The sequence below is a fragment of the Streptomyces sp. WG5 genome, assembly GCF_049974565.1.
In the GTDB taxonomy this organism is placed as follows: domain Bacteria; phylum Actinomycetota; class Actinomycetes; order Streptomycetales; family Streptomycetaceae; genus Streptomyces.
Genome location: NZ_JBNGGC010000019.1, coordinates 1 through 166,241, shown reverse-complemented (window position 1 = coordinate 166,241; position 166,241 = coordinate 1). Strand labels below are relative to the sequence as shown.

The window sequence follows — 166,241 nt, the reverse complement described above, 5'->3', positions numbered from 1 at the left end:
CGAACCCGGAAGCTAAGCCTTACAGCGCCGATGGTACTGCAGGGGGGACCCTGTGGGAGAGTAGGACGCCGCCGAACTTCTCTTAGAGCTCTGGCTCTTGGGCACACAGCCCGAGAGCCAGAGCTTTTTTGCGTTGAGGTAAGGTCAGGGAGCATCATTGGCTCGTTTCACCCCAGGAGGCCCCCGCGTGGAGGTCCAGGAGACCCGCGTGCAGACCGACCGGGTCCTCACCATCCCGAACATCCTCAGCATGGCGCGCCTTGCCGGCGTGCCCCTCTTTTTGTGGCTGATCCTCAGGCCCGAGTTCGGCGGTCCGCAGAGCGACGGCTGGGCCCTGTTGGTGCTGGCCCTGAGCGGCGTCAGTGACTACCTGGACGGGAAGCTCGCGCGGCGCTGGAACCAGATCAGCAGCCTCGGCCGACTCCTGGACCCCGCCGCCGACCGGCTTTACATTCTGTCCACCCTGGTGGGCCTCACCTGGCGCGAGATTCTCCCGCTCTGGTTGACCCTTGTACTGCTTGCCCGCGAAGCCGTCCTGCTCGTGATGGTGGGCATCCTCCGGCGCCATGGCTATCCGCCACCGCAGGTGAACTTCCTGGGGAAGGCCGCCACCTTCAACCTCATGTACGCCTTCCCCCTGCTTCTGCTGAGCGACGGAAGCGGGTGGATCGCGTCACTCGCCGCCGTTTTCGGATGGGCGTTCGCCGGATGGGGTACAACCCTGTACTGGTGGGCAGGTGTTCTCTACGTGGTGCAGGTCCGCCGCTTGGTCCGTGCGGACACCATGGCCGACTGAACCCGCCGATTGCGAGGCCCCCGGCGGCCGGATGGCCCCCACTGCAAAAGTGCGGGACTCTGGACGGGTGAAGTCGGTCAATCCGTCGTCTCTTAGAGGAGGACGCTTCCGACATGAAGGCCGTCGTGATGGCTGGAGGCGAAGGCACACGCCTTCGTCCCATGACCTCAAGCATGCCCAAGCCGCTCCTGCCGGTGGCCAACCGGCCGATCATGGAGCACGTTCTGCGGCTGCTCAAAAGGCATGGGCTCAACGAGACCGTCGTCACCGTCCAGTTCCTGGCCTCCCTGGTCAAGAACTACTTCGGTGACGGCGAAGAGCTCGGAATGGAGCTCACCTATGCCAACGAGGAGAAGCCACTCGGTACCGCCGGGAGCGTCAAGAACGCCGAGGAGGCATTGAAGGACGATGCCTTCCTCGTCATCTCCGGCGATGCCCTGACCGACTTCGACCTCACCGACCTGATCAATTTCCACAAGGAAAAGGGCGCGCTCGTCACCGTATGCCTGACGCGCGTACCCAACCCGCTCGAATTCGGCATCACCATCGTCGACGAAGAGGGCAAGGTCGAACGCTTCCTGGAGAAGCCGACCTGGGGCCAGGTCTTCTCGGACACCGTGAACACCGGTATCTACGTCATGGAACCCGAGGTATTCGACTACGTCGACCCCGACGTGCCCGTGGACTGGTCCGGTGACGTCTTCCCGCAGCTGATGAAGGAAGGCAAGCCCGTCTACGGTTACATCGCCGAGGGCTACTGGGAGGACGTAGGCACCCACGAGAGCTACGTGAAGGCCCAGGCCGATGTGCTGGAGCGCAAGGTCGACGTCGACATCGACGGCTTCGAGATCTCGCCCGGCGTATGGGTGGCCGAGGGCGCCGAGGTGCACCCCGACGCCGTACTCCGCGGGCCCCTCTACATCGGCGACTACGCCAAGGTCGAGGCCGGCGCCGAAATCCGGGAACACACGGTCGTCGGATCCAACGTCGTCGTGAAGAGCGGCGCCTTCCTGCACAAGGCCGTCGTGGCCGACAACGTGTACGTCGGACCGCACAGCAACCTCCGAGGCTGCGTCGTCGGCAAGAACACCGACATCATGCGCGCCGCGCGGATCGAGGACGGCGCGGTCATCGGTGACGAGTGCCTGGTCGGTGAAGAATCGATCATCCAGGGCAACGTCCGGGTCTACCCGTTCAAGACCATCGAGGCCGGTGCCTTCGTCAACACCTCCGTCATCTGGGAGTCCCGGGGCCAGGCCCATCTCTTCGGCGCCCGCGGGGTGTCCGGCATCCTGAACGTGGAGATCACGCCGGAGCTGGCCGTACGGCTGGCAGGTGCCTACGCGACCACGTTGAAGAAGGGCTCCACCGTCACCACGGCCCGCGACCACTCCCGCGGTGCCCGCGCGCTGAAGCGGGCGGTGATCTCCGCCCTGCAGGCCAGCGCCATCGACGTACGGGACCTGGAGAACGTACCGCTGCCCGTGGCACGGCAGCAGACCGCACGGGGCAGCGCCGGCGGGATCATGATCCGGACCACGCCCGGGGTGCCGGACTCCGTGGACATCATGTTCTTCGACGGACAGGGTGCGGACCTGTCGCAGGGCAGCCAGCGGAAGCTGGACCGGGTGTTCGCACGACAGGAGTACCGGCGGGCTTTCCCGGGAGAGATCGGGGACCTGCACTTCCCGTCCAGCGTGTACGACTCGTACACCGGGTCGCTGCTGCGGAACGTCGACATCACGGGGATCGCCGATTCCGGGCTCAAGGTGGTCGTGGACGCGTCCAACGGCAGCTCGGGACTGGTTCTGCCCAGTCTGCTCGGGAAGCTGGGTGTCGACTCGCTGACCATCAATCCCGGCCTCGACGAGTCCAGGCCGACCGAGTCGGCCGACATGCGGCGCTCGGGTCTGGTGCGTCTCGGGGAGATCGTGGCGTCGTCGCGGGCGGCGTTCGGCGTGCGGTTCGACCCGGTCGGTGAGCGGCTGTCGCTGGTCGACGAGAAGGGCCGCATCATCGAGGACGACCGGGCGCTGCTGGTGATGCTCGACCTGATCGCGGCCGAGCGGCGCAGCGGGCGGGTGGCGCTGCCGGTGACGACCACCAGGATCGCCGAACAGGTGGCGGCCTACCACGGCACCCAGGTCGAGTGGACGACCACCTCTCCCGACGACCTGACACGCGTCGGCGGCGAGGAAGGGGCGATCTTCGGCGGTGACGGCAAGGGCGGCTTCATCGTCCCGGAGTTCAGCAGTGTCTACGACGGTACGGCGGCCTTCGTGCGGCTGATCGGGCTGGTCGCGCGGACGCAGCTCACGCTGAGCCAGATCGACGCGCGGATCCCGCGGGCGCATGTCCTCAAGCGTGATCTGGCCACTCCGTGGGCGGTCAAGGGACTGGTGATGCGGCGGGTCGTCGAAGCGGCCGGAAACCGCTTCGTGGACACCACGGACGGTGTGCGCGTGGTCGAGACCGACGGGCGGTGGGTGATGGTGCTGCCCGACCCCGCCGAGGCGGTCACGCATCTGTGGGCAGAGGGCCCCGACGACGCCTCGGCGCAGGCACTGCTCGACGAGTGGTCCGCGGTGGTGGACAGCGCGGGCCGGTAGGTCACACCGCACGCGTGCGTGCCGGACAGGTGTCCCCCCAGGGGGCCTGTCCGGCACGCCGGTGGGGCCGTTCGGAGGTAGTGGCCGAGGCGTGCGACGATGTGCGGCATGCCGCAGCAACCCCCCGTTCGGAGCACATTCACGCGGCCCGCGCGCCCGGACGCGTCCATGTCCTTGCTCACCAACGTCATGGACCACAGCCTCGACGACGGATACGCCGAGGCCGCCGCGCGGAAGAGGACCGAGGGCGCGGGCGGCATGCCCAAGACCCTCCGGGCCAAGCTCGGACTGGCCGCCGGCCTGGTGCTCGCCGCGCTGGTGGTGACGGTCGGCGCGGCCCAGGCGCGCGTCGCGGCCCCCGCCGTCGCCAAGGAACGCGAAGAGCTCATCGACCGCATCGAGGGGGAGACCTCCGCCGCCGACAAGCTCGAGGAGAGCGTCGACGAGTTGCGGGCGGACGTGAGCGCGCGACAGCGCGAGGCGCTCGAGAAGAACGGCGACCGTGGCCGGTCCGACCTGATGGGCGTCCTGTCGGGCGCGGTCGCGGTACACGGCCCGGGTGTGAAACTCGTGGTGGACGACGCCAAGGACGCGAGCGCGGGCGGTGACGGGCAGCCGCGCGGCACCTCCGGGTTCTCCGACACGGGCCGGGTGCGTGACCGGGACATGCAGCGCGTCGTCAACGGGCTGTGGGAGTCGGGCGCCGAGGCGGTCTCCATCAACGGACAGCGCCTGACAGCACTCTCGGCGATCAGAGCCGCCGGTGACGCGATACTGGTCGACAACAGGCCGCTGGTGCCGCCGTACACGGTGCTCGCGGTCGGGGACGGCGAGCGGCTCAGTACCCGCTTCCAGGACAGTGCCGACGGGCTGTACCTGCATGCCCTGCAGGAGAACTACGGCATCCGGACGGCCGTCTCCGCGGTGGACGACCTCAAGCTGCCGGCCGCAACAAGTGTGATCGTACGTACAGCACAGCCGATAACCGAGAAGGGCACATCGTGATCGCCGTACTGGGCCTCGTCGTGGGAGTCGTGGCCGGCCTCTTGGTCCGGCCCGAGGTGCCGGCGGCCGTCGAGCCTTACCTGCCGATCGCCGTCGTGGCGGCGCTCGACGCCGTGTTCGGCGGCCTGCGGGCCATGCTCGACGGCATCTTCGACGACAAGGTCTTCGTGGTGTCGTTCCTGTCGAACGTGGTCGTGGCCGCACTGATCGTGTTCCTGGGCGACAAGTTGGGTGTCGGGGCCCAGCTGTCCACCGGTGTGGTGGTCGTCCTCGGCATCCGCATCTTCTCCAACGCCGCGGCGATCCGACGCCACGTCTTCCGGGCGTGAGGCCGATGAGCGACCACGACGAGCAGACCGCGAACAGGCTGCGCAAGGAGCTGCCCGACGAGGTGCCGCCGTCGGCGGACCCCCCGTCCGGGAAGCCGCCGGAGCGGGAGGCCGGGCCGCAGCCCGGGCTGACCGGTAGGCAGCGGCTCGTCAAGGGACTGTGGCCGCCGCGCCTCACCCGGGCCCAACTCATCGTCGCCCTGCTCCTGTTCGGCCTCGGTTTCGGCCTGGCTGTCCAGGTGGCGTCGAACAGCGAGGGCGACAGCGCGCTGCGTGGCGCCCGGCAGGAAGATCTGGTCCGCATCCTCGATGAACTGGACGACCGGACTCAGCGTCTTGAAGACGAGAAGCAGGGCCTCGAGAAGCAGCGCGACGAGCTGGAGAACAGCTCCGACCAGGCAGAGGAGGCCCGGAGGCAGACGCTCGAGAAGGAGCGGCAACTGGGCATCCTCGCGGGCACCGTGGCCGCGCAGGGGCCCGGCATCACCGTGACGATCGAGGACACGAAGGGAGCGGTCGAAGCGGACATGCTGCTCGACGCGATCCAGGAGCTGCGCGCGGCGGGCGCGGAGGCGATCCAGGTGAACGGTGTGCGGGTCGTCGCCGGCACGTACCTCACGGATTCCGACAAGTCCGTGAGCGTCGACGGGAACAAGATCAACGCGCCCTATCGTTTTCAGGTCATCGGCAAGCCGCAGGACCTCGAACCGGCTCTCAACATTCCTGGAGGCGTGGTGCAGACTCTGGAGAAGGAACAGGCCACCGTTACTGTTGAGCGGTCCGGCAAGATCGTCGTGGACGCCTTGCGAGTGGCGAAGCGGCCTGACTACGCTCGGTCGTCCTCCGAGTGAACCGGCGGTGCATGGGCGGCGTCCGGCGAGGGCATGAGGTTGCGGGGGGTCGGCGCACCGATTGGGTGGTGCGTGGTGGAAACTGTCTGGTGGAGACGGACGTTGTGAAGGTGTCCGGGTCGGCCAGTACGTTCAGTCAGGGTTCGTCCTGCCCCACGGGCGGGTCTGTTTCGGTCAAGGGGAATCGCCCGTGAAGTTGTTTGCGAAGTTGTTCGGCAAGAGCGCGCGAGAGGGCAGCGACAACGCGACCGCCCGCCATCGCGCACAGCCTGACGCAGAGGGTCGGCGTCCGATGTACCGGGACCAGGTGGCTGGTCCGGGCGGTGACACGCCGGGTGGTTACGGCGCGCCGTCTGTTGACCCTGCACAGTCCAGCGGCATAGGTTTCGGGCAACCGTCGACCTCAGGTACGGGTGGAGGGTTCGGCCCCGGTCCGTACGGGGCGAACGTTCCGGCGGGCCAGCCGCGGCAGGAGGATCCGTCCATGTCGGCCCTGGTGTGTACGAGGTGCGGCAACCGCAACGCGGAGAACAGCCGCTTCTGCTCCAACTGCGGGGCACCGCTGCGGGCCGGGGCGGTTCCGGAGCGTGCGTCCGAGACGACCTCCACGATCTCCATCTCCGGCCTGGAAGCGTACGACGCGGAGGTCACCGGCCAGACGGCGATGCCGGCGCTCTCTCCCGAGGCGCAGGCGGCCGTCGACGCCCTGCCGCTCGGGTCGGCGCTCCTCGTCGTGCGCCGTGGTCCGAACTCCGGCAGCCGCTTCCTGCTCGATGGCGAGCTGACCACCGCCGGACGTCATCCGCAGAGCGACATCTTCCTGGACGACGTGACGGTCTCGCGCCGCCACGTGGAGTTCCGCCGCAGTCCGGACGGCTCGTTCACGGTGGCCGACGTCGGCAGCCTGAACGGCACGTACGTCAACCGCGAGCGAATCGACCAGGTCGCCCTGTCGAACGGTGACGAGGTGCAGATCGGCAAGTACCGGCTGGTCTTCTACGCGAGCCAGCGGGGCTACTGACCGCCCCCGGGCATCCGCCCGGGGAACCTCCAGGGAAGGTCCATGCTTCGAACACCGAGCGGCGGTGCCGGGAACGGCGCCGCCGCCACGGACAGTGGGCTGATGAGCATCGGCACGGTGCTGAACGCACTGCGTGACGAGTTCCCCGACGTCACCATCTCCAAGATCCGTTTCCTGGAGTCGGAGGGCCTCGTGGAGCCGCGGCGGACCCCTGCCGGGTACCGCAAGTTCAGCGCCCACGACGTCGAGCGCCTCGGCCAGGTGCTGCGCATGCAGCGGGACCACTACCTGCCGCTGAAGGTGATCCGCGAGCACCTGGACGCCATGGAACGCGGTGAGGCCGTGCCGCTGCCGACGCTGACCCGACAGCGGGACGGGGAGTCCGTGCCGGAGATCGCCGAGGGACCCGTGGCGGCCCGGATCGGGCGGGAGGAGCTGCTCGCCGCGGCCGGAATCGGCGAGCAGGAGCTGCAGGAGTGGGAGTCGTACGGGCTTCTCGCCCCGCTGCCCGACGGGGGGTACGACGCCGAGGTGGTCACCGTGGCGTCGCTGGTGGTCCAGCTGGGGAAGTTCGGGATCGAGCCGCGGCACCTGCGGGTGATGAAGGCCGCCGCGGACCGGGAGGCCGGGCTCGTGGACCAGGTGGTGGCGCCGCTGAAGCGCCACCGCAACCCCCAGACCAGAGCACACGCGGAAGCCCGCACCAAGGAGCTGGCGGGGCTTGCGGTGAAGCTGCACGCGGCACTGGTGCAGTCCGCCCTCGGCGTGCGGCTGCCCTGAAGCCGGCCTGCTCGGGAACCCGTAACGCGCACCCGATCCCGGCCCGACTACCCAAATGTCCCGGGCACGGCCTAGGGTTGCTGTGTGAACGAGCTCGATGTCGTAGGTGTCCGGGTCGAGATGCCCTCCAACCAGCCGATCGTGCTGCTGCGCGAGGTGGGAGGCGACCGCTACCTCCCCATCTGGATCGGGCCGGGGGAGGCGACGGCGATCGCCTTCGCCCAGCAGGGCATGGCCCCCGCACGCCCGCTGACCCACGACCTGTTCAAGGACGTGCTGGAAGCCGTCGGCCAGGAGCTCACCGAAGTGCGCATCACCGACCTGCGGGACGGGGTCTTCTACGCCGAGCTGGTCTTCGCGAGCGGGGTCGAGGTGAGTGCCAGGCCGTCCGACGCCATAGCGCTGGCCCTGCGCACCGGAACACCGATCTTCGGCAGCGACACGGTGCTCGACGACGCCGGTATCGCCATCCCGGACGAGCAGGAGGACGAGGTCGAGAAGTTCCGCGAGTTCCTCGACCAGATCTCGCCCGAGGACTTCGGGACCAGCAACCAGTGAGGCGCGAGGGCCGAGGCGTTCCAGGGCGCCCGTAAGGCCCTCCTCCGGGCACATTCGGCTAGCCTTTCCCCGCGGTGGGGCACGCGAAACCACTCGTAGGGTGATTATCACTCGGCGTGCCGAGTGTGGCGATCGTTGACGCACCCGTGGTGACTGCCTACCGTCGAGGAGGCAGGTCAAGGACGGAGGTCGGCGTGAGAATCAGCGGCGACGGTACGGCTGGGGGTGGCCCCGGGCACAGCCTTGGGGCAAGCGGTCCGTACCCTCCCCCGAAATCTCGGCTCCGCGCGGGCGGGGGGTATCCCCACCACGGTGGCGCGGCCGAGGGCGTTCCGCAGCGACCGGCTGCCGTGCCGAGCAGCGGAGGGGCGACGTCCATGGCGTCCGAGCAGATCGGCTATCGCGGCCCGACGGCCTGCGCGGCCGCCGGTATCACCTACCGGCAGCTCGACTACTGGGCTCGCACGGGCCTCGTCGAGCCCTCCGTGCGGCCCGCACACGGGTCCGGGACGCAGCGTCTGTACAGCTTCCGCGACGTGGTCGTGCTGAAGATCGTCAAGCGCTTCCTCGACACCGGGGTGTCACTGCAGAACATCCGCACCGCCGTCCAGCATCTCAGGGAACGCGGCTTTCGTGACCTGGAGCGGATGACGCTGATGAGCGACGGCGCCACGGTCTACGAGTGCACCTCGCCCGACGAGGTGCACGCCCTGCTCCAGGGCGGGCAGGGCATCTTCGGCATCGCCGTCGGCGTGGTGTGGCGGGACGTCGAGAGCGCGCTGTCCCAGCTGCACGGGGAGCGGATCGACACGGGGGAGACCCTGGTCGGGCACAATCCGGCGGACGAGCTGGCGCGGCGGCGCAACCGGGCGGTCTGACACCGCCCCACGCGGGCGGGGTACGGGCAGCCGGGCGGGGCGTTGTCAGTGGCGTAGGGCAGCATCGGAGATGTGAGAACCGCGCCCACGATCCTGCATCTCGACATGGATGCCTTCTTCGCCTCGGTGGAGCAGGCGTCCAAGCCGAGTCTGCGCGGGAAGGCCGTGGTCGTGGGCGGCCTCGGCCCACGAGGTGTGGTCGCCACCTGCTCGTACGAGGCGAGGGTCTTCGGCGTGCACTCGGCGATGCCCATGGGCCAGGCCCGGCGGCTGGCACCCAACGCCGCGTACCTCGTCCCGCGCTTCGAGCTCTACCGGTCGATCAGCGAGCAGGTGATGCGGCTGCTGCGTGCGCTGTCGCCACTGGTCGAGCCGCTGAGCCTGGACGAGGCCTTCGTGGACCTGGAGGCCGGCGGGACGGCCTGGGACGCGGAGTCGGCCCGGCTGGCCGGCGCGAAGCTGCGCACGGACATCCGCACCGTCACCGGCCTCACCGGATCCGTGGGGCTCGCCGCCTCCAAGATGCTCGCCAAGATCGCCTCGGAGGAAGCCAAACCCGACGGGTTGGTACTGATCCCGCCGGGGACCGAGCGGGCGATGCTGGAGCCGATGACGGTGCGGACGCTGCCCGGTGTGGGACCGGCCACGGGAGACCACCTGCGGCGGGCCGGGATCACCACGGTCGGTGAGATCGCCGAGGCGGGGGAGGACGAGCTCGTGCGCCTGCTGGGGAAGGCGCACGGGCATGCCCTGTACGCCATGGCCCTGGCCCGTGACGAGCGGCCCGTGGTGGCCGAGCGGGAGACGAAGTCGGTGTCCGTCGAGGACACCTACGACGTGGACATCCACGACCGGTTGCGGGTCGGTGTGGAAGTCGGGCGGCTGGCCGACCGGTGCGTACGGCGGCTGCGCGCTTCCGGGCTGTCCGGGCGGACCGTCGTGCTCAAGGTGCGCAGGTACGACTTCTCCACGCTGACGCGCTCCGAGACCTTCCGGGGGCCCACGGACGATCCGGGAGTGGTGCGGGAGGCCGCGGCCCGGCTGCTGGACTCGGTGGACACCACGGGCGGCGTGCGGCTGCTCGGGGTCGGCGTCAGCGGGCTCGCCGACTACACGCAGGAGGACCTCTTCGCGCAGGCGGCGGGGGACCGGGCCGACGAGCCCGCCGAGGAACCCGATCCGGAGCCCGCCGCGGAGCACCGGCCGGCCCCCGCCGAGCGCCGGTGGCCGGCGGGGCACGACGTGCGGCACACGGAGTACGGGCACGGGTGGGTGCAGGGCAGCGGACTGGGGAGGGTCACCGTGCGGTTCGAGACGCCCTACTCGGGGACCGGCCGGGTACGGACCTTCCCGGTGGACGACCCGGACCTGACACCGGCGGATCCGCTGCCGCTGGTCGCGCCCGTGCCGCGAAGACCCGGGGCGTCAGGGCCGGCGGGCGCGGAGGACGGCCCGGACCTCGCTGCGGGCACCGACGCGCAGACCGGCCCGACGGGGTCCGCGCATCCTGCCGCCGGCCAGGGCCTGACGTGACGTGACGGCGTCTGAGCGGCACCGGCGAGGGGAGCCCGGGGGACCCGGCCGGAAGAGGGAAGGGAAGACGGAGGAGGGCGTCGGCGAGCGACGTCCGGGCCGGTGCGATGCTCCTGATGTCCTGCGGGCTGCGGACAAGGCGGTCGGAGCCCGTGTCTGCGCCATGGTCCTGCGGACCGGCCCGGGCGGGCGGCAGACCGCGGTGGGGCCGGGCCGTCAGCTCTCCTCCTTGCCTTGGCCCGCCAGCCTTCCGAAGTCGTGGTCGGGGAGCGGGGGAGGAGCGGCGACGTCGAGACCGTAGTGGTGGTAGAGCTGGAGTTCCTGTTCCGGCGAGAGATGGCGGCCGACGCCGAAGTCGGGAGCCTCCTTGATCAGAGCCCGGTCGAAGGGCACGCGCAGGGTGCCCTCGACCAGCTCGCTCGGCTCCAGGGGCACGAAGGCGTCCCTGCTGAACAGGCCGGTGCGTATGGCGGCCCACTCGGGGACCCCGGTGGCGTCGTCGAGATAGACCTCGTCGACAGTGCCGATCCGGGTGCCGTTGCAGTCGAACGCCTTGCGGCCGATCAGATTGCGCGGGTCGATGTCGGTACGCACGGGGCCCTCCATTGGGTCGCACTGGGCTCGTACACCAGCCGCCGAATCATCCGTAAGTACTACAAAAGAGCACATGTGGCCGGTCGGCCACTCGAAGTCCGTGCGGTGACCTCGCTGGTACGCTGGCAAACGGCTGCTGACCCCGTGCGGGAGAGTCCTCCGGTCCCCACCGGAGGCGCCGAAGGAGCAAATCCTCCCCGGAATCTCTCAGGCTCACGTACCGCACGGACGAGGTCACTCTGGAAAGCAGGGCGGAGTCAACGGCTTCCGCCCTCACCGACGGTGAAAGCCGGGAGAGCCCTCGGGCCCCCGGTGAAGCTCTCAGGTCGAGATGACAGAGGGGGAGGCCGTCCGGGTACCCGCGCCGTGGTGCCCCTCGAAGGTCGTCAGACCAGGAGGCCTCCGCAATGACCGCCCCTCGCACTCCGCTCTCCGAGCTCGAACAGGCAGCGCCGTTCGAGCAGCGCCACATCGGCCCCGACCATGAGGCCCGGGCCAAGATGCTCGCGCAGGTCGGCTACGGTTCGCTCGACGAGCTGACGGCCGCAGCAGTGCCGGATGTGATCAAGAACGCCGACGCGCTGGACCTGCCCGGAGCGCGCTCCGAGGCCGAGGTGCTGGCCGAGCTGCGCTCCCTGGCCGACCGCAACCAGGTCCTCGACTCCATGATCGGCCTCGGTTACCACGGCACCTTCACCCCGCCGGTCATCCTGCGCAACGTCATGGAGAACCCGGCCTGGTACACCGCGTACACGCCTTACCAGCCGGAGATCTCCCAGGGACGGCTCGAGGCCCTGCTGAACTTCCAGACCATGGTGGCCGAGCTCACCGGCCTGCCGACCTCCGGTGCCTCGCTGCTCGACGAGGGCACCGCCGCCGCCGAGGCCATGGCGCTCTCCCGGCGCATGGGCAAGAACAAGAAGGGCCTCTTCCTGGTCGACGCGGACGCCCTTCCGCAGACCATCGCCGTGATACGGACCCGCGCCGAGCCGACCGGCGTCGAGGTCGTCGTCGCCGACCTCGGCGAGGGCATCCCGGCCGAGGTCGCGGAGCGGGAGATCAACGGCGTCCTGATCCAGTACCCGGGTGCCTCCGGTGCCGTGCGCGACATCAAGCCGGTGATCGACCGGGCGCACGAGCTCGGCGCGCTCGTCACCGTCGCCGCCGACCTGCTCGCCCTCACCCTGCTCACCTCGCCCGGCGAGCTGGGTGCGGACATCGCCATCGGCACGACGCAGCGCTTCGGCGTGCCGATGGGCTTCGGCGGACCGCACGCCGGCTACATGGCCGTGCACGAGAAGTTCGCGCGCAGCCTGCCCGGCCGTCTCGTCGGCGTCTCCGTGGACGCCGACGGCAACAAGGCGTACCGCCTCGCCCTGCAGACCCGCGAGCAGCACATCCGCCGTGAGAAGGCCACCAGCAACATCTGCACCGCGCAGGTGCTGCTCGCCGTCATGGCCGGCATGTACGCCGTGTACCACGGGCCGGAGGGGCTGCGGGCCATCGCGCGCCGCACCCACCGGTACGCCACGGTCATCGCCGCCGGGCTCGCGGCCGGCGGCGTCGAGATCGTGCACGGCGCCTACTTCGACACGGTCACCACGCGGGTGCCCGGCCGGGCCGCCGAGGTCGTCCACGCCGCCCGCGAGAACGGCATCAACCTGCGCCTCGTCGACGCCGACCACGTGTCGTTCGCCTGCGACGAGACCACCACGCGCGCCCAGGCCGGCGGCGTGTGGAACGCCTTCGGCGTCGATGGCGACATCGAGGCGCTGGACGCGGCGGCCGAGGAGACGCTGCCCGAGGCCCGGCTGCGCACCGACGACTTCCTGTCCCACCCCGTCTTCCACCAGTACCGCTCCGAGACGGCCATGCTGCGCTACCTGCGCCGCCTCGCCGACCGTGACTACGCGCTGGACCGCGGCATGATCCCGCTGGGCTCCTGCACCATGAAGCTCAACGCGACCACCGAGATGGAGCCGGTGACGTGGCCGGAGTTCGGTGCCCTGCACCCCTTCGCGCCGGCCGAGCAGGCGCAGGGCTACCTCACGCTCATCCGTGAGCTGGAGGAGCGGCTCGCCGAGGTCACCGGGTACGACAAGGTCTCGCTCCAGCCGAACGCCGGGTCGCAGGGCGAGTTCGCCGGCCTGCTCGCCGTACGCGCCTACCACCGCGCCAACGGCGACGAGCAGCGCACCGTCTGCCTCATCCCGTCCTCCGCGCACGGCACCAACGCCGCCAGCGCGGTCATGGCCGGCATGAAGGTCGTCGTCGTCAAGACCGCCGAGGACGGCGAGATCGACGTCGAGGACCTGCGCGCCAAGATCGAGAAGCACCGCGACGAGCTGTCCGTGCTGATGATCACGTACCCCTCCACACACGGCGTCTTCGAGGAGCACGTCGCCGACATCTGCGCCCAGGTCCACGACGCCGGCGGCCAGGTCTACGTGGACGGCGCCAACCTCAACGCCCTGGTCGGCCTCGCCAAGCCCGGCCACTTCGGCGGTGACGTCTCGCACCTGAACCTGCACAAGACGTTCTGCATCCCGCACGGCGGCGGCGGTCCCGGCGTCGGCCCCGTGGCCGTACGGTCGCACCTGGCGCCGTACCTGCCCAACCACCCGCTGCAGCCCGCGGCCGGTCCGCAGACGGGCGTCGGTCCGATCTCGGCGGCGCCGTGGGGCTCGGCCGGCATCCTGCCGATCTCGTGGTCGTACGTCCGGCTGATGGGCGGCGAGGGGCTCAAGCGGGCCACGCAGGTGGCCGTGCTGTCCGCCAACTACATCGCCAAGCGCCTGGAGCCGCACTTCCCGGTGCTGTACACCGGCCCGGACGGGCTGGTCGCGCACGAGTGCATCATCGACCTGCGCCCGCTGACCAAGGCGACCGGCGTGAGCGTCGACGACGTCGCCAAGCGGCTGATCGACTACGGCTTCCACGCGCCGACGATGTCGTTCCCGGTGGCCGGCACGCTGATGATCGAGCCGACCGAGTCCGAGGACCTCGCCGAGCTGGACCGGTTCTGCGAGGCGATGATCGCCATCCGCGCGGAGATCGAGAAGGTCGGCTCCGGCGCCTGGTCCGCGGAGGACAACCCGCTGCGGGGCGCCCCGCACACCGCCGGTGCGCTGGGCGGAGACTGGGACCACGCGTACACGCGTGAGGAGGCCGTCTTCCCGGCCGGGGTGACCGCCGCCGACAAGTACTGGCCGCCGGTGCGCCGCATCGACCAGGCCTACGGTGACCGGAACCTCGTCTGCTCCTGCCCGCCGCTGGACGCGTACGAGGACTGAGCCCGCCCGTACGGGAGAGGCTCCGTGCAGGTCCGGTCCCGGGCCGCACGGAGCCTCTCGCCGTGTCTCACACGGTCGTGAGCGACACCTCCGTCGACTTGACCAGCGCGACCACGGGGACCCCCACGGACAGGCCCAGGTCGTCGGCGGCCTCCTTGGTGATCACCGCGGTCAGTTCGGCGCCCTCCACGGCGACCCGCACGGAGGCCATCGCGTCGCCGGTGGTGAGTGCGGTGACCGTGCCGGGCAGCCGGTTGCGGATGGACAGGCCCTCGACACGGCCGGTCGCCACCGACACCTCCGTCGCCTTCACCAGGGCGCGGACGGCGGTGCCCGCGGCGAGGGAGAGGTCCTCGGCGGCCTCCCGGGTGATCGCCGCGGTGAGGTCCTGGCCGCCCACGAGGCGGACCCGGACCGTCGCCATGGCCTCGCCCGGGGTGACGGCGGTGACGGTGCCGGGGAGCTGGTTGCGGATGCTCAGGCTCATGGAGGCACCGTAGCCCGGCGGAGGAGCTATGCCGGGTATGCGTGGGTCTGCGTCGCCTTGACCGTCGCCCACACCGGCGCGCCCGGGTGGAGGCCGAGCTCGGCCGCGGCGACCGTGGTGAGGTCGGCGGCGAGCGGGAGTCCGCCGGTGAGGTCCACGCGGATCTGGTCGCCGTGGGTCTCCAGGCCCGCGACCTCGCAGCGCCACAGGTTGCGGGCGCTGGAGCCGGTGGGGCGTTGCCCGTACAGGGTCACGGCGCCCGGTGGGAACGCCACGAAGACCGGCCCGGAGAGGTCCTCGGTGGTGGTGATGACGGGACCGGCGTCGAGCCGCACGGTGTGGCCGTCGGCCCGGCCGCGGTACAGGTTCAGGCCGACCAACCGGGCGATGTAGTCCGTGCGGGGCCGGCGGGCGATGTCGGCGGGGCCGCCCTGCTGGACGACCCTGCCCTGCTCGACGACGACGAGCCGGTCGGCGAGCACCATGGCGTCCAGCGGGTCGTGGGTGACGAGCACGGCGACGGCCTCGAACTCGGTCAGGTGGCGGCGGAGCTGGGCGCGGACCTCCAGGCGGGTCCGGGCGTCCAGTGCCGCGAGGGGCTCGTCCAGGAGCAGCAGCCGGGGGTTGGTGGCCAGGGCGCGGGCGAGTGCGACGCGCTGGGCCTGGCCGCCGGAGAGGCGGCGTGGTTTGGCCCCCGCGTGGCCGGCGAGACCCATGCGGTCCAGCCAAACGGCGGCCTGCGCCCGGGCCTCGGCCTTGCTGGCGCCCCGGCAGCGCGGCCCGAATGCCACGTTGTCGAGCGCGGTCAGGTGGGGGAAGAGCAGGTAGTCCTGGAAGACCACGCCGACCGGGCGGGACTCGGGCGGCGTGCGGTCCAGAGCGGCACCGTCGAGGCAGAGGTGACCGTCGGTGAGCGGGGCCAGGCCGGCGAGCGCGCGCAGGGCGGTGGTCTTGCCGGCGCCGTTGGGACCGAGCAGGGCGACGACGTCGCCGGGCGCGGCGGTCAGCGCGACGTCCAGGTGGAAGGTGCCGCGGTCCACGACGAGGCGGGCGTCGAGGCCGGCGCCCGGGGTGCGTCCGCCGGTGGGTTCCGTTGTGGTGGCCGGTTCGTCGGTGCCGGTCATGATGCCCTCATCCAGCGGTCCCGGAGCCCGGCCAATACGGCGATGGAGACGACCAGCAGCACCAGGCTGAGGGCGATCGCCGCCGCCGGGTCGTTCTGCAGGGCGAGATACACCGCCAGCGGCATGGTCTGGGTGCGGCCCGGGAAGTTGCCCGCGAACGTGATCGTCGCCCCGAACTCGCCCAGCGCCCGTGCCCACGCCAGGACGGCCCCCGCCGCGACGCCCGGCGCGATCAGCGGCAACGTGACCCGGCGGAACGCCGTGAAGCGCGACGCGCCCAGCGTCGTGGCGGCCTCCTCGAAGCGCGGGTCGGCGGCGCGCAGGGTGCCCTCCACGCTGATCACCAGGAACGGCATCGCCACGAACGTCTCCGCGAGGATCACACCCGTCGTCGTGAACGGCAGCGTGATCCCGAACCACGCGTCCAGCCACCGCCCGACGACGCCGTTGCGCCCGAACGCCAGCAGGAGCGCCACGCCGCCCACCACCGGGGGCAGCACCAGGGGCAGCGTCACCAGGGCGCGCACGAAGCCCCGGCCGGGGAACTCCGTGCGGGCCAGCAGCCAGGCCAGCGGCACACCGACGACCAGGCTCAGCGCGGTCGCCGACGTGGCGCACAGCAGCGACAGCCGCAGGGCCTGCCACACCTCCGGGCTGGTCAGCTGGTCGGGCAGGCCGCTCCACGGCGCCCGTACCAGCAGGGCGATCAGCGGCAGCAGCAGGAACGCCAGGCCGACGAGGGCGGGTACCAGCAGGGGGACCGGCACCGTGCGGGCGCCGGTCCCGGGCACGTGGCGCTTCTTCACGGCGTGGCGCTTCTTCACGGCGTGCGGAACCCGGCCCCGGTCAGCACCCGCCGGCCCTCGGCTGACTTCACCATGTCGATGAACGCCTTCGCCGCGCGGGCGTTGGGAGCCTCCTCGAGGAGGGCGATCGGGTAGTCGTTGACGGCCTCGGCCGACTCGGGGAAGTCCACGCCCGTCACCTTGTCGCCGGCCGCCCTCACATCGGTCCGGTAGACGACGGCGGCGTCGGCCTCCTTCAGTTCGACCTTGGTCAGGGCGGCCTTGACGTCCTGCTCGTACGAGACGGGGGTGAGCTCCAGGCCGGCGGCCGCCAGCGCCTGCCGGGTCGCGGCGCCGCACGGCACGGACGTGTCGCACAGCACGACCTTGAGGCCGGGCCCGGTGAGGTCCTCGAGGGAGGAGATCCTGTCCGGGTTGCCCGGCAGGGTGGCGATCTCCAGTTGGTTGCGCACGAAGGTGGTCGGGGCGCCGGCCGTGGCCCCGGCGTCGGTGACGGTGGCCATCGTCCTCGGACTGGCGGAGGCGAACACGTCCGCCGGGGCGCCGCTGGTGATACTGGCGGCGAGGGTGTCGCTGCCGGCGAAGTTGAAGGTGACCTCGGTGCCCGGGTGCTGCTTCTCGAACGTCTCGCCGAGCGCCGTGAAACTCTCCTTGAGCGAGGCGGCGGCGAAGACGGTGACCTGGCCGGAGACCTTGGAGGACGACGAGGAGCCGGCGGAGCCCGGACCCGTGTCCGAGCCGGAGGACGACGAGCACGCGCTCAGGGCCAGCAGCGCGGCGGCGGCCGGGAGGGGCGCCCGCAGGGTCCGTCGGATGCGGCGGGTCCTGCGCACGGATCGGGTCGTCACGGGCCACTCCCTCTGCGTTGGCGGGCGGGATTCCGACGGGGTCGGCGGTCGGGCTGGACGGCGGCCGAACCCGGTGACCTCCCCATGACGCCGATCATACTTCCGCATCTGCGAGGGATAAGTCTCCTGTCGTATCGCATAAGCGAGGCGTGTTCGAGGAAAGGCTGGCATGTGCGTTTGTACGGGTGTGAGGCGGGGCGGCGGGTCACGTCCTGTCGATATGTACGTTCGTCGACTTCACTCGGGCGGTGGCCTCCACGCCGACCTCCAGGCCGAGTTCCTCCACCGCCTCCCGGGTCAGCAGGGAGACGAGGCGGTGCGGTCCCGCCTGGATCTCGACCTGGGCGGCGACGTCGCCGAGCTTGATCGCGGTCACGATCCCCGGGAAGGCGTTGCGGGCCGAGGTGTACGGGGTCTCCTCATCGGCGCCGCCGGAACGGGCGAGGGCCACCGAGAACGCGGCCAGGTCGCGCCCGTCGACGAGCCGCCGTCCGCCCTCGTCGCGGTGGGTGGTGAGCCGGCCCGCGTCGGCCCAGCGGCGGGCGGTGTCCGGGCTGACGCCGAGCAGCCGTGCCGCCTGGCCGATCGTGTAGGACTGCATGCCGGTCACGATAGGCCGCGGCAAGGGGACGGTGGACGTGGGGTCGGCGGGCGGGACTCGGCACTCCGCTGCCCCGCCCGGGACGCCGTAAGAGATCTGTCAAAGCGGCACAGAGCACCGTATGGGACCCGTCAACGGTGGTCGTATCCGGTCGGACGAGGGGTTTTGCTCGGAGCGTCCTAGTCACATCCGAACCTCACTCCAGGAGCTCACGATGGCCGATCCGGCCTTCGTCGTCACCACGATCGCGGTCTTCGCGCTGGTGGCTCTCGCCGCCAAGGGGGTGACGAAGCTGTGACCGCCGAGAACGTCGTCGGCCTGCTCGTGGCCGTCGCCCTGCTGGGCTATCTCGTCCTCGCCCTGATCTTCCCGGAGAGGTTCTGAGAGTCACATGGGTCCCGTCACCGCCGGCGTGCTCCAAGTGCCGGCCCTCATCGGCGCGCTGGCGATCGCGCACGCGCCCCTGGGCACCTACATGGCCCGGGTCTACTCCTCTCCCCGGCACCTGCGGGTCGAGAAGTGGATCTACAAGGGCATCGGTGCCGATCCGGAGACGGAGATGGGCTGGACCGCGTATCTGCGCGGCGTGCTCGCCTTCTCGTTCGCCGGCGTCCTCTTCCTCTACCTGCTCCAGCGCGTCCAGGGCGTCCTGCCGGGCTCGCTCGGCTTCGACTCCGTGGAGCCGGCGCAGGCCTTCAACACCGCCGCGTCCTTCGTGGCCAACACCAACTGGCAGTCGTACTACGGCGAGCAGACGATGGGCCATGTCGTGCAGACCGCCGGCCTGGCCGTGCAGAACTTCGTCTCCGCGGCCGTCGGCATGGCGGTCGCCGTCGCCCTCGTCCGGGGCTTCGCGCGCGCCCGCACCGGGGAGCTGGGCAACTTCTGGTCGGACCTGGTGCGCGGGGTCACGCGGGTGCTGGTGCCGCTCGCCGTCGTCGGCGCGCTCGTGCTGGTCGCCTGCGGGGTGATCCAGAACTTCTCCGGTATCCACGAGGTCGGTCAGTTCATGGGCGGCCCGCAGCAGTGGAACGGCGGCGCCGTCGCCTCGCAGGAGGTCATCAAGGAACTGGGCACCAACGGCGGTGGCTACTTCAACGCCAACAGTGCGCACCCGTTCGAGAACCCGACGCCGTTCACGAACCTGTTCGAGATCTTCCTGATCCTGCTCATCCCGGTCTCCCTGACCCGGACCTTCGGCGTCATGGTCGGCTCGGCGCGCCAGGGCTACGCGATTCTCGCGACCATGGCCGCCATCTGGGCCGGCTTCGTCGCCCTGATGATGTGGACCGAGTTCGCCCACCACGAGGGCGCGCTGCAGATCGCCGGCGGCGCCATGGAGGGCAAGGAACTGCGCTTCGGGGTCGGCGGCTCGTCGATCTTCGCGGTGACCACCACGCTCACCTCCACCGGCGCCGTCGACTCCTTCCACTCGTCGTACACCGGGTTCGGCGGCGGCATCACGATGCTGGGCATGATGCTGGGCGAGATCGCGCCCGGCGGTGTCGGATCCGGGCTCTACGGCATGCTGGTCATGGCGGTCATCGCGGTCTTCATCGCAGGGCTCATGGTCGGGCGAACGCCCGAGTACCTCGGTAAGAAGATCGGCCCCCGCGAGATCAAGCTGGCGGCCGTCCACATCCTGATCACTCCGGCGCTGGTGCTGGTGTTCACCTCGCTGTCGATGGCCCTGCCGACCCCGCCGGACTCGATGCTCAACCCCGGCGCCCACGGCTTCTCCGAGGTCCTGTACGCCTTCACCTCCGCCGCGAACAACAACGGCTCGGCCTTCGCCGGCCTGAACGCGAACACCGACTGGTTCAACACCACGACCGGGCTCGCGATGCTGCTCGGCCGCTTCCTCCCCATGGTGTTCGTCCTGGCCCTGGCGGGCTCGCTGGCCGGGCAGCAGCCGGTGCCGGCCACCGCGGGCACCCTGCGCACCGAGAAGCCGTTGTTCACCGGCCTGCTGGTCGGCGCGATCCTGATCATCGCCGGTCTCACCTACTTCCCGGCGCTGGCCCTGGGGCCGCTGGCCGAAGGGCTGGCGTGATGACCCGTTCCGTGCAGAGGGCTCGGGGCCAGAAGACCCACAGCCCGAAGAACCGCAGCCCAAAGACCCACAGCCAAGAGGCCCGGAGCCAAGAGGCCCGGAGCCAAGAGGCCCGTATACGGAAGCACGAGGACTCCATGTCCACAGCCACCGGGAACCGGGCGCCGCACAGCGACCTACCCACCGGCCGGGCGTCCGCCGAGGGCCGGGCCGGCGCCGGGCTCTTCACGCCCGCGCAACTGGTCGCCTCGCTGCCCGAGGCGTTCCGCAAGCTCGATCCGCGGGCGGTGGTCAAGTCGCCCGTGATGTTCGTGGTGTGGATCGGCTCCGTGCTGACCACCGTCTTCTCCTTCACGGACCCGGGGGACTGGTTCGGGTGGACCGTCAGCGCCTGGCTCTGGCTGACCGTGTTCTTCGCCAACCTGGCGGAGGCCGTCGCCGAAGGCCGTGGCAAGGCGCAGGCGGACACGCTCCGCAAGGCCAGGACCGACACGGTCGCCCGCCGGGTCGACGGGAGTACCGTTCCCGGCACCGAGTTGCGCGTCGGCGACCTGGTGGTGTGCGAGGCCGGTGACGTCATCCCCGGGGACGGCGACGTCGTCGAAGGCGTCGCCTCGGTCGACGAGTCGGCCATCACCGGCGAGTCGGCGCCCGTCATCCGGGAGTCGGGCGGCGACCGCAGTGCCGTGACCGGCGGGACGAAGGTCCTCTCCGACCGCGTCGTCGTGCGGATCACCACCAAGCCGGGCGAGACCTTCATCGACCGGATGATCCACCTGGTCGAGGGCGCGGCACGGCAGAAGACGCCGAACGAGATCGCGCTGAACGTCCTGCTGGTCTCGCTGACCATCGTCTTCCTGCTGGCCTGCGCCACGCTGACGCCCTTCGCCGACTACGCGGGCACACGGCTGACGCTGGTCGTGCTGGTGGCACTGCTGGTCTGCCTGATCCCGACCACCATCGGCGCCCTGCTCTCCGCGATCGGCATCGCGGGCATGGACCGCCTGGTCCAGCGCAACGTCCTGGCCGTGTCGGGCCGCGCCGTCGAGGCAGCCGGGGACGTCTCCACGCTGCTGCTGGACAAGACCGGCACGATCACGCTGGGCAACCGGCGGGCGGCGGAGTTCGTGCCGGTGCGCGGCACGACGCAGGCCCAGGTCGCGGACGCCGCGCAGCTCTCCTCGCTGGCCGACGAGACGCCCGAGGGCCGTTCGGTCGTCGTCCTCGCCAAGGAGAGGTACGGGCTGCGTGAGCGGCATCAGGGCGAGCTGACCGGCGCCGAATGGATCACGTTCACCGCACAGACCCGCATGTCCGGCGTCGACGTCGACGGCCGGAGGATCCGCAAGGGCGCGGCCGGGTCGGTGATGGCCTGGGTGCGCGAGTGCGGCGGCGAGGTCGCCGAGGAGACGGAGCGGCTGGCCGACGGCATCTCCGCGGCGGGCGGTACTCCCCTGCTGGTCGCCGTGGAGGACGGCGACGGTGCCCGCGTCCTCGGGGTGATCCATCTGAAGGATGTCGTCAAGCAGGGCATGCGGGAGCGGTTCGAGGAGCTGCGGCGCATGGGCATCAAGACCGTCATGATCACGGGCGACAACCCGCTGACGGCCAGGGCGATCGCCGACGAGGCGGGTGTCGACGACTTCCTCGCGGAGGCCACGCCCGAGGACAAGATGGCCCTGATCAAGCGTGAGCAGGCGGGCGGCAAGCTCGTCGCGATGACCGGCGACGGCACCAACGACGCGCCCGCGCTCGCGCAGGCCGATGTCGGGGTGGCGATGAACACCGGCACGTCGGCCGCCAAGGAGGCCGGCAACATGGTCGACCTCGACTCCGACCCGACCAAGCTCATCGAGATCGTCGAGATCGGCAAGCAGCTCCTCATCACCCGGGGCGCGCTCACCACGTTCTCCATCGCCAACGACGTCGCCAAGTACTTCGCGATCATCCCGGCGCTGTTCGCGGCGGTCTACCCCGGCCTGGACAAGCTCAACATCATGCGCCTGTCCTCGCCGGACTCCGCGATCCTGTCGGCGGTCGTCTTCAACGCACTGATCATCGTGGCGCTGGTGCCGCTCGCCCTGCGCGGCGTGCGGTACAGGCCGATGGGCGCGGACCGGATGCTCCGGCGCAACCTCGCGGTCTACGGAATCGGAGGGCTGATCTCCCCCTTCATCGGCATAAAGATCATCGACGTGCTCCTGTCCCTCATCCCCGGAATCGGTTGACCGCCATGAACAACTCGGTATCGAACACCGCCCGGCTGCTCGGGGCCGGCCTGCGCGCCCTCCTCGTGCTGACCCTGGTGACCGGCGTCCTCTACCCCCTGGTGGTCACGGGCGTCGCCCAGGCCCTGTTCCACGACAAGGCGAACGGCTCGCAGGTCTCGGCGGACGGCCGCGTCGTGGGCTCCTCGCTGATCGGGCAGGCGTACCACCTGCCGCTGAAGCCGGGTCAGGAGACCCCGGAACCGGACCTGAAGTGGTTCCAGGGCCGCCCCGCCAACGGACTGGGGGAGAACACCGTCAACACCGGGTACCGGCTCATCCTGTCCGGCGCCACCAACCTGGCCGCCGACAACCCGGAACTCGTCGCGCAGGTGAGGGCGGCGCAGGCCGCCGTCATCAAGGACAACTCGGTGCCCGGTCACACCGTCGAGCGGTCGGACGTCCCCGCCGACGCGGTGACCTCCTCCGGTTCGGGGCTGGACCCGCACATCTCCCCGCGCTACGCCGGCCTGCAGGTTGCCCGGGTCGCCCGGGAGAACGGCCTGCCCGTCGCGGAGGTACGGGGGCTCGTCGACCGGCACACCGAGGGCCGCACCCTCGGCTTCATCGGCGAGCCGCGGGTGAACGTCCTCGAACTGAACATCGCCCTCGAGGGGCTCATGAAGAAGAGCTGAGCGGGACCGCCCGCACCGTACGGCGCGGTACGGGCGGGCGGGAGCCGACGGCACGGGGACGTTCCGGGTGCCGCCGGCTCCCGTACCGCGCGGCACGGCCGCCGTACGCGCATGCCTCGGTATGTCCGCGTGCCTGTCGAGTTGTCCGCACGCCCGTGTGCCCTACGGCCGCGACCGCCGCGTCAGGGGCGCCGCAGCGGGCGGCGCCGTGCTCGAGCGGACACGAGTTCCGTGCCGGGCCATGACCGTGAGGCACGGTGAGCCGCGGGGAGTGACCGGCGCCGGACACGCGTCGGGGCCGGTCGCAGAGGTGTCTGCGGGCCGGCCCCGTGGTTCACCGGGCGCAGTGGTGACACGCCGCCCGGCCTGTGCTCAGGCGGCGGTCGTCAGGCCCGCTCCGACGGGGCGGTGCGGGGCGATGGCCCGGCCGTCCGGCAGGAGCTCGCCGGTGTCCTCGAAGAGGACCACACCGTTGCACAGCAGGCTCCAGCCCTGTTCCGGGTGGTGCGCCACGAGGCGGGCGGATTCCCGGTCGGCGGAGTCGGCTGAGGGGCACGGTGGCTGGTGCTGACACATGAGTGGGGTCTCTCGGTCTGTTGTTGCGGGCGCGTTCGCTGTCTTGGCTGTCTTGCGGCGTGAAGCGTCGTTCATGGCCGCCCCCCGTTGTCTTGGTCGGTGCTGACCCAGTGTTGCCCCACGGGCGTCGATCCGCAGGTATTTCGCAGTACCGCTTCTCACAGGTTGATGACGCATCACCCGCGCGGACGGTTCATCTCAACTGCACTGTCATTTCGGGTGGTTCGGCGTGGCCGGATGAGGCTAGTCCGCGCGGGCGGGCGGGGCGGGTCAGGCGGGGGAGCGAAGCAGCCGGGTCGGCGTCACCCGGTGGGTGAGTACGGGCAGCAGTTCGGAGACCCGGTGCGGCCGGTGGGCCGCGATGCCGGGAGGGGCCGGTGCCAGTGGTACCAGCAGGTCGGTGGCCGCGGGGTGTCCGACGGCGGCGTCCGCGGTGCAGTCGCCGTGCAGCCACAGCGTGAGCATGTACAGCCCGGGGACCGACAGCAGACGTGGCTGGTAGGCCTGGGGGACCGATTCGGCCTGCCGCAGCGCGCGCTCGGTGGAGGCGACGTAGGGGCCCTCGAAGAAGTGTGAGAACGCCCAGCCGTCGGGGGTCAGCATGGTCTCCGCCGCCGCCACCGCCCGGTCGCCGCAGCGGATGAGGAACCGCCATCCGGTCAGTCGCGTCGCCGTCACGCCCTCCGCCGTGATCCGGTCCAGGACGTGCACGGGCAGCGGTAGTTCGGGCGTGGCGGGTCCCTGGGCGCCGAGCAGGGAGGGAGTCCGGGCCTCGCGGACCGCGGTGGGAGAGGAGAGAGCGGTGAGGACGGAGCGCAGGGCGGGCGCGGGAGCCGGGGGGACGTGCAGGGGCATGATGGGTCGCCTCTCATTCGAAGGCACGGTGGCGCGAGGGCGGAGCGGGGCGGACGACGCTGTCAGCTCACGGGGCTGGGGAGGCAGGGGCCGGGTCCGAGAACCGAGAAGGGGGTGAGGCCTGCCGCGCGTCAACTCGGCGGCAGGATCCGTCGACCGTGGGCGCCGGTCGTCTGCCTTGTCCGCGGAGTTTATACGACATGTGTTCAGACTGTGTTTCGACTAGCCGATTCCGGCAACCAGTACAAGGTTGCATTCGGTCGTCGATATGCGGGAATCCTCCGTATTTCGGACCGGGTGTACGACGATGACCTCGGGGAATGTTCACCGAGGGGTCGGCCCATTGTCGTCGGCGTTTTTCACGAGTTACCGGGCAGGGGACTGATCGACGTGCCATGCCCGGTGAATGTGCCACTGGTCACCTCGGCACAGAGTAGCGGGTGCCGGGCCGGTCCGGAGGCGTTATCGATCGCATCGGCTGGGCATCATCCCACCTGACCGGCCACCGGCGGCCGGATCTTCGACGCGCCGCTTCTAGAAGGGACTCTTCCATGGGGGAGAAGGTCGTGGCAGGTCAGTTCGACCTGTCCGATCGCCAGCGCTACCGCGAGAAGCTCCAGCGGTGCCTGACGGGCCTGGAGCGGCTTCTGGCGGAGAAGCGGTTCGATCGCCCGAAGAACCTGATGGGGCTGGAGATCGAATTGAATCTCGTCGGTGCCGACGGGATGCCGAAAATGTTGAATGCGCAAGTCCTCGAACGCATCGCGAGCCGCGACTTCCAAACAGAACTCGCCATGTTCAACCTGGAAGTCAACATTGCTCCACATCGACTGGGCGGCCGGGTATTCGACCGCCTCGCCGAGGAGATCCGCACGGCACTGGCATATGCGGACCGAAAGGCCGGCGAGGTCGACGCCAGCATCGCGATGATCGGAATTCTGCCCACACTGGACCGGGACGACCTGGTCTCCTCCAATCTCTCCGACGTCGATCGCTATGCCCTGCTCAACGAGCAGATCGTGGCCGCCCGCGGCGAGGACTTCACCCTTGAGATCGAGGGGGTCGAGCGCCTGACCTGTACCTCGAAGTCCATCGCTCCCGAGGCGGCCTGTACCTCGGTGCAGCTGCATCTCCAGGTCACCCCGGACCGTTTCGCCGATGTGTGGAACGCGGCCCAGGCGGTCACCGCCGCACAGATCGCCGTCGGCGCCAACGCGCCCTTCCTGTTCGGCCGCGAGCTGTGGCGCGAGTCCCGTCCCCCGCTGTTCCAGCAGTCCACCGACACCCGCCCGCCCGAGCTCCAGGCCCAGGGTGTCCGACCGCGCACCTGGTTCGGTGAGCGGTGGGTGACCTCGGCGTACGACCTGTTCGAGGAGAACCGGCGCTACTTCCCGGCCCTCCTGCCGATCTGCGACGACGAGGACCCGCTGGAGGTCCTGGACGCCGGTGGCGTGCCCTCGCTCTCCGAACTCGTCCTGCACAACGGCACCGTCTACCGCTGGAACCGCCCCGTCTACGACATCGCCGACGGCTCCCCGCACCTGCGCGTGGAGAACCGCGTCCTGCCCGCCGGCCCCACCGTCACCGACGTCATGGCCAACGCGGCCTTCTACTACGGCGTCGTCCGCGCGCTCGCCGAGGAGCCCCGGCCGGTGTGGACCCGGCTGCCGTTCGAGGCCGCCGCCGCCAACTTCGAGGCCGCGTGCCGCCACGGCATCGACGCCCGCTTCGAGTGGCCCCGGCGCGGCCGGCTGGGCGGTACCACCGAGGTCGACGCCGCCGTCCTCGTACGCGACGAGCTGCTGCCGCTCGCCGAGGCCGGGCTGGACGCGTGGGGCGTCGAGCCCGCCGACCGGGACCTGTACCTCGGCGTGATCGAGGAGCGGTGCCGGCGCCGGGTCAACGGCGCGTCCTGGCAGGCGGCCACCTTCCACCGGGCACTGGAGGCCGGCCTGTCCCGGGAGGCCGCGCTGGCCGCCACGACCCGCCGCTACGTCGAGCTCATGCGCGAGGGCCATCCCGTGCACCTGTGGCCGGTGGGTCTGCCGGAGCCGGCGCGGCTGGGCTGAGCCCCGCCACGCCCGCCGGGCCCGCCCCCGCCGCGCGCCGCCTCATACCGATCGGGCAAGCTGTGACGTCCCAGCTGGAGGCAGGTGTGCATGGCGGAGGCGGGCCCGGTGGACGATTCGTTCCCTCAGAAGCCAGTTCGCGGCGACAAGCCGGTCGGTGACGAGAAGCCGGTTCGTGGCGAGAGGCCGGTTCGTGGCGAGAGGCCGGTTCGTGGCGAGAAGCCGGTCGGTGAGGAGAGTCCGGCTCGGGAGAGGACGGGGCGTGGGGAACCGGTTCCTCGGGAGCGGCTCTCGCGACGGACCCTGCGTGACGAGACGCTGCTCGTCCTGGCGCTGTCGCTCGGCGCCAGCGGGGTGTCCGCCCTCATCAGCTTCGTCGGCTCGGTCACCCGCCCCGGCGGACTCAAGGACCAGGCGGCCACCCTCAACGCCTCCGCGGCCCCGGGCCGTCCCTGGCTGGACCTGGCGTGGCAGCTCTTCGGGATCACCACGGCACTCGTCCCGGTCGCCCTCGTCGCGCACTTCCTGCTGCGGGAGGGGCGGAGCCTGCGCACACTCGGCTTCGACCGCGGCCGTCCGTGGCCGGACCTGGGCCGCGGGGCCGCCGTCGCCGCGGTCATCGGCAGTACCGGTATCGCCTTCTACCTGGCCGCCCGGGGGTTCGGCTTCAACCTCACCGTGGTGCCCGAGGCACTGCCCGACGTGTGGTGGAAGCACCCCGTGCTGATTCTGTCGGCGGTGCAGAACTCGGTCCTGGAGGAGGTCATCGTCGTCGGCTACCTGCTGCGCCGGCTCGACCAGCTCGGCTGGAGTCCCGGCGCGTCACTGGCGGCCAGCTCGGTGCTGCGGGGGTCGTACCACCTCTACCAGGGCATCGGCGGCTTCATCGGCAACATGGTGATGGGCGTGGTGTTCGTGTACCTCTACCGCCGGTGGGGACGCGTGGGTCCGCTGGTGGTGGCGCACTCGCTGCTCGACATCGGGGCCTTCGTCGGCTACGCGCTGCTGGCCGGGAAGGTGGACTGGCTGCCGACGGCGTGAAGGGGAGCGGGCGGCACAGGCGCCTCTCGCCCACGCCCCCTCCGCGGGGTCAGGCCAGCAGCTCTCCGTCGATCACCGTCACCGCGTGCCCGCTCAGCAGTGTGCGTTCACCGCGCAGTTCCGTGCGGACGCGGCCGGAGCGGGGCGATGCCTGCAGCCCGGTGAGGCCGGGGCGGCCGAGGCGTTCGGACCAGTACGGCGCGAGGGCCGTGTGGGCGCTGCCGGTGACCGGGTCCTCGTCGATGCCGACGTTCGGGAAGAAGCAGCGGGAGACGTAGTCGTAGCCACGCGCGGGGTCCTCCGCACGGGCGGTGGCGATGACGCCGCGCGCGGAGTGGGCCGCCAGCGCCCTGTGGTCCGGCGTCAGGCCGTGGACCGTCTTCTCGTCGGAGACCTCGATCAGCAGGTCCCCCACGTCCGGGCCGGTGTCGAGGACGGCGAGGGGTTCGGCGCCCAGGGCCTCGGCGACGCCCGCGGGCGGCTCGACCCGGGTGAGCGGCGCGGTCGGGAAGTCCAGGGTGATCGAGCCGTCCTCGCGGGGCGTCGCGACGAGGACGCCACTGCGGGTGGCGAACCGCACCGGACCTTCGTGGGCGCCGGTGGTGTGCATGACGTGGGCGGTGGCGAGCGTGGCGTGGCCGCACATCGCGACCTCCGTGGCCGGCGTGAACCAGCGCAGCGCCCAGTCGGCCTCGCCGCCCTCGGGCAGGCGGTGGGCGAACGCGGTCTCGGCGTGGTTGACCTCCAGGGCGATCCGCTGGAGCCGGTCGTCGTCCGGGAAGGCGTCGAGGAGCAGGACCCCGGCGGGATTGCCGGCGAAGGGCCGGTCGGTGAAGGCGTCGACGATTCGGATGCGCATGCTCCGACGCTAGCCGCTTGGCGGAACCGCGGACCAAGGCCAATGCGCGAGTACTGGACCGGTTTTGTGACGGGGAGCAGGTGCGGTGCGTGCGGGGCCCGGTTCGCCGGGACGGACCGTCGACCCGGAGTGAGACGTTCGCCGGTGGCTTGTCAGCCGATGTCTTCCGATATATCGTTGAAGCATCGTGATCGATCAACGACTGGATGGAGTGATGGCGATGCGCAGCCACGGATACGAGCGTGGACACGGCGGACACGGCGGACACGGCCGCGGAGGAGGCGGCCCCTTCGGTCACGGCGGCTTCGACGGCCGGCGTGCGGCCTTCGGTCCCTTCGGGCCGGGTGGCCCCGGCGGCGGTCACGGCGGCGGCCCCTTCGGCCCGGGCTTCGGTCACGGAGGGCCCTGGGGCGGCCGGGGGCGCGGCGGTCCGCGGGGAAGGGCGCGGCGCGGCGACGTACGGGCGTCGATCCTGGCCCTCCTGAAGGACCGGCCGATGCACGGCTACGAGATGATCCAGGAGATCGCCGAGCGCAGTGGCGGGGCGTGGAAGCCCAGCCCCGGTTCGGTGTACCCCACGCTCCAACTGCTGGAGGACGAGGGGCTGATCGCCAGCGAGAGTGAGGGCGGCAAGAAGCTCTTCGCGCTCACCGAGGCGGGCCGCACCGCCGCCGAGGAGGGTCCGGAGGCGCCCTGGGAAGAGGCCTCGCGGGGCGTCGACTGGGAGGCCCTGAACGACATCCGGCAGGCCGGCTTCGGACTGATGGAGGCCTTCGGCCAGGTCTGGAAGACCGGCAGCAAGGAACAGCGGGAGAAGGCGCTCGCCGTCATCGGCGACGCCCGCAAGAAGCTGTACCTGATCCTCGCCGACGAGGACTGACCCGGAGGGGCGGAGTGGGCAGGTGCCCCGCGGAGCGATCCGCGGGGCACCGTCGCGTGCGGGCGTGCTCGGCCGGCCCGTCTTGTCACCGCTGCGTCGAAGCGATCCCAGCCGAACACCCGGGCGGGAACCACGCGCGCGGGCGGGGGCTCTCGTCGTGGTCGTGCCGCCCCTCCCCGCGCAGGGCGGCGGGCGGCTCCTCCTCCGGGGCGTCGCGTCCACCGTGCACGTACTGAGTCTGAGTGCGGCAAGACGGCGCCCGCCCGGGAGGGCGAAAGGGCTTGATCTCATCCGTAAGGAGGAGATTCCGGCCGGGTGGGTAGCCTCTGGGCGGGATGCCGAAATGCTCCCCTTCGGGGATGACCCGGTCTCGAGGGACTGATGAGCTAGGGGTGTGCAATCCCCTATCCCCCGGCAGTCGGCCGGCGAGCAGCGCGGCCGGCGCCCGGACGGCACCGACGCCGATGCCCGGTTCAGCGCGGAACTGGCGCCGGTGGTCTCCGGGGCCCGTCGCAGAGCCGTGCGGGACGGAGACCGGCAGATCGACACGGCCCACCTGCTGCACTCCCTCCTGGAGTACGACCCCGAGGCGCGTACCGTCCTCGGTGAGGGGCCGCGGGTCGCCCGGCTCCTCGGCTACCTCGTGCAGCGCAGCATCGGCTACGGCCTGCGCTGGCAGGCCGCCGTCGAGGACTCCGGCGCCGTACCCGTGGTGACCGGTGCCGCGGGGTTCTCGCCGCTGGCCGCCGCGGCCGTGGAAGCCGCCTGCGCACGCGCCGAACGGCGCGGGGCGGCCGGTGCCTGCGGCGTCGACCTGCTCGCCGCGCTCGTCGCCGACCCGCGGGCGCGTGCCGTCGAGGTGCTCGCCCGTGCCGCCGTCGAGCCACAGGCCGTACTCGCCCGGGTGGACGACCACTTCGAGGCGACGGCCTGAGCCCGCCCCGGCCCGCCCTCGGTCGTGCCCCGGCCGTGTCCAGTCGGCGAGACAGGGGTCATTGGAGGTGACGGTCATGTCGTCCCCTGTCATCATGTGCCGGTGCATACGTCTGACAGCGCTCGCGGCAGCCGCGGAAAGGGCGCCGGGCTCGGCCTGGCGCTCGCGTCCGCGGTCGCCTTCGGAGGGTCCGGGGTCGCGGCGAAGCCGCTGATCGAGGCGGGACTCGACCCGCTCCACGTGGTCTGGCTGCGCGTGGCCGGCGCGGCCCTGGTGATGCTGCCGCTCGCCGTGCGCCACCGCGCCCTGCTGCGCCGCCGGCCCGGTCTGCTCGCCGGGTTCGGCCTGCTCGCCGTGGCCGGTGTGCAGGCCTGCTACTTCGCCGCCATCTCCCGTATCCCCGTGGGCGTCGCACTGCTCGTCGAGTACCTGGCACCCGCCCTCGTCCTCGGCTGGGTGCGGTTCGTGCAACGACGGCCCGTGACGCGGGCCGCGGCGCTCGGCGTGGTCCTCGCGGTCGGCGGGCTCGCCTGCGTGGTGGAGGTCTGGTCGGGGCTGCGCTTCGACGCCGTCGGACTGCTGCTCGCGCTCGGCGCGGCCTGTTGCCAGGTCGGCTACTTCGTCCTGTCCGACCAGGGCAGTGACGCCGGTGACGAGGCGCCCGACCCGCTCGGCGTCATCGCCTACGGCCTGCTCGTCGGGGCCGCCGTGCTCACCGTGGTGGCCCGCCCCTGGTCGATGGACTGGTCCCTCCTCACCCACGCCGTCCCGATGGACGGCACACCCGTCGCCGCCGCCCTGCTGCTGGCCTGGATCGTGCTCATCGCCACGGTCCTCGCCTACGTCACCGGCATCGTCGCCGTGCGCCGCCTCTCACCGCAGGTCGCGGGCGTCGTGGCGTGCCTCGAAGCGGTCATCGCGACCGTCCTGGCCTGGGTGCTGCTCGGCGAGCACCTGTCGCCCCCGCAGATCATCGGCGGCGTCGTGGTCCTGGTGGGCGCCTTCATCGCCCAGTCGTCGACGCCCGCGAAGGGCTCCCCGGACCCCGTGGCGGGCGGCGGAGGGGAAAGGGAGTTGTCCAGCCGGGAAACGGCGGCCTAAAGTGCTGATCATGCATTCCGACGCACTCGTCCTCCCGCCTCCGGCCGCCTGAGGCGGGCCCCTGTGACCAGCCCGGCGCCTTGTCGCCGGGCCGGACGGTGCTGCCCGCAGACGCAGTCCTCGCGCCTCCGGTCCTTCCGGGGCCGCTTCGAACTCCCGCGCCCCGTGCGCGTCTGCGGAGAGAACTCGTGTCGAATGCCGTATCGAATGCCGTCTCCGGCCTGCCCGTCGGGCGTGGCCTCCTCTGTCTGATCGTCGCCGGTGCCGCCTGGGGCACCGCCGGCGCCGCCGCCTCGCTGGTCTACCGGGCCAGCGACATGGGGCCCGTCGCCCTGTCGTTCTGGCGGTGCGCGGCCGGGCTCGTGCTGCTGCTCGCCGTCCATCCGCTGCGCCGGCGGACGCGCACGGCCGTACGCGAGCCGTTCGCCCGCAAGGCGCTGCGGGCCGTCGTCACCGGCCTCGGCCTCGCGGTGTTCCAGACCGCCTACTTCGCCGCGGTGCAGTCCACCGGGCTCGCCGTGGCCACCGTCGTCACGCTCGGCGCGGGCCCGGTGCTGATCGCGCTCGGCGCGCGCCTCGCCCTCGGGGAGCACCTGGGCCGGGGCGGGGCCGCCGCCGTGGCCGGTGCGCTCGCGGGACTCGTGGTGCTCGTCCTCGGCGGCGGCAGTACGACCGTCCGCCCGTCGGGCGTGCTCCTCGCACTGCTGTCCGCAGCCGGGTACTCGGTGATGACGCTGCTCACCCGCTGGTGGGGACGGGGCGGCGGGGCGGACGGCGCCAGTACGTCCGTCGGGGCGTTCGCCGTCACCAGTCTCTGCCTGCTGCCGTTCGCCCTCGCCGAGGGCCTGGTGCCGCACACCGCCGAACCGGCCCGCCTCCTGTGGCTCCTGGCGTACGTCGCCGCCATCCCGACCGCCCTCGCCTACGGGCTCTACTTCGCCGGCGCGGCCGTCGTCCGGTCCGCCACCGTCTCCGTGATCATGCTGCTGGAGCCGGTCAGCGCGGCGGTCCTCGCCGTCCTGCTCCTCGGGGAGCACCTCACGGTGGCGACGCTCGCCGGCACCCTGCTGATGCTCGGCTCGGTCGCGGGACTCGCGGTGGCGGAGACCCGGGAGGCGCGGACGCGGTCGGCGCCGGCGTGACGGCGGGGGCCTCTCGGCGGGAGAGGCCCCCTTCGCCCGGCAGGGGCGGGACCGTCGTCCGCCCCTGCCGGTGCACCCGGTCGCAAGGTCGCCGACCGGAGCGAACGCCCCAACGGCACGCCCCCTGCGCACTGCCCCGCCGGGACGCGCGCCCGGACACGCGCTCAGATTGAGAGCCCCGGGGCACTCTCCTGGCCGCCGTCGGACGGATGCGCCGACGTCACAGGGCCGACAGGTAGTCGGGCACGCCGGTGCCGGAGGCCAGGTCCGCGTCGGCGACCGGGGCGTCGTAGCCCTTGCGCAGCGGGACGAGGCCGGCCCAGTGGGGGAGGGCGAGGTCCTCGGGCTCGTCGTTCACACCGCCGGTGCGGAGCTTGGCGGAGACCTCGTTCAGATCGAGGCGGATCACGGCGGTGGCGGCCAGCTCCTTCTTGTTGGCCGGCCGGGAGTCGCGGGAGCGGCCGGGGACGACGTGGTCGACCAGGGCGTCCAGGGCCGTGCGCCTCTCCTCGGGGTCCGTCACCTCGTACGCGGTGCCGTGCACCACCACCGACCGGTAGTTGATCGAGTGGTGGAACGCCGAGCGGGCCAGCACCAGCGCGTCCACGTGCGTCACCGTCAGGCACACCGGCAGCCCCGGGTCGGCCGCGCCCGTCATCCGCAGGGGGCGCGAGCCCGTCGAGCCGTGGACGTAGAGCCGCTCGCCGACCCGGCCGTAGAGCGTCGGCAGCACCACCGGGGCGCCGTCGCGGACGAAGCCGAGATGGCAGACGTAGCCCTCGTCGAGTATCGAGTGCACCAGTTCCCTGTCGTAGGAGGCCCGGTCGGGGGAGCGGGTGGGGACGGTGCGGTCGGTGGGCGGGTAGGCGGTGCCGGGCTGCGGTGGCGTGTGCGTCTCCGTGGTCCCCTGCATGGCGCTCTCCATTGCACTAGTGCATAATCGGCTTTGTGCTAGGAGAGTATCGGATCACAGGGCGGGGCGCAGCGGAGATTTCCGCGAGCGTCGAGCGTGCGGTGGGCTCCGGGGAGCTGGAGCCCGGTCAACCACTGCCGCCGATGCGGGAGTTGGCCGAGCGACTGGGAGTGAACCCGAACACGGTCGCCGCCGCCTATCGCACCCTGCGTGAGCGCGGGGTCATCGAGACGGCCGGGCGCCGGGGCAGCCGGGTGCGCGCGAAGCCGGCCACCACCGGGCGCGAGTTCATCAGGGTCGAGGTACCGGAGGGCGTGCGCGACGTGTCCGCGGGCAACCCGGACCCCGGGCTGCTGCCCGCGCTGGGACCGGTGTTCGCCGCGGCGGCCGAGCAGGGCGACAGGGAACCGGTGCTGTACGGGGACGACCCGGTGGAGCCGGACCTGGTGCGCCGCGCGCGGGCCGAACTCGACGCCGACGGGGTGCCGGACGGGCCCGTGGCCGTCACGTCCGGGTCGCTGGACGCCATGGAGCGGGTCCTGACGACCCATCTCAGGCCAGGTGACGCCGTCGCCGTCGAGGACCCGGGCTGGGGCAGTCTCCTCGACCTCGTCCCCGCACTCGGCCTGCGCACGGTCCCCGTCGGCGTCGACGACGAGGGTCCGCTGCCCGACGACGTGCGCCGGGTCCTCGAGGGCGGCGCCCGCGCCCTGGTCGTCACGGACCGCGCGCAGAACCCGACCGGCGCCGCGGTGAGCGCCACGCGCGCGCGTGCCCTGCGGTCCGTGCTGCGCGATCACCCTCGGACGCTGCTGATCGAGGACGACCACGGTCACCGCATCGTCGACCTGCCCCTGCATCCGCTCGCCGGTACCACGCACAGTTGGGCCTTCGTCCGCTCGGCCGCCAAGGCGTGCGGCCCCGACCTGCGCCTCGCCGTCCTCACCGGGGACGCCGTCACGCTCGACCGGGTCCGCGGGCGGCAGCGGCTGGGCCCCGGCTGGGTCAGCCGCATCACCCAGCGGGCGGTGGCCCGGCTGTGGGCGGACGGCGCGGTGGACGCGCACGCGGTGGCGGCGGTGTACGGGCGGCGCCGTGACCGGCTCCTCGGCGCCCTCGCCGACCGCGGGGTCGCCGCGCACGGACGCAGCGGCATGAACGTGTGGATCCCGGTGCCGGACGAGACGGGCGCTGTGGCCCGGCTGCTGCACGCCGGCTGGGCCGTGGCGCCGGGCGCACGCTTCCGCGTGAGCGCCCCGCCCGGCATCCGGATCACGGTCTCGACGCTGACGGAAGGCGACATCGGGCCGCTCGCGGACGCGGTCGCGGCCGCCGTCGGGCCAGGGGTGGGATCGGGGCCGGGGCAGCTCCGGAACTACGTCTGACGTGCGCCTCCCACCGGGCCGCGCCGCCTCGTTCCGGGCGGCGGCACAGGCGCATCGCGGGCAGGTGGTGGGCGAGCTGAGGCTGTCGGCGTTCCCGACGGCCGCCCGCGGACTCTTCCCCGCGGCACTGGTCGCCCTGCGCGCCGGGTACCCCGCGCTGCGCGTCCGCTCCTGCGAGCTGGAGCCGGAGCGCGGCGTCAACGGTGTGGTGCGCGGTGACCTCGACCTGGCGGTCGTACTCGACTGGTACAACAAGCCGATGCCGCTGCCCGACGGCCTGGTCAAGGCGCCGCTCCCGGACGACGCCGCCGACGTGGCCCTGCCGGCCGGCCACCGGCTCGTGGGCCGGGGCGAGGTGGACCTCGCGGAGTTCGCCGAGGACGAGTGGATCACGTGGGGAGAGGGCGAGTTCTGTCACGAATGGCTGATGTTCACGCTGCGCTCGAGGGGCATCGAGCCGGTCATCGGCCACCGCGCCGCCGAGACCCACACCCAGCTCGGGCTGGTCGCCGCGGGGCTCGGTGTGTGCATCGCCCCCGCTGCTCGGACGTCATCCGCCCGACGGGGTCGTCACCGCGCCACTGAAGCAGCGGGTGCGGCGGCACGTGTACGTCGTATGGCGCGCGGACGCCGACCGCCGCCCGTCGATCCGGGCGGCGGTGGAGGCGTTGCGGACGACGGCGAGGGAGGTGGTGGAGGCGGGGCGGACGGGGTGAGCCGATCACCCGGACGCGAGGGTGCGACATTCCGGCTCCGGCTCGGGCTCCGGGCCCGGCGTCGCGGCACCGTCATCCGGCCAGCTGGATCGAGTCCCCGCTGACCGTGATCTGCACGGCGGGCAGCGGCTTGGTCGCCGGACCGCTCTGCACGCTGCCGTCGGTGATCGAGAAGTTGCTGTTGTGGCAGGGACAGTTGATGACACCGTCGGACACGCTCTTCACCGCGCACCCCTGGTGGGTGCACGTGGCGGAGAACGCCTTGAACTCGCCCGCCGAGGGCTGCGTGACCACCACCTTCCGGTCGGCGAAGACCTTCCCGCCGCCTTCGGGGATGTCGGCGGTGGCCGCGAGCGCGGCTTCGGCGTTCGCGCCGCCTCCGTCCGCCTCCTCGGAGGCGGGGGCCGAGGGAGCGGCGCCGGTGTCGTCCGAAGCGTCGTCGTCCGAGCCGCCGCACGCGGTCAGCGCGACGGCGAGCCCCGCCGCTCCGGCCGCCGCCACGACGGTACGACGGGCCGGTCCTGCGGGGTGAAACGATGCGCTGGTCATGCTGGGGTTCCCTTCCGGGGTGGATGCGTGATGATCTGCCGAGAGGTACGGCCCCGGGACACATGCCGTTCAGACCGTGCCGAGATGCTGTCGCGCCGGCGGTCGGGCGGGCGTAAAACACGGCTGTCGTTCGGCTGTCGGCCGAGCTGCGTCCCTGGTGGCGGCCGTACCCGTCAATCTCGGTGGAGGAACTGTGGATGAGGCCGCGGTCGTGGGCGGTGGGTCAGCGCCCGGGGCGCCCGTGGGATGCGGGGCGGGCGGTGAGGACCGCGTCGCGCGCGTCGGCCTGGCCTCCGGCTGAGGCTCCGTCCCGCAGCCCGTAGAAGCGGATCGGCGAGTTCGGCCGGAAACCGATGCGCGGGTACACGGGTGCCCCGGCCTCCGTCGCGTGCAGGGTGGCACGGGTCAGACCCGTGGCCCGCCCGCCCTCGTGCAGTGCCTTCCTCGTGACGGCTTCGCCGTAGCCCCGCCGCTGCCACTCGGGGTCCGTGGCGACGAGCGCGACGAAGAGACGGCCCTCGGCCGCCATCGCTCCGGCGCAGGTGACCGGGACACCGTCGCGCAGGCCGAGATAGGCGTGCACGTCGTTCTTCCAGAGTGCGGAGCCGACGAGCCCGTCGCGGCCCTCGTCCAGGTCGAAGCCGTAGGCACGCGAGTTGAGATCCGCGTAGGCGGTCAGCTGGTCGTCGGAGCGGACGCGCACGAACGTCAGGTCGGGGTGGACCGGATCGGCGACGGGAAGCAGGTCCCCGGCCATGCCGGTGCCGGGGAAGGCGAGCCGGAGCCCCGCCCGCCCGGCCGCGTCGTCCAGGACCGCCCGCGCCCCGTCGTCCAGGAGGTCCTCGAAGAGCCAGAGGAAACCGGGACGCCGCTTGGCGCGCATGATGTCCGCGGCCTCGGCCAGGCGCCGTTCCACGAGTACCGCGTCGGCCTTCACGTCGGTCAGCGTGACGCAGTTCCAGAAGGCGAAACGGCAGTCCGCCCACCGGACCGCGATGCCCGGAAGGTCACGTACGTCGGCACCCGGGGCACGGTCGAGGACCATGGTCCGCCAGGCCGTGGCGAGTTGCTCCACCGATTCGATCGAGTCCGCGAGATCCTTCACCGAAACTCCTCAAACAGTCGCGTGCGCTGCATGCTGTCGCAGGGGCAACGAGCGGGAGGGGCCGGAAGGTTCACCCGTCCGCGCGCCGCAGGTGGGCGGCGCGCGGACGGACCGTGAGGGGTGAGGTGTCAGACGCGGTGGCCGGTCAGGACCAGCAGCCGTTCACGGTGGCGGCGAGGCCGTCCATGGCGTCCTTGATGTCGCTCGGATCGGCCGACGAGTTGTTCTCGATGAAGGAGAAGATCCTCCACTCGCCGTCCTCGGTCCGCGTGACACCGCTCAGGGCGATGGCCCCGGTGAGCGTGCCGGTCTTCGCGTGCACTTTGCCGACGGCGCACTGGGAGTTGGCGTCGTCGAAGCGTCCCCACTCCGGGCCGAGGCTGGAACCGGCCTCGCCTGCGACCGGCAGGCCCTCCAGGATCGAGCTCAGGGCGGGGGACTCCGTGATCGCGTCGAGGAGCTGCGCGAGGGTCGCGGCCGGGATGCGGTCGGCACGGGAGAGCCCGCTGCCGTCGTACATCTCGAAGTTGTCGAGCGAGATCCCGTACGAGCTCAGCACCTGGCGGACGAGCTCGGCGCCGCTCTCGAAGGTGGCCGGCTTCCCCAGCTCCACTGCGGACATCCGCAGCAGGGTCTCGGCGATGTTGTTGTCGCTCGTCTTGAGCATCTGCTTGACGATGTCCGACAGCGGCGCCGACCTGTGCTGCGCCACGGGCACGTCGGACTGCTTGGCCGTCGCGCGGCTGACGTCGCCGTCGACGGTGATGCCCTGCGCGGCGAGCTGCTCGGCGAAGACGTTGCCGGCGTCGATCGACGTGTCGTGTACGGCGGCGCCGTCGACGACGAGCGAACGGACCGGCGTGACCTCGGTGGGGTAGTAGCCCTCGTTCCAGCCCTTGGCGAGGCTCGGAGCGGCGAACAGGCTGTCGTCCACGCGGACCTTGACGCCGGACAGACCCGCGGCCTTGAGCCCGTCGGCGGCCGTCCTGGCCAGCTCGGCGACGTCGTCGCCGGTGAGGGTGCGGTCACCGCCGCCGACGAGGGTGAGGGTGCCGTCGCCGTACACGACCTTCGTGGTGAACTCGTGGTTCGCGCCCAGCAGCGTCAGTGCGGTGGTCGCCGTGGCGAGCTTGGCGTTGGAAGCCGGCATGAGCGTGGTGGAGCCGTTGTGGTCCCAGAGGGCGGTGTCCGAGTCGGCGTCGAGCACCACGCCACTGACGTCGGAGCCCAGACGCTCGTCGGCGACGCGCTCGTTGAGGTTCTTGACCAACCGGGCGTCGTCGGCGTCGAGTCCGTCGACCGAGATGCCCTGCGCCGTCGTGGTGCTGTCGTCGGCGGCGAAGGCCGAGGTTCCGGCCAGCGTGGCGGAGGCCACGGGCACGGCCATCGCGAGCACGAGGGCCCGTCGAGCGCCGATGCGGCTCACTCTTGCCCTGCGGTGCCGACGGCGCCCGCCCGGGGCGAACGTGTTGGTGGGGGTTTCGTCCGGCGTTCCAGTCATAAAGTGAAATCCAAGGATCGATTACTTCGTTCTGTGGGGGTGGAACGATGGGCACGCTACCAGTCGCCAGTTGGACGGCAGGGCCGAAAATCGATGGCGTGTGAACGACTCGTGACCATTCATGGCCGTCTCGTGGCGGGCGCGGCCTGGGGGCCCGGGGGAGCGCACCCGTGGCGGGCTGGCGAGCGGGTTTCTGACGGCGAGTGACATACGGACCCTATTTCCGTGCGTCTTTGTGAAGGGGGTCCTTTCGGTGTCGTACGGGCACTTCCCCTGCCCTTCCATGCATCGGGAAAGGGGCCTTCGGGTAATCCGCGCCGGGTCGGGAACCGAATGCGGGTGAGCGGCGTCCGCGGCCCTTGCACGGATCTTCGTGAGCGTGGACAGGGAAGGCATCACGGGGCTCGTCGATGCCGGCGACGTCCAGCCCGGCGCCGGAACCACCAACGTGGACGACTGCTGACGGCGGAGGACGGCGACGCCGCCGTCCGGGGCACCGTCGGCGCGGGCGCCACCGACGTCGTCGTCGACGACGCGCGCCACGGTCTCCGTCCGACGCGGACGACGTTGAGCCTCAGGACACCCGGCGAACATGTCCGGCGCTCACCGCCTGTTCCTCGGCGCACCGCCGCCGGGCACCCGTAGCGGGGGCCCGGCGGCGGTCGGTCACCGGTCGCGCGGGTGCGTCACCGGCCCGGCGTCACCATGTGCCCGGCTCCGCGTACCAGGAGCGCTGCGGATTCTCGAACGTGCCGTCCTCCCGGGAGGGGAAGGTGAACACCCGGGTGGCTCCGAAACCGTAGTTGTACATGGTCAGGATGTCGGCCCGGCCGTCGCCGTCGGCGTCACCGGAGAGCGGCATCCCCGAGGCGGCGGCGTCCCAGACGTCCGGCTGGGTCTCCCAGCCCGCCAGGGGATCACCGAAGCCGCCGTCCGCCTGCGCCGTGAAGGTGTGCAGGGCGGTCACAGCGTCGTCGTGCCGGTACATCACCGCGGCGTCGGCGCGCTTGTCACCGTTGTAGTCGCCGCTCGTCAGCTCGACGCGATCGAGCTCCCAGCTTCCCGTTTGCACGTTCCACGACTTGAACGGCCGGCCCAGGGTGCCGTCGGGCTCGGCGATGAACGTGAACAGGGCGGCGGCGCCCGCGCCGTAGCCGTAGAACGCGATCAGGTCGGCCCGGCCGTCGCCGTTGGCGTCGCCCATCGTGTAGCGGGCGTTCTCGGCCCACCAGTTCCCGTCACCGGAGTTGAAGCCGCGCACGGGCATGTCGAACCCGCCGTCGGCACGGCCGAGGAACTTGTGCAGGCCCATCTGGGCGTTGCCGTAGTCGTAGACGGTGGTCAGGTCGGCCCGGCCGTCGCCGTTCACGTCACCCGCCTGGACGGAGATCACCCGCTCCATGTCCCAGCTCTTCGGCGGCAGGACCGCGCTCTTGAGCAGCTCGAGCCCGCCGTCCTTCTGCGTGACGAACGTCCACATGGCGGCCGACCCGTCCGCGTAGCCGTAGAACGCGATGACGTCGGTGAGCTTGTCGCCGTTGACGTCGCCGGCCGTCCACTTGGCGCGGGCGGCGTCGAAGGTGGCCCGGTTGCTCGTCCAGACCTCCTTCGGGGGACGCATACCGCCGTCGGTTTCGGCGGTCAGGACGTGGATGCCGGTCGACGAGTTCCCGTAGTCGTAGACCGTGATCATGTCGGTGCGGCCGTCACCGTTCACGTCACCGGCGAGGTCCGTCCGCAGGTGCGCGGTGAGCTCGTCCGGTTTCTGCGGGGTGGTCGTGCCGCTCGTGCGGTTCCAGCGGACGTAGCCGTTCTCGAAGTCGGTCCGGATACCGCCGGTCACCTGGTACTCCCCGGACGTGGGGAAGCCCAGCCAGCTGTTCTCCGACTTCAGCTCGGTCCACTTGCGCATGATGGCGTTGTGGACGGGCCAGGCGCCGGTCGCCTTGCTCCAGTAGATCGCCGTGTTGTGCGTCTCCTCGTCCCGGAACCGGAACCGCTGGTACCAGCCCGGCTTGGGCGTGGTGGCCTTCTCTCCCTCCATCGGATACCCGACGTGCTGCGGGCCGCCCAGTGCGAGGTACCGGGTGTAGATGCCGCCCTGCACCTCGTGGGCGCCGGTGCCGGAGGAGTAGTAGACGGCGCTGCCCTTGCCGGACTTGCTGAAGGTGCTGAAGTAGCCGACGCCGTCGCTGGTGCGGCGCTCGTCGGCGGTCGGGTAGCCGAGGACTCCGCCCTCGCGGCCCAGCTCGGTCCACCTGGCCCAGATCGCGCCGTGCACCTCCCACGCGCCGGTGTCCGGGCTCCAGTAGACGGACCGGTTGGTGACGGTGGTGCCGGGTGCCTGGAAGTGCGCGTACCGGCCGGCCTTGTCGGGAGCGGTGACGACGTCGGTGCTCGGGTATCCGAAGCCGGCCGGGCCGCCCAGCGCCTTGTACTTGGCGAGAATCGGGCCGCACAGGGTGCGCTTGCCGGTGGCCTTCGACTCGAAGGCCTCACAGGTGCCCCACGGGGTACCGCCGGTCACCAGCGGGCGGGCGGGTCCGAAGGCGGAGCCGTCGGCGAGCGCCCGGCCGGGGAACTCGACCGCGCTGCCCACCCCGTCCCGGGACCACAGGTCCGGGAACCCGTCGCCCTCGAAGTCGCCGTCCGTGGCGAGGTGCGGGTGGGCGGAGCCGGTGAAGCCGCTGCCGATGGACGTGGCGCGCGCGGCGGGGTCGGCGTACACGCTCAGGTCGGCCGCGGTGACGTCGTCCTGTACCGGGTTCTGCCGGCTGGTGTACTGGTGGATCTCTCCGCTGTCGACGTCGCGTGCCCACAGCTCGGGCAGGCCGTCGGCGTTGAGGTCGCCGGGGGCGAGGAGCGTCATGTTCTGCCAGTCGGCGTTGCCCAGGGACACCGGCTCGACCTCGTCGATGAGCGGGCTGCCCTGACTGCCCAGGTAGAGCCAGAGCTCGGCGCCCGCCTTGACGAGCAGGTCGGGCGCGTCGTCGGCGTCGACCCGGCCGTCGGCGTTGTCGTCGTTGACACTGCCGATCGACAGCGCCTGGTCGGCGTTGCTCCAGTGGTTGGCGTCCTCGACGGCGACCTCCAGCGGCCAGCGGCCGGTGTCGGTGCCCCCGAGTTCGCCGTCGCCGCGGTTCGTGTAGACCCACAGCTCCTTGACGCCCGGGTCCTCCAGGCCCGGCCGCAGGGCGACGAGGTCCTCGTAGTAGTCCTCGTTCCAGCTGCCGCGGTGGGTGAGCACCGCGGTGCCGAAGGACTCCTCGTCGGCCTGGCGGCCCACGCCGAACCTGCCGTTGCCCTGGCCCGGGTGGATCCACAGGGCGCCGCTGCCGGGGTCGACGGTCCACATGTCGACCGTGGTGTCGCCGTTGAGGTCACCGGGCCTGTCCCGCTCCGGGGCGCGCGTCGGGTAGAAGAGGTACGTCTTCAGGTCGGAACGGTTGCCCGCGGCGTCGAGGCTGCGGACGTACAGGTACTGCGGGCCGGCGTTCAGCGGTGTGTAGGTCACCGGCTCCTTGGCGGGGCCTCCGGCCCTGGCGGCGTCGACGAACCGCTCACGGGTGTCGGAGTCGGTCCACCAGACGTACCGGGTGACGTCGGTCACGCCTTCCGCGGTGAACTGGAACCTCCCCTCGGTGCGGGCCGGGTTGCCGTCCCTCTCCGCGGGGAACTCGGCCGAGGCCACGCCGGGAAGCTCCGACGGCCGGGTCTTGTCGAAGGTGAAGCCGCACCGGCCGGCCCAGGGGCCGTTGGCGGTGCTGTCACTGGCTCTCACGTCCCACCAGTACGTGCCGGTCGCGAGGTCCTTGGTGGGGATGCGCAGACTGGCGACCGAGCCGCGGCTCGCCTTGACCTTGGCGGTCTTGGGTGAGGAGGCGCCGTTCGGCGCGTAGTGGAACTCGGCGACGAGGTTGTTGTCCTCGGCGTCGTTCACCTTCGCACGCAGAGTGATGTAGTCGGTGGTGCCGAACGTGCCGCCGGTGCAGGGCACGGACGGGTCGGTGGACCGGCCGCTCGGCTTGGAAGGGATCGTGTTGAGGTACGTCGACACACGCACCGAGTGCGGGTCGAACTTCCGCCATGAGACGTCGGCTTCGGAGCTCTTCGCAGACATGACGAAGGCCCACGACCCCCACTTCTCCTTCGCGGCCTTGCTGATCGCGCCGGTCACGTCGAATTCGACGAGTCCCGCCGTGTCCGCGGGGCAGTTGCGGCCACCGAAGGATTCACCGGAGGAGTCCACCAGAGTCCCCCACTTGGGTTGCCTGTTCCACGTGATGTTGGTGGGAAGGGTCTTACCGATCGTACGGACCTGAACGGCCCCCGACTTGCAGGACCAGGAACCGGCGTGGGTCTGCTTGATCCGGAGTGTCGAACGGATGATCTGCTTTCCCCAGATGTTCGACGTGGAGACCCGGAAGTAGGTGTTCGCCCGGACCGTTCCGCCGCGCTGGGTGTCGTTGGCGACACCGACCCGCGCGAAATCGGAGATCGTGCCGCCGTTCCAGTAGACGGTGTCGTCGGAGTTGGCGTAACCGGTGTGCTTGTACGCGATGGACCAGGCGTTCTTCCAGGCGTCCTTCGCCCACACGGGGTCGATGACGACGGGGAACACGGTGTCAGGGTCGTCCAGGAGCCGCTGGTCCGGGCGCAGGGTCAGCGCACGGTCCGTCAGTTCCACGCCGATGCCCGCCTGCCGGGAACCCTCGGTCGCGCCGGTCAGCGTCTCGGCGAGGGGGCGCGGCGCCGAGCCGGCGTGCGTGGCCGCCGGCGCCTGGCTTGCCGCACGGACCACGGACGCGGCGTGTGCCGCACCGGCCTTCGCGGGTTCCTTCGCCGCCGCCTCCGGTGTTCCCGTGGCCGACGCCGCGGTCGGGTCCTCGGATCCGGCCGAGTCCCACATCCGCGGTTGCGGCGCGGAGAACACGGCCGTTCCGGTCGGGTCCACGGCCTCCAGGCGGCCGTCCGCCCCGGCCTTCAGGTCGAGGCCCTTGCTCGAGTGGCCGAAGGTGACGGCGTCCAGCGCCGGGTTCTTCGCGGCCTCGGCGCTCTTCACCACGAGCGCGTGGGAGAAGGAGTCCACGTCGGCGGTGGCCGTGAGGTCGACGCCGGGCAGGACGTCGGGGTAGGTGGCCGTCCGGCCGTCGAGGACCGGTTCGGGCAGTTCGCCCGGCCAGGTGAGGGAGATTTCCCGTCCGTCCCTGACCATTCTGACGAAGGCCCCGTCACCGCCGCCGGAGAACGAGACGGACATTCCCGTGGCCGCGGGTGCGACCCGGCCGTTCTCCGTTTCGGAAAGTCGGGTGTCCACAGGGACGAGCTTTCCGCCCTGGCGCACGCGGACCGGTATCAGCGCGCGTTCCACGGTGAACGTGCCGTCAGGGTTGGCGAACGTCTCGTCCGTCTCGGTGCGGGCGGACACGATCTCGACGCGCCGGTTCTCTTCCGCCGCCTTCTCGACGGCGGCTTCGGTCTCTTCGCGCTGCTTTTCGACGAGCGTTTTTCCAGTACGCTCCGACGCCTTCGTCCCAGATGTCTCCGAAACTGTCGCGGTCGCCGGTGAAAGGGTCAACATTCCCACTGAAAGGGTCATCAGCAATGTTGCCGACATCGCCTTCCCGAATGTTCCTCCCAGGCCGTTGACGGGCCCTCTCGGTCTGTTTCTCATACGGTTTCCTACCGCCCGTTTCCTTGCGGTGCGTTGGTCGGTGTGCACGGGCGGCGCGCAGGCTTCCGGTACGAAGAATTCCGTTTCCCCCGGCCCGCGCGCTTCGTCGCTCAGCGTGACGAAGTCTGCACGCGCGCCCCCCGCCGTGCTTTCTAGCAGGCCGGATGCCGTGCACGCGACCCAAGCCCGGCAGGGAAGTCAAGGGTGGGATGCGGGATTGCCCAGTGGTAGCTTTCGCCTCGACTGTTTTCGCGGGGGATCAAAACTGGGGAATTCTTCATGTCAAAACGGAGTGGGCACAGCCATGCCCGAAGACGAATACGTACGGCGATGCACTGGTCACTGCCGGCGCTCGCCGTATCGCTTCTGCTGACCGGCCTCCCGGCCATCACCCCGGACGCCCGCGCGGCCGGTGGCACCCTGCCCGAATTGCAGAAGCTCGTGAACGTGCCGGGCAGACCGGCCCAGAAGACTTCCGGACTCGACCCGGTACCGAAGCGGACCTGGACCCAGCCCCCCTCGGTGACCTGGCCGAAGGCCGATTCGGCCGAGGTCCGGCTGGCGGCGGGCGACGGCGCCGCTGCCCCGCGTGTCCGTGCCGGCTCGCTGCCGGTCCGCCTCGCCGCCACCTCTGGGGCGCGCACGGCCGCCGAACGGACCGTCACCGCTCAGGTCGAGGTCGCCGACCGCACCGCGACCGACAAGGCCGGCGTCGACGGAGTGCTGCTGGCGGTGCGGCGCACCGACCGGGCCCCGGAGACCACGACGGTGCGGGTGGAGCTCGACTACAAGGGCTTCCGCAACGCCTACGGCGGCGGCTGGGGATCCCGGCTGACGTTCACCGCGATGCCCGCCTGCGCGCTGACCACGCCGCAGAAGGCCGAGTGCCGGACCCGTACGCCGGTCACCACCGCCAACGACCCGGCGAAGGGCACCCTGACGGCCACCGTCCAGGCGCCCCCGGCCACGGCTTCAGGGACCTCGGCGCACAAGGTGTCGGCCGTGTCCGCGCGGGCCGCGACGGCGCCGGGTGCCGCCGGGGCCATGGTGCTGGCCGCCACAGCGGCGCCCAACGGCCCGTCCGGCGACTACCGCGCCACCTCCCTCAGCCCCTCCGGCTCCTGGCAGGCGGGCGGCTCCTCGGGCGACTTCACCTGGTCGTACCCGATGGAGATCCCCTCCTCGCTGGGCGGCCCCGGCCCGACCCTCGGGCTGAGCTACTCCTCCGCGAGCGTCGACGGCCGTTCCTCCGCGTCCTCGCAGCAGAGCAGTTGGGTGGGCGACGGCTGGGACACCGGCGCCAACTTCATCGAGCGCCAGTTCGTGCCGTGCTCCAACGACCGCAAGGAGGGATCGGGGTACAACAACCCCAAGCACCCCACCGGTGACCTGTGCCAGGGCCCGCCGGTCGTCACCCTGTCGCTGGACGGCAGTACCACGCAGCTCGTCCTCGACGACACGACGAAGAAGTGGGTCCCCCTCAGCGACGACGGCTCGCGCGTCGAACTCCTCAAGGGCGCCGTCAACGGCGACACGGAGAAGGAGTACTGGCGCGTCACCAACGAAGAGGGCGTGCAGTACTACTTCGGCATGGACCGGCTGCCCGGCTGGGCCGCCGGCAAGGCGGAGACCAACTCCGCCTGGTCCGTGCCGGTGTACGGCAACCACCCGAACGAGCCCTGCCACAAGTCCGCTTACGCCGACTCCGTCTGCGACCAGGTCTACCGCTGGAACCTCGACTACGTCGTGGACCTGCGCGGCAACGCCATGACGTACTGGTACGCCAAGGAGCGCAACCACTACGGCTCCGACGTCACCCGCGAGGGCAAGTCCACCAACCGCGGCTACGACCGAGGCGGTTGGCTCAAGCGCATCTCCTACGGGCTGCGCAGCGACGACCTGTTCTCCGCCGCCCCCGCCCAGGTGCTCTTCGACGTCGCCGAACGCTGCGTCAAGACGGGCTCGTTCGACTGCGCCGAGGGCAAGCTCACCTCCGAGGCCGAGTGGGAGGTCACCCGCAACTGGCCCGACGTGCCCGCCGACCAGCTGTGCGCCGAGGGCAAGGAGTGCAAGGACCGCTACGCGCCCACGTTCTTCACCCGCAAGCGCCTGACCTCCATCACCACGGAGATCCTCAAGGACGGCAAGCACCAGCCGGTCGACACCTGGACCCTCACCCAGGACTTCAAGTCCACCGGTGACGGCGGCGTCGCGGGCGACTACCCGCTGTGGCTCGACGCCATCCAGCACACCGGCAAGAACGGCACGCCCATCTCCCTGCCCCCGGTGACCTTCCAGGGCAAGCAGCTACCCAACCGGGTCGACAACGACAGCGACGGCAACCCGCCGTTCCTGCGCTGGCGCGTGGAGACCATCCAGACCGAGACGGGCGCCCGCATCGCGGTCGAGTACGCCGAGCCGGAGTGCTCCACCGAGACCGACCCCAAGAAGCTCCCGGCCGCACCGCACACCAACACCATGCGGTGCTACCCGGTCATCAACGAGGTCCCCGACCCCACCGACGAGACCGGCCTGAAGAAGAAGTACTTCACCGACTGGTTCCACAAGCACCGCGTCGACGAGGTCCGCGAGGAGGACAAGAACGGCACCTCGCCGACGAAGGTCACCACCTTCCAGTACATCGGTGATCCCGCCTGGTCCTACGACGACGACAGCGAGCTGCTCAGCGAGAAGGCGCGCACCTGGTCGCAGTGGCGCGGCTACGAGAAGGTGCGCACGCTCGTCGGCAGCGCACCGGACAAGCGCTCCCAGGTGGAGACGGTCTACTTCCGCGGCATGGACGGCGACAAGCTGCCCACCGGCAAGCGCGAGGTGAAGGTCAAGGACAGCGAGGGCGGCACGGTCGACGACCACAAGCTGTTCGCCGGCCAGATCCGCGAGACGCTCTACTACGACGGCGAGGGCGGACCCCTCCAGTCCGCCACCCTCTACACCCCCTGGGTACGCGGCCCCACCGCCACCCGCAAGCGCACCGAGGGCGCCGAGCCGCTGCAGGCCTGGATGGCCGGCACCAGCAGGATCGCCTCCCGCACCGTCCTGTCGGACGACCGCGGCCAGCGCCGCACGGCCGTCGAGCACGCCTACGACAGCCGCGGCCGCCTGGCACACACCACGGACCGCGGCGACCTGTCCCGCGGCGACGACGACACCTGCACCCGCTACGAGTACGTCAACGACGCCGGCCGGCACGTGTACACACCGCAGAAGCGCGTGGAGACGCTCACCAAGGCCTGCGACGCCGAGGACATCGCCCGCCCGGCCGACGTCGGCAGCGACAAGCTCATGACGTACGACGCGGTCTACAACGTCACCAAGGTCGAGTCCCTGGCCGACTACGTGGACGGCAAGCCGGTGTACCGGCTGGACGGCTCATCGGCCTTCGACAAGTACGGCCGCATCACGTCCACGACGGATGTCGACGACAACACCACACGCACGGCCTACGTTCCCGCGTCGGGCTCGTTGCCGGTCAAGACGGTCGTCACCAACCCCAAGGGTCACACCGACACCACCGAGCTGGATCCCGCACGCGGCCTGGCCCTCGCCAAGGAGGACACCAACAAGCGCCGTCAGGTACTGGAGTACGACGCGCTCGGCCGCCTGGTGAAGACCTGGTCGCCCGACCGCGACCCGGCCACCCAGACCCCGGACGCCGAGTTCAGCTACACCGTCACTCCGGACGCGCCCGTCGTCATCACGACCAAGAAGCTCCTCGAGCGCGGCGACTACCGGCTCACGTACGACCTCTACGACGGGGCACTGCGCCTGCGTCAGACCCAGCAGCCGGCGCTCGACGGCGGCCGCGTCATCACCGACACCTTCTACGACAGCCGCGGCCTGGTCTGGAAGGAGAACGGCGCCCACTTCAACGACAAGGCTCCCTCGCCCGAACTGTGGAACTCGGACGACAACAAGGTCCCGGCCTCCACCCGCACCGAGTACGACGGACAGGGCCGTCCGGTCGCCACCATCGCCCGCAAGTTCGGCGAGGAGACCTGGCGCACCACCACCTCGTACGGCGGCGACCGGGTCGCGGTGGATCCGCCCGAGGGCGAGATCCCCACGATGTCCCTCGTCGACGCCCAGGGCCGCAAGACGGAGCTGCGCCAGTTCAAGGGCGAGGGCCCGTCGGGCGCGTACGACAGGACGACGTACACGTACGAGCGTCGCGGCATGCTGGAGTCCGTCAAGGACCAGGCCGGCAACACGTGGTCGTACACATACGACCTGCGTGGCCGTATGTACGAGTCGAAGGACCCCGACAAGGGGATCACGAGAACCACGTACGACGACAGTGACCGCGTCCTGACCACCACGGACGGCCGTGACCCGGCGAAGACGATCGCGTACGAGTACGACACGCTGAGCCGTCCCGTCGCGACGTACGAGGGTTCCCTCAAGGGCCGCAAGCTCACCGAGCAGACCTACGACACCCTCCCGGGTGCGCTCGGCATGCCGGTCTCGACGATCCGCTTCGTCGACGGCAACGCCTACAAGCAGGAGGTCACGGGCTACGACGAGGAGTACCGGCCCCTCGGCTCGAAGATCACCATTCCGGAGTCCGAGGGCAAGCTCGCCGGTGAGTACGTGTACAGCAGCACGTACACCAAGACGACCGGCATGCCCCAGACGATGACGCAGCCCGCGGTCGCCGGCCTTGCCAAGGAACGGACGTCGCTCGGCTACAACGGCCTCGACATGGTCGACAGGATGGCCGTCGCGGGCAAGACGTTCGTGGCCGGGACGGAGTACACACCGCTCGGTGACGTCGTCCGGACCCGGGTCGGTCCGGCCGGCAAGCAGCTCATCACGAGCCGCGAGTTCGACGAGCAGACCCGCCGCCCGCTCCGTACGGTCTTCGACCAGGAAGTCGGCACGACGGCCACGGCCCGGATCAGCGACGTCCGCACGGCGTACGACGACTCCGGCAACATCCTGAAGATCACGGATGCCCAGGGCCCGAGCCCGACGGCGGCCACGACGGACACGCAGTGCTTCGCGTACGACTACCTGCGCCGGATGACGGAGTCGTGGACATCGGCGAAGGCCGACGACTGCGCGAACCCGGCGGCGGGCCCCTCTGCCGAGCCGCGGGTCGGCGGCCCGAACCCGTACTGGACGTCGTACACGTTCGACGCGGCCGGCAACCGGAAGACGGAGGTCCAGCACGACGTCACCGGTGACACCACCAAGGACGTCACCCGCGAGTACGAGTACGCCGAAGGCGGCTCCACCACCAGCAGGCTGCTGAAGGTCCGCACCAAGGGGCCCGAGGGCGAGCGCGAGGACTCCTTCGGTTACGACCAGGTCGGCAACACCACCCGCCGCACCGTGATGGGGACCACCCAGAACCTGGAGTGGGACGTCGAGGGCCACCTGGAGAGGGTGAGCGAGGGCACCGGCGACGAGGCCGAGTCCACCTCGTACGTGTACGACGCGGGCGGCAACCGCCTCATCCGACGCGACCCGAACGGCACGACCCTGTACCTGCCGGGTACGGAGGTCCAGCTCGACAAGTCCGGCAACGTCGTCAAGGGCACGCGCCACTACCAGCACCCCGCCGGCCCGGCGATGGTACGCACCGCCGAGAACGGCAAGATCACCACCGCCTACCTCCTCTCCGACCACAACGGCACGGCGACCGTGGCCGTGGACGCCACGGCGGGCGCGGTGACGCGTCGCGCGTTCACCCCGTTCGGCGAGGTGCGCGGCCAGAAGCCGTCGATGTGGCCGGGCGAGAAGGGCTTCGTCGGCGGCACGATGGACGAGTCCACCGGACTCACCCACCTCGGCGCACGGGAGTACGACCCGGCGATCGGACGGTTCATCTCGGTCGACCCGATGATGGACGTGGCCGAGTCGCAGACGATGAACCCGTACGCGTACGCCAACAACAGCCCGGTCACCTACAGCGACCCGTCCGGCCAGTTCTGGGGCTTCTTCTTCAAAGCCGTCCAGACGGTCGTCAAGCTGTACAAGAAGGCCTACGCCGCACTCACCGGCGGCACGCCTCCGGCCCCCTCCAAGCCGGTGCCCAGCGTCAGCAAGAAGGACGTGGAGCGGGCCAGGTGGCTGAAGAAGCAGACCAAGATGGACATGGTCGTGCACGTGGCCAAGGAGGCGGTGAAGGAGGCCAGCGGCTACAACGACATCGTCGACTGCCTCAACGGCGCCCTGGGCACCTGCGCGATGATCGCCCTCGAGGCCGCGGTCCCGTTCGCGGGCAAGGCCAAGCGCCTCCTGAAGGCCCTGGACAAGGCCTGGAGCGCCTACCGCAAGTGGGAGGACGAGGTCCGCTGGGCCACCGGCATCATCAGGCGGGCCGACGAGGACGCCAAGGCCATGGCCAAGTACACGGAGGACATGGCCGAATGGAGGAAACAGGCTGACGCCGCCAAGGCCGCGAAAAAGGCGAAAGCCGAAGAAGCCGAAGCGACAGCCGCCAAGAAGGCCGACAGCAACGGCGACGGCGGTGGAGGCGACGGAACCCAGTCCGCCGGCGAGTCCTGCCGGGCGAACAGCTTCACGCCCGAGACTCCGGTCCTGACGGCCGACGGGCAGAAGAAGCCCATCAAGGACGTCAAGCCCGGCGACAAGGTGGTGGCCACGGACCCGGAGACCGGCAAGACGGCGGTCAAGGAGGTCACGGCCCTCATCATCGGCAAGGGCGCGAAGAACCTCGTCGAGATCACCATCGACACCGACGGCGAGAAGGGCCAGAAGACCGCCAAGACCACGGCCACCGACGGCCACCCGTTCTGGGTGCCCGAACTGCGCGAGTGGATCGACGCCACCGACCTGCAGTCCGGCGACTGGCTGAAGACCAGCGCGGGCACCCACGTCCAGATCAACGCAGTCAAACGCTGGACCCAGCAGGCCACGGTCTACAACCTGACCGTCGCTGACATCCACACGTACTATGTGGTGGCGGGCGAAACTCCGGTCCTGGTGCACAACTGCAACGTGGCGCTGGGGCAGAAGGCGGAAGGCACCTATTCATGGGCGGACGGTAAGGGGATCAAGCACTTTGGCGGCTATGCCCCTGACGCATGGCAGGGCCCAGTGGAGAACGCGATCCGGGACTCGTCGGTGACGCTTCACGTAAATCTCCGCGGCTTGGGCAACTTCACTGAATCGGCGAAGGCCGGGCTCCAGCCGGGAGCGTACGCCACTGATATGGAGATGGGCTGGATCGCCAGAGCTGTCGGTAATGGCGAACGGTCATGGTCCTCCATTAACTTCTATCGGCCGAACGCGAAGGGGGCTCTTGAAAGAGTCGATGTCGCGGAACCAGATTGGGCGAGCTTCGGTAGGCTCCGACCCTTCATATCGGATGCAGGGAAGTTCTGTGGCTGCTAGCAAAACGAACCGGATGGGGGTTCACGAGCATGGATTCGCTTGACCCTGGTCTCTACCCAGACCTCTTCGCTGCGGGCGGCCTCATCTCGGCGATGGAGCTAGCGTCGGCAAAGAAAAATCTCGACCTGAGGCGGCTCTACAGTCACTACGAATCGGGACCTGGCCTGCTAGTCACGGCTGAGCTGGATTCGAGTCGCGGAAGGGCTTCTATTCAGCTCGGTAGCCAAAGCAGGACCTTCTACATAGCAATCCAGGGGCAGGGATTCACATGGGCTGAGGGTGCCACTGATGATCTAGGTGATCTGATTGAGGCATTGGCTGCGTGGCGAGATGGTATTTCGGTGGATGACTTCACTGGAAGGTTCCCATTCATGATGCCGGGGCGGCTAGCGAGAGCCCACGAGTCGGGAGACTCGGTACCCGCTCAGTGGAATTGGTTGCGGACTGCTGAGGAGTTCTCCGAGGAGCGCCCGCTAGTGGAAGCGGTTTACGCAGATGGTCAGTTCGGCTATTTCTTCCCAACTCTCAGCCATGGAACGCTACGACTTAGATCGGTGCGCCGAGAGCAAGGGGCCCAGGAAGTGAGCATTACTCCACTTTCTGGAGGTGCCTACCGTGTGGAGAATCCTCGATTGCTCGACCCGACGGTCGTAGATTCTTTGAGGGAGGCTCTTACTGTGGCTTCTGAAGCTCTCGCGAGTAACGAATGACACGTTCACTTTAGTAAATGAGGAGCCCCGTCGACCTTGGTCCGGCGGGGCTCCTGCGTTGGGTGACGGCAGTAGTTGACGGCAACGTCAGCGCACGAGGGCGGGGCAGGGCGGCGGTTCGTCGTCGTTGCTGTTGACCGTCTTGGCGATCTCCGGGGTGCCGAAAACGGTGCCGAGGGTGTCGATGGCGTCGCGCTGGAGGCGGAGCCTTACGTAGACGGTGGCGGTCGAATGTCTGAGGTCATGGAAGCGGATGCGGCGGAGGCCAGCCTTGCGGAGGAGCGTAATGAAGGTGCGGGTGAGGTTGGTCGGGTCGATCGGTCGGCCTTGCGCGGTGGTGAACACGTGCCCGTCGTGCAGCCAAGAGGAGCCCGCAGTTTCCTGCTCGTGCTGCTGCTCCTGATGGGGCTTCTGGGACTGGACGCAGCGGTTGGGGAGGGCGATGCGACGCTCGGAGGCCCGGGTCTTGGTGGGCAGCGTGGTGAGCCCGCCTGTGCTGGTGCGCTGCAAGGTTCGGCGCATTGCGGCGGTGCCCGCGTCGAGGTCGAGGTCTTCCCAGCGCAGGCCGAGGAGTTCGCCCTTGCGGAGTCCGGTGTGGAGAGCGAGTTCGAACAGAGCGTGCAACCAGTGTCGGCGCGTGGCCGCGAGGAACTGGCGGGCTTCGTCGGCGGTGAGGGGTTCGAAGCGCCGGGGCCGTGGGGTGCCGGTGCCGACGTTGCGCGGGATCTCCTCTTCGCGGACGGCGTGCTCCAGAGCGGACTTGAGCACGGAGTGAATGTAGGTGAGCGTCAGTGGGGAGAGCAGCTTGTGGCAGCACTGGTCGGCGGCGCAGCAGCGGGGCTGGTCGCGTCGGGCGTCGAGGCCGCGCGTGCAGCACTGGCAGGTGGTGCGGAGCTGGTTGAGCCAGGTGCGGACGTCCTTGGCAGTGAGCTTGGTGAGCTTCTTCTTGCCGAGGCCGGGGACGGGGATGCGGCGGGCGCGGCCGAGGGTGATCGAGGCGGGCTGGCGGTGCGGAGCAGGTCGTAGACGGCGGAGCGGCCGAGTTGGAGGCGGACCATGACCTGGGGCACCGTCAGCAGGTCCGGCGCTGGCTCTGTCTCCGGGGGGAGGACGGTGGGCGGGGGCGAGGTCATCAGCGGCTCCCTTCGGCGACGAACCGGCCTTCCAGCTCTCTGCGATGCCAGACGGCGGCAGCCAGGAGCGCGGCGCCGGGGCTATAGCGCGAGCCGAGGTAAGTCCAGTGGCCGACGACGAGGGTGGTGTCCGGGTCGTGCTCGGGCAGGCCGGCGTGGGTGCAGGCCTGTTCGGTGCGCCAGGCGCGGCGGGCGGCGCGCAGCGCGCCGAGGGCGGTGGCTTCGAAGGAGTCAGCCTGGCGGAGCCAGAGCCGCGATCGTCGTCGGCGTGCGGGGTCACAGGCGAGGCCACAGATCGAGCAGCCCAGCCTGCCGCCAAACGGCCACGCAGGAGTAGGGCGGATGCCGTGACGGAAGGAAGCGGCGTGGTTGATGCCGGTGCGGGGTTGCTGGAAGCACACGTGGCGGGTGATCTCTCGGCGCGCCCGCCGTCGTGGCTGACTGTCTGTGGCTGAGGTTGAAGGTGCGACGGGGTCAGGCGACCAGCGACGGTGGTGCGATCGTCCGTGCTCGGTCGTACAGGTCGAGCGCTGTCGCGTTCTTCAGATGAGGGCGCAGGAGACCGAACATCGCCTTCACGCGGTCGTCGGCGCGGCCGGACTGCACCTTGGGGTAGTCGTCGAGGGCCTGGTGCCAGGTGGCGCAGGCCGCTTCCAGGTGGCCGAGTTCCAACTGCCGCTCTGCCAACAGGCCACGACGGTGTACGCGTGTGCGCTGGTACACGCTCGGGCGGAGCCGGTCCGCTTGCTGCATGGCGTCGACGGCTCCGGCCTTGTCACCGAGCTCGTAACGTACCTGGCTGACATGGTAGTTGAGCGAAGAGGGGTCATACGAGCCGAACGTCTTACCGCGCGACTCGGCGCGGTCCATGGCCGCCTCAGCCTCCCGGATGCAGCGCAGCGCACCCGTACGGTCGCCGGTCTGCGCGGCGGCGTGCGCCTGCTGGCCGACGAGGAAGGCCAGCATCCGAGGGCCGGCCTTCGGGGAAGCCGCGGCAGCGGCATCGGCCAACTCCATAGCCTTCGCCCCATGGCGGAGGTCGACCGCCTGGACGCTCATGCCCCGCAAGGTGGTGCAGTACGTCAGGTGGTCCTCGGCCGCACCCGCCAGCTCCAGGGCCTTGACGTAGTAGCGCTGCGCGAGACCGTGCAGACCTTCGTCCACGGCCATGTAGCCGGTCAGGTAGAGCAGGTCCGAGGCGGCGGACAGCATCGCCTTGCGTACGTCCTCGGGTGCGTCGGCGCGCAGACAGGAGGCCACGGTGTTGACCATGAACGAGGCCGCCATGGGGCGTGCGTGACGACCGCCGAACTCGTCGTCCAGTTCCGAAACACGCTCGGTCATGGCGATGACCATGTCCACTTCGTTCATACCGATGCGACTCGTGCGGCCAGACTGAATGGCATCGGCACGCCCGACTACATCAGGCCAGCCGGGAATGGTGACGGCCACGGAGAACAGGCCGGCACCCAGGACACTGCGGCGGGACGGGTCCATATCCAGCCTCCCCAGGTCGATCACCCCCTCCACGGTATCCGCAGCCGCGGAGGAGCGATCGCGTGGAACGGGCAGCCCGGCCTCGGCATGAGTGACGGGGCGGCCGAGGCGGCGGGAGACAGCTTCGAGGATGCATCCGCGCACCGCACCCCGAGGGACGGTGCCGCCCAGCCAGTGGCTCACCGCCGACTCGTCGTAACGCAGAGGGATGCCGGTCTCCGTACCGACGCGATTCACCGCCCTTGCGAACTGGCGGTGAGTCCAGCGGCTCTCGGCGAGTAGGCGCCCGAGCGCCGCGTTCGGTTCACGCTTGGTCATGCCCTCAACTCCCCCGTGACCTTGCGAACTTTCGAGGCTTTCAAGTCCTGGTGCTGCGGCAACGGTACCGCTGAGAGTGGTCGTGCGGTTGCGTAGAGACAGCAGGCAACGGCGAGTCCTCGCCGCAGCCTCCGTCTGAAGGGCTGAGGGATGAGAAGCGAAGCACGGGCCCGTCTGGCTCGGATGACCGAGGAGCGGGGCATGGACGGGGTGTTGAGGATCGACACCTAAGAGGGCGCAGACCTGTCGCCGGGCTCGAACCGGTTCTCGCCGTGTCTCTGCCCACAGCACGGCAGTGCCACGCCCGAGTACGGAGCGGAGAAGCTGAGCGTCGCAGTACGCGAGGCCAACCAGCGCAGCCGTGGAGAGCGGCTGTGAACCGGTTAGCCGCAGCAGTCAGCCGCTACGTCGGACCACTCCTGATCACCACCATCTCGGGATCGGCCGGCTACGTCCTGGGGCGCCGCCGCATCCATCCCCACCTGACTCCTCCCCGTCACGCATCCAGGCTCCCCACCTGTGACGAGGGAGGGCCCGCCGCCGGAAGCGGTGGGCACCCCGCCCGGCTGCCTTCTTCGCAAGGGTCCGGCAGCCGGACGGGTCCAACTGCGCAGCATCCGCTGCGGAGTCCACTGAAAACCGTAAGGGAGACAACGATGAACGTGGACGAGCTGTTCACCGGCGACCTGATCACCGGCGTCCCGGCCGTCGAGGCCGCGCTGCTCGACAAGATGCCGGGCGGCGGCGACAACAACGGCGACCACTGCAGCAAGTGAGCCAGGGCTGACACCAGGCGGGGCGGGGCCGTTCGCGGCCCCGCCCCGCGCAGGACATCGGAAGGGGACTACATGTTGTCGATGCGTCTGCGCCTGGCCGATCTCCAGGAGCCCAAGTGGAGATCACAGGGCGGTCGTTGGATCAACGGCGAGAGCTGGATCGAGCCCGCGAACGTCTCCACTCTGGTCATGGAGGTCAACGACGACCAAGCGCCGCGCGTACGGGTCCGCGTGAAGGAGTGCAAGCGCGACGAGGCCGACTTCGTCGAACTCACCCTGGAGCCCGGACAAGCCCGCCTGGCGGCGGGCGTCTTCGGTACAGCTCCGCTCTATCTGACAGGGAAGGCCGAGGAGTTGCACGCCTCGTGGGACCTGACACTACTACGACCGTATATGCAGGCCGACCGTCTGGTGCCGCGCGTTGTCGCCCGCACGCTGACGAGGCAGCACCGCTACACGTCCGAGACGCTCTTCGAAGGCGTCTACCGCCTCACCGAACGGGCAGCGGCCACATTTACTCCTTCGGGACTCAGCATCCACTACCCCGACCCCGCCGAGCACGTACTTGAGCCACGTAGGCTGCGTGCCGGCGTTGATCCCCTCGCCGCTCTGGACGAGTTGCTGACCGACGTGCTCCGCCAGGCACCGACGGCAACCGGATGCGTGGGTGTTGAGCTGTCCGGCGGCGCGGACTCCGGGAACGTCGCCCTGGCCATCAAGGCGGCTCGCTATCCCGAGGTGTACAGCTTCGGCCTGCTGGTGGGAGGGAGCATCGGCAGGCAACAGCGCGAGCGCCGTCGGGTCCTTGTGGAGCACTGCGGCTTCCGGGACACGGCCACCCCCGCCATGCAGCACCCGCCCTTCTGCGTTGGAGGCGTGCGCGATCTGTGCAAGCCGCACGATCCGGCGGGAGCCTTCTATCAGGAGGCGTTCGATGTCGTCCGCGAGCAGGCAGCCGCCCGGCGGTGCGAGGTCATGTTCACCGGCAGCGGCGGCGACGAGATCAACGCCCACCACTCCAGGACACATGCCGAACTGCCGACACCCGAACCCGTACCGTGGCTCGGAGCCAAGACAGCCCGAGCACTCGCCGAGGTGAACGAGCATCTGGCGCCCATCCCGGCACTGCCCGTACCGACCCTGATGGCGTTCGGGATGCACAACCCCGGATTCCTCCGGGCCGGAATCTGGCCAGTGAGCCCGCTCGTGCACCCACGGATCGTGCGGTTCATGGAGCAGCTGCCGCGCGAGCACAAGCGAGGCAAGGCGCTGTTCCGCGACCGGATCCGATGGGCCGGGGTACCCGAGTGGGTGGCCGCGCCGGCCGAACCGGAGAACTTCCTGGCCGTTCTGGAAAGGGGCCTGCGTCTCTACGGCTTGCCCCTACTGGATGACATGCTGAAAGAGTCCGTCCTGGTGGACCTCGGCTACGTTGATGGGAAGGCTCTCGCCAAGGCGGGGAGGGACGCCGACGCCGCGCCGGTCGTCCCCGATCTGCTGTGCGATGTGCTCGCCCTGGAGGTCGGGCTGCGAAGCCTCATGTGACCAGCCCCGACACGGAAGCCGAGCACGTGGAAGCCACCAATCTCCTGTACCGCGATCCGGCACTCTACGACATGGTCCAGTCCGACAGCACGAGCGCCGGAATGTGCCAAACCCTGATCGAGCGGCACAGGCCGAACGCCCGGACCCTGGTCGATTTCGGATGCGGCACCGGCCGTGATCTGGAGATCCTCGCCAAGCGCTTCGAGTGCATCGGCGTGGACTTCCAGCCCGGCATGGTCGACTACGCCCACCGGGCCCGACCCGGGCTGGACATCCGCACCGGCGACATGCGGACCGCACGACTCGGCAGCCGTATGGACGTGGTGACCTGCATGGGTAACAGCCTGGCCTACGTGCACGACAACGAGGCGATCAGTCAGGTCTTCGCCACCTTCGCCGCCCACGCCCGGTCAGGAGCGCTGCTCGTGCTGTGTTCCCCCGTTGCCCCGATCACCCGGACCGAGCCGACCACCGCCCCGGTCGACACCCCGACGGAACCCGCGACCGTCACCATCCGCCACACGTGGGACCTGCGGACCCAGATCAACACCATGCACCGGCACTGGAGGCTCCCCTCGGGCGACGAGGCCCGAGACGAGATCCGCAGACGCGTCCTGTTCCCCCGTGAACTGGAACGCTACGCGGAGGGCGCCGGCTTCGAGGTCCTGGACATGCTCGACGGCACAGGGACAGGGCTTACTGGCCCCACCGCATACACGGTGGCCCGACAAAATTCGCGGTGAGCGGCGGAGCGAGAAATGGCACCAGCACCGCGGCCTGACTCCTACTGAGGTCGAACTTGTGATGTCCTCCTCGGTGATCAGGGGTTCATGGTCAGTCCCGTCTCGGCGAGGCAGCCGTCTATGCTGGCGGTGCCGGCGGCGGGAAGCAAGGGCCGCAGTGTCATCGACGGACTGCTGGGGAGACGAGGGGACGAGCGTGTCGGTCGGAACTCCCCGAGTTCTCCCCTGCTTTGAGGTCAACGAGCGACGGGACCTTCGGAAATGTTGAAAGAGGTCGTCGCGACCCGCTACATCACGCCCCTGCGTGAGGGCGGTTCGCTGCCGGGGCTCGTCGAGGCCGACGACCTCGGGACGTACGTCCTGAAGTTCACCGGCGCGGGGCAGGGCCGCAAGACGCTCGTCGCCGAGGTGGTCTGCGGCGAACTCGCCCGCCGCCTGGGCTTCCGGGTGCCGCGCCTTGCCACGGTCGACCTCGACCCGGTGCTCGGGCTCGGTGAACCCGACCAGCAGGTGCAGGAACTGCTCAAGGCGAGCGGCGGCACCAACCTCGGCATGGACTTCCTCTCCGGCGCGCTCGGCTTCGACCCGCTCGCCTTCGAGGTGAGCCCCGAGGAGGCGGGCCGGATCGTCTGGTTCGACGCGCTGGTGAACAACGTCGACCGGTCCTGGCGCAACCCCAACCTGCTGCGCTGGCGGGGCGAGGTGTGGCTCATCGACCACGGCGCGACCATGATCTGGCACCACAACTGGCCGGGTGCCGAGGCCTCGGCCGCCCGGCCGTACGACGCCTCCGACCACGCTCTGGCGCGCTTCGCGCCGGACGTCCGCTCCGCCGCCGCCGCGCTCGCGCCCCTGGTCACCGAGGAACTCCTCGCCGAGGTCACCGCGGAGATCCCGGACGTCTGGCTGCTGGACGAACCCGGCTTCGCCACACCGGACGACCTGCGACGCGCCTACGCCGAGCCCCTGCTGGCGCGGGCCGCCACCATCCACGAACGCGTCGAGGGGAACCGGTGAACGACCGCCACGTCTTCGAGTACGCGCTGCTGCGCGTGGTGCCCCGTGTGGAGCGCGGGGAGTGCGTCAACGCCGGGGTGCTCGTGTACTGCCGGGGCAAGTCCTACGTCGGCGCCCGCACCCACCTCGACGAGACCAGGCTGCTCGCCCTCGACCCCGACGTCGACCTGCCCGGCGTACGCGCCGCACTGCGTGCCGTCGAGGGGGTGTGCACCGGCGGGGCCGCGGCGGGGCAGGCAGCCGGCGACGATCCGGGCCGCCGCTTCCGCTGGCTGATCGCCCCCCGCTCCACGATCGTCCAGCCCGGTCCCGTCCACACCGGTCTCACGACCGACCCGGCGGCCGAGGCCGAACGGCTCCTCGGCCTGCTGGTGCGGTAGGGTCCGGCCCGGCCGGTCGGGTACGCGCCCGGCGGGGTCTGCGCTCAGGTGTGCCGGCGGCGCCTGATCACCCAGCCCGCGGCGAGCGTGGCGCCGGTCACGAAACTCAGACCGATGCCGATGTCCCAGTCGCTCGGCCCGGAGCCCGAGGCGCCACCCAGTCCGCCCTGCGTGCCGAGCGTCGGCGTGACGGCGGGGGAGGTCGCGGGCGCCGGTGTGGTGGTGGCCACCGGGGCCGGTGTCGTGAGGGCCGGACGCGGCAGGGAGGTGGCGGAGATCGTCGGGCGCTGGGTCCGCGGCGGCGCCGCGCCGGCCGCGCCGTCGTCCGCCTCCCGGATTCCCCCGATCCCGCCCTGGTCGGAATACCCCTGGTGGAAGTGCCCCGGGTCGAAGTGCCCCTGGTCGAAAGCCCCCTGGTCGAAAGCCCCTTGGTCGGAATGCCCCGGGTCGAAATGCCCCTCCTCGGGTCCGCCTTGCTCGGGGCGTTCCTGGTCGGGTCGGCCTTGCTCGCGTTCCTGGTCGGGGCGGCCCTGCTCGGGTCGTTGCTGGTCGGGACCTACCTGGTCGGGGCGGCCCTCGTCGGGTTGCTGCTGGTCCAGTCCGCCGCCCCCGATGGGGCGACCCTCGTCGGGCCGACCCTCGCCGGGCGGGTCTTCGTACGATGCCTCCGGGCAGAACGGGTCCGGGTCGTCCGGATCGCTGCCCAGTCCGGCCTGGATCGCTTCCTGATGGGTGAAGCTCCGGCAGTCCAGGTCCGAGTCCAGGTCCTGGGCGTGTGCGGGGATGGCCAGCGGCACGATCGCGGCGATCGCGACGGCTATGCCTGCTGCACCGGTGTGACGGCGCATGGACGCCTCCTTTCCGGCCACGAGTGGCTCGCGCTTCGACGCTAGGGCCCCGGCGGTGCGGGGGCCCGCAGCGCTGGGCCGATCGGGCGACCGGAGCGGGGGCGTCGGCTCGGCGTCGGCTCCGGGGAGCCAGGTAATGGATCACACCGGCCCGGTGTCCCGTTGACACCGGGTGCCGGGGCTTCTAGCGTCACGTCTGCGGAAGGTACTAAGCGGTCGCTCACCCAGAGCCCGCCGCGATGCTCCGCACGGGCCGCATCCCCAGGACGAGGAGAAGCAGCAATGTCCACCACTGAGCAGCGGGTCGCCGTAGTCACCGGAGCCGCGCGCGGCATCGGTGCCGCCACCGCCGTACGACTGGCCGCCGAGGGCCGCGCCGTCGCCGTCCTCGACCTCGACGAGGCCGCCTGCAAGGAGACCGTCGAGAAGATCACCGCGGCCGGCGGCACGGCGATCGCGGTCGGTTGCGACGTCTCCGACGAGGCGCAGGTCGAGGCGGCCGTCGCGCGGATCGCGGAGGAGCTGGGCGCGCCGGTGATCCTCGTCAACAACGCGGGCGTGCTGCGCGACAACCTGCTGTTCAAGATGAGTGCCTCCGACTGGGACATCGTCATGAACGTGCACCTGCGCGGCGCCTTCCTGATGTCGAAGGCCTGCCAGAAGCACATGGTGAACGCCGGCTTCGGCCGTATCGTCAACCTGTCCTCCTCCTCCGCGCTCGGCAACCGCGGGCAGGTCAACTACTCCGCCGCCAAGGCCGGTCTGCAGGGCTTCACCAAGACGCTCGCCAAGGAGCTCGGCAAGTTCGGCGTCACCGCCAACTCCGTCGCCCCCGGCTTCATCGCCACCGAGATGACCAAGGCCACCGCCGACCGCGTCGGCATGGGCTTCGACGACTTCAAGGCCGCCGCCGCCACTCAGATCCCGGTGGCGCGCGTCGGTGAGCCCGAGGACATCGCCAACGCCATCGCCTTCTTCACCGGCGAGGCGGCGGGCTTCGTCTCCGGCCAGGTGCTGTACGTGGCCGGCGGGCCGCTCGACTAGGGAAGACGGAGACTAGGGAACACGGAGACTAGGGACCACTGGGACTAGGGACCACTGACATGACTGAACTCCCCGGACTCTCCGGCAAGGTCGCGCTCATCACGGGCGCCAGCCGCGGTATCGGATACGGCGTCGCCGAGGCGCTCGTCGCGCGCGGCGACCGGGTCTGCATCACCGGCCGCAACGAGGACGCCCTGAAGGAGGCCGTCGACAAGCTCGGCCCGGACCGGGTCATCGGCGTCGCCGGCAAGGCGCACGACGAGGCCCACCAGGCCGTCGCCGTCGAGCGGACGATGGAGGCCTTCGGCCGCGTCGACTTCCTGGTCAACAACGCCGGCACCAACCCGGTGTTCGGGCCGATCGCCGACCTCGACCTGAACGTCGCGCGCAAGGTCTTCGAGACCAACGTGATCTCGGCGCTCGGCTTCGCCCAGCGCACCTGGCACGCCTGGCAGAAGGACAACGGCGGCGCGATCGTCAACATCGCCTCCGTCGCGGGCCTGTCGCCCTCGCCCTTCATCGCCGCGTACGGCGTCAGCAAGGCCGCGCTGATCAACCTCACCGCGCAGCTGGCGCACGAGTTCGCGCCCCGGGTGCGGGTCAATGCGATCGCCCCGGCCGTCGTGAAGACCAAGTTCGCCGCCGCCCTGTACGAGGGCCGCGAGGAGGAGGCCGCCGCGGGCTACCCGCTGGGCCGGCTCGGCGTGCCCTCCGACATCGGGGGCGCCGCCGCGTTCCTCACCTCGGAGCAGTCCGGCTGGGTCACCGGCCAGACGCTCGTGCTCGACGGCGGCATCTTCCTGAACGCCGGCGTGGCCTGACACCGGCCGTCGCCGACACCTCGAGATCGATCCCGGACACGGGCGCCGTTGACGGAAACGGTGCCCGTGTCCGCGTTTCGAGACCACGGGGCGGTGACAACGTAGTCATCGCGAAATGATCAAAACCCCTGTTCAGAAGGGGGTTCAGGTGGCGTGGCGCTGCGGTATGGTCTGCCGACCCTTGGTACGGCGGATCGAGGAGCGTGCGCGTGTTCAACCGGAACCGAGGCCTGCGCCGAGTGGCGGCCATCGTGTCCCTGTCGGCGCTGGTCACCGGATGCGGCATCCTGTCGTCCGACAGTTCCGGGGACGAGGGACCGATCGTCGTGGGGACGACCAGTGCCCCCAGCACGCTGGATCCGGCCGCCTCCTGGGACGGTTCCTGGGAGCTGTTCCGCAACATCCACCAGACGCTGCTCAGCTACCCCAACGGTGCGACCGCGCCCGAGCCCGACGCCGCCGAGGAGTGCGCCTTCACCGACTCCACGAACCAGGTGTACCGCTGTGAGCTGCGCGAGGGCCTGACCTTCTCCAACGGGAAGAGGCTGGACGCCCGGGCCGTCAAGCACTCGATCGACCGGATCAAGGACATCGGCGTCAACGGCGGTCCCGCCGGTCTGCTGGGCAGCCTCGAACGGGTCCAGGCGCCGAGCGAGCGGGAAGTGGTCTTCCACCTCAACAAGCCCGACGCCACCTTCCCGTTCGTGCTCGCCACGCCCGCCATGTCGATCGTCGAACCCGGCGGCTACCCGGCCGACGCCCTGCGCGAGGACGGCAAGGCCGTCGGCTCGGGCCCGTACACACTCGAGTCGTACGAGGAGGGCGAGCGGGCCGAACTCGTCCGCAACGACCGCTACAAGGGGTTCGCCGAGCGCCACAACGACGCGGTGACCGTCCGCTACTTCAAGGACTCCGACGGCATGGTGGAGGCGCTGCGCGGAGGGGAGATCCAGGTCACCTACCGCGGTCTCGCGGCCGACGACGTCATGGCGCTGCAGGGCGGGACCGGCAAGGACGAGGACCTCCAGCTGGTCGAGGGCAGCGGTACGGAGATCCGATACCTCGTCTTCAACCCCGAGGACCCGTGGGCGGGCCGGAAGGAAGTGCGCCGGGCGGTCGCCCAGGTGATCGACCGGGCGGCCATCGCCCACAAGATCTACCAGGACACCGTCGATCCGCTGTACTCGATGGTCCCCAAGGGCCTCACCGGTCACACCACGGGCTTCTTCGACGACTACGGCGACCCCAGCGTCACCAAGGCCCGGAAGATGCTCACCGACGCCGGCATCACCGAGCCCGTGCCGCTCACCCTCTGGTACACCAGTGACCGCTACGGCTCCGAGACGGCACAGGAGTTCAAGGAGATCAAGCGCCAGCTCGACGCCTCCGGCCTGTTCACGGTCACCCTCGAGAGCCGCCCGTGGAAGACGTACGTCGCGGGCTACCAGGAGGGGGAGTACCCGGTGTTCGGCCGCGGCTGGTCCCCCGACTTCCCGGACCCGGAGAACTTCATCGCGCCCTTCGTCGGCAAGCAGAACGCGCTCGGCACGCCCTATGCCGCACCGGAGATCACCGGTGAGCTGCTGCCGCGCTCACGCCGGGAGAGCGACCGTGCCCACGTGGAGAAGGACTTCGAGCGGGCCCAGCAGATCCTCGTGGACGACGCGCGGCTGCTGCCGCTGTGGCAGGGCAAGCAGTACGTGGCCGTCAGCACGGACATCTCGGGCGCGGAGCGGGCCATGGACCCCTCGACGATCATGATGATGTGGCAGCTGCACCGGAAGACGAGCTGGTAGGCGCTGGTCGGCGCACCCGTTGTCAGTGGTCGCCGGTAGGTTCTCAGGAGTGGAAGCGACCGCACAGTGTAAGGAAGCCGACGTGACCGACATCGCCATGCTGCCCGAGTCCTGGCGCGAGGTGCTGGGCGGCGAACTGCAGAAGCCCTACTTCAAGGAGCTGACGGAGTTCGTCGAGGAGGAGCGGGCGAACGGCCCCGTCTACCCCCCGCGTGAGGAGGTCTTCGCAGCGCTGGAGGCCACGCCGTACGACCGGGTGAAGGTGCTGGTCCTCGGGCAGGACCCGTACCACGGCGAGGGGCAGGGCCACGGACTGTGCTTCTCGGTCCGGCCGGGCGTGAAGGTGCCGCCGTCCCTGCGGAACATCTACAAGGAGATGCACGCGGAGCTGGACACCCCGATCCCGGACAACGGCTACCTGATGCCGTGGGCGAAGCAGGGCGTCCTGCTGCTCAACGCGGTACTCACGGTCCGGGCCGGCGAGGCGAACTCGCACAAGGCCCGGGGCTGGGAGCTGTTCACCGACGCGGTGATCCGCGCGGTGGCCGGGCGGACCGACCCGGCGGTGTTCGTGCTGTGGGGCAACTACGCGCAGAAGAAGCTGCCGCTGATCGACGAGACGCGGCACGTGGTCGTCAAGGGCGCGCACCCCTCGCCGCTGTCGGCGAAGAAGTTCTTCGGCTCCCGCCCGTTCACGCAGATCAACGAGGCGGTCGCGGGGCAGGGCCACGCGCCCATCGACTGGACCATCCCCAATCTGGGCTGACCCCGCCGGACGGGCCGGTCCGCCCGCGCGCGTCACGGGCAGCCTGACCGGGAAACGCGGTATGTGCCGTTAGCGTCGTCGGGGACAGCCGACGACGGGCACGGAGGAAGCGGTGGCCAAGGGACAGGAGCAGGCGGCGCCGGACGCCGTGCTGACGCGGATCGGGCAGGTCGCCATGCTGCACCACGCGGGCGACCGTGAGGAGGCCCGGCACCGCTTCCTCGGCCTGTGGGCGGAGATCGGCGAGCACGGCGATCCGTTGCACCGCTGCACCCTGGCCCACTACCTGGCCGACACCCAGGACGACCCGGGTGACGAACTGGCCTGGGATCTGCGCGCGTTGTCCGCCGCCGAGGAACTGACGGAGGACCGGCTCACCGGCCGGCACCACGACACGCTCGCCGCGCGTGCCCTCTACCCGTCCCTGCACCTGAACCTGGCCGCCGACTACGACCGGCTCGGCCACCGCGAGGCCGCCCGCGTGCACCTGCGACGTGCCCGCGGCGCGGCCGAGTCCCTCGCCCCCGACGGCTACGGCGACGGCGTGCGCGCGGCGATCGACCGTCTGGAGCGACGACTGGACGAGGACGGGCCCACGCCCGACGGGCCCGAACGGCCCGGCGGGCGGTGGGGGCCACCGCGGCAGCGGCCGTAGCCCGCCCCCGGCCCGGACGGTCCCGGTGGTCGGGCTCAGTGGCCGTACGCCTGATCGCAGATGACCCTCTCGGGGCTGCCCGGCCGCCAGCCGCCGTACTGTTTGCCGAGGGAGCAGACGTCCGCGTTCCTGCCGAGCGGCGGCGGAACGCCGGGGACCAGGACGCGAGGCCGCTCGGCCCCGTGCGCGCGCTCCGGTGCCTTGGAACGGGCGGGCCGCGGCTCCTGTTCCGGGTGGGTGCGGACGGTCGGCGGTGTGCGCTGCGGCGGGGCCGGCGGGGGCGCCGTGCGGCGGGGCTCGCCGGAGGCGCGGCCGGAGGGCCGGGAAGGGGCCCGGGAGGGGCCGATCATCTCCAGTGCCTCGCGGGCCGGGGCCTGCACCACCCTCGGCTCGGCCGGGCCGTCCGGGTGCGGCGCGGACGAGCGGGCGCCGGCCGCCGACGGGTCGGCCGCGGGCGGGCCCTGGACCGTCGTACAGGCGGTCAGGGCCGAGACAGCCACGGTCACGAGGAGCGTTGCGGTGGTCGTCGTTCGATGCACCCGCGCCACTCTGCTCGGTCGGGCCCCGTCCGTGGCGCCGGACAAGCGGAGGTTGCCCCGCACGGGTGATCTCCGGCCCCGTACGGAGGCTCCGGGACCGGCGAAGGTGACGTCAGTCGCCCGTGGCGCCGTCGAGGCGCTCGCGGAGCAGGTCGGCGTGCCCGTTGTGGCGGGCGTACTCCTCGATCATGTGGGTGTGGATCCAGCGCAGGGTGTACCGCTCACCGGTGCGCCGGTGCCTGCCGCGGGTCGGTTCGTCGAGGCGGGTGCCGGCCGCGTTGCGCCGGGCTACCTCGATCTCGGCCTGCCAGGTGGCACGGGCCTCCTGCCAGGTGTCCGCCTCGGTCAGCCGGAACTCGCCGTCCGGGTCCGCGTCGCTGTAGTAGATCGGGTCCGCGTCCTCGTCCGCCAGCATCCTGCGGTACCAGCTCCGCTCCACCTCCGCCATGTGCCGCACCAGCCCCATCAGGGACAACGTCGACGGGGCCACGGCGGGGGTCCTGAGCTGGGCGTCGGTGAGGCCCTCGCACTTCCACGCGAGGGTCTGCCGGTGGTACTCCAGCCAGCCCTCCAGCATGGTGCGTTCGTCGGCGTCGGCGGCGGGTTCACGGCGTTCGGTCGTCATGCCGGCATCCTCGCCGATGGAGACCCTCGCCCACCAGGTGTTTTCAGCCGCCCAGCATGCCGTCCAGCACCTCGCGCAGGCTCGCCCGCACCTCCCGAAGGCTCGGAGTCTCGGCGTGGAAGGTCCCGGCCACGCAGCTGAACATCAGCCCGTCCGCCCAGGCGACCAGCGACAGCACATGGCGTGCCGGGTCGGCCGAGCCCATCGCCGTGACGAGGGCGCCGAGCTGCTCCCGGAAGCGGGCGCCGGCCGCGTCGAAGTGCGCCCGCAGTTCGGCGCGGCGCGTGGCCTCCAGGGCCAGTTCGTACCGGGCCAGGGTCAGGTCGCGGTTGCGGGTCAGCGCGCGGTGCGTCGCCAGCGCCAGCGCGTCCACCAGCGGGTCAAGGCCGTGGCGCGGGTCGGGCATCTCGTTCAGCGCCAGCACCCGCGCCTCCCGTTCCGCCAGGCGCCGCACCGCCAGTTCCAGAAGCGCCTGCCGGGTCCGGGCGAGGTTGGACGTGGAGCCCTGGGGGAGTCCGGCCGCCTCGTCGACCGCACGGTGTGTGAGCCCGCGCATGCCGCGCTCGGCGAGCAGGGCGAGAGCCGCGTCGGCGACGAGGCCGGCCCGGGAGGTGCCGGCGGGAGGCGCGGGGGGTGCGGTGCGTGCGGACATGGAAACCAACCTACCCGACGCGACTACGGCTGTAGTACAGTCGAGACGGCGCGACGGACTACGTCTGTAGTGAGCGTGGGTGAGCCCGAGGAGGAGCCATGACACGGACGAGGCGGGCCGTCGTGATCGGCGGCGGAATCGGCGGTCTGACCGCGGCGGCGGCCCTGCACCGGGCCGGCCTGCGGGTCACCGTCCTGGAACGCGCCCCCTCGCTCCAGCCGATCGGCGCGGCCATCTCCCTGTCGCCCAACGCCCTGCGCGCCCTGGACGTCATCGGCCTCGGTGACGAGATCCGCGGCCTCGCCGCCTGGCAGGGCGACGGAGGCCTGCGCACCCCGGGCGGGCGCTGGCTCTCCCGCTCCAGCGCCGAGGCCGCGGCGGCCCGGTTCGGGGGGCCGCTCGTGCTGCTGCACCGGTCCACCCTCATCGGCCGCCTGGCCGCACAGCTGCCGCCCGGTGCCGTTCGCACCGCCGCCGAGGCGGTGCTCGCCGACCCCGGCGACAGCGGCCGCCCGGCCCGGGTGCGCACCCCCGACGGCGAGCTGGAGGCCGACCTGGTCGTCGGAGCCGACGGCATCCACTCCGCCGTACGCGGCACACTGTTCCCGCACCACCCCGGCCCCGTCTACTCCGGCTTCACCACCTGGCGGGTGGTGATCCCGGTACCCGGCGTCGAGTTCGCCTCGCACGAGACCTGGGGGCGAGGCCGGATCTGGGGCACGCATCCGCTCCAGGACGGCCGGGTCTACGCCTACGCCGCCGCGGTCGTCCCGGCCGGCGGCCACGCGGCCGACGAGAAGGCCGAACTGCTGCACCGGTACGGCGACTGGCACGACCCGGTCCCCGCGGTACTCGCCGCCGCCCGCCCCGAGGACGTCCTGCGCCACGACGTCCACCACATCGCCGAGCCGCTGCCCGCCCACCACCGGGGCAGGACCGTCCTCGTCGGGGACGCCGCGCACGCCATGCCGCCGACCCTCGGCCAGGGCGGGAACCAGGCCATCGAGGACGCGATCGTGCTCGCCCACCACCACGACGACCTCGCCGCCTACACCGCCGCCCGGCTGCCCCGTACGACCGCCGTCGCCCGCCGGGCCGTCAAGGCCGCCCGGCTCAACCTGATGCTTCCCCGCGCCGGGATCGCCGTACGCGACATCACGATCGCCGCACTGTCCAAGGCCGGACCGGCCCTCTTCCTGCGCGGCTTCGACGGCATCGCCGACTGGCGGCCCCCGCAGCAGCCGTATGCTTCCCCGCAGACCCAGGTCGGCGAGCGTTAGAGGAGCACACCCCGTGAAGGTCGGCGTCATCGGACTCGGCGACATCGCGCAGAAGGCCTATCTGCCGGTGCTCGCCACCCTGCCCGGGGTCGAGTTGCACCTGCAGACCCGCACCCCGGCCACGCTCACCCGGGTCGCCGACGGGCTGCGCCTCCCGGACGGGCAGCGCCACGCAGACCTCGACGCGCTCCTCGCCCAGGACCTCGACGCCGCCTTCGTGCACGCGCCGACGGCTGTCCACCCGGAGATCGTGACCCGGCTGCTGGAAGCCGGCGTCCCGACCTACGTCGACAAGCCGCTCGCCTACGAACTCGCCGACTCCGAGCGGTTGGTGGCCCTCGCCGAGGAACGGAACACCGGCCTCGCCGTCGGCTTCAACCGGCGCCACGCCCCCGGGTACGCGCAGTGCGCCGAGCACCCGCGCGAGCTGATCCTCATGCAGAAGAACCGCACAGGCCTGCCCGAGGAACCGCGCACCATGATCCTCGACGACTTCATACACGTCGTCGACACGCTGCGCTTCCTGGTGCCCGGCCCGGTCGACGACGTGACCGTCCGCGCCCGCGTCCAGGACGGCCTGCTCCACCACGTCGTGCTCCAGCTCGCCGGGGACGGCTTCACCGCGCTCGGCGTCATGAACCGGCTCAGCGGATCGGCGGAGGAGATCCTCGAGGTGTCCGGTCAGAACACCAAGCGCCAGGTGGTCAACCTCGCCGAGGTGATCGACCACGAGGGCCGGCCGAGCGTGCAGCGCCGTGGCGACTGGGTCCCGGTGGCCCGCCAGCGCGGCATCGAACAGGCGGTCCTCGCCTTCCTCGACGCCGTGCGCGCCGGCCAGGTGCTCAGTGCCCGGGACGCGCTGCGGACCCATGAGCTGTGCGAGCGGGTGGTGCGGGCGGTGGCGGAGCGCTCCGCCTGAGCCGTACCGTCCGTACGCCCCTGGCGGCGGCCCAGCCCGCGAGGACCAGCAGCGCGGCCTGCACCGCCCAGTCGCCGTACCGGACGTACAGGGTGCTGCCGTGCGTGACCGGGACCTCGTACACCCGCGACGCGCTCGCGTCGGTGCCGAGCCACGACCCAGTCCGGGAGCCGTTCGCGTCGTAGACGGCGGAGACACCGGTCAGGGTCGCGTGCACCATCGGGCGGCCGGTCTCGGCGGCGCGCAGCGCGGCGAGCGAGGCGTGCTGCGCGGGCGCCCAGGTGTGCTGGAACGTCGACGTCGACGACTGGGCCAGCAGCACGTCCGCGCCGTCGGCGGCGAGCCGGCGGCTCATGTCGGGAAACGCGCTCTCGAAGCACACCATCGGCCCGACACGCAGCCCGTCCCCGACGTCCATCACCACCTGCTCGGTGCCCCGCCGGCGGTCCTCGCCCGCCGCCTCGCCGACGGAGGTGGCCCAGCCGAGCAGGGAGCGGGCCGGGACGTACTCCCCGAACGGGACGAGCCGCATCTTGTCGTACCGGTCGCCGGTCGGGCCGTCGGGGCCGACGAGCACCGAGCTCTTGTAGATGCCCGGCTTGTCGGAGCGCCGCGCGTCCACGTTGACCAGGATGTCCGCGCCGGTCTCCCGCGACAGCGCCGCGAGCCGACGGGCCAGGTCGGGCCGGTCGTCCAGGTCGAAGCCGACGCTGCTCTCGCCCCAGACGACCAGGTCGAGGTCCCGGTCGGCGAGCCGGCGGGTCAGCTCCTCCTCGCGGTCGAAGCGCCGGTCGGCACTGTCCCGGCCGGCGACGACGCCGGGCTGCACCACGGCGATCGCGACCCGCTCGTCGGCATCGGGGCGCGGGGACCAGACCCATGCCGCGGAGGTCGCGGCGGCGGTGGCGACGAGCCCGGCCAGCGCCGGCACCCGGGCCCGGCGGACGGCGACGAGCACGGCGACGGCGACGTTGACGGCCACCGCCAGGAAGCTCAGCAGCCACACCCCGCCCACCGAGGCGAGTCGCAGTGCCGGCGCCACCTGCCACTGACTCGCGCCGAGGACGCCCCAGGGGCCGCCGAGCCCCTCCCAGGAACGGACCAGTTCCACCGCCAGCCACCCCGACGGCAGCACCACGAGCGCCGCCGCCACCTGGCCGGCCGAGGGCACCCCGCCCAGCAGCCGGCGCACCTGCCAGCCCCAGGGCGCCCACAGGGCGCCGAGCAGCGCGGCGATGACGAACGTGAACACGTGCAGGTTGGGCATCAGCCAGTGGTGCATGGCCAGCATGAAGCCGAACCCGCCGCACCACCCGTCGTACGCCGCCCGCTTTCCGGTCGGCGCCGTTCGGGCCAGCAGCAGCCAGGGCACCAGCGCGACCCAGGCCCACCACCACAGGGCCGGACCCGGGAAGGCGAGCACGGGCAGCGCCCCGGCGACCGCGGCGGTACCCGAGCGCCGCCACGGAGAGGCGAGCCAGTGGTCGAGCGTCTTCATAGGCGCCTCCCTACCCCGTGGTCCCTTCAGTGTGCGCTCTCGGCGAGGCGGATTCAGTCGATCACATCGGACGTCCCCCGCCGGGGACGCCGACCAGTGGTCCATGAGCCGGCCGCCGGCACCTGTGCGGGCGGAGGGATCTCCTCTAGGATGATCGATGATCGATCAAAACTCGGCCCTTTCGGTCTCCCGACCCGCTCTTCCGCTCTTCCGCTCTTTCGCTCTTCTCTCTCTCGTCTCTCTTCTCTCTCGACCTTCTCTTCCGATCTTCTGCTGGAGGTACTCATGGAGCGTCCCGTCACGGTGGTCACCGGTGGCAGCCGGGGAATCGGTGCGGCCGCCTGTCTGCGGCTCGCGGCGGACGGGCACGACGTCGCCGTGGGCTACGTGCGGGACTCGGCGGCCGCGGACGGAGTGGTGGCGGGGGTGCGTGCGGCGGGGCGCCGCGGTGTCGCGGTACGGGTGGACACGTCGGTCGAGGCCGATGTCGACCGGCTCTTCGAGGTGGCGGAGGAGCGGCTCGGCCCGGTGACGGGGCTGGTGAACAACGCGGCGGTGACCGGGCCGCTGGGACGGCTCGCCGACAGCGACACCGCCGACCTGCGCCGGGTCCTCGACGTCAACCTGCTGGGCGTGCTGCTGTGCGCCCGCCGCGCAGCGCGGCTGATGACCGCGCGGGGGAGCGGCGTGATCGTGAACGTGTCGTCGGGCGCCGCGACCATCGGCAGCCCGGGGGAGTACGTCCACTACGCGGCGACCAAGGCGGGCGTCGACGCCCTGACCCTGGGACTGGCCAAGGAACTCGGACCGGACGGTGTCCGCGTCAACGCCGTCGCGCCCGGGGTCGTGGACACCGAGATGCACGCGTCGATGGGCGACCCCGAGCGGGCGCGGCGGATGGGATCGGCCGTTCCGCTGGGCCGGGCGGGCCGGGCGGAGGAGATCGCCGCGGCGGTCGCCTGGCTGATGTCGCCGGACGCGTCGTACACCACGGGGACGGTGCTGCGGGTGGCGGGCGGGCGCTGACGCCGGCCGGTGCCGTGTGGGGAGGTACGGCGGGCGCCGGGGCCGAGTGGACGGGAGCCCTGAGGGGCCTGCGGCGCAGGTGCGCGGTGGGTGGCTCCGTGCGCCGCGCGGCCCCGGCCGTCAGGCCGCCTCGATGACCTCGCCGCGGATCGCGGTCGCCCACTCGACCACCAGCAACTCGTACTCCACACGCTCCTGAGCCGACAGGGACCCGCCCGCGCGCCGCCACAGGGCACGGATCTTGTCGTTCAGCTCCGCGGCGGACCGCACGGAAGCAGGGGTCACGGATTCGGGGAACATGCGGACAAGCCTAGGGGCAAGCACTGACAGAGCGCTACCGGACGGCTACACGAGAGGGCGCGGTCAGCCGGACGACTCCGCCGCGTGCGGGCTGAGCACGCCCGTCGCGACCAGGGCGATGATGACGATCCCGAGCGCGATGCGGTACCAGACGAACGGCATGAAACTCTTGGTCGAGATGAACTTCATGAACCAGGCGATGACCACGTACCCGGTGGCGAAGGCGATGGCCGTCGCGAAGAGCGTCGGTCCCCAGGAGACGTGGTCGTTCTCCATCGCGTCCTTGAACTCGAACAGACCCGAGGCGAGCACCGCGGGGATCGCGAGCAGGAACGAGTACCGGGCCGCGGCCTCCCGCCGGTAGCCCATGAACAGGCCGCCGCTGATGGTGGCCCCGGAGCGGGAGACGCCGGGGATGAGCGCCGCCGCCTGGCAGAGACCGTAGATCAGACCGTCCCGGACGCTCAGGTTCTCCAGTTCCTTGCGCTGCTGCGGCGCGCGGTGCCGGCCGCCCTTCTCGTCCCGTGCGGCCATCCGGTCCGCGATGCCGATGATCACGCCGACGACGATGAGCATCGTCGCGGTGATCCGCAGGTCGCGGAACGGCCCCTCGATCTGGTCCTTCAGCGTCAGGCCCAGCACACCGATCGGGATCGAGCCGATGATCACCAGCCAGCCCATGCGCGCGTCGGGGTCCGCGCGCAGGTCCTTGTTCGCGAGCGACCGCGTCCACGTCGAGACGATCCGCCCGATGTCCTTGCGGAAGTAGATGAGAACGGCGGCCTCGGTGCCGATCTGCGTGATCGCGGTGAAGGCCGCGCCCGGGTCGTGCCAGCCGGAGAACGCCGCGGTCAGGCGCAGGTGCGCGCTGGAGGACACGGGGAGGAACTCGGTCAGCCCCTGGACGAGTCCGAGGATGAGTGATTCAAACCAAGACATGAGGTTACGGGGTCCAAGCGGCGATCGAGAAACGGTCGATGGGCACACCGAACCGCCGTGTGCGGTGATCAGGATCAGGTATGCCGAGGGGCAGCGTAGCGCCCCTTGATGAACACCAGGCCACGGGGTGAACGGGCTCCGGGCCGCCGTCGGGCGGTCACCGTACGGCCCGGGACCTGTGGGTGGGCGGTCGGGTCCTCGTGCCGGACGGTGCCGCGTCAGGCCCGGCAGGCGACCGGTGGGACGAGCTCGTCGCCGCAGGCGCGCCCGGTCACCACGGGCGGGTCGCCGTCCGCGCGCAGGTGCCGGCCGGCCCGTGCCGTGAGGGTCGTCCGGACCGGCGGTGCAACGCGTTCTCAGCGTCCGCGCAGCTGGTGGCGCCTGCGCCAGGCCACCACCGCGCCCGCCAGCCCGGGCAGGGCGATGCAGGCCAGCGCGATCAGGAAGGCGGGAGAGGTCGGTGTCGAGGCGCGGGCGCCGGCGATGGCGTAGGCGGCGGTGTTGGGGATCGATCCGAGCCCCGTCGCCAGCAGGAAGGGCAGCAGGCCCATGCGGGAGACGGCCGCGCAGTAGTTGGCGGCGACGAACGGCACCCCGGGGAACAGCCGCGCCGCCAGCATCGAGCGGAAACCGTGCCGACTGAGCTGCCCGTCCGCGGCCTTCAGCCACTTGCCCCGCAGCAGCGGACGCAGCGCTTTCTGGCCCAGTGCCCGCCCGAGGCAGAAGGCGATCCCGGCGCCGAGCACCGTCCCCGCGAGGGCCGAGGCGAGGCCCAGTTGCCATCCGAACAGAGCGCCGGCCGCCAGGTTCAGCAGGGGCCGCGGTACGAAGGCGACGGTGCACAGTCCGTACGCCACCGCGTACGCGACCACCGCCGCGGCGCCCCCGAGGTGCGGCGGCCAGCCGTTGGTCAGCAGCTGCTGCGGCTGGAACAGCAGGACCGCGGTCGCGGCCGAGGCCAGCAGGGCGACGAGCAGGCAGAGCCGGGACCACGGAGAGAGCAGAGCCCTCGTCACGCGGGCGGCGAAACCGGTCGGTGAGGCCGGCGCGGACGGCCCGACGGCTGCGGCGACGGCGAGCTCGGCTGCGGCGGTCCGGGGAGAGACCGTGGCGGTGCCCCCAGAGCGGGTGGTGGCATCGAACATCCGGTGACACTAACCGACGATTGTGTGTGATCGCCGTATGGTGCGTTTCATGAGCGTCACAGCCGCGGAAACTCCGGACGTGCCGTGCAGCCCTCTTGCCGACACCGTGGTCGAGCGACTCACCACCGTGTACACCGCCGCGGCCGATCCCGAACGGGCCGCGGCCATGCGGGCGTACATGAGGGAGGTGGCCCCGTTCCTGGGTCTGACCTCCCCTGTTCGCCGTTCCCTGTCCCGCACCGTCCTGGACGGTCTGCCCCGCCCGGGCGAGCCGGACTGCGCCGCGGTCGCGCTGCGCTGCTGGCGGCTGCCCCAGCGGGAGTACCACTACTTCGCCGTCGATTTCCTGCGCCGTCATGTGACGCATTGCTCTTCCGGTTTCCTGCCCGTGGTCCGGCATCTGCTCACCACGGTGCCGTGGTGGGACACCGTCGACCTGCTCGCCGCGCACGTCGTCGGAGGACTGGTCGCGGCCGACCGCGGCCTCACGGCGGAGATGGACGCCTGGATCGCCGACGAAGACCTGTGGCTGGTCCGCGCCGCCCTGCTCCACCAGCTGCGCTACAAGGAACGCACCGACACCGAGCGCCTCTTCGGCTACTGCCTGCGCCAGTCGGGACACGACGACTTCTTCGTCCGCAAGGCCATCGGCTGGTGCCTGCGCGAGTACGCCGGGACCGACCCGGACGCCGTACGCGCCTTCGTGGCCGAACACGGGCGACGCCTCGCGCCGCTGTCCGTGCGGGAGGCGCTGCGCACCATCGGTCCGTAGTGGACCGATGTTCGGTGCGACCGGTGCGACCGTGGTGATCCGGGACGACCGGGGCGATGCTCGAACTCCCGTGCCATAAAAAACCATTCGACATGGGGCAAAACGTCGGCAAGGATCGCCGTCATGTTCCGGCACGCCTTCCACCTCGCAGCATCCGCGGTCGCGGATGCCCCGAAGGCTGCCGTCCCCTTCGTGCCGGCCGCCGTCGACGGCGCCCGAAGCTGACCCTCCCCGGATCGTCCGGCGGACCCCGCAGGGGGAGGGTCGGCCAGTCCCCGGGGTCCCCACCACCGCCACGAGGCTTCGAGGTACCGCCATGTCCAAGACGGCGTACGTCCGCACCAAACCACATCTGAACATCGGCACGATGGGCCACGTCGACCACGGCAAGACCACTCTGACCGCCGCCATCACCAAGGTCCTCGCCGAGCGCGGCGCCGGCGCGTTCGTGCCGTTCGACCGCATCGACCGCGCCCCGGAGGAGGCGGCGCGCGGCATCACCATCAACATCGCGCACGTCGAGTACGAGACCGACACCCGGCACTACGCGCACGTGGACATGCCGGGCCACGCCGACTACGTCAAGAACATGGTCACCGGCGCCGCCCAGCTCGACGGGGCGATCCTCGTCGTCTCCGCGCTGGACGGGATCATGCCGCAGACCGCCGAACACGTCCTGCTCGCCCGGCAGGTGGGCGTCGACCACGTCGTCGTCGCGCTCAACAAGGCCGACGCGGGGGACGAGGAACTGACCGACCTGGTCGAGCTGGAGGTGCGGGACCTGCTCACCGCGCACGGCTACGGCGGCGACACCGTGCCCGTCGTACGGGTCTCCGGGCTGAAGGCCCTGGAGGGCGACCCGCGGTGGACGGCCTCCGTCGAGGCGCTGCTCGACGCCGTGGACACGTATGTGCCCATGCCCGAGCGGTACCTGGACGCGCCGTTCCTGCTGCCGGTGGAGAACGTGCTCACCATCACCGGCCGCGGCACCGTCGTCACCGGCGCGGTCGAACGCGGCACCGTCCGGGTCGGCGACCGGGTCGAGGTGCTCGGGGCGTCCGTGGAGACGGTCGTCACCGGACTGGAGACGTTCGGCAAGCCGATGGAGGAGGCGCAGGCCGGGGACAACGTGGCGCTGCTGCTGCGGGGTGTCGCCCGCGACACGGTGCGTCGGGGGCACGTGGTCGCCGCGCCCGGCAGTGTCGTACCCGCCCGGCGCTTTACGGCGCGGGTGTACGTGCTGTCGGCGCGTGAGGGCGGGCGTTCGACACCGGTCGCCACCGGATACCGGCCGCAGTTCTACATCAGGACCGCGGACGTCGTCGGGAACGTCGACCTCGGCGCGGTCCCGGTGGCGCGGCCGGGGGACACGGTCACGATGACCGTCGAACTGGGGCGGGACGTACCCCTGGAGCCCGGGCTGGGGTTCGCCATCCGTGAGGGCGGGCGGACCGTGGGGGCGGGGACCGTGACCGGCGTCGGGTGAGGAGGGTGCCCGGCACAATGAGAAGGTGAACGAAGCCATACCCGTCAGCCGCGTCACCGACCACGGCACCGCCAAGCTCATGCCCGACGTCGATCGGGAGCGGGCCTGGCTGCTCACCGTCGACGGGGCCCCGCAGTCGTACGTCGATCTGGACGAGCCGGCGCACCTGGAGTTCGAGTACACGCGCCGGCTCGGCCACGTCCTGGACACGGTCGCCGAGCCGGGACGTGCGCTGGACGTGCTGCACCTGGGCGGAGGCGCGTTCACCCTGCCCCGGTACCTGGCCGTGACCCGGCCCGGCTCGCGGCAGGACGTCGTGGAGGCCGACCGGGGTCTGCTGGACCTGGTCGCCGAGCACCTTCCGCTTCCGGACGGCTCGGGCATCACCGCGCACGGGGCCGATGCCCGCGCCTGGCTGGAGGCCGCCCCCGCCGACTCGGCCGACGTCCTGGTCGCCGATGTCTTCGGGGGCTCGCGGGTGCCGGCGCACCTGACCTCCGTCGACTACGCCCACCGGGCGGCACGGGTCCTGCGCGCCGACGGCGTGTACGTGGCCAACCTGGCCGACGGGGCGCCGTTCCCCTTCCTGCGCGCCCAACTGGCCGGCTTCGCCACGCTCTTCGAGGAGCTGGCGCTGATCGCCGAACCGGGTGTGCTGCGCGGACGCCGCTTCGGCAACGCGGTCCTCGTCGCCGCGCACCGGCCGCTCGACACCGCGGCCCTGGCCCGGCGCGCCGCCGCGGACGCCTTCCCGGCCAGGGTCGAACACGGGCCCGCCCTGCGGGCGTTCATCGGCGACGCGCGCCCGGTGCGGGACGAGGACGCCGTACCGTCGCCCGAGCCTCCGGCCGGGGCGTTCGGCATCGGCTGAGCGGCGCCGTGGCGCCGCCCGCGGGGCTCCTACTGATCGGTCGGCGGGGTCTCGGTGAGGCGTACGGTGCTCAGGATCTTCTGGATCGTCGCCTCCGGGATCTCGTCGGCGACGCCCTTGGCGCCGTACAGGTTCCAGGTGACGAAGTCGCCCGCGCCGTTCTGGAAGGCGAAGGTGATCGCCTTGCCCTCGCTGTCGCACTTCCCCTTCTGGGGCGTGCCCTGGGAGTGCGCCGTGATGACACTGCCCTTGATGCCGGACGTGGTGGTGTACGCCTCGGGCTTGCCGTACTTCACGCTCTTCATGTCCGGCTGCGTGTAACCGCCGAAGATCCACCACGGCACCCGCGTCTCGGCCGCCTGGTCCGTGTTCGTGGCACCCTCCTCACCGCGGGTACCGGCGGTGGCGAGAGCGGTGCTCTCCTTGCGGCCGTCCTTGTTCTCGTCGCTGGTGCACCACTCGGACTTCAGGTAGGCCGGGGCGGTGACGGAGGTGCGGTCCCACTCGCCGTCCTTCTCCCACTCGAAGCCGACGCTGGTGTCGGTGCTTTCGATCTCCCAGTCGGAGGGCACGTCGAACATGGTGCCGAAGCGCGGGTTGGCGACGACCTTCCAGCCGTCGACGGTCGCCTTCGGCCCGTCGCCGCCCCGCGGGTTGTCCTCGGAGCCGGACACGCTCGGGTCGGCGGTCGGGGGCTCGGACTTGTCCGTGGACGCGCTCGCGGACGGCTTGCCGTCCTTGCCGCCGTCCGCCTGGTCGTCCTTGTCACCGCCCAGCACGAGGAAACCGGTGACACCGGCGGCAACCACCACGGCGAGCGCCGCGACGATCGCGACCAGCCTGGTTCTGTTGCCGCCGTTGCCGCCGCCCGGAGCGGGCTGCGGAGCCCCGGCGGGCTGCGGAGCCCCCCACTGCTGCTGCCCGTAAGGGCCGGGCTGCTGCTGGTAGCCGGGCTGCTGATAGGGATTCGGCTGTTGGTACCCCGGCTGCTGGTACGGATTGTTCTGCGGGTTCTGCTCGCCCCCGGGCGGCTGCTGTCCTGGCCACATGAGCAGTCACCCTAATGCCGCCCAGGACACTTTTCGGTCACCGTCGTTTGTCAGGGACGTACCGAAGTCGTCGGTCGGCCTCGCGCTGCGTCCCGGCGGCGCGGCAGCCCACCTCTTTCCTGTCGGCGGCCCGGCTACCGGCGGCGTCGTCCGCTGACGAGTGACGGCTCTCCCGGCCGCACGGGCAGCCGGCGTACGGCAATCGCCGTGGATGCCTGGCTCCGGAAGCTACTCACGGGTAACCTGCCTCCATGAGCGCAGATCAGATGTCGATCGGCGAGTTGCTCGCCGCCACGGTGCCGATGGTCCGGACCCTGAACCTCGAGTACCTGGAGACCACCTCGGAGAAGGCCGTGCTGGTCCTCCCGGACCAGGGCGAGTACCGCAACCACGTCGGCGGGCCGCACGCCGGTGCCATGTTCACGCTGGGAGAGTCGGCCAGCGGCGCGATCGTGCTGGCCGCCTTCGGCGACCAGCTCTCGCGGGCGGTGCCGCTGCCGGTCACCGCGGAGATCGCCTTCAAGAAGATCGCGCTCGGCCCGGTCACGGCCACCGCGACACTCGGCCGCCCCGTCGCCGAGGTCGTCGCGGAACTGGACGAGGGCAACCGCCCCGAGTTCCCGGTGGACGTCGCCATCCAGCGCGAGGACGGTGCCGTCACCGGTGAGATGACCGTCATATGGACCCTGCGTCCGCACAGCTGACGCCGGGCGGCCCGGTAGGCTTCCCGGGTGCGCCTCGACGAGGCGCACCCGGGAAGCGGACAGGCCAGACAGGCCCTGGGCCCACCTGGAACGCAGCAGAAACGCGAACTCGGAGGGTCCGGCCTTGCACGTCCAGGAGTGGCTCGACACCGTGCCCGCGGCGGCCGTCTACGCCGTCGTCGGACTGGTCATCGGTCTGGAGAGCCTGGGCATTCCGCTGCCGGGCGAGATCATCCTGGTCTCGGCGGCCCTGCTGTCCTCCCAGCACGGCGGAGTCGACCCCCTGATCCTGGGCGCCTGCGCCGGCGCGGGCGCGGTGATCGGCGACTCCATCGGCTACGCCATCGGCCGCAAGGGCGGCCGGCCACTGCTCGCCTGGCTGGGCGGCAAGTTCCCCAAGCACTTCAGCGACGGGCACATCGCGACCGCCGAGCGGTCCTTCCGGAAGTGGGGCATGTGGGCGGTGTTCTTCGGCCGCTTCATCGCCCTGCTGCGCATCTTCGCGGGCCCGCTGGCGGGTGTGCTGCGGATGCCGTACTGGAAGTTCCTGATCGCCAACGTCCTCGGCGGCATCGTCTGGGCGGGCGGCACCACCGCGGTCATCTACTACGTCGGCGTCGTGGCCGAGTCCTGGCTCAAGCGCTTCTCGTGGCTGGGCCTGGTGGTGGCCGTGGGCATCGGCGTCGCGTCCATGCTGATCGTCAAGCGGAAGGCCGGCCAGGCCCGGACGGAAGCTCAGCCGGTGGCCGCAGGGGAGTAGGCGCCCCGAGGCGGCGCGGAGCCGCGACACCCCACGGCTCCGCCGCGCCGGGCGCGGCCGGCCACGCCCGGTCCGCAGTCGGCGTAAGACCCCGCCCCCCCCGCACCACTACCCGCCCAGCGCCCGGTGCTCCCCGGCCAGCTCGGCGTACTTCGTCCCGTTCAGCGTGACCCCCTGACGCTCCTCCTCCGTCAGCTCCCGCTTCACCTTCGCCGGCACCCCCGCGACCAGCGAACCCGGCGGTACCCGCATCCCCTGCGGGACCAGCGCCTGCGCCGCGACCAGGGAACCGGCGCCGATCACCGCGCCGTTGAGGACCGTGGCGCCCATGCCGATCAGGCAGTCGTCCTCGACGGTCGCCCCGTGCACCACGGCGTTGTGCCCGATGGAGACACGTTCGCCGACGGTGACGGGGAAGCCCGGGTCGGCGTGGAGCGTGCAGTTGTCCTGGACGTTGCTGCTCGCGCCGACGGAGATCCGCTCGACGTCCCCGCGCAGCACCGCGCCGTACCAGACGCTCGCCCCCGCGTGCAGTGTCACGTCCCCGATCACCGAGGACGTCGGTGCCACGAAGGCCTCCGCGTCCACCTTCGGGTCCTTGCCGCCGATGCCCGTGATCAGCGCCTTCTGCGTCATCGTCGCCTCCTGCTCAAGTGGTGTACGGCACCGTACGCCACCCGGTGGGGTGAAGATCACAGCCCTTCGGAGTCATGCCGGCAGCGCACGCCGACTACCGTGAACGGGTGCCGAAGCGCAAGAACACGTATCCGTCCTGGCGGAGCCGCCTCGCGCAGCGGGCCGTTCACGCGGGCTGGGCCTGGGTGCAGCGCACCGGCTCCGTCACCGCCGCGCACCCCGGGCGCTTCCGCTTCGGCGCACTGGGCACGGGCACCCGGCTCGCCTTCCCGCTCGGCACGGTCTTCGGAGAGCCCTGGATCCACGTCGGCGACCACTGCATCATCGGCGAACAGGTCACCCTGACCGCCGGACTCATGCCCGACCTCGACCTGGGCCCCGAGCCGATCCTGCGCATCGGTGACGGAGTCGTGCTCGGCCGCGGCAGCCACGTCATCGCGGACACCACGGTCACCATCGGCAGCGACTGCTACGTCGGCCCGTACGTCTACGTCACCTCCACCAACCACTCCTACGACGATCCGCACCAGCCCATCGGCAAGCAGTGGCCCCGGATGGAACCGGTGGAGATCGGCTCCGGCTGCTGGATCGGCACCGGCGCGGTGATCCTGCCCGGCGCGCGGATCGGGCGGAACGTGGTGGTCGCCGCCGGTGCCGTGGTCCGGGGCACGGTCCCCGACCACGCGGTGGTGGCGGGCGCGCCCGCCCGCGTCGTACGGCGCTGGACGCCCGACGACGGCTGGCAGCCACCGCTGCGGACCCCGGCACCGGTCCCCATCCCCGACGGGGTCACGCCGGGACAGCTGCGGGCGCTGTCGAAGCTGGACGACGAGGCGGTGGCCCGGCTGGCCGAGCCGGACGACGACGCGGTGACCCGGGTGCCTGCACCGGACGACCGGGCCGGAGCGACGGGCAGGCTCGCGGAGCCGGCCGCCGAGAGCTGAACGTCCCGGCGCCCCGGCCACCGCCCGGCGCGGTGCGCCCACCGGAGCGCGGGCCACGCCCGCCGCCCGCACAGCGGGCAGCCGTCCGCCGAGACGGCCGCCCGCCGCCCGCACAGCGGGCAGCCGTCCGCCGAGACGGCCGTTCACCGCGCTGCCCGCTGTTGTTAGCGTGCCGCCATGCACGCACCCATCGGGAACTTCGACAGCGCCACGCCCGCGACGGAATGCCTCGGCGAGCTGACCCGCCCGGTCGCCGACGCCGTACGCCACTGGAGCGGCGGCGTCCCCGCCGACCAGATCGTCTACGTCGACACCGCACCGGAGTGGGCCGACACCGCCACCTTCGTCGAGCACTACGGCCGCGAGCTGCTCGAACAGTCCGCCAACTGCGTCGTGGTCACCGGCAAGCGCGGCGGCGGCACGACGCTCGCCGCCTGCGTGGTGCTCTCCACCACCCGGGTCGACGTCAACGGGGTCGTGCGCCGCCATCTCGGCGCCCGCAAGGCCTCCTTCGCGCCCATGGACACGGCGACGGGCGAGACCGGTATGGAATACGGCGGCATCACCCCGGTCGGCCTGCCCGGCGACTGGCCCGTGCTGGTGGACTCGGCCGTCGTCGACCTGCCGTACGTCCTCGTCGGCAGCGGACGCCGACGCGGCAAACTGCTGGTTCCGGGCAAGGCCTTCGCGGAACTGCCGGGGGCCGTGGTCCTGGAGGGACTGGGCGTCGCCTGACCGTTCAGGCGGTGGCGTGGTGGGCCAGCACCAGATGCGGATCCGTCTCACCGGGGACCGGCTCCGGGTCGGCGTGGACCAGGGCGGCGGTGAGCCGCGGCACCGCGTGCAGCAGCGCGTGCTCGGCCTCGACGGCGATGCGGTGGGCCTGGCGGACCGTGACCTCGCCGTCCACCACCAGGGCCACCTCGGCGCGCAGCCGGTGCCCGATCCAGCGCAGCCGCAGCTCGCCCACCCCGCGCACGCCGGCCACCTCGCCCAGTACGTGCTCGGCCCGGTCCACCAGAGCCGGATCGACGGCGTCCATCAGCCGCCGGAACACCTCGCGCGCCGCGTCCCGCAGCACCAGCACGATGGCGGCCGTGATCGCCAGCCCCACGACGGGGTCGGCGAGCCGCCACCCCAGTGCCGCGCCGCCGGCGCCCAGCAGAACGGCCAGTGACGTGCAGCCGTCCGTACGGGCGTGCAGTCCGTCGGCGACCAGCGCGGCGGAGCCGATCTCCCGGCCCACGCGGATCCGGTACCGGGCCACCCACTCGTTGCCGGCGAAACCCACCACGGCGGCCACCGCGACCGCCGGCACGTGGGAGACCGGACGCGGATCGAGCAGCCGGTCCACCGCCGTCCACCCCGTCAGGACCGCGGACGCGGCGATCGTCAGGACGATGACGATGCCGGCCAGGTCCTCCGCCCGGCCGTAGCCGTACGTGAAGCGCCGGGTGGCCGCGCGCCGGCCCAGCACGAAGGCGACGCCCAGCGGCACGGCGGTCAGCGCGTCCGCGGCGTTGTGCACCGTGTCGCCGAGCAGCGCCACCGACCCGGAGGCCACCACCACGACCGCCTGCGCCGCCGCCGTCGCGCCGAGCACCGTCAGCGACACCCACAGCGCGCGCAGCCCGCGGGCCGAGGACTCCAGGGCCGGGTCCAGCTTGTCGGCGCTCTCGTGGGAGTGCGGGGTGAGGCGGTGCGCCAGGCGGTGCCACCGGCCGGCGGGGGAGGGGCGGCCGGGGGCGTGCTCGTCGTGGTGAGGGTGACGGTGATTCCGGTGCGGGTCGCTCACGGGGTTCCCCTTCCGGTGTCGGGGGTGATGGCCGGTGTGGGTGTCTCGGTGCGAGGGGCCGGCGTGGTGCGGGACGGCGGTGTGGCCGGCGCGGTGCGGTGCGGCGGTGCGGGCCGGCGCGGTGCGGTGTTCCGGTGCGGCGGTGGACGTCCGGCGTCCCCCAGGCCATTATGTGCGTATGAGCGCACGCTTGCACCTTTCACCTGCGGACGATGCGCACCCGCGCACACCGGGCGAAGAGCAGTTCGCCCTCGCCGCCGAGGTCCTCGCGCTGCTCGGCGACCGAACCCGCCTGACCCTGCTGCACGCCCTGACCGGCGGCGAGGCCGACGTCACCACCCTCACCGAGATGTGCGGAGCGGCCCGGCCCGCCGTGAGCCAGCATCTGGCCCGGCTGCGGCTCGCGGGGCTCGTGAGCACCCGCAAGGAGGGGCGGCGGGTCGTGTACGCACTCCGTGACGGGCATCTGCGCCGCCTGGTCGCCGAGGCGCTGAACGTCGCCGACCACCGGCTCGGCGACCGGCCGCTCCACGACTGACCGGGAGCACTCAGCCGGTCGTCCGGGTGCCGAGGTACTGCTCGGCGAAGGCCGCCGCCGCGACCGGAGAGACGAACAGGCGCCGCAGCCGGGCCAGGGCGGCACCCGCTCGGTACGGGTCTCCCGACGCCGTGCCGTGGTACATCTCCCCGAGCCACTGGGAGAACTCCTGGTAGTCCCACGCCCGGGCGAGACACGTTGCCGAGTAGCCGGACAGCCCGGTCTCGTCGCCGTCCGTGAGGTACGCGACCAGTCCGTCGCCGAGCAGGAAGGCGTCGTGCAGGGCGAGGTTCAGGCCCTTGGCGGCGATGGGTGCGGTCAGGTGGGCCGCGTCCCCGGCCAGGAAGAGACGGCCGAAGGCCATGGGCTCGACGATGTGGCCGTGCATGTCCAGGACACGTCTCTCGATCAGCCGCCCCTCCTTGAGAGGCGGCGCCCCGACGGCGCCGAGCCGTTCGCGCAGCTCCGCCCAGACCCGCTCGTGCGGCCAGTTCCCCGGATCGTCGCCCGGCGGGCACTGGAGGTAGTAGCGGGTCACCTCCGGACTGCGCGCCATGTGGCCGGCGAAACCGCGCGGATGCATGCCGAACACGACACAGTCGTAGGACGGCGGTGCCTCGGCCAGGAGCGCCAGCCAGCCGACGCCGTAGTCATGGCGCGCGACGCGCACCCGCCCGGACGGCAGTGCCGCCCTTGTCACCCCGCGCGCACCGTCGCAGCCCGCCAGGAAATCGGCCTCCACGACGCGCCGTTCACCGGAGTCCGGGCACACGTAGGACACCGACGGCCGGCCGGACTCCAGCCCATGCAGGCGGACGTCCCGGACACCGAACCGGATCTCACCGCCCCGCACGTCCGCATATTCGCGGACCAGGTCCGTCACCAGGAACTGCTGGGGGTAGACGAAGTGGTGACGGCCGGTCAGCCGGGTGTACTCGAACCGGTACGACTCCCCGGCGAACCGGAACTCGCACTCGGTGTGCCTCTGGGCCCGCTCCAGCAGGGTCCGCGCCAGGCCCCGCCGTTCCAGCCCCCGTACGGCCCACTCCTCGATGACCCCGGCGCGGGGCCGCCGTTCGATGAACTCCCGGGTCTCGGTCTCCAGGACCAGGCAGCCGACGCCCGCGGCGCGCAGGATGTTGCCGACGGTGAGGCCGGCGGGGCCGGCACCCACGACGACGGCCGAGAAGCCTTGTGCGGCACCGGAGCTGCCGTGGGGGGAGGCTGCGGTCACTCGAGCATTATGCGGGCGGTACACGGCCACGGGAACGGTCCGCGCGGCCCGCCGCCCGGAAAACACACCTGGCGTCCCGCGATCGGCGCCCCTGCGCTCCCCGCGATGTCGGGCAGGGGCCGGCCGAGTGGCGGGGTCTCGGTCGTCGGGCAGGGGGCGGCCGAGTGGCCGGGTCCCGATACGTGGGGCAGGAGCCGGCCGAGCCGTGGGGTCCCGGTCGTCGGGCAGGCGCCGGCCGAGTGGTGGGGTCCCGGAACGCCGGGCAGGAGTCAGCCGAGCCGTGGGATCTCGACAGCAGGGCAGCGGTCCATCACCATCTCCAGCCCCGCGGCCCGGGTCCGCTCGTACGCGGCCTCGTCGATCACGCCGAGCTGGAACCAGACAGCCCCGGCCCCCTGGGCGACCGCCTCGTCGGCGACCGGTCCGGCCAGGTCGGCGTTGACGAAGACGTCGACGACGTCCACCGCGAAGGGGACGTCCGCGAGAGAGGCGTACCCCCGCTCACCGTGCACCGTCTCCGCCTTGGGATGCACGGGCACGACGCGCTTGCCGAAGCGCTGCAGCACCTCGGCGACGCCGTACGCCGCGCGCTGCCTGTTCGACGACAGGCCCACCACGGCCCAGGTGTCGCCGAGTTCGGTGAGGATCTTCCGGACGGTTGCCTCGTCGCCGTACACCGGCGGCCTCCCTGGACTCCTGGACGACGCGTATGTCGCGTGTCGTGTCTTCCCGCAGGACAACGGACGGTGGCCCGCCGGGATTCCCGTGCGGCGGGGGGAGCCGCGGCGAGCGCGCCCCCTGTGCGCCACCGGCCCGCCCCGCCTACGCTCAGCCCGTGCTGCGCATCATCGACGCCCGGACCCGAGAGCCCGCCCCCGCCGCCCCCGCCCGGAGGGGCCCCACCCGTGTCGTGGCGCACCCGCCGGGCCGCGACACGACCGGACTGCGCGTGCTGCTCGTCGCCGACCTCCTGGTTCGCGCCCTGGAACTGGACGGCACTCCCACGTGGACGGTGCTGACCGGCGCGGAGGAGGAGCCACGGCTGCGTGCGGACGCCGCGGCCCTCGGCATCCGGCCCTTCGACGACGGAGGAGCGGCCGGACCCGGACCGGGCGCCGGGCAGACCGTGCACGTCGTGCGTGAGGGCGGGGCCGCTCCGGACGGGGCAACGGTCGCCGTGGCCTCCGCGGACGCGGCCGGACAGCGCACCGACGACCCCGACGCCGTGCGTCTCGCACTGCTGGAGTGGCACCACCACGCGCGCGTGGAGCTCGACGCGAGCGCGCTGGACGAGGCCGGGGACACGCTGGCGCGCTGGCGCCGCGCGGTCGCCGCCTGGGCACGGCGGCCTTCGCGTCCCGTCCCGGGCGAGGTGCGCGACCAGCTGCGAGCCGCGTGGGAGGACGACCTGGACGCCCCCGGGGTGCTGCGTGTGCTGCGCCGGGTGGAGACCGATCCGGACCTGCCGGACGGAGCCCGGTTCGAGACCTACGCCTACGCCGACCGGTTCCTCGGCCTCCACCTCGCCCGGGACGTCGGCACCCCGGCCTGAGCACGCGCCGGGTTCCGGCCGCGGACGCGCCGCCTGGTCGTGCTGCGGCACGCCGAGTCGTCCCGCGGCACGCCGAGCAGGCCCACCCGCCGCCGTCACCGGCCACGACCGCACGCTTGCTGCGACGACCGGCCGCTCGCCGGCCACGACCGCCCGCTCGCCGGCCGCGGCCGCCGGGACCCGGCCGCGGCCGGACGGGCCCCCGGCCCCCGGCGCGGTCCTGCCGGCCGCGGTGACGGTGCCGGGGGGCGTGCGGCGGCGAGCGCATAGGCTGGCCGGATGCAGGACGAGTACCGCACCGTCGCCCGCGCGGGTGTGCACGAGACCGAGATCAACCGCTCCCGTTTCCTGTGCGCCCTCGCCCCGGCCGCCACCGAGCAGGAGGCCCAGGCCTTCGTAGCGGCCGTACGCAAGGAGCACGCGGACGCCAACCACAACTGCTGGGCGTACGTCATCGGGGCCGACGCCGCCGTCCAGAAGGCCAGTGACGACGGCGAGCCGGGCGGCACCGCGGGTGTCCCCATGCTCCAGATGCTGCTGCGCCGCGACATGCGGTACGTCGTCGCCGTCGTCACCCGCTACTTCGGGGGCGTCAAGCTCGGCGCGGGCGGACTCATCCGCGCCTACGGCGGCGCGGTCGGCGAGGCCCTGGACGACCTCGGCACACTCACCCGCCGCCGGTTCCGCCTGGCCACGGTGACCGTCGACCACCAGCGCGCGGGCAAGCTCCAGAACGACCTGCGCACGGCGGGACGCGCGGTGCGCGACGTGCGGTACGACGAAGCCGTCACCATCGAGATCGGCCTGCCGGAGGCGGACGTGGCCGCCTTCCGGTCCTGGCTCGCGGACGCCACCGCGGGATCGGCCGTGTTCGAACTGGGCGGCGAGGCGTACGGGGACGCGTGACCGTGCCGGTTCGCGGTCGCCGACGTGGTGTCCTCGGTGAGGCGGAGGCCGGTCCGCCTCACCGTGCGCGTGGAGCCCGCTACTTCGTGGCCCCCTGTGCGAACCCGTTGTAGATGTAGCGCTGGAGGAAGAGGAAGATCACCAGAGTGGGCGCGATCACCAGGATGGCCCCGGCGGAGATGTTCTCCCAGTGCGCGCCGAACGGTCCCTTGAAGCGGAACAGGGCCGTGGACATGGTCCCGAGCTCCTCGGAGGGCATGTAGAGGAACGGGATGTAGAAGTCGTTGTACGTGGTGATGCCCTTGATGATGACCACGGTGGCGATCGCCGGCTTGAGCAGCGGAAAAATGATCTTCCGGTAGATGGTGAACGAGTTCGCGCCGTCGAGCCGCGCCGCTTCGTCGAGGGACGTCGGAATCCCGCGGATGAACTGCAGGAAGATGTAGATGGACACGATGTCGGTGCCCATGTAGAGCAGGATCGGGGCCCAGCGGGTGTCGAACAGGCCGAAACTGTTGACCACCTGGAAGGTGGCGACCTGGGTGGTCACGCCGGGCACCAGGGTGGCGATCAGGAACAGCGCCATGACGAGCTTCTTGAAGCGGAAGTCGAAGCGGTCGATGGCGTACGCCGTCATGGAACCGATGATCACGGTGCCGGTGACGGAGAACAGCAGGATGAAGGCCGTATTGCCGAAGGCCGTCAGCATGTGGCCGTCGGTGAACGCCGTGGCGTAGTTGGAGAAGTTCAGCCAGTCGTCCGGCAGGGCCAGGGCGCCCTGGCCGTCGGCAATCTCGTCGTAGGACTTCAGCGAGGTCAGGAAGACCACGAGGAGGGGGACCAGGACCACGAGGGAGGCGACGATCAGCGACAGGTAGGTGAGGGCGCTGCCGATGGGGAGGCGCCGGCGGGGGCGGCCCTCGGTGGTGGGGGCGGTGATGGTCATACGAGGTCCACCTTCTCGTCGGGCACGATGCGGCGCTGGATCCAGGTGATCAGCAGGATGATGACCAGCAGCACAACGGCAGAGGCGGAGGCCAGGCCGGTCTTGTTGAACTGGAAGGCGAACTTCACCGTCTGGATGACGAACGTCGAGGTCTCGGTCGCGCCGCCGGTCATGATGTACGGGATCTCGAAGACGGACAGGGAGCCGGAGATCGCCAGGATGACGCTGAGGCTCAGCACCGGGCGGATGCTGGGCGCGATGATGTGCCGGAACTGCTGCCACCGGGTCGCGCCGTCGAGCTGGGCGGCCTCGTAGAGCTCACCGGGGATCGACTGGATCGCGCCGAGGAACAGGACGAAGTTCAGGCCCGTGAAGCGCCACACGGACACCCCCGCGAGCGAGGTGTTGGCCGACTCCGGGCTGCCCAGCCACGCGTGGCCGGTGTCGGCGCCGAACCAGGACAGGACGGAGTCGAGGGTGCCGCCGTCCTGGAAGAAGTAGAGGAAGACGAAGCCGATCGCGACCCCGTTGATCAGGTAGGGGAAGAACAGGATGCCCTTGAAGAGGTTCCTGAAGCGCAGGTCGAAGCTGAGGACCACGGCGAAGTACAGGGCGATGACGATCTGTACGGCGGAGGCCGCGAGGTAGTAGAAGCTGACCGCGAAGACCTTGAAGAGCTCGGGCCGGGTGAACAGCTCGGTGTAGTTGTCGCCGCCGACGAAGTTCCGGTCGGGGCTGACACCGTCCCAGTCGGTGAAGCTGTAATAGATCATGTTGCCCACGGGCACGTAGGTGAACGTGACCAGCAGGGCGAGGGGGGCGAGGAGGAACAGCCACGGGGTGATACGGCGCAGGGGCCGGTCGTGCCACGAGGCAGCGCCCGGCGCACGGCGCCGGGAGGGCTGTTTAGCGGTCCGGCCCGGTTCGGTGGCCGGAGCGGGCGGTGATGCGGTGGAGGCGGTGCGGGTCATTGCGGGGCCAGGGCCTTTCGTCGTCCGCTGAGGGCACTGGGGCGGGTCCGGACCCCTCCCGCCGACGGGAGGGGCCCTTGCCGGGCACCGGTTCAGGAGCCGGCCATCTGCCTGGCCTCGGACCAGCGCTCGTTCAGTTCGTCGAAGTAGCCGTCGAGCGACCCGTCCACGGCTCCGCGGGCGATGTCGATCAGCTTCTGCCGGTAGTCCGGCTTGGCCAGACCGATCTCGGAGGCGTTGTCGATGGCGTTGACCTCGGCCGTCTTCGCCTCGGAGCGCTCCACCATCTTGACATCGTTGTCAACGTAGCCCTTGAGGGTGTCCGGCATACCCTCGGCCTTCAGGGCGGAGACCGCCCCCTCCTTCGCCGCGTAGCCCGACTTCTCGGTGAACCAGTCGATCCAGGCCCGTGCCGCGCTCTTGTGGTCGGAGTGGATGTTGACGGCCTGCTGGTAGTCGGAGACCAGGGTCGCGCAGAACGTGCCCCCCGTCTGTGCCGGGACGGGCATGAAGCCGATGTCGTCGGGGTTCTGGCCGGCCTTCTCGGCCGCGTCCCGCATCTGGTTGATCGCCCAGGAGCCGAGCATCATGCTGCCCACCTCACCCTTGGCCAGGAGGGTCTTCGAGCTCTCCCAGTTGGTGGTGGCCGGGTCCTTCTCCGACAGTTTCTCGTGGACGATGTCGTGGAGCAGGGTGTCCAGCGCGTTCAGCTCCGTGCCCTCCTCCCAGGGCTTGTCCGTCGAGGCCAGCTTGTCCGAGGCCTGGCTGTCGCAGCCCACGGACCCGACACTGTTCGTCCAGGGGCTGCTGAGCGGCCAGCCGTCCTTGAAGTTGGTGTAGTACGGCGTCGCGCCCGTCTTCTCCCTGACGGCCTTCAGGTCGTCCAGGAACTGCTGCGGCGTCGTCGGCCAGTCGGTGATGCCGGCCTTCTTCCACAACGCCTTGTTGTAGACGAAGCCGTTGGCGGTGCCGAAGGTGGCGATTCCGTGGGTCTTGCCGCCGACGTCGGTCTTGTCGGTGAAGCGGTAGGTGTTCTTCATCGTCGAGGTGTCGCCGAGCGGTGCGAAGAACTTGGGGTAGTCGCCCTTGGCGATCACCGAGGGGATCAGTAGGACGTCGCCGTAGTCCTCCGTGTTCATGCGGATCTTCACCTCGCCCTCGTAGTCGGTGAGGCCCTCGAACTCGACCTTCACCTCGGGGTAGGTCTTGTTGAACTCGGCGGCGTACCTCTTCATCGTCCCGTCCTGGATCAGGTCGGTGCGATTGGTCAGGACGGTGATGTTCCCCGAGACGCTGTCCGGGTTCACCGGCGCGGCAGCGGTCTCGTCGGCGTTCGGGCTCCCGCCCCCGCCGCACCCCGCGACGGTCAGCATCGCGGTGGTCAGCAGAGCGACGCCCAGCGTCTTCTTCCCCATGTGCCCAGCTCCTTCCAAGGATTACGGCTCGGGCTCCGGTGGTTGTCGGCGACTATGTCAGGCACTCGTGAACCGGTAAAGCTAAGTACCGAACCGCGATACTTAATCGTTACCGGCGGGGAATGGCTGCGTCAGATGCCACTGGAGCTCGCACCGGCACTCACTGCGGAGCGGTGGTGGCTCCTGTCAGGAGGTGAGGGCTAGACCGGTTCACTTGTGTGGGGTTAAGTTGGCCGCGTCGTACAGGAAACGGGCCCGTCCCGCCTAAGGAGCCGCACATGAAGGAAGTCGTCCAGCTCACCGAGGACTGGAGCCTGCGCCACGGCGAGAGCCAGCTGCCCGCCCAGGTCCCCGGCTGTGTCCACACCGATCTGCTCACGGCCGGCCTGATCCCGGACCCCTTCCTCGGTGTCAACGAGCCGGAGGTGGCGTGGGTCGGACAGCGTGCCTGGACCTACGTCCGGGACGTGGCGGCCACCGACACCGCCCAGGAGGGCCACGAGCGCACCGACCTGGTCTTCGACGGACTCGACACGGCCGCGACCGTCACCCTGGGCGGGCGGGAACTGGGGCGCACCCGCAACATGCACCGCCACCACCGCTTCGACGTCACCGGCCACCACGGGCAGCTGAAGGTGGACTTCGCCTCCGCCTACGACGAGGCGGCGGCGGTACGGGCACGGACGGGCGAGCGGCCCAACGTCTACCCGGAGCCGTTCCAGTACATCCGCAAGATGGCGAGCAGCTTCGGATGGGACTGGGGCCCGACACTGGTCACCGCCGGAATCTGGCGCCCGGTCCGGCTGGAACGCTGGTCGACGGCGAGGCTGGCCGGCGTGCGTCCCCTGGTGACGGTCGAGGGCGGCACCGGACGGGTCGAGGTGCGGGTGGAGGTCGAGCGCACGGCACGGGGCGCGGACCGTTCGCTCGCCGTGCGGGCCACGGTCGCCGGTGTCGAGACCCACGCGGCCGTCGACGGTACGCGGGCCCTGCTGACGCTCGACGTGCCCGACGTCTCCCTGTGGTGGCCGCGCGGCTACGGTGCACAGCCGCTCTACGACCTGGAGGTCGCGTTGGTCGAGGACGGGCCCGAGGCGAGGACGCTGGACTCCTGGCAGCGGCGGATCGGTTTCCGGAACGTGGAACTGGACCGCTCCGCGGACGAGCACGGAACCGGGTTCACCCTGGTCGTCAACGGTGTACGGGTCTTCGTGCGCGGTGTGAACTGGATCCCCGACGACGTCTTCCCCTCCCGCATCACACCCGAGCGGTACCGCACGCGGCTGCGCCAGACGGCCGAGGCGGGAGTGGACCTGGTGCGCATCTGGGGCGGCGGGATCTACGAGGACGACGCCTTCTACGACGCGTGCGACGACCTGGGTCTCATGGTCTGGCAGGACTTCCTCTTCGCCTGCGCCGCCTATCCCGAGGAGCAGCCGCTGCGCGGCGAGGTGGAGGCGGAGGCGCGCGACAACGTTGTCCGCCTGATGCCGCACCCGAGCCTCGTCCTGTGGAACGGCAACAACGAGAACCTGTGGGGCTTCCGCGACTGGGACTGGGAGCCCGAACTCGCCGGCGACTCCTGGGGCGGCGGCTACTACCTGGACCTGCTGCCGCGCATCGTCGCCGAGCTCGACCCGACCCGGCCCTACACGGCGGGCAGCCCCTGGTCCGGCTCGTGGGACCACCACCCCAACGATCCGGCCCACGGAACCCACCACTCCTGGGAGGTCTGGAACCGCCGGGACTACGCCGAGTACCGCGACTCGGTGCCCCGCTTCGTCTCGGAGTTCGGCTGGCAGGCACCCCCCGCCATGGCGACCCTGCGGCGCGCGCTGCCCGGTGAGCAACTCGCTCCCGACTCGCCCGGCATGCTGCACCACCAGAAGGCCGAGGACGGGAACGGCAAGCTGAACCGGGGCCTGGCACGCCACTTCGTCCTGCCCGAGGGCGACTTCGACCGCTGGCACTACCTCACCCAGGTCGTGCAGGCCCGCGCGATCGCCGCCGGCATCGAACACTGGCGTTCGCACTGGCCGGTCTGCGCCGGCACCGTCGTCTGGCAGATCAACGACTGCTGGCCGGTCAGCTCCTGGGCCGCCATCGACGGCGACGGAAGGCTCAAGCCCCTGTACCACGAGCTGCGCCGGGTCTACGAGGATCGCCTCCTCACGCTCCAGCCGGACACCGGCGGCCCGGTCCTCGCCGTCGTCAACCAGGCACCGGAGCCGTGGCAGGCCCCGGTGACCCTGCGCCGGATGCGGGCGGACGGCACCGAGCTGGCGAAGCTGGTCCTCGACGTGACCGCAGTGGCCCGTTCGGTGCACCGGCAGAGTGTGCCGGAGGAACTGGTGCCGGACGAGCGGTCGGGCGAGGAGTTCCTCGTCGCCGACTGCGACGGCCTGCGCGCGCTGCATGTTCCCGTGCCGGACAAGGACTTCGCGTATCCGGTACCTCGCTACGACGTGGCCGTGGAGTCCCCGGTCGGTGGTGATGCGAGTAGTGTCGAGGTCGTGGTGACAGCACACACTCTCGTACGTGACCTTCTCCTGCAGGCCGACCGGCTCGGCCCGGACGCGGTCTGCGACACCGGACTACGCACCCTCCTTCCCGGAGAACGGGCCCGCCTCCGGGTCACGGGGGCGGCCGAAGCCGGGGCCAACTCCGTGCGTGCCGCACTGTTCTGTGTGGAACCGGCGTGAGCGCACCCTCCGAACGCGTCACCATCAAGGACGTGGCCGCCGCCGCGGGCGTGTCCAAAGGTGCCGTGTCGCTGGCGTTCAACCACAAACCGGGTGTCTCCGAGGCCACCCGGGAGCGGATCTTCGCGGCGGCGCGGCAGCTGGGCTGGGCGCCGAACTCCTCGGCCCGCAGCCTGTCCCGGCAGTCGGTCGACACCGTCGGGCTGGCCATCTGCCGGCCGGCCCGGCTGCTGGGCCTGGAGCCCTTCTACATGGAGTTCGTCTCCGGCATCGAGAGCGTGCTGGCCGAGCGGGACTGCTCGCTGCTGCTGCGACTGGTCGACTCCCTGGAGGAGGAGATCGGACTGCAGGAGCGCTGGTGGAGGGAGCGGCAGATCGGCGGCTCGATCCTGGTCGACTTCCACCGGGAGGACCCGCGTGTGGAACCGCTGCGCAAGCTGGGCCTGCCGGCCGTGGCGGTCGGCCACCCGTCCCTCACCGGGGGCTTCCCTTCCGTCTGGACCGATGACGCCGCCGCCGTCGCCGAGGCGGTGCGTTACCTGGCGGCGCTGGGACACCGGCGCATCGCGCACGTGGGAGGCCCCCGCGGCCTGGGACACAGCGCCATCCGGACGACCGCCTTCGAACAGACCATGGGGGAGCTCGGCCTCGACAGCGGCCCGCACGCGGAGACGAGCTTCTCGGGCGACGACGGGGCGCGTGCCACGCGCTCCCTGCTCCTGGGCCGGGAACGGCCCACGGCGATCCTCTACGACAACGACATCATGGCGGTCGCCGGCCTCGGCGTCGCCGCCGAGATGGGCATCTCGGTGCCGGACGACCTCTCCCTGCTGGCCTGGGACGACTCCCAGCTGTGCCGGCTGACCCATCCGACGCTGTCCGCGATGAGCCACGACGTGCACGGCTTCGGGGCCCAGGTCACACGCGTGCTGTTCGACGTTCTCGACGGCCGTCAGGTCGCCTCCCGGCCGGTGGCGACACCGTCCCTCGTACCGCGTGCCTCGACCGCCGCGCCCCGTCCTGAGAGATACACGGACGTCTGACGAAACGACGCCTGGCGATGCGACGCCTGGAGACGCGGCGTCTGGAGACGCACGGACGTGTGAGGGGCGCGGCAGGATGCCGCGCCCCTCACACGGCCTCGGCTCCTGTACGGACGGCTACTCACCACCTGATGAGTACGCAAACCCGGTGATCGCTTCGGGTCACAGCACCAGCGGTCCGAGTTCCGCGGGGACGTCACCCCTCGTCCACCTGCCGCCCCTCCACCAGGTCCCGTACCGCCCGCCCCAGCCGCGTCCGGCGAGTCTCCGACGTCGCGGCCTGGAGCAACACGAGCATCACGAGGTAGCGGGCGGTCCGGTCGAGCGCGTCGAAGGCCGCCGCGTCCGGGAACGCGACGGCTTCCACCCCGTGGAACTGCTCCATGCCGGCAGGCTGGCCCGGACGCGCCTCAGCCGGAGCGGGCAACGCCTGATGCCTGTAGGTCGGGGAGCCTGCGTCAGTGGCACACGTGTCGCACATCTGTCGGCGAACAGAAGGCCGGAAAACCGAAAGTGCCGCGCGGCATCTGATGCAGGAGGGAATCCGCTGGGACCAGAACCGGTTAAGTGCCTGTCGCGCACACGTTTCCCGCCGCTGTGTCACCGGCCTCCCGCCATTGCAGGCGGGCGGCCGCCGCAGCTCCGACGAGGCCCGCGTCCCGTGCCAGGGCGGCGGGGCGCACCTCGAGACCGCGGGCGAAGTCGAGTACGGCGAAGGTGCGCAGATGGCGGCGGAGCGGAGTGAACAGCGTCTCCCCGGCCTGGGCGACACCACCTCCGATCACCGCGACCTCGATCTCCAGCAGTGTCGCGCTGCCGGCGATGGCGGCGGCCAGGGCGCGTGCCGAGCGGTCGTACGCGGCCAGGGCGCGTTCGTCGCCCGCGCGGGCGGAGGCGGCGACGGCAGCGGCCGTCGGCTCCGTGCCCGGCTGCGGTGTCCAGCCCGCCTGCACCGCGTATCGGGCGATGGCGGTTCCGCTGGCGTGTCCCTCCACGCATCCCCGTGCGCCGCAGGCGCAGGGAGCGCCGTCGAGGTCGACGGAGATGTGACCGATGTGCCCGGCGTTCCCCGAGGGCCCCGGATGCAGTCGGCCGCCCAGAACATACCCGCCCCCGACGCCGGTCGAGACCACCATGCACAAGGCGTTGTCCACTCCGCGAGCGGCGCCGAGCCAGTGCTCGGCGGCGGTCATGGCCACGGCGTCCCCGAGCAGGACCGGTCTGATGCCGGCGAAGAGCATCGGATGGGCGCGCACGCTGTCGACGAGGGGGAAGCTCCGCCAGGCGGGAATGTTCACGGGGCTCACCGTGCCGGCCGCCGTGTCGACCGGGCCCGCGCTCGCGATGCCCAGTCCGCGTACCGTGCCCCAGTCCGGGGCGGCGGCCAGGGCGTCGATCACGGCGTCGACGGTCCGGGCCATGCGCTGGGTGGATTCCCGTGCGGGTGTGGGGAGTTCGGCGCGGTGGACGACGGTCCCCCGTTCGTCCACCAACGCACCCGCGATCTTGGTCCCTCCGATGTCCAGGGCGGCGTACACCGATTCAGTCCTCTCGGGCCGGTCGAGCCTCCCTGCGCACCGCTCACCGGCGGCGTCGGGCGAGAGGCCAGACAACGTTGTCAAAGAAAATGGGCGGCAGTGGGTCTTACCTGAGGGGGCCACACCCGGCCGGGCTCAGGCCGGCGGCTGCCACGAACAGCGTTCCCTCGCCCTCCACCAGAACGCTGTCGTCCGAGGCGGACAGGAAGCAGGAGTCGCCGGCGCCGAGCCGAAGGTGGTCCGTGCGTCCCGCGCGCAGTCGGACCCATCCGTCCGCGCAGAAGGCGATGCGGGGGCCGGCCGACGGCACGAGGGGGCCGCCCTGGCCGTCGAGCCGGGTCCGGTGGAGGGAGAACTCCTCCACCGGGCAGTCGTACAGCTGCGTGGAACCGGGCCCCGGGACGCTGGTGGGTGTCACCTCCGGCACGTGCACCGCCGGATTGGTGATCCGAAGCAGCTCGGGCACGTTCACTTCCTTGGCCGTCAGTCCGGCCCGCAGCACGTTGTCGGAGTTGGCGAGCAGTTCGAGTCCCACTCCCCGCACGTAGGCGTGCAGTCCGCCGGCCGGCATGAACAGCGCCTCACCGGGTTCCAGGACCCGGTGGTTCAGAAGGAGGGAGGCCACGAGCCCGAGATCTCCGGGATGGTGCCGGGACATGCGCTCCACCGCCGCGTACGCCTCCGCGTGGGGGCCGTCGGGCCGCGCCCGGCGCCGGCACGACTCCACGACGCCGCGCACCAGCGCCGCGCGGTCATCACGCGGCCACTCGAGTACGGCCCGCAGGGCATCGGTCAGCACCTGGTCGCCGGCGCCGGCCCGCAGCAGTGCGACGACCGGGTGCAGCCGGCCGACCTCCAGGTCCTCCAGGACGCGCACGGCCTCCTCGCGGCCGCGGAAGCCGGCCAGCACCTCGAACCGGCTCAGCGCGCACAGCAGCTCGGGCTTGGGCCAGCCGTCCGCGTAGGGGCCGTGGCGGCCGTCGGCCTGCTGCGCGGCGAAGGCCGAGCGTGCCTGCTCCCGGTCGGGGTGCACCTGTATGGACAGGGGTTGCTCGGCGGCCAGTACCTTCAGCAGGAAGGGCAGCCTTCCCCCGAACCGCCGGGCGCACGCGGCCCCCAGTTCCCTCTCGGGGCCGCCGGACACGGCGTCCAGGAGGGTCAGCTCTCGTCCGCCGCGCGTCATGCCCGCGGGGCCGGACGGATGCGCGCCCATCCACAATTCCGCCTCCGGCCCGGCCGAGGGCGTCCTTCTTCCCTGCAGCCGGGCCAGTGCCTCGTGCGAGCCCCATGCGTATGGCTTGATGACCGGTTGAAGTAGATCCACGTTTGTACGTTAACGGCGTACGAACGAACTCCATGACCCAATCGGCTTCTGTTATTGAACCGGTATAGTAGCCCCTCCGGGGGGATCTGAGGGGCTTTCTTCCGCGTGGCGTGAAGGGTGCGGGAGGGCGGAAGTCCGAACGCCGAAGGCTGTGGGGCGCCTGCCTGCGAGGCGGCGTCCGTGGATCCCGGACCAAGGCCCTTCCCGGCGGAACGCGCTCGCGCGTCGCGGTACGAAGGCATCGGCGGCCTCCCGGCGCCGGCGGCGGGCACGTGGGTGCCGGGCGGGTGCCCGTCAGGACGGCCGGGAGCAGGAGCGTCAGGGGGCGGGCGGGAGCATCAGGGGGCGGGGGTGTCCGGCCGGTGTGTGGGGGTGGCCATGGATCGCGTCCCTTTCGTTCGGAGGGAGACGGCTCGCTGCGTCGGCGGGCGCGGCGGATGGCGGTGCGGGCCTCGAGAGTTCGGCGGGGTGGCGCCGGTCGGTCGTGTACCGGTTAACCGGATAGGAACGTAGGGCGACGTCGTTCCCCTGTCAATCAGCTGCGCCGACTCTGTTTCCGCTGGTGATCGACCACTTTGTTCGCGTGCATCAGTCGTGGTCAGCCTGTTTAGCGGTTTAGCTCCAGGAGGGCGGTCGTGCTCGGTGGACGGATCGCGAACCGTCTATTGACATGGGCGTAACACCCGGTGCCTCATGGTGTGGCGATGGCCCGGTCGTGCCCCATGGGGCCGAAGTCGCGGCAGGACGAGGTCAGTTGTCCGGCGCCCACCCGCACCGGCGACGCCTGCGAAGCCTGCCTCTGGTCACACCCCTCTGTCGAAGCGCTCGCGACGTCCGCCAAGCCTGCTCTCAGGAGTCGGTACGGGCGCTGGACATCGTTGTCAGGTAAGGACGCGGTCCGCCCACGCGGGCATCGTCGCGCTCCGCACCACCCGCATCCGCATCCGCATCCGCACCCAAGGAGAGATATGCGAAAGCCGAGAAGCACCCTGATCACGACGGCGGGTATGGCGTTCGCCGCCGCCCTGGGCCTGCTGGTCTCGTTTGCCGGCCCCTCCGTGGGGGAGGCCGAGGCGGCACCCACCGGCATCCGTGTCAGTGACGGACACGTGGTCGAGGCGAACGGGAACGAGTTCGTCATGCGCGGGGTCAACCACGCCCACACCTGGTACCCCGAGCGCACGAACTCCATCGCCGACATAGCGGCCAAGGGTGCCAACACCGTCCGCGTCGTCCTCAGCAGCGGTGACCGGTGGACGCGGACGAGCGCCTCCGAGGTCTCCTCCCTCATCGGCCAGTGCAAGGCCAACAAGGTCATCTGCGTGCTGGAGGTGCACGACACCACCGGCTACGGCGAGGACGGCGCCGCCACCACCCTGGACAGGGCCGCCGACTACTGGATCGGCATCAAGGGCGCGCTCCAGGGCCAGGAGGACTACGTCATCGTCAACATCGGCAACGAGCCGTTCGGCAACACCGGCTACGCGGCCTGGACCGATGCCACCAAGAGCGCGATCGGCAAGCTCCGGGGGGCCGGCATCAGCCACGCCCTGATGGTCGACGCCCCCAACTGGGGCCAGGACTGGTCCGGGACCATGAGGGACAACGCGGCCTCGGTCTTCGCCTCCGACCCCGACCGCAACACCATCTTCTCGATCCACATGTACGGCGTCTACGACACCGCCACCGAGGTGCAGGGCTACCTGAAGCACTTCGTCGACAACGGACTGCCCATCGTCGTCGGCGAGTTCGGCGACCAGCACAGCGACGGCAACCCCGACGAGGACGCCATCATGGCGACCGCGCAGTCCCTGGGCGTGGGCTACATCGGCTGGTCCTGGAGCGGCAACGGCAGCGGCGTCGAGTACCTCGACATGGTCAACGGCTTCGACGCGAACTCCCTGACCCCCTGGGGCAACCGCATCATCAACGGCGCCGACGGCATCGCGGCCACGTCCGAGACCGCCACCGTCTACGGCGGCGGGGGCGGAACGGGCGGCGGTACCGCTCCCAACGGCTACCCGTACTGCGTCAACGGCGGTTCGTCCGACCCCGACGGTGACGGGTGGGGCTGGGAGAACAGCCGCTCCTGCGTGGTCCGGGGCAGCGGCGCGGACAGGTGACCTTCCTCGCGCACAGTCGCATTCATGGGTCGTCCTCCCGCCCTCGGGGCGGGGGGACAACCCCCTGCGCGGCCCCGGCTCGGCCCTCCACGCACCCGAGACCGACGCGAGGTGGCGGGCTCCGCACCGCATCCGGCTCGCGTCCGGCTCCTCGCTGCCCCGGCTCCTCACCGAAGCGGCTGCGCGCAGGAACTCGACGCGCTGCAGCGCTTCACGCTGGGCGAGCCGGCGGTCTCCGCATGTCCCGTGGCCGCACGCTGTGCGGGCCGCTGCCTGGCCGGGCAGCAGGCGGGCCCGCTGCCCGGGCCGGTGGTGGCGGTGCGCGCCGGGCCGCCCGGCGGCTCGTCCGGATCCGGCAGGGGCGGCGATGGCCATGGCCGCCCTGGGGCAACCCTTGGTCGGACGGGAGGCGGGAGGCGGGAGGCGGGAGGCGGGAGGCGGGAGGCGGGAGGCGGGAGGCGGCGGACGGTGACCTCGGCGATGCGGGAGGAACGGCATCCTGGATGGACGTTCCGTCGTCCGGGTGATGCGAGGACAGTGGTGGGTCGGAGGACCCCATGCGTTAGCGTGACGAGCGTCGGTAGTGAGCTCCGTGCTGATTCGCGTGGGTCGCGAAGGTGCAGTAAGGGTAGAAACGTGCAGGTCAGGGCAATTTCATGAAAATTCTGCACACGTCCGACTGGCACCTCGGCCGGGCCTTCCACCGGGTGAGCATGCTCGGGGCCCAGGCCGGGTTCATCGGCCATCTCGTCGAGACCGTGCGGGAGCGCGGCGTCGACGCCGTGGTCGTGTCGGGAGACGTGTACGACCGGGCCGTGCCGCCGCTGGCCGCCGTCGAGCTCTTCGACGACGCCCTGCACCGCCTGGCCGACCTCGGCGTGCCCACGGTGATGATCTCCGGCAACCACGACTCGGCCCGCCGCCTGGGCGTCGGCGCCGGGCTCATCGACCGCGCCGGCATCCACCTGCGCACCGACCCGGCGGGATGCGGTTCCCCGGTCGTACTGGAGGACGCGCACGGTGAGGTGGCGTTCTACGGGCTGCCGTACCTCGAACCAGCTCTGGTGAAGGACGGGCTCGGCGTCGAGAAGGCGGGCCACGAGGCCGTGCTCGCCGCCGCCATGGACCGGGTCCGTGCCGACCTCGCCACCCGCGCGCCCGGCACCCGTTCCGTCGTCCTCGCGCATGCCTTCGTCACCGGCGGCGAGCAGAGCGACAGCGAGCGGGACATCACCGTCGGTGGGGTCGCGGCAGTGCCCGCCGGTGTCTTCGACGGCGTCGACTACGTCGCGCTCGGGCACCTGCACGGCTGTCAGGCCCTCACCGAGCGCGTCCGCTACTCCGGGTCCCCGCTGCCGTACTCCTTCTCGGAGGCCACGCACCGCAAGAGCATGTGGCTCGTCGACCTGGACGCCGACGGCTCGGTCACCGCCGAGCGGGTCGACTGCCCGGTGCCGCGCGACCTGGCCCGGCTGCGCGGCACCCTGGAGGAACTGCTCGCCGACCCCGAGCTGACCCGGCACGAGGAGGCGTGGGTCGAGGCGACCCTCACCGACCCTGTCCGCCCCTCCGACCCCATGGCCCGGCTCACCGAGCGCTTCCCGCACACGCTGACCCTCGTCTTCGACCCCGAGCGGCCCCCGGACGGCCCGGCCGTGTCCTACGCGCGGCGCCTGGCCGGCCGCAGCGACCAGCAGATCGCGGAGGACTTCGTGACGCACGTGCGTGGAGCCGGGCCCGACGACCGTGAACAGACCGTGCTGCGGGACGCGTTCGACGCGGTGCGCGCCGACGAGACCGTGCGGGAGGTGGCCGGGTGAGGCTGCACCGGCTGGACATCACCGCCTTCGGCCCCTTCGGCGGATCACAGAGCGTCGACTTCGACGACCTGTCGGCCGCCGGACTCTTCCTGCTGCACGGACCCACCGGCGCCGGCAAGACCTCCGTCCTCGACGCCGTGTGCTACGCGCTGTACGGGTCGGTGCCCGGCGCCCGCCAGAGCGGCCAGGGCATGACCCTGCGCAGCGACCACGCCGCCGTCGGCACGCGGAGCGAGGTGCGCCTCGCCTTCACCGTCGCCGGGCGGCGACTGGAGGTCACCCGGCAGCCGCCCTGGGAGCGTCCGAAGCTGCGCGGCAAGGGCACGACCGTCGACAAGGCCCAGACCTGGCTGCGCGAGTACGACGCGACGGCCGGTGCCTGGAAGGAACTCAGCCGCTCCCACCAGGAGATCGGCGAGGAGATCACGCAGCTGCTCGGGATGAGCCGCGAGCAGTTCTGCCAGGTCGTACTGCTGCCGCAGGGCGATTTCGCGCGCTTCCTGCGCGCCGACGCGGAGGCTCGCGGCAAGCTGCTCGGCCGGCTCTTCGACACCCGGCGCTTCGCCGAGGTCGAGAAGCGCCTCGTCGAGCGGCGCCGCTCGACCGAGGCCCAGGTGCGCGAGGGGGACGCCGCGCTGCTGGCCGACGCCCACCGGATGCAGCAGGCCGCCGGCGACGCCATGGACCTGCCGGAGCTGGCGCCGGGCGAGCCCGGTCTGGCCGAGGCCGTCCTCGCCGCCGCCGCTCTCGCGCGCAGCACGGCCCGGGAGCTGCTGACCGTCGCCGACTGCCGGCTCACGGCCGCCGAGACCGATCGGGCAGCCGCCGAACGCGACCTCGCCGACGCACGGGAACTGGACCGGCTGCAGCGGCGGTTCGCCGAGGCCCGGGAGCGGGGAGCGCTGCTGGCACAGCGGGCCGACGCCCACCGCGCCGCCCAGGAACGCATGGCACGGGCCCGCAAGGCCGAAGCGGTGGCCCCCGCCCTGGAGCTGCGGGACGCCGCCGACGCCGAACACCGGCGGGCGGCAGCCGCGGAAACACAGGTGCGTGCCCTGCTGCCCGAGGCCCTCGCGGACGCCGGGGCCGCAGGGCTCGCCGCCGCCGCGCGTCGGGCAGCCGAGGAACTGGGCGGGCTGGAGTCGGCCCGGCGCGCCGAACAGCGCCTCGCCGACCTGGTCGAGGAGCGGGCCGGGCTGGACCGCCAGGAACGCGCCGACGAGGACGTCCTGCACGAGGCGGAGACCTGGCTCGCCGACTGGGAGACCACACGCACCGCGCTGCAGGCCCGCGTCGACTCCGCGCAGCAGGCCGCGGCCGACGCCGAACAGCTCGCCGTGCAGCGCGACCCGGCGCAGCGGCGGCTCGCCGCGGCCCGGCAGCGGGACCGGTACGCCGCCGACGCCCAGGAGGCACAACGGCACGCCCTCGCCTCGGCCGAACGCGCCGTCGAGGCCCGCGCCCACTGGCTCGACCTGAAGGAACAGCGGCTGACCGGCATCGCCGCCGAACTCGCCGAGGGCCTCACCGACGGCGCACCGTGTGCCGTGTGCGGCGCCCTCGACCATCCCGCCCCCGCGCGCAAGATCGCGGGGCATGTCGACCGGGAGGCGGAGGAGCGCGCCCTCGCCGCCTACCAGGACGCCGACGAGCGGCGCGCGGACGCCGAGCGGCGCCTGGGCACCGTACGGGAGGCACTCGCCGCCGCCGCGGCGGAGGCCGGGGAGACGCCCACCGCCCGGCTCGCCGAAGAGGCCGAGGAACTGGAGCGGCGGTACGCGCGGGCGCGGGCGGGCGCCTCCGGGACGCACGCCGCGCAGGAGGAGCTGCGCCGGGCGGAGCACGAGCGCGAGCAGCGGATCACCGCCCAGCAGCAGGCCGCCGTCCGGGCCGCCTCCCGGGTCGGCAACCGGGAGCGGCTGGAGAGCGAACGAGCCGCACTGGAAGAGGAGTTGACGAGGGCTCGCGGCAGCGCCGGCAGTGTGGCGGCGCGAGCCGAGCAGCTGGAGCGCCGGGCCGCGCTGCTGACGGAGGCCGCCGACGCCGCCCGCCTCGCCGAGGACACGGCCCAGCGGCTCAAGGCCGCCGACGCCCGTCTCGCCGACGCCGCCTTCCGCGCCGGCTTCGACACCCCGCGGGACGCCGCCGCCGCGCTGCTCGACGACGCCGCCCACCGCGAGCTGCAACGCCGGCTCGACGCAGGGGACTCCGAGGAGGCCGCCGTCCGCGCGATCCTCACCGAGGCCGACACCGCCGCCGCGGCGCAGCGGCCGCCCGCCGACGTGGCGGCGGCGGAACACGCTGCCGCCGACGCGGGCCGGCGCCTGCGCCACGCCGCCTCCGCACGCGACGCGGCCGCCCGGTGCTGCGCCGAACTGGACCGGCTGTCCGCGCGGGCCACCGGCTCCGCGCGCCGGCTCGCCCCGGTGCGCGCGGAGCACACCCGCGTCGCCCGGCTCGCCTCGCTCGCCGCGGGTACCTCCGCGGACAACGAACGCCGGATGCGCCTGGAGTCGTACGTGCTGGCGGCCCGCCTGGAGCAGGTGGCCGCCGCGGCCACCGCACGGCTCCAGCGCATGTCGTCGGGCCGCTACACCCTCGTCCACTCCGACGACCGCACCGGGCGCGGCCGCAGCGGCCTCGGCCTGCACGTCGTCGACGCCTGGACCGGCCGCGAACGCGACACGGCCACACTGTCCGGCGGTGAGACGTTCTTCGCCTCGCTCGCCCTCGCGCTGGGCCTCGCCGACGTGGTCACGGACGAGGCGGGCGGTGTCCGCCTGGACACCCTCTTCATCGACGAGGGCTTCGGCAGCCTCGACGACCAGACCCTCGACGAGGTCCTCGACGTCCTCGACTCACTGCGCGAGCGGGACCGCAGCGTCGGCATCGTCAGCCATGTCGCCGACCTGCGGCGGCGGATCCACGCCCAGCTGGAGGTCGTGAAGGGACGGTCGGGGTCGGTGCTGCGGCAGCGGAGTCCGGCCTGAGGGGTTCCGGCACAGCCTCGGCGGCCCGGCGACGGTCCGGCCCGCCTCGTCGCGTGGCCCGCCACGGACGAGGCGACAGGGGGTCTCCCCGGCTCGAACGCAGTCGAGAGCCGGGAAGGCGCACCGGTCAGGTCATCGGCTCGGAGGGCGGCTCCAGGCGAGGAGCGCGGCCCGGCGCCGGTGCGGAGCCCGGCTCGGAGTCAGCCGGGCCCGGGCCGGTCCGGAGCACGGCTCAGAGCCGGGACAGCTCGTCCACCAGGTCGTCCAGTCCCAGCGACCCCTGGGAGAGGGCCGCCATGTGCCAGGCCTTCGGGTCGAACGCGTCACCGTGCCGCTTGCGGGCGTTCTCCCGGCCCAGCAGCCAGGCCCGCTCCCCGAGCTTGTAGCCGATCGCCTGGCCCGGGATCGTCAGGTACCGGGTCAGCTCGCTCTCCACGAAGTCCGCCGGACGGCTGCTGTGCGCGCCGAAGAACTCCTGCGCCAGCTCCGGCGTCCAGCGCTCGCCCGGGTGGAAGGGGGAGTCCGCCGGGATCTCCAGCTCCAGGTGCATGCCGATGTCCACGATGACCCGCGCGGCCCGCATCATCTGCGCGTCCAGGTAGCCGAGCCGCTGCTCCGCGTCGGTGAGGAAGCCCAGCTCGTCCATCAGCCGCTCCGCGTACAGCGCCCAGCCCTCGGCGTTGGCGCTGACCATGCCGACCGAGGCCTGGTAGCGGGAGAGGTCCTCCGCGACGTGCGCCCACTGGGCGAGCTGGAGGTGATGGCCCGGGACACCCTCGTGGTACCAGGTGGAGACCAGGTCGTAGACCGGGAAGCGGGTCAGGCCCATCGTCGGCAGCCAGGTGCGGCCGGGACGCGAGAAGTCCTCCGACGGGGCCGTGTAGTACGGTGCCGCCGCGCTGCCGGGCGGAGCGATCCGCGACTCCACCTTCCGCACCCGTTCGGCGAGTTCGAAGTGGGTGCCGTCCAGCGCCTCGATCGCCTGGTCCATCAGGCCCTGCAGCCAGTCTCGGACCTCGTCGACACCCTCGATGTGCGTGCCGTGCTCGTCCAGGTGCGCCAGCGCCACCCACGGGGTTTCGGCGCCCGGCAGGATCTTCTCCGCCTCCCGCTTCATCTCGGCGAGCAGGCGGTGGAACTCGGCCCAGCCGTACGCGTACGCCTCGTCCAGATCGAGGTCCGTACCGTTGTAGTAGCGCGACCAGCGGGCGTAACGCTCCCGGCCCACCGTGTTCGGGGCGCCCGCCACGGCCGGTGCGTACTCGTCACGCATCCAGTCCCGCAGCTCGACCACGGCCGCGGTCGCGCCCCGGGCCGCCTCGTCCAGCTCCGCGCGCAGCGCGTCGGGGCCGGCCGACGCGAAGTCCTCGAACCAGCCGCGGCCCTCGCCCGTGTCCGCCCACTCGCCGAGCTGGTCGACGAAGGTGGCGGTCGGGCGCGGTGCCGCGTACAGCTTGCGGTCCAACCCCAGGGCCAGGGACTCGCGGTAGCCCGCGAACGCCGCCGGCACCGCGCGCAGCCGCTCGACGATCCGGGCCCAGTCCTCCTCCGTCTGCGTCGGAGTGATGGTGAAGACCTCACGCACCGAATGCGCGGCGGTGCCCATGTTGCCGACCGAGCGCAGTCCCTCCTCGGCCTCGTGCACCGCGAGTTCGGCGGTGAGGCGCTCGCGCAGCAGCCGGGCGCAGCGCCGCTCCACGTCGCTGTCCCCGCCGGGCCGGCGCTCCGCCTCGTCCAGCAGGGTGAGCGTGGTCCGCGCCAGCTCCGCGAGGGCCTCCTGCCCGGCGGGCGAGAGGTCGGGCAGGCGGCCGGAACTCTCCGGCGCGCCGAGGAACGTACCGGTGACCGGGTCGAGGGCGATGAGTTCGTCGACGTAGGCGTCGGCGACCTCGCGGGGCAGCGGGCTCTTGGTCTCTGACATGCGGACATCCTCATACGGATTCCGGTGCCGCGTCAGCCGGGTTCGACGGGTCCGTCGCCGCGGGCGGCCGGATTTCGCTCAGGGCGTGGCGGGCGGCAGCAAGGGGCCGCACTCCCACTGCTGGAAGATCAGCCGTGTCTCGACGCGGGCCACCTCCCGCCGGGACGTGAACTCGTCCAGGACCAGCCTCTGCAGATCCGTCATGTCCGCGACCGCGACATGGACGAGGTAGTCGTCGGGGCCGGTGAGGTGGAAGACGGTACGCGACTCCGGAAGCGCCCGGATCCGTTCCACGAACGGGCCGACCAGCTCCCGCCGGTGCGGTCGCACCTGAACCGACAGCAGCGCCTGGAGCCCGCGCCCGAGCTTCGCCGAGTCGAGTTCGAGCCGATGGCCGAGGATCACCCCGGCCCGCCGCAACCGGGTCACCCGGTCCAGGCAGGTCGACGGGGCGACCCCGACCTGGGCGGCGAGATCGCGGTAGGTGGTCCGGGCGTCGTTCTGCAGCAGTCGCAGCAGATGGAGATCCACCGGATCCAGTACGACTGATTCGGCCATCGGCCGAACGTAGCACGGCCCGCGGTCCTCGGAGCCCGGTCGGTGTTCACTCTTCGGTGCATGGACTCCGCGCGCACGCACACGTCATCGTCCGACGACGCACGCACCACCGTACGCACAGGCCGGGCACTGGCCACCGAGGCCGTCCACGCCGGCCGCGACGATCTCGCCGGCCAGGGACTGCACGCTCCGCCCATCGACCTGTCCACGACCTACCCGTCGTACGACAGCCGTGGCGAGGCCGCCCGCATCGACGCGTTCGCCACCACCGGCGCCGACCCGGAGGGCCCGCCGGTCTACGGCCGCCTCGGCAACCCCACCGTCGCCCGCTTCGAGACGGCACTGGCCCGGCTGGAGGGCGCCGAGGCCGCGGTCGCCTTCGCCAGCGGCATGGCCGCGCTCACCGCCGTCCTGCTGGTCCGCGGCTCGATGGGACTCCGGCACGTCGTCGCCGTACGGCCCCTCTACGGCTGCAGCGACCACCTGCTGACCGCCGGACTGCTGGGGTCCGAGGTCACCTGGACCGATCCGGCGGGCGTCGCCGACGCGCTGCGCCCGGACACCGGCCTGGTACTCGTGGAGTCACCGGCCAACCCCACGCTGGCCGAGGTGGACCTGCGGGCCGTCGCCCACGCCTGCGGATCCGTGCCGCTGCTCGTGGACAACACGTTCGCCACGCCCGTGCTCCAGCGCCCCGCCGAACACGGAGCCCGGCTGGTGCTGCACAGCGCCACCAAGTACCTCGGCGGACACGGAGACGTGCTGGCCGGTGTGGTGGCCTGCGACGAGGAGTTCGCCGGGCGGCTGCGGCAGGTGCGCTTCGCCACCGGTGGCGTCCTGCATCCCTTGGGCGGCTATCTGCTGCTGCGCGGGCTGTCGACCCTGCCGGTGCGGGTGCGCGCCGCCTCCGCGACCGCCGCCACGCTCGTCGAGCGCCTCGCCGCCGACCCGCGGGTGGCCCGCGTCCACTATCCGCGCATCGGCGGCGCGATGGTCTCCTTCGAGGTCCACGGCGACCCGCACGACGTCATCGGCCGCGTCCGCCTGATCACCCCGGCCGTCAGCCTCGGCAGCGTCGACACGCTCATCCAGCACCCGGCGTCCATCAGCCACCGCATCGTGGCCGCCGACGACCGCCGGGACGCCGGAGTCGTCGACCGGCTGCTGCGGATGTCGGTCGGCCTGGAGGACGTCGACGACCTGTGGGCCGACCTGGACCGGGCGCTGGGGGAGCGGGTGGCCGAGGCGATCCCGCTGCGGGAGGCGCTGTCGCGGGCCGACTGACCCGCGCGACACCGCCCGTCGGCGCTCACTCCGTGCCGATCCGCTCCCCGCGTGGCAGCCGCGCCGCGGCCCGGGCCGCCGCGTCCAGGCGGGCCGTGATGACCAGGGTCCCCTCCTCGATCTGGTAGTCGAGGGGGAGACCCAGGCCGCGCATGGCGGCGACCATGCCGGTGTTGGACGCCTGCGTCACGGCGTACACGCTCGCGCAGCCCGCCTCGGCCGCCATCGTCACCAGCCGGCCGAGGAGTTCACCGCCGATGCCCCTGCGCTGCCACGCGTCCTCGACGAGCAGCGCGACCTCCGTCTCGTCCCCGTCCCACAGCAGGTGCCCCAGCCCGACGATCCGCCCCGATGCGGTCTGCACGGCGAGGGTTCGGCCGTAGCGCGGGCCGAGCAGGTGGTTGAGATACCGGTCGGCGTCACCGACCGGGCCGTGGTACCGCATCCCGAGCGTCCGCGCCGAGCACCGCTCGTGCATCGCCTTGGCCGCCGGGACGTCACGCGTGTCGGCCCGGCGGACCGTGATGTCGCTCCCCTCCGGCAGCGTCAGCGCGTCCCGGCCGCGCGGGACGCGCGGTCCGAGCCGGGCGTCCAGCTCGACCAGAGCGCGCGCCCGCGCGAACTCGGCCGGGGTGAAGGGCAGATACGGCCGCTCGACACTGATCACCCCGCCCCCCGGCGCGCGCAGCCGCAGCACGGTGTCCTCCAGCGCGCCTTCCGGCGGTACGTCGTCCGCCGCGCGCCCCCCGGCCGCCGGTACCGACCGGATGGTGCACCGGCCCAGCAACTGCCGCAGCGCCAGCGGGAGTTCCGCCGTGTCCAGTGCCGTGCGGGCCGCCAGTCCCAGGATCCGGGTCGGCGCGTCGACCAGGTCGTGGGCGTCCGCCCGCTCGGTCCAGGTGTGGGCACCGCCTGCCGCCGACACCACGCCGGCCAGCTCGGACCCCGTCAGCTCACCCGGGGCGCGGAGCAGGAACTCGTCCACCGTGCCCTCGGCCAGCGGGTGCGTCTGCAGGTTCAGGATGTCCACCCGCCGGTCGGCGAGGGCCGTGCACAGGACGGCCAACGACCCCGGTGCGTCCCGCACCGTCGTCCGCATCCGCCACAGCGCGCTGTCTGCGGTATCGGTATCGGTACCGGCATCGGTGCCGATACGGGTACCGGGTGCGGCGCCCGTCCCGGTCACGGCCTCGTCCTCGGCCAGGCTCCCGGCCGCCGCCGCGGCTGGCGGCCGGGAGCCGGTATCGTCCGCCGGCGGGGCGTGTCCGCGGCGCCGTGACCAGCGGCTGTGGAACCCGGCCGTGGTGATCAGTACGGCCACCGAGGCCAGCAGCATGACGGGCACTCCGGGGCCGTGCTCGACGAGGCGGGCCGCGGCATCCGTCACGTCAGACATGTCTCGAGTCATGCACCCACTGTGAAGGAACGGTGTTGCCTGATCACGAACGCTCTGTGACCGATGGGTAAAGAAGGCTTCCGGGGTATTTGTTGCGTTCTCTGCCCGTGTGGTGTCAGAGAGCGGCCACCTCCCCCGTCAGCGTGCTCCGCAGCCGCCTGGCCTGGGTCACCAGCCGGGACGCACCGCGCCGGTCCGCCGCCTCCGCCAGGTGCGGCAGGTCGCCCCGGGCCCCCGTCCGCTCGGCGCACTCGGCCGCCACGGTCAGCAGCTCGCCGAGTCCGAGGGCCGAGGCCGTCCGGGCGCCGGTGGCGAGATCGGCGAGCAGTACCGGCAGCGCCTCTCGGAGCACACCCCAGACAGTGGCGTGGGCCCCCGTCGCCGCCGCCGTCCGTACCGCGTCGGCGAGCCGCGCCGGCTTCACCGCGCCGCTCCTCACCAACCGGCCCAGGTCCGCGCCCAGCCGGCCGGTGTCGAGCCGGCCGCGCGCCGCCAGCACCAGCAGGGCGTCCACGGCGGAGAGCCGGTCCTCCTCGTGCCGCGCCCCGAGCCCGTACGTCAGGCACAGATGCACGGCCTCGCCTGCCGTGCCGTCCGCCTCGGCGAGGCGCGGCAGGACGGCGGCGGGGCCCCGGACGTTGTCCACGGCCACCGTGGACAGGTCCGGCAGCAGGCGCGCGGCCACCAACTCCGGTCGCTCGGGCAGCATGGCGAGCCAGTGATGCGGTATGCCGCCGTGCCAGTCGCGGCAGTACCAGGCCTCGCGCCGGGTGCTCACCGGCCGTCCCAGCTGACGCAGCCCGTCCGGGAGGCCGTCGTGCAGTTCCGGCACCTCGCCGAGCTCCAGCAGGATGCGGACGTCCGGGGTCCAGCGGGAGGTGGGCAGGCCGGTCTCCTCGGTGGTCAGCCATCGGGCCAGCCGCTCTCCCTGCGCGGTGCCCAGCGCCGACGCCCGCCGGGCCGCCGCCGAGGCCGCCGCGCGATCGGCCCGCCGCACCCGCAGCAGCGCCTGCCCGAAGTCGACGGCCGGGACGCGGCTGCCCAGGCGCCGGTAGGCGTCCAGCCGGTCCACCAGCTCGTCGGGCTCCAGCAGGCCCGTGCCCCAGGTGGGCGTGGCCAGCAGGAACGGCTGCGGATCGGTGCTCAGCCGGTACGCCGCCTCCAGCAGGCGGGCCTCGTAGGAACCGAGCAGGGCGCTGTGCACGCAGCGGTGATCCGCGCCATCGTCCGGGACGGCCCGGTGCGGCGAGGTGGGGCGCACACTCCCCTGGAGCGTGGCAAGGAGGAAGTCGAACACGCCCGCGCCGGTCCGCAGTTGGTGGTGACCCCCGGAGGAGTCGCCCCAGTGGCGGCCGTGGGTCCGCTCGTCGTCGGCCCACCAGCGGCGGGCGATCACCGGTTCGAGGGCCTCCAGCAGGGCGTCACGGTCCCGGTGGGCGTGCCGGACCAGCCCGTCCAGTGCACGCTCGAAGGCGGCCACGTCGCCGTCGGACGCCAGTAACGCGCTGACCTCCTCCGCGAGCTCGGCCGCCGACTCGGGCGCGGGCGCCAGGCGCAGCGGCTCCGGTGGGGGAGGCAGTACCTCCTCGTAGGCCAGGGGCCCGGGCGTCACCGGTGCCGCGCCCAGGGTCCGGACCGCACGGGCCCGAAGAGTGGGGGACAACTGACCGGCCGCGTCGGCGAGTTCACCGCGGACCTCGGCGGAGGTCACCTTGCCGATGTGGCGCTCGACCAGTTTCAGGGCCCGCTCCTGCACGTCGGAGTCCTCGTGCCCGAACGCCCGCGCCGCGGCCGGCAGCACCTCCCCGGCGGCGGACGCGTCCCGCGCGAGCACCTTGCCCAGCAGCACGAGCTGGGCACGCACGAGCTTCTTCTCCGGGCGGAACAGCACCGCGCCGGTCAGCTCCGCGAGCCGCCGCGGCGGCAGCCGTCCGTCCAGGGCCAGGGCGCCCATGACCGACTGGGCGTGGGCGGCCACCGCGGACACCGCGTCCGAGGCGAGCGCCGTCCAGTCGGAGGCCCTCCGGTGTTCCTCTTCCCGGGTGAGCGCCAGATCCTCGAGGAGGCGCAGGAACACGCGGAGTTCGGTGGCCGTGCCGCCGCGCAGCAGTCGCGCCACGCACGCGTCGGCCATCGTCGTCCGGTCCAGCGCGCCCTCGGCGGTCAGCTGCGCCAGGGACGTGGTCCAGCCGTCCGGCCCGCCTCCGGACAGCCGGCCCAGTAGCGCGCCGACGCCGTCGGTCCGGAAGAGCGCGGCCACGAGCTCCGCCAGGTGCGGGTCCCCCCGCAGGCGGTCGCGGAGCGTGCCGCCGCGCTGCGAGGTGACGCTGATGTGGCGCAGCCAGCCCTGGACGTAGGCCTCGGTCGTCGGCACCGGGCAGCCGGAGAGCCGCACGAGGCCGGCCATCAGCTCGTACGACACGTTGGAGGCGGGCTGTCGCAGGGCAAGGCGGTGCACCACGTCGCCCAGCCAGCCGGGGTCGCGGTCGCCCAGGACGTGCAGGAGGACCGCCGGTGACGCCTGCGACCAGCGCATGTCCACGGCCGCGAGCCAGGTGGCCACGGCTGCGGCACCGGTCTGGCAGGCGGCCCCGGCCGCGTGCAGGGCGGGATGGGCACGGCAGGCCTCCGCGCTCCAGCCGTCCGCCCTCAGCTCCGTGCGGAGAGCCTTCAACTCCGGGAAGCACAGGCGCCGCTCGGCGTCGGTCATGCCGTCGAGCAGCGAGACGACATCGGCCGTCCGCCCCGCACGCACCGCACCCATCAGCACACTTGCCGTGGCCGCCGTGGCCGCCGTGGCCGCCGTGGTCGTCGCGGTCATCGCGCACCCCCGTAGGGCCGGGCCGTCCCCTGCTCCGCCGCGGCGCCCCGCCGCACCATCCGGACCGCCAGCGCATGCTTGCAAGGCCCGCGCCCGCCCCGGTACTCGGCCCACCACCGGCAGCTGCACGACAGCACCCCCGCCTCGTCGCGCACCCGGTGCGCGTGCCCGTCCTCGGCCACGACCGTCCCGATCGCTCCCTCCAGGGTGACCGCGCCCTGGGCCACCAGGGTCCGGGCCGAGCGCAGCCGCGGGTTGTGGCGCTCCACGCGCTCCGCGTCGTACGGCAGCTCCCGGTGGAAGTAGGCCGCTTCCGCCGTGTCGTACCCGACGCGTCCCGACGTGCCGAGGCGGATGAGCGCGGCCCGTACCCGCTCCGCCGCCAGGCCCGAGGCGGCGGCCAGGTCGGCGATGTCGATGCGCGGTTCCCAGGCGAGCAGCACCGAGAGCAGTTCGGCGTCCGCCGCCGCCTCGTCGGTGGCGAGCGCGTCGAGGACACCGCCCTCGCCGGAGAAGCCGCGCGCGGCGTCGGGGGAGAGGGTGAGGGTGAGGCGCATGCCCGGCAGGGACACCTGCCAGGCGGAGGCCGTGGCAGCGGCACCGGAGGCGACCGCGGGTCCGTACAGCCGCAGGGCCGTGGCGTGGCGCAGCACCCGCTGGAGGGCGACCAGCCGCTCCGGACCGGGCAGGCAGACCGCGCCGGGCACCGCACGGGTCGTCGGCCGCAGCGTGCGCCCGGACGGCACGACCCAGCGGGGGCCGGTCGTCCCCTTCCTGCCGGCGCGGGGCAGGGAGCGCAGGAACCGGACCGCCTCACCGGCGTCCAGTTCGGCGCGCAGGTCGAAGCCTGCCGCTGTGACCTGGGCCTCGGCGAAGCCGCGCAGCCACCGGTCCGGCAGGGGGACCTTCTTCTCCACGACCGGGCCGTCCAGCGTGGTGACGGCCAGCTCCTCGGTGCCCACCCGCAGGTGGAGCGGGTCGTCCGCACCGATCCGGGACAGGGCCTCGCGCAGCGGGTCGTTGACGTCGACGTTCGTCGTGCCGTGTCCGACCTCCCCGCCGTCGAGTCCCGCCTCCAGCACGTCGAGCCGTGCGTAGACCCCGCCGCAGCCGGAGAAGGACTCGAACCGCAGCCGGTCGCCGTTGCCCGTCACCACCGGGTCCAGCGAGGCGCGCGACTGCGGCCGGTGGTACCGCGCGGCGGCGACGTCGGCCACCGTGAGAAGCGCCGCGGACGCCTTCTGGGGCGACGTCAGGAACCCGGCGAAGAACCGGGGGTGGTCCACCGCGCCGGCGGGCGTCGCCCCCTGGGAGGTCTCCAGCCCCAGGCGTCGCCCGCCCGCCGCGGATTCCAGCACGGATCGTCGTCGATACGCCACGGCCTGCAGAGATCGCGTCATGCGGAAAACCGTAGAGGCAGCTACTGACAATCGGCCCGGCCTGCCGAAACGGACCCGCAGGGCTGTCAGTTGGACCGCGCGCGGAGCACAGGGCGCGGGCCGCGCACCGGGGGATGACGCCGGTGCGCGGCACACCCGACAGGCTATACGGGAACTACTGGCCGACCCGGCCCGGCTGGAGCACCTTCGTGAACAGCACGGTGCCGTCCTGCTCGCGCAGCCGTACCGTCATCTCGGCGCTGTCGCCGTCGATGTCGACCTCGCCGAAGAACTGGTAGCCGCCCGCGGGGGAGACGTTCGACGCGGTCGGCGCCTTCACGAACACCCTTTCCGGGCCGAAGGTGCCGTCGAGCGCGCTGGCCGGGAAGGCACCCGCGTTGAGCGGCCCGGACACGAACTCCCAGAACGGCTCGAAGTCCGTGAACGCGGCCCGCGAGGGCTGGTAGTGCTGGGCCGAGGTGTGGTGCACGTCGGCCGTCATCCAGACCGTGCCGGTGATCCGACGGTGCTTGATGAAGCGCAGCAGCTCGGCGATCTGCAGCTCGCGCCCCAGCGGTGCGCCGGGGTCGCCCTGCGCGATCGCCTCGATGTTCGGCTTCCCCTCGCCGCCGTCGGGCACGACCAGGCCGAGCGGCATGTCGGCGGCCATGACCTTCCACACCGCGCGCGACCGCGACAGCTCCCGCTTGAGCCACTCGAGCTGCTCGCGTCCCAGGATGCCCTGCGGGTCCACCGTCTCCTCGCCGGGGGAGTTGGCGTTGCGGTACGTCCGCATGTCCAGGACGAACACGTCCAGCAGGGGACCCTGGCGCAGCACCCGGTGCACGCGGCCCTCCCGTGCGCCGGGGCGCAGCGTGGAGATCGGGAAGTACTCGGCGAACGCGCGCCGGGCCCGGGCGGCCAGGACGTCGACGCTCTTCTCGGTGTAGCGGCTGTCCGTGTCCGCGATCACCTGGCCCGGGTACCAGTTGTTGCGCACCTCGTGGTCGTCCCACTGGATGATGGACGGGACCTGCGCGTTGAAGCGGCGCAGGTTCTCGTCGAGCAGGTTGTAGCGGAAGTTGCCGCGGAACTCGGCGAGGGTCTCGGCGACCTTGGACTTCTCCTCGGTGGTGACGTTCCGCCAGGTGCTGCCGTCCGGCAGCTCGGCCGTCGCGGCGATGGGGCCGTCGGCGTAGATGTTGTCGCCGCTGCACAGGAAGAAGTCCGGGTCCAGGGCGCCCATGGCGTCGTAGATGCGGTAGCCGCCGAGGTCCGGGTTGATGCCCCAGCCCTGGCCCGCCAGGTCGCCGGACCACACGAAGCGCACTCCCTCACGCCGGCGGACCGGCACGGTGCGGAAGGTGCCGGGGACCGGCCGGCCGGTGCGGCGCGGGTCGTCGGGGTCGGCGAGGAGCACCCGGTAGTGGATCTGCTCGCCCGGCGGCAGGCCGCGCAGCCGGGTCGTGCCGGTGAAGTCCGTGTCCGCCCCCAGCAGCGGGCCGTGCCATCTGCGCGGGTTGCGGAACGACTCGGTCGCGGACGTCTCGACGATCATCCGGGCCGGCCGGTCGGAGCGCACCCACACCAGACCGGAGTGGGAGGTCACGTCTCCCGTCTGCACGCCCCAGCCCGCTCCCGGCCGCCCGGAACGGGCGAACGCGGGCGCCGCCCCGAGAGCGGTGGGCAGGGTCAGGGCCGCCGACGCGGCAAGGGAGCCGCGCAGCACGCTGCGGCGACCGGGCAACGGACGGTGTGACATGGATGCGCCTCCAGGAGCGGGATCCGGCCAGCGTTTCGGCCAGTGTGCAGAGCCAGACCTACTGGTGCGGCGCGGCGATCACGCAAACGCCGGGTGAACAACCGGGCGCCCGCGCGCGGGGAGCGCATCGCGCGGCCCCGTCCGTCCGCCCGTCCCGGGGCGCCGGGCGCCCGTGCGGGGAGCGCATCGTCCCTCGCCGCGTCACACGGCCCTCGCCATCATCTCCACTCCCGCCCGAATCCGCCCCGGTGACAGATGCGCGTACCCCAGCACGAGCCGCACCTCGTTCCCGGCGGCCTCGTGACCCCCCGCCTCGTGCCCGTACTCCGCCAGCGAGCGCACCGCGACCCCGGCCTCCGACGCGCGCGCGAGGAAGCGCTCCTCGGGGCCGTACCGCTCCGGGAGCGTGGCGATGGCGTGGAGTCCGGCGGCGATGCCGAAGACGCGGGAACCGGGGAAGTGCTCCGCCAGCGCGGCGACCAGCGCGTCGCGCCGCTCGCGGTAGGCGCGCTGGCAGACGCGCAGCTGGCGGTCGTAGGCGCCGCGTTCCAGGAAACGGGCGAACAGTGCCTGGTCGAGCGTGGGATGTCCGAGGTCGGTGGTGCGTTTGCGCTCCACGATGTCGTCCGCCAGCCACTCCGGTACCAGCAGCCAGCCCAGCCGCAGTCCCGGCGCGAGGGACTTGCTGACCGAACCCGTGTACGCGACGCGTTCCGGATCGAGCCCCTGGAGCGCGCCCACCGGGGCACGGTCGTAGCGGAAGTCGCCGTCGTAGTCGTCCTCCAGGACGAGACCGTCCACGGAGCGCGCCCAGTCCAGCAGTTCGGCCCGGCGCCGGGCGGAGTAGGCGATCCCGGTGGGGAACTGGTGGGCCGGCGTCGTCACGACGGCCCGTACGCCCGAGGCGCGCAGCGGGCCGACGGCGAGTCCCTCGTCGTCCAGGGGCAGCGGCACGGTGGTGACGCCCGCCGCCGCGTACAGGGCGTCGTGCTGGGGGCTGCCGGGGTCCTCGACGCCGGCGGTGCGCATCCCGCGCGCGTGCAGCACGTCGGCGATCAGCGCCGTCGCCTGCGCCACCCCGGAGACGACGACGATCCGCTCCGGGTCCGCCACCACGCCCCGGCGTCGCGCGAGCAGCTCGGCCAGCGCGGTCCGCAGCCGGGGCAGCCCGCGCGGGTCGGGATAGCCGAGGCTCTCGTGCGGCAGCTCCGTCAGCACCCCGCGCTGCGCGGCGGCCCACGCCGAGCGGGGGAAGAGCGACAGGTCCGGTGTGCCCGGCACGAAGTCGGCCCGGTCGCCCGCGGAGCGCGGGGCGAGGTCGCGCGCGCGTGGACGTGCGGCCCGTACGGCGTCGCCCACCCAGGTCCCCGCGCCCCGCCCGCTGCGCAGGTAGCCCTCGGCCGTCAGCTGCTCGTACGCCTCCGTCACGAGCCCCCGTGACACCCCCAGGTCGGCCCCGAGGTCCCGGCTCGACGGCAGGCGGGTGCCCGGCGTGAGCCGGCCGGAGCGGACGGCGTCCCGCAGGGCCGCCTGCAGGGCGCGGCCACGCGCGCGGGCCGGTGCCGAGGCGGCGGGGAGGAGCAACTCCCAGGCGGCCGTGCCGTCGACGGTGCGGCCGACGGGGCTCGGGCGGCCGTCCGGGCCGGTCGGCGCTGACGCCATGAGAACAGTCCTCCCGAGGATCATTGTCCGTTCAATCGCCCCCACTTTACGAGGGGTTGGACCCGCCGGTGCGTAAACCGGAGTGACAGACCACAGCGAGGGGGCAGGCCGGTGCCGGGCCCCGGAATCGTACGCGCAATCCAGGAGCGCCCGTGGACGCCAAGAACCGTTTCGAGACGAAGGCCACCTTCGCTCTCTCCCGACTCGAATGGCTGTGCTTTCTCGCCGTATCGCTCGTGCTCGCGTTCCAGCATCGTACGGAGATCCGCTGGGGTGTTTTCGTGCTGCTGTTCGTGGTGATCGACGCGATCGGTTATCTACCCGGTGCGATCGCTTTCCGGCGTAGCCCCGACCGACGCATTCCGCGCGGCTACTACGTGGCCTACAACGCGATGCACAGCCTGGTCACGGCAGGTGTCCTGGCCGGGGCGTGGGCGCTCTTCGTCCGGCCGGAATGGGCGCTGCTCGCCCTTCCGATCCATCTCATGGGAGACCGCGCACTCTTCGGGAACTCCCTCAAACCCTTCGGTGTCGCCTTCGAACCGGCAACCACTCCTGAATTCCGGGCTTTCGAGCGGCGGTATCACTCGGCGGCCGATTCCGGTGAAAGCATCGCGTCGCGGACCCCCCTGGAGGACACCGATGCCGTCCGTGCTTGACGCGCTGGCCGCGCACAGCGACAACCCCAGTTCCTTTCTCGCCCTCAACAGCGGGAACACGTACTTCCACGACGACCGGTTCGAGGGCGCCTGCGCCTATCGCACCTCGGGCCGTTACGTCCTCCAGTTCGGCGGCCCGTTCGCGGCCCCCGAACACCGCGCGCGACTGCTGGACGCCTTCGTCGCACACGCCGGACGCCGCCTGGTCGCCGTGCAACTGCAGCGGGCGGATGCCGAGCTGTACGCGGCGCACGGCTTCACGGTCAATCAGATCGGTGCGTCGTACGCCGTCGACCTGAGCCGTTTCACGCTGCGCGGCTCACGGTTCGTCCGGCTGCGGAACAAGATCTCGCGCGCCCGTCGGGCCGGCCTCGAGGTCGCCGAGGTACGGGACGGCGACGACCGCGCCGAACTGGACCGGATCGACCGGTGCTGGCTGCGGGAGAAGGGCCGGCACGTCAAGGAACTGCGTTTTCTCGTCGGCCAGCGGAACGGGAGCCTCCAGAAGCACCGCCGTCTGTTCGTCGGGCGGATCGGTGGCGAGGCCGTCGGGTACATCAACTACTCGCCGGTCTACGGCAGCCGCCCCGGCTGGCTCCACGACCTCAGCCGGCGCCGACCCGACGCGCCGCCCGGTGTGATGGAGGCGCTCAACGCCACCGTCATGGAACGGCTGACCGCCGACGGCGCCGGCTGGCTGCACTTCGGGTTCACCCCGTTCACCGGACTGGACCCCGAGCACGAACCACCGGGCGCCAGCCGCCTGTTCTCCCGGTTCGCCCGGCTGCTGGCCGAGCGCGGCGACGCGGTGTACCCGGCGGCCTCCCAGCTCGAGTACAAGCAGAAGTGGGCCCCGCACGTGGTCCTCCCGGAGTACATCGCCTTCCGCGGCCGACCACGCCCCGGCGCCGTGTGGCAGCTGCTGCGCGCCACCAACGCCGTGTGAGCCACCGCCTCCACGGCCGTGCGAGTGCCGGCGGCCGACGCGCGGATTTCCCGCCCGACTCACCCTGGAGGACCACGTCCATGAGATTCCTCGAACGTGAACGCGCCACCCTCGCCAAGCTGTTGCCCGAGCTGGACCCCGCCCTGCGCGAGACGCCGCTGATGGAGCTGGAGCGGCCGGGCAGCCCCGGCATCCGGCACTTCAGGGACAGCGGCGGCCCGGGACTCCTGGTCCCGGAGTCCCATCAGGGACGGGGCGCCACCGCGCTGGACGCACTGCTTGTGCAGCGGGCCATCGGCAGCCGCTCTCCGTCCCTCGCCGTGGCCACCACCATGCACCACTTCTCCGTGGCCACCCTGGTCGGACTCGGCGGCCTCGGCGACGGCCTGGAGTGGACACTGATCGAAGACGTGGCCTCGGCCAACCGTCTCCTCGCCTCCGGCTTCGCCGAGGGCCGCAGCGGCGCGGGCGTCCTGGACCCTTCGATGACCGCGACGGTGACCGGGGACGGCATCCGGATCAACGGCGTCAAACGACCGTGCAGCCTCGCCCGCTCCATGGACGTGCTCACGGCCGGCGTCGTGATTCCGCGCGAGGACGGGCAGGGCGACGAACTCGCCGTAGCCCTCGTGCCCGCGGAGAGCGAGGGCCTGAGCGTCAGCGGCTTCTGGTCCAGCGCCTTCCTCGCGGGCGCCGAGAGCGAACAGGTCACGCTCACCGATGTCCTGGTCCCGCCGGAACTGCTGCTGCGCACGGCGACGACCTCCGGCGAACGGCTCGACGAGCTCCAGACGGCCGGTCTGATCTGGTTCCAGGCGCTGATGACGGGCAGCTACCTCGGCGCCGCGAGCGCGCTGGTGGAGCGGGTGCTGCTGAACGACCGCATCCCCGAGCACGACCGCGTACGCCTCTTCGTCGAGACCGAGGCCGCGATGGCCACCGCCGAGGGCGTCGCCCGCCGTATCGACGCCGGCGACCTGGACGAGTCGGCGCTCGCGCAGGCCCTGTACGCGCGCTACGGCGTCCAGGACGCCATCGCCCGTGTCGTCCCGCGCGCGGTCGAGCTGCTGGGCGGGCTCAACTTCATGACGTCCGACGAGGTGGGCCACCTGGCCGCCTGCGCCAACGGACTCTCCCTGCACCCGCCGTCGCGCTCCCGGATGACCGGCTCGTTCTCCGCCTACCTGGCCGACCGGCCGCTCGCCATCGCCTGACCCCGCCCCACCGTCCATCGGTGGCCGAGACCCGCTGGGGGAACACACCCATGCCGTCAGACAACCAGCGCCCCGCCGTGCTGCCGGCCGGCCGCACGGGACCGCGCGACCGCCCCACCCTGCTGCTCACCGGCGGTTCCGGGGTACTCGGACGGGCTCTGATCGACGAGCTGTCACCCGACTGCGACCTGCTGTGCCTGCGCCGCAACACACCCCTGAGCGACCCGCGGGTGCGCGAGATCCAGGGCGATCTCGTCGCGCCCCGGCTCGGTCTGAGCCCTCGGGCCTGGCACGAACTGGCCCGGGAGGTGGACGTGGTGCTGCACTCCGCCGCCGAGACCAACTGGCGCACCCCGCCGGACGACATCACACGCACCAACCTGCTCGGTGCTCACAGCATGCTCGACCTGGCCGCCCGGGCCGACGCCCCGCTGTATCTGGTGAGTACCGCGTTCGCCGCCAACACCCCCACGGAGGAGGACCGCCGGCGCTTTCCCGGCGCCGCCGCCTACCTCGACTCGAAGACCCGTGCCGAGCAGATGACACGTGACTCGGGTGTGCCCGGCGCCATCGTGCGGCCCTCGGTCGTCATGGGTGATTCCGGCACCGGCCGGATCGCCGGCCGGCAGGGCCTGACCAAGACGATCGGCTCGATGGTCCTGGGGCAGGTGCCCGTGCTGCCCGGGGCCCCCGAGGCGCGGATCGACATGGTGCCCCAGGACTACGTCGCGCGGGCCATCGGTGACTTGGTCCGGGGCCGCGTGGACAGCGGCGAGTACTGGCTGACGGCCGGGAAGGAGGCCATCGAGTTACGGGAGTTCGCCGACATCTGCGCGGACGTCGCCGTACGGCACGGGCTGCCCCGGCCCCAGCGGCCCCGGCTCATTCCGGTCGAGGCGGTGCACCGGCTGCTGCTGCCCATGCTGGAGGGCACCGCGCTGCCCGCCTCGGTCCGCCGGCGACTGGAGCACTACGCCGAACTGCTGCTGGTGTTCCAGCGGGAGCTGCCGTTCGACACCTCCCTCGGCGAACCGGACTGCGGCACCCGACTGACCCGCACCGACATCCGCGCCGCACTCGTGCGCAACGCGGAGAGCTGGGCCGAGGAACGGGCCGGCCTGCTCAGCCGGCACCGGGCCGCCGCGGCTGCTCCGCGCGAGGTGGCGTCATGACCGTGTCACCTCCGCCCACCGAGGCCACCGTGCCGCCCACCGGGACCGCCGTGCCGCCCACCGGGTCCGCCGTGCGGCCTGGCGGGTCCGCCGCCCCCTCGACCCAGACCGCCACCCCCTCGACCGAGACCGCCGCACCGTCCACCGAGACCGCCCCATCGCCCGACCGGACCGACGTCGTCGATCTCTACTTCAAGCACATCGGCTCCGGCCGCGCCGTCATGGGCCGGGTCATGGGCGGCATGGCCGAAGTCCGCTCCGAGGGCGTCTGGATCCACGCCGACGACGGCCGCCGCTTCCTGGACTTCGGCGGCTACGGCGTCTTCCTCCTGGGCCACCGCCACCCGGCCGTCGTCGAGGCGGTGCACCGTCAGATCGACACCCACCCGCTGGCCAGCCGCGTCTTCCTCGAACCCGTGGCCGCCAGGGCCGCCCAGGCCCTCGCCGCCCACACGCCGCCCGGTCTGGACTACGTCCACTTCGTCAACTCCGGTGCCGAGGCCACCGAGGCCGCCCTGAAACTGGCCCGCGCCCACGGCCGCACCTCGTTGGTCACCACCCGCGGGGGCTTCCACGGCAAGACCCTCGGGGCGCTGAGCGTCACCGCCAACACCACGTACCAGACGCCGTTCCAGCCCCTGCTCCCCGACGTCATCCAGGTCGCCTACGACGACCCGGCCGACCTCGAGCAGGCCCTTGCCGTCCGCCGCGGCCGGGCCTGCGTCGTCGTCGAACCCGTCCAGGGCGAGGGCGGCGTACGCATCCCCCGCCCCGGCTACCTCAGCCGGGTACGGGCGCTGTGCCGGGCGTACGGCGCCCTGCTGGTCGTCGACGAGATCCAGACCGGCATGGGACGGCTGGGCACCTGGTGGGGCGTCGACGCCGAGGGCGTGCGCCCGGACGTGCTGCTGGCCGGCAAAGGGCTCAGCGGCGGTGTCGTACCGATCGCCGCGATGGCCGCCACCGCGGAGGCCTATGCACCCTTCAGCCGCGACCCCTACCTGCACACCTCCACCTTCGGCGCCTCACCGATCGCCTGTGCCGCCGCCCTCGCCACCGTACGGGCCATGGAGGAGGAGAACACCGTGCCCCGGGCCGCCGCGCTCGGCCTGCGCGTCCTCACCGCCGTGCGGGCGGTGTGCGCGCCGTACGAGGGCGGGCTGGTGCGCGAGGTGCGGGGCCGTGGACTGCTGATCGGCATCGAGTTCACCGAGGAACGGGCGGTCGGTGAACTCCTGCTGGAGCTGATCTCCCGCGGAGTGCTCGTCAACCACTCCCTCAACTCGGCCCGGGTGCTGCGGCTGACCCCGCCGGCCGTGGTCGAGGACACCGCGCTCGACCTGTTCCTCACCGTCCTCGCCGAGGCCCTGCACAGCACGGCCGACCGCATGGCCGGCTGACACCGGCTCCGGCCGCCGGCCCCGTCACCGCCCGCCCGTCGCCCCCGGTCACCACCTCTTGGCACCAGTGTCCGGAAACCCTCCGGGAAGGAACCGAACGATCCATGCGCCATGTGGTCCTGCACGCCCTCGCCGATGGACTGGCACCCACCGACGTCTACCGGCGTATCACCGACTTCCGCCGCTACCCCGAGTACAGCGACACCTTTCGCGAGGTGCACGTCGAGCCTCCGCTGCCCGACGGCACGACGGTCTCGGACTGGACCGTCGAGTTCCGGGGCGGCCTGATGCGGTGGCGGGAACGCGACACCTACTCGCCCGAGACCTGCTCCCTCGCCTTCGAGCAGCTCAGCGGCGACTTCCAGACCTTCGAGGGGAGTTGGCGCTGCGAACCGGGGGACGGCGGCACGCTCGTCGTCTTCACCGCCGCCTTCGACCTCGGCATCCCTTCCCTGGCCGAGATCCTCGACCCGGTGGCCGAGTCGACCGTGCGGACCAACATCACCCGCGTGCTGCGGGGCCTGGCGGACGCGGAGGTGATCGATGAACGCGCGGCTGCGGCTCGTGGCTGACCGGGTGACGACCGCCGGGGCCGCCTCTCCGGCCGCCTGTCCACCGTCGGAGGAACCTCCGCACGAGCAACCGCTGCTCGCGGAACCACCGCACGAGCAACCACCGCACGAGCAACCACCGCACGCGGAAGCGCTGCTCGCGGAGCCGCTGCACGCGGAACCGGGGCCGGGTGCCGTCCGCTGCCTCGGCCTCTACGCCAAGCTGGCCGCCGGGGTGACCGTCGTGACCGCCCGCGGCGAGGACGGCCCGCTCGGCATGACGGTCTCCGCCGTCACCTCGCTTTCCGCCCGCCCGCCGCTGCTCCTGGCCTGCCTGCGCGACGGCTCCCGCACCCTCACCGCGGTCCGCGCCCGCCGGGCCTTCGCCGTACACCTGCTGCGCGAGGAACAGCAGGAGCTGGCGGGCCGGTTCGCGTCCCCCACGACGACCGCGGCCGAGCGGTTCGCCGGGACCGACACCCGACAGGTACTGGGCGTCCCCGTGCTGGCCGGCGCGCTCGCCTGGTCGGTGTGCCTGACCGAGGACGTACGCCGCTACGGCGACCACCACCTCGTCGTCGGCCGGGTCGCCGCCGTGCACGTGGGCGGGGGACGCCCCCTGCTGTGGCACGACCGCCGGTTCGGCGCGCTGACCGAGCCGGTGCCGGACGCCGCCGGATGAACAGCTCGCCGGCCGGAACGCCGTACTGGGACCCGGCGGAACTACCGCCGCACCCCCAGCTGCACGGCGTGGTCACCGCGGACGTGGCCGTCGTCGGGGCCGGTCTTGCCGGGCTGTCCTGCGCCTATCACCTGGCGGAACGCGCCCCCGGGCTCGACATCGCCGTGGTGGACGCCGAGCACCCGGCCGCGGGGGCCAGCGGCCGGGGCACCGGTCTGCTGGGCCCCCGGGCCGGCCCCGCCGTCGACCGGGCGGTGCGCCGCTTCGGCCCGGGGACGGCGCGCCGGATGCACCGGGCCAGTGAGCGGGCGGTACGGGACGTCCTCGACCTGTGCGTCCGGCTCGACGTGCCCTGCGGGCTGCGAACCGGCGACCAGCTCGTGGCCACGCGCTCGTCCGCGGGCCTGGTGGCACTGGCCCGCCAGGCCCGCGCCTGCCGCGCACTGGGCCTGGACGTCCCCGTCCTCACCGAGGCCGGCATCCGAGACCGCGTGGGTGTGCCGTTCAGGGCCGCTCTCCTGCACCGCCCCGCCGCCACCCTGGACCCGGCCGCCCTGACCTGCGCCCTCGCCCGCGCCTGCGCCGACAAGGGCGTGCGGTTCTACGGTCACAGTCCGCTGCTGGCGCTGCGCCCCGGCGACCTGGTCGGGCCGGAACTGGTCCTCCCGCACGGCCGGCTGTACGCCCGTCAGGCGGTGCTGGCCGTCAACTCCGCCGCAGGGTCACTGGACCTGCCGGTCGGCACGATCCTGCCGCTGGAGGTGTACGCCGTCGCCACCGAACCGCTGAGCGCTCCGGCGTACGAGGCGCTGGGCGGGCGCGCGGGGTACTCCGTCGTCGACGCCGTGCCGATGGCGCCGTACTTCCGACTGCTCCCGGACGGCGGCCTGGTGGCGGGCGGCGGCACCGCCACGGTCCCGGCCGGGCTCGGCGCTCCCCGGCTCCAGTCCCTCCGGGAGCGCGCCTGGGCCCGGCTGGAGGCGTGGCTGCGGTCCCTGCACCCCGACCTCGGCCGGGTGCGGGTCACCCACCGCTGGTCCGGCCGCATCGGCATGACCGGCGACGACCTGCCGGTGGTCGGGCCGGTCCACGGGTTCCCCGACGTCTGGTACATCGGCGGCTGCTGCGGACACGGCCTCGCCCTGTCCGTGGCGCACGGCGCGCACGTGGCCGCTGCCCTGCTGGGCGAACCGGAACCCGGCGAACCGCTGCCCTGGCACCGCGCCAGGGCCCCCCGCCTGCCCGTACGCGGACCCGTCCGGCCCCTGCTGCGCGCGTACGTGGACGTACTCGGGCGCGCGGCGCGCCACGCGTGCTGACGGCCGCCCGGGACGGCGGCCAACTCCTCCGGCCGACACCGACAGAGAGGTTCCTGATGCGCCCACCCCACCCCGGCGGCGACGGCGGTCTGCCGGCGTCCCTGCCCATGGGCACCGCCGACGTCGCCTACCACCTGGCCATGGGAGGCAGACCGCTGCCGGCCGGTTTCCTGTTCGGATTCTCGGGCCCCGCCCCCACCCTGGACTCGGTACGCGCCCGCGTCGCCGAACGCACGCCCCGCATCCCCGCGTTGCGCTACCGCATCGACAGGGAGAGCCGGACGTTCTCCCGCGTCGGACGGATCGACGTGGAGCAGCACGTGCACGAGGCCTGGCTGCCCGGGGACGACGACGGCTCGGGCGCCGGCCGGCTGATGCTGTCCCGTCCCATGGGCGGGGACACCCGGCCGCCCTGGGACGTGTGGCTGGTGCACGGACCCACCGGCGGCCACAGCCTGTGCTACCGCACCGACCACACCTTCCAGGACGGCGTGGGAGCCGCACACACCGCGCGGGCCCTGCTCGACGACGACCCCGGCGGCGGGCCGCCCCCGCACCGCCGCGGCCGGCCCGCCCTCGGCGGCCTCGCCGGCGCCGTCGGCGCCGTGGCCGCTTCCTTCCGGCGGAGCGACAAACCGGCCTTCGACGTACCGCTCGGCGGGCGGACGGACCTGTGTCAGGCGGTCGTCCCGGTGGCGCGGCTGCGGGCCGCCGGCCGGGCCCACGGCGCCACGGTGAACGACGTCTTCCTCGCGGCGCTCGCCCACGCGGTGGGCACCTGGCACCGCGAGAGCACCGGCTCCGCGCATCCGCCGCTGCCGGTCGCGGTCCCGATGTCGGTGCGGGGGCCCGGCGAGGAGTACGCCCCGGGCAACCGGCTCGTCGTCGCACGTGTCCTGCTGCCCTGCGACGCCCCGTCCCCGCAGCACGCCCTGCAGCGCGTGGTGGCCCGCACCGGGGCACTGCGTGCCGGCCGTCAGCGCGATGCCCTGCGCCTGCTGCTGACGGCCGGGCCGCGGGCGGTCGGCGCCCGGGTCGGCACCCGGATGGTGAACGGCCGGTCCGTCGCCGGGCCGGCGAGCAGCGTGAACTTCGGCAGCGCCCTCGTCCACCGGGGCAACGCCGCCCGCCGGGCCGTCGTCTACTCCGGGCTCGGCGCCGGCATCCGCTGCCTGACCACGCTGACGAGCCAGCACGACACCGCCTGCCTCGCCGTGATCCACGACGAGGCCCTGCACACCGCCGGTGAACTCCCCGGCCTGTGGCTCGCGGCACTGTCGGAACTGGAACGGCCGTAGCGACTACGGGACACGGCAGGGCCCCGGGCGTCACCATGAGCCCGAGGCGCTGCCGTGCCGGCCCGTTCCTCAGCGGCCCGAGCCGCGCACGGTCCCCGTCGCCAGGAACACGCACGTCGCCGCGGCCTCGCCGACCAGCGGCAGATACGGGGCCAGACGATCCACCGCGTACGGCAGTGCGAACAGGTCGGCCACCCGTACGTCCCAGCCGTGCTGTCCCCACCAGCCCTCCGGCTCGGCGAGCTGCCAGTGCCAGGAGATCCCGGTCGTCGACAGCGCCTCCAGGAACGGGGCCACGAACGACGAGGAGGCGGCCCCGGCGTTCACGCACTCGGCACCGAAGGCGCTGCCCGGCGCGGAGAGTTCCGTCATCGCGGCGACGATGTCCTCGACCGCGTGCGGCTGGAGGTGGTACAGACGCGTCTCGCACAGCCACGCGGTGGGGCGGCCCGGGTCCATCCCGGCGGCGAGCAGGTCCCCGCCCCAGGAGCCGGCCGGATCGGCGCCGACGGTGGTGCGCCGCCCGCAGGACGGCGGCGCCCCGTCCAGCACGTGCTCCTTGAAGGCCAGCAGCGCCGGATCCTCGACCTCGAAGACGTGCACGTCGGCCGGCCAGTCGAGCCGGAAGGCACGGGTGTCGAGACCGGCCCCGAGCAGTACCACCTGGCGGCAGCCCGAACGAGCCGCCGACACCAGGTACTCGTCGTAGAAGCGGGTGCGTACCACGGCCCAGTCGGGGAGCAGCCGCTGGAGCGGGCCGTCACCCGGGGGAGCCCCGGTGAAGCCCGCCGCGCGCACGAACGCGGCGGCCCATGGGTCGCGGACGTACGGTGCCGGCCTGCCGTACTCCGCGGCGTGCGCGGACGCCGTCCAGAGGGCGACCCGGGACAGTCCGTCCGGAAGGGGGACGCCAGGTGCGGGTGGGGCAGTGGGCCGTGCGGTGTGCGGCATGAGAACCCTCCGTGCCGGTGGTGTCGTGGGTGGTGTCAGTGGTGTCGGTCCGTCGGTCGCCGGGCCCGGCTCAGGGGGATCGGCGACGGCTGAGCAGGATCGCCAGCGCGCCCAGCGCCAGCAGTCCGCCGGAGGGGCGGGTGGGCCGCTGGCCTCCCATCGCGGCGGGGGTCCGCGGCTCGTGGACGTTCAGCGCGAACCGGCGGTTGGCGATGTCGGACAGCACTCCTCGGACCTGCTCGGGGCTGGTGACGGCGGTCAGCAGCAGCTCCATGGAGTTGCGGGCGAACTGGTGGCGGCCGAGGAACTCCCGGCCCAGCGAGAAGAGGATCTTCGGAACCTCGCCCTGGAACACCTCCGGCAGCGTGATCTCGGGAGCCAGACAGCGCACCGAGCCGTCGAGGTTCGCGAACGACTTGCCCAGCAGCGACACGGCCGGCGGCGAACCGATGCCCCGTTTGGTCGCCTTGGCCAGCACGGTGGTGAGGGCGACGCCGAAGTTCATGTCCTCCAGGGACAGATGCGAGACCTTGGGGACGAAGGCGGCCATGTCGGCGGCGAACGCCGGCATGTTGGCCCACGGCGTCATGCGGCCCATCTCGGCCCAGTGCTGCGCCAGCCCGATGCCGTCATTCTGTGCCAACGTCATGAAGAGGGGCAGCAGTTGCAGGCTGGTGCGCCGGTCCAGGCGGCCGACCATGCCCCAGTCGATCAGCGTCGCGGGTCCGCCGGGCGCGGCGAAGACGTTGCCCGCGTGCGGGTCGGCGTGGAAGAAGCGGTGGACGAAGTACCCGTGGTACATGAAGCGGAGCAGGTCCCTGCCGATCTCGACGCGTTCGTCGTCCGTGAAGTGGTTCCGGTCGATGTGCCGCACCGACGTGCCGCCGGCGAGCGACTGGACGAGGACCCGGGGGCCGGCGTGCAGCACCCGGGGCACCTCCAGCGAACGGAACTGCCGGACGTGCTCCCGGGCCTCGTCCATGTTCTGGGCCTCGCCGTTGAAGTCCAGCTCCGGCTCCATCGCGTCGAAGACGGAGCCGAGCATCGCCTCGATGTCGATGACCTCGTTGAACCGGGGTGCGACGCGGGCCACGATCTTCGACGCCCGGCGCATCAGGGCCATGTCCGCGAGCACGCCCTCCCGGATGCCGGGGCGCTGGATCTTGACCACGGCCGGGCGTCCGCCGGGCAGCGTCACCCGGTAGACCTGGGCGAGGGACGCCGCCCCGAGCGGGGCGACGGTCTCGACGTCGTCGAAGCGCAGCTTCCAGTCCGGTCCGAGGTCCCGCTCCAGCACCGGCTCGAACACCGAGAACGGCTGGACGTCCACCTGGTCGTGCAGGTTCTGCAGCTCGTCCCGGATCGACTGCGGGACCATGTCCGGCCGGGTGGACAGGATCTGCCCGAGCTTCACGTAGAAGGGCCCGAGGCTCTCCAATGCCTGCCGCACCGCCTTGGCACGGCGCCGTTCCGCTCCGGTGCACGTGCCCCCGGCGGAGCCGGCCGCGGACCCGGCGGAGACGGTGGCGTCCTCCGCCGGGGAGCGCGTGTCCCCTCCCGCACGTCTCCGCGGCCGGGCCGCCCGTCCCACCTCGTCGGCCACGAGGCCGCCCAGCACCTTGACCACGAGACGCAGCCGATCGCCGACGACAGACGCCATCGCGTGTCATCCTCCTCAGGTCGGGATCCGGACGGACGGGTGGTCGGTGTGCTCGGCGGCCGGACGGGGCGACGGCACGGCCGGTCAGCCCGGGGACGCGGACTGACCTCCCTGGGCCGGCGGGCCGGCCAGGTTCTGCAGGCCCTGGAGCGCCTCGATGAGTTGGGGCAGCACCTGGAGCAGCTGGGCGAGCTGGGACGGGAGCGACATGAGGTCGCCGACCCCGCCGGCGGCCTGTCCGAGGCCTCCGGCCAGCTGCCCGAGCCCGCCGAGGGCGCCGGCCGCACCGCCGACGGCGGCGAGCGGGCCGACGGCGCCGCCCAGGGCGGCGAGGGGGTTGCCCGCCCCGCTGAGCGCGGCGAGCGGGTTGGCCCCTCCCGCGGCGCCGGCGAGCACGGCCAGGGGGTTCTGCGCGCCGCCGGCGATGTTCCCCAGCTGGCTCGCGGCTCCTCCGGTGAGGCCCGCGAGCGGGTGGCCGACGCCGCCGACTGCGCCCAGCGCGGCCAGGGGGTTGCCGGCCAGGGCCGCCAGGGGGTTCGCGGCGCCCGCGAGGGCGGCGGCCGGATTGACCGTGCCGGCCAGGGCGCCGAGCACGTTCGCCGGCAGTCCGGCCAGCGTGTCGACGGGGTTGCCGGACCCGGACGGTCCGGGCTTGTCGGACCGGTTGAGGATGTCGTCGAAGGCTTCCTTGCCGCTGTCGGCCATATTGCCGACCAGGTCCTTGAAAATGTCCTGGATGTTTTTGTTGTTGGACATGAGTGCAATCCCTTTCCGTTTTCCTGTGCTGAGATGCGATGAGAGCGGGATGGCATCGAACGGGGGGCGGTGAGGGAGGGAGGCGGCTTCGCGCCGTTATTGCGTGCAGCCTTCCAAGGCTTTCGCGCACGCATTCTTGAGGCGTGCGCGGCCTCTGGTGAAAGCGGCCTCGGCCGCCTTGACGGAAATGTTGTGCATGCGGGCGAATTCCGCAGTGGAAATTCCCTCGGAGCGGGCGAGTATGACCTCCTGTTCCCGCCCGCGCAGGTGTTGTACCTGGCCCAGCAGCCATCTGCCGAAGTCCTCGTCGCAGACGTCCTCCTCGGTCGTCCCGGAGGCGTCCATGGGCGCCGCACGCTGCAGAAGTCTGCTGCGACGGTCCATGTCGCGGTAGAAGTCGATGCAGAGGCGAAGCGCCACGGACGTCAGAAAGGAACCGAGTCGATTCTTGTCCAGCGCGGCGTGGGCGGCTGCGCGGGCCATCGTTTCCTGAACGCAGTCCTCGGCGTCCTGAAAGCTGGGCAGTCTTCGTCGAACCAACCGCATGAGGCGGTCCTGATGCTGGAAGATGTCTTCCCAGGAGCATTCAGCGGGCGATTGGCAGGTGGAATGTCGCGCCATCGTGGTTTGCAGCCCGTTGTCTCTCGGATTGAGGAGGGAGAACCACGGCCGACTTTCTATGTGCCGGCCATGTGGTTTTCCTACCCGAGGCCTTCGAGCGGCAAACCGGAATGTGTACCTCCTGCGGCAGGCAGGAATGATTCTTCGCGGTCATTTCCGCGGAGCCGCGCGCCGGGTCCAGTCACGGTTCCAGTTGAACCACATGTCCCGTACGGTCTGGTGCACTTGGGAGCCGCCGGCGCGCAGCTCGGTGGTGTACGCCTGGACCGCCTCCCTGCCCACCATCCGCGCGCCGCCGGTGAAGTAGGACCCGCGCACGTGCCGCGGTGAGCGGAACCTGCCCCACAGCAGGATCCTCATCAGCGGCCACAGGGTGAACACGCCGGAGGGACAGCGGTCTTCGGGATCGAGGGTGCCCCACACCGCAGGGCACAGTCCGCTCTCGCGCAGCAGCTCGTAGATGCGCGCGATGGTGCTCTCCTTCGTCGACTTCCCCGCGTGGTAAGCCAGTACGGCGTCCCGCGACTGGTCGAACAGTCGCTCCACCCACGGGTTGTCGACTCCCTGGAGGCCCCGGTACGGGGGCAGTTCCAGCGCGTCGAAGCAGGTGGGGTCGTGCGTCTTCTCGAACGCCACGGCGACCTGGTTCTGGGCGTTGGTCCCGTACAGCGTGGTGATGGTCCACACCCGGTTCCAGGCGTTCCACAGGTCGAAGTCGTCGAACGAGACGTAGCTGCACGAGACCAGGTCGTCGTAGAACCGGAACATGCGCTTGGTCCAGTGGTCCAGGTACGCGAACCGGGCGGTGTCGAAGTCGTCCTGGCGCACCGCCTCGATGAGTCGGTGGCCCAGGGCGTTGAGCGCCATCACGGTGACCGCGAGGCCGCTGGAGAAGAGCGGGTCGACGAAGTCACTGGCGTGCGGCAGCAGGCACCACCGGTCGCCGACGACCTTCTGCGAGGCGAACTGGGTGCGATCGGTCGACACGTACGGCCGCACCGCCCGCGCCCGGTCGAACTGCCGCGCCACACTGGGGAACCGTCGCACATGGTGCCAGAACTCCTCCTCCGCCGAGACGTCGTCCGGACGCGGGTACCGGTCCAGGTCCAGGTTGACGCCGACGCTGCACAGCTCGCTGGTGCTCGTCGACTGGTTGTCGAACGGAATCACCCACAGCCAGCCGCCGCGGAACATGTGGTGGAGCGTCCCCTGGCTGAACGGACTGGGCATTCCGTGCTGCTCGCGCGGCGGTGCCACGGTGTCGAAGGGGCGCACGTCCACCATGTGCGTGAAGATCGTGCGCGACCGGGTGCGGTACGGCGGCTCCTGCCGCAGCCCGAGCCGCTCGGGCAGCACGGCCCGCACCCCGCCGGCGTCGACCACGTACGACGCCCGGAAGGTGCCCCGGTCCCGGGTGACCAGGGTGGCGCCGTCCTCCTCGAACTTCACGTCGTCGACGAGCGTGTGGGTGTACGCGGTGACGCCGTAGGACACGGCGGTGTGGAACATGTACGCGTCCACGTCCTGCCGGAAGTAGTGCGAGTCGGGACCCAGCGGCGGGCCCCAGGTGGGGTACTGGGTGCACTCGTCGGGCCGGGTCGGCTCGCCCTCGCGGTGGTAGACGAAGCTGAAGTTCCGCTTGACCCCGCAGTTCGACGACACGTGGCGGCGCAGCGTCCCGTTGGTCGCCAGATGCTCGATCTCGGGGACGCCGTAGCGGCGGGCCAGCACCCGCAGGCCGAACGTGGTCTCGGGGACGGTGGACTCTCCGATGGCGAAGCGGGGGTGTCCGCTGCCCTCCAGCAGCAGCACGCGCACCCCGTGGCGTGCGAGTACGGCCCCCAGCATCGTCCCGCCGATGCCGCCACCGACGATGGCGACATCGAAAACACGCTGGTCCTCTTGCATGTCTGCGGTTCCTTTCGCGACGGGAAGAGCGAGTTGTCCGCCTCCGCGGTCACCGGCGGGCGACCGCGGACGCGGGCAGTACCCGGCGCAGCCCGCAGGCCGCCACCCGGGCGGAGAAGGAGACGGCGAACCAGGGAGTGGGCGCCAGCTCGGACAGCCGGCGCCGGTCTCCCGGCACGAGGCGCTCGCCGCGCCCGGTGACGTCGAGCCACGCACCGAAGTGCAGCAGCCTCACCTCGGGCCCGGCGTCGCGCGCGGGGAACGGCCGCATGTGCTCGCGCACCGCGCGGGTCAGGGTCCTGCGCCGTTCGGCGCCCACCGCGTGCCCGGCCAGGAAGAGGTCGAGCAACTCCGCGGAACGACCCGGGAATCCGCCGTGCCCGAGCGGGTCGCGCCCCACCAGCCCGGCGTCGTGGAACGCCGCGGCGGCCAGCAGTCCGACCCGGTCGTAGGCCGTCCCCCGGGTGCGCGCACAGGCGTCCGCCAGCAGAAAGGTACGCAGGGAGTGCACGGCTACGCGGGGCGGCAGCCGGCACATCTCCGCCAGTGCGGCACCCGCGAGAGGATGCCCGAGCAGTTCCGCCAGGCCGGGCCGGCCGAGCAGGGGCTGCCACGACCCGGGTAACGCCGCCGGTGGGACGGAGGGGCGGGGCGCGCCCCCGCCACCGGACCCGGGCACCTCGGACCCTGCGTCCATGACCGACTTCCCCTCGTTGTGAGCCGTGCCGACTGTGTCCGTCTCATCAGTCCTTACGCTCGGGCCCCGTCGCACCCCCTACGCACAACAGCCCTGCCTCGGCAGCGCGTTGGCGCGTGAGTGACGGCGCGCGGCGCGGAATGCGCGCTCCGGGCGTGCTTTTGGGAGGTCCTTTCGGGGGACCTTCGGACGGACGCGTGCTGGCAGTCTGGTTCCGTGATCGCCGTGCTCAACGTTCATGAACGCACCCTGCCCGTTCCCCCCGCAGAAGTCGGCGTGCTGATCGACTCGCTGGGCGGCGAGGAGGACCGTCTCTGGCCGCCGGACTGGCCGCCCGTACGCTTCGAGGGGCCTCTCGCCGTGGGCGTTCCCGGCGGCCACGGACCGGTGCGGTATGTGGTGAGCCACTACGTGCCGGGCCGATGGGTGCGGTTCCGTTTCACCGGTCCGCGGGGGTTCGAGGGCTTCCACGAGTTCAGCGTCGAATGCCTCGACGGGCGGCGGACCGTGCTGCGGAACACCCTGGTGGTCCGTCCGCGGGGGGTGCGCTGGCTGGCCTGGGTCCTGGTCGTCCGGCCGCTGCACGACGCGGCGTTCCGGCGCAGCCTGGACTGCGCCGAGCGGGCCCTGACGGGGCGGGTGGCCCACCCGGTCAGGGAGAACCGGTACGTGCGCCTGCTGCGCGCGGCCGCCGCACGACGGGCCGTGTGACGCACCCCTCGCGCGCCGGATCCGCGGAGCGGTCGGACTCCTCGAGCAGGGAGCCGTAGCGGAGGCCGGGCCGGCCCGGCCGCAGCTCCCGCACGACCACCCCTTCCAGCGCGAGCCGGCCGACCCCGGCGAGACGACGGCGCACGTCCGCCACACCGTCATCGCCACCCAGTACGACGACGTGGTCACTGCGGACACCTCGTGCGCCCTCGAGCGGACCGAGGGCCGCTACGTCGACATCGTCGTCCTGCGGGGCGTGCGGGACATCGCCCCGGACGACCGCACGCCGCAGGTGAGCATGGCCTACAACCCGACGGTGCTGAAGGAGGTCCCCAGGGCTGTCGCCTCCTGAGCGCGGCTGCCGTCCAGGAGGACGCGGGCGACCAGCGCCGGGTCGTCGTTCATCGGGACGTGACCGCAGCCGGGCAGTCGCACCAGCCGGGCCCGCGGAATGGTGCGCTTGGCGCGTATGCCCTGGCGGGGCAGGAGCAACCGGTCCCGGTTGCCCCACGCCACCGTGACGGGGACGCCGGGGACGTCGTCGGTGAACAGCACGCTCCGGCCGGCCCGGAGCGTCTCGTCGAACCCCTCGGCGTGCGCGAGCGCGAGCGTCTCGGCGACCACGGCCCCGGGGGAGCGGCGGCCGGGACGGGCGTAGATCGTACTCGTCAGGGCGGTGCGGCCGATCGCCGTGCGGGAGAGCCGCTCGACGAGGGGGAGGGGCAGATTCCGGGCGGTCCGGCGCATCCCCGTCAGCACGCCGAAGGCGTAGCGCCGCTCGGCCTGCGTCCAGAACCCGGCCGGGGACAGGGCCGTCACCGAACGCACCATGTTCCGGCGGCCGAGTTCCAGGGCCAGCAGGCCGCCCAGCGAGTTGCCGGCCACGTGCGGCCGGTCGAGTCCCAGGGCCGCGCAGAAGGCGTCGAGCAGGGCGGTCGTCGTCGGCAGATCGTGCGGCAGTCCGTGGGGCAGTGCGGCCGACTGTCCGAATCCGGGCAGGTCCACGGCTATCACCTCGCGTTCGGTCGCGAGGATGTCGACCACCGGGTCCCAGGCCTGCCGGTGATGGCCGATGCCGTGCAGCAGAAGCAGCGGCTCGCCGGTGCCCACGCGCGCGTAGGCGAGGGTGATGTCCCGTGGGCCGTGCTCGGTGGGGGACGTGAAGGAGAGCGTCGCGGACATGGGGCTCCTTGTCGGGAACGCGTGTTCGTGTGACGTGCGCCGCAGGGAACGCGTGTCTCGGGGAACGCGTGGCCGATGGCGGCGTTGCACAGACAGAGTGTCAGTAGGAGCTACCGACGGGTAGCCCCGGTCGCTGTCCTTCGCTGTCCTTCGCTGTTCTTCGCCGGCAGGGTGGCGGGTGCGGGCGGCTCCGCCTGGACACGGCCGGACGAGTCCGCTGGGATGGAGCGGTGACCGCCGAAACCGCGACCGACGTCTTCGAAGAGCACCGCCCCGTCCTCCTGGGAGTCGCCTACCGCATGCTGGGCCGGCTGGCCGACGCGGAGGACGTGGTCCAGGAGGCCTGGCTGCGCTGGTCCGGTGCCGACCGGTCCGGCGTCCGCGAACCGCGCGGCTACCTGGTGCGCGTCACCACCCGCCTCGCCATCGACCGGCTGCGCCAGATCACGTCGCGGGGCGAGACGTACGTCGGCCCGTGGCTGCCCGAGCCCTACGTCACCGACTTCGGGGGCACCGTGCCGGACTCCGCGGAGCGGGCCGTCCTCGCCGACTCCGTGTCCTTCGCCGTCCTCGTCGTCCTGGAGTCGCTGTCACCGCTGGAGCGGGCGGTGTTCGTCCTGAGGGAGGCGTTCGGATACCCGTACGCCGAGATCGCCGCCATGCTGGAGCGCGGGGAGGCCGCGGTGCGCCAGCTGGCCGGACGGGCCCGCAAGCACGTCGACGAGCGGCGGCCCCGCTACGACGTCGATCCCGCGCAGCGCCGGGACCTCACCGAACGCTTCCTCGCCGCCGCGGCCGACGGCGACCTCGAAGGGCTGATGGCGCTGCTCGCGCCGGACGTCCGCCTGGTGGGCGACAGCGGCGGCAAGTCCAGGGCGCCGCTGCGCGTCGTGGAGAGCTCGGACAAGGTGGGCCGCTTCCTGCTCGGCGCCGCGCAGAAGGGGATTCCGGACGTCTCCTTCCGCTCCCTGGAACTCAACGGCGGCCCGGCGCTGTTGGTCCTGTCCAGGGGTGCGCCCGACTCCGTCTTCCAGCTGGACGTGGCCGACGGCCGGATCCAGACGGTGTACATCGTCCGCAACCCCGACAAGCTGCGTTCCCTGGCCGCCCTCGCCTGACCGGACGCCTCCCCGCCGCGGCCCGGGCCCCCGTCCTGTGACGGGGGCCTCGTCGTCCTGCCGCCGGGTTGGTCTTGACCAAGGGTGTGGGCCGTTTTATCGTCGCAGAGAACTACAACAACCTTTAATAAACAAGGGCGCCAAAACGCCGCCGGACCACGGCGATTGCGGAGGACACGGTGGGGACCACGCAGTTGGAATCGGTGGCGGAACCGAAGTACTGGCATCTCAGGACCGTCCTCAGCGAAGCCCTGGACTCGGAGTTCTCGGTGGGTGAGATCCTGCCCAACGAGCGGGACCTCGCCGCCCGCTTCGGGGTCGCCCGCGCCACGCTCCGCCAGGCCCTGGAACAGCTCGAACTGGAAGGCAGGCTCCAGCGCCGACGTGGCGTCGGCACGACCGTCGCCCCGCCGCGCGTCGGCGTGGCCGTCGGCACCCGGCAGCACGTCTGGCCCGGGACCTCCGACGACGCCTGGCGTCCGGTCGACTGCACCCTGGCGGCTCCGTCGGCGGCCGTCGCCGACGAGCTGGACACCGGCCGGGACGAACCCGTGCACACCGTGCGCCGCTCCCGCATGACGCACGGCCAGCCCGTCGCGGCGGAGCTTCTGTACGTCCCACCGGCCTCGGTGCCCGACCTCACCTCCATCGACGCGCCCTCCGGAGCCGCACGCGCGCGTGTCGTGCTCCGCGAACTGCGGCGCGGAGAACTGGAGCGGCAGGAGAGCGCCGTGGAGCTGGGATCGGCCGGCGCGGAGGACGCGAAGGAACTGGACCGCCTCCCCGGAGCGCCCGTCCTCGTGGTCACCACCCGCTACCTCGCGAAGGGCCGCACCGCCGCGCTCTCCGTCGCCACGTACCGCGCGGACACCTGCCGGCTGACGTTCGGGGACCTGGGCGACGTGGAGATCCACCACGGCCCCCAGACCCGGGCCTCCTGACCGGCCCGGACCGGTTTCGGCAGGTCAGCGGCGGGCCGTCGCGCCCTCGACCGCGAACAGCTGCTCCTCCACATGGTCGAGGGCCAGCCGCAGCGCGCCCGTCGCCACGGCCGCTTCGCCGAGCAGGGACAAGGTCAGCTTCGGCGGGCGCAGGCAGTAGCGCGCCAGCTCCCGCCGCAACGGCTCCAGCACGTCGTCCAGCCCCGCCGCCCAGCCACCGATGACGACCAGCTCGGGATCGAGGGCCAGCACCATCGCCGCCACGTCGTGCACCAGCCGCTGGATGTAACGCTCGACGGCCGCACGGGCCCGCAGGTCGCCCTCACGGGCCTCGGCGAACACCTTGGCGACCGCCTGCTCGTCCAGCGGGTGCAGCGGCTGGTCGGTGGTGGACAGCAGCGTCTCCGGAGTCACGTCCCGGCCCAGCAGATGCAGCGCGCCGGTCTCGCCGGCCGCCCCGCCGTACCCCCGGTGCAGCCGCCCGCCGATCAGCGCCCCGGCCCCCGGACTCAGCCCGGCCAGCACGAACACGATGTCGTCGGACTCGGTGGCGGCGCCCTTCCAGTGCTCGGCGACCGCCGCCGCGTTCGCGTCGTTCTCGACCAGCACCGGGCACTTGAAGGAACGGCTCAGCCGCTCACCCAGGCGCAGCCCGGTCCACCCGGGCAGCGCGGTGCCCAGCCGCACCGTGCCGTCCGCCTCGACGATCCCCGGCGTGGCCGCTCCCACCGCGCGCAGCGACCCGCGGGCCACACCGGCCCGGCGCAGCAGCTCGGCGACCGCCGTGCGCAGCCGCTCCAGCCGCTCGTCGGCCGGGGCGCTCTCGTCGACGTCCTTGGCCTGGGCGCCGATCACCCGGCCGTCCAGCCCGGACAGGAGCGCGGCGACGCGGTGCGGCCCGATCTCCAGGCCGAGCAGGTGCCCGGCCTCCGCCCGGAACCGGAACCGCCGCGCGGGCCGCCCCTGCCGTCGGGCCGTGCCCTCGTCGGCGGCCGCCTCGACGACGAGACCCGTCTCGATGAGCCCCTCGACGACACCCTCGACGGTCGGCCGGGACAGCCCCGTCACCCGGGTGATCTCGGTCAGCGTCGCACAGTCCGTGGCACGCAACGCGTGCAGCACCACAGCGGAGTTGATCCTCCGCAGCAGCGACGGATCCCCGCCGGTCAGCCCGCCCAACGTCCGTCCTCCCAGCTCGTGCGCGTGTTGGCCGGATCGTACTCGGCCCGCTCCGCCCCGGCGAGAGCCGGTCCACCCCTTCCCCACCGGGCAAGCGCCTCACCCGGGTGCCACGAACCCCGACTCGTACGCCGTGATCACCGCCTGTGTGCGGTCCCGCGCCCCGAGCTTCGCCAGTACCGCGCTCACGTGCGACTTCACCGTCTCCGTACCGACGACCAACCGGGCGGCGATCTCCGCGTTCGACAAGCCGCGCGCCATCAGCCGCAGCACCTCGCCCTCCCGCTCGGTCAGCTGCGCCCGTTCCAACTCGGCGCGGGCCGCCCGGTTCCCGCCGCCGTCCCCGTACTCGGCGGCGAGCTGCCGGACCGAGGCGGGGAACAGCAGGGACTCGCCCTCGGCGATCAGCCGCACCGCGTGCACGATCTCGGCCGGCCGGGCCCGCTTCAGCAGGAACCCGTCGGCGCCCGCCCGCAGCGCCTCGTACACGTACTCGTCGTTCTCGAAGGTCGTCACCACGAGGATCTTCGGTGGGTCGGTCATCGTCCGCAGCAGCGCGCGCGTGGCCTCGATGCCGTCCAGCAGCGGCATCCGGACGTCCATGGCGACCACGTCCGGCCGCACCTGCCGCACCAGCGGAATGACCGCCGCCCCGTCGGCGGCCTCCCCGACCACCTCGATGTCGGGCTGCGCCTCCAGCACGGCCCGCAGACCTGCGCGTACGAGGGGTTCGTCGTCGACGAGGAGCACTCTGACCGGCATCCGCCCAGCGTAGATCAGCCCGGCGGCAGCTCGACGCGCACCTGCCAATCGCCGGCGTCGTCGGGTCCGGTGTGCGCCCGGCCGCCCAGCAGCGCGGCACGCTCGCGTATACCGCGCAGGCCGCTGCCGCGTCCGGGCACGACCCTCCCGTCCGGCAGCGGATTGCGCACCTCCAGGGTGAGCGCACCGTCTCTCACCTCGACGCGGACCCGCGCCGGCACGGCCCCCGCGTGCCGCAGCACATTGGTCAGCGACTCCTGGAGGATGCGGTACCCCTCCCGGGAGACGGGGCCCGGCAGGGCCTCCACGGGGCCCGTGACCTCGGCGTCGACCTTCGCTCCGGAGGCGCGGGCGGACTCCAGGAGACGGTCGGCGTCGGCGAGCGTCGGCCGGCCGCTCGCGGACCCCTTCGTCTCCCGCAGGACACCGAGCACCCGCTCCAGGTCCTCCAGGGCCGCCCTGCCGGTCTCCTCGATCGCGGTCAGGGCCCGGTCGGTGAACTCGGGGCTGTTCGCCGCGCGCGCGGCCCCCGCCTGCACGACGGCGACGGTCAGCGCGTGACCGATGGAGTCGTGCAGCTCGCGGGCGATGCGGTTGCGCTCCAGGAGCTGCTCGGTGCGTTCCTCGAGGGCGCTGAGCCGTTCGGCGGCGGACGGTCCGAGGAGCGCGCGGGCCGCCGCCGTCACCAGGACGCCGAGGCCGACCACGGCGCCGTACAGCGCGAGCAGGGGGAGCACCGCGAGGACCGCCCACACCCAGTGCGGGTCGGCGTCCCGCAGCACCGGTATGTCGTCGACGCGGTACCCCAGGGAGTGCCGGACCATCTCGACGGCGATGAGCGGCAGCCACACACAGACCATCGAGGTCAGCGCGCCCAGCAGCATGCGCAGCTCCAGCCACGCCACCGTGCGCAGCCGGTCGCGCCGGCTCGCCGAAGGGGTGACCGAGAACGCCGAGTCCTCGTGGCCCGGGGTGAGGAGCAGGCGCGCCTGCACTCCCTCGCCGGTCCGCACCGCCGGGACGAGGCCGACCGGGACCAGCAGGAGCAGGGGCCCCCAGGGCATGTGCGGCAGGACGAACATCCACACACTGAAGGCCGCCATCGGCACCCACAGGTGCAGCAGGCGTGTGTACGTCGTCCCGCGGACCAGCGGGCGCAGCAGGCGGACCATCCCGTCATCGTGCCACCCGGCACCGACAGCCCGGCTCCCCCGCACGGGGGAGACGCTCTCCACCGGCGGGGGAGGCCACGACCCGGTACGAACCGGCACGCTGCTGTCATGACCAGCATCGACGTCCAGAACCTCACCAAGGAGTACGGCACCCGACGAGCCGTCGACGACCTCACCTTCACCGTGCGCCCCGGCCGCGTCACCGGCTTCCTCGGGCCCAACGGCGCCGGTAAGTCCACCACCATGCGGCTCGTCCTGGGCCTGGACCGGCCCACCCGCGGGACCGCGACCGTCGGTGGACGCCCCTACGCCACCCTGCACGAGCCGTTGCGGCACGTCGGCGCCCTGCTCGACGCGCAGGCCGCGCACGGCTCGCGCACCGCCCGGGACCACCTGCGCGTCCTGGCGGCGAGCAACCGCGTCCCGTCGCGCAGGGTCGACGAGGTGATGGAGGAGACGGGCATCGCGTCGGTGGCACGCCGCCGGGTGCGGACGTACTCGCTGGGCATGCGCCAGCGGCTGGGCATCGCCGCCGCCCTGCTGGGTGATCCCGAGGTGGTCATGCTGGACGAGCCCTCCAACGGGCTGGACCCCGAGGGCATCATCTGGATCCGCGGACTGCTGCGCGGGCTCGCGGCCGAGGGCCGCACGGTCCTGGTCTCCAGCCACCTGATGAACGAGACCGCGTCCTTCGCCGACCACCTGGTCGTCCTCGGCCGGGGCCGCCTGCTCGCCGACACCCCGATGCGGGAGTTCATCGACGCGCGCGTGCAGCCGCGTGTCCGCATCCGTACGTCGGACGCCACCGCCCTGAAGGCCGCCCTGGCCCGGCACGGCCACGACGCCGTGGAGCAGGAGGACGGGTACTGGACCGTGCATGGCGCGCGCGTGGACGACATCGGCCGCGCCGTGTCCGGCGCGGGAGTCCCGATCCTCGAACTGTCGTCGGACGAGGGCACGTTGGAACAGGCGTACCTCGATCTGACAGGCACCGAGACCGAGTTCACCGCACAGCCCCAGGAGGCCTGACCATGTCCTTCACGCCCGTACTCCGTTCGGAGGCGCTCAAGGTCCGCACCCTGCGCTCGCTGTGCGGCACCCTGCTGGCGGTGTTCGCGGTCACCACCGCCTTCTCCGCGCTGGCCGGAATCTCCGACACCTCCCAGCCCGAGTTCGATCCGCTGTTCATGGCGCTCTCCGGTGTCATGCCCGGTCAGATCGCGGTTATCGCCTTCGGCGCCATGGCGGTCTCGTCCGAGTACCACGGCAACGGGATCCGGCTCTCCCTGGCCGCCGTTCCGCGGCGCGGACGGTGGTTCGCGGCGAAGCTCGTGGTCGTCGCCGTACCCGCGCTCGTCGTGGGGCTGCTCACCGCGTTCGCCGCCCTCGTCGCGGCCCGGGCGGGCCTCGGCCCGGCAGCGGACGGGCTCACCACCGGTGAGCAGGTGCGCGGCGTCGTGGGCTGCGGGATCTACCTCATGCTGATGGCGCTGCTCGCGGCCGGCCTCACCGCGCTGTTCCGCAGCGGCGTGGCCACCCTGTCCGTCCTGATCCCGTTCATCCTCATCGTCTCCTTCGTGATCGGGGACGCGGTGGGCGGCGTCACCGACTTCCTGCCGGACAAGGCGGGGCAGGTCGTCCTCCACCAGACGCACGAGGGAACCCTGGGGCCCTGGGCCGGACTCGCGGTGACCGCGCTGTGGGTGGTGGCCGCCCTCCTCGCGGGCGCCTGGCGGCTGCGCGGCCGGGACGCCTGACGGCCGCCCGCGGCTGACGCCCCGCCAATTGTCAGTGCCGGGCGGTTTACTGGAGCGCATGGACATCGCGCGGCACATCGCCCTCATCGACGAGCTGTGCTTCCGGCCCTTCCCGGCGGAGCACGGCCCGTCGGACGGGGGCGCACGGGGACCCGGCCGCTTCGTGGCGGTGCTGGAGAGCAGCCACGGCCTGCGCGCCGGCGACCAGGGGGAGCGGGCGGCGACGGTGGAGCAGTACGAGAAGTACCGCGACGCCCTCTGCGAGCGCCTCGCCGGGCGCTGGGGGGAGACGGACCCCTGGAACCTCCGGACGGTCCTGCTGCGCACCGAACACGAGGAGATACCCGAGCCGTGGGCGGGCCTGAGCGTCCGCGCGAGCGTGGCGTACCTCTGGGAGGCGGAGGGTACCGGCCGATGGGCCGCGGTGGCCGTCGCGGACCGGGACGAGACGGACGAGGTGCGGCTGCTGGCCGTCGTCACGGAACAGGCACCACCATGACGGCTTCCCCGCGCCTACGCCTCCGTCTGCGCCTCCGCCGCGACCCGTAGCCGCGCGAACTCCTCCGCCATCGTCTGCGCCGTCCAATGCGCGTTGAGACCACTGGGATTGGGCAGCACCCACACGCGCGTGTCCCCGATCGTGCGCGCCTGCGGGCCCACCTGGGCCTTCCGGTCGTCGAACGCCGCCCGGTAGGCGGTGACACCGACCACGGCCAGCCACCGGGGCCGCAGCCGCGCCACCTTCAGCGTCAGCAGCCGACCGCCCTCCCGGTACTCCTCGGCACTCAACTCGTCCGCCCGCGCGCTGGCCCGCGCGACGACGTTGGTGATGCCGAGCCCGTACGACGGCAGTTCGCCCTGCTCCGACGGCTTCAGCAGCCGCGGTGTGAACCCGGACAGGTGCAGCACCGGCCAGAACCGGTTGCCGGGACGGGCGAAGTGGTGGCCCGTCACCGCCGTCATCAGCCCGGGGTTGATGCCGCAGAACAGCACGCGGAGACCGTCCGCGACGACGTCCGGTACGAGACGGTCGCGGGCGGCCTCCAGCTCCGCCTGGGTGAAGCGCGTCAGAGGATCGCTCCGGGGGTGTAGCCCGCGGCGGCCGGGTGCTGCTTGACGATCTCCTCGATCCGGGCGACGACGACACCGACCTGGTCGGCGGCAGCGCCCGTGAAGGACAGCTTGTCGGCCATGAGCGCGTCCAGCCCGGCGCGGTCCAGCGGGATGCGCTCGTCGGCGGCCAGCTTGTCGAGCAGCTCGTTGCGCTCGGCGCCCTGCTCGCGCATCGCCAGCGCGGAGGCGACGGCGTTCTCCTTGATCGCCTCGTGCGCGACCTCGCGGCCCACACCGGCCCGCACCGCGCCCATCAGGACCTTGGTGGTGGCCAGGAACGGCAGGTAGCGGTCCAGTTCCCGGGCCACGACGGCGGGGAACGCGCCGAACTCGTCGAGCACGGTCAGGAACGTCTCCAGCAGCCCGTCGAGGGCGAAGAAGGCGTCGGGGAGAGCCACCCGGCGCACCACCGAGCAGGACACGTCGCCCTCGTTCCACTGGTCGCCCGCCAGCTCGCCGGTCATCGAGGCGTAGCCGCGCAGGATCACCATCAGGCCGTTGACGCGCTCGCAGGAGCGGGTGTTCATCTTGTGCGGCATGGCGGAGGAGCCGACCTGGCCGGGCTTGAAGCCCTCGGTGACCAGCTCGTGGCCGGCCATCAGCCGGATGGTCTTCGCCAGCGACGACGGTGCCGCCGCCAGCTGCACCAGCGCGGTGACGACCTCGTAGTCCAGCGAGCGCGGGTAGACCTGGCCGACCGAGGTGAACGCCTGCGAGAAGCCCAGGTGCCCGGCGATCCGCTGCTCCAGCTCCGCCAGCTTGCCCGCGTCCCCGCCGAGCAGGTCCAGCATGTCCTGGGCGGTGCCGACCGGGCCCTTGATGCCGCGCAGCGGGTAGCGGCCCAGCAGTTCCTCCACCCGGCCGTACGCGACGAGCAGCTCGTCGGCGGCGGTGGCGAACCGCTTGCCGAGCGTCGTGGCCTGCGCGGCGACGTTGTGGGAGCGGCCGGCCATGACCAGCTCGCCGTACTCGCCGGCCAGCTTGCCGAGCCGGGCCAGCACGGCCACCGAGCGGTCGCGGATCAGCTCCAGGGAGAGCCGGACCTGCAGCTGCTCGACGTTCTCCGTCAGGTCGCGCGAGGTCATGCCCTTGTGCACGTGCTCGTGCCCGGCGAGGTCGTTGAACTCCTCGATCCGCGCCTTCACGTCGTGCCGCGTGACCTTCTCGCGCTCGGCGATCGAGGCCAGGTCGACCTGGTCGAGGACGCGCTCGTAGTCGGCGATCGCGGCGTCGGGCACCTCGATGCCGAGGTCCTTCTGGGCCCGCAGCACGGCGAGCCAGAGCTGCCGCTCGAGCTTCACCTTCTGCTCGGGCGACCAGAGCGTGGCGAGCTCGGCGGAGGCGTAGCGTCCGGCGAGGACGTTCGGGATGCGGGGCTTGGCGGGAGCGGAAGTCACGTAAACGGATTCTACTGGCGATTCCTGCAGGCCAGCTCCCCGGGGCCCTTCGTCGGAACCTACGAAGGGCGCGTGGGCGCGGGGGTCACGGAGTGAGGTCCCCGTACGGCAGCAGCTCCGGGCGCTTGGGCGGCAGGCCGTCCCCGGACGACCGGCCCGTCAGCCTGCGGCCGATCCAGGGCAGCAGGTACTGCCGGGCGAAACGGACGTCCTCGGTCCGGCGGATGACCCAGCCCGGCGGCGGCGTCGCCGGGATCGGCGCGTGCCACTCGGGATCCTCGGGCTCGTAACCGAGCGTCTGCCACACGGCCTCCGCGACCCGGCGGTGCCCCTCGGCGGTCAGATGCAGCCGGTCCACGTCCCACAGGCGGGGGTCGGCCAGCGACGGGGCCCCGTACAGGTCGACGACCACGGCGCCGTGCTGCTCGGACAGGTCGTCGATGATGGCGAACAACGCTTCCATGCGGGGCCGGAACCGCTCCAGCACCGGACCCTGGCGTCCCGGACTGCGCATCAGCACCAGCTGCTCGCAGTGCGGGGCGAGCCGCTCCACTGCCTGCGTCAGCAGATCCCGTACCCGGGCCATGTCGCACTTGGGCCGCAGCGTGTCGTTGAGCCCGCCGACCAGCGTGATCACGTCGGCTCCCATGGCCGCCGCCACGTCGATCTGCTCGTCGACGATCTGCCCGATCAGCTTTCCGCGCACCGCGAGGTTCGCGTACCGGAAACCGGGGGAGCGGGCGGCCATCCGCGCGGCGAGGAGGTCGGCCCAGCCCCGGTAGGAGCCGTCGGGCAGCAGGTCCGACATGCCCTCGGTGAAGGAGTCGCCGACGGCGACGAGACTGGTGTGGGTGGGATTCGTCTGCATGGCGACAGAAATGGTAGCCCCTACACATACCCGCCGGTCGGTCGCCCTTCGGGTCCACACCGCCCTTCGGGCTCACACCGCCCTGCCGGTCCGCACCCTCTCCGAGTCCGCCGGCACCCCTCCTCGCCCCCGGCTCGGCACCGTCCCCGCACCCCCGGGCTCGGCGCCCCTCCCCGCCCCCGTCCCGGCACCGCCCGCCGTCCCCGCAGGCTCACGTTCGCCGGCCGAACAGTTCCCGGAGTACGTCCTCCATGGTCACCAGCCCCGCCAGCCGCCCGTCGGACCCGAGCACGGCCGCCACATGCGTGCGGCTGCGCCGCATCGCGGTGAGCACGTCGTCCAGCGGGGTGCGCTCCCGCACCCGGGCGATGGGCCGCATGTCCCGCAGCCGGAAGGGCAGGTCCCGCGGTGAGGCGTCCAGGGCGTCCTTCACGTGCAGGTAGCCGACGATCCGCCGCCCGTCGTCCACCACCGGGAAACGGGAGAACCCGGACTCCACCGACAGCCGCTCCAGCTGCTCCGCAGTGATGCCCACGCGCGCGTGGACGACGCGTTCCAGTGGCAGCACCACGTCCCGCACCGGCCGCCGGCCCAGCTCCAGCGCGTCGTGGAGGCGCTCCTGCGCCCGGTCGTCGATGAGCCCGGCCTCACTGGCGTCCTTCACGATCTCGGCCAGCTCCGCATCCGTGAAGGTCGCGGAGACCTCGTCCTTCGTCTCGACCCTGAGCAGTTTGAGCACCGCGTTCGCGGAGGCGTTGATCGTGAAGATCACCGGGCGCAGTGCCCGGGACAGCGCCACCAACGGCGGCCCGAGCACCAGCGCACTGCGCACCGGCTCGGCCAGCGCGATGTTCTTCGGCACCATCTCGCCGAGCAGCATGTGCAGGTACGTCGCCAGCGCCAGGGCGATCACGAAGGACACCGCGTGCCCCGCGCCGGACGGCACGCCCACCGCGTGGAACACCGGCTCCAGCAGGTGCGCGATCGCCGGTTCCGCGACCACGCCGAGGACCAGCGTGCACAGCGTGATGCCCAGCTGCGCCGCCGCCATCAGCGCCGACACGTGTTCCAGACCCCACAGCACGCTCTTCGCGCGCCGGTCGCCCTCCTCGGCGTACGACTCCACCTGGCTGCGGCGCACGGAGATCAGCGCGAACTCGGCACCCACGAAGAACGCGTTGACGACGAGCGTCGCCAGACCGATCAGCAGCTGTACGGCGGTCACCGGCCGGGCTCCTCTTCGTTCGCGTCGTCGAGCGGCGCGTGCAGCAGCACCCGGGCCGCCCTGCGGCCCGTGGCGTCCACGACGTCCAGCCGCCAGCCGGCGACCTCCAGGGTGTCGCCGACGGTGGGGATGTGCCCCAGCCCGGCCGCGACCAGCCCGGCGACCGTCTCGTACGGCCCCTCGGGCACCTTCAGTCCCAGGCGCGTCAGCCGGTCCACGCGGGCCGCGCCGTCGGCCCGGTACAGCGCGCGGCCCTGTTCGTCGGTGCCCGCCGGATCCAGCTCGGGCGTCTCGTGCGGGTCGTGCTCGTCCCGCACCTCGCCGACGACCTCCTCGACGATGTCCTCCAGCGTGGCCACACCGGCCGTCCCGCCGTACTCGTCGATCACGACGGCCATCGTGCGTCGCCCGGAGAGCCGGTCCAGGAGCCGGTCGACGGTCAGTGACTCCGGGACGAGCAGCGGCTCGCGCATCAGCTCGGCGACCGCGATCCGGCCCCGCCGCTCGGCCGGCACCGCGAGGACGTCCTTGACGTGCGCCGTTCCGACCACGGCGTCGAGGGTGTCCTGGTAGACGGGGAACCGGGACAGCCCGGTCGCCCGCGTCGCGTTCGCCACGTCCTCGCACGTCGCCCGGGCGTCGAGGGCGACGACCTGCACGCGCGGGGTCATCACGTTCTGCGCCGTCAGGTCGGCGAGGTTCAGGGTCCGCACGAACAGCTCGGCGGTGTCGGCCTCCAGTGCGCCCTCCTTGGCCGAGTGCCGGGCGAGCGCCGCCAGCTCCTGCGGCCCGCGCGCGGACGCGAGTTCCTCGGCGGGCTCCACACCGAAGCGGCGCACGACGCGGTTGGCCGTGTTGTTCAGATGGGCGATGAAGGGGCGGAAGGCCGCGCTGAACCAGCGCTGCGGGCCGCCCACGCGTCTGGCCACGGCCAGCGGCGAGGAGATCGCCCAGTTCTTCGGCACCAGCTCGCCGACGATCATCAGGAAGACCGTCGACAGCGCCGTGCCCAGCACCAGCGCCAGCGAGGAGGAGGCGGAGCGCGAGATCCCGGCGCTCTCCAGCGGGCCCGCGATCAGCGCCGCGACCGACGGCTCGGCGAGCATGCCGACCACCAGATTGGTGACCGTGATGCCGAGCTGCGCGCCGGACAGCTGGAAGGTCAGGTTCCGTACGGCCTTCAGGGCGCTCGCCGCACCCCGCTCGCCCCGCGCCGCCGCCCGTTCCAGCTCACCGCGCTCGACGGTGGTCAGCGAGAACTCGGCCGCGACGAAGGCGCCGCACGCGAGCGCGAGCAGGATCGCCACCAGCAGCAGGAGCACTTCGGTCATCGGGTCACCTCGGGTCCATGATCGGCCAGGACACGGAGGTTCGCGCGATGTCGTGCGCCGGGGGGACGCGCCGGGGGACGCGCCGCGGCAGGCGCCGGGAGAATCGCCGACGGGGACTGGATTCGCTCATGCGCCGGTGGTCACAGCCTTTCAGTCGGGGAGGGGCTTCACCCAGCGTCGCCACTGCTCCTGGGGCGCGTACCCGGCCGCCCGCCAGGCATGCTGGGCCCGCTCGTTGCGCCGCAGCACCATGGCGTCCCCGCGGCGCCCGCCGAGCCGGACGAACCGCTCCTCCGCGGCCGTGAGCAGGGCCGAGCCGATGCCCTGGCGCCGGTGGTCCGGGTGTACCGCCAGCCGGTACAGATGGCACCGCCAGCCGTCGAAGCCCGCGATCACCGTGCCCACCAGGTCGCCGCCGCGCTCGGCCAGGATCAGCGCGTCGGGATCGCGGGTCACCAGCCGCTCCACGCCCTCCCGGTCGTCGCTGATGCTCGTCCCCTCGGCGGCCACCTTCCAGAAGGCGAGCACGGCGTCCAGATCCCCGGGCCGCCCGGCGGCCCGTATACGCAGTTCGGTCATGTGGTGATCCCATCACGCACGCCGGACCGGCACGAGGCATTCCGGCATGCGGACGGCCACGCACTCCGGACGGCCACGCACTCCGGACGGCCACGCACTCCGGACGGCCGCGCACGCCCGGCGGCTCCACACGCCGGACAGCCGTATACGCCGGACCGGCCCGGCATGCGGACGGGCCGCGCACGCCGGACCGCCACGCAGGCGCCCGGGCCGCGCGTACGGGTCGTCAGACGCCGCGCAACGCCCGCATCACCGGAGCGAAGACCTCCATGTACGGCTCCAGCACCGTCAGGTAGGTGAATCCGTACCGCTCGCGCTGCGCCCGTACCTGCGCGGTGATCTGTTGCGGGGTTCCGGCCAGGAACACGGGCAGCTCCAGGACCTGGCCGGCCGTCAGGTGCGGTACGTGCTCCAGCAGGGGCCGGGCGGCGGCCTCGCGGTCCTCGGTCACGACGACCATCTGGATGAGCAGGTTCAGCTCCGCCGGCTCCTCGCGGCCCGCCGCCAGCTCCCGGTACCGGGCCACGCGCTCGTCGAGCTGCTCGGCCGTGATCGGGGCGAGCTGCCCCGTCGAGCTGCCCCGCACGGTACGTCCGCCCGTGAACGCGGCGATGGCGGCGTGCCGCGCGGTCAGCTCCAGCATCTGGTCGCCGTTGGCGCCGATCAGCAGCGGCACCCCCGGCCGCTGCACCGGCCGCGGCCGGTACTCCTCGTCGCCGAGCAGTCGCTCCAGCTCCTCGACGGTGCGCCGCAGATGGTCCACCCGCTCGCCGGGCGAGCCGAACGGCAGCCCCGCCGCGTCATGCTCCGCCCGTACGTAGCCGGTACCGAGCCCGAGTTCCAGGCGCCCGCCCGTCAGGGCGTCCGTGGTCGCCACCTCCCGGGCCAGCAGAGCGGGATTCCAGAACCCCGCGTTGAGCACGAAGGTGCCGAGCCGGGGCCGCTCGGTGGCCCGGGCCGCCGCGACCAGTGCCGGGAACGGAGCCGGCATGCCGAGATGGTCCGGGACCAGGATCACGTCGTACCCCAGCTCCTCGGCCCGCCGGCACTTCGCACTCCACTCGTCGGCAGGTGCGGGCGCCATCAGGTTGACGCCGAAGCGGAACGGGCGTGACATGAACTCTCCTGCGCGGCAGAGGACTTCGGGCAACCGGAAGTCAATCACTCGTGCGCTATGGCCGCCAGCACCTGCATGCGCGAGGCCCGCCAGGCGGGCAGCATCGCCGCCACCACGCCCACCACCGCGGAACCCACCACCACCGCGACGACCGTGCCCCACGGGATCGCGAACGCCGTCAGCCCCTCCAGCGCCAGCACCTGCTGCACGCACACGCCCCACACCAGCCCCAGGACCAGCCCGAGCACCGCGCCGAACACCGCGATCACCACCGACTCCAGCCGGATCATCCGGCGCAGCTGACGCCGGGCGAGCCCGATGGCCCGCAGGAGTCCGATCTCACGGGTGCGCTCCACCACCGACAGGGCGAGGGTGTTGACCACGCCGAGCACCGCGATGACGATCGCCAGCCCCAGCAGGGCGTACACGAGGTAGAGCAGGACCGCGATCTGGTCGTGCACCAGCTCCTTGTAGTCGGCCAGGTCGCGCACCTGCACCTGCGGGTACGGGTCGAGTGTCCGTTCCAGGCTCGCGCGCAGTGCGTCGGCGCTCGTCCCCGGCGCGGCATTCACGTACAGCGACGAGTCCTGGCCCCCGGGTGCGTACCGCTCCAGCGTGCCCAGGCCGAGGAACAGCCCGCCCTCCATCCCGAACCCCTCGGCGGACTCCTGGTGGGTGAGCGCGCCCACCGTCAGGTCGGCGGTGCGCCCGCCCTGGAACTCGACGGGGACCGTGCTGCCGGCGCGCACGCCGTGCTCCCGGGCGAAGTCCGCGTCCATCGCCAGGTGCCCTGGCGCGAGCGCCGCCTCCGTGTCCCCGCGCGCGTACGAGATGTTGGCGACGTCGTCGAGGTGCGGGTCGTAGCCCGTGGCGGTCGCCTCCACCCGGTCGCCGTCCGGCAGCCGCACGGCGACCGGCACGAACCGGGACCGGACGACGAGCCCGGCACCCTCGGTCTCGCGCACCCGCTCGCCCACCTCCCGCGGGAACGGCATGAAACCGCCGTTCTGCACGACGAAGTCGGCGCCCATCACCTTGTCGATCTGCTGGTCGAAGGATGCGGTCATCGAGGCGCTGGCCACCGACATCCCGCCGACCAGTGCGATGCCCACCATGAGCGCGGAGGCCGTGGCGCCGGTGCGGCGAGGGTTGCGCAGGGCGTTGCGCCGGCTCATCCGGCCGACGGCGCCGAACACCACCGGGAAGGCCGCGCCGAGCGCCCGGATCACGGGGCGGACGAGCAGCGGACCGGCGATGACGGTCGCGAGGAGGGTCAGGACGACACCGAGCCCGAGCAGCGCCGCCGCCGAGGAGGTCCTGGTCGCCACCGCGCACCCCACGAGCGCGGCCACGCCCAGGACTCCGGCCACGGCGCCGACCAGGGCCCGCGTCCGCAGCGGCCGGCCCACCCCGGCGATCTCCGCGTCCGCGAGGGCCGCCATCGGGGAGACGGCCGCCGCACGGCGTGCCGGGAGCCCCGCGGCGAGGAACGTCACCCCGACACCGACGACGTACGCCGCGACGGGCGTCGCCCAGCCGAGGGTCATCTCGCCCGAGTCGATGTTCATACCGATCGCGTTCATCAGCCCGATCAGTCCCGCGGCCAGCCCGATGCCCGCGGCCAGGCCCAGCGTCGAGGCGACCACGCCGAGCAGCACCGCCTCGGTGAGTACCGAGCGTCGCACCTGACGCCGGTCCGCGCCGAGCGCGCGCAGCAGACCCAGCTCGCGGGTGCGTTGCGCGATCAGCATCGAGAAGGTGTTGGCGATCAGGAACACGCCGACCAGGACGGCGATCCCGGCGAAGCCGAGCATGACGTACTTGATGACGTCGAGGAATCCGCCCAGTTGCTCGACGTCCGACCGGGCCTGCTCGGCGGCCGTGCGGTACTGGTAGCTGTCCGCGCCCAGGACCTCGGCGACGCGCCGCTTGAGCAGGTCGTCGCTGGTACCGGCCGCCGCCTCGACGGAGATGCCGGTGGCGGCGCGGGGGTCGCCCAGCAGCTTCGCCTGCGCCGTCGGTGTGTCCAGGAAGAGCAGCGCCGCGCCGGGGTTGGTCGTGGTGAACGTGGCGATGCCGACGATCTCGACGTCGAACGAGCCCGGCGGGGCGATCACGGTGAGGGTGTCGCCGATGCGCACGTCCGCGCGGTCGGCGGTCTCCGAGTCGAGCAGCGCCTGCTCGGGGCCGCGCGGGGCGTGACCCGAGGTGAGTTCCACGGGGCTGCGGTCGGTCGGGTTCCAGTTGGTGCCGATGGTGGGGGCGCCGGTGGTCGGGCTCACCGACTCGTTCCCGTCGTCGACGACGGTGATGTTCTCGACCTCCGCGTCCACGCGCGCGGCGGCGACCCCGTCGACCTCGGCCAGCCGGTCGGCGAGCGCGGCCGGCACGGTCGCCGTCCTGCCGGAGGGCACCGACTCGGCGAGCCCCTCCTGCGGGCGGACGGTGACATCGGCGGCGGTGGAGGCGAACAGCCGGTCGAAGGTACGGGTGAGGGTGTCGGAGAAGACCAGACTGCCCGCGACGAACGCCACGGACAGCAGGACCGCCAGCGCCGAGAGCACCAGCCGCCCCTTGTGCGCGAGGAAACTCCTGAGCGTCGCCTTCAGCACGGCGTCACTCCTCGTCGGGTGAGGCCGGGGCGGCGGATGGCCCCGGGGCGGGGGGTGACCCGGTCCCGGAGGGTGAGCCCGGTGCGGAGGGCGACCCTGTCCCGGACGGTGAGTCCGGTCCGGAGGGTGTCCCCGCCCCGGAGGGTGAGCCCGGAGCATCCGGAAGGCCGGTGCCGGTGAACAGGCGCATGCGCTCCAGCACCGCCTCCGACGTCGGCCTCTCCATCTCGTCCACGATCCGTCCGTCCCCGAGGAAGAGCACCAGGTCGGAGCGGGCGGCGGCGCCCGGGTCGTGGGTGACCACGACGACGGTCTGACCGAGCTCGTCCACGGCCTCCCGCAGGATGCCGAGCACCTCCAGACCGGCCCGCGAGTCGAGGTTGCCGGTCGGCTCGTCCGCGAAGATCAATTCGGGCCGGGAGACCAGCGCCCGCGCACAGGCCACCCGCTGCTGCTGGCCCCCGGAGAGCTGGGCCGGCCGGTGCCTGAGCCGGTCCCGCAGGCCAAGGGTGCCGATGACCTGGTCGAGCCACTCCGGGTCGGGGCTCCGGCCCGCGATGTTCTGGGGCAGGGTGATGTTCTCCAACGCGTTCAGCGTCGGAATGAGGTTGAAGGACTGGAACATGAACCCGACCCGGTCCCGGCGCAGCCGCGTCAGCTCCCGATCCCCGAGTCCCGTGATCTCGGTGTCGCCGAGCCACACCTGGCCGGCCGAGACGGTGTCGAGGCCCGCCAGGCAGTGCATCAGCGTGGACTTCCCGGAGCCGGACGGGCCCATGACCGCGGTGAAACGGCCGCGTGCGATGTCCACGTCCACCGAGTCCAGGGCGAGCACCGTGGTCTCGCCCGAGCCGTACGCCTTGGTCAGGCCGCGCGCCCGGGCGGCGATGTCGTCGGCCGACGCCCGACCGGGGGCGTGCTTCGCAGCAGGTGTGGACAAGGCGGCCTCCTCGGTGCTCTCCGCGGGCCGCCAGAGTAGTGTGACTCGGACCACACCTGGAATCCTCCTGTGGTACCGGTCCGCCGGTATTTCGCTGGGTTTCCGCGGGATGCGGCCCCTTGCCGCTGCTAGCGTTCCGGCGCTAGCTTCGAGGTATGGCGAAGCCCCAGAAGGCCCAGTTGAACGTGCGGGTGGACGAGGGAACCGCCCGGGCGGCCCGCGAACGGGCCCTGGCCCGGGGGATGAGCGTCAACCGCTATATCGAGGAGCTGGTCCGGCAGGACACCGGCGAGGCCGGCCGCACCTTCGTGGAGGCCGCGGCCGACTTCATGCGGCAGTACGAGACGGTGTTCGCCGAGGAGGTCGGCGACGGACGCCGCTGAGCCGTCGGGCGCTCCCGGACCCGGCGATCCCGGCCGACGACCCGGACCACACGGACTCGGATGAACGACCTCACCATCGATCTCGCCTGGCTGCTCATGCTCGCCGAACAGCGCACCCCGGGAGACCCCCAGGTCACCGACTGGGGAGCGCTGGTGGCGGCCGTCGCCCGCCACCGGGCCGAAATATTCGGCACGCCCGTCTACGAGGGTCCGCACGCCCGCGCCGCAGCGCTGCTCCAACTGCTGATCCACGTCCCCGCTCTGGAACGCTCCAACGCCCTGTTCGCCTCCGCGGTCGCCTACGCCTACCTGGTCGCCGGCGGGGTCAAGGTCGCCACCACTCCCGAGCAGGTGCGGGATCTCGCCCTGCTGGTCAAGAGCGGTGAGGCGTCGGTCGACGACATCGCGGACGAGCTGCGCCGGTGGAGCGTGTGACTACCCCTCGGCTTCGGCCGGCCGCCACGCCGTGCCGAGCACGCAGTAGGAACTCGGCAGCGGCGGCCCCTTCTCCGGCATCGTCATCCGCCGGTAGGGGCCCAGCGCGAACCCGGCCTCCCGCAGGGCGGCCACCGGCTCGCGGGAGACGTGGCAGCCGCCGGACAGCGCGGGCCACAGCGTCCGGTCCAGTGCGCGCTGGGTGAAGGTCATCACCCGGCCGCCGCCCCGGCCGTGCTCGAAGAACCGCACCTCGCCGCCGGGCCGCAGCACCCGCCTCAGCTCCCCGAGCGCCCGCGGCACATCGCGGACGCTGCACAGCACCAGCGAGACCACCGCCGCGTCGAAGGCCTCGCTCTTGACCGGCAGCGCCTCCGCCGCGCCCGGCGCGACGTCGACCGGCACCTCGGCGCGCAGCGCGGCCTCCAGCGCCAACTGCCGCAGCGTGCGCTCCGGTTCGATGGCGACGACCTCCGAGACGGTGCCCGGGTAGTGGGCGAAGTTCAGGCCGTTGCCCGCGCCGATCTCGATGACCCGGCCGGACAGCCCGGCAAGCAGTCGCTCACGCACCGGTCCCATGCCCATCCGGGTTTCGGCCCGCACGCTGACCCGGGCGTAGCAGCGGGCGAACAGCGGATGGTGCACGGCGTCCCGCGGCACCCCGCGGGCACGGGTGGGTCGCAGCGCCATGGGGCCTCCCTCACGAGGTGGTGCCTTACCACGATTGTCCCCCGTGCAGGCGCCGTGCACCCACCGCGCGGGCGGCTCCTTCGCCGGTGCCGGACCGCCCGGAGACAGGGCCGTGCTCCGCGCCGGCGTCCCCACGGTGCGGACCGGCGGCCGGCCGCGCCGTACCGCCGGTCAGGACGCCTCCCGGGTGCGGAGCGTGTCCAGCCTCGGATGCGCTCCACTCGGCTCGTCGGCCAGGGAGGCCACCGGTGAGAAAGGCCACCGGTGAGAAAGGCCACCGGTGAGAAAGGCCACCGACCGGCGCGGTGGCCGGCGTGCAGGCGCGTGCCCCGCCGGTCGGAGTACCTCGGGCCGCTCGTGTGTCCGTGGTTCGCGTGTCGCGGTCCGGGCCGGGGAGCGGGCCGGCCAGGGGCTGTGCCGCCCGGGCGTTGACCGGGTGCGCACCTGCCGCGGTACTGCGCTCCCGCGTCAGGGGCCCTCCCGCCGCCGGAACACGTCCGCGTCCCACCAGCCCCGCAGGCAGGGCGCCAGCCAGTGCGGGGCCGCCGACCGGAAGGCGGCCGGCGGCAGGGAACCCGCTCCGGCGGGCACGGCACCGAGCAGGGGGGCTCCGGCCACCTCCGGGAGGTCCGCGAGGTTGCAGCGCGAGGCGAGGTCGGGGGACCCCGGCCAGCTGCCGATCACCACACCCGTCAGCTCCAGCCCGCGCGACCGCAGTTCACGTGCCGTCAGCTCCGTCGTGTTCAGCGTGCCCAGCCCGGCCGACGCCACCAGCAGCACCGGCGCTCCCAGCAGTCCGGCGACGTCCGCCAGCGTCCCGCCGGCCGCGTCGAAGCGTACGAGGAGTCCGCCCGCGCCCTCGACCAGCACGAGGTCGTGCTCGGTGGCCAGCTTGCCCGCGGCCTCCGCCACCTCCTCGGGGTGCACCGGGGCCCGGCCGGCCCGCCGCGCCGCCGTCCCCGGCGCCAACGGCTCCGGGTAGCGGGCGACTTCGGCCGCCGTCACCGCACCCGCGAGGCGCGCCACCTCCTGGACGTCCCCGGACTCGTCCGGCCGTACGCCCGTCTGCGCGGCCTTCAGCACGGCCACCGACCGGCCGCCCGCCAGCGCGGCCGCGGCGACGGCGGCGGTCACGACGGTCTTGCCGACCTCCGTGCCGGTGCCCGTGATCACCAGTACCGGCATGTCATCCCTCCCCTGCCGCCGCGCACACCGCGCGGGCGATCCGTGCCAGGTCCGCGTCGTCCGTGACGTACGGCGGCATGGTGTAGATCAGGTCGCGGAACGGCCGCAGCCACACGCCCTCGCGCACGGCCGCCGCCGTCGCCGCCCGCATGTCGACGGCGTGGTCGAGCTGCACCACGCCGATCGCGCCGAGCACCCGTACGTCCCGCACACCGGGCGTTCCGGCGGCGGGCGCGAGGCCCTCCCGCAGGCCCGCCTCGATCCGCTCGACCTCCGCGAGCCAGTCCTGGCCGAGCAGCAGTCCGATCGACGCGCACGCCACGGCCGCCGCCAGCGGATTGCCCATGAACGTCGGCCCGTGGGCCAGCACCGGCACCTCGCCCCGCGCAATACCGTCGGCCACCTCCGGCGTGCACAGTGTGGCCGCCATGGTCAGATAGCCGCCGGTCAGCGCCTTGCCCACGCACATCACGTCCGGCGTCACCGCCGCGTGCTGCGCCGCGAACAACGCACCCGTACGCCCGAACCCGGTCGCGATCTCGTCGAACACCAGCAGCACGCCGTGCGCGTCGCACGCCTGGCGCAGCACCCGCAGATACGCGGGGGAGTGGAACCGCATCCCGCCGGCGCCCTGCACCACCGGCTCGACGATCACCGCGGCCAGTTCGCCGGCGTGCCGTTCGATCAGTGCGCGCAGGTGATCGGCGTACGACTCCTCGTACTCCGCCGGCGGCGCGTCCGCGAAGACCTGGCGCGGCAGGACGCCCGTCCACAGCTCGTGCATCCCGCCCTCGGGGTCGCACACCGACATGGGCTGCCAGGTGTCGCCGTGGTAGCCGCCGCGCCAGGTCAGCAGACGCCGCTTGGCCGGGCGGCCCCGCGACCGCCAGTACTGCAGGCACATCTTGACCGCGACCTCGACCGACACCGACCCGGAGTCGGCGAGGAAGACGTGCTCCAGGCCATCGGGTGACATGTCGACAAGGAGCTTCGCCAGTCGTACGGCGGGCTCGTGGGTGAGCCCGCCGAACATCACGTGGCTCATCCGGGTCAGCTGGTCGCGCGCGGCCTCGTTCAGCACCGGGTGGTTGTAGCCGTGGATCGCCGACCACCAGGAGGACATCCCGTCGACGAGCTCGCCCGAGCCGTCGGCCGGCCGCAGCCGCACCCCGCTCGCCGACTCCACGACGAGCGGGTCCTGCCGGCCGGGCATGGGGCCGTACGGATGCCAGACGTGCCGCCGGTCGAGCGCCAGCAACTCGTCCACGGCCAGCGCGGGCTCAGGCATTGGGCGCGAGGTCCGTCCCGGCACCACGGCGGCGTACGGCGACCAGGTCCGTACGGGCTTCACCGGCCACCACCGGTTCGGCGGGCGCCGCGGAGCCACAGCCTTCCTCCGCCGGGGCTGAACCGCAGGTCCCGCCGCCCTCGTGCGACCCGCAGCCGCCCCGGCCCGCCGCCCGGTGCCCCGGCAGGGTCTCCTGGCCGGCGCCCTCCACCTCGAAACCGGCGTCCGCGATCATCTCCAGATCCGCCCGGCCGGCCTGGCCCTCGCTGGTGAGGTAGTCGCCGAGGAAGAGGGAGTTCGCCAGGTGCAGCGCGAGCGGCTGCATCGTGCGCAGGTGGACCTCGCGCCCGCCCGCGATGCGCACCTCGGCGTCCGGGCAGACGAACCGCGTCATCGCCAGGATGCGCAGACAGCGCTGCGGGGTCAGGTGCCACTCCTTGGCCAGCGGCGTGCCCTCCATCGGGATCAGGAAGTTCACCGGCACCGAGTCGGGGTCCAGCTCGCGCAGCGAGAAGACCACGTCGACCAGGTCCTCGTCGGTCTCGCCCATGCCCGCGATCAGCCCGGAGCAGGCGGACAGCCCGGCCGCGTGCGCCTTGCGCACCGTGTCCACCCGGTCGGCGTACGTGTGCGTGGTCGTGATGTCCCCGTACGTCGCCTCGGACGTGTTGAGGTTGTGGTTGTAGGCGTCGGCGCCCGCCTCGCGCAGCCGTTCCGCCTGGCCGTCGGAGAGCAGGCCCAGGCAGGCGCACACCTCGACCGCCCCGTTCTGCTCCTTGATGGCCTTGATGGTGTCCGAGACCCGGTCCACGTCCCGGTCGGTCGGACCGCGTCCACTGGCCACCAGGCACACCCGCTTGGCGCCCCCGGCCACTCCCGCGGCTGCGGCCTGCGAGGCCTGATCGGGCTTCAGCCAGGTGTACTTGAGGATCTCGGCCTTGGAGCCGAGCCGCTGCGAGCAGTAGGAGCAGTCCTCGGGGCACAGGCCCGACTTCAGGTTGACGAGATAGTTGAGTTTCACCCGTCGGCCGAACCAGTGACGGCGCACCTTGCCGGCCGCGGCCACCACATCGAGCAGGTCGTCGTCGGAAGTGGCGAGGACGGCGAGCGCCTCCTCGCGGGTCGGCGACTCGCGCCGAACCCCCTTGTCCACCAGCGTGTTCAGCAGGTCCATGAGAGCCGATCCTGTCCTAAGGGGCCACCCGGGGCCAAGGAGACTTCGCACAACAGTGACAGATCACCGTGTGGGTATCGCCACACCTCGCGGGGGCGGCGGGACCGCTAATGTCTGTCCACTGCCTACAAAACACCGGAGGACCGACCCATGGCGTTCGGCTGGATCGACGAGCAGGCCGAGGTGCGCCGCCGAGCCGGACTCGAACGGGTTCTGCGCCCCCGTCCGGCGGGCTCGCCGCTGCTGGACCTGGCGAGCAACGACTACCTCGGACTGGCCCGGCACCCGGAGGTCACCGAGGGCGCGGCGCGGGCCGCGCGGACGTGGGGGGCCGGCTCGACCGGGTCCCGGCTGGTGACCGGCACCACCGAACTGCACACCGAACTCGAACGCGAACTGGCCGCCTTCTGCGGTTTCGAGGCCGCGCTCGTCTTCTCCTCCGGCTACGCGGCCAACCTCGCCGCGGTCACCGCGCTGGCGCCGCACGGCTCCCTCGTCGTCTCCGACGCGGGCAACCACGCCTCGCTGATCGACGGCTGCCGGCTGGCCCGCGGCACGACCCAGGTGGTGGCGCACGCCGCCCCGGACGCCGTACGCAAGGCGCTGGCGACGCACGGCGGCCCCTGCGTCGTCGTCTCCGACACGGTCTTCTCCGTCGACGGCGACGCCGCGCCGCTCGCCGCGCTCGCCGGTGCGTGCCGCGAGCACGGCGCCGGACTGGTCGTCGACGACGCCCACGGCCTCGGCGTCCTCGGCGAGGGCGGCCGGGGCGCCCCGCACGCGGCGGGACTCGCGGGCGCCGACGACGTCGTCGTGACGGTGACACTGTCCAAGTCGCTCGGCAGCCAGGGCGGGGCCGTGCTCGGCCCCGCGCGGGTGATCGAGCACCTGGTCAACGCGGCCCGGACGTTCATCTTCGACACCGGCCTCGCACCCGCGGCGGTGGGCGCGGCGCTGGCGGCGCTCACCCTGCTGCGCCGCGAGCCCGAACGGGCGGCGCGGGCACGCGCGGTGGCGGCCGCACTGCACGCACGTCTGACGGCCCTGGGGCTGTCTGCGGTACGCCCCGACGCCGCGGTCGTCTCGGTGCGCGCCCCCTCCCCGGAGGGGGCCGTACGGTGGGCGGCCGACTGTCGTACGGCCGGCCTGTCCGTGGGCTGCTTCCGCCCTCCTTCCGTACCTGACGGCGTCTCACGGCTCAGGCTGACCGCTCGTGCGGACCTCTCCGGGGAACAGATCGAACGCGCTGTGCGGGTGATCGGCGAAACGCGGCCATGAGTCGGCGTGACACGGCCGTGCGTCGTCCGATGCCCGGCCGGATCAGCGGCGGTGGATCCCGGCCGTGAACGACGCCCAGCTCCCGGGGGAGAAGAGCACCGCGGGCCCGGCCGGGTCCTTGGAGTCGCGCACGGCGAGCAGTCCGGCCCAGGGGCCGGACGACGGCCGTGCCGTCTCCACGCAGTTGTTCGCCCCGGTGCTGTAGCTGCTGCGCAGCCACCGCACGCCGGGCAGATCGGTACTGGACGGGATGTTCCGGGGGAGTTCGGACACGGAGTCTGTCATGGTGCCTCCTTACGCGCCTGCCGCTGTCGCGGCGATGAAGTCCAACGAGTCCTCGGGCGAAAGGGCATGGATCAGAAGGGTGTTGAAGGCCTCGGTGTAGGCCTCTAGGTCTTCTTTCCGTTCGAGGTGCAGGCTACTCGTCAAGTGGTCGAGAACAACCACGTCCAGATCAGAAGTGCTCGAAAAGGAGAAGATTACGAAAGGCCCGGTGACGCCGATGTGCGCCCCGGCGGCGAAGGGCAGGACCTGGAGCCGGACATGGGGAAGGCGCGCGGCATCGACCAGTCGCGCCAGCTGACGGGACATCACTCCGGGCCCGCCCACCTCCCGGCGCAGCACCGACTCGTCCAGGACCGCGCTCAGCTCCAGTGGCGGCTGCGCCCGCAGGATGTCCTGCCGGGCCAGTCGCACCTCCACCAGGGTGTCCAGCCGCTCCTCCGGGAGCCCGTCCACCGCGGCGCGCGTCACCGCGCGGGCGTACTCCGGCGTCTGCAGCAGACCGGGGACCACGGTGGTCTCCAGGGTGCGCATCGCGCTCGCCTGGGACTCCAGGCTGATGAAGTCGCGGTAGGTCGGCGGCAGCACCCCTCGGTAGGCGTGCCACCAGTGGTTCCGGCCGCCCGCGTCGTCGGAGCCCGCCAGCATCACCAGCAGCTCCCGCAGCTGGTCGTCGGCCACGCCGTAGGCGTCCAGCAGTAACCGCACGTCGGCCGGTTTCGCCCCGCTCGTCCCGGTCTCGATCCGGCTGACCTTCGACTGGTGCCAGCCCACCAGCCGGGCCGCCTCGCCGCTGGTGATACCCGCCGACGTGCGCTGGGCGCGCAGTTCCGCGCCCAGCTTCCGGCGGCGCACCACGGGGCCGTGCTGCATGGGGCCACTCCTCTACTCCTTATGAGCCGCCCGAATACGCTCTGCCGTCGCAGAGTTCACCGCATCGAGCGACAGATATATGCAGATCTTGGGGGATCGCCGCCCTTCCGGGCCTGGTGGTGGCAGTCTGGCGGCGAAGCACCAGTCCGGGACCGTACTCGAACCATCCGCTCCGTGTCCGGCTGCGGTCCCGTGGGAAAGGGACGAGTCGCCATGGCAGACCATCTGGAAGCATCCGTCACTCTGCCGAGCGATCCCGCCTCGGTGGCCGCCGCGCGTACCTATGTGGTCGGCACGCTGGCGGAGTGGGGCCTGCCGGCGGACACCGATGTGTCCGAAACCGTCCGGCTCATCGTCTCCGAGCTGACGACCAACGCGGTCCAGCACACGCTCGGACAGTCACCCACCTTCACGGTGGACCTCGTGCTCGACCGCGACGAGCGACTGCACATCGGCGTCACCGACAGCCATCCGGGGTATCCCAAGCGTCTGCCCGCCGCCGTGCAGCAGGACAACGGCCGCGGCATGGTGATCATCCGCTGGCTGACGGCGGAGTGCGGCGGCAAGCTGAGGGTGCAGCGCACGCGCGAGGGCGGCAAGACCGTCTTCATCGAACTGCCCTGGACGCCGCCGAGCAGTCCGGTGCCGCCCGAGCCGGCCACGGCCGTGGGGCGGGTCGCGGGACGGCAGGAGCCCGAACGGTGAGGCGCCGACAGCGCTCGCCGCGCGTCCGTTCCGCGTGCGGCGTCGAGGACGGTCCCGAACCACCGCACGTGCACGTGCGGGAGCGCGGGGAGTGCGGGGGACGCCGACCGCCCCGTCGAGGTCCCGGTCCGTTGAGGCGGGGACCCGCCGAGGCCGTGGGCCGGCCCGAGCGGGGACCCGCCGAGGGTGACAGGAGCACCTGCCCTTCCGGGTGAGGAACGGATGTCAATTGACCCGGCCGTACCAGACGCTGCCGGTCCAGATCTTCTGCAGACGCACCACGTCCCCGGTCTTCGGGGCGTGCCAGATCCTGCCCTTCCCGGCGTAGATGCCGACGTGGTAGACGCTGCTGCCCGAGTGGAAGAAGACGAGGTCGCCGACCTTGCGGTTCTTGGCGGAAATATGACGGGTCTTGTTGTACTGCTGAGCCGCGGTGCGCGGCAGCTTCTTGCCGGCCTTCTTGAACGAATACAGGGTCAGTCCGGAGCAGTCGAACCTGCGTGGTCCGACGGCGCCCCATTTGTACGGTGAACCCTTCTTGGAGGCCGCGATCTTGAGGGCCTTCGCCGCATAGGTCGCCGCGGCCGCCTCGGAGGCGGCACCGGGGACCACGACGGATCCGCCGATCGCGGCGAGGGTGAGGGCCGAGGCCGTACCGGCACGGGCCATCAGCGACGGGACACGATTGAGCGCAGACATGCGCAACCCTTCGTCAGCCGCCTGTGAAGGATGACCTGTCGGATTCGGGCTGGCGAAGTTGCCCGGCCGCACGAGTGCGGCTTCACCCCAAGGGCTGCTCGGCCCGGCACCTCTCTCGCGGAGATGACCGTTCCGGCGACCCGTCGTGCTCGGGTCCTCCACTCCTGCCGATCCACTCCTGTCGACCGGTCGTCCGGGCGGCGGCAGGACTCGGCGTCCGCCCGGACCGCCCCGCCGCTGCGGCGAGGGCTTGTCGTCAGTCACGGATCTTGTCTCGCCCAGGGGGAGAATCCCAACGGAACGTGCCCTTTGTGTTGTTACACGCCACTCACCCGTGCGGGTGGACGCCTCCGCGTTCGAGTCACCCCCCGGTGTGGTGGCGAGCCCGGGACCAGCGGCGCAGCGGCTCGTTCCGCCGTGTGGGCAGCAGGGGTTGCGCAACTTCGGCCGGTCGGAAATCGAGGGTGTTCCTACGCCGAAAGGGGGTACGCCGTTTGGTCCGTTTCGGCCCCCGGCGCGTCAACTGCCGGAACGCGGCCGACGGCTGACGCGCGCCGTCCGCCGTTCACCGTCCAGCACGCGCAGCGCCCGCACCAGGATGCCGGCGCACTCCGGCCCCGGCGCACCGGTGCGCACGGCGGCCGGTCCGGGGGCCCGTACCGTGGCGGGGTCCGCGGTCCGGTCGCTCACGGCCGGGGCTCAGGCGGCCGGGGCCGGGGTCCGGTCGGGTGCCGGTGAGGCGCCGGGTGCGCGCTGTCGCAGTACGCCGCCGAGCAGGACCGCGCCCAGGCCCAGCAGGGACCACCACGTGAGCGTGAGCGCGGGGCCGGTGGCCGCGGCGCCCTCGAAGAAGGACACCGAGCGCAGGAGCGAGCCGCCCGCGCCCGGCGGCAGCCACTGGCCGATCGCGCCGGCCGGCCGGGGCAGCATCTCCGGCGCCGAGGACGCGCCGGAGAAGGGGTTGCCCAGCAGCATGATCACGGCCGCGCCCAGCCCGATACCCGCGCGCCCGAGCAGCGCCCCGAGCCCGGCGACGCCCGCGCCGGCGGCCAGGGTCGACAGCCCGAACGCGCCGGCCACGGCCCACCAGTCACCGGTGACCACCCCGAGCCAGCTGTGCGCGACCACCGCCGCGGCCACGCCTGTCGACGCGGCGGCGCCGGCCACCGCGACGGCCGCTCGCACGCCGCGCCACCCCAGCAAGGTCACCACGGCGCCGGTCGCGATCCCGGCCAGTGCGAGTGGCAGTACGCTCGCGCCCAGGGCCGCGCCGCGCGGATCCGCCTCGGGAGCGGGCACCACATCGACCACCTGGACCGGGGTCCCCGTGGCGGAGGCCTGCCCGGTCACCGCCTGTCGCAGCAGCTGGGCCACGGACGGGCCGGCCGCGGACGCCGTGAGCAGCTTCGTGCCCCGGTCGCCGGCGACCACCGCGCCGTACACGGTCCGGTCCTCGACGGCGTCGCGGGCCGCGGCCTCGTCGGCGTAGCGGTGGATCTCGAAGGCGCCCTCGCGCTGGGCGAGCCGCTGTTCCACCTGGGTGATCGCGGCGGGCGGTCCCGCCACGCCGAGCGGCAGATCGCGGGCGGACGTACGGGCGGCCGGCCAGGCGAAGGCGCACAGTGCCAGGGCCACCAGCACGGGAAGCAGGACGACGACGGCGGCCACACGGCGGCCGTGAGGAGCGGAGGGGCCGGACATGAGTGACTCCTCTGAGAGAAGGATCGTTCGTTTTAGAACTGCCTCCACGGTGCGGCGGCCTCGGGTGCCTTGTCAAGAAGGAATGTTCGTTTTACGTTGGACACCATGGCCCGCGTATCCCAGGAACACCTCGACGCCCGCCGCCGGCAGATCCTCGACGGCGCCGCGCTGTGCTTCGCCCGCAACGGCTTCCATGCCACGTCGATGCAGGACGTGCTGAAAGAGGTCGACCTCTCGGCGGGGGCCGTCTACCGCTACTTCAGCGGCAAGGAGGAGCTGATCGAGGCCATCGTCACCGAGGTTCTGGGCGCCATCCGCGACGTGTACGAACGTGCCGCGCGGGAGAGCCCGCCGCCCATGCCCGACGAACTCATCGCCCGCACCCTGGCGCACATGGCACGGGAGCGGCCGGCGGTGACGGACAGCGGCGAGTGGCTGTTCCCGCGGCTGATGATCCAGGCCTGGTCCGAGACGCTGCGCAACGACGCGCTGTCCGCCCTCCTGGGCGAAGGGTTCGCCAAGGCGACGGCCGCCTGGGCGAAGGTCGTGGTCCGCTACCAGGAAACCGGCATGATGCGCGACGACGTCGACCCGGACGCCGTGGCCCGGACGCTGATGGCCACGGTGCAGGGGTTCGGGGCCCAGTACGCGCTGTTCGGCAGCTTCTCGCCGGAGGCTCTTCAGGCCGGGGTGCGGGGGCTGTTGAGTATGCGTCAGGCCGCCGACGGCCCCGGTGACCAGCCGGGCGGATCCGGATGACGTGACCGGCCGCGACGCCGCTCGCCGGGCTGAGGAGCCGTCGGCAGAACGTGTCCCTCCCCTCGGCGGACCGGCGAGAAAGCGCCGTGACGCCGACGGGCACGAGGAGGGGCGGCCCACCCAGGCCGCCCCTGTACCGTGCCCAGCCCCGCCGTGCTCAGCCCTGCCGCGCCGCCGCCCAGGCGTCCTCCGCCGCGTAGTCGAAGAGGTCGCCGTACGCCCGGAACATCTTCGGGTACGCCTCCCGCCAGTCCCGTCCGGCCAGCCGCTCCGCGATGAAGGCGACCGTGTCCGGCAGGGTCTCGGCGTACCGGACCACCGGCCGGTAGCCCAACTCCCGCTCGGCCGCGGACATGTCGCACACGACCGGCGCGGGAACGGACCACGGCGTGTCTCCCACACCGTCCGCGGGCGGCGGCCCGTCCACCAGTACGTCCTCCGTCTCGACGCCCATCACCGCGTCGATCGCCTCCGCGATCTCCGCCACCGTCGGCGCGTCCGGGTCGACGGCGTTCAGGACGCGCGTACCCGGCCGCGGGGCGGCCAGCCGGACCAGCTCCGCGATGGTGTGCACGCTCGCAGGGTGGAAGCGGCTCGCACCGCCGTAGGCGAGGACGCGCCGGCGCCTGCCGTCGAGGTTGCGCTTGACGAAGTACAGCTCACGCGGCGTCCTGCAGTACGGCCCGTGGACCGCGCCCGCGCGCAGCAGAGTGACCGGCAACCGGTCGCCGGCCGCGAGGAGCTCCCGCTCCAACGCCACCTTGCGGGTGGGGTACGAGGTGTCGCCCGGCCGGACGGTGCGCTGCTCCTCCGTGAGCGGCACCGGGTATTCGGGGAAGCCGCCGGGTTCGTCCTGGGTGTCGAAGTTGCGGCCCTTGCCGTCCTCGTAGACCGACATGCTGGAGATCACCACGGCCGAGCCGACCCGTCCGGCGAGCGAGACCAGTTGCCGCGCGTGCCGGTCTCCGAAGGCCACCATGTCCACCAGGACGTCACAGCCGTCGCCGACCGCCGCCGACAGGGCGGTGTCGTCCTCCCGGTCGGCCCGGACCACCCGCACGTCCCCGGGCCAGTCCCCGTCCCGCTCGCCGCCGCGCGAGACGGCCGTCACCTCCCAGCCGTCCCGGGCCAGTGCCCCCACGGCCACCCGTCCGATCTGCCCCGACGCTCCGACCACCACAGCACGTGTCATGAGGCGACCGTAGGCGCGGGCCCGGGCGGGGGGGGGGGGGGGGGGTGTGGGGGGGGGGGGGAAACAAAAAAACAGACACCACAAGGGAGCAGGGGGGGGGGGGCCGGGGGGGGGAGAGGGGGGAGGGCGGCGGGGGG

At 72.1% G+C, this 166,241-nt stretch carries 146 protein-coding genes, 1 rRNA gene, 2 pseudogenes and 2 riboswitches; of the genes and pseudogenes, 76 read left to right on the top strand and 73 right to left on the bottom strand.

The window, feature by feature from the left end; genetic code table 11:
* The 11 genes from rrf to ACP4IX_RS21780 all read left to right on the top strand — a co-directional run.
* A 5S ribosomal RNA gene (gene rrf / locus ACP4IX_RS21830) occupies positions 1 to 77 on the top strand; the annotation flags it as partial.
* 110 nt (positions 78 to 187) lie between these two features.
* Positions 188 to 796, top strand: a complete 609-nt coding sequence (locus ACP4IX_RS21825; RefSeq protein WP_239770181.1) for a CDP-alcohol phosphatidyltransferase family protein — start codon at positions 188 to 190, stop codon at positions 794 to 796.
* A 113-nt stretch (positions 797 to 909) separates the two neighbouring features.
* The gene (locus ACP4IX_RS21820) at positions 910 to 3,405 is read left to right on the top strand and encodes a sugar phosphate nucleotidyltransferase (protein ID WP_426522108.1); all 2,496 of its coding nucleotides are present in this window, start codon (positions 910 to 912) and stop codon (positions 3,403 to 3,405) included.
* Between the two features lie 99 nt (positions 3,406 to 3,504).
* The gene (locus ACP4IX_RS21815) at positions 3,505 to 4,410 is read left to right on the top strand and encodes a DUF881 domain-containing protein (protein ID WP_426522109.1); all 906 of its coding nucleotides are present in this window, start codon (positions 3,505 to 3,507) and stop codon (positions 4,408 to 4,410) included.
* Positions 4,407 to 4,739 (top strand): small basic family protein, encoded by a 333-nt coding sequence (locus ACP4IX_RS21810; RefSeq protein ID WP_003977440.1) that lies wholly within the window; start codon positions 4,407 to 4,409, stop codon positions 4,737 to 4,739. The genes ACP4IX_RS21815 and ACP4IX_RS21810 overlap by 4 nt, the downstream gene beginning before the upstream one ends.
* A gap of 5 nt (positions 4,740 to 4,744) precedes the next feature.
* Positions 4,745 to 5,590 carry a DUF881 domain-containing protein gene (locus tag ACP4IX_RS21805; protein ID WP_426522110.1) on the top strand — a complete coding sequence of 282 codons (846 nt, stop codon included), beginning with the start codon at positions 4,745 to 4,747 and terminating at the stop codon, positions 5,588 to 5,590.
* 61 nt (positions 5,591 to 5,651) lie between these two features.
* Positions 5,652 to 6,611 (top strand): FHA domain-containing protein, encoded by a 960-nt coding sequence (locus ACP4IX_RS21800; RefSeq protein ID WP_426522111.1) that lies wholly within the window; start codon positions 5,652 to 5,654, stop codon positions 6,609 to 6,611.
* A 42-nt stretch (positions 6,612 to 6,653) separates the two neighbouring features.
* Complete coding sequence (locus ACP4IX_RS21795) at positions 6,654 to 7,391, top strand: MerR family transcriptional regulator (protein ID WP_426522112.1); 738 nt, start codon at positions 6,654 to 6,656, stop codon at positions 7,389 to 7,391.
* An 84-nt stretch (positions 7,392 to 7,475) separates the two neighbouring features.
* Complete coding sequence (locus tag ACP4IX_RS21790; protein WP_426522113.1) at positions 7,476 to 7,949, top strand: bifunctional nuclease family protein; 474 nt, start codon at positions 7,476 to 7,478, stop codon at positions 7,947 to 7,949.
* A 194-nt stretch (positions 7,950 to 8,143) separates the two neighbouring features.
* Positions 8,144 to 8,827 (top strand): MerR family transcriptional regulator, encoded by a 684-nt coding sequence (locus ACP4IX_RS21785; protein WP_426522114.1) that lies wholly within the window; start codon positions 8,144 to 8,146, stop codon positions 8,825 to 8,827.
* A 72-nt stretch (positions 8,828 to 8,899) separates the two neighbouring features.
* The gene (locus ACP4IX_RS21780) at positions 8,900 to 10,360 is read left to right on the top strand and encodes a DNA polymerase IV (RefSeq protein WP_426556426.1); all 1,461 of its coding nucleotides are present in this window, start codon (positions 8,900 to 8,902) and stop codon (positions 10,358 to 10,360) included.
* 216 nt (positions 10,361 to 10,576) lie between these two features.
* On the opposite strand, the gene ACP4IX_RS21775 is transcribed toward ACP4IX_RS21780, so the two are convergent.
* Entirely contained in the window at positions 10,577 to 10,954 is a 378-nt protein-coding gene (locus ACP4IX_RS21775; RefSeq protein ID WP_426522116.1) for a PRC-barrel domain-containing protein, read from the bottom strand.
* A gap of 137 nt (positions 10,955 to 11,091) precedes the next feature.
* Positions 11,092 to 11,187, top strand: a riboswitch (glycine riboswitch).
* A gap of 174 nt (positions 11,188 to 11,361) precedes the next feature.
* Here ACP4IX_RS21775 and gcvP point away from each other — a divergent pair.
* A complete protein-coding gene (gene gcvP / locus ACP4IX_RS21770) occupies positions 11,362 to 14,247 on the top strand; it encodes an aminomethyl-transferring glycine dehydrogenase (protein WP_426556425.1) in 2,886 nt (961 codons plus the stop codon).
* Between the two features lie 67 nt (positions 14,248 to 14,314).
* Here gcvP and ACP4IX_RS21765 read toward each other — a convergent pair whose 3' ends face one another.
* The 5 genes from ACP4IX_RS21765 to ACP4IX_RS21745 form a co-directional block, all read right to left on the bottom strand.
* Complete coding sequence (locus tag ACP4IX_RS21765) at positions 14,315 to 14,734, bottom strand: TOBE domain-containing protein (protein ID WP_426522118.1); 420 nt, start codon at positions 14,732 to 14,734, stop codon at positions 14,315 to 14,317.
* A 26-nt stretch (positions 14,735 to 14,760) separates the two neighbouring features.
* Positions 14,761 to 15,858, bottom strand: a complete 1,098-nt coding sequence (locus tag ACP4IX_RS21760) for an ABC transporter ATP-binding protein (protein ID WP_426522119.1) — start codon at positions 15,856 to 15,858, stop codon at positions 14,761 to 14,763.
* Positions 15,855 to 16,664, bottom strand: a complete 810-nt coding sequence (locus ACP4IX_RS21755) for an ABC transporter permease (RefSeq protein ID WP_426522120.1) — start codon at positions 16,662 to 16,664, stop codon at positions 15,855 to 15,857. The genes ACP4IX_RS21760 and ACP4IX_RS21755 overlap by 4 nt, the downstream gene beginning before the upstream one ends.
* A 14-nt stretch (positions 16,665 to 16,678) precedes the next feature.
* A complete protein-coding gene (gene modA, locus ACP4IX_RS21750; protein ID WP_426556424.1) occupies positions 16,679 to 17,512 on the bottom strand; it encodes a molybdate ABC transporter substrate-binding protein in 834 nt (277 codons plus the stop codon).
* A gap of 205 nt (positions 17,513 to 17,717) precedes the next feature.
* Positions 17,718 to 18,113 (bottom strand): TOBE domain-containing protein, encoded by a 396-nt coding sequence (locus ACP4IX_RS21745; protein ID WP_426522122.1) that lies wholly within the window; start codon positions 18,111 to 18,113, stop codon positions 17,718 to 17,720.
* Between the two features lie 121 nt (positions 18,114 to 18,234).
* Here ACP4IX_RS21745 and ACP4IX_RS21740 point away from each other — a divergent pair, with 121 nt between their 5' ends.
* From ACP4IX_RS21740 to ACP4IX_RS21720, 5 genes are all read left to right on the top strand, one after another.
* On the top strand, positions 18,235 to 18,411 hold the full coding sequence (locus ACP4IX_RS21740; RefSeq protein WP_426556423.1) for a hypothetical protein: 177 nt from the start codon (positions 18,235 to 18,237) through the stop codon (positions 18,409 to 18,411).
* Positions 18,408 to 18,497 carry a K(+)-transporting ATPase subunit F gene (kdpF, locus tag ACP4IX_RS21735; protein WP_361808272.1) on the top strand — a complete coding sequence of 30 codons (90 nt, stop codon included), beginning with the start codon at positions 18,408 to 18,410 and terminating at the stop codon, positions 18,495 to 18,497. Before ACP4IX_RS21740 ends, kdpF begins: the two co-directional genes overlap by 4 nt.
* A 7-nt stretch (positions 18,498 to 18,504) precedes the next feature.
* On the top strand, positions 18,505 to 20,166 hold the full coding sequence (kdpA, locus tag ACP4IX_RS21730) for a potassium-transporting ATPase subunit KdpA (RefSeq protein ID WP_426556422.1): 1,662 nt from the start codon (positions 18,505 to 18,507) through the stop codon (positions 20,164 to 20,166).
* 137 nt (positions 20,167 to 20,303) lie between these two features.
* Entirely contained in the window at positions 20,304 to 22,394 is a 2,091-nt protein-coding gene (gene kdpB / locus ACP4IX_RS21725; protein ID WP_426556421.1) for a potassium-transporting ATPase subunit KdpB, read from the top strand.
* 5 nt (positions 22,395 to 22,399) lie between these two features.
* Positions 22,400 to 23,068, top strand: coding sequence for a potassium-transporting ATPase subunit C (locus tag ACP4IX_RS21720; protein ID WP_426522126.1), 669 nt, complete (start codon positions 22,400 to 22,402; stop codon positions 23,066 to 23,068).
* Positions 23,069 to 23,440: 372 nt separating this feature from the next.
* Here the strand turns inward: ACP4IX_RS21720 and ACP4IX_RS21715 are convergent, their stop codons facing one another.
* Both ACP4IX_RS21715 and ACP4IX_RS21710 read right to left on the bottom strand, forming a co-directional pair.
* Entirely contained in the window at positions 23,441 to 23,644 is a 204-nt protein-coding gene (locus ACP4IX_RS21715) for a DUF5999 family protein (protein WP_107477630.1), read from the bottom strand.
* Between the two features lie 270 nt (positions 23,645 to 23,914).
* The gene (locus ACP4IX_RS21710) at positions 23,915 to 24,499 is read right to left on the bottom strand and encodes a hypothetical protein (protein ID WP_426522127.1); all 585 of its coding nucleotides are present in this window, start codon (positions 24,497 to 24,499) and stop codon (positions 23,915 to 23,917) included.
* Between the two features lie 551 nt (positions 24,500 to 25,050).
* Between ACP4IX_RS21710 and ACP4IX_RS21705 the strand changes: the two genes are divergently transcribed.
* Positions 25,051 to 26,568, top strand: a complete 1,518-nt coding sequence (locus ACP4IX_RS21705; protein ID WP_426522128.1) for a glutamate--cysteine ligase — start codon at positions 25,051 to 25,053, stop codon at positions 26,566 to 26,568.
* A gap of 90 nt (positions 26,569 to 26,658) precedes the next feature.
* Entirely contained in the window at positions 26,659 to 27,609 is a 951-nt protein-coding gene (locus ACP4IX_RS21700; RefSeq protein WP_426556420.1) for a CPBP family intramembrane glutamic endopeptidase, read from the top strand.
* 49 nt (positions 27,610 to 27,658) lie between these two features.
* Here the strand turns inward: ACP4IX_RS21700 and ACP4IX_RS21695 are convergent, their stop codons facing one another.
* Entirely contained in the window at positions 27,659 to 28,468 is an 810-nt protein-coding gene (locus ACP4IX_RS21695) for a PhzF family phenazine biosynthesis protein (RefSeq protein ID WP_426556419.1), read from the bottom strand.
* Positions 28,469 to 28,688: 220 nt separating this feature from the next.
* Here ACP4IX_RS21695 and ACP4IX_RS21690 point away from each other — a divergent pair, with 220 nt between their 5' ends.
* The 4 genes from ACP4IX_RS21690 to ACP4IX_RS21675 all read left to right on the top strand — a co-directional run bounded on the left by ACP4IX_RS21690 (position 28,689) and on the right by ACP4IX_RS21675 (position 32,525).
* Positions 28,689 to 29,348 (top strand): PadR family transcriptional regulator, encoded by a 660-nt coding sequence (locus tag ACP4IX_RS21690; RefSeq protein WP_426556418.1) that lies wholly within the window; start codon positions 28,689 to 28,691, stop codon positions 29,346 to 29,348.
* A gap of 394 nt (positions 29,349 to 29,742) precedes the next feature.
* Entirely contained in the window at positions 29,743 to 30,282 is a 540-nt protein-coding gene (locus tag ACP4IX_RS21685; protein ID WP_426556417.1) for a Clp protease N-terminal domain-containing protein, read from the top strand.
* A 96-nt stretch (positions 30,283 to 30,378) separates the two neighbouring features.
* Positions 30,379 to 31,383, top strand: a complete 1,005-nt coding sequence (locus ACP4IX_RS21680; RefSeq protein WP_426522133.1) for an EamA family transporter — start codon at positions 30,379 to 30,381, stop codon at positions 31,381 to 31,383.
* A 188-nt stretch (positions 31,384 to 31,571) separates the two neighbouring features.
* Positions 31,572 to 32,525, top strand: coding sequence for a DMT family transporter (locus ACP4IX_RS21675; protein WP_426556416.1), 954 nt, complete (start codon positions 31,572 to 31,574; stop codon positions 32,523 to 32,525).
* A gap of 220 nt (positions 32,526 to 32,745) precedes the next feature.
* Here ACP4IX_RS21675 and ACP4IX_RS21670 read toward each other — a convergent pair whose 3' ends face one another.
* Positions 32,746 to 33,438: a pyridoxamine 5'-phosphate oxidase family protein gene (locus tag ACP4IX_RS21670; protein ID WP_426522135.1), complete on the bottom strand. Its 693-nt coding sequence runs from the start codon at positions 33,436 to 33,438 to the stop codon at positions 32,746 to 32,748.
* Between the two features lie 35 nt (positions 33,439 to 33,473).
* Here ACP4IX_RS21670 and ACP4IX_RS21665 point away from each other — a divergent pair, with 35 nt between their 5' ends.
* The gene (locus ACP4IX_RS21665) at positions 33,474 to 34,823 is read left to right on the top strand and encodes an aminotransferase class I/II-fold pyridoxal phosphate-dependent enzyme (RefSeq protein WP_426522136.1); all 1,350 of its coding nucleotides are present in this window, start codon (positions 33,474 to 33,476) and stop codon (positions 34,821 to 34,823) included.
* 1 nt (position 34,824) lies between these two features.
* Positions 34,825 to 35,643, top strand: coding sequence for a LysR substrate-binding domain-containing protein (locus ACP4IX_RS21660; RefSeq protein ID WP_426556415.1), 819 nt, complete (start codon positions 34,825 to 34,827; stop codon positions 35,641 to 35,643).
* On the opposite strand, the gene ACP4IX_RS21655 is transcribed toward ACP4IX_RS21660, so the two are convergent.
* From ACP4IX_RS21655 to ACP4IX_RS21640, 4 genes are all read right to left on the bottom strand, one after another.
* Entirely contained in the window at positions 35,612 to 36,088 is a 477-nt protein-coding gene (locus tag ACP4IX_RS21655) for a Rieske (2Fe-2S) protein (protein ID WP_426522137.1), read from the bottom strand. The genes ACP4IX_RS21660 and ACP4IX_RS21655 overlap by 32 nt on opposite strands.
* 223 nt (positions 36,089 to 36,311) lie before the next feature.
* On the bottom strand, positions 36,312 to 37,193 hold the full coding sequence (locus ACP4IX_RS21650) for a GNAT family N-acetyltransferase (protein ID WP_426556414.1): 882 nt from the start codon (positions 37,191 to 37,193) through the stop codon (positions 36,312 to 36,314).
* A gap of 145 nt (positions 37,194 to 37,338) precedes the next feature.
* The gene (dacB, locus tag ACP4IX_RS21645; protein ID WP_426556413.1) at positions 37,339 to 38,694 is read right to left on the bottom strand and encodes a D-alanyl-D-alanine carboxypeptidase/D-alanyl-D-alanine endopeptidase; all 1,356 of its coding nucleotides are present in this window, start codon (positions 38,692 to 38,694) and stop codon (positions 37,339 to 37,341) included.
* 700 nt (positions 38,695 to 39,394) lie between these two features.
* Positions 39,395 to 44,275: an FG-GAP-like repeat-containing protein gene (locus ACP4IX_RS21640; protein WP_426556412.1), complete on the bottom strand. Its 4,881-nt coding sequence runs from the start codon at positions 44,273 to 44,275 to the stop codon at positions 39,395 to 39,397.
* A 423-nt stretch (positions 44,276 to 44,698) separates the two neighbouring features.
* On the opposite strand from ACP4IX_RS21640, the gene ACP4IX_RS21635 reads away from it, so the two are divergent.
* Positions 44,699 to 51,748, top strand: coding sequence for a polymorphic toxin-type HINT domain-containing protein (locus ACP4IX_RS21635; protein ID WP_426556411.1), 7,050 nt, complete (start codon positions 44,699 to 44,701; stop codon positions 51,746 to 51,748).
* Positions 51,749 to 51,777: 29 nt separating this feature from the next.
* Entirely contained in the window at positions 51,778 to 52,458 is a 681-nt protein-coding gene (locus ACP4IX_RS21630) for a DUF6193 family natural product biosynthesis protein (RefSeq protein WP_426556410.1), read from the top strand.
* Between the two features lie 87 nt (positions 52,459 to 52,545).
* On the opposite strand, the pseudogene ACP4IX_RS21625 reads toward ACP4IX_RS21630, so the two are convergent.
* The 4 genes and pseudogenes from ACP4IX_RS21625 to ACP4IX_RS21610 form a co-directional block, all read right to left on the bottom strand.
* Positions 52,546 to 53,430 (bottom strand): annotated as a pseudogene (locus ACP4IX_RS21625) (site-specific integrase); the annotation flags it as partial.
* A pseudogene (locus ACP4IX_RS21620) lies at positions 53,410 to 53,591 on the bottom strand (helix-turn-helix domain-containing protein); the annotation flags it as partial. The pseudogenes ACP4IX_RS21620 and ACP4IX_RS21625, both read right to left, overlap by 21 nt.
* Positions 53,591 to 53,992, bottom strand: coding sequence for a hypothetical protein (locus ACP4IX_RS21615; protein ID WP_426556409.1), 402 nt, complete (start codon positions 53,990 to 53,992; stop codon positions 53,591 to 53,593). The gene ACP4IX_RS21615 and the pseudogene ACP4IX_RS21620, both read right to left, overlap by 1 nt.
* Before the next feature lie 73 nt (positions 53,993 to 54,065).
* Positions 54,066 to 55,406, bottom strand: a complete 1,341-nt coding sequence (locus ACP4IX_RS21610) for a tetratricopeptide repeat protein (protein WP_426556408.1) — start codon at positions 55,404 to 55,406, stop codon at positions 54,066 to 54,068.
* Between the two features lie 857 nt (positions 55,407 to 56,263).
* On the opposite strand from ACP4IX_RS21610, the gene ACP4IX_RS21605 reads away from it, so the two are divergent.
* From ACP4IX_RS21605 to ACP4IX_RS21590, 4 genes are all read left to right on the top strand, one after another.
* The gene (locus tag ACP4IX_RS21605) at positions 56,264 to 57,727 is read left to right on the top strand and encodes an asparagine synthase-related protein (protein WP_426556407.1); all 1,464 of its coding nucleotides are present in this window, start codon (positions 56,264 to 56,266) and stop codon (positions 57,725 to 57,727) included.
* The gene (locus ACP4IX_RS21600; protein WP_426556406.1) at positions 57,724 to 58,470 is read left to right on the top strand and encodes a class I SAM-dependent methyltransferase; all 747 of its coding nucleotides are present in this window, start codon (positions 57,724 to 57,726) and stop codon (positions 58,468 to 58,470) included. The genes ACP4IX_RS21605 and ACP4IX_RS21600 overlap by 4 nt, the downstream gene beginning before the upstream one ends.
* A gap of 261 nt (positions 58,471 to 58,731) precedes the next feature.
* Positions 58,732 to 59,487, top strand: a complete 756-nt coding sequence (locus ACP4IX_RS21595; RefSeq protein WP_426522147.1) for a HipA family kinase — start codon at positions 58,732 to 58,734, stop codon at positions 59,485 to 59,487.
* The gene (locus ACP4IX_RS21590; RefSeq protein ID WP_426522148.1) at positions 59,484 to 59,867 is read left to right on the top strand and encodes a DUF3037 domain-containing protein; all 384 of its coding nucleotides are present in this window, start codon (positions 59,484 to 59,486) and stop codon (positions 59,865 to 59,867) included. Before ACP4IX_RS21595 ends, ACP4IX_RS21590 begins: the two co-directional genes overlap by 4 nt.
* Positions 59,868 to 59,911: 44 nt before the next feature.
* Here ACP4IX_RS21590 and ACP4IX_RS21585 read toward each other — a convergent pair whose 3' ends face one another.
* On the bottom strand, positions 59,912 to 60,715 hold the full coding sequence (locus ACP4IX_RS21585; RefSeq protein ID WP_426556405.1) for a hypothetical protein: 804 nt from the start codon (positions 60,713 to 60,715) through the stop codon (positions 59,912 to 59,914).
* Positions 60,716 to 60,997: 282 nt separating this feature from the next.
* Here ACP4IX_RS21585 and fabG point away from each other — a divergent pair, with 282 nt between their 5' ends.
* From fabG to ACP4IX_RS21560, 5 genes are all read left to right on the top strand, one after another.
* The gene (gene fabG / locus ACP4IX_RS21580) at positions 60,998 to 61,759 is read left to right on the top strand and encodes a 3-oxoacyl-ACP reductase FabG (protein ID WP_426556404.1); all 762 of its coding nucleotides are present in this window, start codon (positions 60,998 to 61,000) and stop codon (positions 61,757 to 61,759) included.
* A gap of 59 nt (positions 61,760 to 61,818) precedes the next feature.
* Positions 61,819 to 62,580, top strand: a complete 762-nt coding sequence (locus ACP4IX_RS21575) for an SDR family oxidoreductase (protein ID WP_426522151.1) — start codon at positions 61,819 to 61,821, stop codon at positions 62,578 to 62,580.
* Positions 62,581 to 62,789: 209 nt separating this feature from the next.
* The gene (locus ACP4IX_RS21570; RefSeq protein ID WP_426556403.1) at positions 62,790 to 64,376 is read left to right on the top strand and encodes an ABC transporter substrate-binding protein; all 1,587 of its coding nucleotides are present in this window, start codon (positions 62,790 to 62,792) and stop codon (positions 64,374 to 64,376) included.
* Between the two features lie 82 nt (positions 64,377 to 64,458).
* Entirely contained in the window at positions 64,459 to 65,142 is a 684-nt protein-coding gene (ung, locus tag ACP4IX_RS21565) for a uracil-DNA glycosylase (RefSeq protein WP_426522153.1), read from the top strand.
* Between the two features lie 112 nt (positions 65,143 to 65,254).
* On the top strand, positions 65,255 to 65,797 hold the full coding sequence (locus ACP4IX_RS21560) for a hypothetical protein (RefSeq protein ID WP_426556402.1): 543 nt from the start codon (positions 65,255 to 65,257) through the stop codon (positions 65,795 to 65,797).
* Positions 65,798 to 65,832: 35 nt separating this feature from the next.
* On the opposite strand, the gene ACP4IX_RS21555 is transcribed toward ACP4IX_RS21560, so the two are convergent.
* The 3 genes from ACP4IX_RS21555 to ACP4IX_RS21545 all read right to left on the bottom strand — a co-directional run bounded on the left by ACP4IX_RS21555 (position 65,833) and on the right by ACP4IX_RS21545 (position 67,613).
* Positions 65,833 to 66,297: a hypothetical protein gene (locus tag ACP4IX_RS21555; RefSeq protein WP_426522155.1), complete on the bottom strand. Its 465-nt coding sequence runs from the start codon at positions 66,295 to 66,297 to the stop codon at positions 65,833 to 65,835.
* 151 nt (positions 66,298 to 66,448) lie between these two features.
* Positions 66,449 to 66,961: a DinB family protein gene (locus ACP4IX_RS21550; RefSeq protein ID WP_426556401.1), complete on the bottom strand. Its 513-nt coding sequence runs from the start codon at positions 66,959 to 66,961 to the stop codon at positions 66,449 to 66,451.
* Positions 66,962 to 67,004: 43 nt separating this feature from the next.
* Positions 67,005 to 67,613, bottom strand: coding sequence for a TetR/AcrR family transcriptional regulator (locus ACP4IX_RS21545; RefSeq protein ID WP_426556400.1), 609 nt, complete (start codon positions 67,611 to 67,613; stop codon positions 67,005 to 67,007).
* Positions 67,614 to 67,711: 98 nt separating this feature from the next.
* Here ACP4IX_RS21545 and ACP4IX_RS21540 point away from each other — a divergent pair, with 98 nt between their 5' ends.
* Both ACP4IX_RS21540 and ACP4IX_RS21535 read left to right on the top strand, forming a co-directional pair.
* On the top strand, positions 67,712 to 68,893 hold the full coding sequence (locus ACP4IX_RS21540) for an FAD-dependent monooxygenase (RefSeq protein WP_426556399.1): 1,182 nt from the start codon (positions 67,712 to 67,714) through the stop codon (positions 68,891 to 68,893).
* Between the two features lie 13 nt (positions 68,894 to 68,906).
* On the top strand, positions 68,907 to 69,812 hold the full coding sequence (locus ACP4IX_RS21535) for a Gfo/Idh/MocA family protein (RefSeq protein WP_426522159.1): 906 nt from the start codon (positions 68,907 to 68,909) through the stop codon (positions 69,810 to 69,812).
* Here ACP4IX_RS21535 and lnt read toward each other — a convergent pair.
* Positions 69,736 to 71,310: an apolipoprotein N-acyltransferase gene (gene lnt / locus ACP4IX_RS21530; RefSeq protein WP_426556398.1), complete on the bottom strand. Its 1,575-nt coding sequence runs from the start codon at positions 71,308 to 71,310 to the stop codon at positions 69,736 to 69,738. The genes ACP4IX_RS21535 and lnt overlap by 77 nt on opposite strands.
* Positions 71,311 to 71,595: 285 nt before the next feature.
* Between lnt and ACP4IX_RS21525 the strand changes: the two genes are divergently transcribed.
* Complete coding sequence (locus ACP4IX_RS21525) at positions 71,596 to 72,336, top strand: SDR family NAD(P)-dependent oxidoreductase (protein WP_426556397.1); 741 nt, start codon at positions 71,596 to 71,598, stop codon at positions 72,334 to 72,336.
* A gap of 120 nt (positions 72,337 to 72,456) precedes the next feature.
* Here ACP4IX_RS21525 and ACP4IX_RS21520 read toward each other — a convergent pair whose 3' ends face one another.
* The 3 genes from ACP4IX_RS21520 to ACP4IX_RS21510 form a co-directional block, all read right to left on the bottom strand.
* Positions 72,457 to 72,636, bottom strand: coding sequence for a hypothetical protein (locus ACP4IX_RS21520; RefSeq protein ID WP_426522162.1), 180 nt, complete (start codon positions 72,634 to 72,636; stop codon positions 72,457 to 72,459).
* Between the two features lie 63 nt (positions 72,637 to 72,699).
* Positions 72,700 to 73,575: an undecaprenyl-diphosphate phosphatase gene (locus ACP4IX_RS21515; protein WP_426522163.1), complete on the bottom strand. Its 876-nt coding sequence runs from the start codon at positions 73,573 to 73,575 to the stop codon at positions 72,700 to 72,702.
* A 356-nt stretch (positions 73,576 to 73,931) separates the two neighbouring features.
* The gene (locus ACP4IX_RS21510; RefSeq protein WP_426556396.1) at positions 73,932 to 74,720 is read right to left on the bottom strand and encodes a TVP38/TMEM64 family protein; all 789 of its coding nucleotides are present in this window, start codon (positions 74,718 to 74,720) and stop codon (positions 73,932 to 73,934) included.
* Between the two features lie 49 nt (positions 74,721 to 74,769).
* Between ACP4IX_RS21510 and ACP4IX_RS21505 the strand changes: the two genes are divergently transcribed.
* The 3 genes from ACP4IX_RS21505 (at position 74,770) to ACP4IX_RS21495 (ending at position 77,849) form a co-directional block, all read left to right on the top strand.
* Positions 74,770 to 75,492, top strand: a complete 723-nt coding sequence (locus tag ACP4IX_RS21505; RefSeq protein ID WP_426556395.1) for a DNA alkylation repair protein — start codon at positions 74,770 to 74,772, stop codon at positions 75,490 to 75,492.
* 316 nt (positions 75,493 to 75,808) lie between these two features.
* Positions 75,809 to 76,978, top strand: coding sequence for an elongation factor Tu (gene tuf, locus ACP4IX_RS21500; protein WP_426556394.1), 1,170 nt, complete (start codon positions 75,809 to 75,811; stop codon positions 76,976 to 76,978).
* 25 nt (positions 76,979 to 77,003) lie between these two features.
* Positions 77,004 to 77,849, top strand: a complete 846-nt coding sequence (locus ACP4IX_RS21495; protein ID WP_426556393.1) for a spermidine synthase — start codon at positions 77,004 to 77,006, stop codon at positions 77,847 to 77,849.
* A gap of 29 nt (positions 77,850 to 77,878) precedes the next feature.
* On the opposite strand, the gene ACP4IX_RS21490 is transcribed toward ACP4IX_RS21495, so the two are convergent.
* Positions 77,879 to 78,898, bottom strand: coding sequence for a hypothetical protein (locus ACP4IX_RS21490; protein WP_426556392.1), 1,020 nt, complete (start codon positions 78,896 to 78,898; stop codon positions 77,879 to 77,881).
* Positions 78,899 to 79,164: 266 nt separating this feature from the next.
* Here ACP4IX_RS21490 and ACP4IX_RS21485 point away from each other — a divergent pair, with 266 nt between their 5' ends.
* Positions 79,165 to 79,602, top strand: coding sequence for a DUF4442 domain-containing protein (locus ACP4IX_RS21485; RefSeq protein ID WP_426556429.1), 438 nt, complete (start codon positions 79,165 to 79,167; stop codon positions 79,600 to 79,602).
* 124 nt (positions 79,603 to 79,726) lie between these two features.
* Positions 79,727 to 80,362 (top strand): DedA family protein, encoded by a 636-nt coding sequence (locus ACP4IX_RS21480; RefSeq protein WP_426522169.1) that lies wholly within the window; start codon positions 79,727 to 79,729, stop codon positions 80,360 to 80,362.
* A 108-nt stretch (positions 80,363 to 80,470) separates the two neighbouring features.
* Here ACP4IX_RS21480 and ACP4IX_RS21475 read toward each other — a convergent pair whose 3' ends face one another.
* Positions 80,471 to 80,998: a gamma carbonic anhydrase family protein gene (locus ACP4IX_RS21475; RefSeq protein ID WP_426522170.1), complete on the bottom strand. Its 528-nt coding sequence runs from the start codon at positions 80,996 to 80,998 to the stop codon at positions 80,471 to 80,473.
* A gap of 107 nt (positions 80,999 to 81,105) precedes the next feature.
* On the opposite strand from ACP4IX_RS21475, the gene ACP4IX_RS21470 reads away from it, so the two are divergent.
* Positions 81,106 to 81,942 (top strand): acyltransferase, encoded by an 837-nt coding sequence (locus tag ACP4IX_RS21470; protein ID WP_426522171.1) that lies wholly within the window; start codon positions 81,106 to 81,108, stop codon positions 81,940 to 81,942.
* A 177-nt stretch (positions 81,943 to 82,119) separates the two neighbouring features.
* Positions 82,120 to 82,677 (top strand): YbaK/EbsC family protein, encoded by a 558-nt coding sequence (locus ACP4IX_RS21465; protein ID WP_426556391.1) that lies wholly within the window; start codon positions 82,120 to 82,122, stop codon positions 82,675 to 82,677.
* A 4-nt stretch (positions 82,678 to 82,681) separates the two neighbouring features.
* Here the strand turns inward: ACP4IX_RS21465 and ACP4IX_RS21460 are convergent, their stop codons facing one another.
* Entirely contained in the window at positions 82,682 to 83,737 is a 1,056-nt protein-coding gene (locus tag ACP4IX_RS21460) for a cation diffusion facilitator family transporter (protein ID WP_426556390.1), read from the bottom strand.
* A gap of 178 nt (positions 83,738 to 83,915) precedes the next feature.
* Here ACP4IX_RS21460 and ACP4IX_RS21455 point away from each other — a divergent pair, with 178 nt between their 5' ends.
* Positions 83,916 to 84,275 (top strand): ArsR/SmtB family transcription factor, encoded by a 360-nt coding sequence (locus tag ACP4IX_RS21455; RefSeq protein ID WP_426522174.1) that lies wholly within the window; start codon positions 83,916 to 83,918, stop codon positions 84,273 to 84,275.
* Between the two features lie 10 nt (positions 84,276 to 84,285).
* Here the strand turns inward: ACP4IX_RS21455 and ACP4IX_RS21450 are convergent, their stop codons facing one another.
* Both ACP4IX_RS21450 and ACP4IX_RS21445 read right to left on the bottom strand, forming a co-directional pair.
* Positions 84,286 to 85,509, bottom strand: coding sequence for a 4-hydroxybenzoate 3-monooxygenase (locus ACP4IX_RS21450; protein WP_426556389.1), 1,224 nt, complete (start codon positions 85,507 to 85,509; stop codon positions 84,286 to 84,288).
* 269 nt (positions 85,510 to 85,778) lie between these two features.
* Positions 85,779 to 86,186: a CoA-binding protein gene (locus ACP4IX_RS21445; RefSeq protein WP_426556388.1), complete on the bottom strand. Its 408-nt coding sequence runs from the start codon at positions 86,184 to 86,186 to the stop codon at positions 85,779 to 85,781.
* Positions 86,187 to 86,344: 158 nt separating this feature from the next.
* Here ACP4IX_RS21445 and ACP4IX_RS21440 point away from each other — a divergent pair, with 158 nt between their 5' ends.
* Both ACP4IX_RS21440 and ACP4IX_RS21435 read left to right on the top strand, forming a co-directional pair.
* Entirely contained in the window at positions 86,345 to 87,061 is a 717-nt protein-coding gene (locus tag ACP4IX_RS21440) for a hypothetical protein (RefSeq protein WP_426556387.1), read from the top strand.
* Positions 87,062 to 87,340: 279 nt separating this feature from the next.
* Positions 87,341 to 87,967: a YigZ family protein gene (locus tag ACP4IX_RS21435; protein WP_426522178.1), complete on the top strand. Its 627-nt coding sequence runs from the start codon at positions 87,341 to 87,343 to the stop codon at positions 87,965 to 87,967.
* A gap of 79 nt (positions 87,968 to 88,046) precedes the next feature.
* Here the strand turns inward: ACP4IX_RS21435 and ACP4IX_RS21430 are convergent, their stop codons facing one another.
* The 3 genes from ACP4IX_RS21430 to ACP4IX_RS21420 all read right to left on the bottom strand — a co-directional run bounded on the left by ACP4IX_RS21430 (position 88,047) and on the right by ACP4IX_RS21420 (position 91,299).
* Complete coding sequence (locus ACP4IX_RS21430; RefSeq protein ID WP_426556386.1) at positions 88,047 to 88,913, bottom strand: carbohydrate ABC transporter permease; 867 nt, start codon at positions 88,911 to 88,913, stop codon at positions 88,047 to 88,049.
* Positions 88,910 to 89,884 carry a carbohydrate ABC transporter permease gene (locus ACP4IX_RS21425; protein WP_426556385.1) on the bottom strand — a complete coding sequence of 325 codons (975 nt, stop codon included), beginning with the start codon at positions 89,882 to 89,884 and terminating at the stop codon, positions 88,910 to 88,912. Before ACP4IX_RS21425 ends, ACP4IX_RS21430 begins: the two co-directional genes overlap by 4 nt.
* 92 nt (positions 89,885 to 89,976) lie before the next feature.
* Positions 89,977 to 91,299, bottom strand: a complete 1,323-nt coding sequence (locus ACP4IX_RS21420; RefSeq protein ID WP_426556384.1) for an ABC transporter substrate-binding protein — start codon at positions 91,297 to 91,299, stop codon at positions 89,977 to 89,979.
* A 278-nt stretch (positions 91,300 to 91,577) separates the two neighbouring features.
* Here ACP4IX_RS21420 and ACP4IX_RS21415 point away from each other — a divergent pair, with 278 nt between their 5' ends.
* Together ACP4IX_RS21415 and ACP4IX_RS21410 are read left to right on the top strand one after the other, a co-directional pair.
* Complete coding sequence (locus tag ACP4IX_RS21415; protein ID WP_426556383.1) at positions 91,578 to 94,001, top strand: glycoside hydrolase family 2 protein; 2,424 nt, start codon at positions 91,578 to 91,580, stop codon at positions 93,999 to 94,001.
* Positions 93,998 to 95,044: a LacI family DNA-binding transcriptional regulator gene (locus ACP4IX_RS21410; protein WP_426522183.1), complete on the top strand. Its 1,047-nt coding sequence runs from the start codon at positions 93,998 to 94,000 to the stop codon at positions 95,042 to 95,044. Before ACP4IX_RS21415 ends, ACP4IX_RS21410 begins: the two co-directional genes overlap by 4 nt.
* Before the next feature lie 196 nt (positions 95,045 to 95,240).
* On the opposite strand, the gene ACP4IX_RS21405 is transcribed toward ACP4IX_RS21410, so the two are convergent.
* The 3 genes from ACP4IX_RS21405 to manA all read right to left on the bottom strand — a co-directional run bounded on the left by ACP4IX_RS21405 (position 95,241) and on the right by manA (position 97,906).
* Entirely contained in the window at positions 95,241 to 95,429 is a 189-nt protein-coding gene (locus ACP4IX_RS21405; protein WP_426556382.1) for a YdeI/OmpD-associated family protein, read from the bottom strand.
* 178 nt (positions 95,430 to 95,607) lie between these two features.
* The gene (locus tag ACP4IX_RS21400) at positions 95,608 to 96,582 is read right to left on the bottom strand and encodes an ROK family protein (protein WP_426522184.1); all 975 of its coding nucleotides are present in this window, start codon (positions 96,580 to 96,582) and stop codon (positions 95,608 to 95,610) included.
* 106 nt (positions 96,583 to 96,688) lie between these two features.
* Complete coding sequence (gene manA / locus ACP4IX_RS21395; protein WP_426556381.1) at positions 96,689 to 97,906, bottom strand: mannose-6-phosphate isomerase, class I; 1,218 nt, start codon at positions 97,904 to 97,906, stop codon at positions 96,689 to 96,691.
* A 968-nt stretch (positions 97,907 to 98,874) separates the two neighbouring features.
* On the opposite strand from manA, the gene ACP4IX_RS21390 reads away from it, so the two are divergent.
* From ACP4IX_RS21390 to ACP4IX_RS21380, 3 genes are all read left to right on the top strand, one after another.
* Positions 98,875 to 100,029 (top strand): cellulase family glycosylhydrolase, encoded by a 1,155-nt coding sequence (locus ACP4IX_RS21390; RefSeq protein WP_426556380.1) that lies wholly within the window; start codon positions 98,875 to 98,877, stop codon positions 100,027 to 100,029.
* Between the two features lie 656 nt (positions 100,030 to 100,685).
* On the top strand, positions 100,686 to 101,849 hold the full coding sequence (locus ACP4IX_RS21385; protein ID WP_426556379.1) for an exonuclease SbcCD subunit D: 1,164 nt from the start codon (positions 100,686 to 100,688) through the stop codon (positions 101,847 to 101,849).
* On the top strand, positions 101,846 to 104,839 hold the full coding sequence (locus ACP4IX_RS21380) for an AAA family ATPase (RefSeq protein WP_426556378.1): 2,994 nt from the start codon (positions 101,846 to 101,848) through the stop codon (positions 104,837 to 104,839). Before ACP4IX_RS21385 ends, ACP4IX_RS21380 begins: the two co-directional genes overlap by 4 nt.
* Positions 104,840 to 105,071: 232 nt before the next feature.
* Here the strand turns inward: ACP4IX_RS21380 and ACP4IX_RS21375 are convergent, their stop codons facing one another.
* A complete protein-coding gene (locus tag ACP4IX_RS21375; RefSeq protein ID WP_426556377.1) occupies positions 105,072 to 106,760 on the bottom strand; it encodes a DUF885 domain-containing protein in 1,689 nt (562 codons plus the stop codon).
* 78 nt (positions 106,761 to 106,838) lie between these two features.
* Complete coding sequence (locus ACP4IX_RS21370) at positions 106,839 to 107,318, bottom strand: Lrp/AsnC family transcriptional regulator (protein WP_426522190.1); 480 nt, start codon at positions 107,316 to 107,318, stop codon at positions 106,839 to 106,841.
* A gap of 60 nt (positions 107,319 to 107,378) precedes the next feature.
* On the opposite strand from ACP4IX_RS21370, the gene ACP4IX_RS21365 reads away from it, so the two are divergent.
* Positions 107,379 to 108,602 carry a trans-sulfuration enzyme family protein gene (locus ACP4IX_RS21365; RefSeq protein WP_426556376.1) on the top strand — a complete coding sequence of 408 codons (1,224 nt, stop codon included), beginning with the start codon at positions 107,379 to 107,381 and terminating at the stop codon, positions 108,600 to 108,602.
* A gap of 25 nt (positions 108,603 to 108,627) precedes the next feature.
* Here the strand turns inward: ACP4IX_RS21365 and ACP4IX_RS21360 are convergent, their stop codons facing one another.
* The 5 genes from ACP4IX_RS21360 to ACP4IX_RS21340 all read right to left on the bottom strand — a co-directional run bounded on the left by ACP4IX_RS21360 (position 108,628) and on the right by ACP4IX_RS21340 (position 117,622).
* Positions 108,628 to 109,998 carry a GNAT family N-acetyltransferase gene (locus ACP4IX_RS21360; protein ID WP_426522192.1) on the bottom strand — a complete coding sequence of 457 codons (1,371 nt, stop codon included), beginning with the start codon at positions 109,996 to 109,998 and terminating at the stop codon, positions 108,628 to 108,630.
* Positions 109,999 to 110,113: 115 nt separating this feature from the next.
* Positions 110,114 to 112,819, bottom strand: coding sequence for a DUF6493 family protein (locus ACP4IX_RS21355; RefSeq protein ID WP_426556375.1), 2,706 nt, complete (start codon positions 112,817 to 112,819; stop codon positions 110,114 to 110,116).
* A complete protein-coding gene (locus tag ACP4IX_RS21350; protein ID WP_426556374.1) occupies positions 112,816 to 114,219 on the bottom strand; it encodes an SWIM zinc finger family protein in 1,404 nt (467 codons plus the stop codon). Before ACP4IX_RS21350 ends, ACP4IX_RS21355 begins: the two co-directional genes overlap by 4 nt.
* 154 nt (positions 114,220 to 114,373) lie before the next feature.
* Positions 114,374 to 115,960 carry an alkaline phosphatase D family protein gene (locus tag ACP4IX_RS21345; protein WP_426556373.1) on the bottom strand — a complete coding sequence of 529 codons (1,587 nt, stop codon included), beginning with the start codon at positions 115,958 to 115,960 and terminating at the stop codon, positions 114,374 to 114,376.
* Positions 115,961 to 116,161: 201 nt separating this feature from the next.
* The gene (locus ACP4IX_RS21340; protein ID WP_426522196.1) at positions 116,162 to 117,622 is read right to left on the bottom strand and encodes a PLP-dependent aminotransferase family protein; all 1,461 of its coding nucleotides are present in this window, start codon (positions 117,620 to 117,622) and stop codon (positions 116,162 to 116,164) included.
* Between the two features lie 152 nt (positions 117,623 to 117,774).
* Between ACP4IX_RS21340 and ACP4IX_RS21335 the strand changes: the two genes are divergently transcribed.
* The 9 genes from ACP4IX_RS21335 to ACP4IX_RS21295 all read left to right on the top strand — a co-directional run bounded on the left by ACP4IX_RS21335 (position 117,775) and on the right by ACP4IX_RS21295 (position 126,863).
* Positions 117,775 to 118,281 (top strand): hypothetical protein, encoded by a 507-nt coding sequence (locus ACP4IX_RS21335; RefSeq protein ID WP_426556372.1) that lies wholly within the window; start codon positions 117,775 to 117,777, stop codon positions 118,279 to 118,281.
* Complete coding sequence (locus tag ACP4IX_RS21330; RefSeq protein ID WP_426522198.1) at positions 118,265 to 119,227, top strand: bifunctional lysylphosphatidylglycerol flippase/synthetase MprF; 963 nt, start codon at positions 118,265 to 118,267, stop codon at positions 119,225 to 119,227. Before ACP4IX_RS21335 ends, ACP4IX_RS21330 begins: the two co-directional genes overlap by 17 nt.
* Positions 119,228 to 119,307: 80 nt before the next feature.
* Positions 119,308 to 120,441 (top strand): acyl-CoA dehydrogenase, encoded by a 1,134-nt coding sequence (locus ACP4IX_RS21325; RefSeq protein ID WP_426522199.1) that lies wholly within the window; start codon positions 119,308 to 119,310, stop codon positions 120,439 to 120,441.
* Between the two features lie 50 nt (positions 120,442 to 120,491).
* A complete protein-coding gene (locus ACP4IX_RS21320; RefSeq protein ID WP_426522200.1) occupies positions 120,492 to 121,613 on the top strand; it encodes an SDR family oxidoreductase in 1,122 nt (373 codons plus the stop codon).
* Entirely contained in the window at positions 121,610 to 123,013 is a 1,404-nt protein-coding gene (locus tag ACP4IX_RS21315) for an aminotransferase class III-fold pyridoxal phosphate-dependent enzyme (protein WP_426556371.1), read from the top strand. Before ACP4IX_RS21320 ends, ACP4IX_RS21315 begins: the two co-directional genes overlap by 4 nt.
* A gap of 104 nt (positions 123,014 to 123,117) precedes the next feature.
* Entirely contained in the window at positions 123,118 to 123,585 is a 468-nt protein-coding gene (locus tag ACP4IX_RS21310) for an aromatase/cyclase (protein ID WP_426522202.1), read from the top strand.
* Positions 123,557 to 124,246 (top strand): flavin reductase family protein, encoded by a 690-nt coding sequence (locus ACP4IX_RS21305; RefSeq protein ID WP_426556370.1) that lies wholly within the window; start codon positions 123,557 to 123,559, stop codon positions 124,244 to 124,246. The genes ACP4IX_RS21310 and ACP4IX_RS21305 overlap by 29 nt, the downstream gene beginning before the upstream one ends.
* Entirely contained in the window at positions 124,243 to 125,565 is a 1,323-nt protein-coding gene (locus ACP4IX_RS21300; RefSeq protein WP_426522204.1) for an NAD(P)/FAD-dependent oxidoreductase, read from the top strand. The genes ACP4IX_RS21305 and ACP4IX_RS21300 overlap by 4 nt, the downstream gene beginning before the upstream one ends.
* 56 nt (positions 125,566 to 125,621) lie before the next feature.
* A complete protein-coding gene (locus ACP4IX_RS21295) occupies positions 125,622 to 126,863 on the top strand; it encodes a wax ester/triacylglycerol synthase domain-containing protein (RefSeq protein ID WP_426556369.1) in 1,242 nt (413 codons plus the stop codon).
* 69 nt (positions 126,864 to 126,932) lie between these two features.
* Here the strand turns inward: ACP4IX_RS21295 and ACP4IX_RS21290 are convergent, their stop codons facing one another.
* From ACP4IX_RS21290 to ACP4IX_RS21265, 6 genes are all read right to left on the bottom strand, one after another.
* On the bottom strand, positions 126,933 to 127,814 hold the full coding sequence (locus tag ACP4IX_RS21290; protein ID WP_426556368.1) for an SAM-dependent methyltransferase: 882 nt from the start codon (positions 127,812 to 127,814) through the stop codon (positions 126,933 to 126,935).
* Between the two features lie 70 nt (positions 127,815 to 127,884).
* Positions 127,885 to 129,474, bottom strand: coding sequence for an ABC1 kinase family protein (locus ACP4IX_RS21285; protein WP_426556367.1), 1,590 nt, complete (start codon positions 129,472 to 129,474; stop codon positions 127,885 to 127,887).
* An 84-nt stretch (positions 129,475 to 129,558) separates the two neighbouring features.
* Complete coding sequence (locus ACP4IX_RS21280) at positions 129,559 to 130,230, bottom strand: hypothetical protein (protein ID WP_426556366.1); 672 nt, start codon at positions 130,228 to 130,230, stop codon at positions 129,559 to 129,561.
* A gap of 96 nt (positions 130,231 to 130,326) precedes the next feature.
* Positions 130,327 to 130,851, bottom strand: coding sequence for an RNA polymerase sigma factor (locus ACP4IX_RS21275; protein ID WP_426522209.1), 525 nt, complete (start codon positions 130,849 to 130,851; stop codon positions 130,327 to 130,329).
* Between the two features lie 150 nt (positions 130,852 to 131,001).
* Positions 131,002 to 132,759, bottom strand: coding sequence for an NAD(P)/FAD-dependent oxidoreductase (locus ACP4IX_RS21270; protein WP_426522210.1), 1,758 nt, complete (start codon positions 132,757 to 132,759; stop codon positions 131,002 to 131,004).
* Positions 132,760 to 132,808: 49 nt separating this feature from the next.
* Positions 132,809 to 133,456, bottom strand: a complete 648-nt coding sequence (locus ACP4IX_RS21265; protein WP_426556365.1) for a hypothetical protein — start codon at positions 133,454 to 133,456, stop codon at positions 132,809 to 132,811.
* A 219-nt stretch (positions 133,457 to 133,675) separates the two neighbouring features.
* Between ACP4IX_RS21265 and ACP4IX_RS21260 the strand changes: the two genes are divergently transcribed.
* Both ACP4IX_RS21260 and ACP4IX_RS21255 read left to right on the top strand, forming a co-directional pair.
* Positions 133,676 to 134,167 (top strand): SRPBCC family protein, encoded by a 492-nt coding sequence (locus tag ACP4IX_RS21260; RefSeq protein ID WP_426556428.1) that lies wholly within the window; start codon positions 133,676 to 133,678, stop codon positions 134,165 to 134,167.
* A gap of 181 nt (positions 134,168 to 134,348) precedes the next feature.
* Positions 134,349 to 134,519, top strand: coding sequence for a hypothetical protein (locus tag ACP4IX_RS21255; protein WP_426556364.1), 171 nt, complete (start codon positions 134,349 to 134,351; stop codon positions 134,517 to 134,519).
* Here ACP4IX_RS21255 and ACP4IX_RS21250 read toward each other — a convergent pair.
* The gene (locus ACP4IX_RS21250) at positions 134,471 to 135,349 is read right to left on the bottom strand and encodes an alpha/beta fold hydrolase (RefSeq protein ID WP_426556363.1); all 879 of its coding nucleotides are present in this window, start codon (positions 135,347 to 135,349) and stop codon (positions 134,471 to 134,473) included. The two genes, ACP4IX_RS21255 and ACP4IX_RS21250, sit on opposite strands and share 49 nt — an antisense overlap.
* Positions 135,350 to 135,579: 230 nt before the next feature.
* On the opposite strand from ACP4IX_RS21250, the gene ACP4IX_RS21245 reads away from it, so the two are divergent.
* Positions 135,580 to 136,467, top strand: a complete 888-nt coding sequence (locus ACP4IX_RS21245) for an RNA polymerase sigma-70 factor (RefSeq protein WP_426522214.1) — start codon at positions 135,580 to 135,582, stop codon at positions 136,465 to 136,467.
* Positions 136,468 to 136,646: 179 nt separating this feature from the next.
* Complete coding sequence (locus tag ACP4IX_RS21240) at positions 136,647 to 137,408, top strand: GntR family transcriptional regulator (RefSeq protein ID WP_426522215.1); 762 nt, start codon at positions 136,647 to 136,649, stop codon at positions 137,406 to 137,408.
* Positions 137,409 to 137,432: 24 nt separating this feature from the next.
* Here the strand turns inward: ACP4IX_RS21240 and ACP4IX_RS21235 are convergent, their stop codons facing one another.
* The 3 genes from ACP4IX_RS21235 to ACP4IX_RS21225 form a co-directional block, all read right to left on the bottom strand.
* Positions 137,433 to 138,587, bottom strand: coding sequence for an ROK family transcriptional regulator (locus ACP4IX_RS21235; RefSeq protein WP_426522216.1), 1,155 nt, complete (start codon positions 138,585 to 138,587; stop codon positions 137,433 to 137,435).
* Between the two features lie 99 nt (positions 138,588 to 138,686).
* On the bottom strand, positions 138,687 to 139,349 hold the full coding sequence (locus tag ACP4IX_RS21230; RefSeq protein ID WP_426522217.1) for a response regulator transcription factor: 663 nt from the start codon (positions 139,347 to 139,349) through the stop codon (positions 138,687 to 138,689).
* Between the two features lie 14 nt (positions 139,350 to 139,363).
* On the bottom strand, positions 139,364 to 140,521 hold the full coding sequence (locus tag ACP4IX_RS21225) for a sensor histidine kinase (RefSeq protein WP_426522218.1): 1,158 nt from the start codon (positions 140,519 to 140,521) through the stop codon (positions 139,364 to 139,366).
* A gap of 108 nt (positions 140,522 to 140,629) precedes the next feature.
* Between ACP4IX_RS21225 and ACP4IX_RS21220 the strand changes: the two genes are divergently transcribed.
* From ACP4IX_RS21220 to ACP4IX_RS21210, 3 genes are read left to right on the top strand one after another with little or no spacing between them, the layout of a single operon-like run.
* Entirely contained in the window at positions 140,630 to 141,550 is a 921-nt protein-coding gene (locus ACP4IX_RS21220; RefSeq protein ID WP_426522219.1) for an ATP-binding cassette domain-containing protein, read from the top strand.
* A 2-nt stretch (positions 141,551 to 141,552) separates the two neighbouring features.
* Positions 141,553 to 142,278: an ABC transporter permease gene (locus tag ACP4IX_RS21215; protein ID WP_426522220.1), complete on the top strand. Its 726-nt coding sequence runs from the start codon at positions 141,553 to 141,555 to the stop codon at positions 142,276 to 142,278.
* A gap of 58 nt (positions 142,279 to 142,336) precedes the next feature.
* On the top strand, positions 142,337 to 142,777 hold the full coding sequence (locus tag ACP4IX_RS21210) for a hypothetical protein (RefSeq protein ID WP_426522221.1): 441 nt from the start codon (positions 142,337 to 142,339) through the stop codon (positions 142,775 to 142,777).
* 14 nt (positions 142,778 to 142,791) lie between these two features.
* Here ACP4IX_RS21210 and mug read toward each other — a convergent pair whose 3' ends face one another.
* From mug to ACP4IX_RS21165, 9 genes are all read right to left on the bottom strand, one after another.
* A complete protein-coding gene (gene mug, locus ACP4IX_RS21205; RefSeq protein WP_426522226.1) occupies positions 142,792 to 143,349 on the bottom strand; it encodes a G/U mismatch-specific DNA glycosylase in 558 nt (185 codons plus the stop codon).
* Positions 143,346 to 144,788 carry an adenylosuccinate lyase gene (gene purB / locus ACP4IX_RS21200; protein ID WP_426522222.1) on the bottom strand — a complete coding sequence of 481 codons (1,443 nt, stop codon included), beginning with the start codon at positions 144,786 to 144,788 and terminating at the stop codon, positions 143,346 to 143,348. The genes mug and purB overlap by 4 nt, the downstream gene beginning before the upstream one ends.
* An 85-nt stretch (positions 144,789 to 144,873) precedes the next feature.
* Positions 144,874 to 145,656 (bottom strand): SGNH/GDSL hydrolase family protein, encoded by a 783-nt coding sequence (locus ACP4IX_RS21195; protein WP_426524615.1) that lies wholly within the window; start codon positions 145,654 to 145,656, stop codon positions 144,874 to 144,876.
* 211 nt (positions 145,657 to 145,867) lie between these two features.
* Positions 145,868 to 146,881 carry a hemolysin family protein gene (locus tag ACP4IX_RS21190; RefSeq protein WP_426524617.1) on the bottom strand — a complete coding sequence of 338 codons (1,014 nt, stop codon included), beginning with the start codon at positions 146,879 to 146,881 and terminating at the stop codon, positions 145,868 to 145,870.
* Positions 146,878 to 148,212 carry a hemolysin family protein gene (locus ACP4IX_RS21185; RefSeq protein WP_426524619.1) on the bottom strand — a complete coding sequence of 445 codons (1,335 nt, stop codon included), beginning with the start codon at positions 148,210 to 148,212 and terminating at the stop codon, positions 146,878 to 146,880. The genes ACP4IX_RS21190 and ACP4IX_RS21185 overlap by 4 nt, the downstream gene beginning before the upstream one ends.
* 150 nt (positions 148,213 to 148,362) lie before the next feature.
* Entirely contained in the window at positions 148,363 to 148,791 is a 429-nt protein-coding gene (locus ACP4IX_RS21180; protein WP_426524621.1) for a GNAT family N-acetyltransferase, read from the bottom strand.
* Between the two features lie 226 nt (positions 148,792 to 149,017).
* The gene (locus tag ACP4IX_RS21175; protein ID WP_426556362.1) at positions 149,018 to 149,908 is read right to left on the bottom strand and encodes an LLM class F420-dependent oxidoreductase; all 891 of its coding nucleotides are present in this window, start codon (positions 149,906 to 149,908) and stop codon (positions 149,018 to 149,020) included.
* 44 nt (positions 149,909 to 149,952) lie between these two features.
* Positions 149,953 to 152,520, bottom strand: coding sequence for an ABC transporter permease (locus ACP4IX_RS21170; RefSeq protein ID WP_426556361.1), 2,568 nt, complete (start codon positions 152,518 to 152,520; stop codon positions 149,953 to 149,955).
* Between the two features lie 4 nt (positions 152,521 to 152,524).
* Positions 152,525 to 153,460, bottom strand: a complete 936-nt coding sequence (locus ACP4IX_RS21165; RefSeq protein WP_426556360.1) for an ABC transporter ATP-binding protein — start codon at positions 153,458 to 153,460, stop codon at positions 152,525 to 152,527.
* Positions 153,461 to 153,615: 155 nt separating this feature from the next.
* Between ACP4IX_RS21165 and ACP4IX_RS21160 the strand changes: the two genes are divergently transcribed.
* Positions 153,616 to 153,843, top strand: a complete 228-nt coding sequence (locus ACP4IX_RS21160) for a toxin-antitoxin system HicB family antitoxin (RefSeq protein WP_426524629.1) — start codon at positions 153,616 to 153,618, stop codon at positions 153,841 to 153,843.
* A gap of 60 nt (positions 153,844 to 153,903) precedes the next feature.
* Positions 153,904 to 154,278, top strand: a complete 375-nt coding sequence (locus ACP4IX_RS21155; RefSeq protein WP_426524631.1) for a fic family toxin-antitoxin system, toxin component — start codon at positions 153,904 to 153,906, stop codon at positions 154,276 to 154,278.
* On the opposite strand, the gene ACP4IX_RS21150 is transcribed toward ACP4IX_RS21155, so the two are convergent.
* The 4 genes from ACP4IX_RS21150 to bioB form a co-directional block, all read right to left on the bottom strand.
* Positions 154,279 to 154,968 carry a class I SAM-dependent methyltransferase gene (locus tag ACP4IX_RS21150; protein ID WP_426524633.1) on the bottom strand — a complete coding sequence of 230 codons (690 nt, stop codon included), beginning with the start codon at positions 154,966 to 154,968 and terminating at the stop codon, positions 154,279 to 154,281.
* Positions 154,969 to 155,436: 468 nt separating this feature from the next.
* Entirely contained in the window at positions 155,437 to 156,153 is a 717-nt protein-coding gene (gene bioD, locus ACP4IX_RS21145) for a dethiobiotin synthase (protein ID WP_426524635.1), read from the bottom strand.
* 1 nt (position 156,154) lies between these two features.
* Positions 156,155 to 157,441 (bottom strand): adenosylmethionine--8-amino-7-oxononanoate transaminase, encoded by a 1,287-nt coding sequence (locus tag ACP4IX_RS21140; RefSeq protein ID WP_426556359.1) that lies wholly within the window; start codon positions 157,439 to 157,441, stop codon positions 156,155 to 156,157.
* Complete coding sequence (gene bioB, locus ACP4IX_RS21135; protein WP_426524639.1) at positions 157,434 to 158,615, bottom strand: biotin synthase BioB; 1,182 nt, start codon at positions 158,613 to 158,615, stop codon at positions 157,434 to 157,436. The genes ACP4IX_RS21140 and bioB overlap by 8 nt, the downstream gene beginning before the upstream one ends.
* A gap of 150 nt (positions 158,616 to 158,765) precedes the next feature.
* Between bioB and ACP4IX_RS21130 the strand changes: the two genes are divergently transcribed.
* Positions 158,766 to 159,893: an 8-amino-7-oxononanoate synthase gene (locus ACP4IX_RS21130; protein WP_426556358.1), complete on the top strand. Its 1,128-nt coding sequence runs from the start codon at positions 158,766 to 158,768 to the stop codon at positions 159,891 to 159,893.
* Between the two features lie 42 nt (positions 159,894 to 159,935).
* Here ACP4IX_RS21130 and ACP4IX_RS21125 read toward each other — a convergent pair whose 3' ends face one another.
* Positions 159,936 to 160,166, bottom strand: a complete 231-nt coding sequence (locus tag ACP4IX_RS21125) for a DUF397 domain-containing protein (RefSeq protein WP_426556427.1) — start codon at positions 160,164 to 160,166, stop codon at positions 159,936 to 159,938.
* A gap of 21 nt (positions 160,167 to 160,187) precedes the next feature.
* Entirely contained in the window at positions 160,188 to 161,048 is an 861-nt protein-coding gene (locus tag ACP4IX_RS21120) for a helix-turn-helix domain-containing protein (RefSeq protein ID WP_426524643.1), read from the bottom strand.
* A 213-nt stretch (positions 161,049 to 161,261) separates the two neighbouring features.
* Between ACP4IX_RS21120 and ACP4IX_RS21115 the strand changes: the two genes are divergently transcribed.
* Positions 161,262 to 161,753 carry an ATP-binding protein gene (locus ACP4IX_RS21115; protein ID WP_426524645.1) on the top strand — a complete coding sequence of 164 codons (492 nt, stop codon included), beginning with the start codon at positions 161,262 to 161,264 and terminating at the stop codon, positions 161,751 to 161,753.
* A 225-nt stretch (positions 161,754 to 161,978) separates the two neighbouring features.
* Here ACP4IX_RS21115 and ACP4IX_RS21110 read toward each other — a convergent pair whose 3' ends face one another.
* From ACP4IX_RS21110 to ACP4IX_RS21100, 3 genes are all read right to left on the bottom strand, one after another.
* Positions 161,979 to 162,452 carry a C40 family peptidase gene (locus tag ACP4IX_RS21110; protein ID WP_426524647.1) on the bottom strand — a complete coding sequence of 158 codons (474 nt, stop codon included), beginning with the start codon at positions 162,450 to 162,452 and terminating at the stop codon, positions 161,979 to 161,981.
* Between the two features lie 3 nt (positions 162,453 to 162,455).
* Positions 162,456 to 162,600, bottom strand: a riboswitch (cyclic di-AMP (ydaO/yuaA leader).
* Positions 162,601 to 162,971: 371 nt separating this feature from the next.
* Entirely contained in the window at positions 162,972 to 163,142 is a 171-nt protein-coding gene (locus ACP4IX_RS21105) for a hypothetical protein (protein ID WP_426524727.1), read from the bottom strand.
* Positions 163,143 to 163,151: 9 nt separating this feature from the next.
* Positions 163,152 to 164,153 carry an ABC transporter permease gene (locus ACP4IX_RS21100; protein ID WP_426556357.1) on the bottom strand — a complete coding sequence of 334 codons (1,002 nt, stop codon included), beginning with the start codon at positions 164,151 to 164,153 and terminating at the stop codon, positions 163,152 to 163,154.
* A gap of 105 nt (positions 164,154 to 164,258) precedes the next feature.
* On the opposite strand from ACP4IX_RS21100, the gene ACP4IX_RS21095 reads away from it, so the two are divergent.
* Complete coding sequence (locus ACP4IX_RS21095; RefSeq protein ID WP_426556356.1) at positions 164,259 to 164,912, top strand: TetR/AcrR family transcriptional regulator; 654 nt, start codon at positions 164,259 to 164,261, stop codon at positions 164,910 to 164,912.
* A gap of 157 nt (positions 164,913 to 165,069) precedes the next feature.
* On the opposite strand, the gene ACP4IX_RS21090 is transcribed toward ACP4IX_RS21095, so the two are convergent.
* Positions 165,070 to 166,104: an NAD-dependent epimerase/dehydratase family protein gene (locus ACP4IX_RS21090; RefSeq protein WP_426556355.1), complete on the bottom strand. Its 1,035-nt coding sequence runs from the start codon at positions 166,102 to 166,104 to the stop codon at positions 165,070 to 165,072.
* Between the last annotated feature and the right edge of the window lie 137 nt (positions 166,105 to 166,241).

Coding starts and splice junctions, on each gene's coding strand:
- ACP4IX_RS21185 (WP_426524619.1), bottom strand. CDS start 148,212: ATGACCGAAGTGCTCCTGCTGCTGGTGGCGATCCTGCTCGCGCTCGCG.
- ACP4IX_RS21510 (WP_426556396.1), bottom strand. CDS start 74,720: ATGTTCGATGCCACCACCCGCTCTGGGGGCACCGCCACGGTCTCTCCC.
- ACP4IX_RS21275 (WP_426522209.1), bottom strand. CDS start 130,851: ATGGCGCGACATTCCACCTGCCAATCGCCCGCTGAATGCTCCTGGGAA.
- ACP4IX_RS21180 (WP_426524621.1), bottom strand. CDS start 148,791: ATGACCGAACTGCGTATACGGGCCGCCGGGCGGCCCGGGGATCTGGAC.
- ACP4IX_RS21225 (WP_426522218.1), bottom strand. CDS start 140,521: ATGGTCCGCCTGCTGCGCCCGCTGGTCCGCGGGACGACGTACACACGC.
- ACP4IX_RS21745 (WP_426522122.1), bottom strand. CDS start 18,113: ATGCAGTCCTACACGATCGGCCAGGCGGCACGGCTGCTCGGCGTCAGC.
- ACP4IX_RS21100 (WP_426556357.1), bottom strand. CDS start 164,153: ATGTCCGGCCCCTCCGCTCCTCACGGCCGCCGTGTGGCCGCCGTCGTC.
- ACP4IX_RS21765 (WP_426522118.1), bottom strand. CDS start 14,734: ATGAGCCTGAGCATCCGCAACCAGCTCCCCGGCACCGTCACCGCCGTC.
- ACP4IX_RS21540 (WP_426556399.1), top strand. CDS start 67,712: ATGACACGGACGAGGCGGGCCGTCGTGATCGGCGGCGGAATCGGCGGT.
- ACP4IX_RS21150 (WP_426524633.1), bottom strand. CDS start 154,968: ATGGCGCTGCGACCCACCCGTGCCCGCGGGGTGCCGCGGGACGCCGTG.
- ACP4IX_RS21130 (WP_426556358.1), top strand. CDS start 158,766: ATGGCGTTCGGCTGGATCGACGAGCAGGCCGAGGTGCGCCGCCGAGCC.
- ACP4IX_RS21405 (WP_426556382.1), bottom strand. CDS start 95,429: ATGGAGCAGTTCCACGGGGTGGAAGCCGTCGCGTTCCCGGACGCGGCG.
- ACP4IX_RS21525 (WP_426556397.1), top strand. CDS start 71,596: ATGGAGCGTCCCGTCACGGTGGTCACCGGTGGCAGCCGGGGAATCGGT.
- ACP4IX_RS21115 (WP_426524645.1), top strand. CDS start 161,262: ATGGCAGACCATCTGGAAGCATCCGTCACTCTGCCGAGCGATCCCGCC.
- ACP4IX_RS21695 (WP_426556419.1), bottom strand. CDS start 28,468: ATGCGCATCCGAATCGTCGACGCCTTCACCGACCGGCCCTTCGCCGGC.
- ACP4IX_RS21350 (WP_426556374.1), bottom strand. CDS start 114,219: ATGACGCGATCTCTGCAGGCCGTGGCGTATCGACGACGATCCGTGCTG.
- ACP4IX_RS21120 (WP_426524643.1), bottom strand. CDS start 161,048: ATGCAGCACGGCCCCGTGGTGCGCCGCCGGAAGCTGGGCGCGGAACTG.
- ACP4IX_RS21710 (WP_426522127.1), bottom strand. CDS start 24,499: ATGCCCCTGCACGTCCCCCCGGCTCCCGCGCCCGCCCTGCGCTCCGTC.
- ACP4IX_RS21310 (WP_426522202.1), top strand. CDS start 123,118: ATGCGCCATGTGGTCCTGCACGCCCTCGCCGATGGACTGGCACCCACC.
- ACP4IX_RS21230 (WP_426522217.1), bottom strand. CDS start 139,349: ATGCCGGTCAGAGTGCTCCTCGTCGACGACGAACCCCTCGTACGCGCA.
- ACP4IX_RS21300 (WP_426522204.1), top strand. CDS start 124,243: ATGAACAGCTCGCCGGCCGGAACGCCGTACTGGGACCCGGCGGAACTA.
- ACP4IX_RS21390 (WP_426556380.1), top strand. CDS start 98,875: ATGCGAAAGCCGAGAAGCACCCTGATCACGACGGCGGGTATGGCGTTC.
- kdpB (WP_426556421.1), top strand. CDS start 20,304: ATGTCCACAGCCACCGGGAACCGGGCGCCGCACAGCGACCTACCCACC.
- ACP4IX_RS21465 (WP_426556391.1), top strand. CDS start 82,120: ATGCACGCACCCATCGGGAACTTCGACAGCGCCACGCCCGCGACGGAA.
- ACP4IX_RS21820 (WP_426522108.1), top strand. CDS start 910: ATGAAGGCCGTCGTGATGGCTGGAGGCGAAGGCACACGCCTTCGTCCC.
- ACP4IX_RS21485 (WP_426556429.1), top strand. CDS start 79,165: ATGTCGATCGGCGAGTTGCTCGCCGCCACGGTGCCGATGGTCCGGACC.
- ACP4IX_RS21340 (WP_426522196.1), bottom strand. CDS start 117,622: ATGGCGTCAGCGCCGACCGGCCCGGACGGCCGCCCGAGCCCCGTCGGC.
- ACP4IX_RS21195 (WP_426524615.1), bottom strand. CDS start 145,656: ATGCAGACGAATCCCACCCACACCAGTCTCGTCGCCGTCGGCGACTCC.
- ACP4IX_RS21515 (WP_426522163.1), bottom strand. CDS start 73,575: ATGTCTTGGTTTGAATCACTCATCCTCGGACTCGTCCAGGGGCTGACC.
- ACP4IX_RS21330 (WP_426522198.1), top strand. CDS start 118,265: ATGCCGTCCGTGCTTGACGCGCTGGCCGCGCACAGCGACAACCCCAGT.
- ACP4IX_RS21345 (WP_426556373.1), bottom strand. CDS start 115,960: ATGTCACACCGTCCGTTGCCCGGTCGCCGCAGCGTGCTGCGCGGCTCC.
- ACP4IX_RS21455 (WP_426522174.1), top strand. CDS start 83,916: ATGAGCGCACGCTTGCACCTTTCACCTGCGGACGATGCGCACCCGCGC.
- ACP4IX_RS21720 (WP_426522126.1), top strand. CDS start 22,400: ATGAACAACTCGGTATCGAACACCGCCCGGCTGCTCGGGGCCGGCCTG.
- ACP4IX_RS21595 (WP_426522147.1), top strand. CDS start 58,732: ATGTTGAAAGAGGTCGTCGCGACCCGCTACATCACGCCCCTGCGTGAG.
- ACP4IX_RS21545 (WP_426556400.1), bottom strand. CDS start 67,613: ATGTCCGCACGCACCGCACCCCCCGCGCCTCCCGCCGGCACCTCCCGG.
- ACP4IX_RS21305 (WP_426556370.1), top strand. CDS start 123,557: ATGAACGCGCGGCTGCGGCTCGTGGCTGACCGGGTGACGACCGCCGGG.
- bioD (WP_426524635.1), bottom strand. CDS start 156,153: ATGCCGGTACTGGTGATCACGGGCACCGGCACGGAGGTCGGCAAGACC.
- ACP4IX_RS21280 (WP_426556366.1), bottom strand. CDS start 130,230: ATGTCCAACAACAAAAACATCCAGGACATTTTCAAGGACCTGGTCGGC.
- ACP4IX_RS21295 (WP_426556369.1), top strand. CDS start 125,622: ATGCGCCCACCCCACCCCGGCGGCGACGGCGGTCTGCCGGCGTCCCTG.
- ACP4IX_RS21320 (WP_426522200.1), top strand. CDS start 120,492: ATGCCGTCAGACAACCAGCGCCCCGCCGTGCTGCCGGCCGGCCGCACG.
- ACP4IX_RS21435 (WP_426522178.1), top strand. CDS start 87,341: ATGCAGGACGAGTACCGCACCGTCGCCCGCGCGGGTGTGCACGAGACC.
- ACP4IX_RS21325 (WP_426522199.1), top strand. CDS start 119,308: ATGAGATTCCTCGAACGTGAACGCGCCACCCTCGCCAAGCTGTTGCCC.
- ACP4IX_RS21690 (WP_426556418.1), top strand. CDS start 28,689: ATGCGCAGCCACGGATACGAGCGTGGACACGGCGGACACGGCGGACAC.
- ACP4IX_RS21550 (WP_426556401.1), bottom strand. CDS start 66,961: ATGACGACCGAACGCCGTGAACCCGCCGCCGACGCCGACGAACGCACC.
- ACP4IX_RS21315 (WP_426556371.1), top strand. CDS start 121,610: ATGACCGTGTCACCTCCGCCCACCGAGGCCACCGTGCCGCCCACCGGG.
- ACP4IX_RS21740 (WP_426556423.1), top strand. CDS start 18,235: ATGGGACCCGTCAACGGTGGTCGTATCCGGTCGGACGAGGGGTTTTGC.
- ACP4IX_RS21610 (WP_426556408.1), bottom strand. CDS start 55,406: ATGACCAAGCGTGAACCGAACGCGGCGCTCGGGCGCCTACTCGCCGAG.
- ACP4IX_RS21760 (WP_426522119.1), bottom strand. CDS start 15,858: ATGACCGGCACCGACGAACCGGCCACCACAACGGAACCCACCGGCGGA.
- ACP4IX_RS21290 (WP_426556368.1), bottom strand. CDS start 127,814: ATGCCGCACACCGCACGGCCCACTGCCCCACCCGCACCTGGCGTCCCC.
- ACP4IX_RS21655 (WP_426522137.1), bottom strand. CDS start 36,088: ATGACCAGCGCATCGTTTCACCCCGCAGGACCGGCCCGTCGTACCGTC.
- tuf (WP_426556394.1), top strand. CDS start 75,809: ATGTCCAAGACGGCGTACGTCCGCACCAAACCACATCTGAACATCGGC.
- ACP4IX_RS21815 (WP_426522109.1), top strand. CDS start 3,505: ATGTGCGGCATGCCGCAGCAACCCCCCGTTCGGAGCACATTCACGCGG.
- ACP4IX_RS21365 (WP_426556376.1), top strand. CDS start 107,379: ATGGACTCCGCGCGCACGCACACGTCATCGTCCGACGACGCACGCACC.
- ACP4IX_RS21375 (WP_426556377.1), bottom strand. CDS start 106,760: ATGTCAGAGACCAAGAGCCCGCTGCCCCGCGAGGTCGCCGACGCCTAC.
- ACP4IX_RS21670 (WP_426522135.1), bottom strand. CDS start 33,438: ATGCAGGGGACCACGGAGACGCACACGCCACCGCAGCCCGGCACCGCC.
- ACP4IX_RS21640 (WP_426556412.1), bottom strand. CDS start 44,275: ATGTTGACCCTTTCACCGGCGACCGCGACAGTTTCGGAGACATCTGGG.
- ACP4IX_RS21285 (WP_426556367.1), bottom strand. CDS start 129,474: ATGGCGTCTGTCGTCGGCGATCGGCTGCGTCTCGTGGTCAAGGTGCTG.
- ACP4IX_RS21155 (WP_426524631.1), top strand. CDS start 153,904: ATGAACGACCTCACCATCGATCTCGCCTGGCTGCTCATGCTCGCCGAA.
- ACP4IX_RS21360 (WP_426522192.1), bottom strand. CDS start 109,998: ATGTCTGACGTGACGGATGCCGCGGCCCGCCTCGTCGAGCACGGCCCC.
- ACP4IX_RS21795 (WP_426522112.1), top strand. CDS start 6,654: ATGCTTCGAACACCGAGCGGCGGTGCCGGGAACGGCGCCGCCGCCACG.
- ACP4IX_RS21140 (WP_426556359.1), bottom strand. CDS start 157,441: ATGCCTGAGCCCGCGCTGGCCGTGGACGAGTTGCTGGCGCTCGACCGG.
- ACP4IX_RS21430 (WP_426556386.1), bottom strand. CDS start 88,913: ATGACCATCACCGCCCCCACCACCGAGGGCCGCCCCCGCCGGCGCCTC.
- ACP4IX_RS21385 (WP_426556379.1), top strand. CDS start 100,686: ATGAAAATTCTGCACACGTCCGACTGGCACCTCGGCCGGGCCTTCCAC.
- ACP4IX_RS21355 (WP_426556375.1), bottom strand. CDS start 112,819: ATGACCGCGACGACCACGGCGGCCACGGCGGCCACGGCGGCCACGGCA.
- ACP4IX_RS21705 (WP_426522128.1), top strand. CDS start 25,051: ATGGGGGAGAAGGTCGTGGCAGGTCAGTTCGACCTGTCCGATCGCCAG.
- ACP4IX_RS21220 (WP_426522219.1), top strand. CDS start 140,630: ATGACCAGCATCGACGTCCAGAACCTCACCAAGGAGTACGGCACCCGA.
- fabG (WP_426556404.1), top strand. CDS start 60,998: ATGTCCACCACTGAGCAGCGGGTCGCCGTAGTCACCGGAGCCGCGCGC.
- ACP4IX_RS21160 (WP_426524629.1), top strand. CDS start 153,616: ATGGCGAAGCCCCAGAAGGCCCAGTTGAACGTGCGGGTGGACGAGGGA.
- ACP4IX_RS21110 (WP_426524647.1), bottom strand. CDS start 162,452: ATGTCTGCGCTCAATCGTGTCCCGTCGCTGATGGCCCGTGCCGGTACG.
- ACP4IX_RS21605 (WP_426556407.1), top strand. CDS start 56,264: ATGCGTCTGCGCCTGGCCGATCTCCAGGAGCCCAAGTGGAGATCACAG.
- ACP4IX_RS21635 (WP_426556411.1), top strand. CDS start 44,699: ATGCACTGGTCACTGCCGGCGCTCGCCGTATCGCTTCTGCTGACCGGC.
- ACP4IX_RS21095 (WP_426556356.1), top strand. CDS start 164,259: ATGGCCCGCGTATCCCAGGAACACCTCGACGCCCGCCGCCGGCAGATC.
- ACP4IX_RS21215 (WP_426522220.1), top strand. CDS start 141,553: ATGTCCTTCACGCCCGTACTCCGTTCGGAGGCGCTCAAGGTCCGCACC.
- ACP4IX_RS21585 (WP_426556405.1), bottom strand. CDS start 60,715: ATGCGCCGTCACACCGGTGCAGCAGGCATAGCCGTCGCGATCGCCGCG.
- ACP4IX_RS21415 (WP_426556383.1), top strand. CDS start 91,578: ATGAAGGAAGTCGTCCAGCTCACCGAGGACTGGAGCCTGCGCCACGGC.
- ACP4IX_RS21265 (WP_426556365.1), bottom strand. CDS start 133,456: ATGGACGCAGGGTCCGAGGTGCCCGGGTCCGGTGGCGGGGGCGCGCCC.
- ACP4IX_RS21805 (WP_426522110.1), top strand. CDS start 4,745: ATGAGCGACCACGACGAGCAGACCGCGAACAGGCTGCGCAAGGAGCTG.
- lnt (WP_426556398.1), bottom strand. CDS start 71,310: ATGAAGACGCTCGACCACTGGCTCGCCTCTCCGTGGCGGCGCTCGGGT.
- ACP4IX_RS21420 (WP_426556384.1), bottom strand. CDS start 91,299: ATGGGGAAGAAGACGCTGGGCGTCGCTCTGCTGACCACCGCGATGCTG.
- ACP4IX_RS21270 (WP_426522210.1), bottom strand. CDS start 132,759: ATGCAAGAGGACCAGCGTGTTTTCGATGTCGCCATCGTCGGTGGCGGC.
- bioB (WP_426524639.1), bottom strand. CDS start 158,615: ATGGACCTGCTGAACACGCTGGTGGACAAGGGGGTTCGGCGCGAGTCG.
- gcvP (WP_426556425.1), top strand. CDS start 11,362: ATGACCGCCCCTCGCACTCCGCTCTCCGAGCTCGAACAGGCAGCGCCG.
- ACP4IX_RS21700 (WP_426556420.1), top strand. CDS start 26,659: ATGGCGGAGGCGGGCCCGGTGGACGATTCGTTCCCTCAGAAGCCAGTT.
- kdpA (WP_426556422.1), top strand. CDS start 18,505: ATGGGTCCCGTCACCGCCGGCGTGCTCCAAGTGCCGGCCCTCATCGGC.
- ACP4IX_RS21490 (WP_426556392.1), bottom strand. CDS start 78,898: ATGTGGCCAGGACAGCAGCCGCCCGGGGGCGAGCAGAACCCGCAGAAC.
- ACP4IX_RS21630 (WP_426556410.1), top strand. CDS start 51,778: ATGGATTCGCTTGACCCTGGTCTCTACCCAGACCTCTTCGCTGCGGGC.
- ACP4IX_RS21250 (WP_426556363.1), bottom strand. CDS start 135,349: ATGTCCGCGACGCTCTCCTTCACGTCCCCCACCGAGCACGGCCCACGG.
- ACP4IX_RS21520 (WP_426522162.1), bottom strand. CDS start 72,636: ATGTTCCCCGAATCCGTGACCCCTGCTTCCGTGCGGTCCGCCGCGGAG.
- ACP4IX_RS21575 (WP_426522151.1), top strand. CDS start 61,819: ATGACTGAACTCCCCGGACTCTCCGGCAAGGTCGCGCTCATCACGGGC.
- ACP4IX_RS21715 (WP_107477630.1), bottom strand. CDS start 23,644: ATGTGTCAGCACCAGCCACCGTGCCCCTCAGCCGACTCCGCCGACCGG.
- ACP4IX_RS21175 (WP_426556362.1), bottom strand. CDS start 149,908: ATGTCACGCCCGTTCCGCTTCGGCGTCAACCTGATGGCGCCCGCACCT.
- ACP4IX_RS21210 (WP_426522221.1), top strand. CDS start 142,337: ATGGACATCGCGCGGCACATCGCCCTCATCGACGAGCTGTGCTTCCGG.
- ACP4IX_RS21475 (WP_426522170.1), bottom strand. CDS start 80,998: ATGACGCAGAAGGCGCTGATCACGGGCATCGGCGGCAAGGACCCGAAG.
- ACP4IX_RS21425 (WP_426556385.1), bottom strand. CDS start 89,884: ATGACCCGCACCGCCTCCACCGCATCACCGCCCGCTCCGGCCACCGAA.
- dacB (WP_426556413.1), bottom strand. CDS start 38,694: ATGACTGGAACGCCGGACGAAACCCCCACCAACACGTTCGCCCCGGGC.
- ACP4IX_RS21090 (WP_426556355.1), bottom strand. CDS start 166,104: ATGACACGTGCTGTGGTGGTCGGAGCGTCGGGGCAGATCGGACGGGTG.
- ACP4IX_RS21505 (WP_426556395.1), top strand. CDS start 74,770: ATGAGCGTCACAGCCGCGGAAACTCCGGACGTGCCGTGCAGCCCTCTT.
- ACP4IX_RS21370 (WP_426522190.1), bottom strand. CDS start 107,318: ATGGCCGAATCAGTCGTACTGGATCCGGTGGATCTCCATCTGCTGCGA.